This window comes from Tabrizicola sp. T74, from assembly GCF_057219935.1.
The window spans coordinates 330,120-533,384 of sequence record NZ_JBXVVT010000003.1 but is presented as its reverse complement, the minus strand read 5'-3'; the positions used below and the strand labels follow the sequence as shown (position 1 = coordinate 533,384).

Genomic DNA, 203,265 nt, shown 5'->3' with positions numbered 1-203,265 from the left:
GGCATAGAGCGTGTCGTTGCCATCGCCGCCGACAAGCGTGTCAAAGTTGCTGCCGCCGTCGAGCAGGTCGTTGCCGCCGTCGCCGGACAGACTGTCCGCCTCGGTCCCGCCGAAGAGCTGGTCATTGCCCAGCCCACCCAGCAAGGTGTCGGTGCCGGCGTCGCCATAAAGCCGGTCGTTGCCATCCTCGCCCAGGATGCTGTCGGCATCGCCCCCGCCATAGACGGTATCCTCGCCCCCGCCGGTGCTGAGCGTGTCGAGCCCCGCATCCCCGTACAGAAGGTCCGATCCCAGCCCGCCGTTGATGCTGTCGGCATCGCCGCCGCCAGACAGCGTGTCGTTCCCCGCCCCGCCCAGAAGCGTGTCGAGCCCGTCCTCGCCATACAGGAGGTCATTGCCGTCGTCGCCGGACAGGCTGTCGGCCTCGACCCCGCCAAGTAGCGTGTCGTCGCCAAGCCCGCCGAACAGCGTATCCAGGCCCGCATCGCCGTACAGCAGGTCGTTGGCATCATCGCCATACAGCCGGTCGGCTTCCGTGCCGCCGTACAGCGTGTCGCTCCCAACCCCGCCGTAGAGCGTGTCGTTGCCCGCTTCGCCGGTCAGATAGTCGGCACCAGCCTCGCCGAGGATGCTGTCGGCGTCGGCACCACCGGCCAGGAAGTCTTCGCCTGCCCCGCCGAACAGGGTGTCCGAGCCCGCTTCGCCCAGCTGCACATCCGCGTCGTCGCCGCCGTAGAGGAGGTCGGCCTCGGTCCCGCCCAGCATCAGATCGTTGCCGATCCCGCCATATAGCGTGTCATTGCCCCCTTCGCCGGTCAGAAGGTCATCCCCGGCCTCGCCGAGAATGCTGTCCGCCTCTGACCCGCCATAGGCGCTGTCGTTCCCGTCGCCGCCCAGGATCGTGTCGCTGCCCGCGTCGCCCTGAACGCTGTCATTGTCGGCCCCTGCATAGATCTGGTCCCCGCCGGCGCCGCCGCGGATCGTGTCGTCGCCTGCATCGCCAAACAGGCTGTCATTGCCCGTTCCTCCGGCAATGCTGTCGGCACCACCGCCGCTGAAGACCATCACACCGTCCGTGTCGGACCCGGCGTTGATCGTGTCGGCATAGACTGTGGTGTTGATCTGCTCGGCCCCGGTAAAGGAGCCAGTCGCACCTCCTGCATAGCTGTAGTTTCCGGCGTCGTTGCCGGTAAAGGTGACGTTGACCCCGTTGGTTCCGAGATAGTTGCCGAACCACATGGTGTCCCAGTCACCGGCGGTCTCGCCCAAGTCATAGAGGTCGCTGTTGTGGTCTTCGGTGACGACGGCGGTGTCGTTGCCCGCCCCGCCATACGCGCTGTCGTCGCCTGCACCGCCGGAAATGGAGTCGTTGCCGTCGTCGCCGTAGATCAGGTCGTTCTGGCCGCTTCCGATGATCTCATCATTGCCTGCCCCACCCCGGAAGGTGTCGTTTCCGCCGTCCGTGCTCCAGTCGCCGATGCGGTCATCCCCGGCCCCACCATCGACGGAGTCCTCGCCATTGCCGCCGGTGATGGTGTCGTTGCCATCCCCGCCAAGGACCGTATCGCGCCCATCGCCCGTCGAAACGGAATCGTTCCCGCCGCCGGCAGCGACGAAGTCGTTGCCGGTCGTGATCTTGTCGCCTTGCGCGTCCGTATAGCCGACATTCATCGTATCGGCACCGGCGGTCCCATCGACCGAGGAGATGAAGTCCCCGGCCACACGACTTGCAAGCATGTCGCCCGTGTTGGACGATACACTGTTCAGTGTCAGCGCCTGGATCGGTTTGGCTGTCAGTGCTGCCTGGTCGGCATTGGCGGTCTCTTCGGGGGCCAGGTATGTGTTTCCATTCACATCCTGGAACACCACGGCCGTGATGTTGGCCGTCGTTCCGTCGACGTAGGTTATCGTCGCGTTGTAAACCGCTGAGGCATCGAAATTCTGGACGGCCCCGCCGTTGATCCGGAACGAGTCATACCCGCCGCCATTGTCGAGATCATAGGTGGAGTTGTCGTCTTCGCTCGTATCGTTTGCTGAAAGCGTGCGTACTTGACTGCTGAGTGGTGTCGTTGAAGGTCCGTAGGTTCCAAGAATTCCTGCGGCGTTCTCGACAGTCTCGTTTCCCTGGGTCGTATCGATCTTCGCGAGGGTGCCGATAAAGATGACTTCGAAAGACGTCGACATTGCCTAAGCCTCAATGTCCGAAAGGATGCTGGTCAGGCCGGCGACGTTTTCGTCAGACAGTTTCCCAGGCACTGTCCCCGTTTCTGATCGGACGGTGCAAAGTTCAGTTGTTGTCGATGCCTGGTTGCAAGGCGCGACTCGGGTCATCCGTCGCAGGCAAGAGACGAGACCGGACCAGCGAAAGTTGGATAGTTGCCCAAGGACGGCGGGATGGCATTTTCCAGCGAGGACCATCGGTGCTTTGGCTCGTTTGCAGTTGCGTCTCCGGAGCCATTTTTTGGCGAAAAGTGCTTAATGTACCGTCAACTCCGACCGTGTTCCGCTGTGGACACCGCCCACACATGAACCTTCAGCCCGCCGCAGCGACAGAAGGCAGACCTTGTGGGGTTCTCGCCCGTATTTGTTCTAGAAAGGTCTTTGGTTGCCCAAAGGCAGAGGGCCTGATTGCAGGGCCAATGTCAGCTAACCGGAATCGACTTCCTGCAAATGGAGATGGGTTGAAGGCTTCCCTTACCCCAGCGGCATCGCAATGTGCCAACCTCGTGGTATCGAAGCTCAACCTAACGGAAGGGCACCCTTGGGACGGGTTTCCGCTGCTTCAAGGCCAGCCCCGTGAACATCCGACCGGCGGTGATGCTCTACGCCGTTACCGCGAAACTATGAGGAACTGCTGCGCGAGCACCGGGCCAAGCGCCGCCCAAAGCGCGCAAGTCCGAAATCAGCCAAACAATATCAATGCCATACAGGCGGAGAAGGTTGCAATCGGGACCGTCCCATCTTTCACATGCCCTTGCGATAGCGTTCTCAAGAGCATGTCCCGGACTTAGGGCCCTTGCATTGGCGCACCCAGGATCGACCGGCTGACCTGCATCAGAAAGCCCCATTCCTCTGGCACGTCGACCTTGCCCAATGTCTTGCGGTCGATGGTCAGGAACGAATGTCCGTGGACGCAGCTCCAGAGCGCGTAGGCCCGGGCCTGCACGTCGGGCGCGTCCGGTGCCAGCCCCAGAACTGCTGCAACCGCCTGCAGGACGACGGCAAAGCAGCCCATGCCCTTGCCCTGCAGCTCGGCGTCCTCCTCGTGCCCTTCGGTCAGGCCGAAGACCAGCCGGAAGACCCCCGGCCCCTGGCGTGCGAAGTCAACATAGGCCTGACCAATGGCGGCCACCGCCTCGACCGACCCGCGCGGATGCCGGCTTGCGGCTTCGGTCATGTCCCGCTTCAGGACATCCATTCCTTCGCTCGCGACCGCGCGCAGAAGTTCGGGGCGATCCTTGAAGTGCTTGTAGGGCGCGGCGGAACTGACCCCGGCGCGACGCGCGGCCTCGGCCACGGAAAAGTCGTCCGGCCCATGCGCTTCGACCAGCTCGCGCACGGCGGCGATCAACTGCGCGCGCAGGTCGCCGTGGTGATAGCTGGTACGGGTGGCAGCGTCGTTCATGGTTCCTTGCGACCCCTCGGGCCTCCTGGATTAGCGGCGATTTGGCCCCGCAATGCAACAGGGCTTGCCAAGTAAGCGTCACTTACATAAGTTAGCGCCACTAACTTTGCAAGAATCATCCGGAGGGCGACATGGCAAAGGCAACCGGAAAACGCGTGTGGGGGGTGTTGGCCTTCGGTGTCCTGTCGCTGGCCGGACTGGCCGCAGCCCAGGTCGTGCTGCCCCCGACCGCCGAGCCCCCCATTGCCGCGACCGAGCGCCCGGCGCAGCCGGTCCGGGTGACCGAGATCAGCTTTGCGACTGCTATCCGCACGGCCAGCTACACCGGCACGCTGCGCCCGCATCACGAGGTGGCCCTGGGCTTCCGCCTGCCCGGCAAGCTGGTCGAGCGGCTGGTCGAGGTTGGCGACCGCGTCGCGCCCGGAGAGGTGATCGCGCGGCTGGATGACACGGATATCCGGCTGGAGCTGGACCTTGCCGCGGCCGAGGTCGAGGCAGCCCGCGTCGATCTGGAGCGGGCCTTGGCCGAGAAGGCACGCAGCGAAAAGCTGTTCCGTGAGGGCCATGTGGCGCAAGCGGCCCTGGACCGGGCGGTCAGCGGCGCGGCGCAGGCGGTTGCACGCAGGGACCGGGCAGAACGGGCGCTGGAGTTGTCGCGCAACAAACTCGACTACACGCAGCTGCGCGCGGATGCCGACGGCATCGTGACGGCGACCCCTGCGGATGCGGGCGCCGTCGTGGCGGCAGGCCAACCCATTGTCTCGCTGGCCCAGACGGGCGAGATCGACGCGGTCTTCGCCCTGCCGGAACAGGACCGGGCAGGCTTTGCCGCCGGGACCGCCGAGGCGACCCTTTGGGGAGTTTCGGGTCCGGCCTACGCGTTGACGCTGCGCGACATCTCGCCGGATGTGGACCCTGCCGGACGAACCTACCGCGTGCGGATGACACTGATTGCACCGGATGCGCAGACGGTGCTGGGGCGGACGGTGACCGTGTCGGTCAAGCTGTCCGATGAGGCACCTGCCGCGCCGGTGCCGCTGGCTGCCGTGGTCAACGACGGGACCGGCGCCTCGGTCTGGCGGCTGGATGCGGCCGGGACCAAGGTCGAGAAAGTGGCGGTCGAAGTCGTCTCCATCGGCGCCGAGGTCGCCTTGATCCGAGGGCCTCTGGCCGAGGGCGACCGCATCGTCAGCCTTGGCGCGCACAAGGTCGACCCGGCGCGCCCGGTACGGATTGTCGAAACCTACCAGGCCCCGGAAAGCTGAGCCATGCGCAACCTCAACCTCTCGCGCCTCGCCGTCACCAACCCGGCCGTCACGCTCTTTGCCATCATCATCGCCCTTGCCGCAGGCGCGCTGGCCTATGTGAACCTGGGCCGCGCCGAAGACCCGACCTTCACGATCAAGACAATGGTCGTGACCGCCGTCTGGCCCGGCGCCACGGCGGAAGAGATGCAGGACCTGGTTGCCGAACCCATTGAAAAGCGCATCCAGGAACTGCCGGAACTCGACTACGTCCGCACCTTCTCACGCGCTGGTGCGACGGTCCTGCAGGTGCAGCTGAAGGATTCGGTCCGGCAAGAGGCCAAGGAGGTCTGGTACCAGGTCCGCAAGAAGGTGGGCGATCTGCGCCCCAGCCTGCCGCAGGGCCTGATCGGGCCGTTCTTCAACGACGAATACGGCGACGTGTTTTCTGCCATCTACATGGTGACCGGCGACGGCCTGACCCGCGCCGACCTCAAGGCCTATGCCGAACGGCTGCGGACCCGGCTCTTGGCCGTGGATGATGCCGCCAAGGTCGCGCTGATCGGCGAGGTGGACGAGCGCGTCTATGTCGAGATCAGCCACCGCCGCCTGGCGACACTGGGGATCTCGCCGCAGGCGATCTTCGATGCCATCGGACAGCAGAACGCGATGACGGCGGCAGGGGCGATCCAGACCTCGGCGGACGACGTCCAGGTCCGGGTCAGCGGTGATCTGAACAGCCTGGCCGCGCTCCGCGACCTGCCGGTTCAGGCGGGGCAGTCTGTGATCCGCCTGGGCGACATCGCCGAGGTGAAGCGCGGCTACGAGGACCCGGCCGACTACCTGGCCTTCTTCAACGGCCAGCCGACCGTCGGTGTGGGCGTCGCCATGGCCGAGGGCGCGAACGTCGTCGAGCTTGGCCGCCGCCTGAATGCCGAGGTCGAAGCCTTCCGCGCCGACCTGCCGCTGGGGGTCAGCGTCACCCAGGCCTCGGACCAGGCCGACATCGTGACCCATGCCTTTGACGAATTCATCACCACCTTCATCGAAGCGCTTGTGATCGTCCTGGTCGTATCCTTCGTCACGCTCGGCTGGCGGACCGGCATCGTCGTCGCTTTGTCGGTGCCCATCGTGCTCGCTGTTGTGTTCACCGCCATGCAGGCCTGGGGGATGAACTTCGACCGGATCACGCTGGGCGCCCTCATCATCGCTCTGGGGCTGCTGGTCGATGACGCGATCATCGCGGTCGAGATGATGGTGGTGAAGATCGAACAGGGTTACGACCGCATCGCCGCCGCCTCGGCCGCCTGGTCCTCGACCGCGTTCCCGATGCTGACGGGCACGCTGGTGACGGCGGCGGGGTTCCTGCCGGTTGGCCTCGCGCAATCGACGAGCGGAGAGTATGCGGGCAACATCTTCTGGGTCGTCGGCATCGCGCTGATCGTGTCCTGGTTCGTGGCCGTCATCGCAACGCCCTACCTGGGGATGAAGCTCTTGCCGGCGCCGAAGCCCGGGGCGCATCACGCAAGCTATGACAGCCGCCTCTACCGTGCCTTGCGTGCCGGGGTGACCGCATCGCTGCAGGCCCGCTGGTGGGTGATCGGGGCGACTGTCGCGGCCCTGATGGCCACCGGCATCGGCATGGGGTTCGTGCAGCAGCAGTTCTTCCCCAACTCGGCCCGGGGCGAATTGTTCATCGAGACGCGGATGCCCGAAGGCTCCTCGATCGAGGCGACCGCCAAGGCCGCGCTGGAGGCCGAGGCGCTGGTCGCGGGCGATCCGGACGTGGTCCATTCCTCGACCTATGTCGGCGCAGGCGCGCCGCGGTTCTTCTTCGCGCTGAACCCGGCGCTGCCGAACCCCTCCTTCGCGCTGACCGTGATCCAGGCGAGGGATGCCGAAGCCCGCGACCGGCTGCGCGCAAAGATCGAGGCGGCGGTTGCAGCCGGTGCGGTGCCCGAAGCACGCATCCGGGTGGACCAGATCGTCTTTGGCCCGCCCGTTGGCTTTCCGGTCCAGTTCCGCGTTGTCGGCCCCGACCCGGCCGAAGTGCGGAGGATTGCAGCGGACGTGCGCGACGTGATGGTCGCCAACCCGAACACCATCGAGCCGCAGTTCGACTGGAACGAACAGGCAAAGACGCTGCAGCTGCGCCTTGACCAGGACCGCATCCGTGCGCTCGGGCTGAACACTGCGGCGGTGTCGAACACGCTGCAGACGCTCTTGTCCGGCGTCACGGTCAGCGAATTCCGCGACGGGACGGAACTGATCGACGTCGTCGTCCGCACCCCGGATGAAGAACGCGCCGATCCCTCGCGCCTGTCGGACCTGACGGTCCTTTTGCCGACCGGGGCCGCCGTGCCTTTGTCGCAGGTCGCCGAAATCTCGTACGGGTTCGAAGAGCCGATCCTCTGGCGGAGGAACCGCGACATGGCGCTGACCGTGCGCGCCGATGTGGTGGCTGGCGTCCAGGCCCCGACCGTGACGGCGGAAATCCTGCCCGCACTGCAGCCGATCATCGACGCCCTGCCCCCGGGCTACCGGATCGAGACCGGCGGCGCGGTCGAGGAAAGCGCCAAGGCCAATGCGGCGCTGTTCAAGGTCTTCCCGCTGATGTTCGTGGTGATGCTGTCGCTTCTCATGCTGCAACTCCGCAGCTTCTCGAAGCTTTTCCTCGTCTTCCTGACCGCCCCCCTGGGGGCAATCGGGGCGGTGGCCGCCCTCCTCGTCTTTAACGCACCCTTCGGCTTCGTGGCGCTTCTTGGCGTCATTGCGCTGGCGGGAATGATCATGCGCAACACGGTGATCCTGGTGGACCAGATCGACCACGACCTTGCCGCCGGTGCCACCCCCTGGGATGCCATCGTCGAAAGCACCGTGCGGCGGGCGCGTCCCGTGGTGCTGACAGCGCTGGCGGCGATCCTGGCGATGATCCCGCTTGCCCGGTCAGTCTTCTGGGGCCCGATGGCGATGGCGATCATGGGCGGGCTGATCGTGGCCACCGTGCTGACCCTCTTCTTCCTCCCCGCGCTCTATGCCGCCTGGTTCCGGGTTCGACGCGGAACGCCGGCCAAGCAGTCTGAAACCCGTCCGGCCTCAGTAGAGCCTCCGCTTCTGCTGGCAGCCGAATGACTCTATCGCAGAGGTCCGCCATGCCGAATTTGTTCAGGGACCGTTTCGGTCCCGCCGCACTCATCACCGGCGCAAGCGACGGTATAGGCCGCGCTTTCGCCGAAGCCTTGGCCGTCCAGGGGTTTGACTTGGTCCTTGTGGCGCGCCGCGAAGCTCTCTTGCAGACGATCGCAGCAGAGCTTTCCACAGCCTACGGGATACACGCCACAGTCATCGCCACAGACCTGGCGGACCCTGCCGCCACTGCTGCACTCCTCAACCGGACATGGGACATTCCCATTGGCCTCTTCGTCGCCGCCGCTGGCTTCGGCTCATTGGGCGACTTCCTGGACCTGGACCCGAGGGAAGAGGCGAATATGGTCGACGTCAACTGCCGGTCTCTTGTCACGCTAACCCACGACCTCGCGGCCAGGATGAAGGGCCGGGGCAAAGGCGGCATCGTCATGTTCAGCTCAGTCGTGGGATTTCAAGGTGTGCCGCGCGCGGCGACCTATGCGGCGACAAAGGGGTTCGTTCAAGCTTTTGCAGAAGGGCTAGCCGTCGAGCTGCGACCGGCAGGTATCACCGTGCTGTCGGTTGCCCCAGGTCCGGTTCAGACCGGCTTCGGTGCTCGGGCCGGGATGCACATGACGAGGGCGGAAGACCCCGCGACCGTGGCAAAGGTAGCTCTCAAAAGCTTGCGCTCAGGCGGTACGGTTCGCCCTGGACCACTGGCCAAAGTCTTGGGGTGGTCTTTGGCGATGCTTCCGCGTTGGGGCCGTGTCAGGATCCTTGGGCAGATCATGACTGGCATGCGTCCAAAGAAGTAAGGCACGTCCGCGACAATGCCAAGCTACCCTCGCGACTGCCGAAGGGAAGCTTTGGCATTTGTTAGCAATCTTTCTTTGAACTGCAGAAGGTTGAATAGCAGGCCCATTCCCTCTGCCAGTTTCCCTGTCGCCGGTTTGGTGAACACGCAAAACGGGCAGTGACCGGGGTCAACGGCTGGGCACCGGAAAGTCGGAAGATCAGCCGGACGTTCAGGGTCGGGGCTCACCGGGCTTGTCACGGACTTGGCGCTTTGATGCGGCCGCGGATCGGTCCGGAGTTGCGTCAGCTGGATGCGACAAGGGCCGGTGACGGTCCAGGGCAGCAGTTCAAATTGTCGGAACCCGCTGCCAGGGCGTCAACGGAAAATTAGGAAGCCGAGGGGAAGTCTGGGGCGTGCACCCGGGGACGACATGAACTTTCGACTTGCCCTCGCAACTCTTGCGCTGATCCTTCTGGCCCCCCTTGGCGCGCTCATTGCAGCACCGCCACGGGACGGGATGCCGGTCATCGTCTTCGTCCCGCCCTGGCTCGATGCCGAAAGGGTCGTCTCGATGGCCGGGGGTCAGATCGTCGGGCCGGATTCAGCGCCCCTTGCGGTGCTTGCCTACAGCGACAACCCGGGCTTTCCCCAACATCTCCTGCGCGCAGGAGCTCTGGGCGTCCGCGATGGCGCGCTGGTGGCTAACTTATGCAATCTAGAGGTATGACCGACATGACCGATGCATTCCGTAACAGCCAGGCAACCGCATGCCGCGGTCTGGTTCTGGCTTCCACCTGCATGCTGCCGATCATCCTGCTGGCGTCATGGCTGGCCGGGACCAGCCTTGTCGTGGCGCCCGGCCTGTCTGCGGCCTTCATCGCGCTTGGCTGGGCCAGCCTGCGCCTGGATGCCCAGAATGCCCGCTACGGTGCCGGGATCGCCATCATTGGCCAGGCCATCGCCATTACCGGCGCGCTGGCGGGGCATCCCTGGCAAGTGGACATGCACATGACCTTCTTCGCGGCGCTTGCCGCGCTCGTCCTCCTGGTCGACGCCAAGGCCATCCTTGTCGCGACCGGCGTGATCGTCGTCCATCACCTCTCGGTCAGCCTTTTCGTGCCGTCGCTCATCTATCCCTCGTTCGAAGTCTGGGAAAACATCGCCCGAACCCTGCTCCACGGGGCGATCGTCGCCGCGGAAAGCGCCGCCCTGATCTTTTCCGTCCTGATCCGCACCCGGATGCAGGCCCAGGCGGTCGAGCGGGAGCGTGAGCTTACCCTGGCACGCGAGATGGCGGCCGACATGCTGGGCAAGGCCGAAGCCGCGCGCCAGTTTGCCGAAACGGAACGCCAGAGCGCGGAGACCCTGAAGAAAACGGCCGAGGCGGCGCAGGAGCGCATCTCGCAGGAAAGCGCGCGCGCCGAAGCCGCCCATCAGGCCGCCCGGGCGCTTGAGGCCAAGGAGTCCGAACGTCGGGCAGAGACGCTGCATCAGCAGAACGCCATCGTGGATGCGCTGAAGGCGGCGCTCGCACGGTTGTCGGATGGCGACCTTACCGTCGAGATCGGGTCCAGCTTCCCGCCGGAATACGAAACCCTGCGCAGCGATTTCAACGCCGCCGTGGAACGTCTTCGATCAGCAATCGGTCAGGTCGCCGAGATGTCGACCCGCGTGCAGTCCGAAGCATCGGCGATCGGGATCGCGGCCGACAATCTGGCCAAGCGCACCGAACGCCAGGCGGCAACGCTTGAAGAAGCCTCGGCCGCGATGACCGAGCTGACGACCGCGGTGAAGCAGTCGGCACAGGTTGCACTGGAAGCCGCGAAAGGGACGGCCAAGGCGCGTGACGAGGCTGTGAAGGGTGCCGAGGTCGTCGACAAGGCCATCGAAGCGATGCGCCGCATTGCGGAAAGCTCGCAGAAGATCGACCGGATCAACGCGGTCATCGACGAGGTGGCGTTCCAGACCAACCTGCTTGCGCTGAACGCGGGCGTCGAGGCCGCCCGTGCCGGCGATGCGGGACGGGGGTTCGCGGTGGTGGCCTCGGAAGTCAGGGCGCTGGCGCAAAGATGCGCGGATGCAGCCAAAGAAATCTCGTCGGTCGTATTGGAAGCCAGCAAGCAGGTTGCAGAGGGTGTTGGCCTGGTCGGGCAAACCGGCACCGTCCTGTCTGCCATCACCGAAAGCGTTGCCGTGGCGGCCGAACGGGTTGCCGTCATCGCCAGTTCCGCCACCGCGCAATCGCATTCCCTGGCCGAGATTTCGTCTGCCGTGCAGGGGCTCGATACCGTCACCCAGCAGAATGCACACATGCTGGTCGAGACCTCCTCTGCCTGTCATTCCCTGGACACGGCAACCGACGACATGATGGCCATGGTCGATCGCTTCCGGGTGGCCAAGGCGTCCGGCACCGCGACCGGCACCAAAGCGAGGGCTGCAGCCTAGCGGCTGTACCCCGGGCGCAGGTGGCCAATCCCGGCGTGTGCCGCAGATTTGGCGCCTGCGTCTGACGACATCCTGGAGGAGGAGGAGGAGAAACCCCATCACCGGCGATCACGGGGTGGACCCGGACAGACTGCACTCAGGCTATGGACGATGGACCCGCGCCAAGCATCCGAACACGGCAGCCAGCGCATGTCCCGATCAATGGGACAAGCATGGGGCACCGGAACCGCGACACGCGGGAACGGATAACGCGCTTTGGGTTCAGCGGCTCGGGCGGGCTGCCTGACAAAGGCAATTTCGGCTCAAGCACAGATCAAGTACTTGTTGGCTTGTAATTTCGACAAGGTGTTGCAGCTTTGTGGGATGCCAGGGACCATGAGCGAAAGCAGGCCGACAAGATGAAGGTAGTCCCCCAGCTTGCGATCGTGGCAGTGATCATCGCGGTCACGGTGCCGCTGTCGGCCTGGCTGGTCCCCGGCACCCGGCCCTGGCTGGACCAGGTCGGTCTTCTCCGCCCGCTGGAGGCGGCGGGGGTGGTTCCGTCCGGACCTGCCGAAGAGGCGGCCAGTCCCGGCGGCCAACGGCCGGGGTCGGGCGCCGGTGGGGTGCCGGTGATCGCGACCGAGGTCCAGACCGAACGGCTGCAGGATGTGGTCTCGGCAATTGGCTCGGCGCGCGGCGTTCAGGCGGTCGAACTGTCGTTCGAGGTAACCGGGCGCCTGCAATCCATGGTCGCAGCCCCGGGCAGCCGGGTGACTGCCGGTGACCTGATCGCCGAGCTTGATGCCGAAGCCGCCAGCCTGCGTGTCGAGCAGGCACGTCTGGTCCTGTCCGACGCCCAGCGGACGGCGGATCGGCTGGCGCAGCTCTCCGCCTCGGGTGCGACCACGGACCTGCAGAAGCAGGAAGCCGAACTGAACCTGCGCACCGCCGAGCTGTCGCTGCAATCGGCCGAGCGCGACCTGGCCAATCACCGCCTGCTGGCCCCGATTGCCGGCTATGTCGGGCTGGTCGAGGCGCAGATCGGTGACCTGGTCTCGCCCTCGACCCCGATCACCCGGATCGAGGATCGCTCTGCCCTGATCCTGGAGTTTCGCGTGCCCGAGCGTCTGGCCGCACGGATTGCGGCGGGCGTGGTGGTGCAGGCGACACCCGTGTCTTCGCCGGGGGAGGCCATCGAAGGCCGGATCGTCGCGGTCGACAACCGGGTGGACGAGGCCAGCCGCACCCTGCGCGTGCAGGCCTCCATCGGGAATGCCGAGGATCGCTTTCGCGCCGGAATGGCGTTCCAGATCACCCTGACCTACACCGGCGCGGCGCATCCCGCGGTCGACCCGCTGGCGATCCAGTGGGGGGCAGAGGGGGCCTTCGTCTGGGTCGTGCGCGATGCCAAGGCCACGCGTCTGCCGATCCGCATCCTGCAGCGCAACGCCGGGACCGTCCTGGTCGAGGCAGACTTCCAGCCGTCCGACCTTGTGGTGACCGAAGGCGTCCAGTCCCTGCGGCCCGGTGCGGATGTCACCGTCACCGCGCCCAGGAGCTGACCGATGCAGCCTGACGCGGCCCCGTATTCCGCCGATCCCACAGCCGGAACCCACGGCACCGCGCTGTTCATCCGCCGGCCGATCCTGGCCTTCGTGCTGAACGCGCTGATCGTGATCGCAGGCCTTGCGGGCCTCCTCGGCGTCGATGTCCGCGAACTGCCGGCCGTCGACCGGCCGGTCGTTTCGGTCTCGACCTCGTTCCCCGGTGCCGCGCCCGAAGCGGTCGACCGGGAGGTGACGGCGGTGGTGGAAGGCGCGGTCAGCCGGGTCGCGGGGGTGAAGTCGATCTCGTCCTCCTCCCGCTTCGGGTCCAGCCGGGTCACGGTGGAATTCCGCGACGATGTCGACCTGGACGTTGCCGCGACCGACCTGCGCGAGGCAGTGGCGCGGGTGGCAAACGCCCTGCCCGACACGGCCGAGACGCCGCGCGTGGTCAAGTCCGACGCCGATTCCGACGCGATCCTCAGGATTGCGCTCACCTCGTCACGGCTGACGGCGGACGAGTTGACGACGCTGGTCCGCGACCTGGCCGAAAGCCGCCTTCTGGCCGCGCCGGGGGTGGCCGACCTGCAGATTTTCGGCGACCGGGACCTGGCGTTCCGGGTAGATGTGAACCTGATGCAGCTGGCGTCGCGCGGCCTGTCGCTGGCCGACCTGCGCGCGGTCCTTGGCAACGCCGCCTTCGAAAGCCCGGCGGGCGCGTTGAGTTCCGACCGGCAAAGCCTGCAGGTGCGCACCTCTGCCGCCATCAGCACCGCAGAACAGATCGAGGCGCTGACGATTTCCGGCGACGTGCGGGTGGGCGATGTCGCGCAGGTGACGCTTGGGCCCGAACCGGGCGCCTCGATCCTGCGCGCGAACGGCCAGACCGGCATTGGCCTTGGGATCATCCGGCAGGCAAACGGCAACGCGCTGGCGATCTCGGAGGCGGTACGGCAGGTGGTGGCCGACCTCCAGCCGCTGCTGCCCGACGACGTCCAGATGTACGTCACCTCGGACAGCGCCGTCTTCATCGAAGGCGCGATGCACGAGGTCGAGGTCGCGCTCGGGCTGTCGGTGCTGATCGTGACAGCAGTGATCTTCCTCTTCCTGCGCGACGCGCGCGCGACGCTGATCCCGGTGATCGCGATGCCGGTGTCCCTGATCGGCACGCTGGCGGCGATCTGGCTGGTCGGGTTTTCCATCAACATCATCACGCTTCTGGCGCTGGTGCTGGCGACGGGCCTTGTGGTCGACGACGCCATCGTCGTCCTGGAAAACATCGTGCGCCGCAGGTCGGAGGGCATGGGGGCCAGGGCTGCGGCCGTGCTGGGGACCAAGCAGGTGTTCTTCGCGGTCCTCGCCACGACCACCACCCTTGCTGCGGTCTTCGTGCCGCTGTCCTTCCTGCCCGGCCAGACCGGCGGGCTGTTCCGCGAGTTCGGCTTTACCCTGGCGATTGCCGTCCTCTTGTCCTCGGTCACCGCGCTGACGTTATGCCCGGTGCTGGCCGCGCGGATGCTGAAGCCGCATGTGGACCGGCGCGGGATCATGACCCGGGTCGGCGACCTGCTCTCCCGTGCCTATGCCTATACGCTGCGCCTGTGCCTGGCGGCCCCCATCGTCTCGGTCACCGTGGCGGCCCTGTTCGCGGCGCTTGCGGCGGCAAGTTACGGCTCGCTTCGGCAGGAACTGACCCCGCCCGAGGATCGCGGTGTCATTCTGGTCTCGGTGCAGGCCCCGCAGGGCGCATCGCTCGACTATACCGACGGCAAGATGCGCGAAATCGAGGCGCTGGTTGAACCGCTGCGCGCCTCGGGCGAGGTCCGCAGCGTCTTTGCCATTGCCGGTATGGGCGGGTCGGACAACCGCGGTTTCATCGTGGTGACGCTTGCCGACTGGGCCAACCGGGCCCGCAGCCAGCAGGACATCGCGGCCGAGCTCAACTCCGCCCTGCGCGAGGTGATCGGCGTGCGGACCTTCGCGATCCAGCCGAATTCGCTGGGGATCCGGGGCGCGGGACAGGGGCTGTCGGTGGCCCTGGTCGGCGACGACTATGACCGTCTGGCCGAGGTGGCCCGCAGCCTGGTCGACCAGATGGAACAGGACCCGCGCTTTGGCCAGGTGCGCCTCGGCTATGACACCACCCAGCCGCAGCTGTTCGTCGAGATCGACCGCGCCCGGGCCGAGGATCTGGGGGTCGACATCGACGGGCTGGGCGAGGCGTTCCAGGCGGTGCTGGACGGCCGCACCGTGGGGACCCTGTTCCTGGATGACGACAGCTACGACATCCGCCTCGTCTCGACCTCTGACCCGGTGAACGATCCCGGCGATCTGGAGCGGACCTTCGTCACCGCCCGCGACGGTCGGATGGTGCCGGTCTCCTCATTCGCCACGCTGACCGAACGCGCCGTCGCCCCTGACCTGGGGCGTGAGGCGCAGCGTCGCGCGGTGCCCCTGACGGCCTCGCTGACCCCCGACCTGCCCCTCGGCGCGGCCTTGGCAGAACTGCAGGCGATGGCAGGCGACATGCTGGGCGACGACATGCAGCTGGTCCCCCTGGCCGAGGCGGCAACCCTGGGCGAAACCTCCTCGGGCCTCTTTGTCACCTTCGCCATCGCGCTTGCCGTGGTCTTCCTGGTCCTCGCGGCACAGTTCGAAAGTTTCGTCTCGGCGGTGATCGTCATGGCCACGGTTCCCCTGGGCCTGGCCTGCGCCGTCTTTGCGCTGCTGATCACGGGGGGCAGCTTGAACGTCTATTCGCAGATCGGGCTGGTCCTTCTGGTCGGGATCATGGCCAAGAACGGCATCCTGATCGTCGAATTCGCCGACCAGTTGCGCGAACGCGGCGCGACGGTGCGCGCGGCGATTGAGGAGGCTTCGGTCGTCCGTCTGCGCCCCGTGATGATGACCATGGTCGCGACCGTCCTCGGCGGGCTGCCGCTGGTGCTGGCTGAAGGCGCCGGGGCCGAAGCGCGCGAGGTTCTGGGCTGGATCATCGTCGGTGGCCTGGGTGCCGCGACCCTTGCAACGCTGTACGTGACCCCGGTCGCCTATCTACTACTCGCGGGCCTTGCCCGGCCACGCGCCGCCGAGGCCGAACTCCTGCGGGCCGAGCTTGCAGGCGTGACAGACCGCCATCGCCCGGCCGAGTAGGCCCTTAGGTCCCGAAGTCTGCCGCCCAGTCGGACCGCTGCCCCCACCGGGGCACCTTGTGCGCGCGCGACGCAGTCCGAAGGTGACGTCGTCCGTCATTCCGGCCCGTCCACGGCCCAGGACCAGTCGTCACCGTTGGAAATCACCCGGCCAAGCCGTGCAGCGCTGCGAATCACGTGCCGCTGGGCGACCCAACCACCGGATGAGTAAGGTTAGGAAGCCGACGCAAGGTCCCGACAAATCGTGGTTACTATGCGGCTTTGCAAAACAAAACCTGTCCAAACTGACAGGTTCTCGGGTCGGTCGGGCAATGCTACCGATGGAGGATAACCTGTACAATTTAACGAGTTTATTGGGTTCCTTGCTACCATCCCATGCGGCGTTCCATTTCGCGCGCAGACCTATTCGCCGGATTCAAGATTATGACGACCTCTGCGACGATTTTCGAACTCGACCAGTTCCGCCGCTTACGCGACGCATTAAGCACGCTGCGCCGCCCTGCCGAACGCGAAGCAGGTTTACGGCAGGTGGTCGACTGGAACCTGCCGGGCTTCATCGGCAAGGCCCGGGTCACCACGGCGTTCGGAGAGCTGCCGATCGAGGCGCTGCGGCCCCGCGATGACTTGCGGACCTTCTCGGGCATCTCGGCCAGCGTTCAGGTGGTCGACAAGATCCACCTCGACCAGGACTTTCTCAGCCAACACGCCTGTGCGCTGCCGATCCGGATTCCGGTCAATGCCTTCGGTCAAGGAAGACCCCAGGCTGACGTTCTGGTTTCCCCCGGACAGGAGGTCTGCCCCGACGCCCACGTCGCCTCCAGCTTCTCGCTGGCCAAGGCCCTGTCCAGCCGCTTCACGCTGGACCTGTCCCTCTCGACCGGCCTGACCTACTACCGTTTCCACTGCGGTGCCCCGACGATCATCAAGGTCGAGGGCATCTGGATGCGCATCCAGCCCTGGCAGGACCGCGACTAACCGCCGCCACGCTGCGAATTCCGGTTCCTCGCGCTGCCCGGCCCGGGCGCGCGCCCCCCTTCTGCACCGTCCGACATTCAGCGCGCTGCCCCGGCACCGCCAGCGCCGCAACACGGGCTTGACCGAATCAACGGCACATGACATCGATGTCATGACACCGATGTCACAGTCTGGAGGGGGAGGCCGGGCATGTCGACGATCTATGATGTCGCGCGCCTGGCAGGCGTGTCGCCAAAGACTGTCAGCCGCGTGCTGAACGCGGACGGCCCCGTGGGGGAAAAGACCCGTGAGGCGGTCGAGGCGGCCATGCGCGACCTGGGCTACGTCCGGTCGAACGCGGCGCGGATGATGCGGGCGCAGAAGTCCGGGATTATCGGGCTCATCACCGGGGCGATTTCGACCAAGAACCAGCCCTCGACCCAGCAGGGCCTTCCCGATCTGTATATCGTTCAAGGGGTGCAGCGGGCGCTGGAATCCTCTGGCATGACGGTGATGATCGCCGATACGGCCGGGCGCAATGACCGGGTGCCGCATCTGATCGACACCTTCCTGTCGCACCGCGTCGAAGGGCTGATCTACGTCGCCGAATACCACCAGGAAGTGAACCTGCCCCGCCTGCCCGACGATACGCCGCTGGTGCTGGCCAACTGTTTCGATGCGCGCGGAACCGCCTCGGTCGTGCCGGATGACCGGCGCCTGCAGGCCGAACTGGTGCGCCGCCTGATCGCCGCAGGCCACCGGCGGATCGCCTATCTGTCGCTGCGCCCCGACATGGTGGCGGGGAAACTGCGCCCTCTGGGCTACCGCGATGCGCTGGCCGAGGCCGGGCTGCCCTTCGATCCTGCCCTGCTGGCGAATGTCGACTTCGACCAGCCGGAGACCGGGCCGCAACTTCTGTGGGATACGCTTGACCGGATGCTGCGGCTGGACCAGCCCCCGACGGTCCTGTGCTGCGGCAACGACCAGATGGCGATGATGGTCTACGGCATCCTGCGCTCGATGGGCCGCAAGATGCCGGACGAGATCGGCGTGGCGGGGTTCGACAACTATCGCGCCATTGCCGAGACGCTCTACCCGCCGCTGACGACGGTGGACCTGCCCTACAACGCGCTTGGTGTCCGGGCGGGCGAGCGTCTGATGCAACTGATTTCCGGCGAAGGCCGGGATGACCAAAGCCCGGTCCTGGTGGCCGGGCCTGTCCACTGGCGTGCCTCGGTCAACGAGGTGCGTCCCGAGAACGTCGTGTCTTTCAGAACCCTCAGGGAGGAAACCAAATGAAGATGTTCACCATCGCGGCCTCGGCCGCGATCCTGGGCTGGGCCTCGGTCGCCCAGGCGCAGGAAACGCTGACCATGTGGTACCATGGCGCGGGCAACGAGGTCGAAAGCAAGATCATCAACCAGATCATCGCCGACTTCAACGGCAGCCAGTCCGACTGGAAGGTGGAACTGCAAAGCTTCCCGCAGGCGGCCTACAACGATTCCGTCGTCGCCGGCGCGCTGGCGGGCAACCTGCCGGACATCCTGGACGTCGACGGCCCCGTCATGCCGAACTGGGCCTGGGCGGGTTACATGCAGCCCCTGAAGATCGATGAAGCGAAGATCGCGAACTTCCTGCCCGGCACCAAGGGCTATTGGAACGGCGAGCTGTACTCGATCGGCCTCTGGGATGCTGCCGTCGCGCTGGTGACCCGCCAGTCCACCCTGGACGAGCTTGGGCTGCGCACGCCCACGGTCGACCAGCCCTGGACCAAGGACGAGTTCATGGATGCCCTTGCCAAGGCCAAGGCCGCGGGCAAGTGGGAATTCGCGCTTGACCTCGGCATGGCCTGGACCGGCGAATGGTACCCCTACGCCTTCTCGCCCTTCCTGCAGTCCTTCGGCGGCGACATCGTCGACCGCTCGACCTACAAGACCGCGGAAGGCGCCCTGAACGGCGAGGCGGCGATTGCTTTCGGCGATTGGTGGCAGTCCCTCTTCACCGAAGGCTATGCCCAGGCGACGCAGGACCCGGCTGACCGTGACGGCGGCTTTGCTGCCGGCAAGTATGCCTTCTCGTGGAACGGCAACTGGGCGGCCCTTGGCGCACTTGGCGCGTTCGAGGACACCGTCTTCCTGCCCGCGCCCGACTTTGGCGCTGGCCCGAAGATCGGTGCGGCCTCCTGGCAGTTCGGCGTCTCGGCTACCTCGAAGCACCCGGAAGGGGCGGCGGCCTTCATCGAGTTCGCGCTGCAGGACAAGTACCTCGCCGACTTCTCGAACGGCATCGGCCTGATCCCGGCGACCCCCTCGGCGGCCGAGATGGTCGACAACTACAAGGCAGGCGGCCCGCTCTCGGTCTTCGTCGGCTACTCGGCCAAGCAGGGCCTCGTCCGTCCGGTGTCCCCGGGCTACGTCGTGCAGGCCAAGGTCTTCGAAAAGGCGCTGGCCGACATCGCCAACGGGGCTGACGTTGCCGCAACGCTGGACGCGGCTGTCGACGAGATCAACGCCGACATCGAAAAGAACGGCGGCTACGGCCACTAAAGGCCCGTATGGCCCCGGGGTCTGACCTCGGGGCCGTGCTCTCCCCAGAGCCTTGGCTGGCGGTCCCTCCGCCAGCCCTTTCCCCCGCAGCGATCGAGGCGATCATGGCGTCGAAGTTCACCGTGTCCAACCGGACGGGCTGGCTGATGGCGGGACCCGCGGTCCTGCTGATTGCCGGGTTCGTGATCCTTCCCTTCTTCCTGGCCTTCTACTTCTCGTTCACCAACCAACGCCTCGTCAGCCCCAACGCGGCCGAGTTCGTCGGCATGGCAAACTACCGTCAGCTTCTGGGCGTCACGACCCTGACGCTGGAGCCGGTGCGCGACGACACAGGCGCCATCGTGATGAAGGACGGCGCGCCGGAATACCCCTCGCTTCGCACCCTGACCCGCAACAACCCCGACCGGCCCGACCTGCAGGGAATGCGGGAGTGGTTCAGCTTTTCCCTCGGTGGCGAGAGCCGGACCTACGTCCTGGCCCGCGACGTCGTCTTCATGACGGCAATCGTCAACACCTTCATCTTCGTCCTTGTCGTCGCCCCGGTGCAGGCGGGCCTCGCCTTAGGCCTCGCGCTTCTCATCAACCAGCGCCTTAGGGGCATCAACGTCTTCCGTGCGATCTACTTCATGCCGGTCGTGGTCTCGATCGTCGTTGTCTCGCTGTTGTGGCGGCTGATCTATGACGGCCAGTCGGGCCTTCTGAACAACCTTCTGGGCGCCATCAGCTTTGGCCTGATCCCGCCCATAGACTGGCTGGGCGACCCCTCCACCGCGCTCGGCTCCATCATCGCCATGTCGATCTGGCAAGCTGTGGGCTTCCACATGGTCATCTGGCTTTCAGGCCTGCAGACCATCAGCCCCACCCTCTACGAGGCCGCCGCCATCGAGGGCGCGTCGAAGTGGCAGGTCTTCCGCTACATCACCTGGCCGGGCCTGCGGAACACCGCTGTCCTGATCCTGATCGTCATCACCATGCAGGCGTTCGGGCTTTTCGCGCAAATCGACGTGATGACCAATGGCGGTCCGCTGGACAGCACGCAGACCATTGTCTTCCAGGCCGTTGAACGCGGCTACGGCAAGCAGGACATCTCGGGCGGCTCGGCGATCTCCGTCATCCTGTTCGTGATCGTGCTGTCGATCTCGCTCATCCAACGCTGGCTCACGCGGGAGAAAACCTGATGGCCATGATAGCTGCCGACAACCGCGGTCTCAGGCTGGCGACCCGCTACGCCGTCCTGGTGCTGATCGCGATCATCTTCATCTTCCCGCTGGTCTTCATGCTGATGTCGAGCCTCAAGCCCGACCAGCAGCTGCTGCAGGACTCAGGCAACCTCCGCGCCTTCCTGCCGGTGGGTGACATCAGCCTGCAGAACTACTCTGCCGCCTTTGACCGCGCGCCGGTGGCGACCTTCGTCTTCAACTCGGTCCTCGTGACCGGCGTCACGGTGGTCCTGTCACTGCTTTTCTGTTCCGCCGCAGCCTTTGCCTTCGTCTTCGTCCGCTGGAACGGGCGCGACACGTTGCTTGCGATCCTGCTCGCCACGCTGATCGTCCCGTTCGAGACCATCGCAATCCCGATGCTTCTGATGGTCGCGCATCTGCCATGGCTGGGGATGGACGGCCTGACCTGGGGCTGGCTCAACAGCTACCACGTTCAGATCATCCCCTTCATCGCTGACGGCCTGACGGTTTTCCTGTTTGTCCAGTACTTCAAGGACCTGCCGGGCGAACTGATCGAGGCCGCAAGGGTCGAGGGCGCCACCTGGTGGCAGATCTACCGCAAGATCGTCATGCCCCTGTCCGGCCCGATCCTGGCCACCGCCGCGATCCTCAAGTTCCTGGTGATGTACAACCAGTATCTCTGGCCGCTGATGGTCACGCAGGAAGAAGGCTACCGCCCGGTGATGGTCGGTCTGCAGTACTTCTTCCAGCTCAACGTCGCCTGGGGCGAGGTCATGGCTTACCTGAGCCTCATCACGGTCCCCGTCCTCGCCTTCTACCTTTACCTGCAGAAAGCCTTCATCGCGTCGATCGCCTCGACCGGCGTGAAGGGCTGAGGAGTCTGATATGTCGTTCAAACACAAAGACCTCTGGTTCTGGGACAGCTGGTATGTCCAGGATGGCGACATCTGGCACGGGTATTTCCTGCAGGCCCCGAAGTCGCTGATCGACCCCGATGCGCGGCACCTGAACGCGACCCAGCGCCATGCGGTGTCGCGCGACCTGACGAACTGGACCGACATGGGAACGACCTTCGAGCCCCAGCGGAACGGGGCCGCCTGGGACGACAGCACGACCTGGACCGGCTCGGTCCTGAAGGGCGATGATGGGCTCTGGCACCTGTTCTACACCGGCACGCAGAAGTCCGAACAGTCGCTCTATCAGCGCATCGGCCACGCCACGTCCAAGGACCTGCACAACTGGACCCGCGTCGGCGACGGGCTGGCGCTGGACCTGACCGGGCCGAACGCCGACTGCTATGAAAAGGACCACGCCATCGGCCACTGGCACGACCGGGCCATGCGCGACCCCTGGGTGATGAAGGACCCCGACGGCAACGGCTGGCTGATGTACTTCACCGCCCGCGTTCCCGGCGTCCCCGAGCCCAACGCTGGCGGGGCCATCGGCTTTGCGACCTCACCGGACCTTGTCACCTGGACCCTCCAGCCCCCGGTTTTCCACGGCGGCTTCGGCCAGCTTGAGGTGCCGCAGGTCTTCCAGGTCGGGCAGCACTGGTACTGCCTGTTCTGCACCGGTGCATATCACTGGTCCGAACAATACCGTCGCGACAACCCGGAAACGCCCGTCACCGGCACCCACTACCTGATCGCCGACCACCCCCGCGGCCCCTGGCGCATCGCGCCCGGCCCCTTCCTCGACGGGGCCGAGCCCTGCCGCCGCTACGCCGCCCGCATCGTCGATGGCCCGCAAGGCCTGGTGATCCTGGGCTTTGCCGACAGCGGCAAGGCGACCTTCGGCGGCTATGTCATGGACCCCGAGCCGGTCGTCATCGACCGCGACGGTCTTCTGCACGTTCAACCCCTCGCACAGGCGGCGGAGTAACTCATGGCCCGGATATCGCTCAAGAACGTCAAGAAAAGCTACGGCGCCACCCATGTCATCAAGGGCGTCGACATTCAGATCGAGGACGGCGAGTTCTGCGTCTTCGTCGGCCCCTCGGGCTGCGGCAAGTCCACGCTTCTGCGCATGGTCGCGGGGCTGGAGGACATCACCTCGGGCGAACTTCGCATCGGCGAAAAGGTCGTCAACGAACTGCCGCCCAAGGATCGCGGCGTCGCCATGGTGTTCCAGTCCTACGCGATCTTCCCGCACATGACCGTGCGCGAAAACGTGGCCTTCGGGCTGACGATCTCGGGCGCGTCGAAAGAGGAAAAGGACGCCAAAGTCGCCGAGGCCGCGCGCATCCTGCAGATGGAACACCTCCTCGACCGTCGCCCCAGCCAGCTTTCGGGTGGCCAGCGCCAGCGCGTCGCCATCGGCCGCGCTATCGTCCGCAAACCAGAGGTGTTCTTGTTCGACGAACCGCTCTCGAACCTCGACGCCGCCCTGCGCATGGACATGCGGATGGAGATCGGCAAGCTCCACCAGCAACTGGGCGCGACGATGATCTACGTGACCCACGACCAGGTCGAGGCGATGACGCTCGCCGACAAGATCGTCGTCCTGAAGGACGGCATGGTCATGCAGATCGGCGCGCCGATGGACCTCTATCATGATCCGGCGAACCTGTTTGTGGCGGGCTTCCTCGGCGCGCCGTCGATGAACTTCCTCAAGGTCACCGTGCAGGGCGTGAACGGGAACAAGGTGCTGGTCTCGAACGGAGCCCTCGACCCGGTCGAGGTGTCCGGCAAACGCGGGCCGTTCAAGGTCGGCGACCAGGCGATCCTGGGCCTGCGGCCGCAATACCTGTCCGTGGCGCAAGGTGCAGGCCGCTTGCACGGCGCGGTGGCCCTGACTGAACGGCTGGGGGCCGAGACGGTGGTTGAAGTCTCGCTCAAGGACGGCAACCCGCTGATTGCGGCGCTGGCCCAGGATGCGGTCTTCGACCTTGGCGCGCAGGTGAACCTGGACTTCGACCCCGACCGCGTCCACCTGTTCCCCGCCGCCTGACCCTGCACCGCGGCGGTGACGCCGCGGCCTTCTGGCCAAACGCACCACCGGTTGCGCGAAATGGGAAAGGCCCCCTTCCCCATTCCACCAACCCCGTGCACATTGCCTCCATGGCCGAGCCGAAAGACCCCCTGCCCAAACCCGACCGCCTGGAAGGTGCCCCCCACCCGCGCGAAACGCGTGTGCTGTACGGCCACGCGTCCGCCGAGGCCGAGCTTCTGGACGCCCACCGCTCCGGTCGCCTGCACCACGCCTGGATGCTGTCGGGTGCGAAAGGTGTCGGCAAGGCAACCCTTGCCTGGCGGATGGCGCGGTTCCTGCTCGCGACCCCTCCCGACGACGGTGGCATGTTCGCCCCGCCGCCACCCGAGATGCTGGATGTCCCCGACAGCCACCCCGTCGCCCGGCGCTTGCTGCAGGGGGCCGAGCCGCGGCATTTCCTCCTCCGCCGCGGCCCGAACGAGAAGGAAACCGCCCTCTCCCAGGTGATCTCGGTCGACGAAGTGCGAAAGATGAAAAGCTTTTTCGCCCTTTCCTCAGCCGACGGCGGCCACCGCACCGCGATCATCGACAGCCTGGACGAAATGGGGCCAGCAGCCGCCAACGCGCTATTGAAGCTTCTGGAAGAACCCCCTGAGCGCGTTACCTTTTTCCTGATCGCGCACCAGCCCGCACGGCTGTTGCCGACAATCCGTTCCCGCTGCCGCGAGCTGCGCCTGACGCCGCTTGGCGCGCAGGATCTGGCCGATGCACTGACCCAGGCCGGGGGCGACATCGCGCCCGAGGATCGCGCAGCATTGGCCGAGCTTTCGGGCGGCTCGGTGGGCGAAGCGTTCCGGATGACCAACCTCGACGGGCTGAAGCTCTACGCGGCACTGATCCGGCTCTGCGCCACCCTGCCCCGCCTTGACCGGCCGCAGGCCTTGGCGCTCGCCGACCTCGCCGGGGCGCGCGGCGGGGCGGAAACCTTCGACCTGCTCGTCACCCTGATCGACCTCCTCCTGGCCCGCCTCGCCCGCTTTGGCGTCACCGGCCAGGTCCCGCCCGAAGCCGCCCCGGGCGAGACGCAGCTTCTGCGCCGCCTGTCCCCGGATCCGCTGGCCGCACGGGGCTGGGCCGACCTGGCGCAAACGCTTGCCGCCCGCGCCCGGCGTGGCAAGGCGGTCAATCTTGACCCTGCCGCGCTTCTGATGGATATGCTTCTGAAGCTCGACGAGACGGCGGGAAGCCTCGCCCTGAGGTAGCCCGAATGACACCCCCCGCGACGCCCGATCCCGTGACGCTCGATCTGGTCGACAGCCACTGCCACCTCGACTTCCCCGACCTGATCCAGGAAACCGACGCGATCATCGCCCGCGCCCGTGCGGCCGGTGTGAACCGGATGGTCACGATCTGCACGCGGCTCCGCCACGAACCCCGCGTCCGCGACATTGCCGAAACCCACCCCGAAGTCTTCTACGCCGCCGGCACCCACCCGATGAGCGCGGCGGAAGAACCCCTGGTCACCGTAGAAGACCTTGTCGCCCTCGCCCGCCACCCGAAATTCGTCGGCATAGGCGAGACCGGCCTCGATTACCACTACACGGCGGACTCGAAGGCCATTCAGCAGACCAGCCTCCGCATCCATATCGAGGCGGCGCAAGATACCGGCCTGCCGCTCATCATCCACGCCCGCGACGCCGATGCGGACATGGAGGCGATCCTCGCCGAAGGCATGGCGAAGAAACCCTACACCTGCGTCATGCACTGCTTCTCCTCCGGCCCGCGCCTGGCCGAGGCAGCGCTGGAGATGGGCTTCACCCTCTCGATCTCCGGCATCGCCGCCTTCCCCAAAAGTCAGGACCTCCGCGACATCTTCGCGAAGGCGCCGCTCGACCGGCTGATCCTGGAAACCGACAGCCCCTATCTCGCCCCCCCGCCCCATCGCGGCAAGCGGAACGAACCGGCCTATGTGGCCCATACCGCCCGCGCCCTGGCCCCGGTCTTCGGTCTGACTCTAGAGGCCTTCGCCGCCCAGACCACCGCCAACTTCGACCGTCTCTTCCCCCGTGCCGCTCGCACGGCAAAGGCCGCGTAATGGCCAAAGTCACCTTCACCATCCTCGGCTGCGGCTCCTCGGGCGGCGTCCCGCGGCTGGGCGGCATCTGGGGCGACTGTGATCCCTCGAACCCGAAGAACCGTCGCCGCCGCTGTTCGATGCTCGTCACCCGCGAAACCGCCGAGGGCACGACGCGCGTCCTGATCGACACCTCGCCAGATATGCGCGAGCAGCTTCTGGATGCGAATGTCGGCGCGCTGGACGGTGTCGTCTACACCCACTCCCACGCCGACCACATGCACGGCATCGACGACCTGCGGCAGGTGGTCTTCAACCAGCGCCAACGCCTGCCGGTCTGGGCCGACGGCCCGACGCAAGAGGCACTCCTGTCGCGCTTCGGCTATGCCTTCGTCCAGCCCGAGGGCTCGCCCTACCCGCCGATCCTGGACCTGCACACCATCTCCGGGCCTGTCACGGTCCCCGGCGCCGGAGGCCCTGTCACCCTCACCCCCTTCCGCGCCGACCATGGCAGCATGGACGCGCTCGGCTTCCGCATCGGGCACTTGGCCTACCTCCCCGACGCCGTCGACATCCCGGCGGAGAGCTGGCCCACGCTCGAAGGCCTCGACTGCTGGATCGTCGACGCCCTTCGCCGCAAGCCGCACCCGACGCATGCCCACCTCGACCTGACCCTCAGCTGGATCGCCCGCGCCAAGCCTTCCCGCGCGGTCATCACCAACATGCACGTCGATCTCGACTACGAGACGCTTAAGGCCGAGCTGCCTCCCCACATCATCCCCGCCTTTGACGGGATGACCATCGCCTACGACAACCAGCCGTGAGCCTGCTTCTCGACGTCATCCTGCCGGTCTTCCTGGTGATCGGATTCGGCTATGTCGCCGCCCGTTGGCTGGGCTTCAAGGAAACCGCGGTCGACGGGGTGATGCACTTCGCCCAAGGCTTTGCGCTGCCATTGCTCCTGTTCGCCTCGATCGCGCGGCTGGACCTGGGCCGGGCCTATGACACCGGGCTGATGGTCAGCTTCTACGTCGGCGCCTTTGCAGGCTTTGCCACCGGGTTCCTGGCTGGGCGCTACCTCTTCAACCGCCCCGCAACCGACAGCATCGCCTTCGGCTTCTGCGGCCTCTTCTCCAACTCCCTCCTCCTTGGCGTGCCGATCACCGAACGCGCCTATGGGACCGCGGCGCTGGAAGGAAACTTCGCGATCATCTCGATCCACGCCCCCGTGTTCTATGCCTTCGGCATCACGCTGATGGAGCTTGCCCGCTCACATGGGCTGGGCCTCTCCGCTACCGCGCTCGCACGGCAGGTCGGGCGGGCCATCTTCAGCCAGCCGCTGGTCATCGGCATCCTTTGCGGCTTTGTGGTCAACCTGTCCGGGGTCGCCCTGCCGGACATCGCCTGGTCCGCCATCGATATGGTCATCGCCGCTGCCCTGCCGACCGCGCTGTTCGGTCTGGGGGGCGTTCTTTTCCGTTACCGGCCCGAGGGCGACATGCGGGCGATCGCGGTACTGTCGGGCGTGTCGCTGATCCTGCATCCGGGAATCACCTGGGGGCTGGGCACGCAGGTCTTCGGGTTGGACGATGCGGCGCTGAGGTCCGCGGTGATCACGGCGGCGATGGCGCCAGGGGTGAATACCTATGTCTTCGCCAACCTCTACGGGGTCGCCAAACGGGTCGCCGCCTCGACCGTCCTGGTCGGGACGGGACTTTCCATCCTCAGCGTCTGGGTCTGGCTGCAGATCCTGCCCTGACCGCTCCTCGATGACTTCGTCACTCGTCGCTGACGATAGCTCCCGCCTTCCGCGACGAGAAGCCGAAGGCGCGACGCAAGAGCCTCCCGTCAGCGCCCCGTCACGCCCCGCAACCGGTCCGACCGCCGCCGCAACAGCTCGACCGTGGTCAGCAGCGCGATGGAGATCACCACCAGGATCGTCGCCACCGCCAGGATCGCCGGGCTGATCGCCTCGCGGATGCCGTTCCACATCTGGCGCGGGATGGTCTGCTGATCGGGACCAGCGATGAAGAGCACCGCCACCACCTCGTCGAACGAGGTCACGAAGGCAAAGAGCGCGCCCGAGATCACTCCGGGCAGGATCAGCGGCAGGATCACCTTGAAGAAGGTCGTGCGCGGATTGGCCCCCAAGGACTGCGCCGCCCGGATCAGCGACTGGTCAAAGCCCGACAGCGTCGCCGTCACGGTGATGATGACGAAGGGAATGCCCAGGATCGTATGGGCAAGGATCACGCCCAGGTAAGTCGAGGTCAGCCGCCCGCATTCCAACCCGATGATCCCGCAGGGATTCGAGTAGAAGAAGAACATCCCCGTGGCGATGATGATGATCGGCACGATCATCGGGCTGATCAGGATCGCCATGATGGTGCGCCGGTAGGGCATCTCGGGCCGCGACAGGCCTAGCGCCGCCAGCGTCCCCAGGATCGTCGCCAGGATCGTCGCCCAGAAGCCCACGATGACCGAGTTCTTCGCGGCGTTCACCCAGGTCGAATTCTCCCACATGTCAGCAAACCAGGCCCCGTCGCGCGGGGCCTCGGGCGCCTGCATCCCGAAGGTGAGAAGCGTGTCGTACCAGCGCAAGGAATAACCCTCGGGGTCCAGCGCCACCATCTTCTCGGTGAAGCTGAAATAGGGCTCGACGTTGAACGACAGCGGAATGACGATCAGGATCGGCGCGATCAGGAACAGGAACACCAGCGCGCAGATCACCTGATAGGTCCGGTGCCAGGCGCGTTCCAGGGGATCGGCGTAGGAAGGCAAAGCCATCAGGTCACCCGAGTTTCAGGCGGTCGATGCCGACCAGCCGGTCATAAAGCCAGTAGAGGATCAGGACGCCGACCAGAAGCATGGCGGACAGCGCGGCGGCCATCGACCAGTTCGAGTTCTCCATGTGGAAGGCGATCATGTTCGAGAAGAGCTGCCCGTCGGCCCCGCCGACCAGCGCCGGGGTGATGTAGTAGCCCACGGCCAGGATGAAGACGAGAAGCGAGCCCGCGCCAATCCCGGGCAGGGTCTGCGGCAGGTAGATGCGGCGGAACGTGGTCCACGAGGTCGCACCCAGCGACCGCGCCGCGCGGGCATAGCTGGGCGGGATCACCCGCATCACCGAATACAGCGGCAGGATCATGAACGGCAGCAGGATATGCGTCATCACGATGATCGTGCCGGTCTGGTTGTTGATCATCCGCAGCCGACCGTCTTCGGAGAGGGCGCCGAACCAGACGAGAAGGTCGTTGACCACCCCCTCGCCTTGCAGCAACGCCATCCAGCTGGTCGTGCGCACGAGAAGCGAGGTCCAGAACGGCAGCAGGACCAGGATCATCAGAAGGTTCGCCTTCGCCATCGGCAGCGTCGCCAGCAGATGCGCGACGGGGAAGCCGATCAGCAGGCAGATCAGCGTGATCAGGCCCGAAAGGAAGAAGGTCTTGATGAACAGGTAGACATAGATCTGCCGGTTCTCGTCCACCCGGACCAGGTTGCCGTCGGGGCCGCGCTCGTAATCGGTGGCGGCCATGTAGAAATCGGTGGTGTAGGGGCTGGAGGCGCCCCGCATCGCGCCCCAGATGTCAGCCTCGCCCCAGCGCGCGTCGATGGCCAGGAAAGCATCGAGGTAAGGCGGCGCAAGTTCGTCGGCATTCCGCGCCGTCTTGGTGAACAGCGAGCGGGATTCCGGCAGGACATAGTTCACCCGCGTCCCCGCCTCACCGGCGGTGCGGTTCTGCTGCATCCCGCGAAAGTCCTCGGCCAGCGCGGCAAAGGCGGCTTCATCGGGTGCGGTTCCCGCAGGGTTCGCGGCAAACCAGGCCGAGATGGCCGGGGCGTTGGACGAAAAACCATCGTGGTAGATCGACCGGTGCAGCATCTGCCCGATGGGCAGCACAAAGCTGAGAAGCACGAACAGAAGAAGTGGCACCACAAGGAGAAAGGCCCTCCGGCGCGCCTTCGACTGTGCCTGGGCAAGCGCCTCGGCCAGCGGGCGTCCATCGGCGGTGGTAAGAAGCTCTGCCATGCTCTTCTCGGTCTGGAAAGGCGGCGCGGGGGTCAGCCCCCCGCGCCAATGTCATCAGCCGGCAGCAAGCCAGGCGTTGAAGCGCTCGTTCAGCTCGGCGTCCCGGTCAACCCAGAACTCCCAGTTCGATTCCAGCGCATTCTTCATGTTGTCTGGATGGGTCGGCAGGTGCGTCGCCATCTCGGTCTTGCCGTCGTTGAAGATCAGCGGCTCGGCCAGGGCCGACTTGCGGGCCGGACCGTAGCTGATCCACTGCGCCTGCTGACGCAGACCTTCGGTCGAGGTGGCGTACTTGATGAACTCCAGCGCCTGGTCCTTGTTCGGCGCGCCCTTCGGGATCACGTACATTTCGTTTTCGTAGATCTGGGCATCCCAGACGATCTGGAAGGGTTTGCCTTCCGCAACCGCGGCGTTGAAGATCCGCCCGTTGTAGGCAGTGGTCATCACGACCTCGCCGTCCGCCAGGATCTGCGGCGCTTGCGAGCCGGCTTCCCACCAGACGACCTCCGACTTGATCGTGTCCAGCTTGGCGAACGCGCGGTCGATGCCCTCGGGCGTTCCAAGCACAGTGTAGACGTCCGCCGGGGCCACGCCGTCGGCCATCAGCGCGAATTCCAGAACCGCCTTCGCGCCCTTGCGCAGGCCGCGCTTGCCGGGGAACTTCTCAAGGTCGAAGAAGTCGGCCGCCGTGGTCGGGCCTTCCGGGAACTTGGTCGTGTCATAGGCGAAGACCGTGGCCCAGATGTCGGTCGAGACGCCGCAATCGGTGACCGCGCCCGGCAGGAAGTCTTCGGCCGCCGGGGTGCCATCGGCGCCCGCAGGCAGCGCGGCGACGTCGATCGTTTCCAGCACGCCTTCGTCGCACAGACGGATCGCGTCGGCGTATTCAAGGCTCGCCACGTCGACAGTGACGTTGTTCGCCTCGACCATCGCCTTGATCGGCGTGGCGGGGTTTTCGCTGTCGACCATCATGGTCGCAATGCCGGTCTTGGCGGTGAAGGGCTTCAGGTGGCCTTCGGTCTGCGCCGCGCCATAGGCGCCGCCCCAGGACATCACCGTCACGTCGGCCTGCGCCGCAGCGGCGAAGGACACGAGAGCGGTGGAGAGTATGAGGATCTTCTTCATGCAAGTCTCCCTGTTTCGTTGGTTTTCGTCTTTGGCCGGGCCCCCCGGCCGGGCATCAAGGGTCCAGCGCGCGGGCATCCTGGGGATGCCAGCCCACCTTGATCTTCTGGCCGGGGGTCAGCTTGGTCTGCCCCAGCGTGTTGCGCATCTTCATGACGAAATCATCCGAGCCCGCGACCTTCAGGACCGCACGCAGGATATCACCCATGTAGATCATCTCGACCACTTCGGCATCCAGCGTGTGGATGCCTGCGGGCATCATCTCGGGCTTGAACTCCACCCGTTCGGGGCGGATCGAGACCAGCGTCTGCTGGCCCTTCTGCTTGACGTTCACGGCCGTCGCATCGATCAGCTCGCCCGTGGGCAGCCGGACAAGCGCCCGGTCACCGTTCAGCTCTTCCAGCGTGCCCGGCAGCTTGTTGTTCTCGCCGATGAACTGGGCGACAAAGCTGTTCTCGGGGCGCTCATAGAGGTCGGCCGGCGGCGCAAGCTGCTGGATCTTGCCGTCGTTGAACACGGCGACGCGGTCCGACATCGTCAGCGCCTCGCCCTGGTCGTGGGTCACGTAAACCACCGTGATCCCAAGGTTTTCGTGCAGGTGCTTGATCTCGAACTGCATGTGCTCGCGCAGCTGCTTGTCGAGCGCGCCCAGGGGTTCGTCCATCAGGACCAGCTTGGGATCGAAGACGAGAGCGCGCGCGAGGGCGATCCGCTGCTGCTGACCGCCCGACAGCTGCGCCGGCCGCCGCGCCGCAAAGGCCCCCATCTGCACCATGTCCAGCGCACGCTTGATCTTCGCCTCGCGCTCCGCCTTGCCCATACCCCGCACTTCCAGCGGGAAGGCGAGGTTCTCGCCCACCGTCATATGCGGGAAGAGGGCATAGTTCTGGAACACCATCCCGATCCCGCGCTTGTGCGGCGGCACCTGGTTGATGTTCACCCCGTCCAGACGGATCTCGCCATGGGTCGCGGTCTCAAAGCCCGCCAGCATCATCAGGCAGGTCGTCTTGCCCGACCCCGACGGCCCCAGCATGGTCAGAAACTCGCCTTTGGCGATGGTCAGGTTCAAGTCCTTCACGACCAGCGAGACGCCGTCATAGCTTTTCTGGACATGGTCAAAAGCGACGAAGGCGTCGTTGCGGGGCTCTTGCGTCACCCAAGTCTCCCTGATGGTTCCGGGGCTTTGCGCCCTCTGGCTTGATTCGACTAAAGCGAAACGCGCCCCCCAATGCAACGCACTTTTTCGACGCCAAAGAGGACTTTAGCGACCGCTTTGGGCCCCTTTGCGCCCCTGCGGGAAAAACGGTCAGAATCCGCACAACGCACGGTCGATCTGCCTGCAGACTTCGCAAGAAAAGGAGGCATTCCGGCAGTGCGGACCATCTGGAAAGGCGAAGGGCGCGGGGTTTCCCCCACGCCCCTTTGCAATGTCCGACAGGCCCTGGTGCGGATGAAAAGACTCGAACTTTCACTCCGGTTAAGGAACAGCGACCTCAACGCTGCGCGTCTACCAATTCCGCCACATCCGCATGCAGGGTCATCAGAACGCGGCCTCTATAGACCAGCCCCCTGCGCCTGCCAAGAGGGCTTTACCTACTGTTTGCGGCTTTCTTTGCGACGGATTGTCTTGCCCTTCCAGGCCAGGGCTAGCCCTGCGAAGACCACGACGGCGGTCGCCACGAAGCCCGCCCAGGGCGCGGCCGGAAACAGGGTTTCGCTCATCCGCCGCCCGGGCAGAAGGGTGAAGAGGCCCGCAATCCCGACAGCACCGGTAAACACCGTCAGCATCGCGCGCCGATGGTCCTCGATGCGGCCCGCGCGCGCATGGCCGACCCCCTCCCACAATCCGATCAGCGTCAGGACCGACAGGATATGGATCATCGAGAAGGGACCGAAGCTGCGGATTTCGGTGATGAAGAACGAACTCAGCGCCGTCCCCGCCATCGCTGCGACCCAGGCCTGGCCAAGACGGCGGTGCCAGGCGTCCCGGCTGCGCCGCAAAAGCGCTGCAGGGCCAAGGAGCACGGCGGCGAGGGCCAGAACGACATGCACCTGAATGATTGGCGGTGCGGCCAGCAGCGGGGCTAGGTCCAAGTTAGACTCCATGGGCTCGCCCGGCCTTGCGACGGCACCGGGCAGCGTTACATTCGGCGCCGCACTCCATGTCCTGCGGGTGCCACTTCGGACAACACCGGCTGCGTGAATGGAGACAAAGGCTTCGTGACCAACACACCCCTGTCATCCGCGCTGCGCGAGATACGGGCGCATCTGTCCAGTCCGGTGGTCGTTGCGGCCCTGGCCGGGACCTCGGTGATTCTGGTGCTGTCGGGGCCGTTCCGCACGCTTGACCTTCTCGCGCCGGTGCCGCGGGCCGCCTATTGGGCGACGGTCGTCTTCGGCACCTATGTGATCGGCACGGTCATCTTCACCCTGCTTTACCGGTGGCCCCGGTTCGGCAAGCTGCATCCGGTCATGCGGGTCGCCACGGCCAGTCCGATCATGGGTCTTGCGGTGGCAGTCTTTCTGGCGGCACTGGACTTCGGAATTGGGCAGGATCCCCCGCCCGACCTTGCCTCACTCGCCGGGCTGGTAACGCTGGCTGCGGTGATCTCGGCGGTGGTCCTGATCCCGCAAGAGCTTGCGGCCGCCCGACAGCCGGTTGCCGCTGTGCCAGAAGCCGCAGGTGACCGTCCCCCCGCCATCCTCGCCCGCCTGCCTGTCGATCGGCGCGGACCCCTGATTGCCCTTTCGGCCGAGGACCATTATGTCCGCGTCATCACCACGGCGGGCGAAACGCTGGTGCTGATCCGGCTTGGCGACGCGATGGGCGAGACGGGCGATGTGCCGGGTCTGCAGGTCCACCGCTCGCACTGGGTTGCCCGGGACGCCGTCCGGGCCGTGCGGCGGCTCGGCGATGGCGCGGTGGTGACGCTGGAAACGGGCCAGGACGTGCCGGTCAGCCGCCGCTTCGTCCCGGCCTTGCGACAGGCGGGGCTTCTACCGCTCCGGACAGGGGACTGAGATGCCAGAGTGGATGACTTCGGACGGTCTGACCGACTATCTGTCTGCCGTGGCCCAGATGGAGGCGCGCGCCGAAGCGATTTCCGCCGGTCAGGCTGATGAACTCATCTGGCTGGTCGAACATCCGCCGCTCTATACTGCCGGCACCTCGGCCAAGCCCGCCGACCTGGTCCAGCCCGACCGCTTTCCGGTCTATCCGGTTGGCCGCGGCGGGCAGTACACCTATCACGGGCCGGGCCAGCGGGTGATCTACACGATGCTGGACGTCAAGGCGCGGGGCCAGGACGTGCGCTGCTTTGTCCGCGCGCTGGAGAACTGGGTCATCGCCACCCTGGCCGAGTTCAACGTCAAGGGAGAGATTCGCCCCGGTCGCGTCGGCGTCTGGGTCACCCGCCCCGCCAAGCCGCCAAACCCCGACGGCACCCCGCGCGAAGACAAGATCGCCGCCATCGGCATCAAACTCCGCCGCTGGGTCAGCTTTCACGGCATCTCGATCAACGTCGAGCCCGACCTCACGCACTTCGACGGCATCGTGCCTTGCGGCATCCGCGACCATGGGGTGACCAGCCTCGTAGACCTTGGCCTGCCGGTGACGATGGCTGATCTTGATGCAGCCCTCATGGCCACCTTCGACCAAGGCTTCCAGGCAGTCTGCGCAAGGAAAGATGTCGCATAGCACTAAGATGCTATTGCATATCAAGGCCCCCCGCCCCCATCTTCCCGCCGTGGGAGCGCCGCGTTGCGCCCCGTTGTACACGAGGACAAAATGAAGAGCTTGACTGTTCTTGCCGTTGCCGCCGCCGCGCTGGCTGCCCCCGCATTCGCGGGCGACCCGGCCGCAGGCGAGGAGACGTTCAAGAAATGCAGGGCCTGCCATTCCGTGATCGCTCCGGACGGCACCGAGTTCCAGAAGGGCGGCCGCACCGGTCCGAACCTTTATGGCGTCATCGGCCGCGGCATCGCCTCTGACCCCGATTTCAGCTATGGCGACTCGCTCGCCGCCCTGGGCGCTACCGGCGCGGTCTGGGACGAGGCCAGCCTTGCCGCCTATACCGCCAACCCGGCCGAATACCTCAAGACCGCACTTGGTGATCCGGCGGCCAAGTCGAAGATGTCCTTCAAGCTTGCCGACGGCGGCGCGGATGTCGCGGCCTACCTGGCTTCGGTCGCGCAGTAAGCACGCAGGACTTGCGGAACGGGCGGCCCGAAGGCCGCCCGTTTCCATGTCTGACCTCAGGGTTCCCGCATCAGCCCGTCGCCGAACGGATGGTCAATCACCATGCGCCACTCGCCTTTCGTGTCGCGGGTCAGCACGGCGACCGACAAGGCACGGAACTTCGCGCCATCCGGGCCCTGCCCTTCCCAATCCATCAGGTGCAGCGCGGTGTCGCCCGCCACGATCACCTCATGCCGACCGGGAACGAACGGAAAACCCGCGGCGACAAAGCCCGTGAACATCTCGGTCAGGGCCGCCTCACCAATGACCGGTCCGCCGGGACTGCCGACCACAACCGCGCCGGGCCAGTAGGTGGCCATGATCCCGGGCACATCGCCCGCGGCAAATGACGACATCATCCGCTCGATCACGGCCAGAACGGCCGTCTCGTCGGACGGGTCAGCCGAGGCGGCCGTCCCAAGGGCTATTGCGCCGGCCATCAGGGCACCGACCGATTTCTTCTTCATTTCATTCTCCTGTGTTCGAGGTGAAACCGTGATAGCCTTGGTCAGTGTCAGAAAATGGCAGTGGCTTGCCGATGCGTCTGTTTCGCCTGCTTTCGCTTCTCGATGCGCTGCGCCTTCGGCACAGTCCGGTGACGGCCCGCCAGATCGCCGCCGACTGCGGCATTTCGCTGCGCACCGCCTATCGCGACATTGCCGACCTGCAGGCCATGGGCGCCCCGATCCGGGGAGAAGGCGGCGTGGGCTATGTGCTCGAACCGGGCTATTTCCTGCCCCCGCTGGGGCTGGATGACGAAGAGCTCGAGGCGCTGGCGCTTGGCGCCGGATTGGTTGCCGCCCGCGGCGACCCCGCCCTTGGCCGGGCGGCCCAGCGTGCCCTGACCAAGATCGCAGGGGCGAGCCATGCCGAACGCCGCGCCACCCTGGCCGAACCGATCCTCGGCGCAGGCCCCTCGCCAGTGGCCCTGCCGATTCCGGACCTCGCCATAATGCGCCGCGCGATCCGTGACCGGACCAAGGCCGAGATCGACTATCTTTCGCTCGCGGGTGTGGCCTCGCGCCGCAGGGCCAGGCCACTGGGGCTCACGGTCTTCGATCACGTCTGGCTTTTGACCATCTGGTGCGAAACTGCGCAAGATTTCCGCCACTTGCGCGCCGATCACATCACCCGCTTTGCCACGTTGGCCGACCGGTTCCGCGCCGAACCTGGCAAGCGGCTGGTCGACTGCCACCGCCGCGAAGGGCGGGTGCCGTTCCCGAAAGCCATCGAGGGCGAAAAACTGGATTGATTTCTGCCCCCTGCGGCAAAGTCATGCATTGCGACCTTGCTCTGGCGCGGCTAAAGACAACCTCACAAGGGAAACCGGGCAGTCCGGCAAACGGACGCGAACGGCATCACGGAACGACCAAAGCGGAGGACGCCAATGGCGGACGCAGCCATCCACGGCCACGACGATCATCATCGACCCGGGTTCTTCACCCGCTGGTTCATGTCCACGAACCACAAGGACATCGGGATTCTCTATCTCTTTGTCGGGGGCCTTGTCGGCCTGATCTCGGTCATCTTCACGCTCTACATGCGGCTCGAACTGATGGAGCCGGGTGTCCAGTACATGTGCCAGGAAGGCGCGCGCTTTGTCGCCGATGCCGCCGCGACCTGTACGCCGAACGGGCACCTCTGGAACGTGATGATCACCTATCACGGCGTCCTGATGATGTTCTTCGTGGTGATCCCCGCGCTCTTCGGCGGTTTCGGCAACTACTTCATGCCGCTGCAGATCGGCGCGCCGGACATGGCCTTCCCGCGGATGAACAACCTGTCGTTCTGGCTTTACGTCGCCGGGACCTCGCTGGGCGTGGCCTCGATGCTGGCGCCGGGCGGCGGTGGCGACCTCGGGCCGGGCTCGGGCGTGGGTTGGGTGCTTTACCCGCCGCTGACCACCACGGCCGAAGGCGGCTATGCGATGGACCTGGCGATCTTCGCCGTCCACCTGTCGGGTGCCTCCTCGATCCTCGGCGCGATCAACATGATCACGACCTTCCTGAACATGCGCGCGCCCGGCATGACGCTGCACAAGGTGCCGCTCTTTGGCTGGTCGATCTTCGTGACCGCCTGGCTGATCCTCTTGGCCCTGCCCGTACTGGCCGGCGCCATCACCATGCTGCTCACGGACCGCAACTTCGGCACCACCTTCTTCACGCCCTCGGGCGGCGGTGACCCGGTCCTCTACCAGCACATCCTGTGGTTCTTCGGCCACCCCGAGGTCTACATCATCATCATCCCAGCCTTCGGGATCATCTCCCAGGTCATCTCAACCTTCGCCCGCAAGCCGATCTTCGGCTACCTGCCGATGGTCTACGCGATGGTGGCAATCGGTGTCCTCGGCTTCGTCGTTTGGGCGCACCACATGTACACCGCGGGCATGTCGCTGACCCAGCAGTCCTACTTCATGCTGGCCACGATGGTCATCGCGGTGCCGACCGGCATCAAGATCTTCTCCTGGATCGCGACGATCTGGGGCGGGTCGGTCACCTTCGAGACCCCGATGCTCTGGGCCTTCGGCTTCCTGTTCCTGTTCACCGTCGGTGGCGTGACTGGGATCGTCCTGTCCCAGGCTCCGGTGGACCGCGCCTATCACGACACCTACTACGTCGTGGCGCACTTCCACTACGTGATGTCGCTGGGCGCCGTGTTCGGGATCTTCGCCGGGGTCTACTTCTGGATCGGCAAGATGTCGGGCCGCCAGTACCCGGAATGGGCGGGCAAGCTGCACTTCTGGGCCATGTTCATCGGTTCGAACCTGACCTTCTTCCCGCAGCACTTCCTGGGCCGCCAGGGCATGCCGCGCCGCTACATCGACTACCCCGAGGCTTTCGCCTACTGGAACTACATCTCCTCGATCGGCGCCTTCATCTCGTTTGCCTCGTTCGTGTTCTTCATCGGGATCGTGTTCTACACCCTGATGTGGGGCCGCCGCGTGACCGAGAACAACTACTGGAACGAACACGCCGACACCCTGGAATGGACCCTGCCCTCGCCGCCGCCCGAACACACGTTCGAGCAGCTGCCGAAGCAGTCCGACTGGGACAAGGGCCACGCGCACTAAGCGCCTGATCTGAAACAAGGGCCCCGGGCTGCAAATGCCCGGGGCCTTTTCCATTCCTGAAAGGGTCCTCCGATGCGTGTCCTGGTGTTTCTACTGGTGCTGATAACGGTGGCCTTCGCGGGCTATGTCGGCATCAACGGTTACTTCCTGGCCCATACCACCGCGGGCCTGTTGAAAGTCGGCCCCATCGCCGCCTCCCTCGCCACCGCCGAGCCGCCCAGCGATCCGCTGACGATCGGCTACCGCGGCGATCCGATGACCGCGCTTTCCCTGCCCTACCAGACCCTGTCGCTCGAAACTCCCTTAGGCCCCGCCGAGGCCTGGTTCGTCCCCGCCGCTGGTCCCGAAACCGGCCGCGCCGTCTATGTCCACGGCATCGCCGGCGCGCGCGAGGACGGCTACCGCACCCTGCAGATCCTGCGCGAGGCCGGCTGGTCGGTCCTCCTCATGACCTACCGCAATGATGCCAAGGCCCCCGCCGATCCGGGTGGCTCCTACGGCTTCGGCCTCCTGGAATGGCCTGACCTTGAGGCCGCCGTGGCCCAGATGGCGCCCGAGGACACCAGCCCCGGCATCCTCGTCGTCGCCGATTCGATGGGCGGCGCGATCCTCGGCCAGTTCCTGGCACAGAGCCCGCTGGCCGGGCGGGTCAAGGCCGCAGCGCTGGACAGCCCCGGCATCAGCTTCCACGGGGTGATCGACCATCTGGCCGCCCAGTCCGCCAAACCCCTGCCCGGCGTCTATGCCTGGGTCGCCCGGCAGATCCTGCCCTGGACCAGCCATCTTGACCTTGCCAGGGCCGAGGTCGCCGACACCTTCGCCGCCTTCCCCGGCCCCCTGTTCATCGCCCACGGTGCGGCCGACCGGATCGTGCCCATCGCGCCCTCCCAGGCCCTCGCCACTGCCCGCAGCGCGCCCACCGTGACGCTCTGGACCGGGGCCGACCACCTCGGCTCCTACGCCGAAGACCCGGCCGCCTTCCGCAAGGCCTTCCAGGATTTCCTCGCATCGATCCCCTGACCCGACCTCTCGCATGCCCTACGAATGGCTTCCCCCCGAAGATGGCCAGGACCACCTGCAGCTCTGGCCGCACCGCTCGCTCAGCCAGCGCGGCTTTGTCTGGTTCATTGGCCTCACCGCCGCGCTGATCGCCGTGCCGCTGATCGGCATCCTCGGCACCCCGGTGCTCTGGGCGCTCTTGCCTTTCCTCCTCGGCACGGTCTGGGCGATCTGGTTCGCGCTGAGGAAGAACGGCCGCGACCGCGACATTGTCGAGGACCTGCGCCTGTCGCGGGACCGGATCACGATCGTCCGCCACGGCCCGAAAGGCCGCCGCCAGGACTGGGAAGCGAACCCCTACTGGGTCCAGGTCCGACTGCACGAAACCGAAGGTCCGGTGCCGAACTACCTGACGCTCAAGGGCGACGGGCGCGAGGTCGAACTCGGCGCCTTCCTGTCCGAGGATGAGCGTATCGCGCTGAAGGATGACCTGGAACGACGGCTGCACGCGCGGCGGTGACAGACCAGCCCCGGCCTACAGCATCGGCACGCAGCCATAGTCCTGTTCCAGCTGCGAGGTGACCCAGCGGATCCAGCTGTCCCCCTTGCGGATCATGATCAGGCCCGTCGTCAGTTCGGACCGCCCGATCTCCTCACCTTCCGAGAGGTCGTCCAGGACCACCTCGCCCAGCCGGACCAGGCTCGCCTCAAGCGCTGCGTGGGCCAGTTCGCCCTGCTTTTCGGGCGACGCCCCATCCGGGCCGGCCTTGCACTGATAGACGTAGGTTTCGCCCCAGGCCGTGGTTAGCTCGACACGGGTCCGGTCGGCATCCAGCATGGCAAGCATCTGTGCCAGATCGAAACCGATGCCCAGAACGAGCCCGAACCCCATCGCTAGCCCAGCCGCGCCTTCACCAGCGCACCGACTGCGCCGAAATCCATCTGGCCGGTGTACTTCGCCTTCAAGGCCGCCATCACCTTGCCCACGTCACGGATACTGGCGGCCCCCGTCTCGGCCACTGCCGCATCGACCGCCGCCGCAACTTCGGCCGCATCCATCTGGCGCGGCAGGAATTCCCGGATCACCCCGATTTCGGCCAGTTCCTTCTCGGCCAGTTCCAGCCGACCGCCCTCTTCATAGGCGCGGGCCGATTCCTGGCGCTGCTTCACCATCTTGCCCATGATCTGCAGGATTTCGGCCTCGCCCACCTCGCCCGCGTCGCTTTCGCCCCGGACAGCGATCTCGCGGTCCTTGATGGCGGCGTTGATCAGGCGCAGGGTGGACAGGCGGTCCGCCTCCTTGGCCTTCATGGCCTCCTTGAGGGCCGTCTGCAGACGGTCGCGCAAAAGCATGGTTGGTCTTTCCGATAGTTTCCCCAGACCGGCAGTCTACCCTGAACCGACCTGCACCGCAACCACGCCCGATTTCGTCAACCCATTGATACGCATGGAAAATCCTTTTCACGCCAGCCCTTGACCCTGCGCCCCCCGCCCCTTAGGTTCCGCGCAATTTACCCAAAGGGAGAGTCGCCCATGCCTGCGCCGCAGAAGCCTACCGCCTGCCTCGCACTTGCCGACGGCACCCTGTTCTACGGCCACGGCTTCGGTGCCACGGGCGAAACCGTCGCGGAGCTTGTCTTCAACACCGCCATGACCGGCTACCAGGAAATCATGACCGACCCCTCCTACGCGGGCCAGGTCGTGACCTTCACCTTCCCCCATATCGGCAACACCGGCGTCACGGTCGAGGATGACGAGACCGGCACCCCTGCCGCCGCCGGCATGGTGGTGAAATGGGACCCGACCGAGCCCTCGAACTGGCGCGCGACGGGTGAGCTGACGGAATGGCTCCTGAAGATCGGGAAGATCGGCATCGGCGGGATCGACACCCGGCGGCTGACCCGGGCGATCCGCCAGCAGGGCGCGCCGCATGTCACTCTCGCGCATAACCCTGAAGGCCGCTTCGATATCGAGAAACTTGTCGCCAAGGCCCGCGCCTGGAAGGGCCTCGTCGGCCTCGACCTGGCGAAAGACGTGACCTGCGCCCAAAGCTACCGCTGGGACGAGAAGCGTTGGGCCTGGCCCGAGGGCTATACCCGCCGCGAAGGCCCGGGCTTCAAAGTCGTCGCCATCGACTACGGCGCCAAGCGCAACATCCTGCGCTGCCTGGCCTCGGTCGGGTGTGAGGTCACCGTCCTTCCCGCCACTGCCACCGCCGAAGACGTCCTCGCCCTGAACCCCGAGGGCGTGTTCCTCTCGAACGGCCCCGGCGACCCGGCGGCCACCGGCGCCTATGCCGTGCCGATGATCCAGGGCGTTCTGAAGAAGGATCTGCCCCTCTTCGGCATCTGCCTTGGCCACCAGATGCTGGCCCTCGCCCTTGGCGCCAAGACCCGGAAGATGAACCATGGCCACCACGGCGCGAACCACCCGGTGAAGGACCTGACCACCGGCAAGGTCGAGATCACCTCGATGAACCACGGCTTCACCGTCGATGCCGACACCCTGCCGAAAGGGGTCAGCGAAACTCACGTGAGCCTCTTCGACGGCACCAACTGCGGCATCGCGGTGGACGGCAAGCCGATCTATTCCGTCCAATACCACCCCGAAGCCTCGCCCGGGCCCCAGGACAGCTTCTACCTGTTCGAACGCTTCGCCGAGGCCATGAAATACCGCCGAACTGCCTGATTCCGGACACAAAACCTTAACGGCCCGTTAACCGCGTCCCGCCAGTCTGGCCTTGCACCAGAAGGGGACCGGCATGGCTACTGCCGAACGGATCGCTGATCTTCCACCTGCTCCGCCATCGGGGCGTCGCCGCTTTGCCGTTGGCGCCTCGCTTCTCCGCGCGGGCGTCGTAGCCCCCGAAGAGATGCTCACCGCCCTCTCGCATCAGGGGCGTGAGGCCGGTCGCCTGCCCGACGTACTGCGCACCCGGGGCCTCGTGGTCGAACGCGACCTTCTCGGCGTCGACGCTCGCAACTACGGCATCCGCGTCGTCGACCTTGCCACCGCCCTGCCCGACCCCCGCCTGATCGACGCCGTCGGCGTGCAGGACTGCCTGCGCCACGGCCTTGTGCCCTGGCAGAAGGTCGGCGGGGTGACCGTCGTCGCCACCTCCCGCCCCGAGGAGATCCAGCGCATCCGCCCGATGCTGGAAGACCGTCTTGGCCCCGTCGCCATCGGCATCGCCTCCCCGCGTGAAATCCCGGCCGCCCTCCACGCCCGCCGCGGCGACCGCCTGGCCCATGCCGCCGAGAACCGCGTCGCCGCCGCCGAAAGCTGCCGCAACTGGCCGCGCCTGACCCGCTCGCCCCGCGCCATGATCGCGCTTGGGCTCATCCTTGCGGGCCTGATCCTCGCCCCCCTTGCCACCGGCCTTGCCGCGCTGGCCTTCGCCACGGTCACGCTCGCCTGCCTGACCGTCCTGAAGATCGCCGCCACCATCGCCGCCCTCCGCGCGCCGCTTCCCGGCCCGGAACCGGCCACCGACGCGATCCCCCCCGTCGTCTCGATCATCGTCGCGCTCTACAATGAGGCCGACATCGCCCCCCGCCTTGTCCGCCGCCTCGCGCGCCTCGACTACCCGGTCGAGCTTCTGGATGTCATCCTCGCCGTCGAGGCCGAGGATCACGTCACCCTCGACGCGCTGGCGAACGCCGAGCTTCCCCCCTGGATGCGCGTCGTCGTGGTGCCTGAAGGCCAGGTCAAGACCAAGCCCCGCGCGCTGAACCACGCCTTTGACCACGCCCGCGGCGCGATCATCGGGGTCTACGATGCCGAGGACGCGCCCGAACCCGACCAGCTGCACCGCGTCGTCGAACGCTTCCAGCGCTCGGGCCCAGAGGTCGCCTGCCTGCAGGGGGTCCTCGACTATTACAACCCCACCACCAACTGGCTTAGCCGCTGCTTTACCATCGAATACGCCGGCTGGTTCCGCCTGGTACTGCCTGGCCTCGCCCGCCTCGGCCTTGTCGTCCCCCTGGGTGGCACGACGCTCTTCTTCCGGCGCGAGGTGCTTGACCGGCTCGGCGCATGGGACGCCCATAACGTGACCGAGGACGCCGACCTTGGCATCCGCCTCGCCCGCCACGGCTACCGCACCGACCTGATCGACACTGTCACCCTGGAAGAGGCGAACTGCCGCCCCGTCCACTGGGTCAAGCAACGCTCGCGCTGGATCAAGGGCTACATGATGACCTGGGTCGTCCACATGCGGCAACCGGTGCAGCTCTGGCGGCAGCTTGGACCGCGCGGCTTCCTGGGCTTCCAGGTGCTGTTCCTTGGCACGATCGCGCAATTCCTGCTCGCGCCGCTTCTATGGTCCTTCCTCCTCCTGCCCTTCGGCTTCGACCACCCGCTCTATGCCGCCCTGCCGGTTGCCGCCGTCTGGGCCATCGCCGGGGCTTTCTTCCTGTCAGAGGCGACCAACATCCTGGTCGGCGCGCTTGGCCTGAGCCGGACGAAACACGGCCTCAGCCGGATCTGGGTGCTGACGCTCAAGGTCTACTATCCGCTCGCGTCCATGGCCGCCTACAAGGGCCTTCTGGAACTGGCTACCCGACCCTTCTACTGGGACAAGACCACGCATGGCCTCTTTGACCCGGCGGTGGAGGGCAAGGACTGATCCACCCTTCGCACGGGGGTCAGCGCATCTTCAACTCGCCCGCGTCGACCCGCAGGCGCGTCTCGAAGGCCTGGCTGATATGCGATTTCAGCGCCTGATAGGCCGCCTCGCCATCCCCCGCCTCGATCGCCGCGACGATCTGGGCATGTTCCTGCAACGCCACTTCGTCCCGCCCCTCGGCCGCGAACGAGGTATTGGCCATCAGCGCCATGCTGCGATGCACCAGGTCCAGCTGCTGCACCAGAAACCGGTTGTGGCTCGCCAGGTGGATCTGCTTGTGGAACCGCTTGTTGGCCCGGCTCAGCGCCTTGGGATCACCGCCCAGAAGCGCGCGGTCCTCCGCCACCATGCTCTTCAAGACCCGCACTTCCTCGGGCGTCGCATGCCGGGCCGCCAACCGTGCCGCCAGCCCCTCCAGCTCGGTCCTTACGGTGTAAAGCTCGGCCAACTGGTTGTGGTCCAGGCTCGCCACGATCAGGCTGCGGCCGTCGCGCGTTAGCATCGCCTGCGTCTCCAGCCGCTGCAGCGCCTCGCGCACCGGCGTCCGGCTGACCCCCAGCCGCTCGGCCAGCTCGCTTTCCACCAGCCGGTCGCCGGGCTTGTAGACCCCGGCCTCGATCGCTTCCATCAACAGCGTATAGGCGTCTTTCTGCACCGGCGTCGTCCCTTGATCTGCGGCGCGGACCCTAACGCGCAGGCCCCGCTGCGATCAAGCCTTCCCAACACCGCCGCCCCGCACTACACCCTTCCCCATGCCGAAACAGGATTTCTCTCACGTCACCACCTGGGTCTTCGACCTGGACAACACGCTATACCCGCCGCACATGCGGCTGTTTGACCAGATCGAGGTCCGGATGACCGACTGGGTCATGCAGGCCCTGCAGGTCGACCGCGCCCGCGCCGACCACCTGCGCGCCTACTATTGGGCGACCTACGGCACCACGCTTGCGGGCCTGATGACCGAACACGGCGTCGACCCCGGGCCCTACCTGAACGAGGTCCACGACATCGACTTTTCGGTCCTGTCGCCCGACCCGGACCTGGCCCACAGCATCGCCCGGCTTCCCGGCCGCAAGATCGTCTACACCAACGCCTGCGCACCCTATGCCGAGAAAGTCCTTGCCGCCCGCGGACTTGCTGGCCTTTTCGACGGGATCTACGGCGTCGAGCACGCCGAATTCCACCCCAAACCCGCCGCCCAGGCCTTCGCCACGGTCTTCGGGCTTGACGGCCTCGACCCAACCGCAGGCGCGATGTTCGAAGACGATGCCCGCAACCTCGCCGTGCCGCACGCGCTTGGCATGCGCACCGTCCATGTCGCACCTCAGCCGGAGCCGGCGGACCACATCCATCACCACACCGACGACCTAGCGGCCTTCCTGTCGCGCCTCGTGGGGTGACATCCGGTCACATCCCAGCCGCCGTGTCATGCGCTACCTACCCCGCGTGACCAAACCGGAGCCGCCGATGTCCGCCGCCACCCTTGCCGCACCGAACATCTTCAGCCGCATCGTCCGCGCGCTGCCCGTAATTGGCGGCCTGATCCGCGCGGTAGAGCGTGAGGTCGACACGATCTACTACATCCTCGTCATCGCGCTGACCGCCGTGGTGCTTGCCATCCAGACCTGGGGCCTGCCAGCCCTCGTACTGACCGCACTCGCAGCCGTCCCGGTGATGTTCGTCCTCCTCGTCATCCTCGCCCGACCCTGACCCTGCGGGGCCTGAGGCACCCTGTCCTCTGGCCCCCGCCCGCGCCCCGGCCTATCCTGACGCCCAAAGGACCCATGATGCGCGAACCCACCGATATCCTGATCTCCGGCGGCGGCGTCGCCGGGCTGACCACCGCCTGCGCCTTCGGCTCTGCCGGGTTCCAGGTGATCTGCGTCGACCCCACGCCCCCCGTCACCAACGCGCAGGAGGACGGCGCCGACCTGCGCACCACCGCTTTCCTGCAACCCTCCATCACCGTCCTGCAGGTCGCCGGGCTCTGGTCGCGGCTGGAACCCCACGCCATGCCGCTGCAGGTCATGCGCATCATCGATGCGGGCGGCGAGACGCCCGAGGCGCGGCTGACCAAGGATTTCGACGCCAACGACATTTCCGACGCGCCCTTCGGCTGGAACCTCCCGAACTGGCTCCTCCGGCGCGAGATGGTAGCGCGGCTGGCCGAGCTTCCGAACGTCTCGTTCCGCCCCGGTGTGGGCTTCGCCCGCATGCTCGTCCGCGATGCCGAGGCGCTGGTGACCCTGTCCGACGGCACCCAGGTAACCGCCAAGCTGGTGATCGGCGCCGATGGCCGCACCTCTGCGGTGCGCGAGGCGCTTGGCATCGCCGCCCGCACCACCCGCTACGGTCAAAAGGCGCTCGCCTTCGCCGTCACCCATGACATTCCGCACCAAAACGTCTCGACCGAGGTGCACCGCTCCGGCGGCCCCTTCACCCTCGTCCCCCTCCCCGACCGCGACGGCCGCCCGGCCTCCGCCGTTGTCTGGATGCAGACGGGCCCCGAAATCGCCCGCCTGGCGGCCCTGCCGGTCCCGGAGTTCGAGGCCGAGATGACCGCCCGCTCCTCGGGCATCCTCGGGCCCCTGACGCTGGTCAGCCGCCGCTCGGTCTGGCCGATCATCAGCCAGATCGCCGACCGTCTCTCCGGCCCGCGCTCGGTCCTTCTGGCCGAAGCCGCCCATGTCGTCCCTCCCATCGGTGCGCAAGGGTTGAACATGTCGCTCGCCGACCTTGCGACGCTCCTCGACCTTGTTGAAGCGCACCGCGCCGACCCGGGCGTCGCGCCGGTGACCGACGCCTTCCACCGCGCCCGCCACCTGGAAGTCCAGGCGCGCGTCACCGGCATCGACCTCCTGAACCGCGCCTCGATGACCCAGACCCCAGCCTTGCGCGACCTCCGCGCCAAGGCGCTCGACGCGATGTACTCGGCCCGCCCGGTGCGCCAGATGCTGATGCGCGCAGGCCTCGGCGTCGGGCGCAAGGGCGCTACGCCGTCCCGGGAATAACCGTCCGTGCATTTTTGCACAGGCTTGTCGCAAGCCCCCACCGCAGCGTGAACCGGCTGAAATTCGTGAGGACCAAGGGCCCGGCAATCGGCGTTTTCCCGAAGAAATCGCCCCACAATGCTGCGCAAGATGCACGACCGATCACAGATCGGCGAGAGCCAGCGATCACTCCGTGATTTCCCTTTCTGGCCACAACACCCCAGATACATCTTACCGCCAGACGAAAGGCGGTCGAACACAAAACCAAAGGATTACAACATGAAACGCATCGCTCTCGCCTCTGCCCTGGTCGTCGCCGCCGTCTCGGGCGCCTTTGCCCAGCAAGCGCCGGTCGCACTGCCCTCGTCGATCACCTCGCAGATCCTGGCCGTGCTCCCGGGTGCCGACCTGTCCTCGCTGACCAATGCGCAGTACGCGCAGATCGTCACCTTCTTCGCTGACAGCGAGAACACCAACACCGCCTCGGGCACCGCGCAGGGCGTCAAGGCGATCCTGTCGAACGCTCAGTAATCGACTTGCCCTGCCCAAACGCACAGGCCGGAGAGCTCCCCTCCGGCCTGTGTTTCTTCTAAAGAACCGCGTCCACCGCCCGCTTCAGCCGCGCCACCGTCGCATCGACATCCTTCAGCTTGTCGAGGCCAAAGAGCCCCAGCCGGAAGGTCCTGAACTCTGGCCCCTCGCCGACCTGCAACGGCACCCCCGCCGCGATCTGCAGCCCCTCGCCCCGGAACTTAGCGCCGTTCTGCACGTCCGGGTCACTGGTATAGCTCACCACCACCCCTGGCGCCTGGAACCCCTCGGCAGCCACCGACGGCACGCCCTTCTCGGCCAGCATCCCCCGCACCGCGCGCCCTAGCGCCCATTGCGCGGCCTTGGCGGCCTCGAACCCCATCGCCTTCGTCTCGACCATCGCGTCGCGGAAGCCGACAATCGCATCCGTCGGCATCGTCGCGTGATAGGCATGGCCGCCCTTCTCGTAGGCCTCCATGATCGCGCGCCACTTCTTCAGGTCGATGGCAAAGCTGTTCGACGTGGTCTCCGCCAGCCGCGCCTCCGCCGCCGGAGACAAAACCACGACCCCTGCCGAAGGCGAAGCCGACCACCCCTTCTGCGGGGCCGAGATCAGCACATCGACCCCGGTCGCGGCCATATCCACCCAGATGCAGCCCGACGCGATGCAGTCGAGCACCATCAGCGCGCCCACCTCCTGCGCCGCCGCGGCCATCCTAGTGATGTAGTCGTCGGGCAGGATGATCCCGGCCGAGGTCTCCACATGCGGCGCGAACACCGCCTCTGGGCGCACCTCACGGATCTTCGCCACCACCTCGTCAATCGGCGGCGGAGCGTAAGGCGCGCGGGCATCGTTCCCGGTCTGCCGCGCCATCACCACGGTCGTCTCCTGCGCGAAACCCCCGGCCTCGAAGATCTGCGTCCAGCGATAGCTGAACCAGCCGTTCCGCACGATCAGGACGCGCCCCTTCCCGAATTGCCGAGCGACCGCCTCCATCGCGTAGGACCCGCCACCGGGGATCAGCGCCACGGCAGAGCCCTTGTAGACCTCCTTCAGCATCCCCGAGACGTCCCGCATCACGCCCTGAAACCGAGCCGACATGTGGTTCAGCGACCGGTCGGTGAAGACGACCGAGAATTCCTCAAGCCCCTCGGGGTCGATATGGGCATGCAGTCCGGGCATCTTCAGGTCCTTTCCGAAACACGGTGGCGGGCCTTTGCCAGCCAGTCAGGGTTGATCTCGACGCCCCAGCCGGGCGCATCCGTCACTGTGGCATGGCCGTCCTCGATCCGGTAGGGATCGTTCCGGAACAGGCCCTGCTGCCAGGGGTAGTAATCTAGCCCCTCGATCGAGAATTCCAGATACTTCCCGGCATTCGGGATCGCCCGCAGAAGGTGCATCGTGCACAGGGTCACCAGCCCCAGGTTCGCCGCATGGGGCGTGATCGGCAGGCCAGCGCGCGCGCCCATCCGGCAGACCTCCAGCGTCCGGCAGATGCCGCCCATGTACATGATGTCCGGCTGCAGGATGTCCACCGCCTTGTGCTCGATGGCCAGTTGCCAGGCGGTGAACTCGCAATCCTGCTCACCCCCCGCCACGTCGATGTTCAGGGCCGCGCGAACCTCGGCCGTCTGGTCGACCTCCCAATAGGGACAGGGCTCCTCGAAATGGCCAATACCGTTGTCCTCCAGCATCCGGCCCACCGCGATGGCGCGGGCGGGGGAGTAGCAGGAATTCCCATCAACCAGTTTCTCAACATCGTCGCCGAGAGCCTTGGAAACAATGGGAATAACTGCTTCCGTCCGCCCCGGCCATTCATCCTGGTCCCGCCCGCATTCCGCCCCCACGCGCCACTTGAAGGCGTCAAAGCCGAACTGGTCGCGCAGCTTCACGAACCGCGCCGCCTCATCCTCGGGCGTGATGTCGCGCTTCATCGAACTGGCATAGGCGCGGACGCGTCCGGGCGAGCCCCCCAGCAGAGAAGCCACCGGCTTCCCCGCCACCTTGCCCCGCAAATCCCATGCTGCCGTATCCAGCCCCGCCTGCGCCCGGCGAAGATAGCTGCCCGGATACTTGTGCTCACGCTCGTAGTTCCGGCGCAGCGTGTCCTCCAGGTCTTCAACCCGGGTCCCCAAGGCGTGCGGCGCGACCTGGCGGTGGAACACGTCGGCGGTGAAATCCGCGTAATAGGTCGAGGTCTGGCCCCAACCGACGTCGCCGGTATCCGCCGTCACCTTCACGAAGCAGACGAATTCAGTGTCGAAGGTCTCCAGCTTGGCGATCTTCATGGCCTCTCCCCGGGTTGGCTCGTCGTCCGACTTCGTCGTCTCCTCGCCAGCGACGAGCGCATGAAATGCGACGAGGAGCGACCCCGACCCTAGCCGCCAAAGATCACGCCTTCCCGACCGTTTCCGCCACGCCCAGGGGTCCCGGGCGACGTTCTTCGGTCAGAAGCACGTTGGCCTCGACGTTCCCGACCCCCGGCAGCGTCATGATCCGGCGGCGGAGCACGCGTTCAAAATCCGCGATGTCGCGGGCCACGACCCGCAGGCGATAGTCGAACAACCCCAGCACATGCTGCACCACCTGCACCTCGGGAATCGCCTGCACCGCGCGTTCAAAGTCCTCTAGGCTGACCCGCCCCTTGGTCGCGAGCTTCACCCCCAGGAACACCGTGACGCCAAACCCGAGCTTCTCGCGGTCCACCTCCACCGCAAGGCCATTCAGCACCCCTGCTTCCTCCAGCCGCCGCACCCGCCGCCACGCCGCCGGTTGCGAGAGCCCCAACCGCCGCCCCAACTCCCCCGCTGACAGCGTCCCGTCCGCCACCAACTCCCGCAGGATCGCCCGGTCAGTGTCGTCCAGATCAATCACAGCGGCAGCCCCACGGTTTCCTTTATCGTGGAGACCAGCATCAGCGCTTCCACCTCCGCGATATGCGGCAAGGTCAGAATCCGGTCGCGATAGATCCCCGTCCAATGCCCCATGTCCCGCGCGATGACGTTCAGGCGTACATCAACGCGGCCAAGGAAGGTCTCGATCCCGATCACTTCCGGCACGTCCCTTGCGGCCGCGATGAACTCGTCAAAGGCGCGGGGGTTGGTCTTGTCCAACGTAAAGCGGAGCGAGACCTCCACCTCATACCCCAGCGCCCGCCAATCGATGGCCGCACCTTCCGACCGGATCACACCGCCCTCGCGCAGCCGGTCCAGCCGCCGCCAGAGCGTCGCAGGCGTCACTCCGGCCCGTTCGGCCAGGACGGCCCGCTCCAGCCCCGGCTCGGCCAGCCAGTGACGCAGAATGCGGCGGTCGGTATCGTCAATCTGCATGAATTTCTCACTGACAGCAGGATCAGAGAATGAGTTTTCGCAGAAAACTCGTCTGTCGTCAAAGATTGCACGGGTTCCGCACCAGAAACCCCTATTGTCCCCCCATCACAACCAACGGAGGACGCCATGCGCGTTTACTACGACCGCGACTGCGATGTGAACCTGATCAAGGACAAGAAGGTCGCCATCCTCGGCTACGGCAGCCAGGGCCACGCCCACGCGCTGAACCTGCGCGACAGCGGTGCCAAGAACGTCGTCGTCGCCTTGCGCCCCGGCTCGGCCTCGGCCAAGAAGTGCGAAGCCGAGGGCCTGAAGGTCATGGACATCGCCGCAGCCGCCGCCTGGTGCGACCTGATCATGTTCACCATGCCCGATGAACTCCAGGCCGCGACCTACAAGCAATACGTCCACGACAACCTGCGCGAAGGCGCCGCCATTGCCTTCGCCCACGGCCTGAACGTCCACTTCGGCCTGATCGAGCCGAAGAAGGGCGTCGACGTCATCATGATGGCCCCGAAAGGCCCCGGCCACACCGTCCGCGGTGAATACACCAAGGGCGGCGGCGTCCCCTGCCTCGTCGCCGTCCACCAGGACGCAACCGGCAAGGCGATGGAGATCGGCCTCTCCTACTGCTCCGCCATCGGCGGCGGCCGGTCCGGCATCATCGAGACCAACTTCCGTCAGGAATGCGAAACCGACCTCTTCGGCGAGCAGGCGGTCCTCTGCGGCGGCCTTGTCGAACTCATCCGCATGGGCTTCGAGACCCTCGTGGAAGCCGGCTACGAGCCCGAAATGGCCTATTTCGAATGCCTGCACGAAGTGAAGCTGATCGTGGACCTGATCTACGAAGGCGGCATCGCGAACATGAACTATTCGATCTCGAACACCGCCGAATACGGCGAATACGTCTCGGGGCCCCGCATCCTGCCCTACGACGAGACCAAGGCCCGGATGAAGGCGGTCCTCCGCGACATCCAGACCGGCAAGTTCGTCCGCGACTTCATGCAGGAAAACGCTGTCGGCCAGCCCTTCTTCAAGGCCACCCGCCGCATCAACGACGAACACCAGATCGAGAAGGTCGGCGAAAAGCTCCGCGCCATGATGCCCTGGATCGCCAAGGGCAAGATGGTCGACAAGGCCCGCAACTAAGAAGGGTGCACTGTAGCACACCCTACGCAGGGGCGCCCCGTCGCGCCCCTGCCCCAATCCAAGGCCCGCCATGCGCAAGTGGATCCCCGTCGCCCTGATCGCCCTCGCGGTCCTGTGGTACATCCTGCAGAACGTCGGCTCTTCGATGGCGCTGTCCGATTTCGCGGCCCGCCCGATCCTGGCTCTGGCCCGAGACGACCAGCGCATTCCCGTCCAGCAGCCCGGCCAGCCCCCCGCCGAAGGCGAGGCCCGCGCCATGGGCGCGCAGGGCATCAGCTTCGGCCACAGCTTCACCTTCGCCCTGCCCGACGGCACCCTGGTCACCTGCAGCCACCGCTTCCGCAGCCTGTCCTGCGACCAGGGCTGGACCGCCGAACGCAGCCCCTGACCCCTCAGCCTCCCGGCAAGCCCGCTTCCGCTTGACAAGCCCCCATCGCTCACGCCACCCCTGACAGGCACCAACCAAGGGGCCGCGATGACCACCCTGATGATCCTGATGCCGACCGGCGGCCAGATCGACACGCCTGCGGTGCACAGCCTCCTCGGCCTGACCCAGACGCTGCAAAAGCGCGGCATACCCTTCGCGCTGAAGACCTACGAATGGTCCGACCTCGTCATCTCGCGCAACTACCTGATGTCGGTCTTCCTCGCCGACACCAAGTTCACCCATGCGCTCCTTCTCGACAGCGACATGAGCTATCAGCCGCAGGTCTTCTTCGACCTCCTGGCCTTCGACGCCGATTTCACTGTCGCGCCCTACCCGCAGCGCCAGATGCGCTGGCAGGCCTTTCGCGCCGCAATCGAGCGTGAGGCCGCAAAGCCGGAAGGGGAACGCGCCTCGACCGACAAGCTTCTGGCCGAAACCCTGCGCTACAACATCTCCGAGGTCTTCGATGCCGGCAAACCTTGGCCGCATGAAGTGCGGGACGGCTTTCGCAAGGTGCCGGGTGCGGGGACCGGCTTCATGCTGATCCGGCGCGAGGTGCCCGAACGGATGGTGCGGATGGGCGTGGCCCAACCCGTCCCCGCCTTCAACGGCCCGGGCTATCCGGGCGCGGATTTCCATGATTTCTTCAGCCACCTGCGCGGCCGCGACGGGGCGGTGATGCACGGCGAGGACACGTCCTTCTGCCGCCGCTGGATCGAAGGCTGCGGCGGTGAGATCTGGTGCCATGAAACCGCGCAGGTCACCCACCACGGCAACCTGGCCTACCCCGGCAACTACGCGCTGGCCCCGAAACCGCGCCGTTGACCCCGGTCAGTTTGCCGCGCCGCCAAAGCCCTGGTCCGGCATCCAAAAGTAAAACTCTCCATCCCCCATCGGGTCCTCCTCCAGGACAATCTGTCCCGGCGTGGCCGAAACCGTCAGGTCCACACAGGTTGTCACCGGCCCATCGGTGGCCAGTTCCTTCCCCAGGGTCACCACATAGTACTCCCGCGGATCGTCCAGATTCTCACAGCTGTGCGTCCCCGGAACCTCCGCCACCAGCGCCCGCACGCCCAGCATCTGCAGCGCCTCGTCATCGGTGAACTCGGCCACGACCTCGATATCGGCGCCGGATAGCACCTGTGTCCGCTCGTACTGGTTCGGTCCGACCCACATGATCTCGATCGGGTCGATGAACTCGATCTGGACCAGTTGATCGCCCGCGAAGAATTCCTCGTCCTTCACCTCGGCAACTGCCGAACCGGCGGCAAGGACCAGCGCGCCTGCAATCAGCTTTCTCATCCCTCGCCCCCCGCTGCCCGCAGGGCTGCCATCGCCTCGGCGGGCCATTGGGTGGTGTCCTGGGGCCAGACATGCGGCTCGATCTCGCCCGAGACATGCCAGGCCGCGAACACGCCTTCGCTCGCGGGATGCAGGTACAGGAAAGCCCAGTCGGCTTCGCAGGTAAACTTCAGACAGGCCTGGCCCAGATAGCCCTCCGGCGTCAGATCGCCCGAGCCAAGGTCCGAAATCCGCTCGGCAAAGGCCGCATAGTCCGCCCCAAGGCCCCCCTGCAGTGCCGACAGCACCGGGCCCAGCTTCATTGCCTCCACCGGATGCGCCTGGGCAAGGGTTGGCACCGCCTCCCAGCCCGCCCCGTCGCTGGCGAACTCCTCAGGCAAGGCTTCGGTCATGCCGGAGACCGGGTTCCAGACCCAGACTTCGCCCGGTTCCGATGGCAGCGGTTCAGTCGCGAACACCAGCGCCTCGGGCTGGACCTGCAGGGTGAACTCGCGGCAGCTGTCGAGCGGGCCGTAGAAGGCCGGGGCCGTCCCCTCGGCCAATGCCAGGACGAAGGGGGCTGCCCCGCATGCGTTGCCCCCCGCCCCAGCCACCCCGGTGACGACCGTCAGCCCGCTGATCTGCTGCAGCCCCTCGTCCAGGAAGATCACCCCGTTCTCGTGCAGCACTTCGCCATCCACCAACAGCGCCGCGCCGCCCATCCCGTCGTCCGTCACGCTTACCGTATGGCCCGCGACCGCCAGGTCCTGCGCCAGGGCCGAGGATCCCCAAAGCACCGCCGCGACACCCAAACCCCAGCCGATCTTCTGCATGTTCTGCCCATTCCTCAGGTCGTTTCGGCGGACAATGCCGCGACAGCACGCCCCGCGCCAGAGCGGAAAGCCTGACCCCCAGCCCCGGAGGGCAAAGGTTAACACCACCCTAGCGGAAAAATCCAAGCCCTTGATTTCATGCGGTGAACGCTATTTGTCCACCGTGGACAGATGTCAGACCGCAGCCTCCACCGCGCCCACGATCTCGTCCACCACGGCGGCCAGCAGCGCCTCGTCCTCGCATTCCGCCATCACCCGGATCAGGGGCTCCGTCCCCGATTTCCGGATCAGGATGCGCCCCAGCCCCTCGATCCGCGCCTCCGACGCCCGGATCACCTCCTGCACCGAGGCCACCTCCAAAGGCCGCGCCCCGGCGCTGAACCGGACGTTCTTCAGCATCTGCGGGACCGTCTGGAACGACCGCGTCAGCTCGGACGCGGGCCGCCCGGTGCGGACCATCTCGGCCAGGAACTGCAGCCCCGCGACGAGGCCATCCCCGGTGGTCGCATAGTCGGTCATCACGATGTGCCCCGACTGCTCGCCCCCCAGATTGTAGCCCCCCTCCCGCATGCGTTCGACCACGTAGCGGTCGCCCACCGCCGTCCGCTCCAGCCGCAGGCCGCGCCCCTGCAGGAACCGCTCCAGCCCCAGGTTCGACATCACCGTCGCCACCAGTGCCCCGCCCTGCAACCGCCCCTCATCCGCCCAGCGCGCCGCGAGCAGCGCCATGATCTGATCCCCATCCGCGACCTGCCCGGTCTCGTCCAGGATCATGATCCGGTCGGCATCGCCATCGAGGGCAATCCCCACATCCGCGCCATGGGTGACCACCGCCTCGGCCGCCGTCTCGGTATGGGTCGACCCGCAGCGGTCGTTGATGTTGGTCCCGTTCGGTGCCGTCCCGATCGGGATCACCTCGGCCCCAAGCTCCCACAAGACCTCGGGCGCCGCGCGATAGGCTGCCCCGTTGGCGCAGTCCAGCACCACCTTCAGGCCGTCCAGCCGCAGGCCCGTCGGAAAGCTCGTCTTCACGAACTCCTCATACCGCCCGCGCCCATCCTCGATCCGCTTGGCCCGCCCGATGTTCTCGGGCTTGGCAGGCTGGATCTCGCCCTCGACCAGCGCCTCGATCTCGGCTTCCGCCGCGTCCGACAGCTTGTAGCCATCCGGCCCGAAGAACTTGATCCCGTTGTCCTGGTGCGGGTTGTGGCTGGCCGAGATCATCACCCCCACGTCGGCCCGCATCGACTTGGTCAGGAACCCCACCGCCGGGGTCGGCACCGGGCCGAGTAGAAGGACATTCATCCCCGTCGAACAGAACCCCGCCGTCAGCGCGTTCTCCAGCATGTAACCCGACAGCCGCGTGTCCTTGCCGATGACCACCCGGTGCGCCGCCGAGCCGTCGCGGCGGAAATACCGCCCCGCCGCCGCGCCCAGCTTCAGCGCAAGCTCTGCCGTCATCGGCCAGGAATTCGCCCGCCCCCGGACGCCATCGGTGCCAAACAGCTTGCGGCTCATGCCTCATCCTCCAACTAATCGGTGTTCATCGCGTGCCATAGCCGCAAAGCTTGGCGAGTTTCGGGCACATCGTGGACACGGACAATCTGCACCCCCTGCGCCACTCCGGCCAGCGCGGTGACGATGGACCCCGGCGCGCGGGCATCCGCCGCCTCGGCCCGACCGATGGTCCCGATGAACCGCTTGCGCGAGGTGCCGAGCAAGAGCGCACAGCCCAGCCCGTGGAACAACGACAGCCCGCGCAACAGCGCCAGGTTATGCTCCAGCGTCTTGCCGAACCCGATGCCGGGGTCCAGCACGATCCGCGCGCGGTCGATCCCCAGCGCCTCAGCCCGGGCCAGCCGCGTGGCCAGCGCATCGTAGACGTCCAGAAGAACATCGCCATAGCGCGGATCGTCCTGCATGCTGGCGGGCACCCCCTGCGCATGCATCAGCACGACCGGAGCTGCCGCCTTCGCCACCAAGGGACCCAGCGAGGGGTCAAAGTCGAAGGCCGAGACGTCGTTGACGATGCTCGCCCCTGCCTCCAGCGCCGCAGCGGCGACCGGGGCCTTGCGGGTGTCGATGCTGATCGGTGCCGCCAGCCCGCCCTGGCGCAGCGCGCGGATCACCGGGACACTGCGGGCGATCTCCTCGGCCACAGGCACTTCCACCGCGCCGGGCCGGGTGCTTTCGCCGCCCACATCGATGATTTCGGCCCCCTCGGCCATCGCCCGCGCCTGCGCCACCGCCGCCTCGGCCCCCAGGAACCGGCCTCCGTCGGAGAAACTGTCCGGCGTCACGTTCAGGATGCCCATCAGTCGTGGACGGTCCATCGCAAGGCCAGCAAAAGCGGGACGCGGCGAGACAAGCCGGTGCAGGACCGCCGCCGGAACCTCGGCTGCCGCGATCACCCGGCTTGGGGCAGCCCGAGACAGGACCTCGACCCGGTCGAACCAGCACCAGCCCCCCGCCAGTGTCATGGCAGTTTTCGGGCGGGCCGGATCGGTCATCGCAATCGGTCGGAAATACTCCATGGCGTTCGGAGTGGCCGAAGCCCAACCGCTTTTCAAGGGGGAAGCGTCAGGCCCGCCGCACGGGGACGCGGCTTCCTGCCGGGACTGCAACTTCGCCGTGAACAACCAGCGCCGTCGCCGACATGGTTTCGGCAAGCCACAGGGCCAACCCCACCGGATCAGACCCCTTCGGGCCGTCGACCGCATCCAGCACCAGCTTCGACGGCGCCCAGACCACGGTCTGCCCCCGCTTCATCGCCCAGTCGATTTCCGTCCGCGTCGCGACCACAACACAGCGCGCATCGCGGGCAGCCAGCGTCCAGGCGTTCTGCTCCATCGCCAGAAGGTCCACCCGGCGCTGGGTCGGCTTGTGCCCGGTGACCGGACGCGGCAGATCGGGCAGGCCTACGGCCAGGATCATCGGCAGACCTTCGGCCAGCAGTGCATCGAGCCGCGCCGACAGGTCCGGGGCATGGATCGTGGCAGTGTCCAGGAAGACGACCAGCGGATGCACCGCCTCCATCCCCTCGTCCCCGGCCTTCTGTACTGGGCGTTCCGCGCGCGACCGGACGATTTCCACCCCCAGCGCATAGGGTCCGACATCCAGCTTCTCGATCCGGATGAAGACCCGCATCGCGGCTGGTTCCGCCAGGATACGCTCCGCCACCCGCTCCGCCAGCGTTTCCAACAGATTCAACCGCTCCGCCGCAAGTTCCGCCGCGATGGATTCGGTGATCCGGTCATAGGACAGGATGCGGTCGACATCATCGTCCAGCGGCGCGGACACCGGGCGCACCTCGACCACCACGTTGAAGCGCAGGCGCTGCTTGTGGCCGCGCTCCTTCTGGAAAGCCCCGATATCCGCCTCGACGATGTGGTCGCGCAGGCTGATGCGGTCGCGCATCCCCGCGCCTGCCGAGGCCTCGGCCCGGTCTTCCGGATGGGCGAAAGCCAGCTCGATATCGCTCATCAGGGGTCCTCCGCCGTTCGGCCCCTCATACCACGCGGGCAGCGCGCGCCAAGCGGGAAGGCGTCACCGAAGCCGCAGAAGGCGACATCAGCCGTTCGAGCCAGGCTGGCGATAGAACAGATGGTCCCCGATCCGCGCCGTCCGCGCAAAGCGCTTGGACCAGCTGGGCTTGACGGCGCGGGTGTGGAAATGCGTGGCCCCCGCCGTCAGGATCCGGGGCGCGCCGTCCAGCATGGCCCGCGCGATGCGGCCAGCCAAGTCGGCAGCGCCCTTCTCGCGCATCTTCGTCTTGCCGCTGCAGACATAGGAAAACTGGCAGCCGCCGCCGCCGCGCTGCTTGACCACGCCACAGACCGTGCGCGGGTAAAGCGGGCTGTCGACCCGGTTCAGGATCACCTCGGCCACCGCAATCTGCCCTTCCAGGCTTTCGCCACGGGCCTCGAAGTACAGCGCCTCGGTCAGGCATTGCCACTGGGCATCGCCCGAGGGTTCGGGCTGCGACATCAGCCAGTCCTCGGTCAGCCCCTCGGTCATCGCTGCAGCCGGCAGCGGCGCGTCAAGATCAGGGGCCGGCAAGCGCTTCAACTCAGGGACGTAGGCCGTATTGCTGGGCATCAGGCCGAACAGACTGCTGGTCCACTGGGCATCCGCCGACGCCGGGCCAGCCGCAAGTCCGATCGCCAGGGCGATACTCGTCAGGATACGCGTCATTTCTGCTCTTCCGTCTTTGGTGTCCGGCGGAAGTTCCCCCGCCTTGGCAAGCTGGCGGGGAGTTAGGGGAAGCGTTCGGGGGGGTCCACCGCTGTTGCAGAATTGCCACGGAAATCCGTCCTGCATCGGCGAAATGCCGCCGAAAATGCAGTGTAGAAGGTTAAGATTCTATTACAATTAACTGATTTTAAACAGTTTTCTCACGATCCCGCAGCGCAAGGTGCGCCGCCGCCAGCCGGGCCATCGGCACCCGGTAGGGCGAGCAGGACACATAGTCGAACCCGGCGCGGCGGCAGAAATCGATGGATTCCGGGTTGCCGCCGTGTTCACCGCAGATCGACAATGTCAGATCTTTCCGGGTTTTACGTCCCCGTTCGGCACCAATGTGCAAAAGCTCGCCCACCCCGTCGACGTCCAGGATGTGGAACGGATCCTCGGGGAAGACCCCCTGGCGGACATAGGTGTTCATGAACCGCCCGGCATCGTCGCGGCTTAACCCGTAGGTCATCTGGGTCAGGTCGTTGGTGCCAAAGGACAGGAAGGCCGCGTGCTGGGCGATTTCCCCGGCCCGAAGCGCGGCGCGAGGTGTCTCAACCATCACGCCCAGCTTGTAATCGAACGCAGCCCCCGCCTTGGTCCGCACCATCGCGGCCAGGGCGTCGATCCGGGTCTTGACCAGTTCCACCTCGCGCCGGGCACTGACCAGCGGGATCATGATTTCCGGCACCACCGGCGCCCCGCGACGCGCCGATTCCAGCGTCGCCTCAAAGATCGCCTGCGCCTGCATGTCGTAGATTTCCGGCAGGACGACCCCGAGCCGCACCCCCCGCATCCCGAGCATCGGGTTCACCTCGGTCAAGGCCTCGGCCCGCCGCGTCACTTCGGACAGGGGACGGTCCAGCGCCTCGGCCAGCCCGCGCAGTCCCTCGCGGTCAGACGGCAGGAATTCATGCAGCGGCGGGTCGAACAGACGGATGCAGACCGGCAAGCCTTGCATGATTTCAAACAGTTGCACGAAATCCGCCCGCTGCATCGGCAAGAGCCGCGCCAAGGCCGCCGCGCGGTCGCCGGGCGTATCGGCAAAGATCATCTCGCGCATGACGACCAGACGGTCTTCGTCGAAGAACATGTGCTCGGTCCGGCACAGGCCGATCCCCTGCGCCTCGAACTTGCGGGCAGTTTCGGCATCGGCGGGAGTGTCTGCGTTGGCCCGCACGCCGATGTCGCGCACTTCGTCAGCCCAGGCCAGCAGCCTGCGGAAACTGTCGTCCAGCGCCGGGGGCAGCATCTCGGCAGCGCCCGCCAGCGCCTCGCCCTTGGACCCGTCCAGCGTCACCACATCGCCCGCGCGGAACACCCGCCCGTCGGCCGTGGTCAGCTTGCGGTCCCGCGTGTCCAGCCGCAACTCCGACGCGCCCACCACGCAAGGCAGCCCCAGCCCGCGCGCAATCACCGCCGCGTGGCTCGTCATGCCGCCGCGTTCGGTCAACACAGCCGCCGCCGAATGCATGCCGCGAATGTCCTCCGGCGCCGTTTCGCGCCGCACCAGGATGCAGGCCTCGCCCCGCGCCGCCGCCGCCTGCGCCTCGGAGGACGAAAACACCAGGATCCCCGTCGCCGCCCCGGGTGAGGCCGCAATCCCCCGCGCAATCACGTCGCGCGCACCCCTTGGGTCCACCTGATGGTGCAACAGCTCGGACAGCGCCCGCGGTTCGACCCGCAGTACCGCCTCGTCGCGAGGGATCACCCCGTCCTCGGCCAGCGCCACCGCGATCCGCAGGCCCGCCCGAACCGAGCGCTGCACCTTCACCGCGTCCAGCACGGCCAGACGGCCGTCCTCAATGGTGAACTCGATCTGCATTTCCTCGCGCAGGCGGGTGCGGCAGGTCGCGCCATACTCGACCAGTGTGGCAAAGATATCGGGCGCGACGTCTTCCAGCGACGGCCCGCGCGCATCCCGCGTCAGGTACAGCGCCTCGGTCGTCTTCAGCGCATCGCGGCCTTGGGACTGCCCCAAGTAGCGCCCGGTGATCTGCGGTTGCCCCGTCACCGGATCGACGAACTGGATCACACCCGACCCGCTGATCCCCTGCCCGATGCCCTGCGCCATTTCCTGCACGACAAGGCCCAGCGCCGCCTCTTCGGGCGCGCCCTTGGCCTGGCGGAGAAGCCGCGCCGAGGTCCCCTCCCAGGCCCGCGCCATCGACCGCAGCACTTCGGCCAGCTGCCTGCCTGCGTCCTGCGGGAAAGGCTCGTCGGTCTCCACCTCGTATTCGCGCAGCGCATCCTTCAGCGCCCCCGGGCCCGGCTTCAGCCCGTCAAACACCTCGGGGTCAAGCCGCGCCACATGGATCGCATAGGCCTGCACAAAGCGCAGATACAGCGCATCCGCCGCCGCCTCGCCATGGGTTTCCGCCAGCCGGGCATGGCGCTTGGCGTTCAGCCCGATGTTCAGAATCGTCGCCGGCCCGCCCCAATCGGGGTTCGCGGGGCTAGGGCGGACGCTGATAAGGGGTCCATCGCCGAAATGGTCAAGGATTCCAGCGGCATCCACCCCATGTCCGGCCGCGATCAACCGGACGGTCGACGCGGGCAGTGCCACCGACTTCGGCACCGGCAGCTCCAGCCGCACCAGCCGCTGCAGGCACTTGGCCCGCCAGCCATGCGAGGCCGTCGCGATCTGCGCCGAGGGCGAGATCTGCGCGAACTCCGGAATCGGATCGTGTTTCTGCACTGCGGCACCTGTTTTCAGGTGCAGCATACGCCGAATGCCCTGTCAATCAAGCCTGACATGTCAGTCTTGTGACGAATCTTTGGGCGGGTCTCAGCCCTCGATGCGCGAAAGGTCGGCAACGCCGGAACAGACCGCCCGGATGCGGTGGAGGAGGTTCAGCCGGTTCCGCCGCACGATCTGGTTGTCGGAGTTGACCTGGACGGCGGTGAAGAAGGCATCAATTGGCCCGCGCAGGGCGGCCATCGCCGCCATCGCGGTCCCGAAATCCTCCTTCGTCATCGCAGGGGAAATCGCCGCCTCAGCCTTGTCCAGCGCCGCAAAGAGCGCCCGCTCCTCGTCGGTCTCGACGAACTTGAGGTCCGCCCCAAAGGAATACTCCACCCCATCCTTCGCCTCGGCCTGGGACAGGATGTTGTTCGCCCGCTTGAACCCTTGCAGCAGGTTCGCCCCGTCCTCGGTCTTGAGCGTTTCAGACAGCGCCGTCGCCCGCTTGACGAGCAGAGTCAGGTCGTCATTCCCCGGCAAGGCGAGGCAAGCGTCGATGACATCGTGCCGGACACCCTGGTCCTTGAGGTAGACCTTGAGGCGGTCGTGGAAGAAATCGACCAAAGAAACAATTGCCACGCGGTCATCGACTTCCTTCATTGACGGTGAGACGTCACGCTCCGGGAAAGCCGATGCTTTGGCTCTGCGCATTTGCGCGTCAAGTAGCTTTAGTAGGCTTCCTTTCACACCATTCCCCAACACCAACCGGATCACCCCCAGCGCCGCGCGACGCAAGGCAAACGGGTCCTTCGAACCCGTCGGCTTCTCGTCGATCGCCCAGAACCCGGTCAGCGTGTCGATCTTGTCGGCCAGTGCCACGGCCACCGAGACCGGCTCGGTCGGCACGGAGTCGCTCTCCCCCTTCGGCCGCCAGTGATCCCGCGCGGCATCAGCCACCGCCGCAGACTCCCCAGCCTCCAGCGCATAATAGCGGCCCATCACGCCCTGCAGCTCCGGGAACTCGCCCACCATCGACGACCGCAGGTCCAGCTTCGCCAGCCGTGCCGCGTGTTCGGCCTCGCCCGCATCGGCCCCCACCAGCGGAGCAATCTCGCGAGCCAAGGCAGCGATCCGGTCAATCCGGTCGGCCTGAGAACCAAGCTTGTTGTGGAAGGTGACCGCCTTCAGCCCCTCCACCCACTCGCCCATTCCGGCCTTGGCGACCCGCAAGTCATTCTCCCAGAAGAACTTCGCGTCCGACAGGCGGGCCGCCAGCACCTTCTGGTTCCCCTTCAGGATCACCTCGCCGCCATCCGCGGCCTCGATGTTGGCCACCGTTACGAAGCCCTCGATCCGGCCCGTCTTCGGGTTGCGAACCGAGAAGAACTTCTGATGCTCCTTCATCGAGGTCTGCAGCACCTCCGGCGGCAGGCCAAGAAACGCATCCGCAATCCGCCCCATCAGCGGCACCGGCCATTCCACCAGCCCCGCGACCTCGGTCAAAAGGCCGGGGTCCGCGACCACTTCCATCCCGGCCGCAAAGGCCAGGTTCTGCGCCCCCTGCCAGATCGCGGCTTCCCGCTCGGCGGTGTCCAGCACCACCTTCGCGCGCTTCAGCTTGACCACATAATCGTCAAAGCCCGTGACGACGAAGCGCCCGTTGCCCATGAAACGGTGGCCCTCGGTGGTGTTCCCGGCCACGATCCCATCGACCTCCATCGGCACCACATGCGCCCCGCCCTCGTCGGACAGGAGACAAATGATCGACTGCAGCGGCCGCACCCAGCGCAAGCTGCCGGACCCCCAGCGCATCGACTTCGGCCAGGGGAAATTGCGGATCACGCCTTCCAGCACCTCGGCCACGATCTCTGCCGCCTGACGGCCGGGCTTTTCCACCACGGCATAGAAGGTCTCACCCTTCTTGTCCGCCCGGCGTTCCAGCTGGTCCAGCGTCAGGCCCGTGGACCGCAAAAACCCCTCCACCGCCTGCGCCGGGGCCGACACCGAAGGCCCCTTCCGCTCCTCCCGCACCGGGCGGCTTTCGCTGCTCAGCCCCTCCACCGCCAGCACCAGCCGCCGCGGCGTCGAGAAAGCCCCCGCGCTGGCATAGGTCAGCCCCGCCTCGACCAGCCCATCGGTCACCAGTTTCCGCAGATCCTCGCGGGCCTTGCCCTGCATCCGCGCCGGGATTTCCTCGGAGAAAAGTTCGATCAACAGGTCGGGCATGTCGGTTTCCTAGATCCAGTCGAGGTTCACGCGGGACGGCGGATAGGCCTCGGCGATGGCTGTGCGCAGGGCGGCAAACTGACCCCGCAAGTCCTTGAATTTGCGCTCATGCGTCTCGGCGACGGTCAGCTGGATATTGTCGAAAAGTCGCTGGTCCAGCATCGCGGTCAGCAGCTCCAGCTCCGCCCCCTCGATGTCCATCTTGACGAAGGCCACCCGGCCATGGGTGGCGATCAGCCCGCGCAGGAAATCGGACAAGTCGATCATCGCGACCTCGATCCCCTCGCCCTCCGCGATGTTCTGCCCGCCCGCGACGACCGTGCTCTTGACCGAAGCCAGTTCCGGGTTCGCCTCCCAGTTCGCGGCCCGCATCAGGCGGATCGTGCCCGCACTGGTCCCCACGGCGGCGGCATGCAGCGTCACATTCGCCGCCCCGGAAAACCGCTCCGTCAGCTTGGCCAGATTGTACGGGTCCGGCTCGAACGCATGAACCTCGGCGCCCGAGGCCGCGAGGACCGCCGTCACATCCCCCCGGTTCGCCCCGCAGTCGACCGCGACATCCCCGGGCCGCAGCATCGAGGCGACACCCGCCAGCATCCCCTCGGCCCGCGCATTGCGCAGGTCGCGCTTGTGACGGCGCTTCAGCTTCCGCAGGGCGTCCTCGGCCTCGGCCATCTACTGCGCAAGGCTCCCGTTCAGCTGCTGCCAGGCATAGGCGCGGCCATCGCCAAAGACGGCCACCACCCGGTCGACACCGGGGTGAATCTCCGGTTCCGACAGGAAGGCCAGCGCCTCTCCCGTCTCCAACGCCTTGCCAATCGCGGTGGCGTCAAAGCAGTCGAACCCGCGCGGCGCGACCAGGGGCTCAGCGCCCTCATAAGGCGCATAGGTCTCGGTCAGCATGGCCAGTGACAGGGGCGTCGTGAAACAGGCGCGGAACTTGATCGGAGAACTGTCGGCATCAATCCCCTCGATCCCGTTCACGACAATCGCCTCGGGTTGCCCGCCCACCAGCGGCACCAGCCGGATTTCGGCCCCCGGCTGGAAGGCGACCTCCTCATAGAAGGCGCGCTCGGCGGTGTACCACAGGAACGCGCCCGCAAGGGCGGCAACAATCACGATGACCCCCAGACTAAGCCTTGCGACATTCACTGATCCGCCCCCGCCTCGGTCAGCCGGAACGCATCGGCGCATTGCTTGGCCAGGGCGCGCACCCGTCCGATATAGGCTTGCCGTTCGGTGACCGAGATCACGCCCCGCGCATCAAGAAGGTTGAAAAGGTGCGAGGCCTTGATCGTCTGGTCATAAGCCGGATGCGCCATGATGATCCGCTTGCCCGACTTCGGGTCCTGAGGCTCAAAGGCCAGCAGGCGCTGGCACTCCTTCTCCGCCGCCTCGAAATGCCGGAACAGCATCTCGGTATCGGCCCCGTCGAAGTTGTGGCGGCTGTATTCCTCTTCGGTCTGGCGGAAGATGTCGCCATAGGTCAGCGGGATCGGACTGGCCGGATCGTTGAACGGCATCTCCATCACATGGTCGATGCCCATCACGTACATCGCCAGCCGTTCGAGCCCATAGGTCAGCTCGCCCGAGACCGGCTTGCAGTCATGCCCGCCGACCTGCTGGAAATAGGTGAACTGGCTGACTTCCATCCCGTCGCACCAGACCTCCCAGCCCAGGCCCCAGGCACCCAAGGTCGGGCTTTCCCAGTCATCCTCGACAAAACGGATGTCATGCAGGCCAAGGTCAATCCCGATGGCCGCCAGCGAGCCGAGATACAGTTCCTGCAGGTTGGCCGGCGAGGGTTTGATGATGACCTGATACTGGTAATAGTGCTGCAGCCGGTTCGGGTTCTCGCCATAGCGCCCGTCGGTCGGGCGGCGCGAGGGCTGGACGTAAGCCGCGGCCCAAGGCTTGGTCCCCAGGGACCGCAGCGTCGTTGCCGGGTGGAAGGTCCCCGCCCCCACTTCCATGTCATAGGGCTGCAGCACCGCGCAGCCCTGCGCCGCCCAGTAATTCTGCAGCCGCAGGATGATCTCCTGAAAGCTTTTCGGCGTGGTGGTGGCGTCGGACATGGCTGGCCCCGGACATGCGCAAAACTCGCGCCCTCCCTATCCATTGGGGCCACAGGGGTCAATTCCGGAACGCGCCCTTCGCAATCGTGACCGGTTTCTCCTTGTCGCCGCGCGCGCCATGGCTAATGTCGCCCAAGCCGGAAACCGTCTTCAGGACCCGTTCATGTTCAGACCGCTTGCGTTGATTGTCCTTGTTCTTGCAACGATGATCCTGTCCCCGTCCTCGCAAGCGCGCGCGCAAGAGGGTCAGGCCTGGCTCCAGGTCGAGGCGCACCCGGACCTCGAAACCGCGCTGGACCGTGCCCGCGCCTATGCGGCCGAGTTTCCCGAGACAACGGCCTTCCGCCTGACATCCGGCTGGTATGGCATCGCCCTTGGCCCCTACCCGGCCGACGAGGCCGCGCTCCGTCTCGGCGCCCTGAAACGCGACGGGCAGGTCCCGTCGGACAGCTTCATCGACGACGGCGCGCGCTATGGCGACCAGATCTTCCCCGATGGTGGCACGGCTCTTGTGCCGGAACCGGCGACCGACCTTGCCGCAGACGTGGCCGCCGTGGTCGAGGCTCCGGAACCGCAGCCTGTTGCGGTCCCCGACGAAGACCGCCAAGAGGCCCGCGACAGCGAAGCGCTTCTGACCCGTGAGGAACGCCAAGACCTGCAGACCGCGCTCCAGTGGTTCGGCTACTACCCCAGCGCCATTGACGGCGCTTTCGGCCCCGGCACCCGCACCGCCATGACCGCATGGCAACAGGCGCAGGGCATGGTCGAGCCCACCGGCATCCTGACCAGCCGCCAGCGCGCAGCCCTGCTCGACGCCTGGAAGGGCGAGCTTGCCGCTTTCGGCTTCACCGAGATCACGGAAGTCGAATCCGGCATCACCGTCACACTGCCGCTTGGCCTGGTGGAGTTCGACCACTACGAGCCCCCCTTCGTCCACTACCGCGCCAAGACCGCCGACGCGCCCCGTATCGTCCTGATCTCGCAGCCCGGCGACCAGGCCGCGCTTTATGGCCTGTACGACGTGCTGCAGACGCTCGAATCCGTGCCGCTCGACGGCCCCCGTGACCGCGACGACCGCAGCTTCCGCATCCGCGGCACCTCGCCCAAGGCTGACACCACGGTCTTTGCCCAACTGAAGGGCAACCGGATCAAGGGCTGGATGCTGATCTCCACCCCCGGCAACGAAGGCCGCGACGCCCGCATCATCAAGGTCATCCAGGACAGCTTCTCGCCCGATGGCGATGGCGTGCTCGACCCCGGCATGGCGGTGATGGCGGCCGAAACCCGCTCCGGCCTCCTTGCCGGGCTCGAGGTGCGCAAGCCCCGCCTCAGCCGCACCGGCTTTTTCGTCACAGCCCAGGGGGCCGTCCTGACCACGGTCGAGGCCGTCGACCAATGCGCCCGCGTCACCATCGACCGCGGGACCGAGGCGACCGTCACCCTGGCCGACAAGGCCAGCGGTCTAGCGCTTCTGACCCCCAAGACCGCGCTTGCCCCCCGCGCGGTGGCAGGCTTCGTCACCGCCCCGGCCCGCCCGGGGGCCGAGGTCGCAGTGCCCGGCTACTCCTACGAAGACCGCCTGCCAGCCCCAGTCATCACCTTCGGCACGCTCGAAGACCTGACCGGCCTGAACGGCGAGACCTCGCTCAACCGCCTTGCCCTGCAGACCCTGCCCGGCGATGCCGGTGGCCCGGTCCTTGACCCATCAGGCAGCGTCCTCGGCATGCTCCTGCCCGCCCAGCCGCAGGGCGGCAAGATGATGCCTCCGGGGGTCGCCTTCGCGCTGTCGGCGGCGGAGCTTTCGCGCCTCTTGAGCCCCACGGGCGTGACCCCGACTGCAACCACCTCGACCGCGCCCCTTGACCCGGCCAGCCTGGCCGAACGCGCCACGGGAATGACGGCGCTGGTCTCCTGCTGGGACTAGCGCCGCCAGAAGCTTGGCAGCACCAGAACCAGGATCGCCAGCAGGCCCAAGCGGCCAAGCAGCATGCACAAAGTCATGATCGCGATGGCCCCGGGCGGGAAGTCGATGAAGGTGCCGGTCCGCTCCACCAGGGGGCCAAATCCGTAGCCGATGTTGCCAAGCGCCGTCCAGACCGCGAACAGGGCCGACACGCTGTCGACGCCCAAAAGCGTCATCGCCACGGTCATCGTGCCCAGGATCAGGATATAGCTCGATACGAACATCACCAGCGCGTTCAGCACGTCCTCGCCCACGCCCCGCCCGTCATAGCGCACCGGGTCCACCGTCGAGGGGTTGCCGATCCGCCGCACCTCGCGCTTCAGGACAGCAATGACCAGCTGCACCCGGAACACCGACAGCCCCGCCGCCGATGACCCGGAACAGGCGCCAATGACCCCGATCACGAAGGCCACGACCAGCATGAACCCGCCCCAGACCGGGAAACTCCCGGAAAAGAACCCGGTCGAGGACATGATCGAGGTCAGGTTGAACAGCGCCTCGCGGAACACCGGCTCGATCGGGTCGCCCGTCGTCCATACCCGCCAGATCGTGACGGACAGGACGGCATAGGCCAGCCAGCGCAGATAGGCACGCACCTGGCTGTCCTGCCACAGGGGGACAGCCGAGCCGTTCACCAGCTGCACGTAACGGATGTAAGGCAGGCTTCCCAGGATCATGAACAGGGCGCCGGCATACTCGCCCGCGCCGGTGTACTTGTTGAAGGACACGTCCGCCGGGAAGAACCCGCCGGTGGCAATCGTCGCAAAGCCGCCCACCACGGCGTCCAGCGTCTCCATGCCGATCGCCGCATAAGTGGCAACGCAGGCCAGCGTCAGCGCGGAATAGACGAACAACAATTGCCGCGCGATATCGGTCGCCCGCGGCAGCGCCTTGCCGAAGGTGTCGAACCCCTCGGTCCGGAAGAACTGCATACCGCCGACGCGCATCAAGGGCAGGAAGATCATCGCGATGAAGGCGATCCCCAGCCCCCCCAGCCAGTTCAGCATGCCCCGCCACAGGTTCATGCCCGCTGGCAACGTATCGAGCCCGTAGATGACCGTCGCGCCCGTCGTGGTGATGCCCGATACAGCCTCGAAATAGGCGTCGAGCAGCGACAGCCCCGGTGCTCCGATCCAGAACGGCAGTGCCCCGAAGAACGGCACCAGGAACCAGATACCCGCCGTCAGAAGATAGGCCTGCCGCGTGTCCAGCGCCTGTCCCAGCGCATTGCCGGTCGACAAGGTCAGCGCCGCCCCCACCACACCCGTCAGCGCGGCCGAGGCGAGGAAGTCATAGCCGTTCGCCAGCCCCGCCCGCCAGTCGATAATGGCAGGGGCCAGCATCAGGATCGCCAGAACGATCAGGATGCGACCGATGACATAGGCGACGGGGCGGAAGTCAACCATGGTCGGGCATGGCTACGCGGCCCCGCGCCTTTGGTCAATCCACCTGTCAGCGCGCGTGGATCAGGCTCTGGAACAGGCGCGGGTCCAGGCTCTCGCCCGCGAAGGTCTCGCCCTCGGTCAAGACGCTGATCGCGTCATGGCTGTGGAGGCTTTCCTGGTGGCTGGCCAGCACCCGGAAATCGCCCACGCGCGGATCCGCCCGCAGCGCCTCGCAGAACAGCCGCGCCGCGTCCTCGACGAAGATCGGATTGGCCGCGTTCAACTCGGCAAAGGCCTGCTCGTCCTCGCGCTTGACCATCACTTGCGTCTCGGTCACCACCGCGCCGCGCGCCAGGTCGACCAGGTCCTCGATTGCCATGTCGCCGGTCAGCACCACCGACAGCCGCGCGACCGACCGCTGCGAATGCGGCGTGGCCAGCTGGCCGCGCGTCATCCGCGCATGTTCCGACAGTTCCAGACTGCACGGGCAGGTCGAGCTGTAGACATAGTCCAGATGGGCAATCCGCTTGCGGACCCCCGCCACCTCGACCAGTTCCAGCGCGATGTCGTAATACTGCCAGCCCGAAAGCCCCGACCGCAGCGACTGCAGCTGCATCGGGAACGACAACCGCATCTGGATGCGCGCATCGAAGGCCCCGAGGTCCGCCTTGTAGTCGTCCAGCGCCGCCTCAATCACGCCGAAGGAAAACGCGCGTTCGGCATGGGCATAGAACGACCGCATGATGCGGCTCATGTTGATGCCCTTCTGCTCGGCCTCCAGGCTGACGGTGCCGGTGACGCTGGTTTCCAGCACCAGAGGCGCGCCGTCGCGGGTGGCATAGCGGATCGGCAGGCGGAAGTTCGAGATGCCGACATGCTGGATCCGCGCCTTCGCACCCCGGATCAGGCTTGCCGGGCCATTCTGCAGGTCCGGCAGCGTGGCGCGATAGGCGGCATCCGCCTTGAAGCCCTGCGGGTACTCGCGCGACAAGGCCGGATAGCCCTGGCCCGGCACCAGCCAGCCCACCGCCGAATCCAGGCGCGAGATCTCTTCGTCCGACGATTTGCCTGCCCACCGCCGCAGCACGGCAAGCGCCGCTTCGGCTTCCTCACGCGTCGGAAGCCGGTCGATCTCGGGGGTATGGATGTTCATTTGGGCAGGTCCTTTCGGTTCGGGCGGGCCAGTTGGCCAAGCCGTCAATTTCCGGATTGTTTACGCTGTGGCACCGCCAACGGATCACCCTGGTCCGAGGCAGGCCCCCATCAGATAGTCATTTCGCCGCAGTACGCAAGCCTTGGTTTCGACCCTGTAGCGCCAATGCGCGACGAACCGGTGACGGCCCGCGCCACCGGCCACTGCCAGAACGGCTCAGTTCCGCCCCAGCGCCTGCGCCAGGTCGGCGATCAGGTCGTCGGCGTCCTCCAGCCCCACCGACAGCCGGATCAGGCCAGGGGTGATCCCCAGCGAATCCTTCTGGTCCTGCGGTAGTCGCTGGTGCGTCGTCGTCGCAGGGTGCGTCGCAATGGTCTTGGCGTCGCCCAGGTTGTTGGAAATCTTGACGATCCCCAAGGCGTTCATGAAGCGAAACGCTGCTTCTTTCCCTCCCGCTACTTCGAAGGTCACCAGCGTGCCGCCATTGCCCATCTGCGCCATCGCCAGGTCATGCTGGGGGTGCGAGGCGAGCCCCGGATAGATCACCCGGCCGACCTGGCTCCACCCCGCCAGCGTCTCGGCGATCTTCAGGGCCGAGGCGGCAGAGGCCCGCACCCGCAGGTCCAGCGTCGCCATCCCGTTCAGCATGATCCAGGCCGTGAAGGGCGACATCGAGCCGCCGGTGTGCTTCATGTAGGGTTCCAGGGTCTTGCGAATGAACTCTCGGCTGGCACAGACCACGCCCCCCAGCGCCCGGCCCTGCCCGTCAATGTGCTTGGTCGTCGAATAGACCACCACATCCGCCCCCTGATTGACCGCACGGGAATAGATCGGCGTCGCAAAGACGTTGTCGCAGATCACCAGCGCTCCCGCCGCATGGGCGATCTCGCTGACCCCGCGGATATCCACCAGCTCCAGCGTCGGGTTCGACATCGATTCGAAGAACACCGCCTTCGTCCCCGGCGTGACCGCGCGCCGCCACTGGTCCAGGTCCGCGCCATCCACGAAGGTGACCTTCACCCCGAACTTCTGCAGCACCTCTTCCAGCACATAGAGGCAGGACCCGAACAGCGCGCGCGAGCTCACCACATGGTCCCCCGCCCGCACCAGCGACATCAGCGCGCCTGAAACGGCAGCCATGCCGCTGGCCGTGGCGAAGGCATCCTCTGTCCCCTCCAGCGCGGCGATGCGTTCCTCGAACATCCGCGTCGTCGGGTTGCCATAGCGGGCATAGATGAACTCATCCTCCCCCGCCTTCACGAACCGCGCCTCGGCCGCCTCGGCATCGGGATAGACAAAGCCCTGCGTCAGGAAGATCGCCTCGGCCATCTCGCCATACTGGCTGCGGCGGCTGCCCTCGTGCACCAGCTGCGTGCGTGTCTTCCAGTCCTTCGTCATCTTCGGGCCCCCGGCCAACAAAAAGCCCCGGACAACCAAAGGTGCCGGGGCCATGCCCTTCACCTCTTTAGCGGCTTGTTTAACGTGGCCCGCAATCCGGTAACAAAGCGCCACGGGCGCCTGAATACGCCCGCCGCCTGGCGTGGTCAACCCGCCACAGCCAGCCAATGTCATGCACCCGTCACCCGGCCGTCATGCCACCGTTGCGGCAACGCAGCATGACGTCGCAAAAGAGCAGCAGTGCAGTGCAGGCCATGACCGACGATCCCCGTCCGATCCGTGCCGATGCAACCAGCCAGGGCGTGATCCTCGACCAGATCAGGCTGGCCCGCAAGCTTGACGCCCTGCCCGCCGAGGCTCCGGTCGTCGTGATGATCCACGGCTGGCGCTATGCCCCCGGCTTTGCCCGCGATTGCCCGCACGGCTCGATCCTGTCGCTTGATCCCGCACCCGCCGACCGCCGTGCGGTAAGCTGGCCCCGCCACCTTGGCCTCGATGGTCGCCAGGGCCTGGGCATCGCTCTTGGCTGGAACGCGAAATGCGACCCGTGGCGCGCAAACCACAGGGCCCACCGCACCGGCGCGGCTCTGGCAAGGATTGCGCGCCTGGTTCACGACCTGTCCGGCCGCCCAGTCCAGATCATCGCCCATTCCATGGGCGCCCGAGTGGCGCTCGCCGCACTTCCTCTCCTCGATCCCGGCCAGATCAGCCGGATGATCCTTCTTGCCGCCGCCGAGACGCGGGGCCGTACCCTGGCCGCACTGGCCACTCGCGCGGGACGGGCTGTCGAAGTCATCAACGTCACCACCCGGGAAAACGACCTGTTCGATGCGTGCTTCGAATGGGGCATCCACCTTGGCCTGCGCACGTGCATCGGCCAGGGACTTGGTCAGGAGCGGCCCGGCTGGCACGATCTCTGGATCGACCAGCCCCGCACACTGGCCGGGCTTGCTGCGCTTGGCCACCCGATGTCCGATCCGCCGCGCCGGATCTGTCACTGGTCGCCCTATCTGCGGCCCGGCACCATCGCGCTCTATCGCGCGCTGATCGACGGTCGTCTCTCAGCCGCAGACCTGCCCTGTCAGCGCCCCGGCCGCCGCTGGTCGCGCCTGATCCTCGGGCCGCGCGGCATGGGGCTTGACCAGGGCCTTCCGGCGGCCTGACCTATCCCCAGCGCACCCTTGATTTTCCCCACCGCCTGAAGGACGCTTCGCACACTTCACCGCACCCCTTTGCGAAAGCCGCCATGCGCCGTTTCCTGTTCGTCCTTGCGACCCTGGCCCCCGTCCTTCCCGCCAGCGTCCTTCCCGCCAGCGCGCAGACCTGCGACGACCGCACCGCCGATTTCGAAACCCAGATCACGCTCTGCGACCAGGCCTATGCCACAGCCGACAGCGCCGACAGCGCCGCGATGGCGCTGGCGATGAAGGGCGAGGCGCAGCGGATGCTCGGTCGGCTGGAAGACGCCTCGGCCACGCTGCAGCAGGCCATCGGCCTGTCGCCCGCCAATGCCTGGATCTGGGTCGAGCTTGGCAATGTCCGCTATGACCAGGGCGATACCGCCGGGGCGCTGGCGCATTACTCCGCCGCGCTGGCATCCGAAGACTATATCTCGGCCTGGGCCAACCGGGCCGAGACCTGGTGGCAGTTTCGCGAGGGCCAGCGCTGTTCCGACGATGCTGACCAGGCGCTGCGGCTCGACCCGCAATACGCCTATGCGCATGAAATCAAGGGCCGCTGCCTGATCGACCTTGGCCGCGCCGAAGAGGCGCTTGGCTACTTCGATACCGCCATCTCTCTGGCCCCCGGCTACCAGAACGCCTACCGCAACAAGCTGGCCGCCCTTGCCGCGCTAGGCCGCCATGAAGACCTCGTCGCCGTCGCGGATGAGGCCCTGCGCCCCGGCGTGGTGCCCGACAGCAATCCGGTGATCGAGGAAGATATCCTCTCGCGCCGCCTGCTGGCGCTTGGCGAATACGCTGCACCCGCTACGGTCGCCGCCGAGGCAGCGGCGCTCCTGCAGCGCTATCCGCAAAGCCTTGCCGCCGCGAACGTCCAGGCCCGCGCGCTTCTCGCCGAAGGCAAGGCGGCCGAGGCCGACCAGGCCAGCCAGGGCCTGCGCCAGAACCCCGACGGCCTGCGGATGGAGGCGGCCTACCACGACACCCTCGCCCGGATCGACGCAGCGCTGGGGCGGATGGATGCGGCCTATGCCAATTACGAGGCGGCGCTCGGGCTCGACCCCGGCCTGTCGAAATCCTATGCCCGCAAGCTGTCGGAACTGGGATTCCTGCCGCTGTCCAACGCGCCCTCGGGCGTGCTGACGGCACTGCGGCGCTGCATGGACGTCAAGAAAGCGGCCTGCGTCCTGCCGGACTGACGCCCCAGAACGACAAGCAGAAAACGACAAGGGCGCCTCGCGGCGCCCTTGCCAAATGTCTTTGGGGGATAAGGCCTTGGTATTAAACTCTTTACACCAGGCTCAGCCGGGCCGATCTCAGGCCTTGTGGCCGTTGTCGTCCAGGTTGATCACAGTCAGCACCATCGCCCGCAGCACGGTGTGGCCGATGATCGGCAGCACCGCCCAGAACAGCAGCCAATGCGAGGCATCGACAGCGCGGATCATGGTTTCGTTCATCAGCAGGAAGGCGAAGTTGTAGACGACCATCATCTTGGTCAGGTTCGGCAGGTGGTCGCGCATCTCGGCATCCGGCCAGAAGCTGGCAGCGGTGGAGGTGCGCCCGTTCAGCACGTCCTGCAGGAAGATGCCGCCGATCACCACGTAGAACAGGCTCTGCATGCGCTGGCACCACAGCGGGTCATCGACCGCCGCCAAAACCAGAAGCGGCAGGCCCGCGAAGGCCAGGGCGAAGGCAACCGCCTGGGTCGCCGAGTAGCGGGTCAGAAGCCGCTTCACCATACCCTCGAAGCCCATCGCGATCCGGACGGCCAGCGCCGCCAGGAAGGCCGTGGCGAAGGCCTGGCCGGAGAATTCAGGTCCGAAGGCCACCGACAGGACCGGATAGCTGACCAACAGCACCGCGCCCGGCAGGTACATCGACCGCGACAGGGGCGGCATGTCCTGGAACAGGCTCAGGAACAGGCGGACAAGATCCAGGGGCGTGCGGTACATCGGTGAACTCCTCAAGCTCACCGTCTGGTCTAAAGGTGCTTCAAGGCAGGTCTGGGGCAGAACCCGGCCGCTTGCGGGGCATTCCTGTGCTGATTGTCAGGTTTTGTCTTCGGGCTCTTCGATAATGTAGCGCTGCAGCGCCATGAACTGCAGCATCAGGAACAGAAACAGCGCAGCAGGCATCGCGAAGGTCTCAAGCTTCACCCAAAGCTCGGTCGTCTGGGTGCGCCAGATCACCTCGTTGGCCACTGCCAGCGCCGCGAACATCAGCGCAAGGCGGCGGGTCAGGATCATCCAACCCTCTGGTTTCATGGGCAAAGCTTCCGCCATCACCCATTGCAGCAGGCTTTTGCCGCGCGCCAACCCGATCCCCAGGATCACCGCAAACGTGCCGTAGACGATCGTCGTCTTCATCTTGAAGAACCGCTCGTCATTGAACCACGCCGTCAGCCCGCCAAAGACCAGGACCATCACGCCGACGAAGATCTGCATCCTGCTGATTGTGCCCGTCAACAACCATAGCGCGAAGATTGAGGCGAGAAGCAGCGGCACCAGGATCAGGGCTGCCACAATGAAGCCGGAATAGTCCGTCCCGGCCCAGGTATAGGTCTCATCCTTGATCCGCATATAGATCAGAAAGAACAGAATCGTCGGCCCCAGCTCCAGCGCCTGCTTGAGAATCGGGTTGATCTTGCGTTCGGCCATTATCCTGCCCATTCCATGATGACTGCCCCGCCTGCGATCAGCGCCATCAGCCCCGCCCGCACCGGCCCCACCTTCTCGCCCAGAACCAGCCAGCCGATCAAGGCGGCAAACACCGTGCTCGTCTCGCGCAGGACCGCCGCCTCGCCGACTTTGTCCAGCCGGGTGGCCAGCATGATCGAGCCGAAGCTGAAATAAGCGACGAAGGCGCCCAGCACACCCCGCTTCATCAGGGGAACGATCTCGGCAGCAGGAAGCCGCCGCCAGCGGCGATGCGTGACCACCGGGATGAAGATCCCGTCCAGCATGAAGAACCAGGCAAGGAAGGTGAACGGGTCCGCCGTCGCCCGGATGCCATAGGCGTCATAGGTGGTGTAGGTCGCCACCATCGCCCCTGTTGCGACCGCCAGCCACAGCGCGGGCACCATCGTCGCCCGGTCCACGGTCACGGTCCGCAGGTTCCAGACCGCCAGCCCCAGGATGCCGCCCACCAACAGCGCCAGCCCCGCCCATTGCCCGGGCGCGAAGGTCTCGCCAAAGACGATCCCAGCCCCGATCACCGTGAAGAACGGCCCCGTGCCCCGCACCACCGGGTAGACCACGGTGAAGGCCCCGCGCGAGTAGGTCATCGCCTGCAGAACCTTGTAGACCGCATGGATCACGAAGGCGCCCGCGAAGATCGGCCACATGTGGGGTTCCGGCCAGGGCACCACGAACAGCGCAAACGGCACCGCGATCACCCCGTAACTGACGTCGATCGCCGCCCGCGAAAGCCATGGATCATGCCGCCCCTTCTGCAGCGCGCCGAAGAGAGCATGCAGAACGGCGGCCAGCAGCGCGAGCGCCAAGGCAAGGTCATGCCCGGCAGGCGTGCCTTCGACCGACCGCAGGAACTCGTTCAAGGGGTCAGTCCGGGCTGCCAGTCTACAACAAGCACTGCCCCGGCAAGAAGACGTGCCAGCGCTTCGGGACTTGCCGGGTCGTCGGCCAAGGCCAGAAGCCCAAGCTGTGCTGCGCCAATGCCGTCCTCCGAACTAAAGCCAAGCGTCACTTGCCCCCGGCCCTGCGGCAGTGCTGAAATCAGTTCCCCAAGTTCTTCCCTGCTTTCGCCAAGCAGACTCGCCTCGGGTAGCGCAGCAGCCAAGTCTCGCAGGGCCTCACGCGCTGCGTCGACCGCTTCATTTGCGGACGCCCCAGGCATCAGAAGCTCGCCTGCCGCCTCCATCACGGGGCGAAGGCTGCGTCCATCGGACCTCCAGGTCAGATCAAGGACGGTCAGGCCTGAGGTCATTAACGAAACAGATGTCAGCCTGGTCCTCGTCGTGGCGCCGTCAAGACGAACTTCCGTTCCGCCGGACAATGCCAGATATCCGCGAAAGCTGTTCTGAAGGTGATTGCCTTCAAGCTGCGCCACCTCAAGGTACAAGTCCACTGTTTGCAGCCGCAGCAAATCCCGTAGCCAGCCCGGCATTTCCCGGTTGTTCAGCGCCGGGGCCACCCGCAGCCCCTCCGCCTCGACCTCCAGCGCGATCAGCCCGCCGCCGAGCGCCTCGCCCCGCAACCGCAGCGTCTCGGCACTTACCCGCAGCGCATCGCCCGAAGACCGCGCCCCGTCGAGCACACACCAGCCATCCCGCGGGACCGCCGGGGGCACCACAAGGTTACCACCCACCGCCGCCGCTACCAGCTCGGTAAGGTCCTTGCACTCTGCCGGGGCCGTCTCTGCCCCGACCGGCCCCGCCAGTACCGCCAATGCCAGTCCGACCTTAAAGCGCGTCCACATGCGTCCACCCCACATCCAGCACCACCCCCTGCAACAACGGTGCCGCCTCGGTCAGCGTCTCGGGCACCCCCGTCACCGCATAGCCCCCGAACCGCACTGGCCCGATCCCGGGTTCAGCCCGCAAGGACAGGACCAGATCGCCCGAGGGGTTCGGCAGTTCGTCGATCAGCGCGGCCAGCGCCGTCTTGCTGGCGTCAGAGAAACTCGTCCCAGGCAGCGCGGCCACGCCAGCCTGCAAATCCGACCGGAACGCCTCGGCCGCCGCGTCCATGTCGCCCTCATAGGGCAGGACGTCCGGGCCGAACGGCATCAGCACATACCACTCGAACAGCCCATGCGTGGTGATCCGCGCGTCAAACTCGGTCAGTGCGAAACTCGTGGCTGACATCTGCATCGCGCCCTCCGTGGACAAATCCACCCCCGTCACCCGGGCCGAGGCCTCGACAAGATTCTCGCCCGGAAAATCGATGCTCAGCCCCTCCAGCCGCAGCTCTCGGGCCGAAGGGTTCCAGACCAGCGACAGCTCGGCATCAATCGCATTCGGCCGGGACTGGGCCTTGAACAGCCAGTCCATCTGCGGGTTGCCGGTCTGCACGACCAACCGCAGCCCCTCGACCTCGACCTGCAACCCCTCGGGCAACCCCGAGCCATCGGCGATCCAACCCAGAGCCGCGCCACGGACCTTCAGCCGGTCGATATGCACATCCGGCGTGTACTGTCCGGGATTGTCCAAGACCGGGCTGACCGCGACACACCAGTCGCCCTCCTGCGCCACAGCCGCGACACGGACTTCGGCAAAAGTCTGCAGCCCTGCGGCAACCCGGTCCCAGACGGCCTTGCACAGGACATCGCCCACCAACCCCTCCGCGGCAGCCGGACTGGCCAGCACCAGCGAAACGAGGCCCGCCCGGATCATGCCTCGGCCCCCACCAGCGCCTTCGCGAACTCCTCCGGATCGAAGGGTGCCAGGTCGTCGATCTGCTCGCCCACCCCGATCGCATGGATCGGCAGCCCGAACTTGTCGGCCAGCGCCACCAGCACGCCCCCTTTCGCCGTCCCGTCCAGCTTGGTCATTACCAGCCCGGAGACATCCGCGATCTTGCGGAAGATATCGACTTGCGTCACCGCGTTCTGGCCCGTCGTCGCATCCAGCACCAGAAGCGTGTTGTGCGGCGCAGTCGGGTCGACCTTGCGGATGACCCGCACGATCTTCGCCAGTTCCTCCATCAGGTCCTGCCGGTTCTGCAGCCGCCCCGCCGTGTCGATCATCAACAGGTCCGCGCCCTCGGCCCGCGCCTTGGTCAGCGCGTCAAAGGCCAGGCTGGCCGGGTCCGACCCTTCCGGTGCCGTCAGCACCGGCACCCCGGCCCGATTGCCCCAGATCTGCAGCTGCTCCACCGCCGCCGCACGGAACGTATCGCCCGCCGCGATCACCACCTTCTTCCCCGCCGCCTTGAACTGGGACGCAAGCTTGCCAATCGTCGTCGTCTTGCCCGACCCGTTGACGCCCACCACCAGCACGACCTGAGGTTTCTGCGGATAAAGCGGCATCGGCCGCGCCACCGGCTCCATGATCCGCGCCACTTCGCTGGCCAAGGCCGAGCGCAACTCCCGCGTCGAAATCTTCCGCCCGAACCGCCCTTCCGCGATGTTCGCCGTCACCCGCACCGCCGTGTCGACGCCCATGTCCGCCTGGATGAGCAGTTCCTCCAGGCTTTCCAGCATCGCATCGTCCAGCACGCGCCGAGGCTCCTCGACCGCCGCCCCGCGCCCGAAGAGCCGCCCCAGAAAGCCGGGCTTCGCCGGTTCAGGCGCCTCCTCAAAGATGGCGGCACGTCCCCGATCCACCGGCGCAGGGTCTTCCGGCAGCGGCAAGTCGGGTTCGGGAAGATCAGGCTGCGGGGCCTCGGGAACCTCCGGCTCGGGCAGTTCCGGCACCGGCGGCTCGGGCACTTCCGGCACCCGTTCCGGCACTTCGCGGACCGGATCCTTCGGCCCGTCCGCCCCCTCGGACACCAGCGCCTCCAGCCCCTCGCCGATCTTGTCGGACGACCGGAACATCCGCTCCTTGAGCTTCTTGAAGAACGACATCGGCAGGCTCTCCGGGCTGTTTCCCTTCACCTAGTCGCTTTGACGGGCCATGGGAAGTCTGTCAGCCCGCATACATGACCGCCCCCCAGGCGATCAGCGCCTGGCCGGTCCAGTAGGCAGGCCAGAGGAGAAGGGCCAGCATCCGGCGCGCGCGTTGGTCCTTCACCACGAACAGCTGCATCGCCAAGAGGAGGTCCGACAGGATGAAGAGCTCGGCCCCCAGACGCAGCAGGGCCTGCCCCGGATGCGCGGGCAGCAGCACCGCCGTCACCCCCATCAGCCCGATCAGCCCGACATAGCCCCGCACCGGCTGGCGCAGATCACCCGTCCGGGGCGCCAGCCAGACCTCGGTCGACAGCATCAGCGCGACCAGCACCGCCAGCGTCGCCAGTTCCGCCCCCGTCAGCCCGTCGAACCCCAGATCCCCCGACCGCAACAGGAACGCCCCCGCATAGGCCAGATGCCCCAGCCCGAAGGCGGCCATGCCGGCGAAGAACCGCTGCACCCCGCCCAGCGCCAGCAAAAGGTCGCCCAGCGCCCCCAGCGCCAGGCCCAGCGGGATCAGCCAGAACCAGCCGCCATGCGGCATCGCCAGCGTCAACAGCGCCAGCAGCGCCGTCGAGGCCGTCTTCACCGCCGCCCCCGCCACCCCCTTCACCTCGCGCGTAGCAAAGCCGAGCCAATAGGCCACTGCCGCCGCCAGCGACATCATTGCAGTTGCAAGCGCCAGCGTTTCGCCCAAGTTGTCCGGCATAACCGCCTCCGTTCACCCCGCCCAGCCTCCACCGGACCCCGCCCCGATGCAAGCCCGCCCCCTGCCCATGGCCGCCTTCGCGCTCGCCGCCCTCAGCCCCTTGGCGCTGATCGGCCTTGGCATCGCTGCGGGGGGACCCTGGCTCTGGGCCGCGTTCCTTTACATGGCCGTCCTCACCATTCTCCTCGACCAGCTGATCCCCCTCACCGCCGGCCAGACCGACGACACCGAATTCCCCGCCGCCGACTCCCTTCTCCTCGCCATAGGCCTCGGCGCGCTGATCCTCCTCCCCTTCGCCACCTGGGCCATCGCCGGTCCGTCCGGCCTGACCCCGGGCCAGCGCATCCTCCTCTTCTTCGCCACCGGGTTCTGGCTCGGCCAGGTCGGCCATCCCGCCGCGCATGAGCTGATCCACCGCCCGCACCGCTGGCTCTTCCGGCTCGGGGCCGCCTTCTACTCCGCCATCCTCTTCGGCCAGCACGCCAGCGCCCACCGCCTGGTCCACCACCGCCATGTCGCGAGCCGTCAGGACCCGAACACCGCCCGTGCCGGGGAAAGCTTCTACCGCTTTGCCCCCCGCGCCTGGATCGGCAGCTTCCGCGGTGGGGCGAGGGCCGAAACCGCGCTGCGCGAGGGCCATCCCGGGCCGCATCCCTATATGTTCTACCTCGGCCTCGGCGCTGCCGCCCTGGCCCTTGCCACCCTGATCGCAGGCCTGCCCGGGCTGCTCGCCTGGGCGGGCCTCGCGCTCCATGCCCAAAGCCAGATCCTTCTGTCCGACTACGTCCAGCACTACGGCCTGACTCGCGCCCGCCGCCCCGATGGCAAGCTGGAACCCGTCGGCCCCGCGCATAGCTGGAACACCGCACACTGGTTCTCCTCGGCGATGATGCTGAACGCGCCGCGCCATTCCGACCACCACGTCCACCCCACGCGCCCCTTCCCCGCCCTGCGCCTGCCCGACGAGGCACCCCGCCTGCCCTGGCCGATGCCGCTTGCCTGCGCGCTTGCCCTTGCCCCCCGCACCTGGCGCCGGGCGATCGGCCCCCACCTCACCCGGTGGCGGAATTCCCGACCCGCCGACGCCCCCGGGGACACGCCAGCTTGACTGGTCATCACCCCTTGCCTCTGGCACTCTGACCCAAGACCGAACGGAGCCACTGATGCGCGCCTTCCTTCTGACCCTGATCCTCTCCGCCACTCCGACCCTTGCCGAAACACCCCTGAACGCCGAGGAATTCGATGCCGCCACCGTGGGCCAGACCCTGACCTACGATTACGGCAATGGGCTGTTCGGCACCGAGGAATACCTCGAAGGCCGCCGCGTCCGCTGGGCTTTCGAGGGTGACCTCTGCATCTACGGCGTCTGGTATCAAGAGAACGACGAGATCTGCTTTGTCTACGAGGACGACCCCACGCCCGCCTGCTGGCTTTACTTCCTGGAAGACGGCAAGATTCGCGGCCGCTACATGGGCGAAGGCGGCGGCTGGGAAATCCTTGAATCCTCGCGCGACGCGGGCCCTCTGCCCTGTGCCGGGCCGGATGTGGGGGTTTGATGCGCGGCCTTGCCCTCGTGGTCCTGATCGCAACGCCCTCCCTGGCCGAGACACCGCTGACGGGGCCCGAGTTCCAGGCCCATATCGGCCAGAACACGATCAGCTACCTCTACTCGAACGAGGCGCGCGGCACCGCCGATTACGGCCCAGACCGCACCCTCGTCTTTGCCTTCGAAGGCGATGCCTGCTTCAAAGGCCAGTGGTACGAAGACCGCGACCAGATCTGCTTTGCGTTCGAGGATGGCACGCTGTCCGCGTGCTGGCATATGTTCCTCGACGGCGACCGGCTGCACGGAAAGGCCACCTACCTCTCCTCGGACAGCCCGCTCGACCTCGAAATCCATGAGGTTTCACACACGGACCAGCCCCTGCGCTGCCCCGGCCCGGATGTCGGGGTCTGACACATGCGCAGCCTCCTCCTCGCCTGCCTTCTGACCGCCCCCGCCTTCGCCGACACCCCCATCACCGCCGAGGCATTCGAAGCCCACGTCACCGGCAAGACCATCACCTACCAGCAGTTCGACTATGTCTTCGGAATCGAGGAATACCTCCCCGACCGCAAGGTCCGCTGGAGCGTCGCGCCCAACGAATGCCAGTATGGCAGCTGGTATCCGCAAGGGGACTACATCTGCTTTGTCTACGAATACGACCCCACGCCCTCCTGCTGGACCTTCTGGCTGAAGGACGGCGCGCTGGTCGCCCTGTCCGACAGCGCAGCCCCGGGTGAGGAGTTGTACGAAGTCGCCGCCGATGACACGCCCTTGCCGTGCCCCGGTCCGGACGTCGGGGTCTGAGATGCGCGTCGTTGCAGCGCTCCTCCTGGCCGCTGGCCCCGCCCTCGCCGAAGGTCCGCTGACCGGCGCGGAATTCGACGCCCTGACCCAAGGGCGCAGCCTGTCCTGGTCCGAATTCGGCACGGTTTACGGCGTCGAACAATACCTCCCCGACCGCCGGGTCCGCTGGGCGGCGGTGGGCGAGGACTGCAAGCTTGGCCACTGGTACGAAGAGGGCCCGGCGATCTGCTTCCAGTACGAAGACGATATTGAGCCCGATTGCTGGATCATCACCCGCGAGGGGGCGGGCTTCAGCGCGCGCTACACCACGAACCCGCCCGAGAGCGAGCCCGTCGTCGTCGCCGAAACCCCTGATCCGCCCGCCTGCTTTGGCCCTAAAGTCGGTGCATGATGCGCAACGCCGCTCTTTTCCTCCTCGCGTCCCTCTGCCTTGCCGGGGCGGCTCAGGCCGAGACCGACCCCCCGATGTCGGCCGAGGCCTTCGAAGCCTTCGTCCAGGGCCGCACCTTCGACACCCACGACGAGACCGGCCGCTATGGGGTAGAAACCTTCCTCCCCGGCCGCCGCGCGATCTGGCGCGATGCCGAACAGTGTCTTGAGGGCACCTGGCGGGCCAAAGGCGACCTTATCTGCTTCGACTATCAGGACCACCCGTTCCAGTATTGCTGGACCTACCATGACCGCGGCGACTGGCTGATGGCCTGGCTCGACGGCGACCGCAGCAGCCAGCCGATCATGCTCTATCCTGCGGACGAGGTGGTGACCTGCGAGGGCTACTTCGGCGTCTGACCCCCGATGCCGGGACCCAAATTTCTTAAGTAAGAAATTTGCCAAATTCCTTGTTCAAGGAATTTGTTCACTCTTCCCGAAGCGCGCGCAAAGATGGTCAAGAAATCCTGAATGCCCGCAAGCAAGCCATTGATTCAAAAGGAACGCATGACTTCGTCCAGCGTGGACACTCGGGTCAGAACAGGCTCCCCTGCCCCCCGTCCGTCTCGCCCTTGGACCGCTTGCCCGTCCTGCCGCCCACCACCATCCGCCCGTCCCGGAACTCGATCTCCAGGCTCCCCGCCTTCTCCGCCCCGGCCTTCGAGGTGACAACCGCCCCATCCCCCCGCACGACCGCATAGCCCCGCTTCAGTGTTTCATGATAGCCCAGCGTCACCCGGGTCCGGTCCAGCGCCTCCAGCCGGTCCACGAGCCGCCGGAACCGCTGGTCGGACGCCGCCTCCATCCGCTCCGCCAGCCGCCCCAGGTCGCGCCGCCCGTCGGATACCTTCCGCCCCGCCTCGCCCAGCAACCGCGCCAGCGCCGGGGCAAGCCGCGCCGCCAGCCCCACCAGCCGTTCCCGCTGCCGCTCCTGCCGGATCAGCATCGCCCGCGCCAGCCGCTCCTCGCGCGCCGTCAGCATGTCCCGCTGCCGCGCCAGCACCCCGCGCAAGGCCTGCGGCTGCAATCGCCCCGCCAGCCGGTCAAACTCGCGGTGCTTCCTCGACACGGCCAGTCCCAGCCCCGATCCCAGCCGCAGCCCCGCCGCATCCAGCCGCTGCCGTGGCGTCGCAACCAGCGTCTCCACCCGCGGCAACGCCCGCGACAGGTCGCGCAGCCGCTGCCGCCGCAACACCACCCCCTGCCCGATCCCCCGCACCAGCCGCGCGCCAAGCGCCTCCAGCGTCGCCAGAAGCTCCAGCCGTACCGGCACCGCCAGCTCTGCCGCCGCCGTCGGCGTCGGCGCCCGCAGGTCCGCCGCATAGTCGATCAGCGTCGTGTCCGTCTCGTGCCCGACAGCAGAGATCAACGGAATCCTCGACCCCGCCGCCGCCCGAACGACCACTTCCTCGTTGAACCCCCAGAGGTCCTCCAGCGACCCGCCGCCCCGCGCCACTATCAGCACATCCGGCCGCGGGATCGCCCCCCCCGGTTCGATCGCGTTGAACCCCCGGATCGCGGCGGCCACCTGAGCCGCACAGTCCTGCCCCTGCACCGCCACCGGCCAGACCAGCACATGCCGGGGAAAGCGATCTCTCAGACGGTGGAGTATATCCCGGATCACGGCACCCGAAGGAGAGGTCACCACCCCGATCACCCTCGGCAGGTAGGGGATCGGCTTCTTCCGCGCGGGATCGAACAGCCCCTCCGCCCCCAAAGCCGCCTTCCGCTTCTCCAGCATCGCCATCAGCGCGCCCGCCCCCGCCGGGGCCACGTCGTCGACGATCAGCTGATACTTCGACTGGCCGGGAAAGGTGGTCATCCGGCCCGTGGCCACGACCTCCATCCCCTCTTCGGGCCGCACTTGCATCCGCGCGACCTGCCCCTTCCAGCTGATCGCCGCGATGACGCTGCGGTCGTCCTTCAGGTCGAAGTACAGATGCCCCGAGGCCGGACGCGACACCCGTCCCACCTCGCCCCGCACCCGGACAAGGCCGAACTCCCCCTCGATCACTCGCTTCACCGCGCCCGACAGCTCGGAGACGGTGTATTCCGGCTGGTTGCCCTGCGGGGCGGGGCTATCGTCGATAAGGTCCATCAGTCGCCTCCACCCCCGGCATCGCTGTCCGGGCTGTCCGGGCCGTTTCCGGATGTCGGACCTGCCCCGTGCTTGCGCCGATAGATCGCATAGCTCGCAATCACCAGGCCAGCCCCCAGCATGGCCAGCCAAAGTCGTCCGTCAGCAAGCCCGAAGATCAGCACCGCAAGTCCGGCGATTTCAAAGCCGCGGACCATGAGGGTCGGGCGCGGAGGCCGTCCTGCGCGTTCCTTTTCGACGGTGAGACTGACCTCAGGTTCCATGCCTTGCCTCCCTTGACCTGTGACCCTATGACGCCTCCAACGAAAGTCCAAGCGGGGGCGGCCCATGAACATCCTCATCCTCGGCTCCGGTGGCCGCGAACATGCCCTCGCCTGGGCCGTAAAGCAGAACCCCAAGACCGACCGCCTGATCGTCGCCCCCGGCAATGCGGGAATCGCGATGCTGGCCGAATGCGCCGACCTGAACATCCTCGACGGGTCCACCGTGGTGACCTTTTGTGAGGAAAACGCCATCGACTTCGTCATTGTCGGCCCCGAGGCCCCCCTCGCCGCCGGGGTCGCCGATGCTTGCCGCGCCGCGGGCCTCCTGACCTTCGGCCCCTCCGCCGCCGCCGCACAGCTTGAGGCCTCGAAAGCCTTCACCAAGCACATCTGCGACGCCTGCGGAGCGCCGACCGCCGCCTGGTCCCGCTTCACCGCAGCCGAGCCCGCAAAGGCCTACATCCGCGCCCAAGGCGCCCCCATCGTCATCAAGGCCGATGGCCTCGCCGCCGGCAAGGGCGTCATCGTCGCGATGACCCTGGCCGAGGCGCTGACCGCCGTCGACGACATGTTCGGCGGCGAATTTGGCGCGGCCGGGGCCGAGGTCGTCATCGAAGAATTCATGGCAGGCGAGGAAGCCAGCTTCTTCATCCTCACCGACGGCATCCACGCGCTTCCCATCGGCACCGCCCAGGACCACAAGCGCGTGGGCGACGGCGACACCGGCCCGAACACCGGCGGAATGGGGGCATACTCCCCCGCCCCCGTCCTGACCGAGGCCCTCCAGATCCAAGCGATGGACCAGATCGTCCTCCCCACGATCCGCGAGATGGCCCGGCGCGGCACGCCCTACCAGGGGGTCCTCTACGCGGGCCTGATGATCGACGGCGGCAAGGCGCGGCTGGTGGAATACAATGCCCGCTTCGGCGACCCGGAATGCCAGGTCCTCATGATGCGCCTCGGCGCGCAGGTGCTGGACCTGATGCTTGCGACAGCAGAAGGCCGCCTGAACGAGGTCCAGGTGAACTGGGCCGACGACCATGCCCTGACCGTGGTCATGGCCACCCAGGGCTACCCCGGCGCTTACGCCAAGGGATCGCAGATCCGCGGCCTGGAAGAACTTCCCGAAGACAGCCGCCACATGGTCTTCCACGCCGGCACCGCCCAGCGCGACGCTCAAATCATCGCCACCGGCGGTCGCGTCCTGAACGTCACCGCCCGCGGCACCACCCTGCGCGAGGCCCGCGACCGCGCCTACGCCATGGTCGACCGCATCGACTGGCCCGCAGGCTTCTGCCGCCGCGACATCGGCTGGCGGGCGCTGGCCGACTGACCCCTACCCATTTGCCCATTTCGCAAATACTCCCGCCGGCGGCCCCTGAGGAGGAGGGCGCCAGTCCCGACGACGAGGCAAAAGACTTGCGCGCCAGCGCTCAATTTCACCAGCCCGGCCACTTGCACCGCCCCTTGGCCTTGCATATGACGCGGCGGGAATTCTGACGGGCCCGTGGGAGGCTGCATGCCGCTTCTGGTGATGAAATTCGGCGGAACTTCCGTGGCGGACCTCGCCCGGATCGAAAACGCCGCCAAGAAGGTTCAAGCCGAGGTCGAGCGCGGCTATGACGTGATCGTCATAGTCAGCGCAATGTCCGGCAAGACCAACGAGCTTGTGGGCTGGGTCGAGACCACCTCGAAGCTTTACGATGCCCGCGAATACGATGCCGTGGTCTCCTCGGGCGAGAACGTTACCGCCGGCCTGATGGCGCTTCGGCTGCAGGAAATGGGCATTCCGGCGCGGTCCTGGCAGGGCTGGCAAGTGCCGATCAATACCACCTCGGCCCACGGGGCTGCGCGCTTTGTCAGCATTCCGCGGGACAACATCGACGCCAAGTTCGCCGAAGGCTTCAAGGTCGCGGTCGTGGCCGGTTTCCAAGGCCTGTCGCCCGAAGGCCGGATCACCACCCTTGGCCGGGGCGGCAGTGACACCACCGCCGTCGCCTTCGCCGCCGCTTTCGGCGCGGAACGCTGCGACATTTACACCGATGTCGACGGTGTCTACACCACCGACCCCCGCATCAGCCCCAAGGCCCGCAAACTGGACAAGATCGCCTTCGAGGAGATGTTGGAGCTTGCCTCCCTCGGCGCCAAGGTCCTGCAGACCCGGTCCGTGGAACTGGCTATGCGCTACAAGGTCCGCCTGCGGGTGGTCTCTTCCTTCGAGGAGGTCGACGAGACCTCTGGAACCCTGGTCTGCGACGAGGATGAAATCATGGAATCGAAAGTAGTTTCGGGCGTCGCCTACAGCCGCGACGAGGCGAAGATGACGCTTCTGAAGGTCGAAGACCGACCGGGCGTTGCCGCGGCAATCTTCGGGTCGCTGGCGGATGCTGGCGTGAACGTCGACATGATCGTCCAGAACATCAGCGAGCTCGACGATCCCGCCGACAAGCGCGCCCATACCGACATGACCTTCAGCCTCCCGACGAACCAGGTCGACCGCGCCAAGAAGGCGATCGACGATGCGGCGGCGGCGGGCAAGTTCGTGTTCTCGGGCCTCGTGACCGACAGCGATGTCGCCAAGGTGTCCGTCGTCGGCATCGGCATGCGCAGCCAGGTCGGCGTTGCGGCCCGGATGTTCGCAGCCCTTGCCGCCGAAAACGTGAACATCAAGGTCATCACCACCTCCGAGATCAAGATCTCGGTCCTGATCGACCGCAAGTACATGGAACTGGCCGTCCAGGCCCTGCACGACACGTTCGAGCTGGAAAAGGCCTGACGGGCCAGTCCAGCCGCCTGAACAGCCTCAGGCCGTGGGCGCAAGGGCCTGGAACGCGGGCAGACTGGCCTCGATCATGGCCTCGGTTCCGGTCAGGCTGATCCGGAAATCGCCCGGCCGCTCGAACAGGGTTCCGGGCATGATGAAGACACCGCGCCTGGCCATCGCTGCGGCAAAGGCCGCAGCATCGCCGCCAGGCGCCTTGCCCCAAAGGTAGAAGGTCCCCGCGGGTTTCGTCATCGCGTAACCCCACTGCGTCAGCGCGTCGTACAACCGGTCCCGTTTGCGCTGGTAGGCGGCGACATCGATCGACACCGTCTCAAGGTCCTTCACCGCATATTGCAGGATCGAATCCGGGAAGGCGCATCCCATCGCCAGCTGCGCCTTCTCGGCAGTCGCACTCAAGGTGGCGCGGGCTTCCGCAGGCATCATCGGACCGTTCGCCAGATAGCCAAGCCGCAGCCCCGGTGCCAGCAGGACCTTGCCGAAACTGTAGTCGATCAGCGTCCAGGGATAGACCTCGGCCGGGCTGGTGAAGGCAGCCCCGTCGAACCTGATGCGGCGATAGGGCTCATCCGACAGGATGAAGATCGGGCGACCGAACTCCTCCGACTTCCGTTCCAACATGGCCGCCAGCTCCTGCAGCCGCTCGCGGCTGTAGATCACGCCGGTCGGGTTGTGCGGCGTGTTGACCACGACGATCCGCGTCCGAGGCGTGATCGCAGCCTCGATGGCACCGACATCCAGGTCGAAGTCCGCGTCCTGCAGTGGAACCTTGACCGTGACGGCATGGCACAGCGACGCACTCGTCTCGTAAAGAAACCATCCCGGAACTAGGATAATGACTTCATCCCCAGGCTCCAGCAGCATCGTGAAGGCCAGCGTGATCGCGCCATAGGCCCCCAGCGTCATGGCGATGTCTTCGGGCGCGAAGTCCAGCCCAAGCTCGGCCCGCAAACCCTCGGCAATGACACGGCGCGGCTCGGCCTCGCTCAGCTTGTAGGCGAACCAGTCAACGCTTTTCGGCTCGATGTGGGTGCGAAGCGCGGCGACCAGGTCGGGCAAGGGCTGCTCATGCGGGTTGCCGAACGTCAGGTCGGCCAGAACCTGACTATCGGGTACTCCGGCCCGATAGGTCTGAAGAAAGTCGATGACCGGGAGCAAGTCATTGCCAGATGTGACGGCATGATCGGAAACGAGTTTCATGAAGCTGCTCCAGATTCAGGGACTGCGTGAGAGGATCAACGACGCCGATCCCCAAGCCCGAGGCTGCGCTTGGCGACGTGTTGCCTTCTACACCCGGCACTACAAAAGCCCTAAGGAAATCCCGCAGCCCTTGATAGGCAGCCATTCCGAAACGCCACCCGATGGCGTGCAACTCCTGTTGATCTGGGTCATGGTCCCTCGCACGATCTTTCTGCGATTTTGTCGGCGCTCCGCCGCTCCAAAGTAGTTACTTTGCAAGTCACCATGAACCGCGTCTGCATTCTCGGTATCTCCGGCAAGCTTGGCCAATATATGATCGGCCACGCGCTGGAGCGTGGCTATCAGGTTCAAGGCATCTGCCGGCCCGAAAGCCTGCCGAAGCTGGCCCGCTGGGGCGACCGCATCCGCGTCTTTCCCGGCCGCACCGATGACCGCGCCGTGGTCGCCGAGGCGCTCCAGGGTTGCGACGGCGTGCTTGCTGTCCTCGTCCCCTGGGGCGTGAAGGGCTATGCCACCGGCACCGCGAAGGCGGTCCTTGATCTCGCCGACCCCGGCGCGCGGCTGGTCTTTTCCTGCGGCTGGCACATCAGTCGCGACGGGCTGGACCGCTATCCCCTCTCTCTGCGCCTGCAGATGCTGGTGATCCCGCCGCTGGTAAAGCTCCTTCGCATCGCCGACATCTCCGACCAGGAACGCGCTGCAGCAGCGATCTTTGCCTCGGACCGGGACTGGACCGTGGTGCGCGGCAGCGATCTGGAGGAAGGTCCCTCGGAAGGCCTGCCGCGCTGGTCGGCCCATGTCGGCGATCCGGTGCTGGCCGCCAACCGCACGCGCCGCACCGATTTCGCGCTGTTCATGGTCGCGGCGCTGACCGATCCGACCCTCATCCGGCAAGCCCCAGCCATCGTCAGCTGCAGGGCCGCCTAAGGATCGTGCAGTCGCCAGCGCCGCACCGCACCGTTGCGGCATTCCCCTTCCCCCGCAGCCGTTGCTTCGCCTATAGATAGGCCATGACCCGAAGGACGCATGATGCCCGAACGCAGTGAAAGCGACAGCCGCAAGCTTCTGCGCCGCCTGCGGGACGTGCTGTCCGTCTCGGGCGAGGGGCAGGACCGGCTGGACCGCATCACCCATCTCATCGCCGACAGCATGGGGACCGAGGTCTGCTCGATCTACCTCTTCCGCGATCCCGAGACGCTGGAGCTTTGCGCCACCGAAGGTCTGAAGCCCGAAGCCGTCCACCAGACCCGGATGAAGCTTGGCGAAGGCCTGGTCGGCCGCGTCGCGCGGACCGGCCAGCCGGTGAACACCGCCGACGCGCCCTCTGAAAAGGGCTTTCGCTACATGCCGGAAACGGGGGAGGAACTGTTCTCCTCCTTCCTCGGCGTGCCGATCCAGCGGGTCGGCGAAAAGCTGGGTGTCCTTGTGGTCCAGTCCAAGACCGCCCGCCAGTTTTCGGAAGACGAGATCTACGCCCTTGACGTCGTCGCCATGGTGCTGGCCGAGATGACCGAGCTTGGCGCCTTCACCTCGGGCGACGGGGCGATGCGGGCGCTCCACAAGCAGCCGGTCATGATCCGCGGCACCTCCGGCCAGGAAGGTGCCGCCGAAGGCCGCGTCTGGCTCCATGAACCCCGCGTCGTCATCACCAACCCGGTGGCCGACGACCCCCTGACCGAGATCGAGCGCATCAAGCACGCTGTGGGCGAACTGCGCGTCTCGATCGACGACCTCCTCGAAGCGCAGGCCCTGGACAAGGACCAGAAGCAGGTCCTGGAAGCCTACCGCATGTTCGCCCATTCCCGCGGCTGGCTGCGGCGGATGGAAGAGGACATAATGCGCGGCCTCTCCGCTGAAGCCGCGGTGGAAAAGGAACAGTCCGCCGCCCGCGCGCGGATGGAACAGGTCGCCGACCAGTACCTGCGCGAACGGCTGCAGGACCTCGACGACCTGTCGAACCGGCTTCTCCGCATCCTGACCGGCCAGGGCAAGGACACCGGGGCGGAAATGCCCGACAACCCCGTCCTCGTCGCCCGCAACATCGGCCCCGCCGAACTCCTCGACTATGGCCGCAAGCTGAAGGGCGTCGTGCTGGAGGAAGGCTCGGTCGGCAGCCACGCCGCCATCGTCGCCCGAGCCCTTGCCATCCCCCTTGTCATCAACGCTGACCGCGTCGTGGCCGAGGCGCTGAACGGCGACCCGATCCTGGTCGACGGCGACCAGGGCATCGTCCACCTCCGGCCCGAGGAAACCGTCGCCCGCGCCTTCCGCGACAAGATCGCCATGCAGGCCGAGGCGCAAAAGCGCTACGCCAGCCTCCGCACCCTGCCCGCGACGACCACCTGCGGCACGACCATCGCGCTCCACATGAACGCAGGGCTGATGGCCGACCTGCCAAGCCTCGAAGGCTCGGGCGCGGAAGGTGTCGGCCTTTTCCGCACCGAGCTTCAGTTCCTCGTCCGCTCCAAGATGCCGCAGCGCGCCGAACTGGCGAAGCTCTACGCCCGGGTGATGGACGCCGCCAAAGGCAAGCGCGTGGCCTTCCGCACGCTCGACATCGGGTCCGACAAGGTCCTGCCCTACATGAAACCGCCCGAGGAGCCGAACCCCGCCATGGGCTGGCGCGCGGTCCGCGTGGGCCTCGACAAGCCCGGTGTCCTGCGGATGCAGCTGCAGGCCCTGATCCGCGCCGCGAACGGCAGGCCCCTGACCATCATGTTCCCCCTCATCACCGAGATGAGCGAATTCCAGCAGGCCCGCGGCCATGCCCTGCGCGAATTGCACCGCGAAAAGTCGCTCGGCCACCCGGTCCCCGAGCGGATCGAAATCGGCGCGATGATGGAGACGCCGTCACTGGCCTATGCGCCAACGTCCTTCTACGAGCTGACCGATTTCATTTCTGTCGGCGGCAATGACCTCAAGCAGTTCTTCTTCGCCGCCGACCGCGAGAATGAACTGGTCCGCCGCCGCTATGACACGCTGAACCTTACCTTCCTGACCTTCCTCGAACACATCGTGGCCCGCTGCGCCGAGACGGGAACCGCGCTGTCGTTCTGCGGCGAAGACGCGGGCCGCCCGATCGAGGCGCTGGCCCTCGCCGCCATCGGCTTTCGCACCCTGTCGATGCGCCCCGCGTCGGTCGGGCCGGTCAAGGCGCTCCTCCGCAAGGTCGACCTGGGCCAGGCACGCCAGGTGATCGACAAGGCGCGCAGCGAGGGTGCGGAAAGCGTGCGACCTGCCCTGATGGAGTGGCTGTCGACCGTCGACGCCTGACGCGGGCGATCCAAGCGGCTTCAGGCCCCGGGCACGGTTTCGATCAGCCTGGCACCATGCAGCATGTCCAGCAACCCCTGCACGTCGGCAGCGACCTTGGCCTCATCGGTGCCGGGGAAGGCTTCCAGCAACAGCTCCAGCATGTCCTGCGGGGTCACCGGTTCTTCCAGCACCGACCATAGCACGCTGGCCAGGACATCCATCCGGTGAATGGCCAGGCCCTCGGGATCGGCCAGGTACAGCGTGTCGCCGATCTCTTCGGTAATCGTCCCGCTCCGCTGCCGGATCCGGTCGGCCTTGCCCGGGCGCGGCAAATCGGGCCCGTTGAACTCGGCGAGGCGGAAGGGCTGCGCCTCCCCGTCGGGCATCGGGCTGGGGTCCGGCCACGCGGCAAAGCCTGTGTTTAGGCACTCCACCGCGTCGGCCAGACCGGAATAGGTCAGGCGGAACACCGGCAGCCTGGTCAGGGCCGCAGCCATCTTCCGCAGGATGTCGCCCGAATGCCGGTCACGGGTGAAATTCTGGTGCAGCAGCACATCCATCGCGGCGTTCGGCGCCAGCCGCTCCAGCCGCGCCTCGGTCGGGTCGTCGCGGCGGTCGAGGATCACGAAGGCCCCAAGGGGCCGCATGACCCCGTGCCGTGGCTGGTCGGGCAGGGTCAGATACAGGTACTGCCGGTTACGCGCCCCGCTGACTGCGGCAACCCACTCCTTGAAGGCGGGCGGAACCGTGTCCGGCAAGGGCAGGCGCAGACGCGGCGCAATGCCCATGGCCCGCCCACGCGCCTGATTGTCCGAACCAAAGGACAGCGGCACCACGTCATCGCTGAACAGCGCATGCCCCGCCATCGCCAGGGCCGCCGACAGGGTGCTTTTCCCGGCGCGCCGGATGTTCGGAAACACCACCAGCCTGCCCGCCATTTCGACCGCCGCCGCATGCAGGCAAATGAGCCGCAGGTCTTCGGCCGGCAAGGCAAAGCTCAGGGCCGAGATCGCATCGCAGACCGCGTTGACCGGATCAAACTGGCGCACCGGCCGCTCCTCGACATGCCAGGCACAGGTCAGAAGACCTTCATCTGCCGTTGCGCTGATCGAATAGAACGGCTGCGCCGCCGGATCGGCCGACCCGCTCTGACACGGCCATCCGGGCATCACGCCGGGCACAAGGGAAAGGACAGACGCCGCACGGTCCAGGCGCAGGGGCGCCGCCATTCCTTCAAAGACAACGTCCTGCAGCATCGGTCCATTTCCAGAAGCCCCCGGCACAGCTGCGCCGGGGGTCAGTCTCACACCCGCACCGGATCAGGGAGCGGTCGTCGTCTCGGAGCAGCCCGCATCATCATCCGTCGGTCCCGAGCAGACGCTGGGCGAGGTCGAGTTGCTGGGCGAGGTCGTGGGGCTCGGGGTGCTCGCGGGGCTCGGAGGGGTCGCGGGGCTCGCAGGGCTTGCGGGGCTCGACCCGCTGGAACCGCTCGATCCACTGCTCGCCTGCGCCATGCTCAGCGTGGTGACGGCCGGAACCGCATAGGCACCAAGGGCCAGGGCAGCGATCCGGGTCAGCGCCTTGCGGCGGGAAAAGCTGCGATCTTCAGCATCGTGGGACATGGTGATCTCCTCATTCCAAATGACAGATTCGTGTACCAGACACGACAGTTTCGTAACGCCTGGGTGAATCAGCCATGCGGCAACAAAGTGACCTTGGCTACTTGCCGGGGGTTTATTCTGGCCAAATAAACCGAAGGTATAGGCAAGCTTCCGCGTGATCCTGCGCAGACGTGCCGGGGCAGATCGGCACAATCAGCGGTAGCAGGCCCGGCAGATACCGCGGGCCGGACCCTTGCCGAGTCTGCCGGAAATCGGGCCCGAGGTCTTGATTTCAAAGTGTTAAGAAACCTCTAACGTCCGCAACCAACATATTGATTTCTTTTATGTTACCAGGATTGTCCACCGTGGACAGACCTATCACGCCGGCCGGAAGAGCTCACCGTAGATCCGCCGCAGCTCGGCCTTCTGGACCTTCCCCATCGCGTTCCTCGGCAGCTCTTCCAGCACCAGCACCCGTTTCGGGATCTTGAAAGCCGCCAACCTGTCGCGCAGCGCCGCCCGCACCGCCTCGGGATCGACCTTGCCCACCAGGCAGGCCACCACCGCCTCGCCGAAATCCGGGTGCGGCACCCCGATCACCGCGCTGGCCGCCACCCCCGGCAGGTCGTCCAGCGCCGCCTCGACCTCGGCCGGATAGACATTCAGCCCCCCGGTGATCACCAGATCCTTTGCCCGGCCGAGGATCGACAGATAGCCCCGGTCGTCGAAGGCCCCCATGTCGCCGGTCACGAACCAGCCCCCCTCGCGGAACTCCTCTGCCGTCTTCTCCGGCAGCCGCCAGTAGCCCTTGAAGACGTTCGGCCCCCTGACCTCGATCGCCCCCACCTCGCCCACCGGCAGCACGCCCGCAGACCCGGTGACGCGCACCTCCACCCCTGGCAGCGGCATCCCCACGGTGCCCGCCCGTCGCTCTCCGTCGTAGGGGTTCGAGGTGATCATGTTCGTCTCGGTCATCCCATAGCGTTCCAGGATCGCATGCCCCGTCCGCTCCTTCCATTCCGCATGCGTGGCCGGGGAGAGCGGGGCCGAGCCCGAGATGAACAGCCGGACATGCGAGGTCACTTCACGGGTCAGCCCGGGATCAGCCAGAAGCCGGGTATAGAAGGTCGGGACCCCCATCATCACCGTGGCCCCCGGCAGGGCCGCCAGCACCGCCGCAGGCTGGAAGGCCCGGTGAAAGATCATCGAGGCACCGGAATAGAGAACACAGTTCGTCGCCACGAACAGCCCATGCGTGTGAAAGACTGGCAGCGCATGCAGGAGAACGTCGGCTTCCGCGAACCGCCACAGCCCCACCAACGCCTCAGCATTCGAGGCGAGGTTCTCCCGCGTCAGCATCACCCCCTTGGACCGCCCCGTGGTCCCCGAGGTGTAGAGGATCGCCGCCAGATCGTCCGGCCCGTGGGCGGGGTCGGCAAAGCCCTCTCCCTGCCCTACCGCAAGGTCCATCAGGTAGGGCAGCACCATCACCCGCGGACCACGACCCGCAAGCCCTTCCACCCGGCCTTCGTCGGTCACGACCAGCGCCGGCTCGGCGTCGGTCAGGAAATGCTCGGTCTCGGCCACCGTGTAGCCCGGGTTCACCGGCAGGAAGACCACCCCGGTCCGCAGGCAGGCGAGGTACAAGGACAGGACTGCCTCGCATTTCTCGACCTGCAGAAGCAGCCGGTCACCCTTCTGCAGGCCCAACGAAACCAGCGTGTTCGCCAGGCGCCCCGTCTCAGCCAAAAGGTCACCGTAGCTTGCACCGCCCACGATCCAGACCCGCGCCGGATCGGTGGCCATCTCTTTCAGCTTTACGATGACATCGGTGCTCATCGGTCCCTCCTGCGTCCCGGACATTTATCCGGCCCGGGACCAGGATCGCAACCGGATCAGGCCTTGATGACCTTGGGCGGGGTCACGGCCACCCGGAACTCGGCCTCGACCGCCTCAGTGCCGTGGACCTGCCCCAACCTGACCAGCGCGAACCGGACGCGCGCGATCTCGCGGTAGTAGGACAGGAAGGCTGCATTCAGCGCCGCGCCAGACACGGCCCCGAGGACCGGCACCGCCTGCGCGGCCAGCTTTTGCCCTAGAACAGCGGCCAGCTTGGGCGCGATGGTGGTGATCAGGTTCTGCACCGCCGACCCCGACAGGGCGAGCCGTGAGGCCACGAAGGACGTGTTCACCCCGTCATCCTGCGCCAGCGGACTTCCCGCCGCGAAAACCTGCAGGCATTCCTGGCGCACCCAGTCCTCGTCTGGGTCCAGACCCGCGGCGCGCGCCTCGGCCCGGATCGTGTTCAGGAACAGCGTCACCGTGACCGGCAGTTCGGCCAGCGAGGTCGCAAGCCCACCCGCCCCGCCCGCAGCACCGGTGGCAATCGCCGCGACCATCGGCCCGCGCTGGCCAAGGTCCGGCGCGCGTGAGGCGATGCCGTAGGAGGTCTCCAGCGCCTGGGCCGTCAGCCGTTCGATCTGGCTGCGGACGCCGTCCGGCAGGGCCGCAAGCTGGTTTTCCAGCGTGCCGCCCAGCCGGTTCACCAAACGGATCACCGGCCCGTTCGCGCGCTTGTAGCGGCGGGCAAGCTCGGCCACTTCGGTAGAGTAGTCAGAGGTCGTCAGCGGGGCTATCTGGTCCATGCGTCAGGATATGGGGCCGCCCGCGCCCTGCGCAATGGTATCAGGTCGCTTTGCCGACCAATCCGGTAACGCCTTCCCAGGCCCCGGCCTTCAGCTCCAGTCCCAGCACGCGGTCGGGGTTTGTGGGCGGCGGCATCTCGACCCCGTCCAGCTTCCTGAAGCCGAAACGACCGTAATAAGGCGCGTCGCCCACCAGCATCACGCGTTCCCAGCCCAGCCGCCGTGCCTCGGCCAGGCTTTCGTTGATCAGAAGCGCGCCAAGCCCTTCGCCCTGATGGGTCGGATGGACGGCGACGGGGCCCAGCAGCAGGACGTCATGTTCGCCGATCAGTGCGGGCCAATAGCGGATGACGGCGGCCAGTGCCCCCTCTTCATCGCGAAGCGTCAGGCACAAGGGCGCTACTGTCGGCACGCCTTCGCGCAAGCGGTACGAGGAAAGCGCCGTGCGGCCCGGGGCAAAACAGAGGTCATAGAGGGCTTCCACCTCCCACCAGTCGTCCTCGGTCTCTTCCTCAAGCCGGTACACGCGCCGATGATCCCACCTGAAGCCCTTGCCAAATCCACTGGTCCCGCGCCGTAACATGGCGCACTGTCACGATCAATTTGTGAAACGGACCCTATCCATGTTCTACCGTCCCGCCGATGGCCACGGCCTGCCGCACAGCCCTTTCTCGGCCATCGTCTCGCCCCGCCCCATCGCCTGGATTTCGACCCGCGCCTCGACCGGCGACAACCTGGCGCCCTATTCCTTCTTCAACGCCGTGGGCTACACCCCGCCGCAGGTGATGTTTGCGGGCGACTACCGCGACAGCATGGTCAACGCGATGGAGAGCGGGGTCTTCGCCGTGAACATCGTGGCCGAAGCGGCACTGGAGGCGATGAACGCCACCTCGGCCCGGTACCCGCGCGGGACGGATGAATTCCTCGCGGCAGGGGTCGCCAAAGCGGAATGCGTTGCCATCGACTGCCCCCGCGTGGCCGACGCGCCCGCCACTCTCGAATGCAAGGTGGTCAAGCTGGTCGACCTGATCGGCCCTGAAAAGGTACTGATCGGAGAGGTCGTGGGCGTCCACATCCGCGACGACTGCCTCGTGGACGGCCGCTTCGACCCCTTGCGCTTCAACCCCGCCGCTCGGCTTGGCTATCACGACTACACCTTCGTCCGCGAAGTGCGCGAGCTGCGCCGCCCGAAGGATCCCGGCAAGGCATGACCCCCGCCCGCCGCAAGATCGTCTACGCCGTCAGCTTCGAGACCCTTGGTACGCTCCTCGCCACGGCCTACCTGTGGCTGGTGTCCGAGGCGAGCGCGGCCTCCTCCCTTGCGCTGTCGGTCCTGACCGCATCCGTCGCGCTGGGTTGGAGCTATGCCTTCAACACCCTCTTTGAAGCCTGGGAGTCGCGACAGGCAGTCAAGGGGCGCTCAACCGCCCGGCGCATCGCGCATGCGATCCTGTTCGAGGTCGGCCTGGTTACCATTCTCTTGCCGCTGATGGCATGGTGGCTGCAGGTGTCACTGTGGCAGGCGTTGGTCTATGAGGCCGGGCTGATCGCGCTGTTCCTGGTCTACACCTACCTCTTCACCTGGGGCTTTGACCGCATCTTCGGCCTGCCCGCCTCGGCCCGATAAATGCAACCGGGGCCGCGAAGGGCCCCGGTTGTCTTCTGAACCTTGCAGCGATCAGCGGTCGCGCGAGACCTCGGCCAGCAGGCGCTCGGTGCGGGCTTCCTCCAGCTTGTTGTGCAGGCGGTCGGATTCTTCCCTGTCACGGACGGCCTTGGTGATGCCCACGGTGGAGGACACCAGCATCAACGCGGCCATCGCGTAGAAGCCCTTGGCGGCGAAACTCGCCTCAAGGAAGTAGATGCCGCCTGCCATCATCACGGCTGCCACGGCGAAGTTGACGTAGCTGAACATCGTGTAGGCTTGCGAGGTGCGGATCGTCGGCTGGATCATGTCGGTCATTTCAGGTCTCCTTAAATGTCAGGTTGGGGGATCAGTTGGATTTCTGCTTCAGCCGTTCCAGGACGGCTGCAGCGTCAGGGCGGATCGCGGGGCCGCAGCCGGCGGCGGCAAGGCGGGCCGAGATCGCCTCGGCGGATTGACCGGCGGACAGTTCGACGACGGCCATCGCCGTGGCTTCGGCGTGCAGCTGGCGCGATTGCAGCCGGGTCAGCGTCGCCTCGGCTTCGGCCAGGGACGCAGTCACCGGGCGGCTGACGACGCCGCGTACGGCTTGGGACTTCTGCGCCGCATCGGCCAACTGCAACCCGCGCTGCAACTCGCGCAGGCGCAGTTCCGAGGTGCTGAGTTCTTCCCGAAGACGGGCGATCTCGATCTCATAGGTCCCAAGCGCCCGTTCCGAGGTCGCGCGTTCCGCCTCCAGCTGGGCGATGGCAGCGGCGGCTTCGGTCGCCAGGTCCTCGCGCCCCTGGGCCAGGGCGGCCATCGCCCTGCCCTCCAGGTCGGCGATCTGGGCGTTGATCCGTGGCAGCGACTTCCGTTCGCGCTCGGCATAGGCCATGACGACCGCGACCGACCGCCGCGCCGCCTCGACCCCGCCCGCCGCATCGCGCAACTGCTGGCGCAGGATCGACAGCGCATTGGCATCCGCCACCGCCTGGGCGGCATCGTGGCTGCGCCCCCTGACCAGTGTGATGATCGTGTTGAACATCTGGAACTCCCGGTGTATGAACAGTGTTCACAACATGCCAGAAGCGTGAACGCTGTTCAAGATGTTTTTTGAACGTTGTTCAATATGACGTGAGGTCACGAATGGAAAAGACGCCCGAGAAGGACCGCAAAGCCGATCTAAGGACCCGCCTGATCGAGGCGGCCGAGGCGGAAATCGCCGAGAAGGGCCTTCTGGGCCTGAAGGCGCGCGACGTAACCCAGCGGGCAGGCTGCGCGCTGGGAGCGATCTACAATGCGGTGGCCGACCTGGACGAGCTGGTGATGCGGGTGAACTCGCGCACGCTGGAGCGCCTGGGCGCGGCCCTCGCCCCTGCCTCGGACGCTGGCAGCCCCGAGGCGGTGACACTGGCATTGGCCGACGCCTATGCCGTCTTCGCGCTGGAAAACCGTCGCCTCTGGTCCGCCCTCTTCGAACACCGCCTGCCCGAGGGGGTCCAGATGCCCGACTGGCACCGCCAGGAGCATGAGGTGCTGATCGCCCGGATCGTCGCGCCCTTGCGGCAGCTGCGCCCCGACCTGCCGGACACCGACATCCGCCTGCGTGTCCGCACGCTGTTCGGCGCGGTGCATGGCGTGGTGCATCTGGCGCTGCAGGGCAGGCTTGTTGGTGTGCCCGAACCCTTGCTTCGCCAGGAAGTCGCGGCCCTGGTCGGCGCGCTGGTGCTGGGGGCCCGGATGGCGCGGCCCGGCCCTGCCTGACCTGCCACCGATTCGCCTTGCGCCAAGGGCGGCAATCTGTATAAGGCCGCATCCTTTCCGCTTATCCATGAACCGGCGATGCCTCTCGTGGACGGGCTGCGGAAAGGCTCTTGCCCGTCCTATGAAGCCGCCCTGAAACGAAGGAAGCCCGCATGCCTCTTTACGAGCATGTCTTCATCGCGCGCCAGGACCTGTCCAACGCGCAAGCCGAAGGCCTTATCGAGCACTTCTCCACCGTCCTCGCGGACAACGGCGGCAAGGTCGTTGAGAACGAGTACTGGGGCGTCAAGACGATGGCCTACAAGATCAACAAGAACCGCAAGGGCCATTATGCCTTCCTGAAGTCGGACGCGCCTGCCGCTGCCGTTCAGGAAATGGAACGCCTGATGCGCCTGCATGACGACGTGATGCGCGTCCTGACCATCAAGGTCGACAAGCATGGCGAAGGCCCGTCGGTCCAGATGCAGAAGCGTGACGACCGCGACCGCGATGGCGAGCGTTCGGACCGTGGCGACCGTGGCGGCTTTGGCGGCGAACGCCGTGAGCGTCCGTCGTTCGGCGACCGTCCCGACCGTGGCGGTGACCGTGGCGAGCGTCCGTCGTTCGGCGCTCCGCGTCGTTGATCTAGGAAAGGACATCCAAAATGGCGAACAAACCGTTTTTCCGCCGCCGCAAGGTTTGCCCCTTCTCGGGCGACAACGCTCCGGCGATCGACTACAAGGACACCCGTCTGCTGCAGCGCTACATCTCCGAGCGCGGCAAGATCGTCCCGTCCCGCATCACCGCAGTCTCGGCGAAGAAGCAGCGTGAACTGGCCCAGGCCATCAAGCGCGCCCGCTTCCTGGCCCTGCTGCCCTATGCCGTGAAATAAGGAGCGACGCACATGCAAGTCATCCTTCTGGAACGTGTGGCCAAGCTTGGCCAGATGGGCGAGGTCGTGAACGTCAAGGACGGCTACGCCCGCAACTTCCTCCTGCCGCAGGGCAAGGCTCTCCGCGCCAACGACGCGAACATCAAGTCGTTCGAGGCGAAGAAGGCCCAGCTGGAAGCCACCAACCTGGAAACGAAGAAAGAGGCCGAAGCCGTTGCTGCGAAGCTCGACGGTCAGGCGTTCATCGTGATCCGGTCGGCTTCGGACGCCGGTGCGCTTTACGGCTCGGTCACGCCCCGCGATGCGGCGGATGCTGCCACCGAGGCGGGCTTCACCGTGGGCCGCACCCAGGTCGTGCTGGACAAGCCGATCAAGGAACTGGGCCTGCACACGGTTTCCGTCCGTCTGCACCCGGAAGTCGCGGTCAAGATCAAGCTGAACGTCGCCCGTTCGCCCGAAGAGGCCGAGTTGCAGGCTTCGGGCAAGTCGGTTGCCGAACTGGCTGCCGAAGCCGAAGCCCAGGCCGAGTTCGAGATCGCCGAACTCTTCGACGAAATGGGCGCTGCCGCGTCGGACGAGTAAGCCTTTCCCGTCAGGGATTTGCGAACCGCGTCCGGGTGATCCGGGCGCGGTTCTTCTTTGGGCCGGGCCATGTACAACAACCGGCCGTGGTTGTAGTACATGGCGTGCTCTACAAATGAGTTTACCGTAGAGCACAGCCCGTGCTATACAGTAGCATCAACTGTAGAGCACAGCATGCTGCACCCCCACTCCCCCCGCGCCCGCGCCGCCTATCATGACCTCTGCCGCCTTCTGATGGACGATGCGGCCTCCTCGATCATCGGCAGGCCGCACAAACTGGTCCGCAATGGCAAGGGCTACTGGTACGACGAACACCGCGTCGGGACATCGGTCCGGAACCGCTATCTTGGCGAAGACAGCCCCGAGATGGCCGAACGCATGGCGCAGCATCTGGAACTCAGCGCAAAGACCAAGGCCCGCGCCGAGGAACGCACCCGCCTGGTCCGCACACTGCGGGCCGAAGGTCTGCCCAGCCTCGACCGCACCACGGGCAGCCTTCTCGCGGGGATGGATCGTGCGGGCGTCTTCCGGCTGGGCGGCACCGTCGTCGGCACCCAGGCCTTCAAGCTGTACGAGGCAGAGCTTGGTGTGCGGCTGGGCGACACCGACCTGACCCAGACCGGCGACATCGACATCGCCCAGTTCGAACGCCTGTCACTGGCCCTTGGTGACCGGGTCGAGGAGAACCTGGCCGAAACCTTCAAAGCGCTGGACTTCGACCCTATCCCGGGCGTCCGCACCACGTCGGTCTGGAAATGGCGGCAGACGACCTCGACCGCGATGGTCGAGTTCCTCACCCCCTCCTTCCGTCCCGAGGAAGACATCCGCGACCTGCCCGCACTTGGCGTGGCGGCCCAGTCACTCCACTTCCTGAATTTCCTGATCGCCGAACCGATCAAGGCCGCCGCCCTCTACCGCTCGGGCGTCCTGATCCAGATCCCCCGGCCCGAGGCCTATGCCATCCACAAGCTGATCGTCGCCGACCGCCGGTCCGGCCCTGACCGGCTGAAAGCGCGCAAGGACATGGCCCAGGCCGCCCTTCTGATCGAAGCGCTGGCCGAGGACCGCCCCGACGAACTCCGCGAGGCCTACCAGGACGCGATGGAACGTGGCCCCCAGTGGCGGGCGCATATCGCGGCCACGCTGAAGCGGATGCCCGAAACGGCGGCAAAGCTTGCCGCGCTTTGACTTGCCCGTGTCGGAGGCAGGCAAGCCGGGCCACCGGCGACCGCTAGCGTGACCCCATGCAGATGACAGCCACCAGCCGCGGTATCCTGGCCCTGACCCTCGGGATCGCGATCTTCTCGATCCAGGACGTGATCCTGAAGCTTCTGTCCGGCGATTACCCGCTGCACCAGGCCATGGTGATCCGCAGCCTGACCGCCCTGCCCTTCCACCTGGCCATCGTCTGGTGGTTCGACGGGCGCCTGTCCACCATCACCACCCCGGGCTGGTGGAAGATGCTGGCGCGGGGCCTTTTGAACTTCACGGCCTACACCGCCTACTACCTGGGCCTCGCCTATCTGCCCTTGGCCGACACCATCGCGCTCTTCTTCACCAGCCCCCTCTTCATCACCCTCGCGGCTTTCCTGATCTTCCGCGAAAGGGTCAGCCTCCTCGCCGCCGTCGCCGTCGCCGCAGGCTTTGCCGGGGTCCTTCTGATCGTCAAACCCGGGGCCAGCGGCTTTGACCTTGCCGCGCTGCTGCCAATCCTTGGCGCGCTTGGCTATGCGTTGTCGATGGTCATCGCCCGTCCGCTTGGCCGCACCGAAAGCGCCGCCGCCATGGCCTTCTGGGGCAATGTCTGCTTCCTCCTCTGCGCGCTGGTCCTGTCGGCCATCTACGGGACTGGGGCCTTTGCCGGGGCCTCGCACCCCTCGCTCGCCTTCCTGACCCGCGGCTGGGTCACCCCGCCCCTGACCGACCTCCTCCTCATGGCGTCCTGCGGGCTGATCGCGGCCATCGGGCTGACGCTTCTGACCTACGCCTATCGCGTCGCGCCCTCGTCCAGCGTGGCGCCCTTCGAATACAGCTTCATGTTCTGGGGCGTCCTTTGGGGCTGGCTTTTCTGGGACAGCATCCCGGACGGCCTGGCCTGGATCGGCATCGCGATCATCATCGGCGCAGGGATGATCGTGATCCGGGGTCAGCAACAAAAAGAAAAGGCCGCACCCGAAGGCGCGGCCCAATCTGCGGAATAGTTGCTCCCTGTCGGACCTGACCGGCCTCTTACATTTCGTCCAGCGCTTCGACGGCCTTCTGGAGCTTCTCTTTCGAGATCTCCTTCTCGGTCACCTTGGCCAGCCCAACCAGATGATCGACGACCTTGTCCTCGAAGACCGGCGCGCGCAGTTGCTGCTGCATCTGCTGGTTCTTCTGAACGAATTCGAAGAACTGACGCTCCTGCCCCGGGTACTGGCGGGCGGCGGCCAGCACAGCCTGGGTCATCTCGGCATCGGTCACGGTGACCTCGGCCTTGCGGCCGATTTCGGCCAGCAGAAGCCCCAGACGCACGCGGCGTTCGGCCAGCTTCTTGTGCTCGTCGGTCGCTTCGATGTTGCCGTGGTTGTGGCCGTGCTCATGCGGATTTTCTTCGTGCCACAGCTGGTGGGCGATCTGGTTGGCTTCCGCCTCGACGAGGTTCGCGGGCAGGTCGAACTTGACCATGCCGTCCAGCTGATCGAGCAGCGAGCGCTTCAGCACCGCGCGGGCGGCGCCCTTGTATTCGGCTTCCAGACGCTCGGCGATCTGCGCCTTGAGGGCAGCGAGGTCCTCGGCGCCGAACTTCTTCGCCAGCTCGTCATCGATCTCGGCCGGCTTCGGCTCCTTAACCGCCTTGACGGTGCAGGCAAACACAGCGGCTTTCCCGGCCAGATGGGCCGCGCCGTAGTTCTCCGGGAAGGACACGTTCACCGAAACCTCGTCGCCGACCTTGGCGCCGACCAGTTGGTCTTCGAACCCCGGGATGAAGGACTTGGAGCCCAGCACCAGCGGATAATCCTCGGCCGAACCACCCTCGAACAGCTCACCATCGACCGAGCCCTTGAAGTCGATCACGATCTGGTCGCCGTCCTTGGCCTTCGACCCCTTCTTGCGGTCGTCGAAGTTCTGGGCCGACTTGGCCAGGTTCTCCAGTGCCTCACCGATGGCCTTGTCGTCGGCCTTCACGATCAGCCGCTCCAGCTTGATCTTGCCGGCATCCACATCCGGGATCGGCGGCAGCGCGTCATAGGTCATCTCGACCACGACATCCTGGCCCTCTTTCCAGTTTTCGCCGCCGACCATCTTGACCTCGGGCTGCAGCGCCGGGCGGTCGCCGGACTTGTCGAAGTGATCCTTCATCGCCGCGTCGATCGCTTCCTGCATCGCGTCGCCCAGGATGCGGGTGCCGAACTGCTTTTTCAGGATCGCCAGCGGGACCTTCCCCTTGCGGAAGCCCTTGATCTCGACCTCGGGCTGCGCCTCGATCAGCTTGGCCTGGACCTTGGCGTCCAGCTCGGCCGCCGTCACGGTGATGGTATAGCCGCGCTTGAGGCCTTCGTTCAGGGTCTCGGTGACCTGCATGGGGGGACGTCCTTCCTCGATCTTTCGGGCGCGATTGCGCAATAGCTTACCGCCACAGGGCCGAAACCCCGCGCGCATTGGCGGGCCTGATAGCAAAGCTTTCCATCCGATGTAAGGGGGAATCCGCCGCACCCGTACGGGCCGGAGTGGTGCGGGTGGAGGGACTTGAACCCCCACGCCTTGCGGCGCCAGAACCTAAATCTGGTGCGTCTGCCAATTTCGCCACACCCGCATGGGCGCCTTCTAGCAAAGCCCTGCAGCGGGGGCGAGAGGCAAAAGCACCGCCCCATTCCCGCCACAACCCTAGCGGGATACGGCCACAACTGCCCAGAAATGACCGAACTGCCATCGAAAGCGGACCACAAACCCCTGCGATGACTGGCTTATCGCATCGGAAAGGCCTGAATCGTGGACGCTGACGCACCCTATTCTCGATCTGCCCGCAGGGGTGATGAACCCCAAGCGCAGGGCATGCTGGCCGGGACCATGGTGCGGACGCTCGACGGGCTGATCCCGGTCGAATACCTGACCCCGGGCGACCGGATCGTAACCCGCGGCGGGGCGCGTCGGCTGACCTCGGTGTCGGTCGTGATGCGCAAGCAGGTGGACCTTGTGCGCGTCAAGGCCTCGACCATGGGCCACGACCGGCCCGATCAGGACCTGCTTCTCTCGCCCGGCCAACCCGTCCTGATCCGCGACTGGCGGGCCCGGGCGCTCTATGGTGTGGCTGTCGCCGCGATCCCGGTCTCGCGCCTGGCGGATGGCGAGTTCATCTGCCACGAGACGGTCAGCAACGCCCGGCTTTTTACCCTGCGCTTCGACGAGGACGAGGTGATCTACGCCGAAGGCCTGGAGCTTGCCTGCCCCGCCTTCCTGCCCGAACTGGCCTGATCCCGAACTGACGTTGCGTCCTGCTGGGATTTGCCGACGGTCCGGCTAAGGTCGGGACATGGACCCGATGCTTGCGACCGCCTCCACGCTCTTTTCCCGGATGAAGTCCGGCAATGACGCCCGCCGCCAGGCCTTCGGTCTGGCGGAACGGCGCGCCGCGCTGGATCGGCTGGGCAACATGGTCCGCCGCAACGAAGCTGCCATCGTCGCGGCGCTGAAGGCGGATCTTGGCCGCCCCGAGGCGGAAGCGATCCTCATGGACTACCTCAACACCTTGCAGGAAATCCGCCACGCACGGACCCATCTGCGTCGCTGGATGAAGCCGCGCCGGGTCTGGCCGACGCTGGCCACCCTGGGCGCATCAGGTAGGGTCGAGACCCAGCCACGCGGCACCTGCCTGATCATCGCCCCCTGGAACCTGCCCTTTCACCTGGCGCTCGGTCCGCTCGCATCCTGCCTGGCTGCAGGGAATGCCGCGATCGTCAAGCCATCGGAACTGACGCCCACTTGCAGCGCCCTGATCGCGCGCATGATCGCCGAGACCTTTCCGCCCGATCTGGTCGCCGTCGTAGAGGGCGACAAGGCCGTGGCCGAGCACCTGTTGTCCCTGCCCTTTGACCACATCTTCTTCACCGGCTCACCTGCGGTGGGCAAGATCGTGATGGCGGCGGCGGCCCGGTCGCTGGCCTCGGTTACGCTGGAACTGGGCGGCAAGTCCCCGGTCATCGTCGGCCCCTCTGCCGATCTGAAACAGGCTGCCGACTGGATTACCTTCGGCAAGTTCCTGAACGCCGGACAGAACTGCATTTCGCCCGACCACCTCTTTGTCCATGCCTCGGTCAAGGACGGTTTGCTGACCGCGCTGCGCAACAGGATCGCCCGGGCCTATGGCGAGGGCGCAGCCAGCCCGCATCTGACGCGGATCGTGTCCGCAAGCCACGCCGCCCGCCTGTCCGCACTGGTCGCCGAAGGACTGGGCAAGGGCGCACGACCGATCCTGGACGGACACCAGGACGGGCAAGCCATCGGCCCGCATCTTCTGGAAGGGGTCACACCCGACACGCGCCTGGCGACCGAAGAAATCTTCGGCCCGATCCTGCCGGTCTACACCTACGATACGCTCGACAGCGTCATCATGGATATCAACGCCCGAGAAAAGCCGCTGGCCCTGTACATCTTCGACCAGGACAGCGCCCGGATCACCGAGATCACCCGCCGCACCACCTCGGGTGCGGTCGGCGTGAACCTGACCCTGGTGCACTACAGCCACCTGAACCTGCCCTTCGGCGGGGTGAACACGTCCGGCATCGGCGCGGCCCACGGCCACAGCGGATACCTTGCCTTCAGCCATGAACGCGCGGTGCTGCGGAACCGGTTCCTGTCCCTGCCATTGCTGTTTCCGCCCTACACTCCGCGCGTGATGCGCCTGATCCGCCTGGTCAAACGGGTCCTCGGATGACCTTCCACTACATCATCGTCGGCGCCGGCTCGGCCGGATGCGTGCTGGCCAACCGCCTGTCCGCCGACCCGGCCACCCGCGTCTGCCTCGTCGAGGCCGGACCGCCGGACCGCAACCCGATGATCCACATGCCGCTTGGCCTCGCCTCGCTTGCGCACATGCGCTGGCTGAACTGGGGCTACACGACCGAGCCGGAACCCCAACTTGCCAACCGCCGCCTGTTCTGGCCACGGGGCCGGGTCCTCGGCGGCTCCTCCTCGATCAACGCGATGATCTACATGCGCGGCCATCCGCAGGACTACCGCGACTGGGCCGCCGCCGCCGGGCCGGACTGGGACTGGCCAAGGGTCCGCGAGGTGTTCAAGGACCTCGAGGGGAACCAGGCCATCTCTGATGACCATCACGGAACCAACGGGCCACTCACCGTCAGCAACCTGACGCAGCCGAACCCGCTTAGCCGGGCCTTCGTCGCCGCCGGGATGGAATGCCAGTACCCGGTAAACCCCGACTTCAACGGGGCCAGCCAGGACGGTGTCGGCCTCTACCAGGTCACCCAGCAGGACGGCCGCCGTTTCAGCGCCGCCCGCGCCTTTCTGGCACCTGCCCTGTCCCGCCCCAACCTCAGCCTCATCACCGGCGCGCAGGTCCGGCGCGTCATCTTCGATGGCCGCCGGGCCATGGGCGTCGCCCTGCGCGACCGCTCCCTCGATCTGGCCGAGGGCGGTGAGGTGATCTTGTCGGGTGGCGCGATCAACTCGCCGCAGCTTCTCATGCTGTCCGGCGTCGGTCCGGCGGCGCATCTGCAGGCCATGGGCATCCCGGTGGTCCACAACGCGCCCGAGGTCGGCGCGAACCTTGCCGATCATCTCGACATCACTGTCCAGGCCGCGCTGAAGACCCGCGATGCGATCGGTCTCGCCCCAAGCTTCCTGCCACGAGCGGTCCGAGCCGCCTGGGCCTACCTGCGCCAGGGAAAGGGCGAGTTCACCTCGAACGTGGCCGAGGCCGGGGGATTTGTGACATCCGACCCCACCCGCGACCGGCCGAACCTGCAGTTCCACTTCATCCCGGCCTACCTGCACGATCACGGGCGCCGCCTGTCGCTCGGCTACGGCCTGACGCTGCATGTCTGCGACCTTCAGCCGAAAAGCCGCGGCCGGATCAGCCTGGCCTCGCCCGACCCAATGGCCGCGCCGCGAATCGAGGCGAACTACCTGTCCCATCCCGACGACCTGCCGACGCTGCTGAACGGCCTGAAGATCGCCCGTCGGATCGTCCGGGCCCCGGCACTGGCCCGCCATGTCCGCAAGGAAACCCTGCCCGGCCGGGGGCTTGTGACCGACGCCCAGCTCGAAGCCGACATCCGCCAGCGGGCCGAGACGATCTATCACCCGGTCGGCACCTGCCGCATGGGGATTGACCCGTTGTCCGTCACCGATCCGCAGGGCCGCGTCCGGGGGGTCGAAAACCTCCGCGTCGTCGACGCCTCGCTGATGCCCACGATCATCGCGGGCAACACCAATGCCCCCACGATGATGATCGCCGAAACCATCGCCCGAAAGATATTGGGCGTCAGCTGACTGTCACACAGCTTTTACAATTCTGAAATCTAAGCGTCATGCGCCGGGACTACAGCGCTGTCATGCCGCCCCCGACGGGCCGCACGATTTCAGGAGTGCAAAGATGAAATCCCTCTCGCTCACCGCCTCGATCCTGGCCTTTGCCGCCGCAATGCCCGCCGCCGCCCGTGACCAGATCCAGGTCACCGGGTCCTCGACCGTGCTGCCCTACGCCACCATCGTCGCCGAGGCTTTCGGCGAGAACTTCGACTTCCCGACGCCGGTCGTCGAAGGCGGCGGCTCGGGTGCCGGCCGCAAGAAGCTCTGTGAAGGCGTAGGCGAGACCACAGTCGACATCGCCAACTCGTCCAGCCGCATCTCCAAGTCGGACATCGAGCTTTGCGCCGCGAATGGCGTGGCCGAGATCATTGAAGTCCGCTTCGGCTATGACGGGATCGTCTTCGCCTCGGACGTGAACGGCCCCGACTTCGCCTTGACCCCGGCAGACGTCTACAACGCGCTGGCCGCCAAGGTCGTCAAGGACGGCGCACTGGTCGACAACGCCGCCGCCCAGTGGGCCGAAGTGAACGCCGCGCTCCCGGCCCAGGACATCCTGGCCTTTGTTCCCGGCACCAAGCACGGCACGCGCGAAGTCTTCGACATCAAGGTGATCGAGGCGGGCTGCAAGGAAACCGGCGCGCTGGACCTGTTCAAGGCGACCGCCGAGGGTGCGGACGACAAGGAAAAGGAAGGCAACGCCAAGAAGGCCTGCCTGGAACTGCGCACCGACGGCAAGTCGATCGACATCGACGGCGACTACACCGAAACCCTGGCCCGCCTTGACGCGGACAAGAAGGCGATCGGCGTGTTCGGCCTGTCCTTCTACCAGAACAACACCGACAAGCTGAAGGTCGCGCCGATGTCTGGCGTCACCCCCTCGACCGAGACGATCGCCTCGGGCGAATACCCGGTGTCGCGCCCGCTCTACTTCTACGTCAAGAAGGCCCATATCGGCGTGATCCCCGGCCTGAAGGAATACATCGAGTTCTTCGTGTCCGATGACATGGCTGGTCCGGATGGCCCGCTCGCGGAATATGGCCTGGTGTCGGATCCCGAACTGGCCGCGACGCAAGAGATGGTCGCGGCGGAAACCCCGATGGGTCCGCTGGAATAAGACAACCGGGCGGGGCCTTCGGGTCCCGCCCAACCCTTTTGCCCGGAAGCCCACATGTCCGTCCTGATGCTTCTTGCCGCCATCGCTGTCCTGGCCGTCGCGGCCTTCTTCCTGGCCCGCCAGCGCGCGCTGGCCTCGACCCAGGGCAACCCCAGGCTTCTGCACTCGCTTCCTGGCTACTACGGCTGGTACGCAGCCGTTTCGGTCCTGATCCCGGCCCTCGGTGCCCTTGTCCTGTGGCTGATCCTGCAGCCTCTGGTGATTGAAGGCCGCATTTCGGCTGCGCTTCCCGCAGCACTGGTTGCCGACCCGACCACGGCCGAGCTGACGCTGGCCGATGTCCGCCGCGTTGCAGACGGCCTTAATACCGCTGTCGCTGCAGGCGCGCTGAGCGACGATCAGGCCGCAAACCTGGCCAGTGGCTCCACAAACATCCGCGAGCTTCTCGCTTCGGTCGGTGTTGCCCTGGCGGAAGACGTCTCGCCCGAGATCCTGTCGGCCGCGCAGGATTACCGCGAGCTGTCGCACTGGGGGGCCGCCGGTCGTACCGCGCTGGTCCTGATCCTGGCCGTCCTGGGCCTGTTCTGGGGCGTGACCCGCGCCCAACCCGACTTCCGTGCCCGCAACCAGGTCGAACGCGTGATCCTTGCGCTTCTCATCGCCGCATCGTCGATCGCCGTCCTGACCACGGTGGGCATCGTCTGGTCGATGGTGTCGGAAACCTTCGACTTCTTCAGCAAATACCCGTTCCAGGACTTCTTTTTCAGCCTGACCTGGTCGCCGAACTTCCGCGGCGGTTCCGACCTCGGGATCATTCCGCTGATCTGGGGCACTCTATACATCACGCTGATCGCGATGCTGGTCGCCGTGCCGATCGGCCTGTTCGCCGCAATCTACCTGGCCGAGTATGCCTCGAAGCGCACGCGCAACTGGGTCAAGCCGCTGATCGAGGTGATCGCGGGCATCCCGACCGTCGTCTTCGGCATCTTCGCCCTTGTCACTGTCGGCCCTGCGCTGCGCGACTGGTTTGCCGAGCCGCTTGGACTTGGCAACTCCGGCTCCTCTGTCATGACCGCGGGGATCGTGATCGGCATCCTGAACATCCCCTTCATCTCGTCGCTGTCGGACGACATCATCAACGCCGTGCCGCAAAGCCTGCGGGACGGAAGCCTTGGCCTCGGGGCCACAAAATCCGAAACGGTGAGGCAGGTCGTCCTTCCTGCCGCCCTTCCCGGCATTGTCGGCGCCATGCTGATGGCCGCCAGCCGCGCCATCGGCGAGACGATGATCGTGGTCTTGGGCGCAGGCGCGGCCGCGAAGCTTTCGCTCAACCCCTTCGACGCGATGACGACGATGACCGTCAAGATCGTCGGCCAGTTGACCGGTGACACCGACTTTGCCGCGCCCGAGACGCTCGTGGCCTTCGCCCTTGGCATGACCCTCTTCGTCATCACGCTGGGCCTGAACATCTTCGCCCTCTGGATCGTCCGGAAATACCGGGAGCAGTACGAATGACCGACATCTCCGCCGGTGGCTTTGCCGCCCCCAAGCAGTCGCTCCTGACGGCCAGCGCCAACATGAAGCGCCGCAACGGCGCCGAGACGCGCTTCCGTATTTACGGTCTGGTCGCGATTTCGATCTCGCTCGTGATGTTGGCGGTGATGCTGTTCACCATCCTCCGCGATGGCATCTCGGCCTTCCATCAGGCAACGCTGACCTATCCCGTCGAACTTTCCGCCGAAACGCTTGATCCGAAGGGCAACCGCAACCTTGAGGAAATGGGCAAGGTCACCACGGTCGGCTACCAGAAGGTCCTGGCCCGTGCGCTCCTGGCCGAGCTTGAAGCCCGCGGCATCGCGCAAGAGGGTGTCTCGGAGAAAGAAATCGGTGAGCTGATCTCGAAGGATGCCGCCGGGCAGTTGCGCGCCAAGATTCTCGCCAACCCCGGAATGATCGGCACGACCATAGACACCACCATCCTCGCCGCGGGCCGGGTCGACGGATTTCTCAAGGGTCGCGTCACCTATGAGACGGCCGAGCGCGACAACCAGATCTCGCCCGACCAGCTGCGCCTGGTGGAACAGCTACAGGCCGCAGGAATCGTCAACTCGTCCTTCAACTGGACCTTTTTCACCAACCCGGACGCTTCGGACCAGAGACCCGAGGCCGCGGGCCTTGGCGTTGCACTCCTCGGGTCGATCTACATGATGATCCTCGTCGCGCTGATGTGCGTTCCCGTAGGTGTCGCGGCCTCGATCTATCTTGAGGAATTTGCGCCGAAGAACCGCTGGACCGACGCGATCGAGGTCAACATCTCGAACCTTGCTGCCGTGCCCTCAATCGTCTTCGGCATCCTTGGCCTCGCTGTCTTCATCAACTTCGCCGGGCTCCCCCAGTCTTCCTCGGTCGTCGGCGCGCTGGTCATCAGCCTGATGACGCTGCCCACCATCATCATTGCCACCCGGGCGGCGATCCGGGCCGTACCGCCCTCGATCCGCGATGCGGCCCTGGGGGTCGGTGCGTCCAAGATGCAGACCGTCTTCCACCACGTCCTGCCCCTGGCGATGCCCGGCATCCTGACCGGCACGATCCTTGGTCTGGCCAGCGCCCTCGGCGAAACCGCACCTCTTCTGCTGATCGGCATGGTGGCCTTCGTCGACAACTATCCCTCGGCCCCGCCCGAGGGCTTCCTTGACCCCGCGACCGCGCTGCCGGTGCAGGTCTACAGCTGGGCCAGCCGCGCCGACCCGGCCTTCATCGAGCGGTCAAACGGGGCGATCATCGTGCTTCTGGTCTTCCTCGTGATCATGAACGTCGCTGCGATCCTCTTGCGCCGTCGGTTCGAGCGTCGCTGGTAAACCCAAGCTCGGGCTGGGGCTTGCCTCTGGCCCGGCCTTGGCCTTTCCTGTGCAGACCCGCCGCTGCAAGGATCCCCCGCATGACCTTCTCGATCATCGCTCGCTGTGCCCGGACCGGGCAGTTCGGCATGGCGATCTCCTCTTCCTCTCCCGCCGTCGCCGCGCGCTGCGCGCATGTTCGGGCGGGTGTCGGGGTGGTCGCTTCGCAGAACATCACCGACCCCGCCCTTGGCCCGCAGATCCTGGACCAGCTGGAACAAGGACTGCCCGCCACTGAGGCGCTGGCGAAGGTCAAGAACGGCAGGCCACACATCGACTATCGCCAGCTTCTGGTCGTCGACCGCACCGGGGCCACGGCGATCCATTCCGGCCGTCAGGTGCTGGGGATCTGGGGCGAGGCGCGGGCCGGGGACTGCGCGGCGGGAGGAAACCTGCTGGCGGGGGAACTGGTGCCGATGGCGATGGTCGAGGCCTTCACCGGCGCAAGGGGTCACCTGGGGGAACGGCTGATGCAGTCGCTGGAGGCAGGCCTCCGGGCAGGGGGTGAGGCCGGGCCTGTCCATTCGGCGGGGCTGAAGGTGGCGGACCGGCTGGACTGGCCGCTGATCGACCTGCGGATCGATTGGGCGGACGATCCCATCGGAATGCTGCGGCAGGCCTGGGACGTCTACGCCCCGCAGATGGCTGCCTATGTCCAGCGGGCCGAGGACCCGACGCAGGCGCCGTCCTACGGGGTGCCGGGGGACGAATAGCCCGGCTCTGTCCACGGTGGACATTTCCGGATAATCTATTGATTACCTATGTTTACGCGCGGACGTTTACCCTTCCTTAACCCGCAGGAAGGGGCCTTGCCTACCCCCGGACGCGGCAGGCTCAGGACGCCTTCAGCACCCCGCGGTCGATCTGGTCCTGCTCGATCGATTCGAACAGCGCCCGGAAGTTGCCCTCGCCAAAGCCGTCATCCCCCTTGCGCTGGATGAATTCGAAGAAGATCGGCCCGACCATGGTCTTGGAAAAGATCTGCAGCAGAATCCGCGTCTCGCCGCCATCCACCACCCCTTCACCATCGATCAGGATGCCGTGCTTGGCCATCCGCTCCAGCGGCTCCTGATGCCCGACGACGCGGGTATTCGACATCTCATAATAGGCCATCGGCGGCTTTGGCATGAACTTGACCCCGGCCTCGGCAATCGCGTCGGTCGCAGCATAGAGGTCATCGGTGCCAACTGCGATGTGCTGGATGCCCTCACCCTTGTAGCGCTTGAGGTATTCGACGATCTGCCCGGTCTCGCCCCGGTCCTCGTTGATCGGGATGCGGATGCGGCCGCAGGGGCTGGTCAGCGCGCGGGAATGCAGGCCGGAGAACTTGCCCTCGATGTCGAAGAACCGGATCTGACGGAAGTTGAAGAGACGCCCGTAGAAGTCGAACCAAGTGTCCATGTTGCCGCGATGGACGTTGTGCGTCAGGTGATCAAGGTAGTGGAAGCCGACCCCCTTCGGTTTCGGCTCCGAGACCCAGTCGAAATCCGCGTCGTAGGGGTTTGCGTCGCCATAGCGGTCGGTGAAATAGATCAGCGAACCGCCGATACCCCGGATCGCGGGCAGGTCCAGTGTTTTCTCTGGTCCCTCAAAGGGTTCCGCCCCGTTCTTCACAGCATGGTTGAAGGCATGCTCTGCATCGACAACCCGCCAGCCCATCGACGGCGCGCAGGGGCCGTGCTCCTCGACGAACTTGCGGGCATGGCTGCCGGATTCGTCGTTCAAGATGTAGGTGATGTCGCCCTGCTGCCAAAGTTCCACCGCCTTGGCCTTGTGCCGCGCGGTCAAAGTGTAGCCCATCCGGGAGAAGGTCGCCCGCAGTTCATCAGGGTTGGGATGCGCGAATTCCACGAACTCGAACCCGTCGGTCCCGGCGGGATTCTCGGGCGAAAGCACTGCGCGCGGGGCGTTGTGCGGAAAGGGTCCCATGGCGTTCTCCTGCAGGCAGACCTGTTCAAGCCAAGAATGACACGCCTGCCCCGCAGGATGCGCGCATTTTTCGGCTTGTGTTGCCTGAATGATGCGTGCTTTTCTTGAGCTTGGAAGCATTGGCGCGAGATTTTCGCATGTTGGACCCAACCGATTCCCGCCTGCTTGCCGCCGTGCAGGCCAATGCCCAGATCACCGCGCAAGATCTGGGCGACCATTTGAACCTGTCGGCCAGCCAGGCCGCCCGCCGTCGCGCCAAGCTTGAGGCCGACGGGCTTATCACCGGCTATGCCGCGCGCCTGTCGCCGGCAAAGCTTGGCCTGACGGTGCAGGCTTTTGTTCAGGTGCAGATGGCCGCACATTCGCCCGAGACGGCGCAAGGGTTCCTGCGCCTGATCGCCACCCTGCCCGAGGTCGTCGCCTGCTGGACCCTGACCGGCGAGGCGGATTACCTCCTGCGCGTCTGGTGCGCCGACCTGCCCGCGCTGAACGACCTGATCCACAACCGGTTGTTGCCGAACCCGGCGGTGGCGCGGGTGCAAAGCCAGATCGTGATGGCGCAACCGAAACCGGATAGCGGGCTACCGGTCTAGTGGCCTTGCGACCGCCGAACCTGCGCCATTGCCGACCGGTAGACGGCGATCATCGTGCCCAAGAGCAGCAGTAGCACGGAAATCACAATTGCCCCGACCAGATGAAGCTTGGCTGCCGCTTCCAGTGTCCCCGGCTCAATTTCCGCGATCTGCGCATTGGATGAGGCATAGCGGATATCGACAAGGTCTCCGACCTGAAGACGCTTGAACAGTCCTTCAGACACACTGGTTTCCGCGCTGGTCCTGTCACCGCCTTGCACGTCAAAGCGTGCGACCACCCAGTTGCGGTCAAGTAGGCTGGCAAGTCCTCTGTTTGATCCAGAGCGTTGTCTCTTCTCCATGATCGTCGCCTGGGCAACTAGCGGATCGCGGGCCAACAGGGCCGCTGAGACCGAGATCTGATGCCACTCGACCCAGCAGTACAGGGCGACTGCGGCGAAGACGATGGGGGTGGCCCATGAAGCGGGTCCAGAGCTCATCCAACGCCTCCCGGCAAGCAGCGGACAAGGACAGCGCGGATCATCGCTTCACGCTCTTCGGGCGATTTTCCCTGCAGAACCAGCATTCTACGGTCTGCCGACAGGTCGGCGATGCCGTGGCTGGTGGCCCAGAGCGCAATGATATCCGTCTCGCCCCCGCCGAGGGCCGTCACCAGCCCGACGAGGTGGTAATAGGCCCGGTTGGCTGCAGCCACCAGATCGGGCGCGGCAAAGTCGGGCCGCACCGAGGAGAAGATCAGCCGGAACAGCGCTGGCCGGGCAAGCGCGAATTCAAGATAGCCAAGCCCCGCGCGGACTGCCCGGTCACGGTCGTCGGTCGCGCCGTGCTCACGGGCGTCCAGCGTGTCCTGGAACTTGGTAAAGCCTTCCGTGGCCAGCGCCGTGAGCAGCCCGTTCGTGTCGCCAAAGTGATGCGCCGGGGCGGCATGGCTGACACCCGCCCGCTTGGCGACCGACCGCAGCGAGAATCCCTCGACCCCCTTTTCGGTCAGTTCGGCCTCACCGGCTGCCAGCAACGCCGCGCGCAGATCGCCGTGGTGATAGGGTTTTTCCGTCATGTCCAAGGCTTAGCGCCCCATCTTTCCACCGTAAAGATTTTTCTTGACGGCGCGACGATCCGCCCCATAATCCTGACAGTGTAAAGATAAGGATTCCCCGATGTCCCCCGACGCCCTGTTCCAACTTGCAAACCCGCTGGCGATGCTGGGCTGGCTGGCACTGCTGGCCTCTCCGCTGGCGCCGCGCGTGGCGCAAATGACGGCAGCCGTGACGATCCCGCTCGTCCTGTCCCTTGGCTACAGCGGCTTGATCCTCGCCTATTGGTGGGAAGCGCCCGGCGGCTTCAGCACCTTGTCCGACGTGCAGGCGCTGTTCACCCATCCCCATGTCGCCCTGGCGGGTTGGGTCCACTACCTGGCCTTCGACCTGTTCATCGGCGCCTGGGAAGTACGCACCGCCCGGGCCGAGGGCATCGCGCACTGGATGGTGATCCCTTGCCTGGTGCTGACCTTCCTCTTCGGTCCCGCGGGCCTTCTGGCCTTTGCGATCCTCCGCTTCATCCTGACCCGAAAGGTCCTGCCATGACCGCCACCCTGACCGCCCCCCGCACCTGGGCCGTTTCGCCCGCACATCCGCAGCTTCTGCGCCTGACCCTGTTCATCGCCCTGGCGGCCCTGCCCCTGATGGTGGCCTATGGGATGGATGACCGGCTGTTTCAGGACGACAATATCTGGCTCAAGCCATTGAAATTCCATCTGGCCTTGGCGGTCTATACTGGGTCACTTGCCCTGTTCGCCATGCTGCTGCCCGAGGGCACGTTCACCTCGCGGCGCTGGCAGATCTACATCGGCATCGTGACGGCCTGCATCCTGGGCGAGCTTCTGTGGATCGGCGGGGCGGCGGCCCTTGGCACTGCATCGCATTTCAACGTCGAGGGCATCTGGATGGCCCTTTACAGCCTTATGGGCGTGGCGGCGGTGACGCTGACCTCCTTGTCGCTGACGATGGGTGTGGTGTTCTGGCGGCACCGGGCCGACCCGCTGATGCTGGCGGTGGCGCTGGGGCTGGTGCTGACCTTTGTCCTGACCGTGCCGGTCGCGGGGACGATGTCCTCGCTGCCGGGGCATCTGGTCGGCACGCCAGTCACCGGCGCGCGGTTCCCGCTGATGGGCTGGTCGCTGGAGGTCGGCGATCTGCGCCTGCCCCACTTCCTGGCGACGCACGCGATGCATGTCGTGCCACTTGCCGGGCTGACCGGCAGCCGGGGAGTGGTCTGGGCGACGGCGGCGGGGTTCGCCCTGCTGGTGACGTGGTGCTTTGCCCGCGCGCTGATGGGCCTGCCGCCCTTCTGACGCTTTCCCTTCCGCGCGGGTTTCGCTAATACCCGCGCGGACAAGGGGAATGCTCATGCCGATGGAAAAGACCTTCAACGCGACCGAGGCCGAAGCCCGCATCTCGAAGCTCTGGCTCGATGCCAAGGCGTTCCGCGTGGGGGCCAATGCCAAGCCCGGGCGGCCCGCCTTTTCCGTCATGATCCCCCCGCCGAACGTCACCGGCTCCTTGCACATGGGCCACGCGTTCAACAACACGCTGCAGGACATCCTGACGCGCTGGCACCGGATGCAGGGCGACGACACTTTGTGGCAGCCGGGGACCGATCACGCGGGCATCGCGACCCAGATGGTGACGGAACGCGAGATGGCTTTGTCGCAAGAGCCGGATCGGCGGACGATGGGCCGCGAGAAGTTCCTGGCCCGCGTCTGGCAGCAGAAGCAGAAGTCGCGGGGCACGATCATCGGCCAGCTTCAGCGCCTGGGTGCCTCCTGCGACTGGGACCGCGAGGCCTTCACCATGTCGGGCGCCCCCGGTGCCCCGGCGGGCGAGGAAGGCAACTTCCACGACGCGGTGATCAAGGTCTTCGTCGACATGTACCAGAAGGGCCTCATCTACCGCGGCAAGCGGCTGGTGAACTGGGACCCGCATTTCGAGACGGCGATCTCGGACCTGGAGGTCGAGAACACCGAAGTCCCCGGCCATATGTGGCACTTCAAGTACCCGCTCGCGGGCGGGGAGACCTATGAATATGTCGAGAAGGACGCCGAGGGCCGCGTGACGCTGCGCGAGACTCGCGACTATATCTCCATCGCCACCACCCGGCCCGAGACGATGCTGGGCGACGGGGCCGTGGCGGTTCATCCATCGGATGAACGTTACGCGCCAATCGTCGGGAAACTTTGCGAAATTCCGGTGGGACCGAAAGAGCATCGCCGCCTGATCCCGATCATCACGGACGAATACCCGGACCCCACCTTCGGGTCGGGTGCGGTGAAGATCACCGGGGCGCATGACTTCAACGACTACGGCGTCGCCAAACGCGCGGGCATCCCCTGCTACCGCCTGATGGACACCCGCGCCCAGATGCGCGCGGATGGGGTCCCCTACGCCGAAGCGGCACAGATCGCCCAGCGCATGTCCCGCGCCTGGCTGGTCGCCAAGGGCTATGCGACCCCCGGCATCGCCGAGCAGCACTTCACGCTGTCGGAAGCCGAGATCGACGCCCTGAACCTCGTCCCCGACGAGCTGCGCGGGCTGGACCGGTATGAGGCCCGCAAGCGCGTGGTCGAGCAGATCACGGCCGAGGGGCTGGCGGTCACAGTGCTCAAGAAATCCGTCGACAAGGAAACCGGGGCCGAGCACCTGGAACGCGTGCCGTATGTCGAGTCTAAGCCGATCATGCAGCCCTTCGGCGACCGCTCGAAGGTCGTTATCGAGCCAATGCTGACCGACCAGTGGTTCGTCGACACCGCCAAGATCGTGGAGCCTGCGCTGGAGGCGGTGCGGACCGGCCGCACGAAGATCATCCCGCCGAGCGGAGAGAAGACCTATTACCACTGGCTGGAAAACATCGAACCCTGGTGCATCAGCCGCCAGCTATGGTGGGGGCATCAGATTCCGGTTTGGTATGGGCCGATCATTGGCAAGAATGCGGAGGGCTTTGAAGGCTCCGCTGTTCCATTCTGCGCAAACAATGAAGCGGAAGCTCTCCAAAAAGCTCAGGAGTTCTATGCTTCTGGACTCCCTGACTACAAAGTGACGGTTTCAGCATTTACGCCGGATGCGAGCTCTCAGGATCGAAGCGCTTCGTTGGAGAAGGAGAACGCTGAGCGCGCAAAGCGCGGCAGCCCGAAGGTGTATCCCCAAGAGTCAATCGCGCCGCGTGAAGCTTGGAAGATGCAAGGCGGACCGAGTGACGAAGGGCGCTACATCAATCTAGAAATTGCCCGCGACCCCGACGTCCTCGACACCTGGTTCTCCTCCGGCCTCTGGCCGATCGGCACGCTCGGCTGGCCGGAACCCACGCCGGAGCTGCAGAAATACTTCCCCACCTCGGTCCTCGTAACCGGGCAGGACATCCTCTTCTTCTGGGTCGCCCGGATGATGATGATGCAGCTCGCCGTGGTGAACGACATTCCGTTCCACACCGTCTACCTGCACGGCCTGGTCCGCGACGCCAAGGGCAAGAAGATGTCGAAGTCCCTGGGCAACGTCATCGACCCGCTGGAGATCATCGACGAGTACGGCGCCGACGCGCTGCGGTTCGCGAATGCTGCGATGGCCTCCTTGGGCGGCGTCCTGAAGCTCGACACCCAGCGCATCGCGGGCTACCGGAACTTCGGCACCAAGCTCTGGAACGCCTGCCGCTTTGCCGAGATGAACGGGGTCTGGGAAGGCCACGCGACCGGCCCCGCGCCCTCGCCTGCGGCCACCGCGAACAAGTGGATCATCGGGGAAACCGCCAAGACGCTCGCCGAGGTCAACGAGGCGCTGGAGAACTACCGCTTCGACCAGGCGGCCGATGCGCTTTACAAGTTCGTCTGGGGCAAGGTCTGCGACTGGTATGTCGAATTCGCCAAGCCCCTGTTCGACGGCCCAGACGCCGGGGAAACGCGGCAAACGATGGCCTGGGTCCTCGACCAGTCCATGATCCTCCTCCACCCCTTCATGCCCTTCATCACCGAAGAGCTGTGGGGCACCACGGGCAAGCGCGAGAAGCTGCTGGTCCACACCGACTGGCCGGAGTTGCCCGCGACCCTCATCGACCGCGACGCCGAACGCGAGATGACCTTCGTCACGACGCTCATCGACGACATTCGGTCGGCCCGCGCGCAGGTGCATGTGCCGGTGGGCCTGAAGGCCGACCTCGTGGCGACCAGCCTTACGGAGGAGGCCCGTGCGGCCTTCCAGCGCAACGAACTTCTCATCAAGCGCCTCGCCCGGGTGGACAACGTCTCCGAAGGCGCAGCCCCCAAGGGCTCTATCGCCGTGGCGGCGGAGGGCGCGGCCTTTGCGATTCCGCTGGAAGGGCTGATCGACATTGCCGAGGAGAAATCCCGCCTGCAAAAGGGCCTGGACAAGCTGATGAAGGAAATCGGGGGGCTGAAAGGCCGGCTCGACAACCCGAACTTCGTCAAGTCCGCGCCCGAGGACGTGGTGATGGAAGCGCAGTCGAACCTGGAGGCGCGTCAGGACGAGGCCGCGAAGATGCAGGAGGCGCTGAAGCGCCTGTCGGATCTGGGGTAGTTTCGGGGGGTAAGGAAACCCCACCCAAGCCTTTCCGGGGCCGGCGCGTCAGACTGATGCCAACCCCGGAAAGGAAACGCCCATGCGTCTTGCCCTTGCTTCTCTGGCCCTGATCGGCCTTGCCACTGCCGCTTTCCCCCTGACCCCGCAGCTCTTCCCCGAGATCGCCCTTCCAGGTGGAGAAGCCACGCTGGTCCCAGATACGGACGTGACACTCCTGGTGACCAAAGTGGAGGACGGCCGCTGCCCGGCGGGTGCGGATTGTTACTGGGAGGGGATGATCCGCGTCGAGATAACCGTGTCGACAAAGACAGCCAAGCAAGAGATCGTGCTCTGCAACCTGTGTGACGACGCGACGGACCTTGCCAGCGCGGCGGGATGGACCTGGGGCCTGGTCGACCTGGCGCCGACGACGGAAGAGTTGGCAAAGCTGGGTCGCCCGCCGGAACTGTCCGACTATGTGGTGACGGTGAACTGGGCGAAGTCCCAATAGGGGCTTGCGTCGGAGCCCGGGCGCGCCCACCTTGCGGGTGGAGGCACTGCGATGTCATGGCTCTCGCGCCTGGCGGAACGCCAGATCCAGAAGGCCCGGTTGAAGGGCCAGCTGCAAGGGTTGGAGGGTGAGGGCAAGCCCCTGCCCGACCGCCCGGGCGATGCCTTCGTCTCTCCCGGCGATGCAGTGGGCTTCCGGATCATGGCAGAGGCCGGCGTGCTGCCCGAGGAGATCACGCTGAAGAAGCAGGTCGCGGCGCAGCGTGCGGTGCTTGCAGGCTTGACCGATGAGGCGGAGCGGAAGGCCGCGATGGCGGAGCTGGCGCGGCTGGAAATGCTGCAGGCCATCGCCGAGGAGAGCCGCCGGAAGTTCCTGCGCTAGGGGCGTTGCGTCCTTGCCCATGCATACGCGCGTATGCATGGGATGAATACGCCCGGTAGACGCGTCGTAGATGGGCCGTTTGCGGCCCCTTGCGTCCGGCCCCCACGCCATGCCAGCCTCCGCGCCATGAGCCGCTTTCTGACCCCCCACGCCGCCGCCCTGCCCTCCACCGTGCCCTTCACCGGACCCGAGGCGCTGGAGCGCCGGACGGGGGTGCCGTTCCGCGCGAGGCTTGGGGCGAACGAGAGCCTGTTCGGGCCGTCGCCCAAGGCCGTGGCGGCCATGCAGGAGGCGGCAACGGGTGCCTGGATGTATGGCGACCCGGAAAATCATGATCTGAAGCAGGCCCTTGCGGCGCATCATGGGGTGACGCCTGCGCATATCGCGGTGGGGCCGGGGATCGATGGGCTGTTGGGACTGGTGTGTCGGCTGGTGCTGGAGCCTGGGACACCGGTGGTGACCAGCCTTGGCGCCTATCCGACCTTCAACTTTCATGTTGCAGGCTATGGTGGGGTGCTGACGAGAGTGCCCTACAAGGGTGACCACGAGGACCCGGAAGCCCTTGTTTCCACGGCGAAATCCCTGGGCGCGAAACTGATCTACTTCGCCAACCCGGACAACCCCATGGGCAGCCACCACCCGGCTTCGGTGGTGGAAGAGATGGTGGCGAACCTGCCCGACCACACGCTTCTGATCCTGGACGAGGCCTATGCCGACCTCGCCCCGCCTGACACGGTTCCGGCGATCCCGGCGGATCACCCGCAGGTCATCCGGATGCGCACGTTTTCAAAGGGTTATGGCCTCGCGGGCGCGCGGGTGGGTTATGCGATCACCAACCCGGACCTCGCGCTGGCCTTCGACAAGGTGCGCGACCATTTCGGGATGAGCCGGGTTTCCCAAGCGGGCGCGCTGGCGGCGCTGGCCGATAAGGACTGGCTGAAACACGTGCAGGATCAGACCCTTGCCGCCCGCGCCCGCCTGTCGGCTATTGCCGGGGCAAACGGCCTCAGGCCCCTGCCCTCGGCCACCAACTTTGTCACCATCGACTGCGGGCGGGACGGGGACTATGCGCGGAAGGTGCTGGCGGAACTGGGCGCCTTGGGCGTCTTCATTCGCATGCCCGGCGTAGCCCCCCTGGACCGCCGCATCCGGATCAGCCTGGGTGACGACCAGACGCTTGATATCCTTGAAGAAACGCTGCCCCTGGCGCTGAAGGCCGCGGGCTGATTACTCGGCCGCGAGATCGGGTTTCGCCGGGCCAAGCGCGGGGGCATTGCCCGGCATCGGCGCCTCGGCCGGGCCAAGGCGAGGACCGGAGGGCACCTGGTCTTGCAGGATCAGGCGCGAGCCGGTCTGCGCTTCAGAGGCGCTGCCAGGGATGACCCGGCGGAACACCAGCATGTTCTGGAAGGTCGTCTTGGTGCTGGTGAAGCCCGACCGTTCCTCGCAGGGCAAGGAATCGGCGCGGACATAGTCCCAGCCCTCGGCCCCCATCTGGTTCATCAGGTTGGTCAGGGCCAGCGCGAAGCGGTCTTCGGTGGTCTTTACCCCCCGCGCCTTTTCGCCCCGCTTGGGGGCAGGAATGACCTTGAACTCAAAGCGCTGCATCGGGCCTCTCCCGCACTGTACCGGGCAAACACATAGTAGATTCTGCGGCTTGTCGCAAATCACGGAGACCTTTTCCGGCAGAACCGCGCCAGTTGCGCAACAGAGCGGTCCAGAATCCTTCGAAGGATTTTGCAAGACTTTTCGAAAAGTCTTGCGCCCCCGGCTTACAGCCCGAGCTTCTTGGCGACCAGCGCGTTGACCGTCGCGGGGTTCGCCTTGCCGCCCGAGGCCTTGATGACCTGACCAGTGAACCAGCCCGCAAGCTTTGGATTTGCTTTGGCTTTTTCAACCTGTTCCGGGTTTGCCGCGATGATTTCGTCCACGGCCTTTTCAATCGCGCCGGTATCGGTGACCTGCTTCATGCCGCGCGCCTCGGCGATTGCCGTCGGGTCGCCGCCTTCGGTGTAGACGATCTCGAACAGGTCCTTGGCCATCTTGCCGCTGATCGTCCCCGCGGCAATCAGGTCGATGATCCCACCGAGTTGCGCCGAGGAAACCGGGCTTTCGGTGATGTCGTGACCTTCCTTCTTCAGGCGTCCGAAGAGTTCATTGATGACCCAGTTCGCGGCCATCTTGCCGTCGCGGCCTTTGGCGACTTCGTCGAAGTACCGCGCGCTGTCGAGTTCGGCGGTCAGGACGTTGGCGTCATAGTCGGTCAGGCCATAGTCCGCCATGAAGCGGGCCTTCTTCGCGTCCGGCAGTTCCGGCATCGACGCCGCCACGCCATCCACCCAGGCCTGCTCGATCTCCAAAGGCAGGAGGTCTGGATCGGGGAAGTAGCGGTAATCATGCGCCTCTTCCTTCGACCGCATGCTGCGGGTTTCGTTCTTGTCGGGGTCGTAGAGGCGGGTTTCCTGCACCACGCTGCCACCATCCTCGATGATCGCGATCTGGCGCCGCGCCTCATACTCGATGGCGGCCTGGATGAAGCGCATCGAGTTCATATTCTTGATTTCGCAGCGGGTACCCAGGTGGCTGAAGTCCTGCGTCGCCTGGTACTTCTCATACTGGCCGGGGCGGCAGACCGAGACGTTGACGTCGGCCCGAAGGTTCCCGTTCTGCATGTTGCCGTCGCAGGTGCCAAGGTAGCGCAGGATCTGGCGGAGCTTCGTCACATAGGCCGCGGCCTCTTCCGGCCCGCGGATGTCGGGGCGGGAGACGATCTCCATCAGCGCGACGCCGGTGCGGTTGAAGTCGACGAAGGAAAGGTTCGGGTCCATGTCGTGGATGGATTTGCCGGCGTCCTGTTCGAGGTGGATGCGTTCGATCCGGACCCGGCGGGCGACGCCGGGGCCCATTTCGACGATCACTTCGCCCTCGCCCACGATGGGGTGGTAAAGCTGGCTGATCTGATAGCCCTGCGGCAGGTCGGGGTAGAAGTAGTTCTTCCGGTCGAAGGCCGAACGCAGGTTGATCTGCGCTTTCAGGCCAAGCCCGGTACGCACTGCCTGTTCGACGCAGAATTCGTTGATGACCGGCAGCATCCCCGGCATCGCGCAATCGACGAAGGAAACGTTGGAGTTGGGTTCCGCCCCGAAGGCCGTCGAGGCGCCGGAAAACAGCTTGGCGTTCGAGGACACCTGGGCGTGGATCTCCATCCCGATGACCAGTTCCCAGTCATGCTTGGCCCCGGCGATAACCTTGGGGGTCGGCGCGGTGTAGGTCAGGTCGAGCATGGGTGCCTCCGATGGTCCTTGGGGCCGGGTTTAGGCCGCAAGGCAGGTCAGGGCAAGGGGTCAGGACGGAAGGTCAGGGCGGCAGTTCAGGTGCGGCGGACCAGCGTGCCAAGGCCGTCACCCCGCCGCACGATGCGGGCACCGCGTTTCAGGGCGGGACCGAAGACCTCGGCCATGGCAAAGGCCAGGCTTTCGGTACCGCGGGTCCAGCAGTCCATCTGGATCTCGCGCATCCGGTTCCACAACACGTCCGACAGCGCTGCACGGATCTTGGTCATCTGGTAGGTCGCAGAGGCGGTATCCCGACGCAGATCGATGGCCATTCCGGCAAGGAGATGCGCCGCAACGTTGGCGCGCAACTGGCAACCGGTGGCGGACTGGTAGTCGGCCAAGGCCTCGCAGAAGAATTCAAGGTCGATAGTCGGCGACAGATCGCCCAGCGTGTCGACGGCGGTGATGTGGTAGATGGCATAGGCCGCCTTGCCGGTGACCGCTTCGGTCATCCGCACGGCGCGACGGGCTTCCTTTTCGAAGGCGGCAAGCGAGCCGTTCCAGCCGGGCAGCATGTTCACGGCATGTGCGGCATGGGCCGAGGCATCCTCGGGGTCAAGGTCGACCCAGTCTTCGTACCATTCGCGGCAGACCGATCCGCCATCCTCGATCCCGGGCAAGAGCGCATAGCGGGTGGCGGCGAGAAGCGGCGACAGTTCCTCGATCGGGTCGAACTGGGTGACCAGCGTCTCGGCCCGGTCGAAATGGCCGATGCCGTCGGTCCAGAGATCGCGGGAAATCTGGCCCTGCGGCGCGGCCTTACCCCGCGCGGTCGCCAGATCGATGTGACCCTGCGCTACGACCTGGGCGGCGCAGTAGTCGTCGGGGTTCTTTTCGTACAAGCCTTCCAGCACGGCAAGCTCGGCCGTCGCAGTGGTCCAGTCCTGGCGGCTGATCGCCCCGGTGAGTGCCGCGCGCATGCCTTGACTGATGAGCGGCGCAACCCGCTGCCCGCCCGAGGCCATGACGCGTTCCTGGTCGGTATAGCGCAGCGCCTCGAGAAGGTCGGACCATTCGCCAGCAGCCGCCATCGCGGCGTGATCGTCGCGGATGCACTGCCATTCGGTCCGTTCCGCGCCGAAGCGGAGGACCGGAGCGTCGATGCGCGCGAGCACCTGATCGGCAGCCAGACCATCGGGCATGAGCGCCTTGGCAGCCCCCACCAGCCGAAGCGCCGAGGCATCTTCTTGCTGACTGCGACCCGAACGGGTTTTCACATGCATAAGTGACGGTGTAACTAGCATCGACTCGCTCTCCGGGCGGGTTTTCGCCTGTCGCAGGGTTAACGTGACCCCGGATCAGGGCGAAAAAAGGGAAATGCAGTGATTTTCGGGTGACACGGCCATGCTGAAGCGCGGGATTTTGGGATTGTTTGCAGCGACTTCGCTGGTCGCCTGCATGAAAAACGAGCCCGAAGTGCAGAAGACCGCTGTCGCGCCGCCGATGCAATGGGACCACCACCCCGAGGGCGCGGAGTGGACCGAATCAACCCTGGTCGCCCTGTCCACCAAGGATCAGCTGTTGTCCGAACGGGTGCCGGCCGACATCGAAACCTGGTGTCCGGGCTATGCCGAAGCCTCGGTCGACGAGCGTCGCGCCTTCTGGGCGGGCCTCTTGTCGGCGGTGGCAAAGTATGAGAGCACCTGGAACCCGAAGGCTTCGGGCGGGGGTGGCCGCTGGATCGGACTGATGCAGATCGACCCGCGCTCGGCCGGATACTATGGCTGCCAGGCGACGTCTGTCGTGGCGCTGAAGGACGGCGAGGCCAATCTGGAATGTGCGGTCGAGATCATGTCGACGCAAGTGGCCAAGGACGGTCTAGTAGCCGGGGGAGGCAATCGGGGCATCGGGCGCGACTGGGCGCCGTTGCGGTCCAGCGAAAAGCGGTCGGCCATGGCGTCCTGGACCAGTCAGCAGCCCTATTGCAAGGCGTAAGGCCTAGCTGATCCGGTAAAGCCGGGCGATCTCCTCCAGCGCCTCGCGTTGCCGGGTTGAGACGGCACTGTCGCGCGCCGAGGCACTGACATCCTTCAGGACCGCCATCAGCGGCTGGAAGCTGTCGGCACCGCGCAGCTTGTAGAGCCGCCGCGCAAGCCGGGCGAGCCCCTGCTGCGCCCCGCCGCATTCGGTGATGAGCCAGCGCCCAAGGATCACCGCCTCTTCCGCCTTGCCCTGGCTTTGGCCCAGATGCGATTGCAGGCTGGCGATCAGCCGGTCATGCTGTTCCGACGTGGGCAGGCCGCCAAGTTCGAGAAAGGCGAGGCCGGCCCCGGCGATGGCGACGTCGGGTTCTTCCAGCGACTCGACCGGGTGTTCGTTGTACCTGCGCCGAAACCCGAAGCGGCGCGCGGCCGCCATGACGTCCTGCGCGACCCCGGTCAGCTCGCGCGCGGCATCGGCAGCGGCACGGGCGCGCATGAACCAGAAATAAGCACCAGCCAGAATTCCAAGCAAAGCAATAATATAGGGCATAACACTAACGTTCCGTACCTGAACACTTCCCACGACGACCGGCCGGACAGCCGGCCGATCTCACGGCAACACTACCCTGCAGCCAGCATCCTTTCCACCATTTCGCGCAGATCGCCCGACAGATCCGGAACCGCAAGCATTCGCTCCAGCTCGGTGCGCGCCAGCTTGCGGCGGGCCGCATCGTAACGCGGCCAGGTCTCGAAGGCGGTCGAGACGCGGGCGGAAGTCTGCGGGTTCAGGGGGTCGAGCTTCATGAGCCAGTCGGCGACCAGCTTGTACCCGGCACCCGAGCGGTGGTGGAAGCCCGCATGGTTCGCGGCCAGCGCGCCGATCACAGTGCGGAAGCGGTTGGGGTTCTTCCAGTCATAGCCCGGGGTCTGGATCAGCCGGGCCGCAACCGCCGCCGCATCGCCGGGTTCGGCATAGCCGACTTGCAGGGCATACCATTTGTCCATCACGTTGGCATCGCGGCCCCAGCGGGCGGCGAAGGAGGTCAGTTCCGCTTGGCCTTGCTGGACGTCCAGAAGGGCAGCAAGGGCACCGATTTCCTCGGTCATGCTGCGGGCACGGGTGAAGGCCGAGGCGGCCAGTTTGCCACCGTCGCGGCGGGTCAGAAGCTGGAGTGCGGCGATCTTCAGCGCCCGGCGGCCCGCCTGTGCGGCCGAGGGCGAGAAGGGCGCGTTATCGTCCAGGTCCTTGTAAAGCCGCGACAATCCATCCCCAAGCCGGATCGCCAGCGCCCCCGCCATCTCGCGCCGGGCAGTATGGATCTTGGCTGGGTCCGGGATGCGGCCCATCGAATGGATGGTCTGGGCCAGATCATCTTCGCCCGGCAGGCGCAGGCACAGCGCGCGGAAGGCGGGGTCGAGCGTGTCGTCGAAGGTTACGGCGGCCAAGGCATCCAGCCAATCGGACCGGACCGGCGTGCCCTTAAGCGCCATTTCGGCCATTACCTCCTTGGCCAGGGCACGGCCTGCCTCCCATTTGTTAAAGGCGTCGGTGTCATGGGCCAGAAGGAAAGCGCGTTCCCCGGGCGCGGGCTTGCGGTCCAGCACCACAGGGGCGGAAAAGCCGCGCAGGATCGAGGGCACCGGTTTCGCGGCAAGCCCGTCAAAGCGGAAGGACTGCTTGGCCCGCGTCATTTCCAGCATGATCGTCGGGACGACCTCGTCGCCGTTGGGGTTCAGAAGGCCGACCTTGATCGGGATGACCTTGGGCTGCTTGTCCGGCTGGCCGGGCGTGGGCGGATTGGTCTGGGTGAAGGTCAGCGTGTAGACGCCGTCGTCCCAGCTGTCCGTGACCTTCAGGCGCGGGGTGCCAGCCTCTGAGTACCAGAGCTTGAACTGCGACAGGTCGCGGCCCGTCGCGTCCTCGAAAACCTTCAGCCAGTCCTCGATGGTGGCGGCGTCGCCGTCGTGGCGGTCGAAGTAGAGGTCTAACGCGCGTTTGTAGCCGCCGTCGCCGACCAGGGATTTGAGCATCCCGATGACCTCGGCCCCCTTCTCGTACACCGTGGCGGTGTAGAAGTTGTTGATCTCGATGAAGCTTTCGGGCCGAACCGGATGGGCGAGCGGCCCGTCATCCTCGCGGAACTGGCGGGCGCGGAGGGTGACCACATCTTCGATCCGGCGGACGGCGGATGACCGCATGTCGCCGGAAAACTGGTGGTCGCGGAAGACGGTCAGGCCTTCCTTCAGGCACAGCTGGAACCAGTCGCGGCAGGTGATCCGGTTGCCGGTCCAGTTGTGGAAGTATTCATGCGCGATGATCGCCTCGATCCGCGTGTAGTCGTCGTCGGTCGCGGTTTCGGGGCTGGCGAGAACATAGCGGGAGTTGAAGATGTTCAGCCCCTTGTTCTCCATCGCGCCCATGTTGAAGTCGTCGACGGCGACGATGTTGAAGACATCAAGGTCGTATTCGCGGCCATAGACCTGTTCGTCCCAGCGCATCGACCGGATCAGGCTGTCCATTGCATAGGCGCAGCGGTCCTCGTCGCCGGGTCGGACCCATATGTGAAGGTCGACCGGGCGGCCCGCGGCGGTGGCGAACTTCGCCGAATGGGCGCGCAGATCGCCGGCGACGAGGGCAAACAGGTAGGCGGGCTTGGGCCAGGGGTCGTCCCATTCGGCCCATCCGGGCCCCTGCCCTGTCGGATTGCCGTTCGACAGAAGGACCGGCAAGTCGGATTCGATCCGCACCTTGAACCGCGACATCACGTCGGGGCGGTCGGGGTAGTAGGTGATCTTGCGGAAGCCTTCCGCCTCGCACTGGGTGCAGTACATGCCGTTTGACATGTAAAGGCCTTCCAGCGCGGTGTTGCCTTCGGGTGCGATCTCGACCTCGGTTTCCAGCGTGAAGGGGCCGTGGGGGATCACATGGGCGGCGATGGTCAGGGATTGGGCGTCGACCGTCGGCGTGATGGCTTGGCCATCGAGGCGGCAGGAGACGAGCGTCAGCCCCTCCCCGTCTAGGCGCAGGTGATTGCGATCCTTGCGCGCGGGATTGGGGCGCAGGTTCATGCGCGTGATGACGCGCGTTGCCGAGGGGTGCAAGCGGAAGGTCAGGTCCACGCTGTCGACGACATGGCTGTAGGGCTGGTAGTCGGCGAGGTAGACGGTCTTCTGCTCGGTCATTGGTAACTCCTTTGTAACGAAGCTACGGGGAATGGCGGGCGGCGCAAGGGGCAGGCCGGTAACAGTCTTTTGCCGCTTTACGAATCCCTGCCGCTGGCTACATCTATGTTCCATGAATGTTCTCGTCTGGCTGAAGCGTGACCTGCGCGTCCATGACCACCCGGCCCTGACCCTGGCGGCGGGGCTGGGGCCGGTCCTGCCGGCCTATGTGGTGGAACCGGAGCTGTGGTCGCAGGCTGATGCATCGGCCCGGCAGTGGGAGTGCGTGGCGGAGGCGCTGGCCGATCTGCGGGATGACCTGGCTGCACTGGGCGCACCGCTGGTCGTGCGGGTGGGCGATGCGGTGCAGGTGCTGGCGGGCCTGTGCAAGCGGCATGGGGTCAGTCGGATCGTCAGCCATGAGGAGACCGGAAACCTCTGGACCTATGCGCGGGACAGGCGGGTGGCGGCTTGGGCGCGGTCTGCCGGGGTGGAGTGGGTGGAGGTGCCGCAGTCGGGCGTGGTGCGGCGGTTGCCCTCACGCGACATCTGGGCAGCGAGCCGCGATGGGTTCATGGCAGCCCCTGCCCTGCCCGCCCCGGCCCTGCGGGCGGTGGAGGGGGTGGAGGCGGGGCTGATACCCTCGGCGAAGGCGTTGAGACTGGCGTCCGATCCCTGCCCGCATCGGCAGCTTGGCGGCCGGACGCGGGGGCTGGAGTTGCTGGACAGTTTCCTGTCCCGGCGGGGTGAACCCTACCGGGTGGCGATGTCGTCTCCGTTGTCGGCGGAGCGGGCCTGTTCGCGGCTGTCCCCCCACTTCGCGCTGGGGACGCTGTCGGTGCGTGAGGTGGTGCAGGCGACCGCCGCGCGGCAGTCGGAGCGCCCGGGGGGCAAGTGGGGCGGGTCTTTGTCCAGTTTCCAGTCGCGGCTCGCCTGGCGGGACCACTTCATGCAGAAGCTGGAGGACCAGCCGTCGATCGAACTCCGCGACCTGCACCCGATGGCGGTGTCGCGGCCCCGCGAGACGGACGCGACGCGGCTGGCGGCCTGGGCCAATGGCGAGACGGGGTTGCCGTTCCTGGATGCTTGCATGCGCTATCTGCGGGCGACGGGGTGGCTGAACTTCCGGATGCGGGCGATGGTGATTTCGGTCGCGTCCTATCACCTCTGGCTCGACTGGCGGGTGACGGGGCAGCACCTTGCGCGGATGTTCACGGACTATGAACCCGGCATCCATTGGCCGCAGGTGCAGATGCAGTCGGGGACCACGGGCATCAACATCCCACGCATCTACAACCCGGTGAAACAGGGGCTGGACCAGGACCCTTCGGGTGCGTTCACCCGCCGCTGGCTGCCGGAACTGGCGGGGGTCCCCGACGCCTTCCTGCAGGAGCCCTGGCTTTGGCCCGAGGCGCAGAGGCTTCTGGGGCGGCGCTACCCCGAGCCGATCATCGACGTGGCGACGGCTGCGCGCGAGGCGAAGGAGCGGATCACCCAGGCCCGCCGGTCGGCCGGATTTGCCGAAACCGCGGCAGGGATCGTCCAGCGTCACGCCAGCCGCGCAGGGAACCGCGAGGGGCGGCGACCGGTGCGGAAGGCCCCGCCCTCGCAGCTGGTGCTGCCGTTCTAGGCCGCGCTTGACGCCTCTTCCCCGCCGCCCCTACTGTCGGGGGCCGAAGGATAAAGGCCCCCCGATGCCCCGCGACCCGCGCTATGACATCCTGTTCGAGCCGGTCCGCATCGGCCCCGTCACCGCCCCCAATCGGTTCTACCAGACCCCACATGCCACCGGCTTTGGCTGGCAGCGCCCGCAATCCGGCGCGGCCCTGCGCGGGGTCAAGGCCGAAGGCGGCTGGGGGGTGGTCTGCACCGAGTATTGCTCGATCCACCCTACGTCGGATGACAGCCCCTATGCTTTCCTCACGCTGTGGGACGATGACGACATTGCGCCCCTGGCCCTGACGGCGGAGGCGATCCATGCGCATGGGTCGCTGGCGGGGATCGAGCTGTGGCACGGGGGCGGGCATGCCTCGAACCGGATGACGCGGTTGCCGGGGATAGCTCCGGACATGCAGCCCGCGCTTTACCACCTGCCCGCGACAGCGCGGGCGATGGATGCAAGCGATATCAAGGCCTTCCGGGGCTGGCAGCGGGATGCGGCTTTGCGGGCGAAACGGGCGGGGTTCGACATCGTCTATGTCTACGCGGGCCACGACTACCTGCCCTTCCAGTTCCTGTCGCGCCGCACCAACCACCGGGGCGATGCCTACGGCGGGTCGTTGGAGAACCGGGTACGCCTTCTGCGCGAGATGATCGAGGATACGAAAGAGGCCGTCGGCGACACCTGCGCCGTGGCAGTGCGGCTCGCGGTGGATGAGTTGCACGGGCCGGAGGGGATCACGTCGCAAGGCGAGGGGCGCGAGATCATCGAGATGCTGGCGGAGCTGCCCGACCTCTGGGACGTGAACGTGGCCGGGGCCTTGGGCAATGACTCGCGCTCGGCACGGTTTTCGGCAGAGGGGTTTCAGGAGGAGAACGTTGCCTTTGTGAAGCGCCTTACCACGAAGCCCGTAGTGTCGGTGGGGCGGTTCACGTCTCCGGATCGGATGGTTTCCCAGATCAAGCGCGGGGTGCAGGACTTCATCGGCGCGGCGCGGCCTTCCATCGCCGACCCGTACCTGCCTGCCAAGATCCGCGAGGGGCGCGAGGACGAGGTCCGCGAATGCATCGGCTGCAACATCTGCCGGGCGGCGAACAATGAAGGTGTGGGGCTGCGCTGCACGCAGAACCCGACGATGGGCGAGGAATGGCGACGCGGCTGGCATCCGGAGCGGATCGCGGTCTATCCGCGCCGAGAAAAGGCGCTGGTGATCGGCGGCGGCCCGGCGGGGCTGGAGGCTGCGCTGACCTTGGGGCGGCGGGGGCTGGAGGTGGCGCTAGCGGAGGCGGGCGAGGTCTTCGGCGGGCGCCTGCTGCGCGAGGCGACCTTGCCGGGCCTGCAGACCTGGATCAGGGTTCGGGACTGGCGGCTGCACATGATCGGCAAGCTGTCGAACGTGGAGCTGTTTCCAGCCAGCCGGATGGGGGCCGCAGACATCGCAGAGTTCGGAGCGGATCATGTGGTGCTGGCCACGGGGTCCGCGTGGAGGCGGGATGGGGTTGGCGTCTATGCGATCCGGCCCCTGGCCCTGCCCGGTGCGCTGACACCGGACGACGTCTTCGCCGGGGCAAAGGTCACCGGGCCGGTCGTGGTCTACGACGACGAGCATTATTTCATGGGTGGCGCGCTGGCCGAGAAACTGGCTGTGTCCGGGCATGAGGTGCACTATGTGACCACCGCCGGGGTGGCCTCCTCCTGGACCGTGATGACCAATGAACAGGACTTCCTGCAGGCCCGACTGATCGAGGCGGGGGTACGGCTGCATCCGCTGAAGGCGTTGAAATCGCAGGACGAAGGCGTGGTTCGGCTCACCTGCGTCTACACCGGGCGCGAAGAGACCCTGCCCTGCGGGACGCTGGTCCTGTGCACCGGACGGCTGCCCGAGACGGCGCTGCTGGATGACCTGACCGCGCAAGGTATCCCTGCCACCCGCATCGGCGATTGCCTCGCCCCTTCCTCCATCGCCGATGCCGTCCATTCGGCCCACCGTTACGCCCGATTGCTGGGCGAACCCGATCTGCCCCCACGCCGGGAGCTACCACCCCTGAGGAGCTCTTGATGCGCCAGCGCCGCCCGGCACGGAGCCCGAACGCCATTCCCCAGCCGCCCTTCGGGCAGGTGCCCCGGGTCTACGACCCGATCCGGGTACTGTCCGAGGACCATGTCGAGGCGATCCACCAGGCCGCGCTCTCCCTGCTGGCGACGCAAGGGATGCGGGTCCTGAACGGGACGGCACTGGACCACTTCCGCCGTGCCGGGGCCAGGATCTACGGGCAGATGGTCTACCCCGACCCCGGCCTGATCGAGGCCTGTCTGGCATCCGTCCCCCGCACCTTCACCATCGCCGCCCGCAACCGCGCCAAGGACCTGCGCTTTGGCGGCAACGACACGGTGTTCTCGACCGTCGGCGGCCCAGCCTATGTGATGGACCTCGACCGCGGTCGCCGCGACGGCACGCTGCAGGACATGCAGGACTACCTGCGCCTCTGCCAAAGCCTGAACGTCCTGCAGCAGGAATCCGGCGGGCCACTGGAGCCGATGGACCTGCCCGCCGCGACCCGGCACCTGGACCTCTACCTGTCGCAGTGCACGCTTCTGGATAAAAGCTGGAACCTGAACGCCTTGGGGACCGAGCGGACGATGGACGGCCTACACATGGCCGCGCTGGTGATGGGCTGGTCGCTGGATGATCTGGCGCGCCAGCCAATGATGATGGGGGTGATAAACACGAACTCTCCCCGTCAGCTGGACGACCCGATGAGCCAGGGGCTGATCGCGCTGGCGGAACACGGGCAGGTGGCGATTGTGACGCCCTTTACGCTTGCGGGTGCGATGGCGCCGGTCAGCCTGGCGGGGGCGCTGGTGCTGCAGCATGCCGAGGCGATGTTCGGCATCGCGCTGACGCAGATCGTCCGGCCGGGGGTGCCGGCGATGTATGGCGGGTTCACCAGTAATGTCGACATGAAGACCGGCGCGCCGGCCTTTGGCACGCCGGAATATGCCAAGGCGGCGCAAGCCAGTGGGCAGCTCGCCCGGCGGATCGGCGTGCCGTTCCGGTCCTCGAACACCACGGCGGCGAATGCGTTGGACGCGCAGGCCGCCTACGAGTCGATGATGTCGCTCTGGGGCTGCCTGATGGGCGGCGCGCATCTGGTGATCCACGGCGCGGGCTGGATGCACGGCGGGCTGACGGCCAGTTTCGAGAAGCTGATCCTGGACGCCGAGCTTCTGGGGATGATGCAAAGCTACTTCCGGCCCATCGCGGTCAGCGACGAGGCTCTGTCACTGGAGGCCATCGTCGAGGCCGGGGTGGGCGGGCATTTCTTCGGCACGGCACAGACCATGGCGCAGTATGAAACCGCCTTTCACCCGCCGATGCTGTCGAACTGGGACAATTACCCGACCTGGCTGGCCCGTGGGTCCGAGGAAGCCCCGGCCCGCGCCAACCGGATCTGGAAGGAGCTTCTGGCGAGTTACGAGGAACCGCCGCTCGACCCCGGGACGCGCGAGGCTCTGGAGGCCTTCGTCGCGCGCCGGAAGGCCGAGGGCGGGGCCCCGACGAACTGACTTATTCGGCGCCGACGGCGCGTGCCAGTTTGCCCAGCGTCTGCAGGCCAAGCTCGACCGCGCCGAAACCCTTGGCGTCCCGGTACTCCTGCGCAGTGGCAAAGACCATGCCTAGCGTCACCCGGGTCGCCCCGCCGATGTCGTCGAACATGGCCCAGGCATCGGCGTGTTTCGGACCGTTCTCGCCCCAGTGCAGCGTGTAGTCGAGCCTCGACTCGGGGATCACTGCGCCGTACTTGTGGTGGTTCGGAAAGACCGTGCCATCCGGCGCGATCATGTCGAACACCCAATCGCCGCCGCCCCGTAGGTCGATGCGGGTGGTGCGACAGGAAAAGCCGTCCGGGCCCCACCATTTCGGCAGGCTCTCCGCGTTCATCCAGGCGCCCCAGACCACCGGCACGGGGGCCCTGATGACACGCTGGATCACCATCGTGCGCTCGGCCACGGCGGCAAGGTTCTGCATCCCCGCATCGAAGCCCTGCCGGTAGCCTTGAGCCATGTCCTCGGCCAGGGATGACAACTGCACTGTCACGACGATCCGGCTTCCATCCGCCTCGGCGCTGAACTCGGCGGTCGCCAAAGCCACCGAAAGGTTCCGGCCTTCGCGCGAGACGACCTCATAGCCCACGGTCCGCGCTTCGGGGACCAGGTCCAGCCACCCGGCCTCGACCCGGATATCCGGCTCACCCGCCACCTTGCAGAGCGAGACCTCGCGGCCCCCGACCCTCAAGTCGGCCTCCAGAAACTCCACCGTCACCGAAGGCGCAGGCGCGGCCCAGACCGCGCGGGCGGCAGGAGAGGTCCAGGCGGCATAGAGCGTTGCGACCGGGGCCGCGACGCGACGCTCGAAGGTCAAGGTTGCGAAACGGTCGCCCACCGTATCCCGGCTCATTTCTTCAGACCCTGGGCGTACTCTTCAAGCTGGGTGACCACGGTGCCCCAGCCGTCGTAGAAGCCCATGTCCTTGTGCGCCTTGGCAGTATCCGCGTTGCGGTGGCGCGCGATGGCTGTGTATTTCGTCCGCCCGTTCCCGATGTCCTCGAAAGTCAGTATCGCGGTCATGAAGGGTTCGGGCGCGGGCTTCCAGCCTTCGGTGTAAGCATCGGTAAAAACAAGCTTTTCGTTTGGAACGACTTCCAGATAGACGCCGTTGTTCTGCATCTCGTTGCCTTCGACATTGAAGGTCGTGTTGCACTTGCCACCGGGGCGGACATCAAGTTCGCAGGCTGTGACCTTGTGCGGCTTTGGCACGAACCAATGAACAAGGTGTTCGGGCGTGGTCCAGCACATGTAGAGGATTTCGCGCGGGGCATTCACCTCGCGGGTGAGGACGAGGTCCAGCTCGGGGTCAAGTTCGGCGTTCATTTCTCGCGCTCCTTCATCAGGTTCATCACGTAGTCGTCAAGGCGGTCCAGCCGCGCCTCCCACAACTTGCGCTGGTCTTCCAGCCAGTCGGTCATCGGCCGCAAGGCCGCTGGCTGGAAAGCGCAGGACCGGACGCGGCCGTCTTTCTGGGTCGCGACCAGCCCTGCCTCTTGCAGCACCGACAGATGGCGCAGGACCGTCGGAAGCCTGAACCCTGAAAGCCCGGCAAGTTCCGTCACCGCTGCGGGCCCCTTGGCCAGCCGGTTCAGCATCATGCGCCGTGTCGGATCGGACAGGGCGTGGAACAGCAGGTCGAGGTGGGGATCATGCTTAGCCATATCGCTAACTATACACCTGCCCGCGAGTCGGGGAAGCAGAAAGTTAGCCAGATTGCGAAGTTTCTTGCCTTCTGGATTTCCCGACAAGTGATTTTCGGCTTTGCTTGAAATTCTACCGCTGTTTCCTTTGCCCCTGCCCCCGCCCTCGCCTATTGTGTGCCACAGCATACAAAGCGGCCCCGGGGCCACACGGAGGGACACATGGCAGACCGTCTGGATCGAGCGGGGCTGAAGGTGGACGCGGTGATGGCCCGTTTCATCGAGGACGAGGCCTTGCCCGGCACCGGGATCGAGACCGGGGCATTCTGGTCAGGGTTTGCGAACCTGCTGGCCGATTTCGCGCCACAGAACCGGGCGCTGCTTGCGAAACGGGATGAGTTGCAGTCGAAGATCGACGCCTGGCACATCGCGCGGCGCGGCCAGCCGCATGACCATGCGGCCTACAAGGCCTTCCTGGCCGAGATCGGCTATCTTCTTCCCGAAGGACCGGCCTTCAGCATCGAAACGACGAACGTGGACCCCGAGGTTGCCAAGGTTCCGGGTCCGCAATTGGTGGTTCCGGTCACGAACGCCCGCTACGCCCTGAACGCGGCGAATGCCCGTTGGGGAAGCCTCTATGACTGCCTCTACGGGACGGACGCGATGGGGTCCTTGCCCCCCTCGGGCGGCTATGAGCGGGGCCGGGGTGCGCGCGTTGTGGCGCGGTCGCGGGTCTTCCTGGACGAGGCGTTTCCGATTGTCGGGACCTCTCATGCCGATGTGCGCCGCTATGTTGTGAAGGACGGGGCCCTTCTGGTTGACGACCTGCCCCTGGTGGACCCTTCGAAGTTCGCGGGCTACCGGGGCAATCCCAGGGCGCCGGACTCGGTGCTGCTGCAGAACAACGGGTTGCATGTCGAGTTGGTCTTCGACCGGGCGCATTTCATCGGCTCACGCGACCAGGCCCTCTTGGCCGATGTCCAGCTGGAAAGCGCGTTGACCGCCATCATGGACTGCGAGGATTCGGTCGCCTGTGTGGATGCCGAGGACAAGATCGGGGCCTACCGGAATTGGCTGGGGCTGATGAAGGGCACGCTGTCGGAGAGCTTCGAGAAAGCCGGCAAGCGGGTCGAGCGACGGCTGAATGGCGACCGGGAGTTCCTGGACCCCAATGGCTCGCCCTTCACCCTGAAGGGCCGCGCCCTGATGTGGGTGCGGAACGTGGGCCACCTGATGACGAACCCGGCGATCCTGTTGCCGGATGGGTCGGAGGTCCCGGAGGGCCTGATGGACGCGATGGTGACGGTGGCCATCGCGCTGCATGACCTGCGGAAGACCGAGGGGATGCGGAACTCGGTCCTGGGGTCGGTCTATGTGGTGAAGCCCAAGATGCACGGGCCCGAGGAAGTGGCCTTCGCCGACGCCGTGATGGCGCGGGTGGAGGAGGTGCTGGGGCTGCCCAAGGCCACGGTGAAGTTGGGGATCATGGACGAGGAGCGGCGGACCTCTGTCAACCTGAAGGAGTGCATCCGGGCGGCGAAAGGGCGGGTGGCGTTCATCAATACGGGCTTCCTGGATCGCACTGGGGATGAGATTCATACCTCGATGGAGGCGGGGGCGTTCAGCCGGAAGGACTTCATCAAGCGGAAGTCCTGGATCACGGCCTATGAGAACCTGAACGTGGATATCGGGCTGGAGTGCGGGTTGTCGGGCCGCGCCCAGATCGGCAAGGGGATGTGGGCGATGCCCGACCTGATGGCGGCGATGCTGGACGAGAAGATCGCCCATCCCCGCGCGGGGGCGAATACGGCCTGGGTGCCCTCCCCCACGGCCGCGACCCTGCATGCGCTCCACTACCACAAGGTCGACGTCTTCGCGGTGCAGGCCCGGCTGGCCAAGGGCGGACGGCGGGCGCATGTGGACGGGATCTTGGATATCCCGCTGGCAAGCTTCCAGGCCTGGAACCGGGCTCAGGTCACGCGGGAGGTCGAGAACAACGCCCAAGGAATCCTTGGCTATGTGGTGCGCTGGATCGACCAGGGGGTGGGCTGTTCCAAGGTGCCGGACGTGAACGACGTGGGGCTGATGGAGGACCGGGCGACCTGCCGGATCTCGGCCCAGCACATCGCGAACTGGCTGCATCATGGGGTGGTCAGCGAGGCCGAGGTGATGGAGGCGATGCGGAAGATGGCGGCCGTGGTGGACCGGCAGAATGCGGGAGACCCCCTTTATCGTCCGATGGCCCCGGCGTTCCAGGGGGCGGCGTTCCAGGCGGCATGTGACCTGGTCTTCAAGGGGCGGGAGCAGCCTTCGGGGTACACCGAGCCCCTGCTCCACGCCTGGCGGCTGCGGGTGAAGGCGGGGTAGTGTCCACGGTGGACAAACGCTGATGGTCTTTTGGATTCAATGGGTTGGTCGCGGGCGTTAGGGATTTCTTAACACCTCCTTTTCGGGCTGGTTGGGGCAGTTTTCAGATTGAGCGCTGACGCGCGAAGTCCGTTTGTCTCGTCGTCGGGGCTAGCGCCCTCCTCCTCGGGCGCTCGGGGGCGCTTCGCCCCCCGAACCCCCAGAGAGTATTTGGAAATGGGCAAGTCAGCGGTCAGGGGCGGTCGGTTGGCGCCTGCCCGAGGACCCCAACCTGACGGGCGCGGTTCGGGCGGAGGTAGGCCTAGTTCAGAAGCGCGGCGGGGACGCACATGGCAAGGCCCGCGAGGGCGGCACAGAGGAAGGTGCTGGCGATGTAGTGGCCGAGCGTGAGGTTGAGGATCACCACGGCTCCGGCGACCGAGGAGGCCCAGAGCGCGATGAGCCAGAGGCGGGGATGGGGGAACATGTCGGGTCTCCGGTTCGGGGATATGGGATAGCCGCAGGGCGGCGCGGAAGGTTCCCGGAGAGAGTGACAGAGGGAGGCTGGGAGCGTAGTTTCAAGCGGGCACAAAGGTGCCGGGAAGTACTGCGCGCCATAAAGGTGGACCAATGTGGAGAATGCAGAATTCGAAGCCAGGGCGCGGCCTCGCACAACCACAGAGACAGTAGATTTCGGAGAGTTCAGCGTCACCGCTTCAATTTCGATCAGGTTGGATCGTCTTCCGCCCGCACTCCTCGGGGCTGTCTTCGTGGAAGCACGAGAGGGTCTGGGATACTGGGAGTTCGTCGACCTGGACACCGATCTGGGGAGGCTCCTGATCGGGCAGGAGCAGCATCGTGACCTAGGCGCGGTCCTATGGGGTGAGAGAAATCTCACTCCCGATGAGGTGAAGCACGTTTGCGATGGACTGTTCGGAACCGGTGTTCAGGTAATGAACCCGGAGACAGGAGAAGTCTGGTAGCAACAGTAAGGACAGGCGCGCTTTCTGACGTCTACTCGCGCAAGATCTGGAAGGTATGGCCCAAAGCACCTGGTGCCTGCTTCGCCTGTGGAACTTTGGACGCGAACCGCAGGGTTTCGAACTGTATCCACCGTTCGATGCGCATGTGACGCTGACGGCGACCACGTTCTAGGCGAGTCTTCGCTGAAATGTGGCGCGAAGAACGGTGCGCTGTAGCGCACCCTACGAGGGGCGTCGCGATGTGCGTCTTAGCCCGCGTCCAGGCCGATGGCATGGACCCTCTGGTTCAGGTCGCCGAGCGCTTTCTGCACCGCCCGGTGCCGCGCCACGCGGTTCAACGCGGCAAGGGCCTCGGCCCGGATGGTAATGTGGAAGTGGCTTTCGCCCGTCCCGTCATCCCCCGTGTGACCGGCGTGCTTGTGGCTTTCGTTCACCACCTCCAGCACCGAAGGGTGAAAGGCGGCGGTCAGGCGGTCCTCGATTTCCTCTTTCACGGCCATGTCAGTATCCCCTGCCCTTCCAACTTCCGGGAAAAGCCCTAAGCTTATGCGCCCGAGTCGGAAAGGCCCTTGCAGCATGTCCAGTCGTCCGCCCTTCGAGTTCAACATCAGCGCTGCGGCGGCCAAGAAACGCAAGACGGCGGGTCGGCGGGGGATGTCGGGGGCGTTCGAGACGGCGGACCGGCCCTGCGATTATCCGGGCTGCAAGGACAAGGCGGCCTTCCGGGCGCCGAAATCGCCGGACCAGCTGGATGAGTTCTTCTGGTTCTGTAAGGAACACATCCGCGAGTACAATTTGAAGTGGAATTTCTTCCAGGGGACCACGGACGAGGAGTTCCAGAAGTTCCTGGACAAGAACCGGGTCTGGGAGCGGGAGACGAAGCCCTTCAGCCGGCAGGGCGATGGGAATGCCTGGGCTCGGCTGGGGGTGAATGACCCGATGTCCCTTCTGGGCGAGAAGGCGACGCAGAACCCGGGGCGGGTGCAGTCGACCGCGACGCGCAAGCTGCCACCGACCGAGCGGAAGGCGATCGAGATCCTCGATGCGCGCGACACGATGTCGAAGACCGAGATCCGCAAGGTCTACAAGGGACTGATCAAGGTGCTGCATCCCGACATGAACGGCGGCGACCGCAGTCACGAGGAACAGCTGCAAGAGGTCGTCTGGGCCTGGGACCAGCTGAAGGACAGCCGGTATTTCCGGGAGTGAGGGTGGCGAATTGCGGCGCGGGATTGTCGTGAGCCGCCCTTCCCCTTGAACCCCCTCGCGTTATGTTCCAAGGATGGCGGGCCGGTGCAATGGGGCGCGGGCAGCGAAAGATGGACTTCTCGACATGCTGGATCAGGTGATGAAACCGACCGAGGAAATCTCGGTCCGCGATGTGTTCGGGATCGACACCGACATGCGTGTAAAGGGCTTCGCCGACCGCACCGACCGCGTGCCCGAGATCGATTCGACCTACAAGTTCGACCCGGACACGACCTTGGCGATCCTCGCGGGCTTTGCCTATAACCGCCGGGTGATGATCCAGGGCTATCACGGGACGGGGAAGTCGACGCATATCGAGCAGGTTGCGGCGCGGCTGAACTGGCCCTGCGTGCGGGTGAACCTGGACAGCCACATCAGCCGGATCGACCTGATCGGCAAAGACGCGATCAAGCTGCGGGACGGCAAGCAGGTGACCGAGTTCCACGAGGGCATCCTGCCCTGGGCGCTGCGGAACCCCGTTGCCATCGTGTTCGACGAATATGATGCAGGCCGGGCGGACGTGATGTTTGTCATCCAGCGGGTGCTGGAGCATGACGGGAAGCTGACGCTTCTGGACCAGAACGAGATCATCACTCCCAACCCCTATTTCCGGCTGTTTGCCACGTCAAACACGGTGGGTCTGGGGGATACGACGGGCCTCTATCACGGGGTCCAGCAGATCAACCAGGCGCAGATGGACCGCTGGAGTCTGGTGGCAACGCTCAACTATCTGAGCCATGACGCGGAGACGGCCATCGTGCTGGCGAAGAACCCGCATTACAACACGGACAAGGGCCGGAAGACGATTTCGCAGATGGTGACCGTGGCGGACCTGACGCGGACGGCCTTCATGGCGGGCGATCTGTCGACGGTGATGAGCCCCCGGACCGTGCTGAACTGGGCGCAAAACGCCGAGATCTTCCGCAACGTGGGCTATGCCTTCCGGCTGACCTTCCTGAACAAGTGCGACGAGCTGGAGCGCCAGACCGTGGCCGAGTTCTACCAGCGCTGCTTTGCCGAGGAACTGCCGGAGAGCGCGGCAAGCATGGCGATGAAGTGATGCGGGCTGGGCGGGCCTTCGGGTTTGCCCTTTCATTTCTAATCTATGCGGGGTCGGCAGGTGCGCAGGGAACGCATGAGCCGCTGCTTTCTTGCGCGGCAGAATTCCAGGCACGGGCGATCTACGCTGAATCACTCGGTCTGGCCGATGCTGGTCACATCTCGTTCCTGATGGGACGGTCTGAGATCTTCTTGAGCCTCGCAGAAGCTATCGGTCCCAGGGAGACGATCTCATGCCCTGGTGACCGCGGTCCGGTCATTGATCTTGTAATCTGTCTGGGCCCGAAGGACCTGAGTGCAGATCGATCCGCTCTTGTCTCCGAGCGCTTGATCGAACTGGCGAATGCAAACGGCGGAAACCTTCGGCTCGAGGCATGTATGGTTGACGAGACCTGCGCCGAGTGCATGCGGCTTTTCAATAGGATGGTGAGAGAGCGTTCTCCGCTGGCCCGGGACACAACTCCGCCCTGAAAAGGCAAGCAGACCGACCAACGGGCCGCAAAAGTTTTCATTCCGCCTTGAAAATGCGCGATTCTGCGGGCCTCATGCTGAAATGGCGCGCGGTTTGGAAACTTTTCTGGCCGTCCTTGTGCTCGGGGTATCCCCTGCCCCCGGAGCGGCCGGTCCCCTGTTGCGTGAGTTTGCGGTCTGCGCCGGACGGCTTTCGGCCGTCATGGAAGACCAGTGGATGTTTGACGGTCCTGCCTCTGAGCAGACGGCGGAGGAGCTTCACGCCATGGTGTCGCTGATCGAGGCCTCGATGCCGGAAGGGTCGGGTCAGCAGGTCATGGCCTGGCGGATCGATGCCAAGGTGGCGCAGCGGGCCTTGCTGGCGCAGGCGCGGTTCGGGGGTGACCCTCGGGTGGCCGAAACGGCAGCGGCCAGAGCCGAAGCCCTGGCCGCGAGTTGTCGTGGTATGGTCCTGAGTTAGCCCAAGGGCTTAGCCACGGGCCGCCTTGGTGGCCTTGGCCCACCAGACGACGTCATCGAGCATGGCTTTTGCCGACGGCGCGATCGAGCCTTCGATGTCGCCAAGGTTGCCCGAGCCGCCAAAGCCCGGATGCACGCGGAAAAAGTCGCCGCCGCCGATGCGAACGTTGTTGCGGGTGGGGACCATCTGCAGTTCGACGCCGATGTTCTGCAGGTGACCCAGCGCATTGGCACCGCCCATCGAGCCGTAGGACACCGCGCCGAACGGCTTCCGCGCCCATTCGACATAGGCCTGGTCCAGCGCGTTCTTCAGCGCCGCGGTGATCGAGCGGTTGTATTCGGCGACGACAAAGATGTAGCCGTCAAATTCTCCCACTTTCTTCTGCCAGGCGACAGCGGCCGCATCCTGCGAGGGCGCCCAGGCGTTCGAGGCAACCTCGGCGAAGAAGGGAAGCTTGTGGTCGCGCAGGTCCACGACCTCGACGTCGATGTCACCGCGCGCCTCGGCCTGGGCCTTGATCCAGGCGGTCGGGATATCGGCAAAGCGGGTCGGGCGGGTCGACGACACGATGATCGCGATTTTCGGGTTGGCCATGACAGGGTCCTTGGGTTGGAATTCGGTGCTCCGTTATCTGTGGTTGTGACCGGTCCTGCCAAGTCCGCGCGCCCGCGCCGGTTCTGTGCATTGGCGCACGAGTCAGGGTTCGAAGTACGGCCCGCCCTCGGCCGCAAGCGCCTGATACCAGCACATCTTGCCGGTGCCGGTCAGGATCTCGTCGATCTCTTCCTGTGTGGCGGGGACGCCCTCCTCGTAGCTTGCGGCGCGGTAGAAGAGGAGTTCCCTGGCAAAGCGGTCGCCAAGGGTCTTGGCATCCGCAGGCGTGGACTTCGCGGCGATGAGACCGGAGAAGAAGACAAGCCAATCGGCGCGGTTCGCGACGACATCGCCCTTCGGGTCGCCTTCGATCTCGCTGACCGTATAGGCAAGGCAGGTGATCGCGCTGTCTAGGTCGAAGTCCGGAAGCGGGTCCGCCGTCTGGGCGTGCAATGGTAGGGCGGTCAGGATCAGCAGGGCTGCGGCGCGCATCGGTCTCTCCATCCTTGGAGGCGGATCCTTAGCGTGGCACGCGCGGCCCGCACAGTCGGCTTTTCCTGCCCGTGCCGCGCTGGCGGGCTTGCCGAGGCCCGGGCGGGGTGCTTTATCTTCGATATGAACAAGCCCACCGACAACCCCGCTGATCCGTTCAAGAAGGCCCTGGCCGAGGCCACCCGCACCATGGCGGATGACCCGGAGATGACGGTCACCTATTCCGTCGATCCCGCGGGGATGAACAAGGAGGGCGTGCGCCTGCCGCAGGTCTCGCGCCGGATGACGCGGGACGAGGTTCTGCTGGCGCGCGGGACGGCGGATGCCTTTGCGCTGCGGCGGAAGTACCATGACGACGGGGTGGCGGCGAAGTACGCGCCGACCGGCCCCCTGGCGCGCGACATCTTCGAGGCGATGGAGAACGCGCGCTGCGAGGCGGTGGGTGCCCGCGACATGCCGGGGACGGCGGGCAACATCGACGCGAAGATCGCGAACGAGGCGGATCGCAAGGGCTATGGTCAGGTGACAGCCGCCTCCGAGGTGCCCTTGCCGGTGGCGGCGGGCTATCTGGTGCGGCAGATGGCGACGGGGCGGGCCTTGCCGAAGGCGGCGGAGCATGCTGCCGATTTATGGCGCGGCTTTGTGGAGGAGCAGGCGGGCGAGACCTTGTCGAACCTCGACCATGTGCTGGCGGATCAGGCGGCCTTCGCTCGGCTGGCGCGGAAGGTGATCGCGGACCTCGGGTACGGCGACCAGTTGGGCGATGACCCGGATGCGCCCGAGGATGCGGGCGACGACCAAGCGGAAGAGGATCAGGATTCGCCTGATTCCGCTGGCGAGGAGCAGGACGAGTCGGAGGACACCGAGGCCTCACCCGAGCGGTCTCAGGAGGAACAGCAGGACCAGAACCAGGCGCAGGTCACGATGGAGGACAGCGCCGACATGGAACAGGGCGACGAAGCGGAGCTGCCCGAAGGCGAGGCGCCGCTGGAGCCTCCGCCGCCTGCGCCGCATTCGGATGCCGACCCGAACTATGCCGTGTATACGACTGATTTCGATGAGGAAATCAAGGCCGAGGAGCTGGCCGAACCGGCCGAGCTGGAGCGCCTGCGGGCCTATCTGGACCAGCAGCTGGAGCCATTGAAGGGCGCGGTTTCGCGGCTGGCGAACAAGCTTCAGCGGCGCTTGCAGGCGCAACAGAACCGGAGCTGGGAGTTCGACAAGGAGGAGGGCATCCTCGACGCCGGACGGCTGGCGCGGGTGGTGGCGAACCCGACGACTCCACTGAGTTTCAAGTGGGAGAAGGACACCGAGTTCCGCGATACGGTGGTGACGCTTCTCTTGGACAACTCGGGTTCGATGCGCGGGCGGCCGATTTCCATCGCGGCGATTTGCGCGGATGTACTGGCGCGGACCCTGGAACGCTGCAATGTGAAGGTGGAGATCCTGGGCTTTACCACGCGGGCCTGGAAGGGCGGGCAATCTCGCGAGCGCTGGCTGGCGCAGGGGCGGCCGCAGATGCCGGGGCGGCTGAACGATTTGCGGCACATCGTCTACAAGTCGGCGGACGCCCCCTGGCGGCGGGTGCGGCCGAACCTTGGGCTGATGATGAAAGAGGGGCTCTTGAAGGAGAACATCGACGGCGAGGCGCTGGAATGGGCGCACCGCCGGGTGATGGCGCGGCCCGAGCAGCGGAAGATCATGATGGTGATCTCGGACGGCGCGCCGGTTGACGATTCAACTTTGTCCGTCAACCCCGCGAATTACCTGGAAAAACACCTGCGCGACGTGATCGCGATGGTCGAGCGGCGGCGGGCGGTGGAGCTGATCGCGATCGGGATCGGGCATGACGTGACGCGATACTATCAGCGGGCGGTGACGATAACCGATGTCGAACAGCTGGCGGGGGCGATGACCGAGCAGCTGGCCTCGTTGTTCGAGGTAGACCCGAAGAAGCGGGCGCGCGCGCTGGGGATGCGGCGGGCGAGCTGAAGCCCTTGGAGATGTCCTGATGTTCCAGACCTTTGACAGCCATGCGTCGCCGGACCAGGGGCCTCCCCGTTTGCGCGCGCTGCGGGAGCGGCTGGCGGCACTGGGGCTTTCGGGCTTCATCGTGCCGCGGTCGGATGTGCACCAGGGCGAGTATGTCGCGGCGCGGGATGAGCGGTTGCAGTGGCTGACGGGGTTTACCGGGTCGGCCGGGTTTTGCATCGTGTTGCCGGACGTGGCGGGGGTGTTCATCGACGGGCGATATCGGACGCAGGTGAAGGCTCAGGTGGACCTTTCGGTCTATACGCCGGTTTCCTGGCCCGAAGTGAAGCCTGGGGAGTGGGTGAAGGAGAAGCTGGCGACGGGACGGGTGGGGTTCGACCCCTGGCTGCACACCGCGGACGAGATCGCGCGACTTCAGACGGCGCTTGAGGGAACGGGCGTAACTTTTTATCCTGTCAGCGAAAATCCGGTGGATGCAATCTGGCCGGATCAGCCTGCGGCTCCGTTCGGAAAGGCCTTTGTGCATCCGGTGGAACTGGCCGGGGAGAGCCATGAGGCCAAGCGGGCGCGGCTGGCCGAGGGGCTGCGCAAGGCGGGGCAAATGGCGGCGGTGGTGACGTTGCCGGATTCGCTCTGCTGGCTGTTGAATATCCGGGGGGCGGATGTGCCGAAGAACCCGGTGCTGCATGGGTTTGCGGTGCTTCACGACGACGCGCGAGTGGAGCTGTTCGTCAATCCGGCCAAGCTGGATGAGGCGGTGCGGGCGCATTTGGGGGACGGGGTCACGGTGCGTCCGGTGGAGGAGTTCGGCGAGGCGTTAAACGGCCTGGCCGGGCCGGTGCGGGTGGACAAGGCGCAGGCCCCGCTGGCGGTGTCGGACATCCTGAAGGCTGCGGGGGTGGAGGTGATCTGGGGCGATGATCCCTGCCGCCTGCCCAAGGCCTGCAAGAACGCAGCCGAGATCGCGGCCACGCGCGAGGCGCACTTGCGCGATGGGGCGGCGATGGTGGAATTCCTGCGCTGGCTGGACGAGGCTTCGCCCAGTGGCGGGCTGACCGAGATTTCCGTGGTGCAGGCGCTGGAGGGATTCCGGCGGGCGACGAATGCGCTGCATGACATCAGCTTTGACACGATCTGCGGCGCGGGGCCGAACGGGGCCATCATGCATTACCGCGTGACCGAGGAAACGAACCGGCCCGTGGCGCAGAACGAGCTCCTCCTGGTCGATTCCGGGGCGCAGTATCTGGACGGGACGACGGATATCACCCGGACCGTGGCGGTGGGCGATCCGGGGCAGGAAGCGCGGGAGTGCTATACTCGGGTCCTGCAAGGCTTGATCGCGATCAGCCGGGTCAGGTTCCCGAAGGGCCTGCCGGGGCGGGACATCGACGCGCTCGCAAGGTTCAACCTGTGGGTCGCGGGGCAGGATTATGACCACGGAACGGGGCATGGCGTGGGGGCCTTCCTGTCGGTGCATGAGGGGCCGCAGCGGATCAGCCGGATTTCGGAGGTTCCGCTGGAGCCGGGGATGATCCTGTCGAACGAGCCGGGCTATTACCGTGAGGGCGCCTTTGGCATCCGGCTGGAGAATCTGATCGTGGTTCAGGAGGCCCCGGCGCTTGGCGACAACCGGGCGCAGCTGGCCTTCGAGACGCTGACCTATGTCCCCTTCGACCGCCGGTTGATCCTGGTTGAAGAGCTTTCTCCTGCAGAGCGGCGTTGGCTGGATCGTTACCATGCGGACGTGCTGGAAAAGCTTGGCAGCCGCGTTTCCGGTGCTACGCTGGACTGGTTGAGGGACGCCTGCGCCCCTTTGTAGGGAGTGTGTCATGGCCAACCACATCACGATCACGCCGGTCGACGGCCCGGTCACAGTGACGGCGGGGTCCACCGTCATCGGACGCAGCGAGCGGGCATTGGAGTTGAAGGAAGGCACCTATCGCCCGGTGATCTATGTCCCGCGCGAGGATATCGACATGAGCCGCCTGGTCGCCACGCGTCATGCGACCTCGTGCCCGTGGAAGGGCAAGGCGAGTTACTTTTCGATCAAGGGCGACTTCGGGATGCTGGCCAATGCGGTCTGGTCTTACGAGGAACCGAAAGAAGGGGTCGAGGCGATCGCGGGCCATCTGGCCTTTTACCCCGACCGGGTCCTCGTCACGCGCGACTAGACAGGCCGCGTGATTGGTGAGGAAAACCGGAATCCACTTTTCCTCATCACGCCTTGGCGGCCTCTTCCCTGATCCGCTGCACCATGGCGCGCAGACCGTTCGAACGCTGCGAGGACAGGTGTTCGTTCAGACCCAGGCGGCCAAGCTCGGCCGTGGCGTCGATCTTGCCGACCTCGGCCACGGGCACGCCGGAGTAAAGCGCGTGCAAGACGGCAATCAGGCCACGCACGATCATCGCGTCCGAGTCGCCCTGAAAGTCGAAGCGTCCGCCGTCGATCATCGGGCGCAGCCAGACCTGGCTCGCACAGCCCTGCACCTTCAGCGCGGGGACCTTGAAGCTGTCGTCCAGCGGCGGCATCGCCTTGCCCAGTTCGATGACATGGCGATAGCGGTCCTCCCAGTCATCCAGGAAGTCGAAGGTTTCGGCGATCTCTTCAAAGGCGGCGGTGGCCATGGCTGTCTCCCTGCCCTGCCGCTGAGGTAAGGCGCGGTGGCGGAAAGGTCCAGCCCCGGGGCGGTGAGAAGCGCTTTTCAAACGCGGTGCCATCGGCTACCCAAGGGGCAACGTATCAGGAAGCTTGCCCCATGTCCCTGTCCCGCCGTCACGTTGTCCTAGGTCTTGCCGTCGCGCTTGCGGGATGCGGCGGTATGCGGGAAAGCCGGTTGAACCCGTTCAACTGGTTCCGCAAATCCGAGCCGCGCGAGACGATCGTGCTGCCGGACGCCAAGGAAGACGGACGGGGGCTTGCGGCAGAGGTCCTGTCGCTGGTGGTCGAGCCGATCCCGGGCGGGGCCATCGTGCGGGCGCGCGGGCAAATGCCGGTGCAGGGCTACTGGCAGGCAGAGCTTGTGCCGCAGCCGGTGACCGAAGGCGGGACCCTGGTCTATGAGTTTCGGGTCTTCCCGCCCGTGAAGCAGACCGACGTCAACACGCCGCAATCGCGGCAGGTCGACGTGGCGATCTACATTTCCGACGTCAAGCTGCAGAACGTGCGCGAGATCGTGGTGCAGGGCGCGACGAACGCGCGTTCCGCAAGCCGTTAGGGCAGTGGTCCGGGCCCAAAGGCTGTGGTCCGGTTTCCCGGACTGAATTCTGGCGCGCAATGGTGCATGATGGCGGCTGCGCCCGGCCGCTGGCGCTGGGCGCGGTATCCTGTGGTGGGGTCGGACATGCGTGTCATCAGGCTGTTCTGGGTGCTGCTGTTCTTGCCGGTGATGGCCTGGGCCGAGATCATGCCCGGCCCGCGCAGCGATACGGTTTCGGATTTTGCCGAGATCCTGCCTGCACCCCAGGAAGCCGGGATCGCGACCCTGTTGCGCGACATCCGGGAGGAGACAGGGGTCCATGTCGTCGTGGTGACGATGGACCGGATCAGCGACCATGGCGGCTGGGGCAAGACGCTGGAAGCCTATGCCACGGCGCTGTTCAACCAGTGGGGCGTCGGCGACCGGGCGCGCAATGACGGGATCATGATCCTGGTCGTCCCCGGCACGCGGGAGACCCGGATCGAGCTGGGGGCGGGCTATGCCAGGGCCTACAACGCCCGCGCGCAAGAGGTGATCGACACGGCGATGCTGCCGCAGTTCCGGGAACGGCTGATGGCAGAGGGCATCACCGAAGGTATCCTGGCGACGCGGGAGCGGATCATCGAGCCTTTCGTCAAGGGCGAATGGGTGGGGCTGGGCGATCTGGTGCGGACGGTCCTGATCGGGCTGGGCGTGGTCGGCGGGGCCACGGGCCTGATTTTTGCCGGCAAGGCCGCCTGGGCTGCCTATGTGCGCTGCCCGCAATGCGGCCAGCCTACGCTGACCAGACGGAACGAGGTCATCAACCACGCGACGCGCTACAGTTCCGGAAACGGGATCCAGTACCTGCACTGCCCGTCCTGCGGCTATAGCGCCGAGCGGCCCTATACGATCGCGGCCAAGAGGGACAGCAGCTCGTCAGGCGGTGGCGGCGGATCGTCGGGTGGCTTTGGCGGCGGAAGGTCTTCGGGCGGAGGTGCCTCGGGGCGGTGGTAGGGCCAGTGTTACAGCCGGACCACCCGAACCTCGTTCCCCTTGGCCGAGAGCGCGATCTCGCCCTTGCAAAGCCGCATCGCGTCGTCGCCGAAAGCTTCGCGCCGCCAGCCGTTGAGGGCGGGGACGTCACGGTCACCGGCTGCGATCTGGTCAAGCTCGGCCGATGAGGCGATGAGGCGGGGGGCGACGCCCAGGCTTTCCGACTTGGCCTTGAGAAGCACGCGCAGAAGGTCGGCGAGTGCGGGGTTCACCTGCATCTGTTCGCGCGAGTGGTCAACCTTCGGCATGTCCTCGGGCTTCATCTCAAGCCCTTCCTTCACCGCGGCAAGGATGCCTTCAGCGATCTCGGGCTTGCGGCCTTCGCGGAGGAGAAGGCGGGAGCGGCCCAGTTCCTCGGGCGTGGTGGGGCGGGTCGAGGCGAGTTCCAGAAGCGCGTCGTCCTTCATCACCCGGCTGCGCGGCACGTTCTGGCCTTGGGCATAGGCTTCGCGGAAGCGGGCCAGCGCCTTTACGACGGCCAGGAAGCGGCCCGAGGTGGTGCGGGTCTTGATCCGCTGCCAGGCCTCGTCCGGGTGGATGGTGTAGGTCGCCGGGTCGGTCAGGATCGCCAGTTCCTCGGCCACCCAGTCGGCGCGTCCGTTCTTGTTCAGTTGCGCGGCCAGCCATTCGTAGATGACGCGCAGGTGGGTCACATCGGCCAGCGCGTATTCCTTCTGTGCCTCGGACAAGGGACGCCGCGACCAGTCGGTGAAGCGCGAGGTCTTGTCGAGGTCGGCCCGGGCGATCTTCTTGACCAGGGTTTCATACCCCACCTGTTCGCCGAAACCGCAGACCATGGCTGCGACCTGGGTGTCGAACAGGGGCTTGGGGAAGACCCCGCCTTCGACGAAAAAGATTTCCAGGTCCTGGCGGGCGGCGTGGAAGACCTTGACCGTGTCTTCATGGCTGAAGAGGTCGTAGAGCGGTTCCAGCGACATCTCCGGCCCTTCGATCGGGTCGATAAGGACCGCCTCGCCTGCCCCGGGCAATGCCATCTGGATCAGGCAGAGCTTGGACCAGTAGGTGCGTTCGCGGAGAAACTCGGTGTCGATGGTGACGAAGGGCTGGGACTTGGCAAGCGCGCAATAGGCGGCAAGGTCTTCGGTCGTGGTGATCGTGCGCATGGGTGCAGCCTTTCGTTCGCGGGGTCATCCCGCACCGGTATCCGCGCCGCTATAGGCCTGGCCGCGGGAAAAGGGAAGAGGCGGGGTTGAGGTTCCCGGGCGGACGTGCGCTTGTTGCCGCAACGCGGAGGAGCGATGCGGGGCATCTGGCTGGCATTGGGCGGGTTCTTCCTGGGGCTGGGCCTGCTGGGCGTGGTGCTGCCGGTCCTGCCGACGACGCCGTTCCTGCTGCTGGCGGCGGGGTGTTTCGCCAAATCCTCGCCCCGGCTGCATGGCTGGCTGCTGGGCCATCCGACCTTTGGGCCACCGATCCGGAACTGGCAGGAGAACGGGGCGATCTCGCGCCCGGCCAAGCGGCTGGCTGTGGGCAGCATGGCGGCGGTGCTGGTGGGCTCGGTGGCGGCCGGGGCGCCCTGGCAATTGCTGCTGGCGCAGGTCACGCTGATGGCCGTAGGCGCGGGGTTCGTGCTGACGCGGCCAGACGGGCCGTCAGGGGAGTAGGACTGGCGTGCGGTCGCCTGCGACGAAGCGGCGGAGAACCTGTGGATAGAGCTGGTGTTCCAGGGTCAGCACGCGGGCGGCGAGGGTATCCTCGGTATCGCCGGGCAGGACGGGCACACGCGCCTGGCCGAGGATGGGGCCTGCGTCCAGTTCGGCGGTGACTTCGTGGACGGTGCAGCCTGCTTCCGTATCGCCTGCGGCAAGGGCGCGGGCGTGGGTGTGGAGGCCGGGGTACTTCGGCAGAAGCGAGGGGTGGATGTTGAGCATCCGGCCTTCGTAGCGCCGGATGAAGCCGGGGGTCAGGATGCGCATGAAGCCTGCGAGGCAGAGGATGTCGGGACGGGCAGCGTCGATCTGGTGGGCTAGGGCGGCCTCGAAGGCCGGGCGGTCCTTGCCGAAGGGGCGGTGGTCGAAGGCGGCGGTGGGAACGCCTTGTGCGGCGGCTTTCGCCAGCCCCCCGGCGGTGGGGTCGTTCGAGGCGACGAGGACGGGTTCGGCGTAACCGCCCTGCCTCATGTCGCGGAGAAGCGCCAGCATGTTCGAGCCACCCCCGGAAATCAGGATGGCGACGCGCTTCACAGGAGCTTGCCCTTGTAGATGACCCCCTGCCCTTCGACGATCCGGCCAAGCAGGGTGACGGTCTCGCCTGCCGCCTGAAGGAGTTCGCTGAGGGCCTCCGCGCGGTCTTCGGCGACGACGAGGATCATGCCGATGCCGCAGTTGAAGGTCTTGAGAAGCTCGGGTTCTGACATGTTCGCGGTTGCGGCGAGCCAACGGAACACCGGGGGCAGTTGCCACGACCCGAGGTCGATCTCGCAGGCGAGACCTTCGGGCAGGACGCGCGGTGGGTTTTCCGTCAGCCCGCCGCCAGTGATGTGGGCAAGGCCGTGGACGCCACCCGCACGAACGGCGGCGAGGGCCTGTTTCACGTAGAGGCGGGTGGGGGTGAGGAGGGCCTGGCCGAGGGTGCCTTCGGAGAAGGGCGAGGGCGCATCCCAGCCGAGGCCGGAAAGCTCCACCACCTTGCGCACGAAGCTGTAGCCGTTGGAATGGACGCCGCTGGACGAAAGGCCGAGGAGGACGTCGCCTTGTCTTACATCGCGCGGCAGGTCCTGGCCACGCTCCATCGCGCCGACCGCGAAACCGGCAAGGTCGAAGTCGCCCTTGTGGTACATGCCCGGCATCTCGGCCGTCTCGCCCCCGATCAGGGCACAGCCAGAGTCGGCGCAGCCCTTGGCGATGCCGGTGATGATGCGCGTGGCTTCCTCGACCTGCAGCTTGCCAGTGGCGAAGTAGTCGAGGAAGAACAAGGGCTCTGCCCCCTGGCAGACCAGGTCGTTCACGCACATGGCGACAAGGTCGATGCCGATGGTGTCAACGTGACCGGTGTCGATGGCGATACGGAGTTTCGTGCCGACGCCGTCGGTCGCGGCCACCAGGATCGGATCCTGGTAGCCCGCGGCCTTGAGGTCGAACAGCGCGCCGAAGCCGCCGAGGCCGCCCATCACTCCAGGGCGGTTCGTCGACTTGGCGGCGGGCTTGATCCGGTCGACAAGGGCGTTCCCGGCGTCGATGTCCACGCCCGCATCGGCATAGGTCAGACCGTTGTGCCCTGTCGCCATGTCGCTTTCCCTTCAGCAGCCGGTTCCGCCCGTCCGCTACACCAGTTGGCTAGCGGCGGCAACTGCAGGCGTAAACGGTCTTGCGCCCCGAAAGGGCGTGTGGACGGGGGCCCGACCACGGGGGATGCTTGGCCAGCGGAACCGCTAATACTTGCCGGTACCGGCCCCTGATTCCAGGTCGTCGTCCAGGATGACCGGCGCGCCAAGTTCAACGGGGTTGGCGCGCGCGCCCACGCCAAGGACCACGGCACCAAGCAGGACAAGCAGCAGAAGCCCAGAATCGCCGCCACCTCCGCCAGTAATGTTTTCGCCTGGCGGAGGCGTCGGCGTCGGCGCGGGCGGTGGTGGAGGCGCAGCTGGCGGTTCGTCGGTGTGGTCGCCGTTGGCCAAGGCAGCGGTATTGGCAAGTGCACAGATAATTGCAAAGCAGAATAGAATCGAAGTTACCTTCGACATGTTTTTTTCTCCCCTTACTCACTACTCCCGGGACCAGTCTAGCAGGCCTGCGGCTGTGTCGAAACCAGGCTTTGGCTTGACCGGCGCGGCGAGTCTGCTAGGCAGGGTCCGCTACGGGCCTGTAGCTCAATTGGTTAGAGCAGGGCGCTCATAACGCCTTGGTTGGGGGTTCGAGTCCCTCCGGGCCTACCACTGCTTCCGCGGGCCTCAGTCGACCGGAATCAGCGCAACGGCGACGCGGCGGCCTTCGCCGAGAAGGACGTTGTAGGTCCGGGCGGCGGTGGGTGAGGCCATGACTTCGACCCCGATTCCCTGTCCTTCCAGCGCCTCGCGGAAAGCGTGGGGGACATGGGCAATGCTGCTGCCGGTGCCGACGAACAGGACGTCGATCTTGTCCGCAAGGCTAAGCGGCGCGGCGGTGTCGTCATAGCCGCCCCAGGGACCGGCGTCCCAGGGCGTGATGAGGCACGGCCCCCGCAGGACGTGCCCGGCCACGCGGAAGAAGCCGGGGCCGTAGCCCTCGATCGCCTTGGCCGAACCGTAAGTGACTTCGGTCAGGCGCATTTGCTTAGGCGTCGACGTTGGCGAATTCGCCCTTGCCCGGCTTCTTCGTCTTGTCGCTGCGGTCGATGCCCAGCATCAGGACGATGTTCTTGGCCATGTAAAGCGTCGAATAGGTGCCAAGGACCACGCCCAGAAGCATCGCGAAGACGAAGCCGCGGATCACGTCGCCACCGAAGATGAAGAGCACGAGGAGCGAGATGAAGGTGGTGGACGCCGTCATGATCGTGCGCGACAGAGTCTCGTTCGCGGTGAGGTTCATCATCTCGCGCAGGGGCATCTGTTTGTACTTGGCGAGGTTCTCGCGCAGGCGGTCGAAGATGACGACGGTATCGTTCACCGAATAGCCGAGGATCGTCAGGAGGGCCGCGACGATGGTCAGGTCGAACTTGATCTGGAAGAGGGCAAAGATGCCCACCGTGACCAGCACGTCGTGGATCAGCGCGGCCACGGTGCCCACGGCGAACTGCCATTCGAAACGGATCCAGACATAGGCCAGGATGCCGACTGCGCCCGCAAGAACGGCGAGGAGCGCCGAAACGATCAGTTCCTGGCTGACCTTCGGCCCGACGGATTCGACGGATGGAAAGGTGATCGCGGGATCGACGGCCTGCAGCGCGGCCTCGACCTGGGCGATGACCTCGGGTGTCACCGATTCCTCGCCCTCGCGGGCGGAAAGCCGGATCATCGCGACATGCTGGTCGTCGCGGAACGAGGGGTCGAAAACCTCGGTGATCGACACGTCGCCCGCGTCGATGGTTGAGAGCGCCTCACGGTAGACGCCCACGTCCACTGCCATGGTGGATTCGGTGCGGATCGTGGTCCCGCCCCGGAAGTCGATGCCGAAGTTCAGCCCCATGGTGAAGATCAGCACCAACGAGGCCAGCATGGCGAAGAGCGAGGTGCCGAAGGTAAGCCACTGGATGGCGAAGAAGTTGATGTTGGTCTTTTCGGGAACCAGCCGCAGGCGCCAGGCCATTTCCATATCCTCCGGTCAGACCACGAGCGTCTTGGGACGCTTCCAGTCGATGTAGGTCTCGACAATCAGGCGGGTTACGTAGACGGCGGTGAACATCGAGGTAATGATCCCAAGGCCAAGGGTCACCGCAAAGCCGCGCACCGGGCCGGAGCCAAGCCAGAACATGATAATCGCCGTCAGAAGGCCGGTCACGTTCGAGTCCATGATCGCCGAAAATGCGCGGTCGAAGCCCTGCTCCACCACCCGGCGCGGGTTGGCACCGGCACGGATTTCCTCGCGCATTCGTTCGAAGATCAGGACGTTGGCGTCGACCGCCATCCCCATGGTCAGGACGATGCCGGCGATGCCGGGAAGGGTGAGCGTCGCGCCGATGGCAGACAGGACCGCCATGATCAGCGCGATGTTGATGGCCAGCGCGATATTGGCGAAGACGCCGAACATGCCGTAGCAGGCGATGAGGTAGATGGTGACCGCGACCATGCCGATCAGCGCAGCGGTGCGGCCGGCTTCGATCGAGTCCTGGCCAAGCTCAGGGCCGATGGTGCGTTCTTCGAGGAACGTCATCTCGGCCGGAAGGGCGCCGGCGCGGAGGAGCACTGCAAGGCGTGACGCTTCCTCGACGGTGAAATTGCCGGTGATGATGCCCGAGCCGCCCGGGATGTGGCTTTGAATGACCGGGGCCGAGATCACCTCGTCGTCGAGTACGATGGCAAAGGGCGCGCCGATGTTGGCGGCGGTGTAGTCGCCGAAGGCACGCGCGCCGGTGGTGTCGAAGCGGAAGCTGACGGCGGGCTGGCCGTTCTGGTCAAACGAGGGCTGGGCATCGACCAGATCCTCGCCCGAGACGACGGGCGTCTGTTCGACGATGTAGTAGACGCCCTCTTCGTCCATGGACGCCAGAAGCGCGTTGCGCGGGCCCGGATTGGCGCCGGCGTCGGTGGTGCGGCTGACGACGGCGTTGAAGGTCAGCTGTGCGGTCTGGCCGATCAGAATCTGCAGTTCCCGTGCCGAGCCGATGCCGGGGACCTGGATCAGGATGCGGTCTTCGCCCTGGCGCTGGATCGTCGGTTCGCGGGTCCCTGCCTCGTCCACGCGGCGGCGGATGATTTCCAGCGACTGCTGGATCGTGCGCTGGTCGGTGGCCTGCTGTTCGGCCTCGGACAGGCGGACGACGATGTCGTTGCCCTCGGAGGTCACGTCGATGGTGCTTTCGCCGATCCCGGTCAGGGTGACGACGCTGGAGCCCAGGGCGCGGACCGCTTCAAGCGCGGCCTGCATGCCCTCGGGGTTCGAGATCGTCACGCGGAGGACATCGTCGGGCGAGGGTGCGCGGCGGACGGCGCCGACCTGGTCGCGCAGGTCGCGAAGGGTATCGCGGACTTCGGGCCAGAGGCCATCCATCCGGGTCTTGTAGACATCCTCGACCTGAACCTCGGCCAGAAGATGCGCCCCGCCCCGAAGGTCGAGGCCAAGGTTCATCAGGGCCGAGGGCAGGAAGCCCGGCCATTCGGCCAGGGCAGCAGTCTGTTCGGGGGTCGCGGTGCCCCCGGCGGCTTCGATGGCGGCGGCGGCGTCGTTGTGGCGTTCGACCTGCGCGTAGAACAGGTTAGGGATCGCAGCGAGAATGCCCCAGGCGCAGACCAGAAGGATGAGAACGCGCTTCCACAGCGCCATCGATTCCATGATGGGCTCAGTTCGTCGCGGGTTCGGTCTTGTTCAGCACAGTGGTGATGGTGTGCCTGACGACCTTGACCTTGACGCCCTCGGCGATCTCGACCTCGACCTTGCCGTCGTCCTGGACCTTCGACACCTTGCCGATGATGCCCCCTGAGGTGATGACCTCGTCCCCGCGGCGAAGCGCGTCGACCATAGCGCGGTGTTCCTTTATCTTCTTCTGCTGCGGGCGGATGAGCAGGAAGTAGAAGATCACGAAGATCAGGATGATCGGCAGGAACTGGGCGAAGACGGCAGCGCCGCCGGGGGCGGCTGCGGCGTCCTGGGCGAAGGCGGGGGTGACGAACATGATGATCCTTTCCTGCAGGGCCGAGGGGTCCCTGCCCCCCTTTGCGATTGTCGGGTGATGTAAGGCCTTTCGCGGCGCTTTGCCAGAGGGCGCACGCGGATCGAGGGGCGGGCGGTGGCTTCCCCCTTGCGGCGGAATGGGGCATAAGCGCCGGCGTATCCGTCAACGAGGCCCGACCATGCACGACATCCGCTTCATCCGCGAAAACCCCGCTGCGTTCGACGCCGCGCTGTCGCGTCGTGGATTGGCGCCGATGTCGGCAGAGCTTCTGGCAATCGACGAGGCGCGGCGGGCGAAGATCCTGGCGGCCGAGACGGCGGCTGCGGCGCAGAATGCTGCGTCGAAGGATGTGGGGGCTGCGAAGGCGCGCGGGGACAACGCCGAGTTCGAACGCCTGCGGGCGCTGGTGGCCGAGAAGAAGGCCGAAGGGGCGCGGCTGACCGAGGAGGCGGGGGCCGAGGATGCTCGGCTACGGGACGCGCTGATGCGGATCGCAAACCTGCCCCTGGACGAGGTGCCCGAGGGGCCGGACGAAAGCGGGAACGTGGAGATCCGGCGCTGGGGGACGCCTCGGGTCATGGACTTCAAGCCGTTGGAACATTTCGACATTCCCGCGGCGAAGGACGGGTTGGACTTCCCGACGGCAGCGAAGCTTTCGGGCAGCCGCTTCGTGGTGCTGCGCGGCGCGGTGGCGCGGGTGCACCGGGCGCTGGCCCAGTTCATGCTGGATATGCACACTGGCGAGCACGGGCTGGCGGAGACCTGGACTCCTGTCTTGGTCAAAGAGGATGCCATGTATGGCACCAACCAGCTGCCGAAGTTCGCCGAGGACAGCTATCAGACCACGAACGGCTGGTGGCTGATCCCGACCTCGGAAGTCACGCTGACCAATTCGGTCGCGGGGGACATCCTCGAGGAAAGCGCCCTGCCGATCCGGTTGACCGCGCATACGCATTGCTTCCGGTCCGAGGCGGGCAGCGCGGGCAAAGACACGACGGGCATGTTGCGGCAGCACCAGTTCGAAAAGGTCGAGATGGTGACGATCTGCACGCCGGAAACCGCACTGGCCGAACACGAAAGAATGACCAAGTGCGCTGAAGCCGTTCTGGAGCGGCTGGGGCTGCCCTACCGAACCATCGTCCTTTGCACCGGAGACATGGGATTCGGCGCGCAGAAGACGCATGACCTGGAAGTCTGGCTGCCCGGGCAGAACACCTTCCGCGAGATTTCGTCGGTCTCGACCTGCGGCCAGTTCCAGGCGCGGCGGATGAATGCGCGGTATCGGCCTGCGGGCGGTAGACCTGAGTTCGTGGCGACGCTGAACGGGTCGGGCCTGGCTGTAGGGCGCTGCCTGATCGCGGTGCTGGAGAACGGGCAAGAGGCCGATGGCTCGGTGACCTTGCCCGCGGCGCTGGTGCCCTATCTTGGAGGCAAGACCCGGATCACGGCGCAAGGCCAGCTTGTCTGACCGGGAACCCATTGGCAGGGCTGGGGTTTACCCTGCCTTGCCGCCACGGAGCCCGGAATGACCCGATCGCTTGCGCTGATCCTGTTTCTTGCCACGCTCGCTTTCGCGGTGGCGCCCTTCGTGACCCCACCCTTCGCCGGCTACCGGCCCGGGCAGTTCCCGGTCGAGGTCGCGCGGCACGCGATCCAGCCTGCGGGTTATGCCTTTGCCATCTGGTCGGTGATCTATCTGTGGCTGATCGCCCACGCGGGCTACGGGCTTTGGAAGCGGCAGGACGATCCGGCCTGGGTCCGGGTGCGGCCTGCGCTGCTGGTGGCGCTGGTGCTTGGGACGGTGTGGCTGGCGATTGCCGGGGCGAGCCCGGTCTGGGCGACGGCGGTGATCCTGGTGATGGCGGCGGCGGCGATCACGGCGTTCCTGCGGGCCCCGACCGAGCCGGACCGTTGGCTTCTGTCCGCGCCGCTGGCGATCTTTGCGGGCTGGGTGACGGCGGCCTCGCTGGTGTCGACGGGCATTCTCTTGACCGGTTACGGTTACACCGCGAACGACGAGGCGGCCTTTGACATGCTGGGCGCGATCCTGATCCTGGTGCCGCTGATCCAGTCGCGCAAAGCCCGGATGCCGGTCTATTCGCTGACCGTGGTCTGGGCGCTGGTGGGCGTCGTCGTGGCCAACTGGGGCAGCGGTACCCTGGTCGCTTGGGTCGCGCTGGGGATTGCGGCGCTGGTGCTGCTTGCGGCGGGCTGGCTGTGGCGGCGGAGCCAAATTCCTTGAGTAAGGAATTTGACAAGAATTTTACTTAAAATTCTTGGGCTTAATCGCCGATGTTCTTTTCCTTGTGCTTCCGCAGGCGCGACGGCGTGTGGAACTTGCGCTCCTTCCACGGGTTCTGGTCGCCCTGTGAACGCAGAAACAGGCGGATTGGCGTGCCCGGCATATCGAAATGGTCGCGCAGCCCGTTGACCAGATAGCGCTTGTAGCTTTCCGGCAGCTCGTCCGGCCGCGAGCACTTGATCATGAAGCCCGGCGGCCGGGTCTTCGCTTGGGTCATGTAGCGCAGCTTGATCCGGTGCCCGCCAGGGGCTGGCGGCGGGTGCGCCTCGGTCATGGCGCCCAGCCAGGTGTTCAGCTTGGCGGTGGGGATGCGGCGGTTCCAGACGTCATGCGCCTTGAGGATCGCGTCGTGCAGGCGGTCGAGGCCTTTGCCCGTCTTGGCGCTGACAGTGACCAGCGGCGCGCCGCGCAGCTGCGGGAGGAGGCGTTCGAACATCTCCTTCAGCTCGGCGAGCTTTTCCTGCTTGTCGTCCTCGAGGTCCCATTTGTTGACGGCGACCACAACCGCGCGGCCTTCGGTTTCGGCGAAGTCGGCGATGCGGAGGTCCTGCACCTCGAACGGGATCTCGACGTCGAGGAGGACGACGACAACCTCGGCAAAGCGCACGGCGCGGAGGCCGTCGGCGACGGAGAGCTTTTCAAGCTTTTCGACCACCTTGGCCTTCTTGCGCATGCCGGCGGTGTCCCAGATGCGGATCGGGGTGCCCTGCCAGTCGGCGCGGACCGAGATGGCGTCGCGGGTGATCCCGGCCTCCGGCCCCGTGAGCATCCGGTCGGTGCCGAGGATCTTGTTGATCAGCGTGGATTTTCCGGCGTTCGGGCGACCGATGACGGCGATCTGGAGGGGTTTCTGCGCGGTGGGCTTGTGGGCGTTCTCGTCCGCCTCCAGCTCGGCGTCTTCTTCCGAGATGTCGATGTCGGCCTCGGGCAGCATCTCAGCTTCGCGGGGGGCGAATTCTTCCTCGAAGGGCTTGAGCGCGCGGTAGAGGTCGTCCATCCCCTCGCCGTGTTCGGCGGAGAGGCGGATCGGTTCGCCGAGGCCGAGGGAGTAGGCTTCAAGCGCGCCGCTGTCGCCCGCCTTGCCTTCGGCCTTGTTGACGCCCAACAGAACGCGGGCGGCCTTCTTCCGCAGGATGTCGGCGAAGACCTCGTCCGAGGGGGTAACGCCCACGCGCCCGTCGATCAGGAACAGGCAGACATCTGCCATGTCGACGGCGCGCTCGGTCAGGCGGCGCATCCGGCCTTGCAGGGAGTCGTCGGTGACTTCTTCCAGACCGGCGGTGTCGATCACGGTGAAACGGAGGTCGAAGAGCTTGGCATCGCCCTCGCGCAGGTCGCGGGTCACGCCGGGCTGGTCGTCGACAAGCGCAAGCTTGCGGCCGACGAGCCGGTTGAAGAGCGTCGATTTCCCCACATTGGGGCGGCCCACGATGGCGAGGGTAAAGGTCATCTCAGGTGTCCGGCATCAGCGAAGCGCCTGCCTTACACGGGCTTTGCGCTAACGGAAAGCGTGAAGTTGGCCGTTGCCGCCGACGACATAGAGCGTGCCACCGGCCACGGCAGGCTGTGCTGCGGCCCCGCCGGGGATTTCGGCAGTGTGGACAAGGTTGCCGTTCACCGGATCGAAGGCGCGCAGCAGGCCGTCGGAGGAGACGACGATGATCCGGCCCCCGGCAAGGACCGGCCCGTAATGGGCATAGATGCCCTTGCGGCGCTTGATCTTGTCGTTGGTGAAATAGGGCATTTCGACCGACCAGATGGTCTCGCCGGTTTCGGCGTTCAGGCGGACGAGGCGGGCCTCATCGTTCACCAGGAAGAGCGAGCCGCCCGCGACGGCGACGGGGCCCAGGGCACCTTCGCCGGCGGACCAGATGCGTTCGCCCGAGGAGGCGGACATGGCGACCGTACGGCCTGCGCCAGAGCCTGCGAATAGGGTCTTGCCCGCGATGACGGCGTCGCCGGTCACGTCGGCGGTCAGGGCATAGGCGCGGCCAAGCCGCTTGCCCGCCAGTGAAGCCTGCCAGACCTTGGTGCCGCCGCCGATCTTGAGGACAGCCATCAGGTCGCCGCCCGCCGAGGGGAAGATGACGGCGCGGTCGCCGATGGTGGGCGCGGCGGTGCCGACATAGGCCGCCTTGCCGGGGGTGCCGACGACCTGCCAGATCACCTTGCCGTCGGCGGCATCGACCGCCCAGGCCGAGCCGTCGCGGCCCGAGACATAGACGGCAGTGCCATCGGTTGCGGGCGCGCCCGAGATCGGGGCATCGACGCGCTGGCGCCAGAGGACCGCGCCGGAGGTCGCGTCGAGCGCCACAAGCTCACCATAACCGGTGGTCGCAAAGACCTTGCCGCCTGCGGTCGCAAGCCCGCCTGCGGACTGCCCGCCGCCCTTGTCGAAGGTCGCCGTCAGGTCGGTCGACCAGAGCGTCGCGCCGTTGGTTCCGGTCGCGGTCACGCCCGTCCCGGCGTCGATGGTGAAGATGCGGCCATCGGCCACCACGGGCGCGGCCGCGATCCGGTTCTTGCGGCTGGAGCCCTCGCCGACCTTGGCCGACCAGGCCAGCTGCGGCGCCGAGGACAGCGCGGCATGCGGCATCAGGTGGCGGGCGTTCCCGGCGCGGTGCGTCCAGTCGCCGCCGCTCTGCGGTCCGAGCGAGATTTCAACCGACTGGTTTTCCGCAGGCGCGGGCGCGGTCGGCGCGGGCTGGCCTTCGACGGGGATCGAAGCCTCGAGGTCAGCGCGGACCGGGAAGCGTTCGCCCTGCAGGATGACTTCCTTGTCGGCGCAGGCGGCCAGAAGCGCCAAGAGCCCGACACCGGTCACCAGCCTGCCGCCCAACTGTCTGAACTTCATGCCTGCCACCTGAAGGGACCTTTCGCTTGGCTCATCTTGCGTCTCATCCGCCCGTGACGTCGGGCAGCGTCCCGCCGAGCGCCGTGATCACCTGCGACGCCCGCGCCCGCAGGGAACCCGAGGCTTCCTGATCCTGCAGCAGGGTCGTCAGCGCCGCAATTGCGTCGTCGGTCTTGCCTTCCTCGATGAGGAGGTAAGCCAGTTGTTCAGCGGCAAGAGCCCGGTAGGGACGGCCCGCGACAGCAATACCTTCCAGCGCAGTGCGGCGCTCGGCGACGGGCTGGTCGGCCCCGGCGACCAGGACCCGGCGCAGCACGGCAAGGTCGCGGTAGGCCGGCGACAGGCTGGCATCGGCCGCAACCTTGTCCAGCGCGGCCAGCGTGGCGGCCTTGTCCTCGGCCGGGTCGGAGGCAAGGATCAGGTTCAGGATCGCGGTCTGATCGGCATCCGAAGGCACGGCGGCCAGCGCCTCGCGCCGTTCGTCCGGGGTGCCCTGGTCCAGCGCGTCGATCAGCGCATCACCGAAGGCCTCGGCCCGGGCCGCATCGCGCGCCTTGGTCCATTCGGTCCAGGCCGTTCCGCCGACGAGAGCAAGGATGATCAGAACGCCGATCCAGCCGTACTTGCGGAACAGACGGAACAACCGATCCCGGCGCACCTCTTCGGTGACTTCCTCGATGAAGCTGTCGGGATTGCTCAACGCAGTGGCCTCACTTTTCGTTTTCCCCGTCTTACAGGCAAAGCCCGCGGGTTGCCAAGCCCTGCCCCGCCCGGGCGGCGGTCAGAAGTCGGTGGGCAGACCCAGACTTTTGCGGAAACCGGCGATCCAGTCTTCATAGCCGGGCGGCAGGGTGCCGGCAGCTTGCAGGTCCTCGAGGATCGCCAGCGCCTCCTGGTTTTCGGCGGTGGGGTCGCGCAGGATGACGGCGCGCTGGTCCAGCGCCTTCACGACGTCGAGCCGATACCAAACGTCGTCGGGATAGGCGGTCGAGAGGTCGCGCATGATGCGCAGCGATTCATCCTGGTAGGGCAGCGCGCTGTCGTAGTCGTCACGCGCCACGAAGACGTCAGCCACCCGAGCCTGGCTGATCGCCAGATTGCGGTACCAGTCGGGGTTCGAGGGGTCCTGGTTCACCAGCCAGTCGCGCAAGGCCAGCGCGTCCTGCTGGCTTTTGAGCGCGGCGGCCACATCGCCGGTGGCGAGTTGCGCATCGCCAAGGCGGACCAGCCCGAGGGAAAGGTCATTCGCCCAGCGGGTGCTATAGGGATCGATGTCGAGCAGGCTGTTGCCCTGATCGACCATGGCACGGAAGGTCACCACCGCAGCCCGGCTGTCGCCCATCGCGGCCTGAGCATCGCCCAACCGGTTGAGCGTCACCAGCCGGTCGCGGAAGTGTTCGGGGTCGTCTGGTGCCAGTTGCAGAAGCCGGTCGACGGTATCCAGCGAAGCCTGTCCCAGCGCGACTGCCTCGGTGTTGCGGCCGAGTTGCATCAGGATGGCGACGTGGATGTTCTGGGCAATCGACAGGTCGCGCAGGGCCAAGGGGTCATTCGGAGCGGCCCCGGCAAGCTTGGTGAAGCGGGCCACCGCATCGGCCATCCGCGTCTCGGCCGTAACCCGATCTCCGCCGACGAGGTCAAGCTCGGCCAGTCCGCTTTGTGCACGGGCGACACCGCGCTGGTAGTCGGGGTTCGCCGGGTCGGCTTCGGTCAGCGCCAGTTGCAGGTCGAGTGCCGCCTGAAACGCCTCACGCGCGCCGGTGGCATCGCCCATCGCGTTCTTGATGTCGCCGACCTTCTTCAGAGCCATTGCCAGACCGGACTGGTTCAGTCGGTCGTCCGGCGTGAGCGCAAGCAGGGTTTCGGCGATGGTGCGGCCTTGCTCCTGGGCTTCCAGCGCGGCGACAAGGTCATTCGCGGCGTAATGCATGTCGCCCATCCGGTCGAGGCTGACCAGAAGGTCGCGCTGCCAGACCATGTTGGTCGGATCGAGCGTGGACAGCTTTTGCCGGATCGACAGCGCCGCCTGATAGGATAGCTGGGCCGACTCCATGTCGCCCATCAGCTTTTGCGCATCGCCGATCCGGTCGAAGTTGATCGCCAGATCGCGCTGGCGCGGCTTGTTGCCGGGGTCGAGGGCGGCAAGTTCCTCGCGGATTGCCAGGGCTTTTGCATAGGTGTCGAGCCCCCCGGCAAAGTCGCCCTCGTCCACCAGCATGTCGCCGATGCGTTCATAGCTGACCGACAGGTTGCGCCGGATCATCACGTCGCCGGGGTACTTGTTGGCCAGCGCCTCGGACAAGGCAAGCGCGGTCTGATATGCGGCGCGGGCGCCTTCGACATCACCAAGGTCAAACTTGGCATCGCCGATCCGTTCATGGGTCAGCGCCACGTCCATACGGTAGGTCAGTCGCTCGGGTTCCGCGTCAAGCAGGTTCTGGGCAATCGACAGCGCCTCGACATGCGCCTCAAGCGCCCCGGTCGCATTGCCTCTGACAAGCCGGATCGAGCCGACCCGGTTCACCGCCACATGCCGATCACGCAGCAGGTCAACGTCATCCGGCCGCTGGTCGGACTGCCACCGCGAAAACTCAAGCGCTGTGGAATAGGCGGTTTCGGCTTCCCTGAGGTAGCCCTGCTGCTGCAGGACGCCGCCGAGATCGTTCATCGACCAGATAAGCTCGCGCACCCAGTCGATGTCGGTGGCATCGGCCTCGACCTGCTTCTGCGCAAAGGTCGCGCGGGTGTTGTAGGCGGCCCAGGCGGCCTCGGTGTTGCCTGCGACAAGGTTCAGCTCGCCCAGGGAGGTAAGGGCAGTTGTGTAGGAGAACTGCGCATCGCGGTCCATGTCGGCGGCCACCTCGGCATACAGCGCGGTGGCCTTCTGCAGGTCGGAGATCGCCAGATCATAGCGCAGGTCGGTGCGGGCGGCGTTGGCGTTCAGCATGTGGGTCGCGGCTTCGGACAGGGTGCGCGACAGGAAGGTTTCCTTGATCGTGGTGCGGGCGCCCGCGTCGATTTCGGCGGCGTCGGTCAGAAGGCCGCGGGCGGCATCGAAGGCACCAAGGGTCAGCTGCTCCTCGGCTTTGGCGCGGAGGTCGGCGACGCGGGGGTCGTCGGACTGGAACTTCTGCAGTTCGGACTGGAAGCTTTCGTAGGACTGCGCGGCCTCCAACAGCATGGCGGCGCGTTCCTCGGGCGTCTGGGCGTCGAGGTCGGCGGAGAGGAGGGCCGCGTAGAGGGGCGCGAGCGGCAGGTTGCGCGAGGTGGCGAGGGTTTCGACCTCGGCCCGGATGTCGGGCGTCAGGTTCGCCATCGCGATCAGCAGCTGGTCGCGTTCGGGCAGCGCGCCCTGGCCGGTGATGAAGACAAGTTCGGGGAGACCGGATTCGATGTACGGAAGCTGCTTGCCGCGGCTGCGGTCGTAGACGTCCTGCTGGACAAGGGTGAGGGCAGTGCGGAGTTCGACCCCGGCGGTGGCGAAATGGCGGACGAGGGCCGCGGTGAAGGGCGAGTTCTGCCCGTCGCCATCCGAGGCGGTTTCCCCGGGTGCGGCGGCAAAGGCGAAAAGGACACCGTCCGCGCGACCGATGCGGCCGAGGCCAGGGACGGGTTTCCCGGCGGTGGGCGGATCATCTTCCAGCGCGGCGGCCCCGCGGCCTTCGGTTCCGCCACCGTTGAACGGATCGTCGCGGCAGGCATCCAAGAGGATGATGGCGACCGGCGCGACGGACTGGATCGCCTCTTGCGCCTCGGACAGGGGCAGCGCGGTCTCAGTAAGCCTTTCGGCGGAGGAGGCGTCGGCGTCGGTCGGCAGCAGGTAGTTCACCCCGTCGATGGCGACGCCGTGGCCCGCGAAGAAGAACAACGCGACATCGGCCCCGGCGGCGTCTTCCTTGAAATCCTCAAGCGCGCGGCGGGTGCGCCTGAGATCGCGGTTGGTTTCGACGAAGACCTGGAAATCCAGATTTTCCAGCACCTCTTCCAACGCACGGACATCGTTGGCGGGGTTCGACAGCGGGCGGATCGTCTGGTAATCGTCCGCGCCGATCAGCAGCGCCACGCGCTTTTCGGCCAGCGCGACGGTGACGCCGCAAAGCCACAGGATCAACACAAGACCAAGACGCCGCAGAAGCATCACCCACTCCAGAAGGGTGGCGGCAGAATGCTGAAGCCTGACCGGATGGTCAAAGGAAAAAGCCTGTCATCTGACGGGCTTCACGGTTCCGTCAGCCGATGGGAACGGCCCGGAAGTTGCGTTCCAGTGACACGTCCTTGTTCGGGTTGACCGGCGTTGCGCCCGGGAGCTCGACCACCGGGCTGGCAAAGTCTTCGCCCTCCATGATCTGGCGCTGCCACATCGCTGCGTAGACCCCGCCAGATTCCAGGAGTTCCTCATGTGTGCCGCGTTCGACAACCCTGCCTTCGTCCATAACCAGGATCTGGTCGGCATCGGCGATGGTGGACAGACGGTGGGCGATGGTGATGACGCTGCGCCCTTTCCCCATCTCGCCCAGGCTTTCCTGGATCGAGCGTTCGGTCTGGGTGTCAAGCGCGCTGGTGGCTTCATCCAGGATAAGGATCGGTGGGTTCTTCAAGAGCGTCCGCGCGATGCCGACGCGCTGCTTTTCGCCGCCGGAGAGCTTCAACCCGCGTTCGCCGACCTTGGTCTCATAGCCTTCGGGCAGACTGGACACGAAGTCGTGGATGCGGGCGGCCTTGGCGGCGGCGATGATCTCGGCCTCGGAGGCGTTCGCCTTGCCGTAGGCGATGTTGTAGCGGATGGTATCATTGAACAGGACGGTGTCCTGCGGCACGACGCCGATCTGGGCGTGGAGCGAGGATTGCGTCACTTCGCGCAGGTCCTGCCCGTCGATGCGAACTGCGCCTGAGGTCACGTCGTAGAAGCGGAACAGAAGCCGCCCGATGGTGGACTTGCCGCTGCCGGAATGGCCGACAAGGGCAAGCTTCTGGCCGGGTTTCAGGGTGAAGGAGACGCCCTTGAGGATTTCGCGCGTCGGCTCATAGCCGAAATGGACGTTGTCGAAGGTGATCTCGCCCGCGCGGACCTGCAGGGGCTTGGCGTCGGGCGCGTCGGTGATTTCGGCGGGCTGTCCAAGAAGACCGAACATCTCGCCCATGTCGACCAGGGCCTGCCGGATTTCGCGGTAGACGGTGCCGAGGAAGTTCAGCGGCATGGTGATCTGGATCATGTAGGCGTTGACCATGACGAAATCGCCCACGGTCAGAGTGCCCGCGCGGACGCCCAGAGCGCTCATCGCCATGACGATGACGAGGCCGGTGGTGATGAGCGTCGCCTGGCCGATGTTCAGGAACGACAGCGACAGGCCGGTCTTGACGGCGGCGGTTTCGTACTGCCGCATGGCGCCGTCGTAGCGATCGGCCTCGCGCTGTTCTGCGTTGAAATACTTGACGGTTTCGAAGTTGAGGAGGCTGTCGATCGCTTTCTGGTTGGCATCGGTGTCCTGGTCGTTCATCTCGCGCCGCAGCTTCACGCGCCATTCGGTGACGGTGAAGGTGAACCAGACATAGAGCGCGATGGTGACGACGACGACGGCGGCGTATTGCCAGCCGAAGACAAGCGCAAAGATCACCGCGACCATGGTCAGTTCCAGGATCAGCGGCCCGATCGAGAGGAGCATGAAGCGGAGCAGGAAGTCGACGCCCTTGACCCCGCGTTCGATGATACGGCTCAGGCCGCCGGTCTTGCGGGTGATGTGGTAGCGCAAGCTGAGCTGATGGATGTGGGTGAAGGTCTCGATCGCCAGACGCCGGATGGCGCGTTGGCCGACGCGGACGAAGACGGCATCGCGGAGCTCGCCGAAGACGACGGAGCCAAGGCGGGCGAGGCCGTAGGCGACGACCAGGCCCACCGCGCCAAGTCCGATCAGGGCGCGGGGGTCGGTGCCGGCCTCACCCGCAAGGCTGTCGACGGCAAGCTTGTAGATGTAGGGGGTTGCGACCGAGACGAGCTTGGCCGCCAGAAGGAACAGGAGCGAGATAATGACCCGGCGCTTAACCCAGCCCTGCCCTTCGGGCCAAAGGTAGGGAACCACGCGGCGCAGGGTGGTCATGGCCGGCGCGCGGGGGGGTCCGGCGTCGGAGGACGTGGCAGTCGAAGTGGTGCGGCGCATTCTCGATTCCTGGCCCCGCCAACGGCATTGCGCGGCGGTCTCGCTTAGGCTAGTGTCAATTCAACGCTTCTTGAATAGTTGAACGATGGACCGAAGTAAAGCCCTTGCCGCCCTTTCTGCGCTTGCGCATGAAACGAGGCTGGACCTGATCCGCCTGCTGACCCCGCAGGGCGCGGAGGGCATGTCGGCGGGCCAGATTGCCGAGGCCTTGGGCCTGGCCGCCCCGCGCCTTTCGTTCCACCTGTCGGCGCTGGAACAGGCGGGACTGCTGCGGTCGCGTAAGTCCGCCCGGAACGTGTTCTACAGCGTCGATCCAAGCGGGATCGGGTCCACCATCGCTTATGTGCTGAACCATTGCTGCTGCGACCACCCGGAGATCCGCGCGGCCTGTACGCATGGGACCGATGTCCTTCAAGGCGCGCTTTCGGGGACTGAGAACACCTGACCTGGGTAGATCAGGTTGGGGTCCTTGATCTTGTCCTTGTTCGCCTCGAACACCTGCACGTAGAGGACGCCGTCGCCATAGCGTTCCTGGGCGATGCCCCACAGGGTGAAGCCCGGCTGCACGGTGACGGTGACCGGGGCGGGTGTGGTGGCGGGCGGATCGGCCTGGGCAACGGCGGGCGCATCCGGCGCGGCGGCGGGCTCGGCCGTGGCGACCTCGGCCGGGGCTGGATCGACAGCGGTTTCCGTATCCGGTGCCGGTTCGGTCGCCGCTGCAGGCGCGGCCTCGGGTTCAGCGGGTGCCTCGGCGGTCTCGGCGACTTCCGTGGTGGTATCTGCCAGGTCAGGCTGGACCGGAGCCTCGGGCAAGGCAGCAGCGGTGTCCTGCGGAGCGGGTTCAGGCAGGTCCGCACCTGAGGCGACTGCCAGGGCTTCCAGCGTCTCGCGCTTGAAGGGTGTCTCGAAGCGCGAGGTGACCTTGCCCTCGGCATCCAGCTGATCGGCGCGCAGGGTGTAGATCCCGGGCGGCGTGTCGGGCAGCGTCGTCAGCCAGGTTCCGGCATCGGAAATCTGCAGGGTCAGCTTTTCGGCGTTATCGACATAAAGCCGCAGCCCCGCCCCGCCCTGCCCGCGTCCGCCGACCTGCACTTCGCCGTCAGGCGTGTAGGAGATCGTGTCGATCATCACCGAAGCAGTCGGTCCCGTGGCAGGCTGGGCATCAGCCTCGGGCACCGCTGGGGCGGCATCCTGCAGCACGACCGCGCCCTCTTCGGACAGCAGGAGCGCCGGGGGGGCCGCGGGTTCGGCCAGTGCCAGGTCCGTGCTTTCAGCGGCGGAGGCGTCGGCGGCGACCTCGGGCTTTGGTCCCTCGATCGGTCCAAGGGCGACCATCTGGACAGAGGCGACCGGGGACTGGCCCGGAGGGGTCATCGAAAGCCACATCAGGCTGGGGTTCGGATTGGCCGGAAGCGTGAAGAGAATGGCAAAGTCGCCCGAGGCGGTGGCCGTACCGCTGGCAACGGTCTTTTCGTCGACCACCACGTCGACCGCAGCCCCCGGGCTGGCGCTGCCCGAAACGACAGCCTCGCCATCCGCCGCCACGCGCCAGGTGTCGATCACCGGCGGGACGACCGGAGCGGGTTCGGCGGCAGGTGCAGTGGCAGTTTCCGGATCAGCGGCAGGGTCTTCGGCCGGCGCTGCACTGGCGTCCGGATCGGCAGCGGCGGTTTCGGCCGTGGCCGCGGTTTCCGGAGCAGCTTCGGCAGCGGGTTCCGCCGCAGACTCTTCAGGCTTTGTCGTGTCGGCGGTATCAGCAGCAGGTGCGTTCGCGCTGTCCTGGGCCGCAGCGGCAGGCTCGACCTGCGGAACGGGCCGGGTCATCTGCCAGCCAGTGTATCCGACCCCCGCCACCAGCGCCCCACCCAAAAGCAGGATGGCAAGCCGTGTCTTGCGGTCCAAGGCCCCGAATGCCGACATCCCCGTCTCTCCCCCGGCGTGGTTTCGCCGCTTTGCATTTGTTGTGATCAGGAATCTCTATATGACGGGGCAAAGCAACCTTTTTTCAGGACCCGCCATGCCCCTGCGATCTGTCTGCGTCTTCTGCGGCTCACGTCCTGGCCACAACCCCCGATACGCCGAGGCCGCAAGGGCGACCGGGGCGATGCTGGCGCGGCGGGGGTGGCGGCTGGTGTTCGGGGCGGGGGACGTAGGGCTGATGGGCGAGGTGGCCAAGGCGTCCGACGGGCCGAAGCTGGGGGTGATCCCGGTGCATCTTCTGGGCCGCGAACGGATGGAGCGGGACCGGTCCGCGATGGTCATCACCGAGGATATGCATGAACGCAAGAAGGTGATGTTCATGAACTCGGACGCGGTGGTGGTGCTGCCGGGGGGTGCCGGGTCGCTGGACGAGTTCTTCGAAGTGCTGACCTGGGCGCAGATCGGGCTGCACGGGAAGCCGATCCTGCTTCTGGATGTCGATGGCTACTGGCAGCCGCTGGTGGGGCTGATCGACCACGTGATCGCGGAAGGCTTCGCGGATGAGGGGCTGAAGCGCCATTTCCGGGTCGTGCCGGACGTGGCGGGGCTGGAGGCGGCGCTGGAAGCGGTGCTTTAGGGCGGCTCGCCCGGCAGCGGCACGCGCTCTACCCGATAGCCCGCGTCGCGCAGAAGCTCGACCATCCCGAGTTCTCCCGGAAGGTGCGAGGCGCCGACGACGAGGACCGCGCCGCCCTGGTCAAGCAGGGGTCGGGCGTCGGCGGCGAAGAAGCCGTTCCGCTCGATCAGGATGTAGTCTTCGGCCAGTCCTTCGATGCGGGCGGCTTCTTCCGGGCCGTAGAAGCCCTTCAGCCACTCGGAAGACCAGAGGTCTAACTCGGCAAGCCTGCCTTGCAGGTACAAGGCGTAGGCCGTCGACCGCAGGACCGGATCGGCGCCGTCTGGCCCGAGACCGGCCGCATAAAGCTTGATCAGCGCCCGGGCGTTCGCGGCGCGACTGGGATCGTTCAGTTGGTTTGCCAGATCCTCGGGCCGCTGCAGGCCGGTAACCTCGGCCCCGGCCAAGAGCGCCTGTTGCGCGATGTAGAAGTCTTGGCCGAGCAGCACGCTGACCAGGTAGTCACCGCAAGGGTCGCCGACCAGAAGCTGCAAGAGACCCGCGTCGGTCATGTCGGGCAGATAGGTCGGGTCCCAGTCGATGTCGGTCATCCGTTGGGTGATCCAGCCCAGCACCTCGGGCGCGATGTCGGCCCGGTACTCGCGATTGGCTTCCCAGGGGAGCCACATGCTGTCGACCTGGAAGGCGTTTTGCAGATCGGCGCGGCTGTCGGGCAGGTAGTCGAACTCCAGCGCGACGACCCGGGCCTCGGCCAGGATCGAGCGGAAGGTGTCGGGCAGGTCCAGAAGCAGCGGGTGCGGCGTGTGGTAGCTGCCCCAGAGGTGCGAGGTGGCTCCGTCCGCGGCAACGACCCGCCAAAGCCTGCCGTTGGGGTTCGGGATGTCGGCAAGCTGCGTCCTGAACTGCTGTTCCAGCGCGGGCGGGTATGCACCCGGATCGATCCGGGCCTCCTTGATCAGGCAGGCTTCGGGGGTAAACCAGTCTTGGGCGTTGCCGGCGCAGCCTGCGGCGACGCAGGCAAGGGAGATAAGGGAGGTGAAGGCAAGGGCATTCCGGCTTGCGCGCACTCGCTACTCCTTGCCTGCATGGACAAAAAAGGCCCTGCGACGGACGCCGCAGGGCCCGGGGTCTTACAGGCCGGCGGCAACGGCTTCCCAGTTCACCAGCTTTTCCAGGAAGTTGGTGAGGTAAGCCGGACGCTTGTTGCGGAAGTCGATGTAGTAGGAATGCTCCCACACGTCGCAGCCGAGGAGAGCGGTCTGGCCAAAGCAAAGCGGGTTCACGCCGTTTTCGGTCTTGGTGACCTTGAGGCTGCCGTCCTTGTCCTTCACCAGCCAGCACCAGCCCGAGCCGAACTGGCCCGCACCTGCGGCGGCGAAGTCGTCCTTGAACTTCTGGACCGAGCCGAAGCTGTCGGTCAGCGCCTTTTCCAGCGCGCCCGGCATCTTCTTCGCCTCACCCGGGCCCATCCAGGTCCAGAACATGTTGTGGTTCCAGTGCTGGGAGGCGTTGTTGAAGATGCCGTTCTGGGCGACCGCACCAGCCTGATAGGTACCGCGGACGATGTCTTCCAGCGACTTCGATTCCCACTCGGTCCCGGCGATCAGCTTGTTGCCGTTGTCGACATAGGCCTTGTGGTGGAGGTCGTGGTGATACTCCAGCGTCTCCTTCGACATGCCGAGCGAGGCCAGGGCATCGTGAGCGTAGGGCAGATCGGGTAGGGTGAAGGCCATGGGAGTCTCTCCTGTTGAATGCTTGCCACGAATAAGAGGGCTGGATGCCGGAAGGTCAAGGCCAACCGGCATCAAGTCAACGGTCGGCAAGCGGGAGGGTTCCCGCTGGTCGCATTCGTCAGGTCAGACGGCCTTGCACTTGCCGCGGCCTTCGAAATCGTTGGCATAGCCACCGCCCGGAACGGCACGGACCGTGATCGACTTGTTGGTCTTGAAGTACGAGGCCCGGAACTGCATCTTGGTCATCTGGCCGGTCGAGTTGGTCATCTGGACGTTCCAGGACAGGACCAGCTTGTTGGCCGTGTCTTCCGACACTTTCGCCTTCATCGGCTGTTCGTTGTTGTAGTACATGATCAGCCCATCCGAGACGATCGCCTGGCCCGAAGCCTCGTCATACTGCAGGACGTAAAGCTCGGTGATGTAGCCGCCCCCGGCGTTGGACTGCGGAATGGTGCATTCCAGGGTAAGCGCTTGGGAAATGGACGGGATTACAGACAGGAAAGCCGAAACGGCAAGGGCACGCAGGTTCATGGGACACTCGTAAGGGTTGCATTCAAAGGCAGTACACCCCAACCGCGAGGCCGGGGTCAAGCAAGGTTTTGCCGACGATTGAAGATACCGGTTACAAGTCGGACCCCGGCTGGGCCGAATGGGTCAGTAGGCCCATGACGTAACCGGCGACCGAGCGGAAGCAGACCAGGGTGTAGCCGCCGTCCTGCACCCACATCGCGGCGGCAACCTGGGCCGCGCGGCTGCGGCGAAGCTCTCCCGGCTCCAGCCGGTCAAAGTCGACGGGCGACAGTTTGCGCAGGACGTCTGCGGCCTTGTCCCCTTCGATCCGGAACACCGCGCGGGCGTCCGAGACATCGACGGCAAGGTGGTGTTCCCCGGCCAGGGCCTTTGCCAACTTCGCGAGGGCGTCCGCGACCTGGGCGTATGGGACGATCAGAAGATATTCGTCCGGGCTCATCCAGCCGCAGGCGCGGTCGCCGTTCACTTCGATCCGCCGCTGGGCGGGGGTCTTGGTGCCGGTGACGGCCTTGATCGCCTTGTCCAGCGATTTCAGGCCCTTGGCGCGCAAGGTTATCATGCCGAGCGGGCCGATTTCGCGGATGCTGGCAAAGCCCTGGAAGCTGGCGCCGTTCAGCGCGCTGACCGGATCAGACATTCTGCTTCTCCCCGTCCTTGTCATAGAAGACCGTGTCGCGGACCCGCGCCTTGACGGTGCCGCCGAGGACCGTGTTGAACTCTACCACCTCGCCCATGCGGGTGGGTCCGTGCTTGAGAAGCCCCATCGCAATGCCGCGCTTCAGCGTCGGCGAGTAGTAGGTCGAGGTCACGCGGCCTTGGGTGTTGCGCTGGCCGTTGGCGTTGGTGCCCTCGGCGACGATGTAGGCGCCATCGGGGATGACCGAGCCGTCGAGGGTTTCGAAGCCGACGAGTTTCCAGCGGTCGGGGCTGGCGAGGAAAGTGCGTTCCTGGCCGCGCTTGCCCAGATAGTCGGTCTTCTTCTTGGAAATCGCCCAATCGAGGCCGAGGTCCTGCGGAATCACGGTCCCGTCGGTTTCGTCCCCGATCATGATGAAGCCCTTTTCGGCGCGCATCACGTGCAGGCATTCGGTACCATAGGGCATGGCGCCAAGGGCCTTGCCCGCCTCGGTACAGGCGTTCCAGAAAGCCGCGCCGTGGCTGGCAGGGACGGCGATTTCGTAGCTGAGTTCGCCCGAGAAGCTGATCCGGTAGACCCGGACCGGGAAGCCCGCCAAAGTGCCGTCCGCCCATTGCATGAAGGGAAGCGCTTCCTTGGAAACATCCATGCCACCAAGGACTTGCAGGAGTTTCCGCGCGTTCGGGCCAACGACAGCAACTTGCGCGTATTGCTCGGTCACGTTGGCGGTGTAGACCTTCCAGTCCCACCATTCGCACTGCAGCCAGTCCTCCATCCAGGCATGGATGCGGTCGGCCCCGCCCGAGGTCGTGTGGCAGAGCCAGGTGTCTTCGTCGATCCGGGCCACGACTCCGTCATCGGAGAGGAAGCCCTGTTCGTTGCACATCAGGCCGTAGCGGCACTTGCCGATGGGCAGCGTGGACATGACGCCGGTGTAGAGCATGTCGAGAAAACGGCCCGCGTCGGGGCCTTTGACGATGATCTTGCCGAGGGTCGAGGCGTCGAGGAGGCCGAGGTTCTGGCGGGTGTTCAGCACCTCGCGGTGGACGGCCTGTTCATGGGTCTCACCCGCCCGCGGGAAGCAGTAGGGGCGGCGCCACAGGCCGACGGGTTCGAAGTAGGCCCCGGCGGCTTCGTGCTGGGCATGCATCGGAGTGCGGCGCAGAGGCTGGAAGATCTCACCCCGGCTTTCCCCGGCCAGCGCGCCGATGGTGACGGGCGTGTAGGGCGGGCGGAAGGTGGTAGTGCCGACCTGCGGGATCTCTTGACCCAAAGTCTCAGCAAGGACGGCGAGTCCGTTGATGTTGCTGAGTTTTCCCTGATCGGTCGCCATGCCGAGCGTGGTGTAGCGCTTGGTGTGTTCGACCGAGACATAGCCCTCGCGGCTGGCGAGTTGCACGTCACTGACCTTCACGTCGTTCTGGTAGTCGAGCCACATCTTCGAGCGCAACTGGATCGGCGCGCCTTGCGGCATGACCCAGACGGGCGGGATAGCTACCGGGGTGCCGGACAGGTCGAGGTCACCAGCGGCGCTGCCCACGACTTCCACCATCGCGGAGCCGTCGTGGTTCAGGGGCGGGCGCTTGGGGTCGGGGATGAAGGCAGAGATCGTTTCGTCCCAGAGTAGCTTGCCGCCGCAGTGGCTGAAAAGGTGAACGACAGGCGACCAGCCGCCCGACATGGCGACGGCCTCGCAGGCGATTTCTTCCTGGACGGCCCCTTCCCCGGCCTGGGCGCAGATGGCGACGCCGGTCACGCGCTTGCCGCCCTTGACCTTGGCGATGGCCTTGCCAGTCAGGACCCGGATGCCTCCGGCACGGGCGGCCTCGGGCAGAGCGCCGGTCGCGCTGTCGCGGGCGTCGAGGATGGCAGGAACGTCAAGGCCTGCGGCTTTCAGCGCGAGGGCGGTCTGGTAGGCAGAATCGTTGTTGGTGACGACTACGGTGCGGTCACCGGGTGAGACGGCGTAGTTCACCACGTAATCGCGGACGGCAGAAGCCAGCATGACGCCAGGGATGTCGTTTCCGGCAAAGCTCAGGGGTCGTTCGATGGCGCCGGTTGCGCTGATGATCCTGCCCGCCCGGATGCGCCAGAGGCGGTGTTTGGGGCGGCCGTCACCCGGCGTGTGGTCGGCGACGCGTTCGTCGGCGAGGACATAGCCGTGGTCATAGACGCCGAAGCCGCAGGTACGGGTGCGGACGGTGACGTTGTCGCGGGCGGCGAGGTCTGCTTCCATGGCGGACAGCCAGTCCTCGACCGGCTTGCCATCCACCACTGCCTGGTCGACCGGGGCGCGGCCGCCGAGGACCGGGGCCTGCTCTAGCAGGATCACGCGTTGGCCTTTGTCGGCTGCGGCCTTCGCGGCCTTCAGCCCCGCGATCCCTGCACCTACCACCAGCACATCGCAGAAAGCATAGGCCTGTTCATACCGGTCAGCATCGCCGGTGGTGGGCGCCTTCCCCAGACCGGCGGCGCGGCGGATGAAGGGTTCGAACAGGTGCTTCCACGCCGGGCGCGGGTGGATGAAGGTCTTGTAGTAGAAGCCCGCAGGCATGAAGCGGGAAGCGTAGTTGTTCACCACGCCCATGTCGAAGTCGAGGCTGGGCCAGTGGTTCTGCGACGTGCACTCCAGTCCGTCGAAAAGTTCGGTCGTGGTGGTGCGCTGGTTCGGTTCCAGCCGGGCACCGGAGCCGAGGTTGACGAGCGCGTTCGGCTCCTCCGGCCCCGAGGCGACGATGCCGCGCGGGCGGTGGTACTTGAAGCTGCGGCCGACCAGGACCTGGTCGTTGGCCAGAAGGCCAGCCGCAAGAGAATCCCCCTGATAGCCCCGCAACCGCTTGCCGTTGAAGGAAAACTCGACTGGCGCGGTCCGGTCGATCAACCGGCCGCCCTTGGCAAGACGCGTGCTCATTTCGGCGCCTTTCCGTCAGGCTGCCAGCCGGGGCGGCGGGCCTGGATCTTCGCAATGATGTCGGGCGGCGGTTCGGAGACCTGCGCGGGATAGGTGCCGAACACCTCCAGCGTGGCGGTGCAGCGGGCCGCGAGGAACCACTTGCCGCAGCCGTAAGTGTGCCGCCAGCGTTCGAAATGGACGCCCTTGGGGTTCTTCCGGGCGAACATGTAGGCCTCGAACTCCTCGGGACTGGAGCCCGGTCCGAAGCGCTTCAGATGCGCCTCGTAGCCGGGCGACAGCTCGGTTTCTTCGGCCTTCACGCCGCAGTAGGGGCATTCGAGGATCAGCATGGCGTGACTTCCGGGATCAGAGAGGCGGTGCGTATCATTCGTCTTCGTCCTGCACGGCGCCGACGCCCTTGTCGAAGAAGGTCAGCAGCTCTTCCAGGGGCACGGCAAGGCGGCCCGGGGCAAGGCCCACCACCCAGCCTGCGACAAGGAAGGGCAGGAACCCGGCTTCGGTCAGCGTCGCGATGCAACTCGCTTCGGCCGGACTGTCGGGAGTGATGTGCAGAAGCACCAGCGAGGGATCAAGCTGGGCAAGGTCGCAGCCTGCCAGAACCTGTTCCTCTTGCCCGCCGGCATTGATGGCCAGAAGCTGGGCCGTGTCGATGCCCAGCTCTTCCAGAACGACATCCATGCGCAGGATCGGCACTTCGATGGCTTGCATGTCCTCGTCGGTGACGCCCGGCCGGGCGATGCGGTCGCGGTCAAGCGAGGCGCGGCCGCGCGGGCCACGGCGGTTGCGGGCCTCGGCTTCTGCGGTCAGCGAGTAGATCGGCAGGTTCGCCGAGACGTCGGAGATCCCGAGGTTCAGGATGGCGACGCGGTCGCTGTCGTGATGCAGGGCCTCCAGTTGGGCAAAATTCTGCGGCAGCGGTTCGATCAGCAGCCCGGACCAGCCATCGTCGCGGAAGCGGGGCAACAGCGGCAAGGCACTTTGCCCGGTGCCCGCGCCGACCTGCAGCACGAAGACGCGGCCTTCGTGGCGATCATGCAACCCGTTGAACAGCATGGCGAAGATCGGGGCGTGCATCTTGTACGCCCGTTTCGGCACGAAGGGCCCAAGTTCGCGGATCATCAGTGCGCGCCCCCCGGACGAATGAACTCAAGAAGATACGCTCCAAGCCCCGATTGAAGTGTCGCCACGACGACGACGATAGCTTGAAGTGCCTCGCCATTTCGCTTTGCGCGCTCGACTAGCTTGTTTGCAGCCAAGCTCTCTGCGAGAATTTCGTGCTGTCTTTCATTGGCTTGATCCACATCTCGCGACAGTGTTGCCGCCAAATGGTCATCTGGTACCGATGCCAGTTCTAGAATTGCGACATTTGGCTGCTCGCCCCGCTGATTGGCGTCAGACACCAGCGCTTTTGCTAGTATAGAAACGTGGGCGCATGCGCGCGTGCCCGCGTCGGAGGCTAGGTTGACCCTTTCGCTCAGTAGGCTCTCAATCTCCAGAGCGCCGTATGGGTGGGGTGTCGCGTGATGTTGCATTGCGAAGTAACTGACACCTGCCGCGATCCCAACAACGCCAACCGCCTGAAATGCGGAAGGATTGCCCACCCAAAAGAAGTAGGCAGACAAAGATAGCCAGAGCAGTATTGCTGCCCATCCGAGAACGTCGACAAATCCTCCGCGCACCATCAGTGCGCCACCCCGGCAGCAACGCTTTCGTCGATGAACTGGCCGTCCTTGAAGCGCCACATGTTGAAGTCTTCGGCCAAAGGCCCGGGTTCGCCCTTGGTCATGAGCTCGGCCATCGCCCAGCCCGAACCGGGGATCGCCTTGAACCCGCCGGTACCCCAGCCGCAGTTGATGAAGCAGTTGCCCAAGGGCGTCTTCGAGATGATGGGCGAACGGTCGCCGGTCATGTCGACGATCCCGCCCCACTGGCGCAGCATCTTGAGGCGCGAGATGATCGGGAAGGTTTCGACCAGGGCGCGGAGCGTCTCCTCGATGTGGTGGAACGACCCGCGCTGGGTGTAGTTGTTGAACCCGTCGGTGCCGCCGCCGATCACCATCTCGCCCTTGTCGGATTGCGACATGTAGCCGTGGACGGTGTTGGCCATTACGACCACATCCATGCAGGGCTTGATCGGTTCGGAGACGAGGGCCTGCAGCGCGACCGCCTCGATGGGAAGACGGAAGCCCGCCATTTCGGCCAGTTGGCCCGAATGGCCCGCGACGACGATGCCAAGCTTCTTGGTGCCGATGAAGCCCTTGGTGGTTTCGACCCCGGTGACCTGGCCACCTTCGGACCGCACCCCTTTGACTTCGCAGTTCTGGATGACGTGCATCCCCATCGCCGAACAGGCGCGGGCATAGCCCCAGGCCACGGCATCGTGGCGCCCGGTGCCGCCGCGCGGCTGCCAGAGCGCGCCAAGGACGGGATAGCGCGGGCCGTCGATGTTCAGGATCGGACACAGCTCTTTCACCCGCTGGGGAGTGATGAACTCGGTCTGCACGCCCTGCAGGGCGTTCGCATGGGCGGTACGAAGGTAGCCGCGGACCTCGTGGTGGGTCTGGGCAAGCATCATCACGCCGCGGGGGCTGAACATCACGTTGTAGTTCAGGTCCTGCGACAGGGTTTCATACAGCGCGCGGGACTTTTCGTAGATCGCGGCCGAGGGGTCTTGCAGGTAGTTCGAGCGGATGATCGTGGTGTTCCGCCCCGTGTTGCCGCCGCCGAGCCAACCTTTCTCGATGATCGCGACATTGGTGATGCCGTGGTTCTTGCCAAGGTAGTAGGCGGTGGCCAGGCCATGCCCCCCTGCCCCCACGACGATCGCGTCATAGGACGCCTTCGGTTCCGGCGAGGCCCAGGCGCGTTCCCAGCCCATGTGGTAGCGGACAGCCTCGCGGGCGATGGCAAAGACCGAATAGCGCTTCATCGGGGCCTCTTGTCGGACGGGTGCGCCGGTGGGGTCCGGCTGTCGTTTCATGGATCAAGCCCGGGTTATAGCCACACCCACCTGCGGCACAATCGGGAAAATTGCGACATGGTCGCGTTCCGGTCGGCAAGCGGATCGTAGCGACTGCGTGATGCGGCCGAATGCCCCTTTCTTGGGCGGGGTGAAACGACTATGTCGGGCCAGAGCAACGGGATTGAAGTGCGGGCGATGGCGGGCGGGCTGTTCTGGGCAGTGGCGGTGGCGCTGGCGGCGATGGTCGCAGCAGTTCTGATCGGCGCGTTGCGCCGCGCGGCGGATGCGGGGGACCGGTCGAATGCCGACTTGTCGGTCTACCGCGACCAGCTGGCAGAGGTGGACCGCGACCTTGACCGGGGCACGATTGGCCCGGACGAGGCCGCCCGGCTGCGGGCCGAGATCGGCAAGCGGGTGCTGGATGCCGATCGGACACGGAGACAAGGCACGGGGGGACAAGGCACGGGGACCAGCAGGTCGACCTCGACCGCGGTCATGGTCGGGGTGATCCTTGCCGTTGTCGTCCCAGGCGGTCTGGCGGCCTACTGGGCCTTGGGCGCGCCGGGTTATCCGGACATGGCGCTGGAGCCTCGGCTGGCGGCGCTGGATGCGGGCATCGCCGGTCGCCCGACGCAGGCGGCCGAGCTTCTGACCATCGGCCGCGCCAGGGACGCCGCGCTGGACGAAAGATTGGCGGCAGAGCTTGCCGGCGCCTCGGACCCTGCAGCGCTGCGGGAACGGTTTCGCACGGCATTCGAGGGAGGCAACCCGCAAGAGGCGATACGGGTGCAAGAGCGGCTGTTGGCCGTCCTGGGCGACAGTGCCGCATCGGTCGATCATGCCAACCTGGCGCTGGCACTGGTGGCCGAGGCGGATGGCTATGTCTCGCCCGAAGCCGAAGCGGCGCTGCGGGCCAGCCTGCAGGCCGACATGACGAACGAACTGGCGCGCTATCTGGTGGGCGAGATGTTCCTGCAGGGCGGGCGCTTTGACCAGACCTTCCGGTTCTGGCGACCGCTGGCCGAAACGGGTAATCCAGCTGCACCCTGGACCGCGTCCATCCGTGAGCGGATCGGTCAAGTGGCCGAACTGGCCGGGGTTCGCTATGCGCTGCCGGAGAGTGCGACCGCAGGCCCGACTGCGGGCGATGTGGCAGCAGCGGCCGAGATGTCGCCCGAGGAGCGGCAGGCGATGATCGAGGGCATGGTGGCGCAGCTGTCGGACCGGCTGGCGACCGAGGGCGGCGATGTCGAGGACTGGAACCGCCTGATCCGGTCGCTGGCAGTACTGGAACGGCTGCCCGAGGCGCAGAAGATCTATGACGAGGCGAAGGAGAAGTTCCAGGGCCGCCCGGCCGAGCTGTCCTTCCTGCGGCTGGCTGCGGTCGAGACCGGGCTGAACCCGTGATCTGCGCCGGGATCGAGGACTTCCTGGCCGCCCTGCCCCCGAACCGCGCTGTCGCCGGGCTGGACCTTGGCGACAAGACCATCGGCGTCGCGCTGTCGGACCTGCGGCGGCAGGTGGCCACGCCCATCGAGGTGATCAGGCGCGAGAAGTTCACCATCGATGCCGCGAAGCTCCTCGCACTGCTGGAGGCCCGGGGGGCCGCGGGAATCGTGCTGGGTCTGCCGCTGAACATGGACGGCTCCACCGGCCCCCGGGTGCAGGCAACGCAGGCCTTTGCGCGCAACCTGGAGAAGCTGACGGCGCTGCCGATCTGCTATTGGGATGAGCGTTTGTCGACCGTTGCGGCAGAAAGGGCACTCCTTGAGGCGGATACGTCAAGAAAACGTCGCAAAGAGGTGATCGATCAGGTCGCGGCGGGCTATATCCTGCAAGGCGCGCTGGATCGGATGGCGTATCTTGGGTGAGGATGACCGGGTGAAGGACGACGTCTGGAAGCGTGACGAAATCGCCTCGCCTTGCGTGAAGCTCTGCGTCGTGCATCCCGAAGAGCGGATCTGCGTGGGCTGCTACCGCAGCATAGACGAGATCAGCCAATGGTCGCGCTATAGCCATGAAGAGCGGGCGGCGGTGATGGCCGAGCTGCCCTCGCGCGCGCCGCGCCTGCAGAAGCGCCGGGGCGGGCGGATGGCCCGGTTGGAACGCTAGCGAAATTGCGTGCCTTTGGCACGGAGTCCTGAGGGCGCCTGCGCGGGACTTTCGCCCGCTTGTCTTCCGATGGGGGTTTTACCCCCAAACCCCCAGAGTATTTGGGAAATGGGCAAGATCAGGGGCCAGTCAGCCACTGATGAACCGTTGCCAGCTGTGGACGCAGGTAGGCGATCATCCGGCCTTCGGGCGGGGCGGTGTCGCCGGGTTTCCAGGGCGCAACGCCGTGCAGGGTGAGGCGGTGGAGGAGAGTGGCCTCTCCTGGCCTTGCCGGAAGTTCAATGCGGCGGCAGGAGGCGAAGACCTGACGGCGGGCCTGCTGGTAGGGCTCGGTGATGTCGATGTCGCCCCAGGTTTCGGGGGGGTGCGGCTCGAGGGCCCTCAGCAGCGCGGCGCGGAGGATTTCATGACTGCCCTCCCACACGGTCAGGGGCGAGGCAGGCGTGTCGTTCAGCGGCAGGCCTAGGATCCAGGCGTGCGGCTCCTTGACCATCCGCCGCTTGTCGGGGCCGATGGGGAGGAGGCCGTCGAGATGCGCGGCGTCTCGGTCGCGGCAAAAGGCAAAAGCGGCGGCGGATTCGTCCGGTGAGGGTTGCGGATAGCCGGGGCGGATGACGGACAGCTGGGCCTTGTGGAGCGGCGTGCGGGCCAGGGGCAGCGGCTCCCAGGGAAACGGGGTGCCGTCGATCGTGCCGTCCGCCGCGTTGGGCAGGGCATCGACGCCGACGAACCAGGTGCCGCCGCAGCGCCAGGACTCGGTGGTGGAGGCAAGGGTGTTGAGGGCGGCTGTGCGGGCGGCTTCGGCCCAGGCGGCGATGGCAGAGTGCGGGCCAAGCTTCTGCCAGCCCCGGCCTTCTGTCGGGCCTACCATCCCAGCACTTTCCGCAGCATGTTCAGCGCGACCAGCGTCAGAAAGATCGCGAAGGCGCGCTTCAAGGGCTTGGGGTTCATCGCATGGGCCAGGCGCACGCCAAGGGGCGTGGTCAGCAGCGTGGTACCGATGACCACCAGGAAGGCAGGCAGATTGACCGCTCCGACGGTATAGGGCGGGGCATTGGCCACCGGCAGGAACAGGAAGCCCAGGACCGAGGGCACGGCGATCAGCACACCGAAGCCCGAGGCGGTGGCGACGGCGCGGTGGATCGGCATGGCGTAAAGCGTCATCAGCGGCACGCCGAAGGTGCCGCCGCCGATCCCCATCATCGCCGAGAAGAAGCCGACAGTTCCGGCAAGAGCGCTGCGCACGGGTTGGCCGGGCATCTGGTCACCCAGCCGCCACTGGTCACGGCCGAAGGCCATCCAGAGGCCCGCGAGGCCCGCGAGCGCGCCGAACACGGCCTGTAGCGTCATCGACGAGACCTTGCCAGCGACGAAAGTGCCGATGGCGGCGGCGATGACCAAGGTCGGGCTCCAGGTCTTCAGCACCTCCCAATCCACGGCGCCTTTCCGATTGTGCGCCGACACCGAGCGGATCGAGGTGATGACGATGGTCGCCATCGAGGTTGCGACGCAGACCTGCATCAGCTGGTCGCCGCCATAGCCAAGATGGCCAAAGGCATAGAAGAAGGCAGGCACCAGCACGATGCCGCCGCCGACCCCCAGCAAGCCTCCAATCACGCCGGCGAAAGCCCCGATCACGATCAGCGCGGCCAGCATCGGCAAGAGAAGGGAAAGGTCAGGCATGGGTCACCAGGGGTCACGTCTGTTCCGGACATATCCCGGTGCGGGGTGGCCTGCCAGTGACGAAGCGACCAAGGGCGGTAACAGAGCGTCCCGCCGTGCGCCTTGTATGGGGTACAAAACCCGGCTGGCGCCGAAAGATACCAGGTGGTATGCACCCCGTCTGTTTCAGGAGAGCCCAGATGCAACGCACCCTTTCCCTGCCCCTGATGTCGATCATCCTGGGTCTTGTCGCAGCGGTCGGCCCCTTTGCGATCGACATGTACCTGCCCGCCATGCCCGAGATCGGGCGCGATTTCGGGGTCGAGCAGCAGGCGGTGCAATGGACCATCGTCGGCTACTTCATCACCTTTGGCCTTGCCCAACTGGCCTATGGCCCCTGGGCCGACCAGGCGGGGCGGAAGCCGCCGCTCTATGCGGGACTTGCGATCTTCATCGCGGGCACGGTGATCTGCGCGCTGGCGCCCTCGATCGGCTGGCTGATCTTCGGACGGATGGTGCAGGGCGTGGGCGGGGCAGCCAACATGGTCGTCCTGCGGGCGGTAATCCGGGACCTGGCCACGGGGCCGCAAGCCACGCGGATGATGTCGACGATCATGATCGTGATCGCGGTCTCTCCCCTTCTCGCGCCCCTGTCCGGCGCGGGGCTTCTGGCGCTGGGGGACTGGCGGCTGATCTTCTGGGCGCTGCTGGTCGCGGCGATCCTGAGCTTCTTCCTGATCCATTTTGCGGTGCCCGAGACGTTGACCGACGCGAACCGGCAGCAGTTCGATCTGGCCAGCACACTGGCCGGAACGAAGGTCCTGCTGGCCGACCGGGGGTTCATGGTAATGACCTTCCTGGCCGGGTTTGCCTTCGCGAGCTTCTTTGTCTTCATCGCGGCGGCGCCCTTCGTCTACCGGGAGGAGTTCGGCCTGACGCCGACCGAGTTCTCGGTGGCGTTCGCGGTCAATGCGATCGGGTTCTTCGCAGCTTCGCAGTTCGCTTCGACCCTGTCGCGGCGGCTGGGCACCCTGCGGATGATCGCGGGAGCAAGCCTTGGGTTTGCGTTGGCGACCTTTGTGGGCTTCGGCCTGGCTATGGCGGGGCTTGCCAGTCTGCCGGTCACGATGACGACCCTGTTCGTCGGCAACATCTTCCTGGGGGTGATCCTGCCCACCGCACAGGTGCAGGCGCTGGAAGAGCATGGCGCGATTGCCGGGTTGGCGTCGTCTTTGGGCGGCACGATGCAGATGGTGGCGGCGGGTCTTCTGGTCGCGGCGGCGGGGCCGTTCCTGGACGGGACGGTGACGCCGATGCTGGGGGCGATTGCCGCCTGCGGGCTGATCGCGCTGGTCCTGTCGCGGATAATCCCGCGTCAGGCGGCGCGGGCCTGAAGCTCGGCCAGGGCGGCGTCAAGGACGTCCAGCCCAGCCCCGTCGCGGCTGGCGCGCTCCGACAGGACCCGCCGCCAACCGCGTGCGCCGGGACGGCCGGTGAACAGGCCGAGCATGTGGCGGGTGATCTGGTGCAGCCGTCCACCCTCTGCCAGATGCGCGGCGATATAGGGGCGCATCGCGTTGGCCACCGCCACCGGGTCTGGGGCGTGGCTTTCCCCCCACAGCGCATCGGCCCCGATCAGCACCGAGGCCGGGTCGTGATAGGCCGCGCGGCCCAGCATCACGCCGTCGAGGCCCGCGTCAAGGAACGCCCGCGCCTGGGCCAGGCTGTTGATCCCGCCATTGATGCAGATCGTCAGGTCCGGGAACCGCTCCTTCATCCGGATCACGAGAACATGGTCCAGGGGCGGGATCTCGCGGTTTTCCTTCGGAGACAGGCCCTGCAGCCAGGCCTTGCGGGCATGGATGATGACATGGCGCACCCCTGCCCCGGCAAGCGTCTCGATGAACCGGGGCAGCACGGTTTCGGGGTCCTGCTCATCGACGCCGATCCGGCACTTGACCGTCACGGGCGCACGGGTTTCGGCCTGCATCGCCCGGACGCAATCGGCAACCAGAGCCGGGCGCTCCATCAAGACGGCACCAAAGCAGCCTGACTGCACGCGGTCCGACGGGCAGCCGCAGTTCAGGTTGATCTCGTCATAGCCCCAGGGTTCCGCGATCCGCGTGGCTTCTGCCAACTCACGCGGGTCGGACCCACCGAGTTGCAGGGCGACGGGGTGCTCGACCGGTGAGTAGTCCAGGAGGCGCGCCTTCGGGCCATGCACGATAGCGGGCGCGGTGACCATCTCGGTATAGAGCATCGCCCGCCGAGTCATCTGGCGGTGAAAGACGCGGCAGTGCCGGTCGGTCCAGTCCATCATGGGCGCGACGGAAAGGCGATGGGGGCGGTCAGCGTGCATGCGCGGTCTTTGCCCTGATGCGCGGGTTCAGGCAAGCGGGAAGCTGAAATCGGGCGGGCCTGTGGCGGAATGCAGGCCGGATGAAGATGAACCGAAGATGAACGGCAAGTTCGCGGCAGATTAATGATGGGTGGTGCAAGGTGATTCCAAGATGAGTCGGAAACGCCGGAAAGAGCGGACGACCAGTGCACCTGTGGGGGAAGTCATGCTGCGTACTACGACCGAAGAGTCCCGCTTCTACCTGACCGCCGACCTGCGCGCATTTGACAGCGTTCCGACGCCCAAGCGCGCCAAAAAAGCTGGTGTCAGCTTTACGAGCGAGTTGAAGCGGTTCCCGCCGGTCGAGGAAGTGGTGGCAGCACTTGACCGGATCGCGTCGCGGGCGTTTGTCGCCTGATCAAGAATTTTGTCTGGGGGAGAGGAAGGCCGTCCGGTTTCGGGCGGTCTTTTTCATTTTGCGCCTCTCGGCAAGCATCGTGCCAGCCGGACCACCAAAATGAAGAACGGCCGGGGTGAGCCGGCCGTTCTGTCTGATGTCGTGGTGGATCAGAGGCCCAGAAGCTTCTTCACCGCAGCCTCGACCTCGTCCGTGACTTCCTTGTTGGCAGCCGCTTCGAGCAGCGAGCGCTCCAGTTCCGGCTGATCCTCGACCTGCTGGGCAAGTTCGGTCACTTCGTCTTCCAGCGACTCGTAGGCCTGGGTGTCGGCCAGCTCGTCTTCCAGCGCGGAAGCGTTTGCCTCGGCCGACGCTTGCGCCGTGCGGGCGGCCGCAAGCTCGGCCTCGATCTGCGCGATGGTGACCGTATCGGCGGGGTCCGTGTTCGTGAGCGCGGTTTCCAGTTCGGTCACGGTGCCCGCTGCAGCCGCGGCTTCCACCCGGGCCAGGTCCAGATCGGTCTGGACCGTCGCCGAGTCGCGCGTCGGCGGGGTCAGCCCGGCCAGTTCAGCCTCCTTCTCGGCCAGCGTATCCTTCAGCGCTTCTCCCGCCACGACCGCATCGCGGTAGGCAGCAATCTTGCCCACACGCGAATTCGGAGAGGCGTTCTTCAGCGCGTTCTCGTTCGCATGCGCCGCATTAAGGGCGCCAAGTTCGGACGGATGGACGCCAAGCTCATCGGCAAGGTCCTTCTTCTTCGGCTTGGCTTTGGCCGCGGTCGTGGTCGTGGTCGTGGTGTCAGACTTGGTCTTCGTCTTCGTCTTGGTCTTGGTTTTGGTCTTGGTCGCTTCACCGCCGGACTTCTTGTCCGACTTGGCCGACCCACCGGACTTTTCCGACTTGGCACTGCCACCGCCGGACTTTTCCGACTTGCCGCCACCGTTGCCGCCACCGTTGCCGTTTCCGCCACCGTTGCCGCCGCCGTTGCCGCCACCATTGTCATTGCCAGATTTGGCAAAGGCCATGTCAGGCGTCGACACGGCTGCGACCAGGGCGACCGACCCCAGAAGGGCCACCGAAAGCGAGCAGACTTTCAGAATGTGGATGGGTGTCTTCATCTTATCGGTTCCTCTGTGTCATGAGCGAGACAGGTGCCGCTGCTTCGGCCGTCGTGACGAATCGGCACGCTGCTCCATGCCAGTCACAAGACACCAGGCCGGTTTAACTCGGCGCGAACCAACTGTTCATCTTCAGTTCATGTCAAATCTGCTAGACCTCAGGGCATGAAGCTCGTGCATACCCTCGCCCTGATCGTCCTGTTGGCCCCGGCCACACCCGGATTTACTGCGACCGTGCGTGAACTGGGCGCATCGGAATTGCGCCAGGTCACTCGGTCGGGCGATGTCATCAGCCTGAAGCGCGTGATCGAATCAGTCGCTGCCGCTACCGGGGGCGAACCGATCGAGGCCCGCGCCTTCGAGGCAGAGGATGTCTTCTATCGGATTCTCCTGAAGAAGACGAATGGCTCGATCGTCAGCGTCATCATCAATGCGCGTACCGGAGAGCAGGTCAGCAGGAATTCCGCCCTCGGGCGCGAGCTTGCGGCGGCCGCAGAAAACGGCAAGACCAAGGGCAATCAGGACAAGAAGGACAAGGCCAAAGGGTCGCAAGGCAAGTCGTCCGGAAACGCTGGCGGCGGCGGCAACGGCAACGGTGGCGGCAATGGTGGCGGCGGCAACGGTGGTGGCGGCGGCAATGGTGGCGGCGGCGGCAACGGTGGCGGCGGCGGCAATGGTGGCGGCGGCGGCAATGGTGGCGGCGGCGGAAACGGCGGCGGCAATGGTGGCGGCAAGGACTGATCGCTGCCTTAATTGTTGCCAAATTCGTCGCTAATCATCTGACCCATGCGCATTCTTCTGGCAGAAGACGAAGAGGTCCTGTGTGACCAGATCAAGCGGCTCTTGTCGGCCGAGGGGCGGATCGTTGATGTCGCACATGATGGCCAGGAAGCAGGCTTTCTCGGGTCGACCGAGCCCTATGACATGATCATCCTCGACATCGGCTTGCCGATCCGTGACGGGATTTCCATCCTAAAGGAATGGCGGGCGGGCGGGGTGACGACGCCGGTCCTGATCCTGACCGCCCGAGACGGCTGGTCGGACCGGGTCGATGGGCTGGATGCGGGGGCGGACGACTACCTGACCAAACCCTTCCACCTGCCGGAACTTGCCGCCCGCGTGCGCGCGTCGCTGCGCCGCAGTTCGGGACGGACCAATCCGATGTTCGAACGCGATGGGGTGGCCTTCGATACCCGGCTTGGGCGGGCTAGCCTGCACGGGGTCCCCGTCGATCTGACCTCGCAGGAGGCGGCGGTGCTGACCTACCTGATCCACAACGCGGGCAGACTGATCTCGCGCACGGAACTGTCAGAACACATCTACGAATATGACGGTGACCGCGATTCCAACACCATCGCCGTCTTCATCAACCGGTTGCGCAAGAAGCTTGGCCCTGACCTGATCCAGACGATGCGCGGTCGCGGATACATGATCGACGCCCCCTGATGCTGTCGCTCCGCAAACGGGCCTGGATCAGCGGCGGCATTGCGGCGCTGGTCTCGCTCACCGTGGGTACGCTGCTCTTGTATTCCTTCCTGAACCAGCGCGTCTCGCAGCGGTTCGATGCGGCCCTGGTGGAACGTCACACCCAGATCGTCGTGGCCCTGAGCTCGGTTCCGGACGACCCGGCGCAGCTGGGTGACCTCTTGTTCGATCCGGCCTATCAGACGCCCTTTTCGGGCCGCTATTGGCAGGTGACGGGGCCAGAGGGGGTCATCTTCACCTCGGCCTCGCTGCTGGACGCAACCTTGCCAGGCCCGGACCAGGCGACGAACCAGCTGACGATCTTCGACGCGGAAAACACCGAAGTTGAACAGGTCCGCGAGGCGCGGCAGCTGATCACGCTGGAAGACGGCAGCACCTGGACGGTCGCGGTGGCCGAAAGCCTGGCCGGACTGAACGCCGAGCGGCGCGAGACCCGGCAAAGCCTGATCATCGCCTTCGCGCTGGTCGCGGTGATCGGGCTGGCGAGCGTGCTGTTCCAGACGGCGACGGTCGTTGGTCCGCTAAACCGGCTGCGGCGCGACGTGGCGCAGCGCTGGGACAAGGACGAGGCGCTGCGCGAGGCGGACTATCCCGAAGAAGTGGCCCCGCTTGTGGCCGACATCAACGAGCTTCTTGCCCGCAACCGCGAGATCGTCGCCCGCTCGCGGCGGCAGGCGGCGGACCTGGCGCATGCCTTGAAGACCCCCTCGGCGATCCTGCGGAACGAGCTGTCGGTGCTGGCCGACCAGTCGCACGACATGGACAAGGCGCTGGAGGCGCTGGACCGGGTGGATGCGCAGCTGGGCCGGTCGCTGGCGCGGCTTCGGGCCTCGAGTTCCGGCGAGACAACGCAGGCCCGGACCGACCTGTCCCATTCCATCGACCGGTTCGCGCGGATGTTCGGGATGATGGCCAAGCGGGAGGACAAGAGCCTTGAGGTCGCATGCGACCGGGATCTGTTCATCCGGATGGATCAGCAGGACATCGAGGAGGTCCTCGGCAACCTTCTGGACAACGCGCTGAAATGGTGCCAGTCGACGCTGTCGCTGATGGCCCGCACCACGGCGGGCGGGATCGAGGTCCTGATCGAGGACGACGGGCCGGGCATCCCCGAGGCCGACCGTGCCGAGGCGATGAAATCGGGGGCGCGGCTTGACACCTCGAAGCCCGGGACCGGGTTGGGGCTCGCCATCGCGGGGGACCTCTTGCAGGCCTATGGGGCGACGATCGCGCTGGAGGAGAGCCGGGGCCTGGGCGGGCTTGCGGTGCGGATCACCTTGCCCCCGGCAAAGGCGCGGGGGGCCAGGAAGGGCTAGGGCCGACAGAAGTGTCCACGGTGGACAAAATCAGATAACTTTATGGAATCAATGACTTGCTTGCGGACGTTTGGGGTTTCTTAACCTGTTGCCCGGGGCCGGATTCGCTCACTTTGGCGGCAGGACCAGCACGGCGCGGAAGTCGTTGACGTTGGTCAGCGTGGGGCCGGTGACGACCTGTGCCCCTGCCTTCGCAAAGTAGCTGTGCGCGTCGTTGCGGGCCAGCGCTTCGGCAGCGCCGGGGGTCTTAACGGTATCCGGTCCGATCAGCGCCCCGGCCACCTCAGCCGCGCCGTCCACTCCGTCGGTGTCGCAGGCGATGGCGTGGATTTGCGGGTGGCCATCGAGGGCCAAAGCAAGGGCGAGGCAGAATTCGGCGTTGGGGCCCCCTACCCCGTCGCCGGTGCGGGTCACGGTCAACTCGCCGCCAGAGAGAAGGAGGACAGGCTTGTCGCCAGGTCTCAGGCTGGCGGCGATATCCTTGGCCATCGCGGCCTGGTCGCGAGCGACCTCACGCGCTTCGCCCTCGATCCGGTCGCCCAGGGTGCGCACCTCGGCCAGCGGAGCGGCAAGGTCGGCAGCGGCGGCAAGCGATTGGGCTGGGGCGGCGTAGATCACGTTTTCGGTCCGCGACAGGCGCGGATCGCCGGGGGGGACGACGCCGGAGTGGTTCAACGCCGCAAGAGCCGAGGGCGGGACCGGGATGGACCAGCGGTCAAGGATCGCGCGGGCGTCGGCGGGGGTGGTGGCGTCGCCGACGGTCGGGCCAGAGCCGATGAAGGCCGGGTCGTCGCCAGGCACGTCGGAGATCATCAGGGAGAGGAGTTTCGCCGGGTAAGCGGCGGCGGTGAGCTGCCCGCCCTTAACGCGACTGAGGTGCTTCCTCACCGTGTTCATCTGCACGATGGGCGCACCGCTTGCGAGAAGGGCGGCATTCACCTGCTGCTTTTCGGCGAGCGTCATGCCCTCGGCTGGCGCGCAGAGAAGCGCGGAGGCCCCGCCGGAGATGAGGGCGAGGACGAAGTCGTCTTCGGTAAGGCCTTTCAGCAGGTCGAGCATCCGCCGGGTCGCATCGACACCAGCCTGATCGGGGACCGGGTGGGCGGCCTCGACGATCTCGATGCCCTGACAGGGCCGGGCATAGCCGTAGCGGGTGATGACGAGGCCCTGGCAGGGGCCCCAGGCGGCCTCGACCGCTTCGGCCATGCGGGCGGAGGCTTTTCCGGCCCCGATGACCAGCACGCGGCCCTTGGGCTTTTCGGGCAGGAAGCGGGCAAGCGAGCGCATCGGGTCGGCCACTTCCACGGCGCGGTCGAAGAGGCTGCGGAGGAACAGGGCGGGATCGGGGATCATGCGGCGGCCTTCAGGGGGCACGAGTTTGTCTCGAAAACTCGGGGATGGGGACTGCTGGTGGTCCATTGGACCGAATTTTCGCAGAAAATTCGTGGTCGGTGCGGAACGGTCATCACAGGCTCGACGCGCGGGGGATCAAGGTCACGGGTGTAACGGTTTCCGGCGGTGGGCGGCGGTCGTTTTCCAGCCAGTCGAGCACGGTTTCCGCCATCTGCCGCCCGAAGCCCGCAATGTCGCAGCGGACCGAGGTGAGCGCAGGGTAGACCTGGGCGCAGTCCTCGATGTCGTCGAAGCCGACGATCTTGAGGCTTTCGCCAATCGCGCGGCCCAGTTCGGTGCAGCCGGTGAGGAGGCCCAGCGCGGTCAGGTCGTTGAAGCAGAGGACGGCGTCGACCGTGGGGTGTTCCTCGGCCAGGCGGCGGGCGGATTCGCGCCCGAAGGCACGACCGGGGCGACCGGGAAGGTGGAGCGGTTTCAGACCCCGCTCGGCGAGGGTTGTCAGGTAGCCGGACATCCTAAGCTGAGTGACGGCGCGGCCCTCTATGCCGCCGACAAAAGCGATGTTGCGCGCGCCTTGGGCGAGAAGGTGTTCGGTGGCGAGGCGGGAGCCGGTGGGGTAGTCGGGCGCGGCGAAGGGGGCGCGGCCTGTAGGGACCACCTGGCGCAGGACTTGCAGGGCGGGAACATTGGCGCGGGCAATGGCATCGAAGGCGGTCTCGTCGCCGTAAGCGGGGGAGACGATGAGGGCCGAGACGCCGTGTTCCAGCATGGCACCGACGACCTGGGCCTGCAGCGCGGGGTCTTCGTCGGTGTTGGCCAGGACGGTCGCGTAGCCGCGCGCGGAAAGGGCCATCTGCAGCGAGGTGGCGAATTCGGTGAAGAACGGGTTCCGAAGGTCGTTGATGACGACGCCGATGAGGCCCGCGTTGGCGCTGCGCAGGTTCGCGGCGGCGCGGTTGTAGACATAGCCAAGCTGGGCCATGGCGCGGCGGACCTCTTCCCGGGTCTCGTCGCGGACCAGCGGGCTGTTCTGCAGGACCAGGCTGACGGTCGATTTGGAGACGCCCGCAAGCGTCGCCACGTCGATGATCGTCGGCCGTTTGTCCATCAGTCCTGGTCGATCCCGTGGAAGGCGAGGAGGGTCTTCATCCGCGCTTGTGCCAGATCGGGGTTGGAAAGCAAGCCTGCGACGTCGGCAAGACGGAAGACCTGGGCGTAGTGGGTGATGTCGCGGGAGGATTGGAAGCCCGCGGGCATGATGAAGTGTTTCTGGTGGCCGTTGAGCCAGCTGAGGAACGCGATGCCGGCCTTGTAGAAGCGGGTGGGGGCGCGGAAGATTTCTCGGGACAGGGGGACGGTGGGGGCGAGGAGGTGGTGGTAGGTCCTGGTGTCGCCTTGCGCCAGGGCTTCGAGGGCCTGTGAGGCGGCGGGGGCGATGGCGGCGAAGATGCCGAGGAGGGCGTGGGAGAAGTGCGTGCCGTCGCCCTCGATCAGCGGCGCGTAGTTGAAGTCGTCGCCGGTGTAGAGGCGGACGCCTTCGGGGAGTTTGGCGCGGAATTGCTCCTCGTGGTGCTGGTCGAGGAGGGAGATCTTGATGCCGTCGACCTTGGCGGGGTTCTCGGCGATGAGGGAGAGGACGAAGTCGGAGGCCTTGGCGACGTTATTGCTGCCCCAGTAGCCGGTGAGGGCCGGGTCGAACATGTCGCCCAGCCAGTGGAGGATGACCGGGTCTTTCGCTCCGTCGATCAGGCGGCGGTAGACGTGGTGGTAGGTATCCTGGCTGGCCTTGATCGCCGGGAAGGCGCGGGAGGCCATGAGGATGAGCTGGCCGCCTGCCGCCTCGATAGCCTCGGCTTGGGCGGTGTAGGCGGCGAGGATGGCGTCGGGGGTGGCGAGATCGGTGAGGTTCTTGTGGTCGGTTCCGGCCCCGCAGGCGACCCGTGGTTTCATCGGGTGCACTTTGGCCGAGCGCATGGTGCGCTGGATGAGTTCCAGGGCCGTGGGCCAGTCGACCCCCATGCCGCGTTGGGCGGTGTCCATTGCCTCGGCGAGGTGGAGGCCCTGGTCCCAAAGCTGGATGCGGAAGTTGAGCGTCGCGTCCCAGTCGACGGCGGGGCGGGTGTCCCAGGGGTTTCTTTCGCGCAAGGGGTCGGAGACGACATGGGCGGCGGCGAAGGAGGTTCTGGTGAGCGGTGTGCGGGGGGCGCGCGGGATGAGGAGGGTGCCGGTGAGGCGGTAGGGTTGGAGCTGCGCGTCGGCGGTGGGGAGGGTGAGCATGGCGGGGCCTTTAGCAGGGAAGGTCGAAGACGAGGATGCCGTCGAGGCCGCCTTGGGCTGCGGCGACAAGGGCGGCTCCGACGCGTTTGTGGTCGGGGTGAGCCTGGTAGGTGGCCAGCGCCTCCCAGTCGGCGAAATCGACGGTGAAGCCGTGGAGGTAGCCGCGTTCGATCTTTTCCGGGCTTTCCGAGCGGCCGGAGTGGATGGCGAGGATGCCGGGGAGGCTCAGTGCGTGGAGGTCGGCGAAGATTGCGGCGATGTGGGCCTCGGTGATCTCTGGGCGGGCCTTGAAGAGGACGATGTGGCGGATCATTGGGCTTCCTTGATCAGGTCGGCGGCTTTCTCGGCGATCATAATGGTGGCGGCGTTGGTGTTGGAGGAGACGACGGTGGGCATGATCGAGGCGTCGACGACGCGTAAGCTTTCGATGCCGTTGAAGCGGAGGGTGGGGTCGACGACGGCCTCCATGTCCGCGCCCATGCGGCAGGTGCCGGCGGGGTGGTGGTCGGTCTTGGCGTTCTTCACGGCGTAGTTGATGTAGTCGTCGTCGGTGCGGACCTCGGGGCCGGGGAGGCGTTCGGCGAGGACGAAGGGTTTCAGGGCGGGTTGGCGCATGATTTCCTGCGCGAGTTTCAGGCCCTTGATCGACATCTCGCGGTCGTAGGGGTCTTCCCAGTAGTTCGGGTCGATCAGGGGGGCGGCATTGGGGTCGGCGGAGGCCAGGCGGACGGTGCCCCGGCTGCGGGGGCGGAGGAAGGCGGAGTTGAGGGTGACGCCGCCGTTCGGCATGGCGGCGACGCCGGCCTCGATGCCGGAACCGAGGCCGAGGTGAAACTGGATGTCAGGCGAGCGGGCGGAGGGGTCGGCGTACCAGAAGCCGCCGGTTTCGAAGAGGGAGGAGGCCACGGGGCCTTTGCGGGTCAGGAGGTATTGGAGGCCCGCGAGGACTGACCAGTGCGGTTTGGCGTAACGGTCGTAGGTGTGGGGGCCGGTGCATTCGGCGATGACGAAGAGGTCGAGGTGGTCTTGCAGGTTCGCGCCAACCTGTGGGCGGTCGAGGACGACGGGGATGCCGAGGCGGGTGAGGTCGTCGGCGGGGCCGATGCCGGAAAGCTGCAACAGGCGGGGGGAACCGATGGCACCGGAGGAAAGGATGACTTCGGTACTGGCGCGATGGGTGGTCTCACTGGTCTGGACGCCAACCGCCCTGCCCTTCTCAACGACGATCCGCAGAACCTGCTGGCCGGTCTTGACGGTCAGGTTCGGGCGACCGAGGGCGGGTTTCAAGAAGGCGGTCGAGGTGGAGGATCGGCGGTACCAGCGCTGGGTCAGCTGGTAGTAGCCGAGGCCGTCCTGCGTCTCGCCAGTGAAGTCGCGGTTTAGCGGGATGCCGAGTTCGGCCCCGGCGGCGAAGAAGGCCTCGCAGATCGGCAGGGGCGCGCGGGGTTGGCTGACGCCAAGGGGACCGCCTTTCCCATGAAAGCGGTTTTCAAAGCTGTCGTTGTGTTCGGACTTGCGGAAGTACGGGAGTACATCCTCATAGCCCCAACCGGGGCAGCCCATCTGGCGCCAGTCGTCGTAGTCTTGCGCGTTCCCGCGCGTGTAGAGCTGGGCGTTGATCGAGGAGCCGCCGCCAATCACCTTGGCCTGGGTGTAGCGGATCTGCATGCCCTTCATGTGCCGCTGCGGCACGGTCTGCCAACCCCAGGAGCCGATGCCTTTGGTCATCTTCGCGAAGCCCGCGGGCAGGTGGTAGAACGGATGGCGGTCGCGGCCTCCGGCTTCCAGGAGGAGGACGCGGGCCTCGGGGTTTTCGGACAGGCGGGCGGCGAGGACGCAACCGGCAGAGCCGCCGCCGATGATGATGTAGTCGTAAGTCATTGGAGTGCCTCGGGGCGGTCGGGGGTCCGGAGTTTTCGAAAACTCCGGGCAAAATTCTTCGAAGAATTTTGCGGTGCGCGGGGTAGTTGGGGCATCGCCTAAAGCCTTTCGATGGAGAGGCCGCCGTCGACGGGGAGGACGGCCCCGGTGGCGAAGGCGAGTTGCCCGGTGACAAGGGGGATCACTGCCTGGCCGATGTCCGACGGCTGACCCCAGCGACCGGCCGGGACGAGGCCACCAGCGATGCGGGCGTCGTACTTGTCCTTTACGCCTGCGGTCATCCCTGTCTCAATAATCCCGGGGCGCAGCTCGAAGACGCCTATGTTGTGCGGGGCAAGGCGCAGGGCGAGGGTCTGGGCGGCCATCGCGGCGGCGGCCTTGGAGATGCAGTAGTCGGCACGCTCGGGGCTGGCCATCTGGGCTGAGACCGAGGTCACGAACGTGATGGAGCGGTAGTGTTCGCTAGGGGTGGTGAGCATCCGTTTGGCGACCTGTTGGGCCAGGAAGAAGGCTCCGCGCAGGTTGATGCCCATGATCCAGTCGAAGTTTTCCGGCGAGATGTCGAGCATGTCGCCCCGGACCTTTGCGGCGACGCCTGCGTTCTGGATCAGGGCGTCCAGGGGGCCTTGTTGGCCCTCGATGGCGTCGAGCAGCGCGGGGATCGCGGCGGCGTTCGAGAGGTCGTGCTGGTAGTAGCGGGCGTCGGGGCCGAGGGTTCGCAGGGCAGTCTGGACCGTGGCGTCTTCGGGCGCGGAGCGGGAGGCGATGGCGAGGCGGAACCCTTGGTTTGCAAGGGCTTGGGCGATGCCGAGGCCGACGCCTTGCTGGCCTCCGGTGATGAGCGCGAGGGGTTTCATGTGTGGGCTTTCGCGATGTGGTCACCGGCGCGTAGGGCGAGGGCGGCGATGGTGAGCGAGGGGTTCACGGCGGCGGAGGTCGGCAGGACCGAGGCGTCGCAGATGTAGAGGTTGTCGAGGTCGTGGGCCTTTAGGTTCGTGTCGACCACGGAGGTCTGCGGGTCCGCGCCCATGCGGTTGGTGCCGCACTGGTGGGAGGGCTTCGATTTGGGAAAGCCGCGGGAGAGGGTGATGGGCCAGCCTGCCTTGCGCATGGCCTGCTTGAGGCGCTGCACGAGGAGGTCGTGCGCTTTCGTGTTGGTCTTTCGCCAGTCGAGGACGACCTCTCCGTTGCGCCAAAGGACGCGGGAGTTGGGGTCGGGGAGGTCCTCGGACATGGCCATGATGTGGATCGAGTGTTCGGCGATGTGGTGGGAGAGCCAGAGCGGAAGGCCGGATTCCCCGGCAAGAATCGGGCCGGTGATGCGGCCGAGCATCTGGATGTTGCCAAGGGGCTCGCCGTTCGGGCCGCCGGTCAGGTAGAAGTCGTTGACCTGGATGGTTTTCTCGTAGGTCGTGCGGTTCCGGCGGAAGGGGTTGTAGGCGACCATGCCGGTCAGGTTGTGGTTCATGAAGTTGCGGCCGACCTGGTCGGATGTGTTCGCAAGGCCCTTTGGGTGGTCATCGTTGGCGGAGGCGAGGAGGAGGGCGGAGGAGAGGATGGCTCCAGCTGACAGGACGACGAGAGGGGCGGTGAGGGTTTCCTTGCGCCCTGCCTTTTCGACTTCGACGCCGGTAATGCGGCGCCCTTCGGAGAGGAGGCGAGTGACTTTGGTGTTGGTCTGGAGGGTGACGTTGGGGTGTTTCAGCGCCTCGGCCAGGGCGCAGGATTCGGCGTCGGATTTAGCGCCCGTGGTGCAGGGGAAGGCGTCCCAGCCGGTACGGGCGCGTTTGAGCCAGGCGTCGATGTCCACACCCAAAGGCAGCGCGGAGACGTGGAGGCCTTGGGCCTGGAAGGCTTGGCGGAGGGCGGTGATGTCTGGCTCGTCGGGGACGGGCGGGAAGGGATAGGGGGCGGAGTGCGGGGGCTCGGTGGGATCGCCTGCGACGTCGCCCCGGACGCGGTAGAGGGTTTCGGCCTTGGAGTACCAGGGTTCGAGGTCGGCGTAGGCGATGGGCCAGCCGGGGGTCGTGCCTTCAAGGTGGCGGAGGGGGCGGAAGTCCTCGGCCCGGTAGCGCAGCAGGACGGCACCGTAGAACTTGGTGTTGCCGCCGACATAGGCGTAGTTGCCGGGGTGGAGGGGGGCGCCGGAAATGTCGCGCCAGGTCTCGTTCGGCTTGAAGTGGCCGCGCTGGAAGATGGCGGCGGGGTCGCGGGCCTCTGGCGTGTCGCGCAAGTGGTCGCCACGTTCGAGGATCAGCACCTTTCGGCCCGTGGGGGCCAGCGCGGCGGCGAGGGTGGCACCGCCCATGCCGGAGCCGATGATGATGACGTCGGGTTGCATTCAGGCGATCCGTTCCTCGGTCTTCGGATCGAAAGCTACGGCTTTTTCCATGTTGACCGCAAAGTCGAATACTTGCCCGGGGGCGACATTCGCATCGGCGCGCATCCGGGCGATGGCGTCGCGGCCCGAAAGCGTCATTGTGACAAAGGTATCGGCCCCGGCGGGTTCGGTGACGGTAACGCGGTTCTTCAGCGCGACGATGTTACCGGACTTGCGGTCGGCGCCCTCGGGGTCGGTGATGGCTTCGGGGCGGATGCCGAGGAGGATGTCCCTGCCCTCCCAGGCGCGCAGGTCCTGGCTGAAGCGGAGGTGCTGGGGGATGCCGTCGGCGTCGGTCAGGGCGGCGTGGGGCTGGCCGTCGCGGAGGGTGACCTTGGCTGGGACGATATTCATGGCAGGCGAGCCCATGAAGGTCGCGACGAAGACGTTGGCGGGGGTGTCGTAGATGTCCTTGGGCGTGCCCAGCTGCTGGACGAAGCCCTTGTTCATCACGGCGATGCGGGTGGACAGCGTCATCGCCTCGATCTGGTCGTGGGTGACGTAGACGATCGTGGTCTTCAGCTTCTGGTGCAGCTTCTTGATTTCCGTCCGCATGTCGACGCGGAGTTTGGCGTCGAGGTTGGAGAGCGGTTCGTCGAAGAGGAAGACGTCGGGGTTCCGCACCAAGGCGCGGCCCATCGCCACGCGCTGGCGCTGGCCGCCGGAGAGCTGGCCGGGCTTGCGGTCAAGGAGGTGGTCGATCTGGAGGAGCTTCGCGACCTCGGCCAGGGCCTTGTCGCGGTCGGGCTTCGGGACGCCATGCATCTCAAGCCCGAAGGTCATGTTCTGGCCGACGGTCATGTTGGGGTAAAGCGCGTAGCTTTGGAACACCATCGCGATGTTGCGCTTGGAGGGGTGGACCCCGTTCACCACGCGGCCCTTGATGGCGATCTCGCCGGCCGAGATGCCTTCCAGCCCCGCGATCATGTTCAAAAGCGTGGATTTCCCGCAGCCAGACGGGCCGACAAGGACCAGGAACTCGCCTTCCTCGACCGCGATGTCGACGCGGTGCAGGACTTCGACCTGACCGTAGGATTTGGTGACGTTGCGGATGTCGAGAAAGCCCATTTCAGTCCTCATGTCGTTGGTGGCCCCGTCCCGGGGAGTTCGGGACAGGGCCGGTTGCCTTACCGGGCCGCCGCGATGGCGTCGGCAAGGGCGGTTGCGGCCTCTTCGGGGGTCTGGTCAGAGTTGAAGAAGGCGGTGATGGCGTCGGTTGCGGCGCCTACGACGGCGGCGTTGGCGGCGTGGGTGCCGGCGAAGGTCGGGACGGCGGTGCCGCCTGCGTCATTCGCCGCAAGCGCGGTAGAGGTCGCCTGTGCGCAGGCATCCATCGCCGACAGGTCGATGTCGGTGCGGGCCGGGATTGCGCCCTTGGCCTGGTTGAAGGCGACTTGAACTGCAGGGTCCATGATGGCAGAGGCCAGAACCTCTTGCCCCTTCACGAGGTCTGCGTCGGTCTGGGTGAACAGCGACAGCGAGTTCACCAGATAGACGAACCCGTCGCCCTTGGCCTTCGGCACCGGGATGCAGGCGTAGTCGTCGCCCGGTTTCTTCCCGGCATTGGTGAATTCGCCCTTGGCCCAGTCGCCCATGATCTGCATCGCGGCCTCGCCGTTGATGACCATGGCCGAGGCAAGGTTCCAGTCGCGACCGGGGAAGTTTTCGTCCACCATGCCGCGCAAGGTCGCCATCTGGGCGAAGACCGCGACCATTTCCGGTCCGCGCAGGGTGGCGTCGTCGAGGTCGATCAGGGCCTTCTTGTAGAAGTCCGCGCCGCCGACGCCCAGGGCGACGGCCTCGAACATGTAGGCTTCCTGCCAGGCCTGCCCACCGTGGGCGAGCGGGATGATCCCCGCCTCAAGGAACTTGGGCGCAAGAGCGTTCAGCTCCTCCCAATTCGTGGGATAGGCCGCGCCGATCTTGTCGAAGGCGGCCTTGGAGGCCCAGATCATGTCCGTCCGGTGGACGTTGGTGGGAACGGAAACGTAGTGCCCGTCGACCTTGGTGAAGTCCTTCACCGCCTGCGGCAGGGCCGCGTCCCAGCCCTGCGTTTCGGCCAGCGCGTCGACGTTGCCCAGCATGCCTTCGGCGGCCCAGTCGAGGATGTTCTGGCCTAGGATCAGCACGGCGGCGGGCGGGTTGCCGGAGGCGATGCGGGCCTGAAGCGCGGTCTTGGCCTGGTCGCCGCCGCCGCCCGCGACGGGCGCGTCGGTCCAGGTGACGCCTTCGGCCACCACCTTGTCGCGGACGGCGCCAAGGGCCGCAGCCTCTCCCCCGGAGGTCCAGAAGTGCATGACCTCGACCGAGGGGTCGGCGAGGGCCGGGCTGGCGGTGGCCAGCATCAGTGCGGTTATGGACAACATCTTCATATTCGGTATTCTTTCCTGCTGTTCGCCCTTGTCGGTGTGAATGCGGGCTTGGGTTGAACATGACCGTCGGGCGGTTGCCGCCGCCCGGCGGTCTCCTTGCTTAGGGGGAACCCCCCGCCCTCGGCCTGGGCCTCGGGCATTCGGCGCTGCGATGCGTCCACTGGACGCCTCGCTGCCGCAAGGCGGCACCGCGCCTCATCCTTTCACGCTCCCCGCCATGAGGCCGCGCACGAAGTAGCGGCCCGCGACAATGTAGACGAGGAGGGTGGGCAGCGCGGCCAGGATCGCGCCGGCGAAGTGGACGTTGTACTCCTTCACGCCCGTCGAGGACTGGACGAGGTTGTTGAGTGCCACGGTCATCGGTTGCGACGTGCCGCCGAAGGAGACGCCGAACAGGAAGTCGTTCCAGATGTTGGTGAACTGCCAGATGACCGAGACGACGGCGATGGGGCCGGAGACGGGCAAGAGGATGCGCCAGAAGATGCGGAAGAACCCTGCCCCGTCGATCATCGCGGCGCGGACAAGCTCGGTCGGGAAGGCTGCGTAGTAGTTGCGGAAGTAGAGCGTGGTGAAGCCGATCCCGTAGACGACATGGACAAGGATCAGGCCGGGCACCGATCCGGCAAGGCCGAGCTTTCCCAACACCACGGCCATCGGGATCAGGACAATCTGGAACGGGATGAAGCAGGAGAAGAGCATCAGCCCGAAGACCCAGGTATCCCCCCGGAAGCGCCATTTCGTCAGGATGTAGCCGTTCAGCGCGCCGACAATGGTGGAGATGGCGACGGCGGGGACGACCATCAGGATCGAGTTGAGGAAGTAGGGTTTGAGGCCCGTCGGCTCCACCCCGATCTGGGCGGTGGACCAGGCAGAACGCCAGGGGTCGAGGGTCCACTCGGACGGCAGGGCCATCATGTTGCCGCCGGTGATTTCCTCCAGCGGTTTCAATGAGTTCACACCCATGACGTAGAGCGGCAGGAGGTAGAAGAGCGCGAAGAGGATCAGGACCAGATAGATGAAGGCCCGCGTGATGCGCCCGGTCGAGACGGCGGTGTCTTGGGTCAGGGCGCTCATGCCTTCTTCTCCTTCAGCTCGGCGTAAAGATAGGGGACCATGATCGCGGCGATGGTCATCAGCATGATCACGGCGGAGGAGGCACCGATGCCCATCTGGTTGCGGGTGAAGGTGTAGGAATACATGAAGGTCGCCGGCATCTCGGTAGCCCGGCCGGGGCCACCGCCGGTGAGGGCGATGACGAGGTCGTAGGACTTGATCGCAAGGTGGCTGAGGATGACGAAGGCCGACAGGAAGGCGGGGCGCAGCAGGGGAATGACGATCCGCCGGTAAAGCTGCCAGTTCGAGGCGCCGTCGATCTGGGCGGCCTTCAGGATCTCGTTGTCGATGCCGCGGAGGCCCGCGAGGAACATCGCCATCACGAAGCCCGAGGTCTGCCAGACGGCGGCGAGGACGATGGTGTAGATCGCCATGTCGCCATCCTTGATCCAGGTGAAGGAGAAGCTCTCCCAGCCCCAGAGGTGCATGATCCGTTCAAGGCCGATGCCGGGGTCGAGGAACCATTTCCAGGCGGTGCCGGTGACGATGAAGCTGAGGGCCATGGGGTAGAGGTAGATGGGCCGCAGGACGCCCTCGCCCCGGATCTTCTGGTC

Annotated in this window: 196 protein-coding genes, 3 tRNA genes and 1 riboswitch (1 of these 200 cut by a window edge); of the genes, 96 read left to right on the top strand and 103 right to left on the bottom strand. The window is 66.1% G+C overall.

What is annotated here, in order from left to right; translation table 11 throughout:
• Both AC2EAL_RS12090 and AC2EAL_RS12085 read right to left on the bottom strand, forming a co-directional pair.
• Positions 1–2,184, bottom strand: a 2,184-nt coding sequence (locus AC2EAL_RS12090) for a calcium-binding protein (protein ID WP_484724466.1), incomplete at its 3' end; no start/stop codon positions are given.
• Positions 2,185–3,007: 823 nt separating this feature from the next.
• Positions 3,008–3,625 carry a TetR/AcrR family transcriptional regulator gene (locus AC2EAL_RS12085; protein WP_484724465.1) on the bottom strand — a complete coding sequence of 206 codons (618 nt, stop codon included), beginning with the start codon at positions 3,623–3,625 and terminating at the stop codon, positions 3,008–3,010.
• A gap of 131 nt (positions 3,626–3,756) precedes the next feature.
• On the opposite strand from AC2EAL_RS12085, the gene AC2EAL_RS12080 reads away from it, so the two are divergent.
• The 18 genes from AC2EAL_RS12080 (at position 3,757) to AC2EAL_RS11995 (ending at position 27,359) form a co-directional block, all read left to right on the top strand.
• Complete coding sequence (locus AC2EAL_RS12080) at positions 3,757–4,890, top strand: efflux RND transporter periplasmic adaptor subunit (RefSeq protein ID WP_484724464.1); 1,134 nt, start codon at positions 3,757–3,759, stop codon at positions 4,888–4,890.
• Between the two features lie 3 nt (positions 4,891–4,893).
• Positions 4,894–8,001 carry an efflux RND transporter permease subunit gene (locus tag AC2EAL_RS12075; protein WP_484724463.1) on the top strand — a complete coding sequence of 1,036 codons (3,108 nt, stop codon included), beginning with the start codon at positions 4,894–4,896 and terminating at the stop codon, positions 7,999–8,001.
• Between the two features lie 20 nt (positions 8,002–8,021).
• Complete coding sequence (locus AC2EAL_RS12070; RefSeq protein WP_484724462.1) at positions 8,022–8,810, top strand: SDR family NAD(P)-dependent oxidoreductase; 789 nt, start codon at positions 8,022–8,024, stop codon at positions 8,808–8,810.
• A 411-nt stretch (positions 8,811–9,221) separates the two neighbouring features.
• Positions 9,222–9,518: a hypothetical protein gene (locus AC2EAL_RS12065; RefSeq protein WP_484724461.1), complete on the top strand. Its 297-nt coding sequence runs from the start codon at positions 9,222–9,224 to the stop codon at positions 9,516–9,518.
• Positions 9,519–9,589: 71 nt separating this feature from the next.
• A complete protein-coding gene (locus AC2EAL_RS12060; protein ID WP_484724460.1) occupies positions 9,590–11,236 on the top strand; it encodes a methyl-accepting chemotaxis protein in 1,647 nt (548 codons plus the stop codon).
• Between the two features lie 398 nt (positions 11,237–11,634).
• Positions 11,635–12,780, top strand: a complete 1,146-nt coding sequence (locus tag AC2EAL_RS12055) for an efflux RND transporter periplasmic adaptor subunit (RefSeq protein ID WP_484724459.1) — start codon at positions 11,635–11,637, stop codon at positions 12,778–12,780.
• A 3-nt stretch (positions 12,781–12,783) separates the two neighbouring features.
• A complete protein-coding gene (locus AC2EAL_RS12050; protein WP_484724458.1) occupies positions 12,784–15,915 on the top strand; it encodes an efflux RND transporter permease subunit in 3,132 nt (1,043 codons plus the stop codon).
• Positions 15,916–16,337: 422 nt separating this feature from the next.
• On the top strand, positions 16,338–16,889 hold the full coding sequence (locus AC2EAL_RS12045) for a Hint domain-containing protein (protein ID WP_484724457.1): 552 nt from the start codon (positions 16,338–16,340) through the stop codon (positions 16,887–16,889).
• Between the two features lie 189 nt (positions 16,890–17,078).
• Positions 17,079–18,167, top strand: coding sequence for a LacI family DNA-binding transcriptional regulator (locus AC2EAL_RS12040; protein WP_484724456.1), 1,089 nt, complete (start codon positions 17,079–17,081; stop codon positions 18,165–18,167).
• Positions 18,164–19,414 (top strand): sugar ABC transporter substrate-binding protein, encoded by a 1,251-nt coding sequence (locus AC2EAL_RS12035; protein WP_484724455.1) that lies wholly within the window; start codon positions 18,164–18,166, stop codon positions 19,412–19,414. The genes AC2EAL_RS12040 and AC2EAL_RS12035 overlap by 4 nt, the downstream gene beginning before the upstream one ends.
• 104 nt (positions 19,415–19,518) lie before the next feature.
• Complete coding sequence (locus AC2EAL_RS12030) at positions 19,519–20,592, top strand: carbohydrate ABC transporter permease (RefSeq protein ID WP_484724454.1); 1,074 nt, start codon at positions 19,519–19,521, stop codon at positions 20,590–20,592.
• On the top strand, positions 20,592–21,470 hold the full coding sequence (locus AC2EAL_RS12025) for a carbohydrate ABC transporter permease (protein ID WP_484724453.1): 879 nt from the start codon (positions 20,592–20,594) through the stop codon (positions 21,468–21,470). Before AC2EAL_RS12030 ends, AC2EAL_RS12025 begins: the two co-directional genes overlap by 1 nt.
• Positions 21,471–21,480: 10 nt before the next feature.
• Positions 21,481–22,476 carry a levansucrase gene (locus AC2EAL_RS12020; RefSeq protein WP_484724452.1) on the top strand — a complete coding sequence of 332 codons (996 nt, stop codon included), beginning with the start codon at positions 21,481–21,483 and terminating at the stop codon, positions 22,474–22,476.
• Positions 22,477–22,479: 3 nt separating this feature from the next.
• A complete protein-coding gene (locus tag AC2EAL_RS12015) occupies positions 22,480–23,544 on the top strand; it encodes an ABC transporter ATP-binding protein (protein WP_484724451.1) in 1,065 nt (354 codons plus the stop codon).
• 110 nt (positions 23,545–23,654) lie between these two features.
• Positions 23,655–24,788 carry a DNA polymerase III subunit delta' gene (locus AC2EAL_RS12010; RefSeq protein ID WP_484724450.1) on the top strand — a complete coding sequence of 378 codons (1,134 nt, stop codon included), beginning with the start codon at positions 23,655–23,657 and terminating at the stop codon, positions 24,786–24,788.
• 5 nt (positions 24,789–24,793) lie between these two features.
• Positions 24,794–25,621, top strand: a complete 828-nt coding sequence (locus AC2EAL_RS12005; protein WP_484724449.1) for a TatD family hydrolase — start codon at positions 24,794–24,796, stop codon at positions 25,619–25,621.
• A complete protein-coding gene (locus AC2EAL_RS12000) occupies positions 25,621–26,424 on the top strand; it encodes an MBL fold metallo-hydrolase (protein WP_484724448.1) in 804 nt (267 codons plus the stop codon). The genes AC2EAL_RS12005 and AC2EAL_RS12000 overlap by 1 nt, the downstream gene beginning before the upstream one ends.
• A complete protein-coding gene (locus tag AC2EAL_RS11995; protein ID WP_484724447.1) occupies positions 26,421–27,359 on the top strand; it encodes an AEC family transporter in 939 nt (312 codons plus the stop codon). The genes AC2EAL_RS12000 and AC2EAL_RS11995 overlap by 4 nt, the downstream gene beginning before the upstream one ends.
• Positions 27,360–27,448: 89 nt before the next feature.
• On the opposite strand, the gene AC2EAL_RS11990 is transcribed toward AC2EAL_RS11995, so the two are convergent.
• The 6 genes from AC2EAL_RS11990 to AC2EAL_RS11965 form a co-directional block, all read right to left on the bottom strand.
• Positions 27,449–28,387, bottom strand: a complete 939-nt coding sequence (locus AC2EAL_RS11990; protein WP_484724446.1) for an ABC transporter permease — start codon at positions 28,385–28,387, stop codon at positions 27,449–27,451.
• Positions 28,388–28,391: 4 nt separating this feature from the next.
• Positions 28,392–29,630, bottom strand: coding sequence for an ABC transporter permease (locus AC2EAL_RS11985; protein ID WP_484724445.1), 1,239 nt, complete (start codon positions 29,628–29,630; stop codon positions 28,392–28,394).
• 54 nt (positions 29,631–29,684) lie between these two features.
• Positions 29,685–30,755 carry an ABC transporter substrate-binding protein gene (locus tag AC2EAL_RS11980; protein ID WP_484724444.1) on the bottom strand — a complete coding sequence of 357 codons (1,071 nt, stop codon included), beginning with the start codon at positions 30,753–30,755 and terminating at the stop codon, positions 29,685–29,687.
• Between the two features lie 55 nt (positions 30,756–30,810).
• Positions 30,811–31,911, bottom strand: a complete 1,101-nt coding sequence (locus AC2EAL_RS11975) for an ABC transporter ATP-binding protein (RefSeq protein ID WP_484724443.1) — start codon at positions 31,909–31,911, stop codon at positions 30,811–30,813.
• A gap of 286 nt (positions 31,912–32,197) precedes the next feature.
• Positions 32,198–32,284: transfer RNA gene (locus tag AC2EAL_RS11970), tRNA-Leu, on the bottom strand.
• A 64-nt stretch (positions 32,285–32,348) separates the two neighbouring features.
• Positions 32,349–32,849: a DUF2306 domain-containing protein gene (locus AC2EAL_RS11965; RefSeq protein ID WP_484724442.1), complete on the bottom strand. Its 501-nt coding sequence runs from the start codon at positions 32,847–32,849 to the stop codon at positions 32,349–32,351.
• A 126-nt stretch (positions 32,850–32,975) separates the two neighbouring features.
• On the opposite strand from AC2EAL_RS11965, the gene AC2EAL_RS11960 reads away from it, so the two are divergent.
• From AC2EAL_RS11960 to AC2EAL_RS11950, 3 genes are all read left to right on the top strand, one after another.
• Positions 32,976–33,776 carry a LytTR family DNA-binding domain-containing protein gene (locus tag AC2EAL_RS11960; protein ID WP_484724441.1) on the top strand — a complete coding sequence of 267 codons (801 nt, stop codon included), beginning with the start codon at positions 32,976–32,978 and terminating at the stop codon, positions 33,774–33,776.
• Position 33,777: 1 nt separating this feature from the next.
• Positions 33,778–34,452: a lipoyl(octanoyl) transferase LipB gene (gene lipB, locus AC2EAL_RS11955; RefSeq protein WP_484724440.1), complete on the top strand. Its 675-nt coding sequence runs from the start codon at positions 33,778–33,780 to the stop codon at positions 34,450–34,452.
• A gap of 90 nt (positions 34,453–34,542) precedes the next feature.
• Entirely contained in the window at positions 34,543–34,953 is a 411-nt protein-coding gene (locus AC2EAL_RS11950; RefSeq protein WP_484724439.1) for a c-type cytochrome, read from the top strand.
• A gap of 56 nt (positions 34,954–35,009) precedes the next feature.
• Here the strand turns inward: AC2EAL_RS11950 and AC2EAL_RS11945 are convergent, their stop codons facing one another.
• A complete protein-coding gene (locus AC2EAL_RS11945; protein WP_484724438.1) occupies positions 35,010–35,459 on the bottom strand; it encodes a YybH family protein in 450 nt (149 codons plus the stop codon).
• 71 nt (positions 35,460–35,530) lie between these two features.
• Here AC2EAL_RS11945 and AC2EAL_RS11940 point away from each other — a divergent pair, with 71 nt between their 5' ends.
• The 4 genes from AC2EAL_RS11940 (at position 35,531) to AC2EAL_RS11925 (ending at position 39,581) form a co-directional block, all read left to right on the top strand.
• Positions 35,531–36,244 carry a helix-turn-helix transcriptional regulator gene (locus AC2EAL_RS11940; protein ID WP_484724437.1) on the top strand — a complete coding sequence of 238 codons (714 nt, stop codon included), beginning with the start codon at positions 35,531–35,533 and terminating at the stop codon, positions 36,242–36,244.
• A 135-nt stretch (positions 36,245–36,379) separates the two neighbouring features.
• The gene (gene ctaD / locus AC2EAL_RS11935; RefSeq protein WP_484724436.1) at positions 36,380–38,062 is read left to right on the top strand and encodes a cytochrome c oxidase subunit I; all 1,683 of its coding nucleotides are present in this window, start codon (positions 36,380–36,382) and stop codon (positions 38,060–38,062) included.
• A 72-nt stretch (positions 38,063–38,134) separates the two neighbouring features.
• Positions 38,135–39,082, top strand: a complete 948-nt coding sequence (locus tag AC2EAL_RS11930) for an alpha/beta hydrolase (protein WP_484724435.1) — start codon at positions 38,135–38,137, stop codon at positions 39,080–39,082.
• Between the two features lie 13 nt (positions 39,083–39,095).
• Positions 39,096–39,581, top strand: coding sequence for a DUF2244 domain-containing protein (locus tag AC2EAL_RS11925; RefSeq protein ID WP_484724434.1), 486 nt, complete (start codon positions 39,096–39,098; stop codon positions 39,579–39,581).
• Positions 39,582–39,596: 15 nt separating this feature from the next.
• Here AC2EAL_RS11925 and AC2EAL_RS11920 read toward each other — a convergent pair whose 3' ends face one another.
• Positions 39,597–39,953, bottom strand: coding sequence for a hypothetical protein (locus tag AC2EAL_RS11920; protein WP_484724433.1), 357 nt, complete (start codon positions 39,951–39,953; stop codon positions 39,597–39,599).
• Between the two features lie 2 nt (positions 39,954–39,955).
• Positions 39,956–40,414, bottom strand: coding sequence for a GatB/YqeY domain-containing protein (locus AC2EAL_RS11915; protein WP_484724432.1), 459 nt, complete (start codon positions 40,412–40,414; stop codon positions 39,956–39,958).
• A 180-nt stretch (positions 40,415–40,594) separates the two neighbouring features.
• Between AC2EAL_RS11915 and carA the strand changes: the two genes are divergently transcribed.
• Both carA and AC2EAL_RS11905 read left to right on the top strand, forming a co-directional pair.
• Entirely contained in the window at positions 40,595–41,749 is a 1,155-nt protein-coding gene (gene carA / locus AC2EAL_RS11910; RefSeq protein ID WP_484724431.1) for a glutamine-hydrolyzing carbamoyl-phosphate synthase small subunit, read from the top strand.
• Between the two features lie 73 nt (positions 41,750–41,822).
• On the top strand, positions 41,823–43,688 hold the full coding sequence (locus AC2EAL_RS11905; protein ID WP_484724430.1) for a glycosyltransferase: 1,866 nt from the start codon (positions 41,823–41,825) through the stop codon (positions 43,686–43,688).
• A 19-nt stretch (positions 43,689–43,707) separates the two neighbouring features.
• Here the strand turns inward: AC2EAL_RS11905 and AC2EAL_RS11900 are convergent, their stop codons facing one another.
• The gene (locus AC2EAL_RS11900; RefSeq protein WP_484724429.1) at positions 43,708–44,343 is read right to left on the bottom strand and encodes a GntR family transcriptional regulator; all 636 of its coding nucleotides are present in this window, start codon (positions 44,341–44,343) and stop codon (positions 43,708–43,710) included.
• A gap of 97 nt (positions 44,344–44,440) precedes the next feature.
• Here AC2EAL_RS11900 and AC2EAL_RS11895 point away from each other — a divergent pair, with 97 nt between their 5' ends.
• From AC2EAL_RS11895 to AC2EAL_RS11880, 4 genes are all read left to right on the top strand, one after another.
• The gene (locus AC2EAL_RS11895; RefSeq protein WP_484724428.1) at positions 44,441–45,088 is read left to right on the top strand and encodes a pyrimidine 5'-nucleotidase; all 648 of its coding nucleotides are present in this window, start codon (positions 44,441–44,443) and stop codon (positions 45,086–45,088) included.
• A 67-nt stretch (positions 45,089–45,155) separates the two neighbouring features.
• Positions 45,156–45,398: a hypothetical protein gene (locus tag AC2EAL_RS11890; RefSeq protein ID WP_484724427.1), complete on the top strand. Its 243-nt coding sequence runs from the start codon at positions 45,156–45,158 to the stop codon at positions 45,396–45,398.
• 74 nt (positions 45,399–45,472) lie between these two features.
• Positions 45,473–46,699, top strand: coding sequence for a UbiH/UbiF family hydroxylase (locus tag AC2EAL_RS11885; RefSeq protein ID WP_484724426.1), 1,227 nt, complete (start codon positions 45,473–45,475; stop codon positions 46,697–46,699).
• Positions 46,700–46,957: 258 nt separating this feature from the next.
• Entirely contained in the window at positions 46,958–47,209 is a 252-nt protein-coding gene (locus AC2EAL_RS11880) for a hypothetical protein (RefSeq protein ID WP_484724425.1), read from the top strand.
• Between the two features lie 58 nt (positions 47,210–47,267).
• On the opposite strand, the gene AC2EAL_RS11875 is transcribed toward AC2EAL_RS11880, so the two are convergent.
• The 4 genes from AC2EAL_RS11875 to AC2EAL_RS11860 all read right to left on the bottom strand — a co-directional run bounded on the left by AC2EAL_RS11875 (position 47,268) and on the right by AC2EAL_RS11860 (position 50,539).
• Positions 47,268–48,392: a pyridoxal-phosphate-dependent aminotransferase family protein gene (locus AC2EAL_RS11875; protein ID WP_484724424.1), complete on the bottom strand. Its 1,125-nt coding sequence runs from the start codon at positions 48,390–48,392 to the stop codon at positions 47,268–47,270.
• Between the two features lie 2 nt (positions 48,393–48,394).
• The gene (locus AC2EAL_RS11870; RefSeq protein ID WP_484724423.1) at positions 48,395–49,498 is read right to left on the bottom strand and encodes a mandelate racemase/muconate lactonizing enzyme family protein; all 1,104 of its coding nucleotides are present in this window, start codon (positions 49,496–49,498) and stop codon (positions 48,395–48,397) included.
• Between the two features lie 103 nt (positions 49,499–49,601).
• Positions 49,602–50,084, bottom strand: a complete 483-nt coding sequence (locus AC2EAL_RS11865) for an Lrp/AsnC family transcriptional regulator (protein WP_484724422.1) — start codon at positions 50,082–50,084, stop codon at positions 49,602–49,604.
• Positions 50,081–50,539 (bottom strand): Lrp/AsnC family transcriptional regulator, encoded by a 459-nt coding sequence (locus AC2EAL_RS11860; RefSeq protein WP_484724421.1) that lies wholly within the window; start codon positions 50,537–50,539, stop codon positions 50,081–50,083. Before AC2EAL_RS11860 ends, AC2EAL_RS11865 begins: the two co-directional genes overlap by 4 nt.
• A 126-nt stretch (positions 50,540–50,665) precedes the next feature.
• Here AC2EAL_RS11860 and ilvC point away from each other — a divergent pair, with 126 nt between their 5' ends.
• From ilvC to AC2EAL_RS11845, 3 genes are all read left to right on the top strand, one after another.
• Positions 50,666–51,688 carry a ketol-acid reductoisomerase gene (ilvC, locus tag AC2EAL_RS11855; RefSeq protein WP_484724420.1) on the top strand — a complete coding sequence of 341 codons (1,023 nt, stop codon included), beginning with the start codon at positions 50,666–50,668 and terminating at the stop codon, positions 51,686–51,688.
• A gap of 70 nt (positions 51,689–51,758) precedes the next feature.
• On the top strand, positions 51,759–52,076 hold the full coding sequence (locus AC2EAL_RS11850) for a hypothetical protein (protein ID WP_484724419.1): 318 nt from the start codon (positions 51,759–51,761) through the stop codon (positions 52,074–52,076).
• An 87-nt stretch (positions 52,077–52,163) separates the two neighbouring features.
• Positions 52,164–52,940: a hypothetical protein gene (locus AC2EAL_RS11845; protein WP_484724418.1), complete on the top strand. Its 777-nt coding sequence runs from the start codon at positions 52,164–52,166 to the stop codon at positions 52,938–52,940.
• A 6-nt stretch (positions 52,941–52,946) separates the two neighbouring features.
• Here the strand turns inward: AC2EAL_RS11845 and AC2EAL_RS11840 are convergent, their stop codons facing one another.
• From AC2EAL_RS11840 to AC2EAL_RS11790, 11 genes are all read right to left on the bottom strand, one after another.
• Positions 52,947–53,417 carry a hypothetical protein gene (locus AC2EAL_RS11840; RefSeq protein WP_484724417.1) on the bottom strand — a complete coding sequence of 157 codons (471 nt, stop codon included), beginning with the start codon at positions 53,415–53,417 and terminating at the stop codon, positions 52,947–52,949.
• Positions 53,414–54,229, bottom strand: a complete 816-nt coding sequence (locus AC2EAL_RS11835; protein ID WP_484724416.1) for a hypothetical protein — start codon at positions 54,227–54,229, stop codon at positions 53,414–53,416. The genes AC2EAL_RS11840 and AC2EAL_RS11835 overlap by 4 nt, the downstream gene beginning before the upstream one ends.
• 174 nt (positions 54,230–54,403) lie before the next feature.
• Entirely contained in the window at positions 54,404–55,747 is a 1,344-nt protein-coding gene (gene glmM, locus AC2EAL_RS11830) for a phosphoglucosamine mutase (protein ID WP_484724415.1), read from the bottom strand.
• Positions 55,748–55,761: 14 nt separating this feature from the next.
• Complete coding sequence (gene folP / locus AC2EAL_RS11825; RefSeq protein ID WP_484724414.1) at positions 55,762–56,763, bottom strand: dihydropteroate synthase; 1,002 nt, start codon at positions 56,761–56,763, stop codon at positions 55,762–55,764.
• A 46-nt stretch (positions 56,764–56,809) separates the two neighbouring features.
• A complete protein-coding gene (locus tag AC2EAL_RS11820; RefSeq protein WP_484724480.1) occupies positions 56,810–57,715 on the bottom strand; it encodes a dihydroneopterin aldolase in 906 nt (301 codons plus the stop codon).
• 84 nt (positions 57,716–57,799) lie between these two features.
• Positions 57,800–58,423, bottom strand: coding sequence for a cell wall hydrolase (locus AC2EAL_RS11815; protein ID WP_484724413.1), 624 nt, complete (start codon positions 58,421–58,423; stop codon positions 57,800–57,802).
• 187 nt (positions 58,424–58,610) lie between these two features.
• Positions 58,611–61,184 (bottom strand): putative PEP-binding protein, encoded by a 2,574-nt coding sequence (locus tag AC2EAL_RS11810; protein ID WP_484724412.1) that lies wholly within the window; start codon positions 61,182–61,184, stop codon positions 58,611–58,613.
• 63 nt (positions 61,185–61,247) lie between these two features.
• Positions 61,248–63,368 (bottom strand): glycine--tRNA ligase subunit beta, encoded by a 2,121-nt coding sequence (glyS, locus tag AC2EAL_RS11805; RefSeq protein WP_484724411.1) that lies wholly within the window; start codon positions 63,366–63,368, stop codon positions 61,248–61,250.
• Positions 63,369–63,377: 9 nt separating this feature from the next.
• Positions 63,378–64,043 (bottom strand): FkbM family methyltransferase, encoded by a 666-nt coding sequence (locus AC2EAL_RS11800; RefSeq protein ID WP_484724410.1) that lies wholly within the window; start codon positions 64,041–64,043, stop codon positions 63,378–63,380.
• Positions 64,044–64,487, bottom strand: a complete 444-nt coding sequence (locus AC2EAL_RS11795) for a DUF6446 family protein (protein ID WP_484724409.1) — start codon at positions 64,485–64,487, stop codon at positions 64,044–64,046.
• A 29-nt stretch (positions 64,488–64,516) separates the two neighbouring features.
• Complete coding sequence (locus AC2EAL_RS11790) at positions 64,517–65,443, bottom strand: glycine--tRNA ligase subunit alpha (RefSeq protein ID WP_484724408.1); 927 nt, start codon at positions 65,441–65,443, stop codon at positions 64,517–64,519.
• Between the two features lie 163 nt (positions 65,444–65,606).
• Here AC2EAL_RS11790 and AC2EAL_RS11785 point away from each other — a divergent pair, with 163 nt between their 5' ends.
• Positions 65,607–67,367, top strand: a complete 1,761-nt coding sequence (locus AC2EAL_RS11785) for a serine protease (RefSeq protein ID WP_484724407.1) — start codon at positions 65,607–65,609, stop codon at positions 67,365–67,367.
• Here the strand turns inward: AC2EAL_RS11785 and AC2EAL_RS11780 are convergent.
• The 3 genes from AC2EAL_RS11780 to metZ all read right to left on the bottom strand — a co-directional run bounded on the left by AC2EAL_RS11780 (position 67,364) and on the right by metZ (position 71,342).
• Entirely contained in the window at positions 67,364–68,812 is a 1,449-nt protein-coding gene (locus tag AC2EAL_RS11780) for a TrkH family potassium uptake protein (RefSeq protein ID WP_484724406.1), read from the bottom strand. The genes AC2EAL_RS11785 and AC2EAL_RS11780 overlap by 4 nt on opposite strands.
• Before the next feature lie 46 nt (positions 68,813–68,858).
• The gene (gene folE2 / locus AC2EAL_RS11775; RefSeq protein ID WP_484724405.1) at positions 68,859–69,944 is read right to left on the bottom strand and encodes a GTP cyclohydrolase FolE2; all 1,086 of its coding nucleotides are present in this window, start codon (positions 69,942–69,944) and stop codon (positions 68,859–68,861) included.
• Positions 69,945–70,160: 216 nt separating this feature from the next.
• Entirely contained in the window at positions 70,161–71,342 is a 1,182-nt protein-coding gene (metZ, locus tag AC2EAL_RS11770; RefSeq protein WP_484724404.1) for an O-succinylhomoserine sulfhydrylase, read from the bottom strand.
• A 46-nt stretch (positions 71,343–71,388) separates the two neighbouring features.
• Positions 71,389–71,466: riboswitch (SAM riboswitch) on the bottom strand.
• A gap of 130 nt (positions 71,467–71,596) precedes the next feature.
• On the opposite strand from metZ, the gene AC2EAL_RS11765 reads away from it, so the two are divergent.
• Positions 71,597–72,505, top strand: a complete 909-nt coding sequence (locus tag AC2EAL_RS11765) for an alpha/beta fold hydrolase (protein ID WP_484724403.1) — start codon at positions 71,597–71,599, stop codon at positions 72,503–72,505.
• Between the two features lie 83 nt (positions 72,506–72,588).
• On the top strand, positions 72,589–73,722 hold the full coding sequence (locus AC2EAL_RS11760) for a tetratricopeptide repeat protein (protein WP_484724402.1): 1,134 nt from the start codon (positions 72,589–72,591) through the stop codon (positions 73,720–73,722).
• 117 nt (positions 73,723–73,839) lie between these two features.
• Here the strand turns inward: AC2EAL_RS11760 and AC2EAL_RS11755 are convergent, their stop codons facing one another.
• The 7 genes from AC2EAL_RS11755 to AC2EAL_RS11725 form a co-directional block, all read right to left on the bottom strand.
• On the bottom strand, positions 73,840–74,475 hold the full coding sequence (locus AC2EAL_RS11755; protein WP_484724401.1) for a hypothetical protein: 636 nt from the start codon (positions 74,473–74,475) through the stop codon (positions 73,840–73,842).
• Positions 74,476–74,571: 96 nt separating this feature from the next.
• A complete protein-coding gene (locus AC2EAL_RS11750) occupies positions 74,572–75,180 on the bottom strand; it encodes an inner membrane-spanning protein YciB (protein WP_484724400.1) in 609 nt (202 codons plus the stop codon).
• The gene (locus tag AC2EAL_RS11745) at positions 75,180–76,079 is read right to left on the bottom strand and encodes an EamA family transporter (RefSeq protein WP_484724399.1); all 900 of its coding nucleotides are present in this window, start codon (positions 76,077–76,079) and stop codon (positions 75,180–75,182) included. Before AC2EAL_RS11745 ends, AC2EAL_RS11750 begins: the two co-directional genes overlap by 1 nt.
• Entirely contained in the window at positions 76,076–76,960 is an 885-nt protein-coding gene (locus tag AC2EAL_RS11740; RefSeq protein ID WP_484724398.1) for a hypothetical protein, read from the bottom strand. The genes AC2EAL_RS11745 and AC2EAL_RS11740 overlap by 4 nt, the downstream gene beginning before the upstream one ends.
• Positions 76,944–77,876, bottom strand: coding sequence for a hypothetical protein (locus AC2EAL_RS11735; RefSeq protein ID WP_484724397.1), 933 nt, complete (start codon positions 77,874–77,876; stop codon positions 76,944–76,946). Before AC2EAL_RS11735 ends, AC2EAL_RS11740 begins: the two co-directional genes overlap by 17 nt.
• Complete coding sequence (ftsY, locus tag AC2EAL_RS11730) at positions 77,873–79,051, bottom strand: signal recognition particle-docking protein FtsY (RefSeq protein WP_484724479.1); 1,179 nt, start codon at positions 79,049–79,051, stop codon at positions 77,873–77,875. The genes AC2EAL_RS11735 and ftsY overlap by 4 nt, the downstream gene beginning before the upstream one ends.
• Positions 79,052–79,112: 61 nt before the next feature.
• Entirely contained in the window at positions 79,113–79,805 is a 693-nt protein-coding gene (locus tag AC2EAL_RS11725; RefSeq protein WP_484724396.1) for a lysoplasmalogenase, read from the bottom strand.
• Between the two features lie 46 nt (positions 79,806–79,851).
• On the opposite strand from AC2EAL_RS11725, the gene AC2EAL_RS11720 reads away from it, so the two are divergent.
• From AC2EAL_RS11720 to AC2EAL_RS11695, 6 genes are read left to right on the top strand one after another with little or no spacing between them, the layout of a single operon-like run.
• Positions 79,852–80,913: an alkane 1-monooxygenase gene (locus AC2EAL_RS11720; protein ID WP_484724395.1), complete on the top strand. Its 1,062-nt coding sequence runs from the start codon at positions 79,852–79,854 to the stop codon at positions 80,911–80,913.
• A gap of 55 nt (positions 80,914–80,968) precedes the next feature.
• Positions 80,969–81,361, top strand: coding sequence for a hypothetical protein (locus AC2EAL_RS11715; protein WP_484724394.1), 393 nt, complete (start codon positions 80,969–80,971; stop codon positions 81,359–81,361).
• Positions 81,361–81,762 (top strand): hypothetical protein, encoded by a 402-nt coding sequence (locus tag AC2EAL_RS11710; protein WP_484724393.1) that lies wholly within the window; start codon positions 81,361–81,363, stop codon positions 81,760–81,762. The genes AC2EAL_RS11715 and AC2EAL_RS11710 overlap by 1 nt, the downstream gene beginning before the upstream one ends.
• Positions 81,763–81,765: 3 nt before the next feature.
• Complete coding sequence (locus tag AC2EAL_RS11705) at positions 81,766–82,155, top strand: hypothetical protein (protein ID WP_484724392.1); 390 nt, start codon at positions 81,766–81,768, stop codon at positions 82,153–82,155.
• Between the two features lies 1 nt (position 82,156).
• Positions 82,157–82,546 (top strand): hypothetical protein, encoded by a 390-nt coding sequence (locus tag AC2EAL_RS11700; protein ID WP_484724391.1) that lies wholly within the window; start codon positions 82,157–82,159, stop codon positions 82,544–82,546.
• Complete coding sequence (locus AC2EAL_RS11695; protein WP_484724390.1) at positions 82,546–82,944, top strand: hypothetical protein; 399 nt, start codon at positions 82,546–82,548, stop codon at positions 82,942–82,944. The genes AC2EAL_RS11700 and AC2EAL_RS11695 overlap by 1 nt, the downstream gene beginning before the upstream one ends.
• Positions 82,945–83,119: 175 nt before the next feature.
• Here the strand turns inward: AC2EAL_RS11695 and xseA are convergent, their stop codons facing one another.
• Together xseA and AC2EAL_RS11685 are read right to left on the bottom strand one after the other, a co-directional pair.
• The gene (gene xseA, locus AC2EAL_RS11690) at positions 83,120–84,685 is read right to left on the bottom strand and encodes an exodeoxyribonuclease VII large subunit (RefSeq protein WP_484724478.1); all 1,566 of its coding nucleotides are present in this window, start codon (positions 84,683–84,685) and stop codon (positions 83,120–83,122) included.
• Positions 84,682–84,945 carry a hypothetical protein gene (locus tag AC2EAL_RS11685; protein ID WP_484724481.1) on the bottom strand — a complete coding sequence of 88 codons (264 nt, stop codon included), beginning with the start codon at positions 84,943–84,945 and terminating at the stop codon, positions 84,682–84,684. The genes xseA and AC2EAL_RS11685 overlap by 4 nt, the downstream gene beginning before the upstream one ends.
• Before the next feature lie 64 nt (positions 84,946–85,009).
• Between AC2EAL_RS11685 and purD the strand changes: the two genes are divergently transcribed.
• Positions 85,010–86,278 (top strand): phosphoribosylamine--glycine ligase, encoded by a 1,269-nt coding sequence (gene purD / locus AC2EAL_RS11680; RefSeq protein WP_484724389.1) that lies wholly within the window; start codon positions 85,010–85,012, stop codon positions 86,276–86,278.
• Positions 86,279–86,464: 186 nt separating this feature from the next.
• The gene (locus tag AC2EAL_RS11675) at positions 86,465–87,721 is read left to right on the top strand and encodes an aspartate kinase (protein WP_484724388.1); all 1,257 of its coding nucleotides are present in this window, start codon (positions 86,465–86,467) and stop codon (positions 87,719–87,721) included.
• Between the two features lie 27 nt (positions 87,722–87,748).
• Here the strand turns inward: AC2EAL_RS11675 and AC2EAL_RS11670 are convergent, their stop codons facing one another.
• Positions 87,749–88,927, bottom strand: a complete 1,179-nt coding sequence (locus AC2EAL_RS11670) for an aminotransferase class I/II-fold pyridoxal phosphate-dependent enzyme (RefSeq protein WP_484724387.1) — start codon at positions 88,925–88,927, stop codon at positions 87,749–87,751.
• 264 nt (positions 88,928–89,191) lie between these two features.
• Here AC2EAL_RS11670 and AC2EAL_RS11665 point away from each other — a divergent pair, with 264 nt between their 5' ends.
• Both AC2EAL_RS11665 and ptsP read left to right on the top strand, forming a co-directional pair.
• Positions 89,192–89,854 (top strand): NAD(P)-dependent oxidoreductase, encoded by a 663-nt coding sequence (locus AC2EAL_RS11665; RefSeq protein ID WP_484724386.1) that lies wholly within the window; start codon positions 89,192–89,194, stop codon positions 89,852–89,854.
• Between the two features lie 102 nt (positions 89,855–89,956).
• Positions 89,957–92,200 carry a phosphoenolpyruvate--protein phosphotransferase gene (gene ptsP, locus AC2EAL_RS11660; RefSeq protein WP_484724385.1) on the top strand — a complete coding sequence of 748 codons (2,244 nt, stop codon included), beginning with the start codon at positions 89,957–89,959 and terminating at the stop codon, positions 92,198–92,200.
• 20 nt (positions 92,201–92,220) lie between these two features.
• On the opposite strand, the gene AC2EAL_RS11655 is transcribed toward ptsP, so the two are convergent.
• From AC2EAL_RS11655 to AC2EAL_RS11635, 5 genes are all read right to left on the bottom strand, one after another.
• On the bottom strand, positions 92,221–93,438 hold the full coding sequence (locus AC2EAL_RS11655; RefSeq protein WP_484724384.1) for a PqqD family peptide modification chaperone: 1,218 nt from the start codon (positions 93,436–93,438) through the stop codon (positions 92,221–92,223).
• Between the two features lie 63 nt (positions 93,439–93,501).
• Positions 93,502–93,804 carry a hypothetical protein gene (locus AC2EAL_RS11650; protein ID WP_484724383.1) on the bottom strand — a complete coding sequence of 101 codons (303 nt, stop codon included), beginning with the start codon at positions 93,802–93,804 and terminating at the stop codon, positions 93,502–93,504.
• Positions 93,805–94,161: 357 nt separating this feature from the next.
• Positions 94,162–95,622 carry an AMP-binding protein gene (locus tag AC2EAL_RS11645; protein ID WP_484724382.1) on the bottom strand — a complete coding sequence of 487 codons (1,461 nt, stop codon included), beginning with the start codon at positions 95,620–95,622 and terminating at the stop codon, positions 94,162–94,164.
• Between the two features lie 56 nt (positions 95,623–95,678).
• Positions 95,679–96,428, bottom strand: coding sequence for an EcsC family protein (locus tag AC2EAL_RS11640; RefSeq protein WP_484724381.1), 750 nt, complete (start codon positions 96,426–96,428; stop codon positions 95,679–95,681).
• Positions 96,429–96,468: 40 nt separating this feature from the next.
• Positions 96,469–96,954, bottom strand: a complete 486-nt coding sequence (locus tag AC2EAL_RS11635) for a GNAT family N-acetyltransferase (protein WP_484724380.1) — start codon at positions 96,952–96,954, stop codon at positions 96,469–96,471.
• Between the two features lie 97 nt (positions 96,955–97,051).
• Between AC2EAL_RS11635 and AC2EAL_RS11630 the strand changes: the two genes are divergently transcribed.
• Together AC2EAL_RS11630 and AC2EAL_RS11625 are read left to right on the top strand one after the other, a co-directional pair.
• Positions 97,052–97,639, top strand: a complete 588-nt coding sequence (locus tag AC2EAL_RS11630) for a flavin reductase family protein (RefSeq protein WP_484724379.1) — start codon at positions 97,052–97,054, stop codon at positions 97,637–97,639.
• Positions 97,636–98,055, top strand: a complete 420-nt coding sequence (locus AC2EAL_RS11625; RefSeq protein WP_484724378.1) for a PACE efflux transporter — start codon at positions 97,636–97,638, stop codon at positions 98,053–98,055. Before AC2EAL_RS11630 ends, AC2EAL_RS11625 begins: the two co-directional genes overlap by 4 nt.
• A 51-nt stretch (positions 98,056–98,106) precedes the next feature.
• Here AC2EAL_RS11625 and AC2EAL_RS11620 read toward each other — a convergent pair whose 3' ends face one another.
• On the bottom strand, positions 98,107–98,391 hold the full coding sequence (locus AC2EAL_RS11620) for a YiaA/YiaB family inner membrane protein (protein WP_484724377.1): 285 nt from the start codon (positions 98,389–98,391) through the stop codon (positions 98,107–98,109).
• A gap of 31 nt (positions 98,392–98,422) precedes the next feature.
• Positions 98,423–99,100, bottom strand: a complete 678-nt coding sequence (locus AC2EAL_RS11615) for a PspA/IM30 family protein (protein ID WP_484724376.1) — start codon at positions 99,098–99,100, stop codon at positions 98,423–98,425.
• Positions 99,101–99,201: 101 nt separating this feature from the next.
• On the opposite strand from AC2EAL_RS11615, the gene AC2EAL_RS11610 reads away from it, so the two are divergent.
• The 6 genes from AC2EAL_RS11610 (at position 99,202) to AC2EAL_RS11585 (ending at position 103,473) form a co-directional block, all read left to right on the top strand.
• On the top strand, positions 99,202–99,819 hold the full coding sequence (locus tag AC2EAL_RS11610; RefSeq protein WP_484724375.1) for a TetR/AcrR family transcriptional regulator: 618 nt from the start codon (positions 99,202–99,204) through the stop codon (positions 99,817–99,819).
• Positions 99,820–99,971: 152 nt separating this feature from the next.
• On the top strand, positions 99,972–100,442 hold the full coding sequence (gene rpsF / locus AC2EAL_RS11605; RefSeq protein ID WP_484724374.1) for a 30S ribosomal protein S6: 471 nt from the start codon (positions 99,972–99,974) through the stop codon (positions 100,440–100,442).
• 20 nt (positions 100,443–100,462) lie between these two features.
• A complete protein-coding gene (gene rpsR, locus AC2EAL_RS11600) occupies positions 100,463–100,690 on the top strand; it encodes a 30S ribosomal protein S18 (RefSeq protein ID WP_103256213.1) in 228 nt (75 codons plus the stop codon).
• A 12-nt stretch (positions 100,691–100,702) separates the two neighbouring features.
• Positions 100,703–101,272 carry a 50S ribosomal protein L9 gene (rplI, locus tag AC2EAL_RS11595; RefSeq protein ID WP_484724373.1) on the top strand — a complete coding sequence of 190 codons (570 nt, stop codon included), beginning with the start codon at positions 100,703–100,705 and terminating at the stop codon, positions 101,270–101,272.
• 174 nt (positions 101,273–101,446) lie between these two features.
• Positions 101,447–102,460 carry a nucleotidyltransferase family protein gene (locus AC2EAL_RS11590; protein ID WP_484724372.1) on the top strand — a complete coding sequence of 338 codons (1,014 nt, stop codon included), beginning with the start codon at positions 101,447–101,449 and terminating at the stop codon, positions 102,458–102,460.
• Between the two features lie 62 nt (positions 102,461–102,522).
• Complete coding sequence (locus AC2EAL_RS11585) at positions 102,523–103,473, top strand: DMT family transporter (RefSeq protein ID WP_484724371.1); 951 nt, start codon at positions 102,523–102,525, stop codon at positions 103,471–103,473.
• A gap of 28 nt (positions 103,474–103,501) precedes the next feature.
• On the opposite strand, the gene tig is transcribed toward AC2EAL_RS11585, so the two are convergent.
• The gene (tig, locus tag AC2EAL_RS11580) at positions 103,502–104,836 is read right to left on the bottom strand and encodes a trigger factor (protein ID WP_484724370.1); all 1,335 of its coding nucleotides are present in this window, start codon (positions 104,834–104,836) and stop codon (positions 103,502–103,504) included.
• 147 nt (positions 104,837–104,983) lie between these two features.
• Positions 104,984–105,068: transfer RNA gene (locus AC2EAL_RS11575), tRNA-Leu, on the bottom strand.
• Between the two features lie 239 nt (positions 105,069–105,307).
• Between AC2EAL_RS11575 and AC2EAL_RS11570 the strand changes: the two genes are divergently transcribed.
• The 7 genes from AC2EAL_RS11570 to AC2EAL_RS11540 all read left to right on the top strand — a co-directional run bounded on the left by AC2EAL_RS11570 (position 105,308) and on the right by AC2EAL_RS11540 (position 113,529).
• On the top strand, positions 105,308–105,727 hold the full coding sequence (locus AC2EAL_RS11570; RefSeq protein ID WP_484724369.1) for a Hint domain-containing protein: 420 nt from the start codon (positions 105,308–105,310) through the stop codon (positions 105,725–105,727).
• A 58-nt stretch (positions 105,728–105,785) separates the two neighbouring features.
• Positions 105,786–107,186: an aldehyde dehydrogenase family protein gene (locus AC2EAL_RS11565; RefSeq protein ID WP_484724368.1), complete on the top strand. Its 1,401-nt coding sequence runs from the start codon at positions 105,786–105,788 to the stop codon at positions 107,184–107,186.
• On the top strand, positions 107,183–108,766 hold the full coding sequence (locus AC2EAL_RS11560; protein WP_484724367.1) for a GMC family oxidoreductase: 1,584 nt from the start codon (positions 107,183–107,185) through the stop codon (positions 108,764–108,766). The genes AC2EAL_RS11565 and AC2EAL_RS11560 overlap by 4 nt, the downstream gene beginning before the upstream one ends.
• 103 nt (positions 108,767–108,869) lie before the next feature.
• Positions 108,870–109,919 carry a PstS family phosphate ABC transporter substrate-binding protein gene (locus AC2EAL_RS11555; protein ID WP_484724366.1) on the top strand — a complete coding sequence of 350 codons (1,050 nt, stop codon included), beginning with the start codon at positions 108,870–108,872 and terminating at the stop codon, positions 109,917–109,919.
• A gap of 54 nt (positions 109,920–109,973) precedes the next feature.
• Positions 109,974–111,434: a phosphate ABC transporter permease subunit PstC gene (gene pstC / locus AC2EAL_RS11550; RefSeq protein WP_484724365.1), complete on the top strand. Its 1,461-nt coding sequence runs from the start codon at positions 109,974–109,976 to the stop codon at positions 111,432–111,434.
• Positions 111,431–112,777 carry a phosphate ABC transporter permease PstA gene (pstA, locus tag AC2EAL_RS11545; protein ID WP_484724364.1) on the top strand — a complete coding sequence of 449 codons (1,347 nt, stop codon included), beginning with the start codon at positions 111,431–111,433 and terminating at the stop codon, positions 112,775–112,777. The genes pstC and pstA overlap by 4 nt, the downstream gene beginning before the upstream one ends.
• Before the next feature lie 80 nt (positions 112,778–112,857).
• Positions 112,858–113,529: a DUF1028 domain-containing protein gene (locus AC2EAL_RS11540; RefSeq protein WP_484724363.1), complete on the top strand. Its 672-nt coding sequence runs from the start codon at positions 112,858–112,860 to the stop codon at positions 113,527–113,529.
• A 121-nt stretch (positions 113,530–113,650) separates the two neighbouring features.
• On the opposite strand, the gene hppD is transcribed toward AC2EAL_RS11540, so the two are convergent.
• Positions 113,651–114,745 (bottom strand): 4-hydroxyphenylpyruvate dioxygenase, encoded by a 1,095-nt coding sequence (gene hppD / locus AC2EAL_RS11535; RefSeq protein WP_484724362.1) that lies wholly within the window; start codon positions 114,743–114,745, stop codon positions 113,651–113,653.
• Between the two features lie 137 nt (positions 114,746–114,882).
• Between hppD and AC2EAL_RS11530 the strand changes: the two genes are divergently transcribed.
• Positions 114,883–115,338, top strand: coding sequence for an Lrp/AsnC family transcriptional regulator (locus AC2EAL_RS11530; RefSeq protein ID WP_484724361.1), 456 nt, complete (start codon positions 114,883–114,885; stop codon positions 115,336–115,338).
• Here the strand turns inward: AC2EAL_RS11530 and AC2EAL_RS11525 are convergent.
• Positions 115,335–115,817 (bottom strand): hypothetical protein, encoded by a 483-nt coding sequence (locus tag AC2EAL_RS11525; protein WP_484724360.1) that lies wholly within the window; start codon positions 115,815–115,817, stop codon positions 115,335–115,337. The two genes, AC2EAL_RS11530 and AC2EAL_RS11525, sit on opposite strands and share 4 nt — an antisense overlap.
• The gene (locus AC2EAL_RS11520; protein WP_484724359.1) at positions 115,814–116,395 is read right to left on the bottom strand and encodes a TetR/AcrR family transcriptional regulator; all 582 of its coding nucleotides are present in this window, start codon (positions 116,393–116,395) and stop codon (positions 115,814–115,816) included. The genes AC2EAL_RS11525 and AC2EAL_RS11520 overlap by 4 nt, the downstream gene beginning before the upstream one ends.
• Before the next feature lie 100 nt (positions 116,396–116,495).
• On the opposite strand from AC2EAL_RS11520, the gene AC2EAL_RS11515 reads away from it, so the two are divergent.
• The 6 genes from AC2EAL_RS11515 (at position 116,496) to AC2EAL_RS11490 (ending at position 123,018) form a co-directional block, all read left to right on the top strand.
• On the top strand, positions 116,496–116,921 hold the full coding sequence (locus tag AC2EAL_RS11515) for an ABA4-like family protein (RefSeq protein ID WP_484724358.1): 426 nt from the start codon (positions 116,496–116,498) through the stop codon (positions 116,919–116,921).
• Entirely contained in the window at positions 116,918–117,688 is a 771-nt protein-coding gene (locus tag AC2EAL_RS11510) for a hypothetical protein (RefSeq protein ID WP_484724357.1), read from the top strand. Before AC2EAL_RS11515 ends, AC2EAL_RS11510 begins: the two co-directional genes overlap by 4 nt.
• 55 nt (positions 117,689–117,743) lie before the next feature.
• The gene (locus AC2EAL_RS11505) at positions 117,744–120,917 is read left to right on the top strand and encodes a valine--tRNA ligase (RefSeq protein ID WP_484724356.1); all 3,174 of its coding nucleotides are present in this window, start codon (positions 117,744–117,746) and stop codon (positions 120,915–120,917) included.
• A gap of 82 nt (positions 120,918–120,999) precedes the next feature.
• A complete protein-coding gene (locus AC2EAL_RS11500; RefSeq protein ID WP_484724355.1) occupies positions 121,000–121,410 on the top strand; it encodes a hypothetical protein in 411 nt (136 codons plus the stop codon).
• Positions 121,411–121,461: 51 nt separating this feature from the next.
• Positions 121,462–121,791: a DnaJ family domain-containing protein gene (locus AC2EAL_RS11495; protein ID WP_484724354.1), complete on the top strand. Its 330-nt coding sequence runs from the start codon at positions 121,462–121,464 to the stop codon at positions 121,789–121,791.
• A 126-nt stretch (positions 121,792–121,917) separates the two neighbouring features.
• Positions 121,918–123,018 carry a pyridoxal phosphate-dependent aminotransferase gene (locus AC2EAL_RS11490; protein ID WP_484724353.1) on the top strand — a complete coding sequence of 367 codons (1,101 nt, stop codon included), beginning with the start codon at positions 121,918–121,920 and terminating at the stop codon, positions 123,016–123,018.
• On the opposite strand, the gene AC2EAL_RS11485 is transcribed toward AC2EAL_RS11490, so the two are convergent.
• The 3 genes from AC2EAL_RS11485 to AC2EAL_RS11475 form a co-directional block, all read right to left on the bottom strand.
• Positions 123,019–123,399, bottom strand: coding sequence for a DUF4177 domain-containing protein (locus tag AC2EAL_RS11485; protein WP_484724352.1), 381 nt, complete (start codon positions 123,397–123,399; stop codon positions 123,019–123,021).
• A 164-nt stretch (positions 123,400–123,563) separates the two neighbouring features.
• Positions 123,564–125,075, bottom strand: a complete 1,512-nt coding sequence (gene gatB / locus AC2EAL_RS11480) for an Asp-tRNA(Asn)/Glu-tRNA(Gln) amidotransferase subunit GatB (protein ID WP_484724351.1) — start codon at positions 125,073–125,075, stop codon at positions 123,564–123,566.
• An 86-nt stretch (positions 125,076–125,161) separates the two neighbouring features.
• Entirely contained in the window at positions 125,162–126,349 is a 1,188-nt protein-coding gene (locus AC2EAL_RS11475) for a hypothetical protein (RefSeq protein ID WP_484724350.1), read from the bottom strand.
• Between the two features lie 175 nt (positions 126,350–126,524).
• On the opposite strand from AC2EAL_RS11475, the gene AC2EAL_RS11470 reads away from it, so the two are divergent.
• On the top strand, positions 126,525–127,061 hold the full coding sequence (locus AC2EAL_RS11470; RefSeq protein ID WP_484724349.1) for a transglycosylase SLT domain-containing protein: 537 nt from the start codon (positions 126,525–126,527) through the stop codon (positions 127,059–127,061).
• A gap of 3 nt (positions 127,062–127,064) precedes the next feature.
• Here AC2EAL_RS11470 and AC2EAL_RS11465 read toward each other — a convergent pair whose 3' ends face one another.
• Both AC2EAL_RS11465 and pepN read right to left on the bottom strand, forming a co-directional pair.
• Positions 127,065–127,544, bottom strand: coding sequence for a hypothetical protein (locus tag AC2EAL_RS11465; protein WP_484724348.1), 480 nt, complete (start codon positions 127,542–127,544; stop codon positions 127,065–127,067).
• 125 nt (positions 127,545–127,669) lie between these two features.
• A complete protein-coding gene (gene pepN, locus AC2EAL_RS11460; protein WP_484724347.1) occupies positions 127,670–130,231 on the bottom strand; it encodes an aminopeptidase N in 2,562 nt (853 codons plus the stop codon).
• A gap of 112 nt (positions 130,232–130,343) precedes the next feature.
• On the opposite strand from pepN, the gene AC2EAL_RS11455 reads away from it, so the two are divergent.
• The 3 genes from AC2EAL_RS11455 to AC2EAL_RS11445 all read left to right on the top strand — a co-directional run bounded on the left by AC2EAL_RS11455 (position 130,344) and on the right by AC2EAL_RS11445 (position 135,437).
• Positions 130,344–131,840: an FAD-binding domain-containing protein gene (locus AC2EAL_RS11455; protein ID WP_484724346.1), complete on the top strand. Its 1,497-nt coding sequence runs from the start codon at positions 130,344–130,346 to the stop codon at positions 131,838–131,840.
• Positions 131,841–131,904: 64 nt separating this feature from the next.
• Positions 131,905–133,929: an oxidoreductase gene (locus AC2EAL_RS11450; protein WP_484724345.1), complete on the top strand. Its 2,025-nt coding sequence runs from the start codon at positions 131,905–131,907 to the stop codon at positions 133,927–133,929.
• Positions 133,929–135,437 (top strand): trimethylamine methyltransferase family protein, encoded by a 1,509-nt coding sequence (locus AC2EAL_RS11445; protein WP_484724344.1) that lies wholly within the window; start codon positions 133,929–133,931, stop codon positions 135,435–135,437. The genes AC2EAL_RS11450 and AC2EAL_RS11445 overlap by 1 nt, the downstream gene beginning before the upstream one ends.
• A 1-nt stretch (position 135,438) precedes the next feature.
• Here AC2EAL_RS11445 and AC2EAL_RS11440 read toward each other — a convergent pair whose 3' ends face one another.
• From AC2EAL_RS11440 to AC2EAL_RS11430, 3 genes are read right to left on the bottom strand one after another with little or no spacing between them, the layout of a single operon-like run.
• The gene (locus AC2EAL_RS11440; protein ID WP_484724343.1) at positions 135,439–136,329 is read right to left on the bottom strand and encodes an SRPBCC domain-containing protein; all 891 of its coding nucleotides are present in this window, start codon (positions 136,327–136,329) and stop codon (positions 135,439–135,441) included.
• On the bottom strand, positions 136,326–136,802 hold the full coding sequence (locus AC2EAL_RS11435) for an SRPBCC family protein (protein ID WP_484724342.1): 477 nt from the start codon (positions 136,800–136,802) through the stop codon (positions 136,326–136,328). Before AC2EAL_RS11435 ends, AC2EAL_RS11440 begins: the two co-directional genes overlap by 4 nt.
• Positions 136,799–137,140: an ArsR/SmtB family transcription factor gene (locus AC2EAL_RS11430; protein WP_484724341.1), complete on the bottom strand. Its 342-nt coding sequence runs from the start codon at positions 137,138–137,140 to the stop codon at positions 136,799–136,801. Before AC2EAL_RS11430 ends, AC2EAL_RS11435 begins: the two co-directional genes overlap by 4 nt.
• Before the next feature lie 201 nt (positions 137,141–137,341).
• Between AC2EAL_RS11430 and AC2EAL_RS11425 the strand changes: the two genes are divergently transcribed.
• A complete protein-coding gene (locus AC2EAL_RS11425) occupies positions 137,342–139,486 on the top strand; it encodes a malate synthase G (protein WP_484724340.1) in 2,145 nt (714 codons plus the stop codon).
• 301 nt (positions 139,487–139,787) lie between these two features.
• Here AC2EAL_RS11425 and AC2EAL_RS11420 read toward each other — a convergent pair whose 3' ends face one another.
• Together AC2EAL_RS11420 and AC2EAL_RS11415 are read right to left on the bottom strand one after the other, a co-directional pair.
• Complete coding sequence (locus AC2EAL_RS11420) at positions 139,788–139,952, bottom strand: hypothetical protein (RefSeq protein ID WP_484724339.1); 165 nt, start codon at positions 139,950–139,952, stop codon at positions 139,788–139,790.
• Positions 139,953–140,696: 744 nt separating this feature from the next.
• A complete protein-coding gene (locus tag AC2EAL_RS11415; protein WP_484724338.1) occupies positions 140,697–140,948 on the bottom strand; it encodes a BolA family protein in 252 nt (83 codons plus the stop codon).
• 76 nt (positions 140,949–141,024) lie between these two features.
• Here AC2EAL_RS11415 and AC2EAL_RS11410 point away from each other — a divergent pair, with 76 nt between their 5' ends.
• The 3 genes from AC2EAL_RS11410 to AC2EAL_RS11400 all read left to right on the top strand — a co-directional run bounded on the left by AC2EAL_RS11410 (position 141,025) and on the right by AC2EAL_RS11400 (position 143,686).
• Positions 141,025–141,657: a DnaJ domain-containing protein gene (locus tag AC2EAL_RS11410; RefSeq protein WP_484724337.1), complete on the top strand. Its 633-nt coding sequence runs from the start codon at positions 141,025–141,027 to the stop codon at positions 141,655–141,657.
• A gap of 124 nt (positions 141,658–141,781) precedes the next feature.
• On the top strand, positions 141,782–142,756 hold the full coding sequence (cobS, locus tag AC2EAL_RS11405; protein WP_484724336.1) for a cobaltochelatase subunit CobS: 975 nt from the start codon (positions 141,782–141,784) through the stop codon (positions 142,754–142,756).
• 552 nt (positions 142,757–143,308) lie between these two features.
• Positions 143,309–143,686 carry a hypothetical protein gene (locus AC2EAL_RS11400; RefSeq protein ID WP_484724335.1) on the top strand — a complete coding sequence of 126 codons (378 nt, stop codon included), beginning with the start codon at positions 143,309–143,311 and terminating at the stop codon, positions 143,684–143,686.
• 9 nt (positions 143,687–143,695) lie between these two features.
• Here the strand turns inward: AC2EAL_RS11400 and AC2EAL_RS11395 are convergent, their stop codons facing one another.
• Both AC2EAL_RS11395 and AC2EAL_RS11390 read right to left on the bottom strand, forming a co-directional pair.
• Positions 143,696–144,280, bottom strand: a complete 585-nt coding sequence (locus AC2EAL_RS11395) for an NADPH-dependent FMN reductase (protein WP_484724334.1) — start codon at positions 144,278–144,280, stop codon at positions 143,696–143,698.
• Between the two features lie 102 nt (positions 144,281–144,382).
• Positions 144,383–144,772: a hypothetical protein gene (locus AC2EAL_RS11390; RefSeq protein WP_484724333.1), complete on the bottom strand. Its 390-nt coding sequence runs from the start codon at positions 144,770–144,772 to the stop codon at positions 144,383–144,385.
• A gap of 123 nt (positions 144,773–144,895) precedes the next feature.
• Here AC2EAL_RS11390 and cobT point away from each other — a divergent pair, with 123 nt between their 5' ends.
• The 3 genes from cobT to AC2EAL_RS11375 are packed head-to-tail and all read left to right on the top strand — an operon-like array spanning position 144,896 to position 148,935.
• Positions 144,896–146,764 (top strand): cobaltochelatase subunit CobT, encoded by a 1,869-nt coding sequence (gene cobT, locus AC2EAL_RS11385; protein ID WP_484724332.1) that lies wholly within the window; start codon positions 144,896–144,898, stop codon positions 146,762–146,764.
• A 19-nt stretch (positions 146,765–146,783) separates the two neighbouring features.
• Positions 146,784–148,583, top strand: a complete 1,800-nt coding sequence (locus tag AC2EAL_RS11380; protein ID WP_484724331.1) for an aminopeptidase P family protein — start codon at positions 146,784–146,786, stop codon at positions 148,581–148,583.
• 10 nt (positions 148,584–148,593) lie between these two features.
• A complete protein-coding gene (locus AC2EAL_RS11375; protein ID WP_484724330.1) occupies positions 148,594–148,935 on the top strand; it encodes a DUF427 domain-containing protein in 342 nt (113 codons plus the stop codon).
• 46 nt (positions 148,936–148,981) lie between these two features.
• Here AC2EAL_RS11375 and AC2EAL_RS11370 read toward each other — a convergent pair whose 3' ends face one another.
• Positions 148,982–149,389: a SufE family protein gene (locus AC2EAL_RS11370; protein ID WP_484724329.1), complete on the bottom strand. Its 408-nt coding sequence runs from the start codon at positions 149,387–149,389 to the stop codon at positions 148,982–148,984.
• A gap of 131 nt (positions 149,390–149,520) precedes the next feature.
• Here AC2EAL_RS11370 and AC2EAL_RS11365 point away from each other — a divergent pair, with 131 nt between their 5' ends.
• Both AC2EAL_RS11365 and AC2EAL_RS11360 read left to right on the top strand, forming a co-directional pair.
• Positions 149,521–149,979 carry a hypothetical protein gene (locus AC2EAL_RS11365; protein ID WP_484724328.1) on the top strand — a complete coding sequence of 153 codons (459 nt, stop codon included), beginning with the start codon at positions 149,521–149,523 and terminating at the stop codon, positions 149,977–149,979.
• A gap of 69 nt (positions 149,980–150,048) precedes the next feature.
• The gene (locus tag AC2EAL_RS11360) at positions 150,049–150,957 is read left to right on the top strand and encodes a TPM domain-containing protein (protein WP_484724327.1); all 909 of its coding nucleotides are present in this window, start codon (positions 150,049–150,051) and stop codon (positions 150,955–150,957) included.
• Between the two features lie 8 nt (positions 150,958–150,965).
• Here AC2EAL_RS11360 and rnd read toward each other — a convergent pair whose 3' ends face one another.
• Positions 150,966–152,120 carry a ribonuclease D gene (gene rnd / locus AC2EAL_RS11355; RefSeq protein WP_484724326.1) on the bottom strand — a complete coding sequence of 385 codons (1,155 nt, stop codon included), beginning with the start codon at positions 152,118–152,120 and terminating at the stop codon, positions 150,966–150,968.
• Positions 152,121–152,255: 135 nt separating this feature from the next.
• Between rnd and AC2EAL_RS11350 the strand changes: the two genes are divergently transcribed.
• Complete coding sequence (locus AC2EAL_RS11350; RefSeq protein WP_484724325.1) at positions 152,256–152,621, top strand: YbaN family protein; 366 nt, start codon at positions 152,256–152,258, stop codon at positions 152,619–152,621.
• On the opposite strand, the gene purN is transcribed toward AC2EAL_RS11350, so the two are convergent.
• The 3 genes from purN to AC2EAL_RS11335 form a co-directional block, all read right to left on the bottom strand.
• Positions 152,610–153,200 (bottom strand): phosphoribosylglycinamide formyltransferase, encoded by a 591-nt coding sequence (gene purN / locus AC2EAL_RS11345; protein ID WP_484724324.1) that lies wholly within the window; start codon positions 153,198–153,200, stop codon positions 152,610–152,612. The two genes, AC2EAL_RS11350 and purN, sit on opposite strands and share 12 nt — an antisense overlap.
• Positions 153,197–154,243, bottom strand: coding sequence for a phosphoribosylformylglycinamidine cyclo-ligase (gene purM / locus AC2EAL_RS11340; protein ID WP_484724323.1), 1,047 nt, complete (start codon positions 154,241–154,243; stop codon positions 153,197–153,199). Before purM ends, purN begins: the two co-directional genes overlap by 4 nt.
• 144 nt (positions 154,244–154,387) lie before the next feature.
• On the bottom strand, positions 154,388–154,633 hold the full coding sequence (locus tag AC2EAL_RS11335) for a hypothetical protein (RefSeq protein ID WP_484724322.1): 246 nt from the start codon (positions 154,631–154,633) through the stop codon (positions 154,388–154,390).
• Between the two features lie 181 nt (positions 154,634–154,814).
• Here AC2EAL_RS11335 and AC2EAL_RS11330 point away from each other — a divergent pair.
• Positions 154,815–154,891: transfer RNA gene (locus tag AC2EAL_RS11330), tRNA-Ile, on the top strand.
• Positions 154,892–154,906: 15 nt separating this feature from the next.
• Here the strand turns inward: AC2EAL_RS11330 and AC2EAL_RS11325 are convergent.
• From AC2EAL_RS11325 to yajC, 4 genes are read right to left on the bottom strand one after another with little or no spacing between them, the layout of a single operon-like run.
• A complete protein-coding gene (locus AC2EAL_RS11325; protein ID WP_484724321.1) occupies positions 154,907–155,263 on the bottom strand; it encodes an Mth938-like domain-containing protein in 357 nt (118 codons plus the stop codon).
• A gap of 4 nt (positions 155,264–155,267) precedes the next feature.
• Positions 155,268–156,239 (bottom strand): protein translocase subunit SecF, encoded by a 972-nt coding sequence (gene secF / locus AC2EAL_RS11320; protein WP_484724320.1) that lies wholly within the window; start codon positions 156,237–156,239, stop codon positions 155,268–155,270.
• A gap of 15 nt (positions 156,240–156,254) precedes the next feature.
• Positions 156,255–157,922 (bottom strand): protein translocase subunit SecD, encoded by a 1,668-nt coding sequence (gene secD, locus AC2EAL_RS11315; RefSeq protein ID WP_484724319.1) that lies wholly within the window; start codon positions 157,920–157,922, stop codon positions 156,255–156,257.
• Positions 157,923–157,929: 7 nt separating this feature from the next.
• Positions 157,930–158,262 (bottom strand): preprotein translocase subunit YajC, encoded by a 333-nt coding sequence (gene yajC / locus AC2EAL_RS11310; protein ID WP_484724318.1) that lies wholly within the window; start codon positions 158,260–158,262, stop codon positions 157,930–157,932.
• 178 nt (positions 158,263–158,440) lie between these two features.
• Between yajC and serS the strand changes: the two genes are divergently transcribed.
• A complete protein-coding gene (serS, locus tag AC2EAL_RS11305) occupies positions 158,441–159,730 on the top strand; it encodes a serine--tRNA ligase (RefSeq protein WP_484724317.1) in 1,290 nt (429 codons plus the stop codon).
• Between the two features lie 57 nt (positions 159,731–159,787).
• On the top strand, positions 159,788–160,504 hold the full coding sequence (locus AC2EAL_RS11300) for a hypothetical protein (RefSeq protein WP_484724316.1): 717 nt from the start codon (positions 159,788–159,790) through the stop codon (positions 160,502–160,504).
• A gap of 40 nt (positions 160,505–160,544) precedes the next feature.
• On the opposite strand, the gene der is transcribed toward AC2EAL_RS11300, so the two are convergent.
• The 5 genes from der to AC2EAL_RS11275 all read right to left on the bottom strand — a co-directional run bounded on the left by der (position 160,545) and on the right by AC2EAL_RS11275 (position 169,513).
• Positions 160,545–162,014 (bottom strand): ribosome biogenesis GTPase Der, encoded by a 1,470-nt coding sequence (gene der, locus AC2EAL_RS11295; protein WP_484724315.1) that lies wholly within the window; start codon positions 162,012–162,014, stop codon positions 160,545–160,547.
• Positions 162,015–162,062: 48 nt separating this feature from the next.
• Complete coding sequence (locus AC2EAL_RS11290) at positions 162,063–163,418, bottom strand: outer membrane protein assembly factor BamB family protein (RefSeq protein WP_484724314.1); 1,356 nt, start codon at positions 163,416–163,418, stop codon at positions 162,063–162,065.
• 43 nt (positions 163,419–163,461) lie between these two features.
• A complete protein-coding gene (locus AC2EAL_RS11285) occupies positions 163,462–164,118 on the bottom strand; it encodes a hypothetical protein (RefSeq protein ID WP_484724313.1) in 657 nt (218 codons plus the stop codon).
• Between the two features lie 81 nt (positions 164,119–164,199).
• A complete protein-coding gene (locus AC2EAL_RS11280; protein ID WP_484724312.1) occupies positions 164,200–167,556 on the bottom strand; it encodes a caspase family protein in 3,357 nt (1,118 codons plus the stop codon).
• A 91-nt stretch (positions 167,557–167,647) separates the two neighbouring features.
• Positions 167,648–169,513 carry an ABCB family ABC transporter ATP-binding protein/permease gene (locus AC2EAL_RS11275; protein ID WP_484724477.1) on the bottom strand — a complete coding sequence of 622 codons (1,866 nt, stop codon included), beginning with the start codon at positions 169,511–169,513 and terminating at the stop codon, positions 167,648–167,650.
• Positions 169,514–169,658: 145 nt separating this feature from the next.
• Here AC2EAL_RS11275 and AC2EAL_RS11270 point away from each other — a divergent pair, with 145 nt between their 5' ends.
• Positions 169,659–170,018 carry an ArsR/SmtB family transcription factor gene (locus AC2EAL_RS11270; protein ID WP_484724311.1) on the top strand — a complete coding sequence of 120 codons (360 nt, stop codon included), beginning with the start codon at positions 169,659–169,661 and terminating at the stop codon, positions 170,016–170,018.
• On the opposite strand, the gene AC2EAL_RS11265 is transcribed toward AC2EAL_RS11270, so the two are convergent.
• Positions 169,985–171,493 (bottom strand): LysM peptidoglycan-binding domain-containing protein, encoded by a 1,509-nt coding sequence (locus AC2EAL_RS11265; protein ID WP_484724310.1) that lies wholly within the window; start codon positions 171,491–171,493, stop codon positions 169,985–169,987. The genes AC2EAL_RS11270 and AC2EAL_RS11265 overlap by 34 nt on opposite strands.
• A gap of 97 nt (positions 171,494–171,590) precedes the next feature.
• On the opposite strand from AC2EAL_RS11265, the gene AC2EAL_RS11260 reads away from it, so the two are divergent.
• Positions 171,591–172,130 carry an LOG family protein gene (locus AC2EAL_RS11260; RefSeq protein WP_484724309.1) on the top strand — a complete coding sequence of 180 codons (540 nt, stop codon included), beginning with the start codon at positions 171,591–171,593 and terminating at the stop codon, positions 172,128–172,130.
• On the opposite strand, the gene AC2EAL_RS11255 is transcribed toward AC2EAL_RS11260, so the two are convergent.
• The 9 genes from AC2EAL_RS11255 to AC2EAL_RS11215 form a co-directional block, all read right to left on the bottom strand.
• The gene (locus AC2EAL_RS11255; protein WP_484724308.1) at positions 172,127–173,197 is read right to left on the bottom strand and encodes a TraB/GumN family protein; all 1,071 of its coding nucleotides are present in this window, start codon (positions 173,195–173,197) and stop codon (positions 172,127–172,129) included. The two genes, AC2EAL_RS11260 and AC2EAL_RS11255, sit on opposite strands and share 4 nt — an antisense overlap.
• Before the next feature lie 63 nt (positions 173,198–173,260).
• Positions 173,261–173,863 carry a superoxide dismutase gene (locus AC2EAL_RS11250; protein ID WP_484724307.1) on the bottom strand — a complete coding sequence of 201 codons (603 nt, stop codon included), beginning with the start codon at positions 173,861–173,863 and terminating at the stop codon, positions 173,261–173,263.
• A 123-nt stretch (positions 173,864–173,986) separates the two neighbouring features.
• Positions 173,987–174,394 (bottom strand): hypothetical protein, encoded by a 408-nt coding sequence (locus AC2EAL_RS11245; RefSeq protein ID WP_484724306.1) that lies wholly within the window; start codon positions 174,392–174,394, stop codon positions 173,987–173,989.
• A 91-nt stretch (positions 174,395–174,485) separates the two neighbouring features.
• Complete coding sequence (locus AC2EAL_RS11240) at positions 174,486–175,031, bottom strand: sarcosine oxidase subunit gamma (RefSeq protein ID WP_484724305.1); 546 nt, start codon at positions 175,029–175,031, stop codon at positions 174,486–174,488.
• Positions 175,024–177,942, bottom strand: a complete 2,919-nt coding sequence (locus AC2EAL_RS11235; RefSeq protein WP_484724304.1) for a sarcosine oxidase subunit alpha family protein — start codon at positions 177,940–177,942, stop codon at positions 175,024–175,026. Before AC2EAL_RS11235 ends, AC2EAL_RS11240 begins: the two co-directional genes overlap by 8 nt.
• On the bottom strand, positions 177,939–178,274 hold the full coding sequence (locus tag AC2EAL_RS11230) for a sarcosine oxidase subunit delta (protein ID WP_484724303.1): 336 nt from the start codon (positions 178,272–178,274) through the stop codon (positions 177,939–177,941). The genes AC2EAL_RS11235 and AC2EAL_RS11230 overlap by 4 nt, the downstream gene beginning before the upstream one ends.
• 34 nt (positions 178,275–178,308) lie before the next feature.
• Positions 178,309–179,064 (bottom strand): FkbM family methyltransferase, encoded by a 756-nt coding sequence (locus tag AC2EAL_RS11225; RefSeq protein WP_484724302.1) that lies wholly within the window; start codon positions 179,062–179,064, stop codon positions 178,309–178,311.
• Positions 179,064–179,627, bottom strand: coding sequence for a hypothetical protein (locus AC2EAL_RS11220; RefSeq protein ID WP_484724301.1), 564 nt, complete (start codon positions 179,625–179,627; stop codon positions 179,064–179,066). The genes AC2EAL_RS11225 and AC2EAL_RS11220 overlap by 1 nt, the downstream gene beginning before the upstream one ends.
• The gene (locus tag AC2EAL_RS11215; protein ID WP_484724476.1) at positions 179,627–180,874 is read right to left on the bottom strand and encodes a sarcosine oxidase subunit beta family protein; all 1,248 of its coding nucleotides are present in this window, start codon (positions 180,872–180,874) and stop codon (positions 179,627–179,629) included. Before AC2EAL_RS11215 ends, AC2EAL_RS11220 begins: the two co-directional genes overlap by 1 nt.
• Before the next feature lie 192 nt (positions 180,875–181,066).
• Here AC2EAL_RS11215 and ccmI point away from each other — a divergent pair, with 192 nt between their 5' ends.
• From ccmI to AC2EAL_RS11200, 3 genes are read left to right on the top strand one after another with little or no spacing between them, the layout of a single operon-like run.
• Positions 181,067–182,314, top strand: coding sequence for a c-type cytochrome biogenesis protein CcmI (gene ccmI, locus AC2EAL_RS11210; RefSeq protein WP_484724300.1), 1,248 nt, complete (start codon positions 181,067–181,069; stop codon positions 182,312–182,314).
• A complete protein-coding gene (ruvX, locus tag AC2EAL_RS11205) occupies positions 182,311–182,778 on the top strand; it encodes a Holliday junction resolvase RuvX (protein WP_484724299.1) in 468 nt (155 codons plus the stop codon). The genes ccmI and ruvX overlap by 4 nt, the downstream gene beginning before the upstream one ends.
• 10 nt (positions 182,779–182,788) lie before the next feature.
• Entirely contained in the window at positions 182,789–183,019 is a 231-nt protein-coding gene (locus AC2EAL_RS11200; protein ID WP_484724475.1) for a DUF1289 domain-containing protein, read from the top strand.
• Positions 183,020–183,137: 118 nt separating this feature from the next.
• Here the strand turns inward: AC2EAL_RS11200 and AC2EAL_RS11195 are convergent, their stop codons facing one another.
• Together AC2EAL_RS11195 and AC2EAL_RS11190 are read right to left on the bottom strand one after the other, a co-directional pair.
• Entirely contained in the window at positions 183,138–183,890 is a 753-nt protein-coding gene (locus AC2EAL_RS11195) for a hypothetical protein (protein WP_484724298.1), read from the bottom strand.
• Positions 183,884–184,702: a sulfite exporter TauE/SafE family protein gene (locus tag AC2EAL_RS11190; RefSeq protein ID WP_484724297.1), complete on the bottom strand. Its 819-nt coding sequence runs from the start codon at positions 184,700–184,702 to the stop codon at positions 183,884–183,886. Before AC2EAL_RS11190 ends, AC2EAL_RS11195 begins: the two co-directional genes overlap by 7 nt.
• A gap of 179 nt (positions 184,703–184,881) precedes the next feature.
• Here AC2EAL_RS11190 and AC2EAL_RS11185 point away from each other — a divergent pair, with 179 nt between their 5' ends.
• The gene (locus tag AC2EAL_RS11185; RefSeq protein ID WP_484724296.1) at positions 184,882–186,075 is read left to right on the top strand and encodes a multidrug effflux MFS transporter; all 1,194 of its coding nucleotides are present in this window, start codon (positions 184,882–184,884) and stop codon (positions 186,073–186,075) included.
• On the opposite strand, the gene dusA is transcribed toward AC2EAL_RS11185, so the two are convergent.
• Positions 186,057–187,040 (bottom strand): tRNA dihydrouridine(20/20a) synthase DusA, encoded by a 984-nt coding sequence (gene dusA / locus AC2EAL_RS11180; protein ID WP_484724295.1) that lies wholly within the window; start codon positions 187,038–187,040, stop codon positions 186,057–186,059. The two genes, AC2EAL_RS11185 and dusA, sit on opposite strands and share 19 nt — an antisense overlap.
• 151 nt (positions 187,041–187,191) lie before the next feature.
• On the opposite strand from dusA, the gene AC2EAL_RS11175 reads away from it, so the two are divergent.
• A complete protein-coding gene (locus AC2EAL_RS11175; protein ID WP_484724294.1) occupies positions 187,192–187,437 on the top strand; it encodes a hypothetical protein in 246 nt (81 codons plus the stop codon).
• Between the two features lie 149 nt (positions 187,438–187,586).
• On the opposite strand, the gene AC2EAL_RS11170 is transcribed toward AC2EAL_RS11175, so the two are convergent.
• Positions 187,587–188,534 carry a hypothetical protein gene (locus AC2EAL_RS11170; protein WP_484724293.1) on the bottom strand — a complete coding sequence of 316 codons (948 nt, stop codon included), beginning with the start codon at positions 188,532–188,534 and terminating at the stop codon, positions 187,587–187,589.
• Between the two features lie 165 nt (positions 188,535–188,699).
• On the opposite strand from AC2EAL_RS11170, the gene AC2EAL_RS11165 reads away from it, so the two are divergent.
• From AC2EAL_RS11165 to AC2EAL_RS11155, 3 genes are read left to right on the top strand one after another with little or no spacing between them, the layout of a single operon-like run.
• On the top strand, positions 188,700–189,275 hold the full coding sequence (locus AC2EAL_RS11165) for a PepSY domain-containing protein (RefSeq protein ID WP_484724292.1): 576 nt from the start codon (positions 188,700–188,702) through the stop codon (positions 189,273–189,275).
• A 45-nt stretch (positions 189,276–189,320) separates the two neighbouring features.
• Positions 189,321–189,980, top strand: a complete 660-nt coding sequence (locus AC2EAL_RS11160; RefSeq protein ID WP_484724291.1) for a response regulator transcription factor — start codon at positions 189,321–189,323, stop codon at positions 189,978–189,980.
• Entirely contained in the window at positions 189,980–191,335 is a 1,356-nt protein-coding gene (locus AC2EAL_RS11155) for a sensor histidine kinase (protein ID WP_484724290.1), read from the top strand. Before AC2EAL_RS11160 ends, AC2EAL_RS11155 begins: the two co-directional genes overlap by 1 nt.
• 108 nt (positions 191,336–191,443) lie before the next feature.
• Here the strand turns inward: AC2EAL_RS11155 and AC2EAL_RS11150 are convergent, their stop codons facing one another.
• The 11 genes from AC2EAL_RS11150 to AC2EAL_RS11100 all read right to left on the bottom strand — a co-directional run.
• Complete coding sequence (locus tag AC2EAL_RS11150) at positions 191,444–192,688, bottom strand: glycerate kinase type-2 family protein (RefSeq protein ID WP_484724289.1); 1,245 nt, start codon at positions 192,686–192,688, stop codon at positions 191,444–191,446.
• Positions 192,689–192,800: 112 nt separating this feature from the next.
• Positions 192,801–193,796: a LacI family DNA-binding transcriptional regulator gene (locus tag AC2EAL_RS11145; RefSeq protein ID WP_484724288.1), complete on the bottom strand. Its 996-nt coding sequence runs from the start codon at positions 193,794–193,796 to the stop codon at positions 192,801–192,803.
• Positions 193,796–194,965 (bottom strand): dihydrodipicolinate synthase family protein, encoded by a 1,170-nt coding sequence (locus tag AC2EAL_RS11140; protein WP_484724287.1) that lies wholly within the window; start codon positions 194,963–194,965, stop codon positions 193,796–193,798. Before AC2EAL_RS11140 ends, AC2EAL_RS11145 begins: the two co-directional genes overlap by 1 nt.
• A 10-nt stretch (positions 194,966–194,975) precedes the next feature.
• The gene (locus AC2EAL_RS11135) at positions 194,976–195,278 is read right to left on the bottom strand and encodes a Dabb family protein (RefSeq protein ID WP_484724286.1); all 303 of its coding nucleotides are present in this window, start codon (positions 195,276–195,278) and stop codon (positions 194,976–194,978) included.
• Positions 195,275–196,846 (bottom strand): GMC family oxidoreductase, encoded by a 1,572-nt coding sequence (locus AC2EAL_RS11130; RefSeq protein WP_484724285.1) that lies wholly within the window; start codon positions 196,844–196,846, stop codon positions 195,275–195,277. Before AC2EAL_RS11130 ends, AC2EAL_RS11135 begins: the two co-directional genes overlap by 4 nt.
• A 98-nt stretch (positions 196,847–196,944) precedes the next feature.
• A complete protein-coding gene (locus tag AC2EAL_RS11125) occupies positions 196,945–197,703 on the bottom strand; it encodes a 3-ketoacyl-ACP reductase (RefSeq protein WP_484724284.1) in 759 nt (252 codons plus the stop codon).
• A complete protein-coding gene (locus tag AC2EAL_RS11120; RefSeq protein WP_484724283.1) occupies positions 197,700–199,187 on the bottom strand; it encodes a GMC oxidoreductase in 1,488 nt (495 codons plus the stop codon). Before AC2EAL_RS11120 ends, AC2EAL_RS11125 begins: the two co-directional genes overlap by 4 nt.
• The gene (locus tag AC2EAL_RS11115; RefSeq protein WP_484724474.1) at positions 199,188–200,294 is read right to left on the bottom strand and encodes an ABC transporter ATP-binding protein; all 1,107 of its coding nucleotides are present in this window, start codon (positions 200,292–200,294) and stop codon (positions 199,188–199,190) included.
• A 59-nt stretch (positions 200,295–200,353) separates the two neighbouring features.
• Positions 200,354–201,598, bottom strand: coding sequence for an ABC transporter substrate-binding protein (locus tag AC2EAL_RS11110; protein ID WP_484724282.1), 1,245 nt, complete (start codon positions 201,596–201,598; stop codon positions 200,354–200,356).
• Positions 201,599–201,793: 195 nt separating this feature from the next.
• The gene (locus AC2EAL_RS11105; RefSeq protein WP_484724281.1) at positions 201,794–202,672 is read right to left on the bottom strand and encodes a carbohydrate ABC transporter permease; all 879 of its coding nucleotides are present in this window, start codon (positions 202,670–202,672) and stop codon (positions 201,794–201,796) included.
• Positions 202,669–203,265, bottom strand: partial view of a carbohydrate ABC transporter permease gene (locus AC2EAL_RS11100; RefSeq protein WP_484724280.1) — the 3' portion only. The gene runs 294 nt beyond the window's last position; the window shows 597 of its 891 coding nt (coding positions 295–891); the start codon falls outside the window, past its right edge — the gene reads right to left on this strand; its stop codon occupies positions 202,669–202,671. The genes AC2EAL_RS11105 and AC2EAL_RS11100 overlap by 4 nt, the downstream gene beginning before the upstream one ends.

Bases quoted from the DNA above. Each gene is read 5' to 3' on its own strand.
- AC2EAL_RS11505 (WP_484724356.1), top strand. From the start codon at position 117,744: ATGCCGATGGAAAAGACCTTCAACGCGACCGAGGCCGAAGCCCGCATC.
- AC2EAL_RS11155 (WP_484724290.1), top strand. From the start codon at position 189,980: ATGCTGTCGCTCCGCAAACGGGCCTGGATCAGCGGCGGCATTGCGGCG.
- AC2EAL_RS11165 (WP_484724292.1), top strand. From the start codon at position 188,700: ATGAAGCTCGTGCATACCCTCGCCCTGATCGTCCTGTTGGCCCCGGCC.
- ftsY (WP_484724479.1), bottom strand. From the start codon at position 79,051: ATGTCGTTCTTCAAGAAGCTCAAGGAGCGGATGTTCCGGTCGTCCGAC.
- gatB (WP_484724351.1), bottom strand. From the start codon at position 125,075: ATGCTCGACCTGACCTACACCGCGCCGACCCCCAAGGTTATCGCCGGG.
- AC2EAL_RS11160 (WP_484724291.1), top strand. From the start codon at position 189,321: ATGCGCATTCTTCTGGCAGAAGACGAAGAGGTCCTGTGTGACCAGATC.
- AC2EAL_RS12040 (WP_484724456.1), top strand. From the start codon at position 17,079: ATGTCGACGATCTATGATGTCGCGCGCCTGGCAGGCGTGTCGCCAAAG.
- AC2EAL_RS11755 (WP_484724401.1), bottom strand. From the start codon at position 74,475: ATGTACCGCACGCCCCTGGATCTTGTCCGCCTGTTCCTGAGCCTGTTC.
- AC2EAL_RS11215 (WP_484724476.1), bottom strand. From the start codon at position 180,874: ATGAAGCGCTATTCGGTCTTTGCCATCGCCCGCGAGGCTGTCCGCTAC.
- AC2EAL_RS11980 (WP_484724444.1), bottom strand. From the start codon at position 30,755: ATGAAGAAGATCCTCATACTCTCCACCGCTCTCGTGTCCTTCGCCGCT.
- AC2EAL_RS11175 (WP_484724294.1), top strand. From the start codon at position 187,192: ATGAGTCGGAAACGCCGGAAAGAGCGGACGACCAGTGCACCTGTGGGG.
- AC2EAL_RS11800 (WP_484724410.1), bottom strand. From the start codon at position 64,043: ATGGCCGAGGCCGAGGACGCCCTGCGGAAGCTGAAGCGCCGTCACAAG.
- AC2EAL_RS11920 (WP_484724433.1), bottom strand. From the start codon at position 39,953: ATGGGGTTCGGGCTCGTTCTGGGCATCGGTTTCGATCTGGCACAGATG.
- AC2EAL_RS12020 (WP_484724452.1), top strand. From the start codon at position 21,481: ATGTCGTTCAAACACAAAGACCTCTGGTTCTGGGACAGCTGGTATGTC.
- glmM (WP_484724415.1), bottom strand. From the start codon at position 55,747: ATGAGCCGCAAGCTGTTTGGCACCGATGGCGTCCGGGGGCGGGCGAAT.
- AC2EAL_RS11265 (WP_484724310.1), bottom strand. From the start codon at position 171,493: ATGTCGGCATTCGGGGCCTTGGACCGCAAGACACGGCTTGCCATCCTG.
- AC2EAL_RS11400 (WP_484724335.1), top strand. From the start codon at position 143,309: ATGGCGCGCGGTTTGGAAACTTTTCTGGCCGTCCTTGTGCTCGGGGTA.
- AC2EAL_RS11615 (WP_484724376.1), bottom strand. From the start codon at position 99,100: ATGTTCAACACGATCATCACACTGGTCAGGGGGCGCAGCCACGATGCC.
- AC2EAL_RS11590 (WP_484724372.1), top strand. From the start codon at position 101,447: ATGCTGCACCCCCACTCCCCCCGCGCCCGCGCCGCCTATCATGACCTC.
- AC2EAL_RS11105 (WP_484724281.1), bottom strand. From the start codon at position 202,672: ATGAGCGCCCTGACCCAAGACACCGCCGTCTCGACCGGGCGCATCACG.
- AC2EAL_RS11290 (WP_484724314.1), bottom strand. From the start codon at position 163,418: ATGAAGTTCAGACAGTTGGGCGGCAGGCTGGTGACCGGTGTCGGGCTC.
- AC2EAL_RS11655 (WP_484724384.1), bottom strand. From the start codon at position 93,438: ATGCTGCAGGACGTTGTCTTTGAAGGAATGGCGGCGCCCCTGCGCCTG.
- AC2EAL_RS11225 (WP_484724302.1), bottom strand. From the start codon at position 179,064: ATGATCCGCGAACTTGGGCCCTTCGTGCCGAAACGGGCGTACAAGATG.
- tig (WP_484724370.1), bottom strand. From the start codon at position 104,836: ATGCAGGTCACCGAGACCCTGAACGAAGGCCTCAAGCGCGGCTATACC.
- AC2EAL_RS11945 (WP_484724438.1), bottom strand. From the start codon at position 35,459: ATGAAGAAGAAATCGGTCGGTGCCCTGATGGCCGGCGCAATAGCCCTT.
- AC2EAL_RS11430 (WP_484724341.1), bottom strand. From the start codon at position 137,140: ATGGCTAAGCATGATCCCCACCTCGACCTGCTGTTCCACGCCCTGTCC.
- AC2EAL_RS11425 (WP_484724340.1), top strand. From the start codon at position 137,342: ATGGCAGACCGTCTGGATCGAGCGGGGCTGAAGGTGGACGCGGTGATG.
- AC2EAL_RS11275 (WP_484724477.1), bottom strand. From the start codon at position 169,513: ATGACCACCCTGCGCCGCGTGGTTCCCTACCTTTGGCCCGAAGGGCAG.
- AC2EAL_RS11785 (WP_484724407.1), top strand. From the start codon at position 65,607: ATGTTCAGACCGCTTGCGTTGATTGTCCTTGTTCTTGCAACGATGATC.
- dusA (WP_484724295.1), bottom strand. From the start codon at position 187,040: ATGCACGCTGACCGCCCCCATCGCCTTTCCGTCGCGCCCATGATGGAC.
- AC2EAL_RS12080 (WP_484724464.1), top strand. From the start codon at position 3,757: ATGGCAAAGGCAACCGGAAAACGCGTGTGGGGGGTGTTGGCCTTCGGT.
- AC2EAL_RS11675 (WP_484724388.1), top strand. From the start codon at position 86,465: ATGCCGCTTCTGGTGATGAAATTCGGCGGAACTTCCGTGGCGGACCTC.
- AC2EAL_RS11715 (WP_484724394.1), top strand. From the start codon at position 80,969: ATGCGCGCCTTCCTTCTGACCCTGATCCTCTCCGCCACTCCGACCCTT.
- AC2EAL_RS11530 (WP_484724361.1), top strand. From the start codon at position 114,883: ATGTTGGACCCAACCGATTCCCGCCTGCTTGCCGCCGTGCAGGCCAAT.
- AC2EAL_RS12070 (WP_484724462.1), top strand. From the start codon at position 8,022: ATGCCGAATTTGTTCAGGGACCGTTTCGGTCCCGCCGCACTCATCACC.
- AC2EAL_RS11240 (WP_484724305.1), bottom strand. From the start codon at position 175,031: ATGTCTGATCCGGTCAGCGCGCTGAACGGCGCCAGCTTCCAGGGCTTT.
- AC2EAL_RS11375 (WP_484724330.1), top strand. From the start codon at position 148,594: ATGGCCAACCACATCACGATCACGCCGGTCGACGGCCCGGTCACAGTG.
- AC2EAL_RS11135 (WP_484724286.1), bottom strand. From the start codon at position 195,278: ATGATCCGCCACATCGTCCTCTTCAAGGCCCGCCCAGAGATCACCGAG.
- AC2EAL_RS11435 (WP_484724342.1), bottom strand. From the start codon at position 136,802: ATGAACGCCGAACTTGACCCCGAGCTGGACCTCGTCCTCACCCGCGAG.
- AC2EAL_RS11985 (WP_484724445.1), bottom strand. From the start codon at position 29,630: ATGGCAGAGCTTCTTACCACCGCCGATGGACGCCCGCTGGCCGAGGCG.
- AC2EAL_RS11195 (WP_484724298.1), bottom strand. From the start codon at position 183,890: ATGGTAGGCCCGACAGAAGGCCGGGGCTGGCAGAAGCTTGGCCCGCAC.
- AC2EAL_RS11230 (WP_484724303.1), bottom strand. From the start codon at position 178,274: ATGCTGATCCTCGAATGCCCCTACTGCGGCGTGAAGGCCGAAGAAACC.
- AC2EAL_RS11440 (WP_484724343.1), bottom strand. From the start codon at position 136,329: ATGAGCCGGGATACGGTGGGCGACCGTTTCGCAACCTTGACCTTCGAG.
- AC2EAL_RS11725 (WP_484724396.1), bottom strand. From the start codon at position 79,805: ATGCCGGACAACTTGGGCGAAACGCTGGCGCTTGCAACTGCAATGATG.
- AC2EAL_RS12030 (WP_484724454.1), top strand. From the start codon at position 19,519: ATGGCGTCGAAGTTCACCGTGTCCAACCGGACGGGCTGGCTGATGGCG.
- AC2EAL_RS11875 (WP_484724424.1), bottom strand. From the start codon at position 48,392: ATGCCCGGACTGCATGCCCATATCGACCCCGAGGGGCTTGAGGAATTC.
- AC2EAL_RS11415 (WP_484724338.1), bottom strand. From the start codon at position 140,948: ATGGCCGTGAAAGAGGAAATCGAGGACCGCCTGACCGCCGCCTTTCAC.
- AC2EAL_RS11880 (WP_484724425.1), top strand. From the start codon at position 46,958: ATGAAACGCATCGCTCTCGCCTCTGCCCTGGTCGTCGCCGCCGTCTCG.
- AC2EAL_RS11610 (WP_484724375.1), top strand. From the start codon at position 99,202: ATGGAAAAGACGCCCGAGAAGGACCGCAAAGCCGATCTAAGGACCCGC.
- der (WP_484724315.1), bottom strand. From the start codon at position 162,014: ATGACCTTTACCCTCGCCATCGTGGGCCGCCCCAATGTGGGGAAATCG.
- AC2EAL_RS11490 (WP_484724353.1), top strand. From the start codon at position 121,918: ATGAGCCGCTTTCTGACCCCCCACGCCGCCGCCCTGCCCTCCACCGTG.
- rnd (WP_484724326.1), bottom strand. From the start codon at position 152,120: ATGCGCACGATCACCACGACCGAAGACCTTGCCGCCTATTGCGCGCTT.
- AC2EAL_RS11410 (WP_484724337.1), top strand. From the start codon at position 141,025: ATGTCCAGTCGTCCGCCCTTCGAGTTCAACATCAGCGCTGCGGCGGCC.
- metZ (WP_484724404.1), bottom strand. From the start codon at position 71,342: ATGACGAAGGACTGGAAGACACGCACGCAGCTGGTGCACGAGGGCAGC.
- AC2EAL_RS11190 (WP_484724297.1), bottom strand. From the start codon at position 184,702: ATGCCTGACCTTTCCCTTCTCTTGCCGATGCTGGCCGCGCTGATCGTG.
- AC2EAL_RS11860 (WP_484724421.1), bottom strand. From the start codon at position 50,539: ATGCAGATTGACGATACCGACCGCCGCATTCTGCGTCACTGGCTGGCC.
- AC2EAL_RS11455 (WP_484724346.1), top strand. From the start codon at position 130,344: ATGAATGTTCTCGTCTGGCTGAAGCGTGACCTGCGCGTCCATGACCAC.
- AC2EAL_RS11445 (WP_484724344.1), top strand. From the start codon at position 133,929: ATGCGCCAGCGCCGCCCGGCACGGAGCCCGAACGCCATTCCCCAGCCG.
- AC2EAL_RS11515 (WP_484724358.1), top strand. From the start codon at position 116,496: ATGTCCCCCGACGCCCTGTTCCAACTTGCAAACCCGCTGGCGATGCTG.
- pstA (WP_484724364.1), top strand. From the start codon at position 111,431: ATGACCGACATCTCCGCCGGTGGCTTTGCCGCCCCCAAGCAGTCGCTC.
- pepN (WP_484724347.1), bottom strand. From the start codon at position 130,231: ATGACCGAGCAGAAGACCGTCTACCTCGCCGACTACCAGCCCTACAGC.
- AC2EAL_RS11835 (WP_484724416.1), bottom strand. From the start codon at position 54,229: ATGCAGAAGATCGGCTGGGGTTTGGGTGTCGCGGCGGTGCTTTGGGGA.
- AC2EAL_RS11420 (WP_484724339.1), bottom strand. From the start codon at position 139,952: ATGTTCCCCCATCCCCGCCTCTGGCTCATCGCGCTCTGGGCCTCCTCG.
- ptsP (WP_484724385.1), top strand. From the start codon at position 89,957: ATGCCCGAACGCAGTGAAAGCGACAGCCGCAAGCTTCTGCGCCGCCTG.
- rplI (WP_484724373.1), top strand. From the start codon at position 100,703: ATGCAAGTCATCCTTCTGGAACGTGTGGCCAAGCTTGGCCAGATGGGC.
- AC2EAL_RS11815 (WP_484724413.1), bottom strand. From the start codon at position 58,423: ATGACGCGTATCCTGACGAGTATCGCCCTGGCGATCGGACTTGCGGCT.
- AC2EAL_RS12035 (WP_484724455.1), top strand. From the start codon at position 18,164: ATGAAGATGTTCACCATCGCGGCCTCGGCCGCGATCCTGGGCTGGGCC.
- carA (WP_484724431.1), top strand. From the start codon at position 40,595: ATGCCTGCGCCGCAGAAGCCTACCGCCTGCCTCGCACTTGCCGACGGC.
- AC2EAL_RS11120 (WP_484724283.1), bottom strand. From the start codon at position 199,187: ATGCAACCCGACGTCATCATCATCGGCTCCGGCATGGGCGGTGCCACC.
- AC2EAL_RS11950 (WP_484724439.1), top strand. From the start codon at position 34,543: ATGAAGAGCTTGACTGTTCTTGCCGTTGCCGCCGCCGCGCTGGCTGCC.
- AC2EAL_RS11145 (WP_484724288.1), bottom strand. From the start codon at position 193,796: ATGGACAAACGGCCGACGATCATCGACGTGGCGACGCTTGCGGGCGTC.
- AC2EAL_RS11110 (WP_484724282.1), bottom strand. From the start codon at position 201,598: ATGAAGATGTTGTCCATAACCGCACTGATGCTGGCCACCGCCAGCCCG.
- AC2EAL_RS11510 (WP_484724357.1), top strand. From the start codon at position 116,918: ATGACCGCCACCCTGACCGCCCCCCGCACCTGGGCCGTTTCGCCCGCA.
- AC2EAL_RS12015 (WP_484724451.1), top strand. From the start codon at position 22,480: ATGGCCCGGATATCGCTCAAGAACGTCAAGAAAAGCTACGGCGCCACC.
- AC2EAL_RS11260 (WP_484724309.1), top strand. From the start codon at position 171,591: ATGCCCCTGCGATCTGTCTGCGTCTTCTGCGGCTCACGTCCTGGCCAC.
- AC2EAL_RS11450 (WP_484724345.1), top strand. From the start codon at position 131,905: ATGCCCCGCGACCCGCGCTATGACATCCTGTTCGAGCCGGTCCGCATC.
- AC2EAL_RS11670 (WP_484724387.1), bottom strand. From the start codon at position 88,927: ATGAAACTCGTTTCCGATCATGCCGTCACATCTGGCAATGACTTGCTC.
- hppD (WP_484724362.1), bottom strand. From the start codon at position 114,745: ATGGGACCCTTTCCGCACAACGCCCCGCGCGCAGTGCTTTCGCCCGAG.
- AC2EAL_RS11750 (WP_484724400.1), bottom strand. From the start codon at position 75,180: ATGGCCGAACGCAAGATCAACCCGATTCTCAAGCAGGCGCTGGAGCTG.
- AC2EAL_RS11555 (WP_484724366.1), top strand. From the start codon at position 108,870: ATGAAATCCCTCTCGCTCACCGCCTCGATCCTGGCCTTTGCCGCCGCA.
- folE2 (WP_484724405.1), bottom strand. From the start codon at position 69,944: ATGAACATCCATACCCCCGAGATCGACCGGCTTCCGACGCGTGAGGAA.
- AC2EAL_RS11695 (WP_484724390.1), top strand. From the start codon at position 82,546: ATGCGCAACGCCGCTCTTTTCCTCCTCGCGTCCCTCTGCCTTGCCGGG.
- AC2EAL_RS11560 (WP_484724367.1), top strand. From the start codon at position 107,183: ATGACCTTCCACTACATCATCGTCGGCGCCGGCTCGGCCGGATGCGTG.
- ctaD (WP_484724436.1), top strand. From the start codon at position 36,380: ATGGCGGACGCAGCCATCCACGGCCACGACGATCATCATCGACCCGGG.
- AC2EAL_RS11520 (WP_484724359.1), bottom strand. From the start codon at position 116,395: ATGACGGAAAAACCCTATCACCACGGCGATCTGCGCGCGGCGTTGCTG.
- AC2EAL_RS11370 (WP_484724329.1), bottom strand. From the start codon at position 149,389: ATGGCCACCGCCGCCTTTGAAGAGATCGCCGAAACCTTCGACTTCCTG.
- rpsR (WP_103256213.1), top strand. From the start codon at position 100,463: ATGGCGAACAAACCGTTTTTCCGCCGCCGCAAGGTTTGCCCCTTCTCG.
- AC2EAL_RS11895 (WP_484724428.1), top strand. From the start codon at position 44,441: ATGCCGAAACAGGATTTCTCTCACGTCACCACCTGGGTCTTCGACCTG.
- AC2EAL_RS12050 (WP_484724458.1), top strand. From the start codon at position 12,784: ATGCAGCCTGACGCGGCCCCGTATTCCGCCGATCCCACAGCCGGAACC.
- AC2EAL_RS11620 (WP_484724377.1), bottom strand. From the start codon at position 98,391: ATGACCGACATGATCCAGCCGACGATCCGCACCTCGCAAGCCTACACG.
- AC2EAL_RS11685 (WP_484724481.1), bottom strand. From the start codon at position 84,945: ATGGAACCTGAGGTCAGTCTCACCGTCGAAAAGGAACGCGCAGGACGG.
- cobS (WP_484724336.1), top strand. From the start codon at position 141,782: ATGCTGGATCAGGTGATGAAACCGACCGAGGAAATCTCGGTCCGCGAT.
- ilvC (WP_484724420.1), top strand. From the start codon at position 50,666: ATGCGCGTTTACTACGACCGCGACTGCGATGTGAACCTGATCAAGGAC.
- AC2EAL_RS11280 (WP_484724312.1), bottom strand. From the start codon at position 167,556: ATGCTTCTGCGGCGTCTTGGTCTTGTGTTGATCCTGTGGCTTTGCGGC.
- AC2EAL_RS11625 (WP_484724378.1), top strand. From the start codon at position 97,636: ATGACCCCCGCCCGCCGCAAGATCGTCTACGCCGTCAGCTTCGAGACC.
- AC2EAL_RS11925 (WP_484724434.1), top strand. From the start codon at position 39,096: ATGCCCTACGAATGGCTTCCCCCCGAAGATGGCCAGGACCACCTGCAG.
- AC2EAL_RS12000 (WP_484724448.1), top strand. From the start codon at position 25,621: ATGGCCAAAGTCACCTTCACCATCCTCGGCTGCGGCTCCTCGGGCGGC.
- yajC (WP_484724318.1), bottom strand. From the start codon at position 158,262: ATGTTCGTCACCCCCGCCTTCGCCCAGGACGCCGCAGCCGCCCCCGGC.
- AC2EAL_RS11705 (WP_484724392.1), top strand. From the start codon at position 81,766: ATGCGCAGCCTCCTCCTCGCCTGCCTTCTGACCGCCCCCGCCTTCGCC.
- AC2EAL_RS11115 (WP_484724474.1), bottom strand. From the start codon at position 200,294: ATGGGCTTTCTCGACATCCGCAACGTCACCAAATCCTACGGTCAGGTC.
- AC2EAL_RS11495 (WP_484724354.1), top strand. From the start codon at position 121,462: ATGTCATGGCTCTCGCGCCTGGCGGAACGCCAGATCCAGAAGGCCCGG.
- AC2EAL_RS12060 (WP_484724460.1), top strand. From the start codon at position 9,590: ATGCTGCCGATCATCCTGCTGGCGTCATGGCTGGCCGGGACCAGCCTT.
- AC2EAL_RS11500 (WP_484724355.1), top strand. From the start codon at position 121,000: ATGCGTCTTGCCCTTGCTTCTCTGGCCCTGATCGGCCTTGCCACTGCC.
- AC2EAL_RS11585 (WP_484724371.1), top strand. From the start codon at position 102,523: ATGACAGCCACCAGCCGCGGTATCCTGGCCCTGACCCTCGGGATCGCG.
- AC2EAL_RS11700 (WP_484724391.1), top strand. From the start codon at position 82,157: ATGCGCGTCGTTGCAGCGCTCCTCCTGGCCGCTGGCCCCGCCCTCGCC.
- AC2EAL_RS11640 (WP_484724381.1), bottom strand. From the start codon at position 96,428: ATGGACCAGATAGCCCCGCTGACGACCTCTGACTACTCTACCGAAGTG.
- AC2EAL_RS11270 (WP_484724311.1), top strand. From the start codon at position 169,659: ATGGACCGAAGTAAAGCCCTTGCCGCCCTTTCTGCGCTTGCGCATGAA.
- purD (WP_484724389.1), top strand. From the start codon at position 85,010: ATGAACATCCTCATCCTCGGCTCCGGTGGCCGCGAACATGCCCTCGCC.
- AC2EAL_RS11300 (WP_484724316.1), top strand. From the start codon at position 159,788: ATGACCCGATCGCTTGCGCTGATCCTGTTTCTTGCCACGCTCGCTTTC.
- AC2EAL_RS12055 (WP_484724459.1), top strand. From the start codon at position 11,635: ATGAAGGTAGTCCCCCAGCTTGCGATCGTGGCAGTGATCATCGCGGTC.
- secD (WP_484724319.1), bottom strand. From the start codon at position 157,922: ATGGAATCGATGGCGCTGTGGAAGCGCGTTCTCATCCTTCTGGTCTGC.
- AC2EAL_RS11235 (WP_484724304.1), bottom strand. From the start codon at position 177,942: ATGAGCACGCGTCTTGCCAAGGGCGGCCGGTTGATCGACCGGACCGCG.
- AC2EAL_RS11735 (WP_484724397.1), bottom strand. From the start codon at position 77,876: ATGATCCGGGCGGGCCTCGTTTCGCTGGTGCTGGCCAGTCCGGCTGCC.
- AC2EAL_RS11740 (WP_484724398.1), bottom strand. From the start codon at position 76,960: ATGTGGACGCGCTTTAAGGTCGGACTGGCATTGGCGGTACTGGCGGGG.
- AC2EAL_RS11845 (WP_484724418.1), top strand. From the start codon at position 52,164: ATGACCACCCTGATGATCCTGATGCCGACCGGCGGCCAGATCGACACG.
- lipB (WP_484724440.1), top strand. From the start codon at position 33,778: ATGCCAGAGTGGATGACTTCGGACGGTCTGACCGACTATCTGTCTGCC.
- AC2EAL_RS11350 (WP_484724325.1), top strand. From the start codon at position 152,256: ATGCGGGGCATCTGGCTGGCATTGGGCGGGTTCTTCCTGGGGCTGGGC.
- AC2EAL_RS11140 (WP_484724287.1), bottom strand. From the start codon at position 194,965: ATGCTCACCCTCCCCACCGCCGACGCGCAGCTCCAACCCTACCGCCTC.
- AC2EAL_RS11940 (WP_484724437.1), top strand. From the start codon at position 35,531: ATGCGTCTGTTTCGCCTGCTTTCGCTTCTCGATGCGCTGCGCCTTCGG.
- AC2EAL_RS11220 (WP_484724301.1), bottom strand. From the start codon at position 179,627: ATGGTGCGCGGAGGATTTGTCGACGTTCTCGGATGGGCAGCAATACTG.
- AC2EAL_RS11905 (WP_484724430.1), top strand. From the start codon at position 41,823: ATGGCTACTGCCGAACGGATCGCTGATCTTCCACCTGCTCCGCCATCG.
- AC2EAL_RS12085 (WP_484724465.1), bottom strand. From the start codon at position 3,625: ATGAACGACGCTGCCACCCGTACCAGCTATCACCACGGCGACCTGCGC.
- glyS (WP_484724411.1), bottom strand. From the start codon at position 63,368: ATGCCCGACCTGTTGATCGAACTTTTCTCCGAGGAAATCCCGGCGCGG.
- AC2EAL_RS11930 (WP_484724435.1), top strand. From the start codon at position 38,135: ATGCGTGTCCTGGTGTTTCTACTGGTGCTGATAACGGTGGCCTTCGCG.
- cobT (WP_484724332.1), top strand. From the start codon at position 144,896: ATGAACAAGCCCACCGACAACCCCGCTGATCCGTTCAAGAAGGCCCTG.
- AC2EAL_RS12025 (WP_484724453.1), top strand. From the start codon at position 20,592: ATGGCCATGATAGCTGCCGACAACCGCGGTCTCAGGCTGGCGACCCGC.
- AC2EAL_RS12010 (WP_484724450.1), top strand. From the start codon at position 23,655: ATGGCCGAGCCGAAAGACCCCCTGCCCAAACCCGACCGCCTGGAAGGT.
- AC2EAL_RS11570 (WP_484724369.1), top strand. From the start codon at position 105,308: ATGCTGGCCGGGACCATGGTGCGGACGCTCGACGGGCTGATCCCGGTC.
- serS (WP_484724317.1), top strand. From the start codon at position 158,441: ATGCACGACATCCGCTTCATCCGCGAAAACCCCGCTGCGTTCGACGCC.
- AC2EAL_RS11720 (WP_484724395.1), top strand. From the start codon at position 79,852: ATGCAAGCCCGCCCCCTGCCCATGGCCGCCTTCGCGCTCGCCGCCCTC.
- AC2EAL_RS11465 (WP_484724348.1), bottom strand. From the start codon at position 127,544: ATGCGCGCCCGTGCCGCTGCCGATGCCGCGCGCGAGCTGACCGGGGTC.
- AC2EAL_RS11540 (WP_484724363.1), top strand. From the start codon at position 112,858: ATGACCTTCTCGATCATCGCTCGCTGTGCCCGGACCGGGCAGTTCGGC.
- AC2EAL_RS11780 (WP_484724406.1), bottom strand. From the start codon at position 68,812: ATGGTTGACTTCCGCCCCGTCGCCTATGTCATCGGTCGCATCCTGATC.
- AC2EAL_RS11885 (WP_484724426.1), top strand. From the start codon at position 45,473: ATGATGCGCGAACCCACCGATATCCTGATCTCCGGCGGCGGCGTCGCC.
- AC2EAL_RS11650 (WP_484724383.1), bottom strand. From the start codon at position 93,804: ATGTCCCACGATGCTGAAGATCGCAGCTTTTCCCGCCGCAAGGCGCTG.
- AC2EAL_RS11765 (WP_484724403.1), top strand. From the start codon at position 71,597: ATGACCGACGATCCCCGTCCGATCCGTGCCGATGCAACCAGCCAGGGC.
- AC2EAL_RS11525 (WP_484724360.1), bottom strand. From the start codon at position 115,817: ATGAGCTCTGGACCCGCTTCATGGGCCACCCCCATCGTCTTCGCCGCA.
- AC2EAL_RS11665 (WP_484724386.1), top strand. From the start codon at position 89,192: ATGAACCGCGTCTGCATTCTCGGTATCTCCGGCAAGCTTGGCCAATAT.
- AC2EAL_RS11185 (WP_484724296.1), top strand. From the start codon at position 184,882: ATGCAACGCACCCTTTCCCTGCCCCTGATGTCGATCATCCTGGGTCTT.
- AC2EAL_RS11790 (WP_484724408.1), bottom strand. From the start codon at position 65,443: ATGTCCGACGCCACCACCACGCCGAAAAGCTTTCAGGAGATCATCCTG.
- rpsF (WP_484724374.1), top strand. From the start codon at position 99,972: ATGCCTCTTTACGAGCATGTCTTCATCGCGCGCCAGGACCTGTCCAAC.
- AC2EAL_RS12065 (WP_484724461.1), top strand. From the start codon at position 9,222: ATGAACTTTCGACTTGCCCTCGCAACTCTTGCGCTGATCCTTCTGGCC.
- AC2EAL_RS11470 (WP_484724349.1), top strand. From the start codon at position 126,525: ATGAAAAACGAGCCCGAAGTGCAGAAGACCGCTGTCGCGCCGCCGATG.
- AC2EAL_RS11150 (WP_484724289.1), bottom strand. From the start codon at position 192,688: ATGATCCCCGATCCCGCCCTGTTCCTCCGCAGCCTCTTCGACCGCGCC.
- secF (WP_484724320.1), bottom strand. From the start codon at position 156,239: ATGGCCTGGCGCCTGCGGCTGGTTCCCGAAAAGACCAACATCAACTTC.
- AC2EAL_RS11630 (WP_484724379.1), top strand. From the start codon at position 97,052: ATGTTCTACCGTCCCGCCGATGGCCACGGCCTGCCGCACAGCCCTTTC.
- AC2EAL_RS11850 (WP_484724419.1), top strand. From the start codon at position 51,759: ATGCGCAAGTGGATCCCCGTCGCCCTGATCGCCCTCGCGGTCCTGTGG.
- AC2EAL_RS11365 (WP_484724328.1), top strand. From the start codon at position 149,521: ATGTCCCTGTCCCGCCGTCACGTTGTCCTAGGTCTTGCCGTCGCGCTT.
- AC2EAL_RS11840 (WP_484724417.1), bottom strand. From the start codon at position 53,417: ATGAGAAAGCTGATTGCAGGCGCGCTGGTCCTTGCCGCCGGTTCGGCA.
- AC2EAL_RS11870 (WP_484724423.1), bottom strand. From the start codon at position 49,498: ATGAAGATCGCCAAGCTGGAGACCTTCGACACTGAATTCGTCTGCTTC.
- ccmI (WP_484724300.1), top strand. From the start codon at position 181,067: ATGTCGGGCCAGAGCAACGGGATTGAAGTGCGGGCGATGGCGGGCGGG.
- AC2EAL_RS12075 (WP_484724463.1), top strand. From the start codon at position 4,894: ATGCGCAACCTCAACCTCTCGCGCCTCGCCGTCACCAACCCGGCCGTC.
- AC2EAL_RS12045 (WP_484724457.1), top strand. From the start codon at position 16,338: ATGACGACCTCTGCGACGATTTTCGAACTCGACCAGTTCCGCCGCTTA.
- AC2EAL_RS12005 (WP_484724449.1), top strand. From the start codon at position 24,794: ATGACACCCCCCGCGACGCCCGATCCCGTGACGCTCGATCTGGTCGAC.
- AC2EAL_RS11130 (WP_484724285.1), bottom strand. From the start codon at position 196,846: ATGACTTACGACTACATCATCATCGGCGGCGGCTCTGCCGGTTGCGTC.
- AC2EAL_RS11250 (WP_484724307.1), bottom strand. From the start codon at position 173,863: ATGGCCTTCACCCTACCCGATCTGCCCTACGCTCACGATGCCCTGGCC.
- AC2EAL_RS11485 (WP_484724352.1), bottom strand. From the start codon at position 123,399: ATGCAGCGCTTTGAGTTCAAGGTCATTCCTGCCCCCAAGCGGGGCGAA.
- AC2EAL_RS11125 (WP_484724284.1), bottom strand. From the start codon at position 197,703: ATGAAACCCCTCGCGCTCATCACCGGAGGCCAGCAAGGCGTCGGCCTC.
- AC2EAL_RS11760 (WP_484724402.1), top strand. From the start codon at position 72,589: ATGCGCCGTTTCCTGTTCGTCCTTGCGACCCTGGCCCCCGTCCTTCCC.
- AC2EAL_RS11395 (WP_484724334.1), bottom strand. From the start codon at position 144,280: ATGGCCAACCCGAAAATCGCGATCATCGTGTCGTCGACCCGCCCGACC.
- pstC (WP_484724365.1), top strand. From the start codon at position 109,974: ATGTCCGTCCTGATGCTTCTTGCCGCCATCGCTGTCCTGGCCGTCGCG.
- AC2EAL_RS11810 (WP_484724412.1), bottom strand. From the start codon at position 61,184: ATGCTGCACCTGAAAACAGGTGCCGCAGTGCAGAAACACGATCCGATT.
- AC2EAL_RS11360 (WP_484724327.1), top strand. From the start codon at position 150,049: ATGGCGGCTGCGCCCGGCCGCTGGCGCTGGGCGCGGTATCCTGTGGTG.
- AC2EAL_RS11475 (WP_484724350.1), bottom strand. From the start codon at position 126,349: ATGCATGTGAAAACCCGTTCGGGTCGCAGTCAGCAAGAAGATGCCTCG.
- AC2EAL_RS11245 (WP_484724306.1), bottom strand. From the start codon at position 174,394: ATGAACCTGCGTGCCCTTGCCGTTTCGGCTTTCCTGTCTGTAATCCCG.
- AC2EAL_RS11565 (WP_484724368.1), top strand. From the start codon at position 105,786: ATGGACCCGATGCTTGCGACCGCCTCCACGCTCTTTTCCCGGATGAAG.
- AC2EAL_RS11170 (WP_484724293.1), bottom strand. From the start codon at position 188,534: ATGAAGACACCCATCCACATTCTGAAAGTCTGCTCGCTTTCGGTGGCC.
- AC2EAL_RS11380 (WP_484724331.1), top strand. From the start codon at position 146,784: ATGTTCCAGACCTTTGACAGCCATGCGTCGCCGGACCAGGGGCCTCCC.
- AC2EAL_RS11710 (WP_484724393.1), top strand. From the start codon at position 81,361: ATGCGCGGCCTTGCCCTCGTGGTCCTGATCGCAACGCCCTCCCTGGCC.
- AC2EAL_RS11390 (WP_484724333.1), bottom strand. From the start codon at position 144,772: ATGCGCGCCGCAGCCCTGCTGATCCTGACCGCCCTACCATTGCACGCC.
- AC2EAL_RS11325 (WP_484724321.1), bottom strand. From the start codon at position 155,263: ATGCGCCTGACCGAAGTCACTTACGGTTCGGCCAAGGCGATCGAGGGC.
- AC2EAL_RS11645 (WP_484724382.1), bottom strand. From the start codon at position 95,622: ATGAGCACCGATGTCATCGTAAAGCTGAAAGAGATGGCCACCGATCCG.
- AC2EAL_RS11890 (WP_484724427.1), top strand. From the start codon at position 45,156: ATGTCCGCCGCCACCCTTGCCGCACCGAACATCTTCAGCCGCATCGTC.
- folP (WP_484724414.1), bottom strand. From the start codon at position 56,763: ATGGAGTATTTCCGACCGATTGCGATGACCGATCCGGCCCGCCCGAAA.
- AC2EAL_RS11990 (WP_484724446.1), bottom strand. From the start codon at position 28,387: ATGGCTTTGCCTTCCTACGCCGATCCCCTGGAACGCGCCTGGCACCGG.
- AC2EAL_RS11915 (WP_484724432.1), bottom strand. From the start codon at position 40,414: ATGCTTTTGCGCGACCGTCTGCAGACGGCCCTCAAGGAGGCCATGAAG.
- purM (WP_484724323.1), bottom strand. From the start codon at position 154,243: ATGGCGACAGGGCACAACGGTCTGACCTATGCCGATGCGGGCGTGGAC.